We start from the raw sequence: 224,385 nt of genomic DNA on the forward strand, positions 1-224,385 counted from the left end.
GGCTGAGGCTGAGGCTGAGGCTGAGGCTGAGGCTGAGGCTGAGGCTGAGGCTGAGGCTGAGGCTGAGGCTGAGGCTGAGGAAGTTGCGGTGGAACCGGAGACTGTTGCAAGCACGGAAGTGGCAGAAGACAGTTCCGGTGCCGACTTGGCAGCGTTGCAGGACCTGATGAAGGACGATGCGGCGAAGGATGCTCCGGCCGAGGGCAAAGCCAGCGCCGATCTCAAGATCGAAACCATTGTCGCGGAAGAGCCGGGCACGGACAACGCACCCCGCCGCGCCCGGGTGATCAAGGTCAAGCGCGCCGATCTCGAAGCCGCAATCGCCAATGGCGCGCTTGAGGAATATGACGCGCCTTCGACGGCATCCGAGACAACACAGAAGAACGGTGCACTGCTCGGAGACGACGAGCCAACCGGCGCCCAGCCCGACGCGCCCGCAGTGCAGGCATCCTCGCTCTCGGAAGAGGATGAGGCCGAGCTGGCGCGCGAACTGGCCGCGCTCGAAGCGGATATTGCGGCCGATCTTCCCGCTGCCAAAGCGCCGGAGCCGGAACAGACTGTCATCCCGGCGCCCGAAGCCGCCGCGCCGAACACCCAGCCTGCGCTGGTCGAGCACGAAGCAGTTGCCGAGATCGAAACCCCGCGGCGCGCCAACCTGCCGCAGCGCGATGTCGAACAGGGCGCCGACATGAACCGCCTGCTCGCCGAGACCGATCACCAGATGGACGAGCCCGAGAGCGCCACGCGCCGCGACGCCTTTGCCCATCTGCGCGCCGCCGTCGCCGCCAAGAAAGCCGATCAGGCGATGGGCGCGCCCGAGCGCGAGGAGAAGAGCGATGACGCATATCGTAATGACCTCGCCGAGGTCGTGCGTCCGCGCCGCCCGCAAAGCGGTGCCGTCCGCACGGCACGGCCCGCCGATCCGCGTCCGGCGCCGCTCAAGCTGGTGGCGGAGCAGCGGATCGATGCACAGGAGCAGCGCCCGGCAGGTCCGGTACGCCCCCGCCGCGTCGCGGCCGTCAGCGACAGCGCCGAACAGCCGCTGGACCCCAATGCCGTCAGTTTCGCGGATTTCGCCGCCGAGATGGGCGCGGTCGAATTGCCGCAGCTGCTCGAAGCCGCGGCTGCCTACATGTCCTTCGTCGAAGGTCGCGAGCAGTTCTCGCGTCCGCAGCTGATGACCAAGGTCCGCCAGACCTCCCTGCCCGAGTTTTCCCGCGAGGACGGGTTGCGCTCCTTCGGACAATTGCTGCGCGCGGGGAAGATCGAGAAGATCAAGGGCGGCCGGTTCACCGTTTCGGACGATATCGGCTTCCGCCCGGATCGTCGCGCCGCAGGCTGAGGCGTCTTATTTGCCTGACGAAGAAGGGCGGTGCCGGAAAGCACCGCCCTTTCGCATTTCAACCCGTGAACAGCGCTAGTCGCGACGTTCGTCCTTCTCATCCGGATCGGCCTGGCCGATGCCCTTGAAGACGAAGCGGAACGGGATCGCCCAGACGATTCCCAGCGCGATGTAGATCGCCAGTTCCAGAAGGATCGGCGGCCGTTCGAACAGCCCGACCAGCGAAACCGCCACAATGATATAAAGCGGCAGCCCGACCAGCAGGATCACCAGCGCCCAGCGCCGCCGCGCCTTGTAGGAGAGCGCCATCAATCGGCGAACGGGTCGGTCACCAGGATGGTATCCTCCCGCTCCGGCGATGTCGAAAGCAGCGCCACCGGGCAGTCGATCAGCTCTTCGACCCTGCGCACATATTTGATCGCATTGGCGGGCAGCTCGGCCCAGCTGCGCGCGCCTTCGGTCGACTCCGACCAGCCGGGCATTTCCTCGTAGATCGGTGTGCAGCGCGCCTGCTGGTCCGCGGCGGTGGGCAGGTAGTCGAGCCGCGCCCCGTCGAGCTCATAACCGGTGCAGATCTTCAGCGTGTCGAAGCCATCGAGCACGTCGAGCTTGGTCAGCGAGATGCCGTTCACGCCGGAGGTGGCGCAGGTCTGGCGCACCAGCGCGGCGTCGAACCAGCCGCAGCGGCGCTTGCGCCCGGTGGTGGTGCCGAATTCATGCCCCCGCTCACCGAGGCGCTGACCGTCGTCATCGTCGAGTTCGGTGGGGAACGGGCCCTCGCCGACACGGGTCGTATAGGCCTTCACGATGCCGAGCACGTAGTCGATGGAGCCCGGCCCGATGCCGACGCCGGTGGCCGCCTGCCCGGCGATCACGTTCGAGGAGGTGACGAAAGGATAGGTGCCGAAATCAATGTCGAGCAGCGCGCCCTGCGCGCCTTCGAAAAGGATGCGCTTCCCGGCCTTGCGCTTCTCGTTCATGACTTTCCAGACCGGAGCGGCATATTCGAGGATCTTCGGTGCGACTTCCTTCAGCTGCTCGATCAGCGCATCCCGGTCGATCGCCTCGACCCCGAGCCCCTTGCGCAGCGGATCATGATGCTGCAGCGCCCGGTCGACCCGCGCTTCAAGCGTCTCGGCATCCGCGAGGTCTGCGACACGGATGACACGGCGGCCGACCTTGTCCTCGTAGCAGGGGCCGATGCCCCGGCCAGTGGTGCCGATCTTTGTGCCCTTGGAGGCCGCTTCCTCGCGCGCGCGGTCCAGCTCCCCGTGATAGGGCAGGATCAGCGGCGTGTTCTCGGCGATCATCAACGTCTCGGGGGTGATCTCGACCCCCTGCCCGCGGATCGTCTCGATTTCCTTGAGCAGGTTCCACGGGTCGAGCACCACACCGTTGCCGATCACCGAAAGCTTGCCGCCGCGCACCACACCCGAGGGCAACGCATGCAGCTTGAAGACCTCGCCGTCGATGACCAGCGTATGCCCGGCATTATGCCCGCCCTGGAAGCGCGCGATGACATCGGCGCGCTCGCTCAGCCAATCGACAATCTTGCCCTTACCTTCGTCACCCCATTGGGCGCCGACAACTACGACATTGGCCATGATGCTGTTCCTTTGAAATAACCCGTGCCCGTATAGCTCCCTCGCGACGCGGGCGAAACTGCAAAAACCGATCGCCCAGCGCTTCGCACCCCCCGCGGCATGTTACGTGGTAAGGTCTGGTGCGCGACAGCCGACCTCCTTGACCCGGACCAGACGGTTGACGGAACCTTTTCGCCCGTCGCGGGGATCTGTCCGCTCTGTTCGACGATCACCTATTGTTTCAACCGCCCTGCACCCGGCTTTCTGTGTTATGGTGACCTCACGAAACGAGTCTGATCCACCTCAATTCCAGGATAGCCCTCTTACAAGGCGTGGTAGAGTACCGTTTCAACAAGACCGCCGCCATTTGCGGCGGTCTTTGTATGCGCTCCTGCCAGCAGAATTACGGACCGCGACCGTGCCGTAAAATCCGTTGTCCCGCGCGAGGCGGCGTTCCTCCCTTGCCCCCATGGTCAAACTTGCCTAGATACCCCAAAAGCCAAATCGAAAGCCTCGGGTTCACATGGAAAACGTCGTACTGATCATTCACCTGCTCCTGGCCCTCGGCCTGATCGGCGTGGTCCTGTTGCAACGCTCCGAAGGTGGCGGGCTCGGCATGGGCGGTGGCGGCGGTGCGGTCTCCGGCAGATCCGCAGCGACCGCGCTTGGCAAGATGACGTGGATCCTGGCGATCTGCTTCATCATCACCTCGATTTCACTGACCATCATTGCGGCGGAAAAATCTGCCGGCTCCTCGGTCATCGACCGGCTGAGCGCGAACCCGCCAGCGCTGAACCAGGACAGCGCGCCGGGTCTGCCCGCGGGCGAAGACCTGCTGCCGCCGGGCAGCGGCACCGACGCGCCGCTGGTACCCAGCGCCGACTAATCACGACACAAAACCTTGAGGCAGGGCCGAAATTCGCAACATCATGTTGCGGGCCTTGCCTTGCTTTGAACAACCGAATCCTGTAAGGCTCAAGTCCCGTGATGCAGCGGTTTTCCGCAGCATCTGGTTGGCTTTTGCCGCCTCAACCTAGAACTCACGGGGGTCGTCATCACATGGCACGCTATATCTTCATCACCGGCGGTGTGGTTTCCTCGCTCGGCAAGGGTCTGGCCTCGGCCGCACTCGGCGCCCTGCTGCAGGCCCGCGGCTACAGCGTGCGGCTGCGCAAGCTCGACCCCTATCTTAACGTCGATCCCGGCACCATGAGCCCTTTCGAACATGGCGAGGTCTTCGTGACCGATGACGGTGCCGAGACCGATCTCGATCTCGGCCATTACGAGCGGTTCACCGGCGTCGCGGCGCGCAAGACCGACAGCATCTCGTCGGGCCGCGTCTATTCCAACGTGCTGGAAAAGGAACGTCGGGGCGATTACCTCGGCAAGACGATCCAGGTGATTCCGCATGTCACCAACGAGATCAAGGATTTCCTCGATGTCGGCAGCGACGAGGTCGATTTCATGCTCTGCGAGATCGGCGGCACGGTCGGCGATATCGAGGGCCTGCCCTTCTTCGAAGCGATCCGCCAGTTCAGCCATGACAAGCCGCGCGGCCAGTGCATCTTCATGCATCTGACGCTGCTGCCTTACCTGGCGGCCAGCGGCGAGCTCAAGACCAAACCGACGCAGCATTCGGTCAAGGAGCTGCAGAGCATCGGCATCGCCCCGGACATCCTGGTCTGCCGTTCGGAACATCCGATTCCGGAAAAGGAGCGCGAGAAGATCGCGCTGTTCTGCAACGTGCGCAAGGAGGCGGTGGTCGCCGCCTATGACCTCAAGACCATCTATGACGCGCCGCTGGCCTATCATCTGCAGGGGCTCGATCAGGCGGTGCTCGATTCCTTCCAGATTTCCCCGGCACCACGGCCCGATCTCTCGGTCTGGCGCGACGTGTCGGACCGGGTTCACAACCCGGAAGGCGAGGTGAAGATCGCCATCGTCGGCAAGTACACCCAGCTCGAGGATGCCTATAAATCCATCGCCGAGGCGCTGACCCATGGAGGTATGGCCAACCGGGTCAAAGTCAAGGTCGAATGGGTCGATTCGGAGGTCTTCGACAAGGCGGATGACGTGGGTCCGCAACTCGAGGGCTATCACGCGATTCTGGTGCCCGGCGGCTTTGGCGAGCGGGGCACCGAAGGCAAGATCAAGGCGGCGCAATATGCCCGCGAACACAAGGTGCCCTATCTCGGGATCTGTCTCGGCATGCAGATGGCGGTGATCGAAGCGGCGCGCAATGTCGCCGGTGTGACGACTGCCGGCTCCGAGGAATTTGATCATGAAGCGGGCAAGAAGCGCTTCGAGCCGGTGGTCTATCATCTCAAGGAATGGGTGCAGGGCACGCACAAGGTCGAGCGCAAGGTCGGGGACGACAAGGGCGGCACCATGCGTCTCGGCGCCTATGACGCCAAGCTCAAGGAAGGCTCCAAGGTCGCGCAGATCTATGGCACGACCGACATCGACGAGCGGCATCGCCACCGTTACGAGGTCGATACCGCCTATCGCAAACAGCTCGAAGCGGCCGGCCTCAGCTTTTCGGGCATGTCGCCGGACGGCAAGCTGCCCGAGATCGTCGAATGGTCCGATCATCCGTGGTTCATCGGCGTGCAGTTCCATCCCGAGCTCAAATCAAAGCCCTTCGATCCGCATCCGCTGTTCAAGGATTTCGTCCGCGCGGCAAAGGACGTGTCGCGGCTGGTCTGAACATTCCTTGGCTCAGCGCCGCTGCGCGCTGAGCACGAAATGCGTTACGGAAAAGAAGAACCGCCCGGCCGCGGCCAGGGCGGTCTGCTCGGCACCCCAGGCTTCGGCCTCTGCCGTCGGGATCAACCCGTTCGCAACCGCATATCGCGGCATCAAACGGCTCAACATCATCGCCAGCCCGTCCGGCCGCAGCTGATGGTCGCAGATGGTCATCGGCACGATCTGCAAAAGCGAGAACCCAGCCTCCTTCAGCATCGCGGGCAGCAGCGCCGGAACCGCAGGCTCGGCGAGGTGATCGTCCCAGACCGACATCATCCGCCGCATCCGTGCCGGGTCATCGCTGAACCAGATCCAGCTGTCGAAATGAATGTCGCCGATCACCAGCCGTCCGCCCGGCTTCAGCACGCGATGCGCTTCGTGCAGGGCTGCGGGAATATCATCGAGATATTCGAAGACCTGAACCGATACCGCCTTGTCGATGCTCTGCGCGTCCAGCGGCAATTGCCCGGCCGTCCCTTCGTCGATCCTGGCCCAGCCGCAATCGGCGCAGCGCTCCGCCGCCGCCGCGCGCATCTCCCTGCTCGGATCGATTCCGATCAACCGGCCCCGCGCCCCGACCGCCCTTGCCAGATCGGCGCTGAGCCAGCCATTGCCACAGCCGATATCGACAATCACCTCCCCCGGCCCCGGCGCCAGCGCATCGAACGCCACGCGACGCCGGGCCGAAAAATCCGCGCCCTGATAGGCAATCTCCAGCAGCCGCGTCGTCTCGCGCCCGAATGACAGCATCGCACCCTCCTTTGCCGACAGTCTAGCACGGATCCGCATCCGGCCGCGCAGCAAGCCGCGCTTGCGGGATCAGGTCCGCGCGGCCTACCCTTGACGCATTTGCGGCGTTCGTGTTCGGCGTAGACATTGCGAAAGGCGGTGACAGATGCGCGTCCTGCAGACCCATGACAAGAGATACCAGCCAGACCGCCCTTTCGAGCATCACGCGCTGGTCGATCAGAAGAAACTCGCCTTTATCGTCGGACTGGTGGCCTTCTGCCTGCCCGCAGCCTTCTGGATCGGCGCGAACCTGTTCGGCGGCTGCTACCGGATCTCGATCAGCCATTTCTATTATGCGCCGTTCTGGGGAGGGCCGTTCATCGGGGCGCTGGTCTTCATCGGGGCCTATCTGATCGTCTACAAGGGCGAGAGTCCCGAGGAGCGCCGACTGGCCAGTATCGCGGGCTATTGCGCGCTCGGCGTCGGCCTGCTGTCCACCGACGGCCACGGTTGTCTCGCACCCGAATTCCGCGCCCGCGCCTTCGTTACCTTCGACAGGCCACCGGGGGGCGAATTGCGCCTGACACCGGGGCAGAGCCTCGAAAGCCATTTCCTGCTGCAGAGCCATCTCGACATTCTGCACCTGATCAGCGCCGCCGCGCTCTTTGCGATCCTCGCCTGGTTTTCGCTCATGGTCTTTACCCGTATCGTCGATGACCGCCACCGCACCGAGGACGGCAGGCTCAAGCCCGTCAAGGTGATCCGCAACACGATCTATTACGCCTGCGGCGCCGCGATCGTCACCGTGCTGGTCCTGCTGCTCGGCCTGACCCTCGCCAGCCGGTTTCTCGACCTCGATCTCACCCGCTGGCACAGCAATCACGGCACGTTCCGCATGGAGGCGATCGCGCTCTATGCTTTCGGACTCTCCTGGATGGTCAAGGGCCGGTTCTTCAACTTCGTCCTGCGCGACCGGCCGGGCTGAGCTGATTTGCCATTGCACCCGCCGCATCACCGGATACACCTTCCGCCATGCTGAGCTATCAACACATCTATCACGCCGGTAATCTCGCGGACGTCCACAAACACGGGCTGCTGGCCTGGATGCTGGAATATCTGACCCGCAAGGACAAGCCGCTCAGCTATCTGGAAACCCATGCCGGACGCGCGCTCTACGACCTCACCGATGCCGCGGCGCAGAAGACCGGAGAGGCGGCGCAGGGCATCGAAAGAGCCGCCGATTGGTTCGACGTCTCTCACCCCTATGCCCGGGTGCTGGAGAAGGTCCGCGCGACCCATGGCAGCGCCGCCTATCCCGGCTCGCCGCTGATCGCCGCGCATCTGCTGCGGCCACAGGACCGCATCCACCTTGCCGAGCTGCATCCGCAGGAACATGCCGCGCTAGACCTCGCGATGTCACCCTATCCGGCCAGGTGCCACCTTTCCGACGGGTTCGACATGGCCTATGCGCTCTGCCCCCCGACGCCACGGCGCGGCCTGCTGCTGATCGATCCGAGCTATGAGATCAAGAGCGATTATGTCGAGATCCCACGTCATATCGGCAAGCTGCACCGGGCCTGGAACGTCGGGACCATCGCGCTGTGGTATCCGATCCTGACCGGCAAGAGCCATCTGCCGATGCTCGCCGCGCTCATGCGCGCGCACCCCGAGGCGCTGCGCCACGAAGTCGCCTTCCCGCCTGCTCGGCCAGGGCATGGCATGGTCGGATCGGGGATGCTGGTGCTGAACCCGCCCTATGGACTCGACGGGGAAGCCAAGCGGCTCGGCGCCGAATTTGCCAGACTGAACTGAAATGAACCGAACCGAGATGAAGGGAAAACTGCATGCCAAAGGGCTATTGGATCGCCAGTATGGATGTCCATAACGCGGAAATATACGATCGCTACCGCGCCGCCAACGCCAGACCGTTCGCCGATTACGGCGCCCGTTTCCTGGTGCGCGGCGGCACCCAGCAGGTGCGCGAAGGTATGCCGCGCAGCCGGACGGTGGTCATCGAATTTCCCAGCTACGCCGATGCCGTGGCCTGCTATGAAAGCCCGGCCTATCAGGCCGCGCGGGAGATCCGTCTCAATGTCTCCGACGGCAGCCTGACCATCGTCGAAGGCTACGAAGGCTGAACCGGGAATCATGCTAGGATCGCCCGCATGTCGATCCTGCACATGCTCCTTCTCGCCTTCCTGCCACAGGCCGCGTTGAGCTGCGGCACGCCGGTCTGCCTGATCGATGCCCAAGAGCTGAGCCTGCCCCGGATCATCGACTTCAACGGCCTGCGCGCTGCCCCCGGGCCGGGCCTGCGGCTCGATGCGAATCTGGTTCTGAGCGGCGCCAGTTTCGGCGAGCATTTCCTCGGCCAGTCAGTACATCGCCACACCGACCACGATCAGATCAGCGGCAAGGCAAACGCGCCGCTGACCCTGATGCCCGGTCCGCCGGGAGAGAACCTCTCCCTGGTGCATTTCTCCGGCACGAGTGTGCTCAACGGCTATGGACGGGCGGGTTTTCCGCGCCGCGATGGCCAGGGCGAAGGCGCGATCGCCCTGCTCTTTGAAGAGGATCAATCGGCGCTCTCCCTCCTGCTGCGCGGCGGCGATCAGGGCGAGGCGCGCATCCTCTTCCTGCGCCGCGACGGCAGCCTGATCGCCGCGCTGACCCTGTCGCGCCTGGGCGAATCCGCGCTTGGCTTCGCCCGCAGCGGGGACGTCGCGGATATCGCCGGTCTCGTGCTGACGAATACCGACCCACAAGGCATCGCGCTCGACATATTACGCTTTGGAAAGGCGCCGGGAATCAGCTAACAGAGGCATCATGTTCGCCCGTCTTTTCCCCCGCCGCAAACCGGCCCGCCCGCCGCTGCCCCAGCCCAACGCCCAGCTCGCCCTCGGGGCGCTTCTGGTGCGCGTGGCGCTGGCCGACCGCAGCTACAATGTCTCCGAGGTCGGTCAGATCGATCGCATCCTGGCCCGGACCTTCTCGTTGAAGCCGCTGGAGGCCGCCAAGCTGCGCGCCACCTGCGAGGCGCTGGAACGCGACGCGCCGGGCACGCCGGAATATGCCCGGATCGTCCGCGAAGAGGTCGATTACGCGGACCGCCGGGCGCTCGGCGCGGCGATGTGGTCGGTGGCGCTGGCCGATGGTGCACGTCAGGATGACGAGGAGATCCAGCTTCTCGCCATCGAAACCGCGCTTGGCCTCACCGACGAGGATATCGCCGCCAACCGCGAGGCCGCGCTGAAGGGGCTCTGACCCGGCGGCTGCAAGGCTGTCATGGCGCGCCGCCGCATCGAAGCCTTGGTCTTTGTGTGAACGCGGATTATATCAACCGCATGTTTGCAGATTTTCTCAAGCGGCTGACCCAGCCCGATCCCGCCCCGCTGGCCGATGACGACGCCCGCCTTGCCCTGACCGCGCTGCTGGTCCGGCTGGCCCGGACCGACAATGATTATTCCCCGGCCGAACGCAACCAGATCGACAGGGTGATCGCGGACCGCTACGCGCTGCAGCCCAAAGCGGCGGCGACCCTGCGTGAAAGCGGCGAGGCGCTGGAGGCGGAGGCCCCCGACACCGTGCGTTTCACCCGGGCGATCAAGGACGCGATTCCTTATGATCAACGGCTCGGCGTGATCGAGGCGCTCTGGTCGGTGGTACTGGCCGATGGCAATCGCGCCGACGAGGAGGACGCGCTGCTGCGTCTGGTCAGCAAGCTGCTCGGCATTTCCGATCCCGACAGCGCCATGGCCCGCCAGCGCGTCGAAGCCCGTCGCTAGGCGCTGCCGGACTGCCCCCACGTCACCCGAACGACAGCGTCAAGTTGCCGGTTGCATTGCCCCGCCCTTTGCCGCTTTATTGCGGGCTGAAACAACAGGACTGGGCCGAAAGTGACGTCTGACACCCCCGTGATCGAGATCCGGAATCTGCACAAGGCTTATGGCGATCTCGAAGTACTGAAAGGCGTGGATGTCATCGCGCCCAAGGGTCACGTGATCTCGCTGATCGGCTCGTCGGGCTCTGGCAAATCGACGCTGCTGCGCTGCTGCAACCTGCTTGAGGACAGCCAGCAGGGGGAAGTGCTGTTCAAGGGCGAACCGGTATCCTGGCGGGGTGATCATCATCACCGACGCCCGGCGGATGCCAAACAGGTGCTGCGCATCCGCACCAACCTGTCGATGGTGTTTCAGCAATTCAACCTCTGGTCGCATATGACCATCCTGCAGAACGTCATGGAAGCCCCGCTGACCGTGCTCGGCCGCGACCGCGCCGAGGTCGAGCGTTCGGCCCGCGCCTATCTCGAAAAAGTCGGCATCGGCGACAAATGCACCGCCTACCCGGCCCAGCTTTCGGGCGGTCAGCAACAGCGCGCCGCCATCGCCCGCGCGCTCTGCATGGAACCCGAAGCCCTGCTCTTTGACGAGCCGACATCGGCGCTTGATCCCGAACTCGAACAGGAAGTGGTCAAGGTGATCAAGGATCTCGCCGCCGAGGGGCGGACCATGATGATCGTCACCCATGACATGAAACTGGCGGCCGACGTCTCCGATCACGTGGTGTTCCTGCACCAGGGTCTGATCGAGGAGGAAGGCGCCCCGGAATCCCTCTTCGGCGCCCCGAGCTCGGAGCGGCTGCGCGGCTTCCTGTCCTCGACACAGGCCGCCTGAATCCGACAAAGAACCACGACAACCAAGGGAGTAACCACATGAAGAACATCCTGATCACCAGTGCCGTCCTGGCCCTCATCAGCGGCGCCGCCTGGGCCGAAGCCCATGACAAGACCGTGCGTCTGGGCACCGAGGGCGCCTACCCGCCCTACAACTTCCTCAACGACAAGGGCGAGGTCGACGGTTTCGAACGGGTGCTCGGTGACGAGCTGTGCAAACGCGCCGAGCTGACCTGCGAATGGGTCACCAATGATTGGGACAGCATCATCCCCAATCTCGTCTCGGGCAATTACGACGCGATCATAGCGGGCATGTCGATCACCCCGGAACGCGAGGAAGTCGTCGCCTTCACCCAGAACTACACGCCGCCTTCGCCTTCCGCCTATGCGGCCATGTCGGCCGACGCCGATACCCAGGGCGGCATCATCGCTGCCCAGACCGGCACCATCCAGGCCAATCACGTGGTCGATACCGGCGCCACGCTGCTCGAATTCCCCAACCCGGACGAAACCGTCGCGGCAATGAAGAACGGCGAGGCCGACGCGGTGATGGCCGACAAGGACTACCTGATCCCGGTGGTCGAGGAATCCGGCGGCGAGATCGTCTTCGTCGGCGAGGACATCCCGCTCGGCGGCGGCATCGGCATGGCCTTCCGCCAGTCCGATCCGGAGCTGAAGGACAAGTTCGACGCCGCGATCCAGTCCATGAAGGATGACGGTTCCCTGAACGAACTGATCATCGAATGGCTTGGCGAGGATTCGCCGCGCTTCTGACCCCCGCGTCTCAAAGCCGGTGAGGGGGAGGCAGGTCCTCCCCTTCACCCTTTTTGCAAATACTCGATCCCCAGAGCAGAAACGAGCGCCGCCATCTTCGAATTTTGCGCCGACCCCGCCCAGTTGGAAGGGCTGACCTGGCTCAGCTGCTACCTGACAACCGGCAAGCACTTGTCGCTTTACTGGTCCGTGCTGACCGTACTGATCCTGCTGGCGGTGACCGCGCCCGCGGCGCTGCTCTTCGGCTTTGCCGGGGCCTCGGCGGCGCGCGCGCATCTGGCACCATTGCGCTGGTTCGGCAAGAGCTACATCGCCATCGTGCGCGGCGTGCCCGACATCGCCTTTTTCCTGTTCTTCGTGATCGCGCTTGACCAAGGCATCGAATATCTGCGCCACAAGGCGCTCTGCCCGGGCTGGGACCAGCCGATCCGCCAGGGCAATGATTTCGTCGTCTGCCAGGCCGCCAAGATGCCGCTCGGCAATGCCCCGCAGTGGGTGCACGAGACCTATGGTTTCTCGCTCGCGGTCCTGACCTTCGCGATCGTCTTCGGCGCCTTTGCCGCCAATGTGCTCTTCGGCGCGATGCGGGCGGTTCCGCAGGCGCAGCTCGAGACGGCGGCCGCCTATGGCATGAGCGCGCGCCAGACCTATTGGCGGGTGCTGGTGCCGCAGATGTGGGTCTATGCGCTGCCCGGCCTGAGCAATCTCTGGATGGTTTTGATCAAAGCCACGCCGCTGCTGTTCCTGCTCGGGGTGGAGGATATCGTCTATTGGGCGCGCGAGCTCGGCGGCTCCAAGACCGCGCGGTTCACCGAGTATCCGCATGGCGACTGGCGCATGTGGTATTTCGCGGCGCTGCTGGTCTTCTACCTGCTGCTGACCCGCATCTCCGAGCGCCTGCTCGACCGTTTGATGGCGCGTCTGACCCATGGTCAGGCCACCACCGGGGGCGAAGCGCAGCGCCGTGCGCGGGGGAAGACCGCATGAGCTGCTGGCAGACCATCCAGGACTACGGCCTGCGCTCGCTCGGCTGGGGCGAGCGGCTGCTGCCGCGCAATGATTTCACGCTGTGCGAGCAGTTCACCCTGATCGGCTCGGGGATGATCTGGAACATCTATTTCGGCATCGTCGCGCTCGCGGCGGGCTTCTTTCTCGCCACCGCGCTCGGTGTCGGCAAGGCCTCGCACAACCCGTTGTTCCGCAAACCGGCCGAATGGTTCATCTTCATCTTCCGGGGCTCGCCGCTGTTTATCCAGTTCTTCTTCGGCTATTTCCTGTTCCTCACGCTGAAACCGCTGCATCCGGTCTTCGAACCCTTCACCGCCGCTTGGCTCGGCGCGCTGGTGGTGCTGTTCCTCAACACCGCCGCCTATTCCGGCGAGATCTTCTACGGCGCGCTGCAATCGATTCCCAAGGGCGATGTCGAGGCCGCCGATGCCTATGGGCTTTCCGGCTGGGCCCGGTTCCGCCGGGTGATCTGGCCGACCATGCTGCGTCTCGCCTGGCCTGCCTATACCAACGAGGCAATCTTCCTCTTTCACGCCACCACGCTGGTGTTCTTCTCCGGCTTCCCGGCCTGGCAGCAACGCGGCGATGCGCTCTATTATGCGAGCTATTTCGCCGACAAGACTTTCAACCCCTTCATCCCCTACCCGATCCTCGCCTTCTACTTCATCCTGCTGACCCTGGCGGTGATTTCCGGCTTCGGTCTGGTCAACGCCCGGCTCAACCGTCACCTGCCGCGCCAACAGCGTCGCAAAATTCGCTTGCGTCCCAATCTGATCCGGTAGTACCACTTATTTGATCAAATTATCCGGCGCCTGGGCGCCGTCGCTTTCCGCCCCGGCGGACAAGGTTGCGCGACCTGCCCAGCGCCGCTTCAGGTGACGTATGAAAAACTGGCTTCGCAAACATCCCCAGGTCCGCACCATCCGTGTGGCCGCGGCCGATCTCAACGGCCAGGCACGCGGCAAGCGGATCCCGACACGCTTTGCCGACAAGGTGACCGAGGAGGGTACCCGCTTTCCGATGTCGGTGCTCAATCTCGATATCTGGGGCGAGGATATCGACGACAGCCCGCTGGTCTTCGAAGCGGGCGATGCCGACGGCGTGCTGAAACCGACGGAACGCGGCTTCATGCCGATGCCCTGGCTTGATGCCCCGACGGCGCTGCTGCCGATCTGGATGTTTCACGAGGACGGACGCCCCTATGCCGGTGATCCGCGCCATGCGCTGCGCGCGGTGCTCGACCGCTACAAGTCGCGCGGCCTCACCCCGGTCTGCGCGGTCGAGCTGGAGTTCTTCCTGATCGACGATTCGGGGCGCAATCTGGAAGTGCCGATCTCGCCGCGCTCGGGCAAGCGCCGCAAGGCTGCCGAAACCCTGTCGATCCGCGCGCTCGACCAGTTCGACAAATTCTTCACCGATCTCTACGACGCCTGCGAGGAAATGGACATTCCCGCCGACACGGCAATCTCGGAAGCCGGGCTCGGCCAGTTCGAGATCAACCTGATGCATTGCGACGACGCGCTGCGCGCCGCCGACGATGCCTGGCTCTTCAAGATGCTGGTCAAAGGGCTCGCCCGGCGCCATGGCTTCGCCGCGAGCTTCATGGCCAAGCCCTACAAGGATTACCCCGGATCGGGTCTGCACACGCATTTCTCGGTGCTGGACCGCGATGGGGACAACGTGTTCGACAATGGCGGCCCCGAGGGCACCGAGCTGATGCGCCATGCGGTCGCGGGCTGCATGGCGGCGATGCCGGGCTCCGCGCTGGTCTTCGCGCCCCATGCCAATTCCTTTGACCGGATGGTGCCCGGTTCCCATGCCCCGACCGGCATTTCCTGGGCCTATGAAAACCGCACTTCGGCGATCCGCATCCCCTCGGGCAGTCATCGGGCGCGGCGCATCGAACACCGGGTATCGGGTGGTGACGTCAATCCCTACCTGATGCTGGCGGCGGTGCTCGGCGCGGCGATGAACGGTATCGAGAACGGCGCCGAGCCGCCCGCCCCGATCACCGGCAACGCCTATGCCGCCGACCTGCCGCAGATCCCCGCCGACTGGCAGGGCGCCATCGACGCTTTCGAATCCTGCCCGCAAATCGCGCGGATCTTCGCACCCGAGATGATTCGCAATTTCGTGCTCACCAAACGGCAGGAGCTGCATTATATGCAGGAGCTGACCCCGCAGGAGCAGGTCGACATTTACCTTGATACGGTGTGACCCCATGAAAATCGGCATCCTCCAGACCGGCCATTCCCCGGACGACTTCAAAAAGCAACTCGGCGATTACGGCGAGATGTTCACCAAGCTGCTCGACGGCCACGGTTTCGACTTCGAAATTTTTTCGGTGGTCGACAACATCTTTCCGGACAGTATCACGGCAGCGGAAGGCTGGCTGATCACCGGTTCCAAACACGGCGCCTATGAAGATCACGACTGGATCCCACCACTGGAAGATTTCATCCGCGAGACCTATGCCGACGGCCGCCCGCTGATCGGCGTGTGCTTCGGCCACCAGATCATCGCCCAGGCGCTCGGCGGCAAGGTCGAGAAATTTGCCCGCGGCTGGTCGATCGGGCGTACCGAATACGACATCGGCGGCCGCAAGCTGGCGCTCAACGCCTGGCATCAGGATCAGGTGGTGCAGCGTCCCGACGGTGCCGAGGTGATCGGCTCTTCGGACTTCTGCGAGAATGCCGCGCTGCTCTATGACGACCGGATCTGGACGATCCAGCCGCATCCCGAGTTCGGCCATGATTTCATCGAAGGGTTGATCAAGACCCGTGGCAAGGGCGTGGTGCCCGACCACCAGCTCGAAGCCGCCAGCGCCCGGCTCGGCGCACCGCTGAACAATGCCGATATCGCCGCCGAAATGGCCGCGTTTTTCAAGAAGAAGCAGAAAGAGAGGGCCTGATGGCCGACTGGACCGAGAACCTTCCCCAAGCCGCCCGTGACTATCTCGAGGGACGGCGGCTCGACGAGGTCGAATGCATCATCCCCGACCTGCCCGGCATCGCCCGCGGCAAGGCGGTCCCGGCGTCCAAATTCGCCCGGCAGGAATATTTCCACCTGCCTGACAGCATCTTCTACCAGACCATCACCGGCGAATGGGGAGAAGCCGCGGGCGAGGAAGGCTTCATCGAGAAGGACATGATCCTGCGCCCCGACATGCAGACCGCCACGGCCGCCCCCTGGACCGGCGACTGGACCCTGCAGGTGATCCATGACGCCTACGACCGCGACGGGGTGCCGGTGCCCTATTCGCCGCGCAACGTGCTGAAACGGGTGGTCGAACTCTACCGCGCCAAGGGGTGGGAGCCCATCGTCGCGCCGGAAATGGAATTCTTCCTGGTTGCCCGCAACCTCGACCCGGCCCATGAGATCAAGCCGATGATGGGCCGCTCCGGCCGCCCGGCCGCGGCGCGCCAGGCCTATTCGATGACCGCCGTCGATGAATTCGGCCCGGTCATCGACGACATCTACGATTTCGCCGAAGCCCAGGGATTCGAGATCGATGGCATCACCCAGGAGGGCGGCGCGGGTCAGCTTGAGATCAACCTGCTGCACGGCGATCCGGTGAAGCTCGCCGACGAGGTGTTCTATTTCAAGCGACTGATCCGCGAGGCGGCGATGCGCCATGATTGCTACGCGACCTTCATGGCCAAGCCGATCGCCGACGAGCCGGGATCCGCCATGCATATCCACCATTCGGTGCTGGATACCAAGACCGGCGAGAACATCTTCTCGAACGCCAAGGGCGGGGAGACAGACGCTTTCCTGCATTTCATTGCCGGGTTGCAGAATCACATGCCCGCCGCCCTCGCGGTGATCGCGCCCTATGTGAACAGCTATCGGCGCTACGTGAAGGACCATGCCGCGCCGATCAACCTCGAATGGGGCCGCGACAACCGCACCACCGGCATCCGCGTACCGCTCTCGGGCCCGGGCTCGCGGCGGGTGGAGAACCGGCTCGCGGGGATGGATTGCAACCCCTATCTCGGCATCGCCGCCAGCCTCGCCTGCGGCTATCTCGGGATGCTCGACGCGCAAATGCCGCTGCCCGAATTCAAGGGCGATGCCTATGTGGGCGATGGCGACATTCCCCGCGTGCAGGGCGAGGCGCTGACCCTGTTCGACGAGGCCACCCCGCTGCACGAGGTGCTCGGCCACGAATTCGCCCGTGTCTACGGCATCGTGAAACGCGCGGAATACGACGAGTTCCTGCAGGTCATCTCGCCCTGGGAGCGTGAACATCTGCTGATGAACGTCTGAGCCCCGTTTCAGAAACGACATGCCGCGGCGGGCCTGCCCGCTGCGCCGCGACAGGAGCGCCCGATGAACCTGCTCTATGCAAATGACAAGACCGGAGAATATCCTGCAAGCTGGTATGCCGCCACCGCCACACCGCTGCCGCCCTTCGCACCGCTTAAAGGCTCGGTAAAGGCCGATGTCTGCGTCATCGGCGGCGGTTATACCGGGCTCTCGGCAGCGCTGCATCTGGCCCAGAAGGGCCGCAAGGTAGTGCTGATCGAAGCCCAGCGCGTCGGCTTCGGCGCCTCGGGGCGCAATGGCGGGCAATTGGGTAGCGGCCAGCGGGTCGAACAGGATCGGTTGGAAAAGATGGTCGGCCCGGAGCGCGCCCGCATCCTCTGGCAGATGGGCGAGGAGGCCAAGGCACTGGTCAAGGGGCTGATCGTCGAGCATGACATCGACTGTCATCTCAAGCCCGGCGTCGCCTGGACCGCTTCGAAGGAAAGCGACCTGCGACACCTGCATGAATACGCGGAACATCTGCAAAATCACTACGGCTACGATCAGGTCACAGCGCTCGACCATGCCGCCCTGCAGGAGATCTGCCCCTCCCCCGATTACCGCGGCGGCGTGCTCGACATGGGGGCCGCGCATCTGCATCCGCTCAACTTCGCCCTCGGTCTCGCCCGGGCCGCCGACGCAGCCGGTGCGGTCATCCATGAACGCAGCGAGGCGTTGCAGATCATCCCCGGAAGTCCCTCACGAATCCGTACCGCCGAAGGCGAGATCGGCGCCGATCAGGTGATCCTCGCCTGCAACGGCTATCTCGGCGCGCTCAACCGGCAGGTGGCCTCCCGCGTGATGCCGATCAACAATTTCATTATCGCCACGGCGCCGCTGGGCTCCGCCATCGACAAGGTGCTGCCCCGCGACGTGGCCATCGCGGACAGCCGCTTCGTCGTCAATTACTTCCGACGCAGCCACGACAACCGTCTGCTCTTCGGCGGCGGTGAAAGCTACGGCTACAGGTTCCCGCGCGACATCGCCGCCAAGGTACGCAAACCCATGAGCGAGATCTTTCCGCATCTCAAAGACCTGCAGATCGATTATGCTTGGGGCGGTACGCTGGCGATCACCATGAACCGCACTCCCGTCCTCGCCCGGCTCGCGCCCAATATCCTTTCCGCCTCCGGCTATTCGGGCCATGGGCTCGGCACGGCCACCCATGCCGGTCGGCTCTTGGCAGAGGCCGCGGTCGGACAGAGCGACGGTTTCGACGTGATGGCAGCCCTGCCCGGCCCGGCCTTCCCGGGCGGCGCGGCGCTGCGCAACCCGCTGCTGGTGCTGGCGATGTCCTGGTACGGGCTGCGCGACCGCCTCGGCATCTGATCCAACGCGATTGTCATGAGAGGATAACCGCGTGCCGCCCGGTCCGGGCTTGGCCCGCGCCTCCGCTTGTTTTACAAATTCCGAAAAGACAATTCAGGAATTCGGAATATGCCCCTGCCCGATCTTCACCAGGCCGAGCCGATCCCGGAAACGGCCCGCGCCGAAATCGACCGGCTGCTGCAATGCGGCGACCTGTTCCGCTACACGGCCGCGGCGGAGGCACCGGTCTCCCTGCTCGAGGCCGAATTCGCCGAGATGATCGGCAGCAGATACGCGCTCGCGGTCTCCTCCTGTTCGGCTGCGCTGTTTCTTTCGCTCTGCGCGCTCGACCTGCCCGCGGGGTCAAACGTGCTGATCCCCGGGTTCACCTTCGCCGCCGTTCCCTCGGCGGTGATCCATGCGGGCCACCGGCCGCTGCTCTGCGAAGTCAGTAGAAATTATCGCATCGACCTTGATGATTTCGCCGCCAAGCTGGCGCAATCCAATGCGGTCATCGTCAGCCACATGCGCGGCCATACCTCCGACATGGACGAGATCCTGAGCCTTTGCGCCGCCGCCGATATCCCGGTGATCGAAGACGCGGCCCATTCGCTCGGCACCACCTGGCAGGGACGCAACATAGGCACGCTGGGCAGGATCGGCTGTTTCTCTTTCCAATCCTACAAGATGATCAACGCCGGTGAAGGCGGGATCATGATCAGCGACGACCCCGATCTCCTGGCCCGCGCCATCATCATGTCGGGCGCCTATGAGCACAACTGGCGCAAGCATCCGATGCTGGAGAGCGCCTTCGCCCGCTGGCAGAACCGCCTGCCGCTCTACAATCTGCGCATGGGCAATCTCTCCGCCGCGATCATCCGCCCCCAGCTCGCCGAATTGCCGCGCCGCGTCAGAGACGGACGGCGCAATCACGATCACCTCGCGGCCCGGCTCGCCCAACATCCCGCCGTCGAGATCCCGCAGGCTCTGGAGGGAGAACAACGCGCCCCGGATTCGATCCAGTTCAACCTCAACGGGCTCACCCAAGACGAAATCGCCGATTTCGCCCGCCGCGCCACGGCCGCAGGGGTCAAGGTTCAGGTCTTCGGGCAAAGCAACGACAATGCCCGCGCCTTCTGGAATTGGAAATTCATCGCGGATCTGCCGGAACTGCCGCAAACCCGTGCCATGCTGATGCAGGCCTGCGATGTCCGCCTGCCGGTGCAGCTCAGCCTCGCGCAGATCGACGATATCGCCGACACGCTGATTGCCGCCCTGCAGGAGCGCGGCGCAAAGCCCGACGCCGCCTGAGCCAAGGCCCCGGCATCTTTATGCTGCAAATACTCACCTGCACGCCCTTACAACGGACGTGCAGGCCTGCGAGACGAAAGACACACCCGCACCCGGACCGAAATCCCGGGTCCGTCCCCCTTACATCACTTCAGTTTCGAGAGTTTGTCCTGCAGTTCCGCGAGCTGTTTCTTGATCGCGTCGAGATCCTCTCCCTGCCCGCTTTCCCGCGTGCCGGGTTTCTGGGTCTTGTTCCCCGCCGCCGCGCCGCCCCAGCCCCCGGTCATTGCCTTCATGAAGGCTTCCTGCTGCGCCTGCATAACCTCGAGCCCCGGCATCTTCGCCATCGGGCTCATGTTGTTCATGTTCTCCATCACCCGCGCCTGTCCGTCACGCAGCATGTCGAACGAGGCGCGCAGGAATTGCGGCACCACCGAAACATCGCCGGACATGTAGCTGCGCACCAGGTCGTTCAGCACATCCACCGGCAGCACCGATTCACCGCGGCTTTCATGATCGGCAATGATCTGAAGGAGATACTGCCGGGTCAGGTCATCGCCGGACTTGAGATCGACGATCTTCACCTCCCGGCCATCCCGGATGAAACCGGAGATATCCTCCAGCGTCACGTAATCGCTGGTCTCGGTATTATAGAGCCTGCGGCTGGCATATCGCTTGATCAGCAAAGGCTTGGGTGTGTCCGCCACGCTTTTCCTCCTTGAGAGACCGTGCTGCAACGCAGCTTAGGGTAGCTCTGCGGAAAAAGAAAGGGCGGGCTCAAGGAGCCCGCCCGCGCGCCGTACCGCCAGGGAGGAAGCGGCAGGACCCGCCCGATCACGCTAGGACGTGATCTTACTTCACGGTCGCCTTGGCACCCGCGTTCTGCACGTTCTCGGAGGCCTTCTTGACCGCCGCGGTGGTGTCTTCCTGCAGGTCCTTGCCCGCCGCCATCATCAGCTCGACGGTGTCCATCTGCGCCTTCTTGGCGATCTCGGCGAAAGCGGCCATATGCTCGGCGGCGACTTCGGCGGAAGCGGAAGCGAAATCGCTCATCGCCTTGGCGTAATCGCCCGGCTCCTGCTTGGCCTTGGAGAATTCGCCCAGCTTGGCCAGGGTGTCCTTGGTCCATTTGCTGGAGATGTCGGCCGATTTGCCGGCTGCGTTCAGCGCCACGCCGGAGAGTTTCTCGTTGAGCGAAGCGGTCGACTTGAACGCGCCTTCCATGGCGGTCGTGTCAACCGGGAATGCGCCCATTACGTCTTTGAACATCGCGGTCACGTCTACATTCTTGGTCATGTCTCAATCCTTCCGATTTGCCAGCGGATCGTCCCGCCATTTCTGCGTCTGCGAAAGATATACACGCTGCAGCGCGGCATTTCAAGTTTTTTCTGCGCCGCAGCATGAGACATGACCTTGAGGAAGATAACGTCGTCCGATCAGAGACTTGCCTTGCGGGTGACGTAATCCCCAGGGGCATCTCCGATAATTTTTCGGGTTTTTCCCTGCGAATCCTTGCCTGGTTGACGCGCATCGACCTGCCCGCCCCCCTGTTTCTTCAGCCATTTGTCCCAGCGCGGCCACCAGGATCCGTCATGAAACCGCGCGCCCTCTTGCCAGTCGGCATATTCGAGCCCCATGTCGTCATTGACGTAATGGCCGTATTTCTTCTTGCTCGGCGGATTGACGATCCCAGCGATATGACCCGATTGCGACAGGATGAAGGTCCGGTCCCGGCTGCCCATCTTCTGGATACCGCGATAACTGTCCTTCCAGGGCGCGATATGATCGGTTTCGCAGGCCACGGCGCAGATCGGCAGATCGATATCGCCGAGCTCGAGGTGATGGCCGAGCAGGTCGAACCCGCCCTCCGCCAGCTTGTTCTGCTGGCACAATCCGCGCAGATACTGCATCGCCATCCGCCCCGGCAGATTGGCCCCGTCGCCGTTCCAATAGAGCAGATCGAAGGCCGGCGGCGTTTCTCCCATCATGTAACTCCTGACCGCCGGGCCGTAGACCAGGTCGTTGGCCCGCAGGAACGAGAAGGTCCGTGCCATGATGATCGATTGCAGCACCCCCTTGTCGGCGATCTCCGCCTCGATCCCGTCAATGAAATCGTCGGTCAGGAAAGGCTGGAACTCGCCCTGATCCGAGAAATCGGTGAGCGCGGTGAAGAAGGTCGCGGATTTCACCGAGGTATCGCCGCGCTGCTTCAGCAGGGACAGGGTCAGCGCCAAGGTCGTGCCGGCGATGCAATAGCCCACCACGTTGACCTGCGCCTCGCCGGTGATCTGCCTGACCTCGCGCAGCGCCGCCAGATACCCCTCCTCGATGTAATCCTCCATCCCGACATCGCTGTAGGAGGCATCGGGATTGATCCAGGACACGATGAACAGGCTATGCCCCTGTTCGACCAGCCATTTCACCATGCTGTTCTGCGCCTTGAGGTCGAGAATGTAAAATTTGTTGATCCAGGGCGGGAAGATCAGCAACGGCGTCGCCTGCACCTTGTCGGTGCGCGGCACATATTGGATGAGCTCGAACATCCGGTTGCGAAACACCACCTTGCCGGGCGTCGTCGCGATATTGTCGCCCAGCTTGAAGGCGCTCTCGTTGGCGAGCCGCACCACCAGCTCCCCGTTATTGGCCTCGAGATCGGAAATCATGTTCTCGAGCCCGCGGATCAGGCTCTCCCCCTCGGTCTCGACCGCCCGTTCCAGCGCATCGGGATTGGTCGCCAGGAAATTGGTCGGCGCCATCATGTCGATGATCTGTTGGCTGAAATAGATCAGCCGCTGCTTCTCGCGCGGATCGAGATCCTCGACGCTCTCGACAGCCTGCTGCAGGGCCTCGGCATTGATCAGATATTGCTGCTTGACGAAGTTGAAATAGGGATGCGTCTGCCAGAGCGGATTGGCAAAGCGCTTGTCCTGCGGGCCGGGGTCCTCGGGCACGTTCATCGGTCCCTGCGCCAGCGCCTGCTGGGCGTCGATGAAATGGCTGACGGTCTTGCTCCAATAGCCCATCTGGTGCTCAAGCAGTTTCGCCGGGTTCTGCGCGGCTTCGCTCCAATAGGCCTGCGCCGCCTTGCTGAACAATTCCTGGTTCGGCCCGTCGAGACTCGCCTGATGTGTCTGACGCGACGTCAAGACCTGTGTCAGCCGCTCCGCAAGCGCTTCGACTTTCTTCATGTTTTCAGCCATGCGGGCCATCGAGGCCGCGCTCGGTGCGTCTTTGTGCGGTGAGTCAGTTGTCATTGTAACCGGTAACTCCTATCTTTGCACTTGCAGCATATCGTCGATCACCATGCCAAGGGGCGACATATTACCCAGTTCGGGGCCGTCAAAAGGAGACCCTTCGTGCGCTATATGGCATCCTATGACCTGATGGAATCCATCCGGAATACCAATCAGTGGCTCGGCGCTTCCGCGCTTGCCATTGCATCCTACCCCGCATTCTCCATGTTTCCAAACCCTTCCCTCGAATGGATGGCGGCCTGGGGCGAAGTAACCGAACGTACCTTCGCTCGCATGGTGATGAAACCGGACTGGAACATCCCGCCCTTCGTCGGCGCCAATGGCCAGGACCGGCTGGTGAGCATCGAAAAGGAGATCGAGGGCGCCTTCGGCGATCTCATCCATTTCCGTGTCCAGGGCCGCACTGAGCCCAAACGCAAGGTGCTGCTGGTCGCGCCCATGTCTGGTCATTACGCCACCCTCCTGCGTTCGACGGTGATCAGCCTGCTGCCCGATTGTGACGTCTACGTGACGGATTGGCACAATGCCCGCGACATCCCGGTCAGCGCCGGGAAATTCGACGTCGAAGACTACACGCTCTATCTCGTCGATTACCTGCGCCATCTCGGTCCCGATACCAATGTGGTCGCAGTCTGCCAGCCCGCCCCCCTGGCGCTGGCGGCCACCGCCTATCTCGCCGAGGAGGACCCCGCCGCGCAGCCGCGCTCGCTGACCCTGATCGGCGGGCCGATCGACCCCGATGCCAATTCCACCGACGTGACCGATTTCGGGCGCCGGGTGACCATGGGTCAGCTCGAACATTTCATGATCCAGCGCGTCGGCTTCAAATATGCCGGGGTCGGACGCAAGGTCTATCCCGGCCTGTTGCAGCTGGCCTCCTTCATCTCGATGAACAACGACACCCACCGCGAGGCCTTCGTCGAGCAGATCAACCGGGTGGCGCGCAAGGCCGCGCAGGAACACGACCGGCACAACAAGTTCTACGACGAATATCTGGCGGTGATGGACATGCCGGCGGAATTCTATCTCTCCACCGTCGAACGCATCTTCAAGGGCCGCGAAATCGCCCGCAACGTCTTCTCGGTGAACGGCCGCAAGGTCGATATCGGCAAGATCACCAATGTCGCGGTCAAGACCGTGGAGGGCGCCAAGGATGACATCTCCGCCCCCGGGCAGTGCATCGCCGCGCTCGACCTGCTGACCGGCCTGCCGCAGAGCAAGAAGGCCAGCCATGTCGAGCCGGATGCAGGCCATTACGGCATCTTCGCAGGGCGCAGCTGGCGCGAGAACATCCGCCCGCTGGTCCTCGATTTCATCGACGCCAATTCCGGCGGGTCCGGCGCCCCTAAACAGGTCAAGAACGCCGCCAACCGGAATGCCAAATCCGCTTGAGACACGTGGCGGGTTGCGCGGACATCGCACCACGCGCCCCGCCCGTCTCTTTATGCTGAAAATACTCCGGGGAGCGTGAGGGGCCGACCCCTCACTCCCGTCCCCGCCGCCCGGCAATGCGCCGGGAAGCTAGCGCAGCACCAGCGGCTGTCGCATCCAGGCGCGCAGCGCGGCGGTGGTCTCCTCGGGCTGTTCGAGCATCGGCAGGTAACCCGACCCCTCCAGCACCTCAAGCCGCGCGTAGGGGATCAACTCGGCCAGGAAGGCATGGCGCTTGACCGGGGTCACCCGATCATGGGCGCCGCAGAGGACCAACGCGGGCACCCGGCATTTGCGCATCGTCGCCTGCTGATCCTTGCTGCGTTGCAGGGCGCGGGACTGGCGCACATAGACCTCCGGCCCCAGGGTCTCCGCCATCTCGACCAGCAGATCCTGCAGCGCCTCGCGACGACTCCCCGGAGCCAGCCGCCACAGGTCCACATCCGCACGCATCACCTCGGCCAGCCGCCCCGAGCGCGCCTTGACGATCTGCGCCTCGCGCGCCGCCGCCATGACCGGCGTTTCGGCCAGCGGCGAGCTGTCGATCAGGGCGATCCGGGTGATCCGGTCGGGCGCGCGGCGCAGCAATTCCATCGCCACCACCCCGCCGAGCCCGTGACCGGCCAGAGCGAAACGTTTGGGCAGGGAATCCAGCAGGCCCGAGGCGATCTCCTCGATCCGCTCGCCGCGGATCACCGGCGCCAGAACCAGCGTCATTTCAGCGGATAGTTCGGCGATCTGCGGCCCGAAAAGCCGCGCATCGCACATCATCCCCGGCAGCAGCACCAAAGGTTCAGACATCGCTGTCGTTCCGGCGAAATTCCGAGGTCGTCATCCCAGCACCACCCATGTTTCGCCCTCTATATCACGAAAGGTCCTTCCCGCAACAACGGCTGTCGCGCCCCGCGGGATCGTCGCGTGCAAGCCCAATGAGAACCGTGCTCGGGAGAGCCGGTCGATTTCAGCGATGCAAAGGCCGAGCGCCGGTTGCCGCCATTGCCTCGGCCACCGCAAGCTCTGCCATTTGCAGCACAGCCTCGCGGGAAGACGCCACGGCGATGAACCGGCCGTTGTGGCAGAATTTCGTCCCTCTGACGCCGCTGGCGGCTTCGAGCGCGGCGTCGGTCAACCCGGCCCAGGCAGCCGGGAGATCGGCACGGTTGTCGAACGTGTCTTCGCCGAGACGGATGGTGGTGAGCGCCCAATCGCTGCTACGCGGATGGATCACGAACAGCAGGTGATCCGCAGCGGCCTTTTCGATGCCGTGACGAAACGGCATCCCCATCGGCAACTCCAGGACACGCCCGTCCCCCGCGGCCTCGATGGCCGCCATCACCAGCGCTTCGGCACGGTATTTCGCGGCCTTGCGCCTCACCTGCGCCTCCACGAAAGCCCGCGCCACGGGCAATGCCGCCAAGAAGGCGCGGTCGTCGGCATCTTCATCGGGGTCATCAAACACCGGCTTCAGGCTCTCCAGCAGAACCGGCAGGGTCAGCCCGGCAAACAGCGGTCCGGCCCCGGCCGCGTTGACCGCACCATTGTCCAGCAGATCGACGGGCAGAACAAAGCTTCGATCGAATGACTCGTGAATCGCCTCGACATCCTGTTCGGGCACGTCCATCGCGCGCAGGTAATCGCGGCCATAATGGGCCCAGATCAAACCGAAGGAGCTATAGGGCTGGCCGTCCTCGCGCAACGGGTTGGGGCGCTGATGATGATCGAAAATCTGCGCACCCGCATCGAATTGGCCACCGACATCATAGATGATCCGATCCTCGCGAGGCGTGATCCATGTCGTATCCCGACTACGGATCAACTCCGCGTCGGGGAACAATCGTGTCAGCACGACAGAGGACAACAGCTCATCGGCATGAAAGCCGCCGGAATGGGTGACGAGGTGGGCAATCGGCAAATGAACAATCTCCGGCTTCGGTAAGAGTGATCTGGGGCGCATATGGATGCCGCCCCAGATGAAACGCTGTCAGTTTCGTGCGAGAAACCCGGCGGGTCCAGATCCTGTCGCGCATTTGTACATGTCTGGTCGATCCATACGTCCGGAGCGCTCCGCGGGGTCGTCTCACCGGTTCCGGGGAAACCTCATCTCGACCCGCCAAAGGCCAACCCGCGATTCCTGCCCCGCGTTAGGTGGATCACCCGGTCGCGGCGAGCACTTCCTCGATGGCGCCGGTGATCAGCGACAGGCATCGTTCATCCGAGAACCGGTGATCGGCATCCTTGACCAGCCGCAAATGCAGGTCCGGCCCCTCGGCATGGTCGAGCAGCCGCAAAGCGGTCGCGGTGCTGACCGCGGTATCGGCCGTCCCTTGCAGGAACCGCACCGGAAAGGGCAGTTCGAGCGGGCCGCGGAGCACCAATTGCCGACGACCATCCTCGATCATCCGCTTGCTGATGACATAGGGCTCCATGTAATCCGACGGCAGTTCCACCTGTCCGACGCTTTCGAGCTGCGCCTTCTGCTCCGCGCTGAAATTGGCCCAATAGCCGTCCTCGGTAAAGTCCGGCGCCGCGGCGATTGTCACCACGCCAGCGATACGCTCCGGCATCGCCCGGGCCAGCAGCAGCGCCTGCCAGCCGCCCATGGACGAGCCGATGGGCAGGATTGCCCCGTCGGTCAAAGCCGTGACGATCTCCCGTGTATCCTCGGCCCAGTCGCCGATTGCACCTTCCCCGAAACTTCCGGAGGATTCTCCGTGGCCGGAATAGTCGAACCGCAGGAAGGCCCGGCCCGCACGCCGCGCCCAATCCTCAAGGAACAGCGCCTTGGTGCCCTGCATGTCCGATTTGAGACCGCCGAGAAACACCAGCCACGGGCCTTGCCCTTCGCTCCGGTGATAGGCAAGCCGCCGCCCCTGTCCCGTCTCGATGAATGATGTCTGCGCCATATCCGCCCTCGTGACTGCCTGTTGCTGCGGCGCAGGCTATAGCCCGCGACGCCGCGCAGGGCCATATGCCTCGGCAATCACCCGCGCGTTTCAGCCGCTGACATAGGCGCTCTTGCCGGGGCGGTAGAAGACCTTCTGATTGTGCAGCCGCCCGAGCAGATCGTCGATCTGGCGCAGCGGATCATCCACCGCCGCTTCGGGCAACATCGCGGTCGTGCCCGCCATCCGTTCGGTGGACATCTCGCGCTTGGTGACATGCAAGGCGGCCTCGATCAGGTCGATGTCCTGAATGGTAAGTTCGAAATTGCGATTGGCTTTGGGCATGGCGGCACCTTTCTGATGAACGCATGTCTCATCCTGCGATCATGCAGGGCAAAAATCAATCGGCGCCTTCGACCTCGGGCAAGCCCCGCCCGACCCATACCGCGCCCATCGCCATCACCGCGAAACAGATCAGCGTCACCTGCGGCCCGAAAAAGGCGGCACCGCCGCCCACAGCCCCGGCCAGCAGCAGGATCGCCCCGATTACCGTGTTGGACACTGCTGCATAGGCCGAGCGCATGTCCTCGGGCGCCATGTCCACCAGATAGGTCGAGCGCCCCTGCCGCACCCCGTGATAGGCGATCATCAGCACGAAGAGCACCCCCGGCATAGCCCAGACCCGATCCGCCAGCCCGAGCTGCACCAGCCCGACCGCCGAGAGGATCGCCAGCGCGCCGACCGCGCCGCAGGCCATCAGCACCCGGCGGCTCGACCAGTCGGCCATGCGTCCCCAGACATAGGAGCTGAGCAGCGAGGCCAGCGCCGAGGCGAGCACAAGCGCGCCGAGCTTGCCGAGCGCCGCATCGCCCTGCCCCTGCGAGAGCACCACCAGATAGGGCGGCGCCAGTGCCGTCGACACCAGCAGGCCGCGCGTCAGGATGAAGCGCCAGAGCACCGGGTTGCCCTTCAACACGCCGAATTGCGCGCCCTGCCCTTCGGTCTTCCCGCTCGGCTGTTCTTCGAGCGTCGAGAATAACAGCGCCGCCGCACCCCAGAGCGCCGCCGCCAGCGCAATCGCGGCCACCACGACGCCACGGCTTTCGAACAGGCCCGACATCAGCAACGCGGCAAAGGCCAGCACTCCGATGGCCGAAACCGAGCCTGCCAGCCCGGTCACCGAACCGCGCCGCGACTTGCCGACTGTCTTGCCGAGAATGTCCTTGTAGGAGACCGAACAGGCGGCCCGGCACAGGGCCAGCAGAGCCAAGGCCCCGGCCACGGCAAATCCTGCCGCGGCACCCGAGAGGCCGAGCGCCGCCAGCACGATGCCCGCAGCCGCCAGCCCCTGTCCGGCACTGCCCGCGACCCAGGCCCATTTGCGAAACCTCATGCGCTGCACCCAGCCCGCCAGCAGGATCTGCGGCAACAGCGCCCCGGCCTCGCGGATCGGCACCAGCGCACCGGCAAACACTGCAGGTGCGCCAAGCGCCGTCAACAGCCAGCTCAGCACCAGCTTGGGATCGATCAGCCCGTCAGCGACCTTGGTCATGCTCAGCGCGGCGGCATGGCGCAGCCCGTTGCGCGCCTCGGCTTCGCTTGCGTCCGGACCGAGCCCTTCGGCGGCCTCCTCGCGCCCGGAAATGGCCGTGAAGGCACGCTCCGCCACATCATCCTGCATCGCCGCTTCCCCCGTCTTGACAGCCCTCGGCTGCCTCGTCACATAGGGCGTTCATACCAACCCGCAACCGGGCGTCTCGTAGGCGCCAAACCGACGAGGAGCGCCCCTGATGGCCCAGATCTCTCTCACCCTTCCCGATGGCAATGCACGCGACTACCCGGCCGGGATCACCGCCGGAGAGGTTGCTGCCGACATCTCCAAGTCGCTGGCCAAGAAGGCGATCTCCGCCACCGTCAACGGCGCCCATTTCGATCTGGCATGGCCGATCGAACAGGATGCCGACATCGCCATTCATACCATGGCCGACGAGGCGCAGGCCAATGAGCTGGTGCGTCATGATTTCGCCCATGTGATGGCCCGCGCCGTGCAGGAAATCTGGCCCGACACCAAGGTCACCATCGGCCCGGTGATCAAGGACGGCTGGTATTACGATTTCGACCGCGCCGAGCCCTTCACTCCCGAAGACCTCGGGCTGATCGAAAAGAAGATGAAGGAGATCATCAACATGCGCGATCCGGTCCGCACCGAGGTCTGGGACCGCGCACGGGCGATCAAGCACTACGAGGAACTGAACGAGCCCTACAAGGTCGAGCTGATCGAGGCGATCCCCGGCGACGAACCGCTGCGCATGTATTGGCATGGCGAGTGGCAGGATCTCTGCCGCGGTCCGCATCTGCAGCATACCGGGCAATTGCCCGGCGATGCCTTCAAGCTGATGTCGATTGCCGGCGCCTATTGGCGTGGCGATTCAGACCGCGCCATGCTGCAGCGGATCTACGGCACCGCCTTCACCGGCAAGGAAAAGCTCAAGGCGCATCTGCACATGCTCGAGGAAGCCGCCAAGCGCGACCACCGCAAGCTGGGCCGCGAGATGGACCTGTTCCACATGCAGGAAGAGGCGCCGGGGCAGATCTTCTGGCACCCGAACGGCTGGATGGTCTATACCGAACTGCAGGATTACATGCGCCGTCGCCAGCGGGCGGGCGGCTATGTCGAGGTCAACACCCCGCAGGTCGTGGACCGCAAGCTCTGGGAAGCCTCCGGCCATTGGGAGAAATATCAGGAACACATGTTCATCGTCGAAGTGGACGAGGAACATGCGCGCGAGAAATCGGTCAATGCGCTGAAGCCGATGAACTGCCCGTGCCACGTGCAGATCTTCAACCAGGGTCTGAAATCCTACCGCGACCTGCCGCTGCGCATGGCCGAATTCGGTTCCTGCAACCGCTATGAACCCTCGGGCGCGCTGCACGGGATCATGCGGGTGCGCGGCTTTACCCAGGATGACGGGCATATTTTCTGCGCCGAAGACCAGATCGAGAGCGAAACCGCGAAATTCATCGACTTCCTGTCGAACATCTACCGTGACCTCGGTTTCGAGAAGTTCAGCGTGAAATTCTCCGACCGCCCCGAACAGCGGGCCGGCTCCGATGAGGTCTGGGACAAGGCCGAAGCGGCCCTGCTCTCCGCCACCCGCGCCGCCGGGATCGAGCCTGAGCTGAACCCCGGCGAAGGTGCTTTCTATGGTCCCAAGCTGGAATTCGTGCTCACCGACGCGATCGGGCGCGATTGGCAATGCGGCACCCACCAGGTCGATTTCGTGCTGCCCGAGCGGCTCGATGCCACCTATATCGGCGCGGATGGGGCCAAGCACCGCCCGGTGATGCTGCACCGCGCGACCTTGGGCTCTTTCGAACGTTTCATCGGTATCCTGATCGAGGAACATGCCGGCAAGCTGCCGTTCTGGCTGGCGCCGCGGCAGGTCGTCGTCGCCTCGATCACCTCGGAAGCGGATGATTACGTCGCCGAGGTCGTCGAAACGCTGGTCAAGGAAGGGGTCCGGGCCGAGGCCGACATGCGCAACGAGAAGATCAACTACAAGGTGCGCGAACATTCGGTCGGCAAGGTTCCGGTGATCCTCGCCGTCGGCGCGCGCGAGGTCGAGGAGCGCAGCGTATCGGTGCGTCGCCTCGGTGAAAAGCAGACCTCGGTGCAAAGCCTGGAGGCGGTCACCGCCGCGCTCGGCCATGAGGCCACACCGCCGGATCTGCGGCGCGATGCGCCAGAGCGTGAATTGTAACAATTAGGGGGCGGTGGCAATGTCACCGCCCTTTTCTTTCGATTCTGTAACAATTCTCACCCCCCCGGGGCGGAGATTGGCGCTTTTCTTACAAAGCTGTCCGTTCCGGTGACGGCTTCGTGACACACCGGCTCGTGAGTGGAGTTTTGAAGCTCCGCCTGACTAGAATAGGCTGTCATTGCGGAAACGCGTATTCTGTCACTGCCAAACAAGTTCAACAAAAGGGAAGAAAAAAATGTCCAATACGATGAAATCCGTCGCCATTGCCAGCGCGGTGGCGGCCGCAGCGGCGATGACTGCGCAAGTCACCCCCGCTGATGCAGCATCGAAGGAGAAATGCTACGGTGTCGCGCTTGCCGGTCAGAACGATTGCGCCGCCGGTCCCGGCACCACCTGTGCGGGCACATCCGTCGTTGATTATCAGGGCAATGCCTGGACCCTCGTCGATGCAGGCACCTGCAGCGAAATCGAACTGCCCCAGACGGCCGACGGGACACCGCGCGAAGGTTCGCTCGAGCCCGTGGATCGCGACATGCCGGCCTGAGCCCTCTGTCGGGAGGGCGCTGCCCTCCCGACCCTTGGCGACATGGGATACCTGAGACAGGAGTGTTGCGATGTTCGACCGCCCGCCCCGTTTTGAACACCTGCCCGACGCCCCGGGGGTTGGCTACAAACCCCGGCATTTCAATGACCTGCGACGCGATCCCGGCCCGGTCGAATGGCTGGAGATCCACGCCGAGAACTACATGGGCGATGGCGGGCGGGCGCTGGCGCAATTGCGCGTCCTCAGCGAGGAATTCGCGCTCTCGGTACACGGGGTCGGATTGTCGATCGGCGGCGAGACGCCGCTCGATACGGCACATCTCGCACGCCTGAAGATGCTTTGCGAGCTGACCCGCCCGGCGAGCTTTTCCGAACATCTGGCCTGGTCCACCCATGGAAGCGAATTCCTCAACGACCTGCTGCCGCTGCCCTATGACGCTGCCAGCCTTGCGCGGGTGACGCGCCATATCGACCAGGTACAGGAGGCGCTCGGCCGTCGGATGCTGCTGGAAAACCCGTCGAGCTACCTGGCCTTCGCCGAATCCGACATGAGCGAGACCGACTTCCTCGGCGAGCTGGTGCGTCGCACCGGCTGTGGCCTGCTGCTTGACGTGAACAACGTCTTCGTCTCCGCCACCAATCTCGACCTGTCACCCCGGAATTACATTGACGCCTTCCCGCTCGATGCGGTCGGCGAGATCCATGTCGGCGGTCATGACGAGGACCGCGACGATCATGGCGCGCCGCTGCTGATCGACAGCCATGGCAAACCGGTCGTTGATCCCGTCTGGGATCTGCTCGACTACACGCTGGCGCGCAGCGGGCCGCGGCCGGTTCTGGTGGAATGGGACAATGACGTCCCCGACTGGCCGGTACTGCGCGCCGAGGCGAGCCGCGCCGCCCTGGCGCTGAGCCGGTGAGCAGCCTTTCCGCCTTCCGTGCCGCGCTGCTCGACCCGGAGCAGCCTGTTCCCGACGGGCTGCTCGACGGGGCGGCGCGTCCTGCCGGGCGGCGCTATGCCGTCTATCGCAACAACGTCACACGCTCGCTGATCGATGCGCTGGAGACCGGATTTCCGCTGCTGCGCAAGCTGGTCGGCGCGCAGAATTTCCGCAGGCTGGCGTCGCTCTATGTGCGTGCCCATCCGCCGCGCTCGCCTCTGATGATGTTCTACGGCGAGGCTCTGCCCATATTTCTGGAGGATTTCGCGCCGCTGCGCCATATCGGTTACCTGCCTGACGCTGCCCGGCTCGACCTGGCGCTGCGCGACTCCTACCACGCGGCCGACAGCGCGCCGCTCGACCCTGCGCGCCTTGCTGCCGTCGCACCCGAGACCCTGCCCGCGCTGCGCCTGCCGCTGCGCCCCGCCACAAGGATCATTCACTCGCGCTGGCCGCTCTTTGACATCTGGCGCTACAATTTCACCAAGGACGCGCCGAAACTGCGGGCAGAGGCACAGGACGTGCTGATCACCCGACCCGAATTCGACCCCGCGCCGCATCTGATGCCGCCCGGCATGGCGGCGTTTCTTACTGCCTGCGCCCGCGGCAAGACCCTTGGCGAAGCGCAGGAAGCCGGGCTGACAGGGGCAGCGGGTTTCGATCTCGAAGCAGCGCTGGGGCTGGCACTGACCAGTTCGGCCTTCGCCGTAATGGCCGACGGGGATACGACCGCAGGCAACGGCGGGGACAGGGTATGAACGGTGTGCTCTCTTGCTATCACGAGATATCGGCACGGCTCGAAGCCGCCAACTGGCTGGTGCCGACGCTGGCGCGGCTGGTCTTCGCGGCGGTGCTGCTGGTCTATTTCCTCAATTCGGGACTGACGAAGCTCGGTGACGGGACATTTGGCCTCTTTTCACCCTCCGCCGGCGCCTATGCGCAGATCTTTCCGCGACAGCTGGAGGCGGCGGGCTATGATCCCTCCGCCCTGTCGATCTTTCACCGGCTCGCGGTGCTCGGCGGAACGCTGAGCGAATTCGTGCTGCCGGTGCTGATCGTGCTGGGGCTGCTGACGCGGCTGGCGGCGCTGGGGATGATCGGCTTCGTCATTGTCCAGTCGCTTACCGATTTCTACGGCCATGGCAGCGCGCTGGGGGCCTGGTTCGACCGGTTTGCCGACGGAACGATCCTCGATCAGCGGACGCTCTGGCTATTCCTGCTCTGCGTGCTGGTCATCCGCGGCGGCGGGCCGCTCTCGCTCGACCGGCTGCTCGGCAAGGTCTAGTTTCACATGCCGTTCAGCGCATCGGCGGTCTCGGCGTCCCACCCGAGGTAGAGCCTGTCCCCACGGGCGATCAGCGGACGCTTCATCAGGGCCGGATGCGCCTGCAGAAGTTCGAGCGGCGCCGTCGCGCGGGCGCTTTCGTCAAGTCCGCGCCAGGTGGTGGAGCGGGTGTTCACCAACCGATCACCGAATTGAGCCAGAGCCATTTCCAGCACCGGACGCGGCACGCCCTCATCGCGCACATCTACCAGCTTCGCCTGCGGCAGCGCCTTCAGCGCCTTGCGGCAGCTGTCGCAATTCTTCAGACCATAAAGCGTGACCTTGTCGTCGGACATCCTGTACTTCCCCGTATTCGCCTGAAATTTTCGATTTTCTCTTGATGACCCGCAACCTTTTCGGGGGCAAGGCGTTTTACCTTCCATGAGGGAGAGCGTCCGCCAGGCGGGCGTGGCAACGAGACGACAAAGGAGGCACGGAGATCTATGCCGACAGGCACCGTGAAATGGTTTAACACCACCAAAGGCTACGGCTTCATTGCGCCGGAAGAGGGTGGCAATGATGTTTTCGTCCATATTTCAGCCGTCGAACGTTCGGGCCTGACCGGTTTGGCGGACGATCAGAAAGTGAGCTTCGAACTGACCGAAGGTCGCGACGGGCGGCAGATGGCAACGGATCTGCAGCTCCTATAGGGGCCGCAACCGAGAGAATCCTATTTATCCGGTAAAATTATTAAACGCGTTCGACAGGATCGTGCGAATTAGGGCGGGGCTACCCCCGCCCTATCTGCTTTCAGGATACCGTCTGGAGGGGCTCGCACCGCGCTATATTAAAGTGGCGCATCCGCGGGATGAGCCCCGATCAACCCCTATTCCGAGCCGCCCAAGACCGCTTCGAATTCGCGCCATTCGCCTTTTGACATGCCGGAATCCTCCTGCGTGACCGCTTCCCCTTTCAACATCCGCCGCACGCAATCCAGCGCCTTCCCCGACAGCGTCGCCCCCCCGAGCCGGTAATCTTCGAACGCCCCATAGGCCGCGGGCACCCAATCGGCGACGACCTTGCAGATCGCATCGGCATAGACCCGAATCTCGTATTGCGCATGGGCATCGGCGCGCAGCCGCAGGAAGTGGAAGAGGTTGTGCAGATCGACCTTCCAATACCATTGCGTATAGACATTCGCGGGCAGGTTCATCCGTGCCAGTTCCCGCGCCAAGCCATCCTGCCCGTCCTGCGATATCATCTCTTCGTAATGGTCATAGGCACGGTTGCTGTCGGCCTTCAGGATTTCCAGAACCCGGGCCGCCTCCGCCCCCTGCAGCACACCACCACGACCCTGGTTGTTCACCACGCTCTGCGCATTCACGTGATCCGGAGTCGGGATATAGAATTCCCGATCGAGGATAGAATATCGCGCCGAATATTCGTTGACGTTGGCTGTGCGGTGACGAATCCATTGGCGTGCCACGAAAACCGGCAACTTCACATGCAGCTTGATCTCGCACATCTCGAACGGGGTCGAATGCCAATGTCGCATCAGATAGCGGATCAACCCCTCGTCATTCTGCACCGATTTCGTGCCCTTGCCATAGGAGACGCGCGCCGCCTGACAGATTGCCGCATCATCGCCCATGTAATCGATGACCCGCACGAAACCATGATCGAGCACAGGCAGCGCCTTGTAGAGATGGGCTTCCATCCCCGGTGCGACACTGCGCAGGGTTTCCCGCGGCTGGCTGCGCAATTCGTCGATTTCGGCTTGCTGTTCGGGGCTGAGAGGCATCGGTTCTGTCCTGTTTGGGCGGGATTCGAGGCCCACTATATCTGCGCGGGCGACGGGTCGGAACCGCGATATGCGGTATTGTTTTTAGATCACCCTTGACCGGAAAACACGCCACAGGCGGCCGCGTCGTTGACAAGGCAGGCGGCGGTACGGAAGTGATGGGGAAAACTGGTATCGAGGGCAGGCTATCATGAAGATCAACGCGGCGGGGCTCCTGCTCTGCATGGTTCTGGCAGGTTGCGGCGGCACGGCGCCGTTTGGCGAGGAAGACGAGACGGAAACCGGCAACACCGATAACGGCGGTTCCGAAGACGGCGGCAGCAGCGGGTCCGAAGGTGGCTCGGGAACCGGCGGCGACGACTCGGAAGACAACGGCATCGTCCTCGAAGGTCTGCCCCCGGGCACCACCTCCCCGTCACCGACCAGCCGGATTGTCCGGTCCGAACCGACGCAGGCCGCGGGCGGCAAGGAAGGTGACGGTTTCGCCACCGGCATCCGCTACGAAGGGCCGACCGCCCAGAACGCGACCCGCGACCGTTTCATCGTTGACGGGTTGGCCTTCGACGCGGGCAACATCTACGCGCGCGGTGAGAACGTCAGCAGTCTCAACGCCGGCGAATTTGCGGTTTACGAGGCCTATCAGCAATATCCCGACAGTCTGAATGGCGAGCTTATCAACCAGTTCCGCCATCGCGCCATCTATGGCGTCAGCAAGAACCTCGATGACGACGGGAAGCCGCTCAACCAATTCGCGATCGTGCGGACCGGCGCCTATGTCGGCTATGGATTCGGCGGTTTCGTCTATCAGCGCGAGAACGGTGTGACCCTGCCCAATAGCGGACAGGCGATCTTCCACGGCAAGAGTGCCGGGCTGCGGGATTTCGAGGGCCGAGGCGGTCTGGAATACGCAACAGCGAATGTCGATATCGCCATCGATTTCGACGATTTCAACGACCAGACCGGACGGCGCGGCGATGGGGTTAAGGGCGTATTCAGCGATCGTCGGGTGTTCGATATCGACGGCAATGACATCACGCAGGACGTGCTCGACCGGATCAACACCGTGAATGACGCCAGCCTGGCAGCACTTCCCGATGCGATGTTCACGGTAGGCCCGGGCGTGATGGACGACAACGGCGAGATCGTCGGCCAGATCTCCAGCCAATACATCAATAATGGCGGCGAGGTTCAGGAATACGAAGCCGGCAAATACTACGCAATCCTGTCCGGCGATGACCCCAACGAGATCGTCGGCGTCACCGTCATGGAGAATTCCAGCGAATTCGAGAATGCCACTGTCCGGGAAACCAGCGGCTTTATCGTCTATCGCGACCCTGCCCCGGCCCCATGATCCCTGCGAGACTCCGGCTCCTGCCGCTGATCGCTGCGCTCGGCGGCCTACTCCTGTCGTCCGGCGCTGGTCTCGCCGAGACGGTACTCTCGGTCGCTCAGATGCGCGACGCGGCGGGACAGAGCCTCAAAGCTGGACACCCCGCGCAGGCCGCCACGTTGGCGGCCGCGCTGCTGGCGCGGGACGGGAACGATCTGAATGCCCTGTTGATCCGCAGCCGCGCCCTGCGCGATCTTGATCGCACCGGAGAGGCGCGCGCCTTGCTGCGGCGCGCCTGGCGTCTGGCGCAGACCGACGAAGACAAATACGCCACAGCGCTGATTACGGCACAGGTGCTGGCCACCGCCGGCAAGCGCACCCGGGCGCAGCTCTGGCTGCGCCGGGCGGTCCAACATGCGCCCAACGCGCGGCTGGCGGCGCGGGCCAAGCGCGATTTCACCTATGTCAAACAACGCAACCCGTGGCAGACGCACCTCTCCTTCACCCTGGCGCCCAATTCGAACATCAACAATGGCAGCGCGCGCGACCGTTCGGAACTGAATTATCTGGCCTCCCAGATCATTTTCGGTCAACCGGTGGAATACGCGCTTTCCGGCAGTGCCCGGGCGCTGTCCGGCCTCGAGATCGGTGGCAAGGTCCAGACGCGCTACCGGTTCGCCCAAACGTCGGCCACGGCGCATGACGCGAAACTGTCCGTCTCCTACCGCAGCTTCCTGCTGGGCGATTCCTCGAAGAAACAGGCGCCCGGCGTGGCCGGTCGCGACTTCGCCTTCGGCAACCTGTCGCTCGGCTACGGCTATCGGCAGATAAACCTGTCGCGCCTGGGCGAATTTACCTTCGATGCGGAGGTCGGACAGAGCTTCTACGGCGGCGCCCGCTACGCGACCTATCTGCGCGGCGATATCGGACAAAGCTACCGCGCCAGCCGAAACCGGACCCATCACGTCGATTTGAACCTAGAGCGGCAATTCGGTCAGGCGACGGCGGATCAGGACAGCGTCGGGCTTTCGACCAGCCTGACACAACGGCTGGACTCGGGAAACAGCCTCTACCTCGGCCTGCGTGGCGATGTCACGCGATCACCGAACCCGGATGCGGAATATCGTGAAATCGAACTGCGCAGCGGCTATGTGCTGGGCAAACCGGTGATGGGCGCTGCGCTGCAATTCGGGCTCGGCGCCGCGTTTCGCGATTATCCGGTCTCGCGCCACAATGTCGCGGGGCGCGAAGACAGACGGCTCTTTGCCGATGTCACGGCGACGTTCGGAGCCATTGATTATTATGGATTCAATCCCACAGTGACGTTGAGCGCCTCGACCACCGACAGCAATATCGGCCTGTTCGACACCAACCGTCTCGGCCTTAATCTCGGGATCCGATCCGCCTTCTGATCCGCCCGCCACCGGCATCGGTTCAAAATTCCGACAGGCGCTGGCATGGGGTGCCATCCATGTTAGATTGCTCGGCAGACGCGTCTGAAAGGAGCTTGCCGCATGGCGATCAAATACCTGCACACGATGGTCCGGGTCAAAGACCTCGAAAAATCGATGGAATTTTACGAATTGCTCGGGCTGAAGGAGCGGCATCGGATCGAGAACGAAGGCGGGCGGTTCACGCTGGTCTTCATGTGTCCGCCGGGTCAGGAAGACGGCCATGCCGATCTCGAGCTGACCCATAACTGGGACGGTGACGAGGCCCTGCCCGATGACAGCCGCCATTTCGGCCATCTCGCCTATCGGGTGGCGGATATCTATGATCTCTGCCAGAAGCTGCAGGACAATGGCGTGACCATCAACCGGCCGCCGCGCGACGGGCACATGGCCTTCGTACGCTCGCCCGACAATGTCTCGGTCGAACTCTTGCAGGAGGGCGACAGCCTGGCACCGCAGGAGCCCTGGGCAAGCATGGAGAACACGGGCCATTGGTAAGGCACGCCGCCTGCACTGCGCTGGTTCTGGGGCTTCTCGCCCTCGGGTCGGCGCAGGCGGCGGAATGTCGTCTGGCGCTGTTGATGGCGCTGGACGTGTCCAGCTCGGTTGATGACGGGGAGGACCGGCTGCAGCGCGGGGGGCTGGTGGCGGCGCTGACCGCACCCGAGGTCCAGGCGGCGTTTTTCGCAGCAGACCAGCCGGTCGCCCTGGCGATCTACGAATGGTCGGGGCGTTACAATCAGGAAATCGTGCTCGACTGGATGATGATCGACAACCGCGCCGCCCTGCTGCGCGCCGCACAAACCGTCGCGGCGAGCCGTCGCAGCCATGACGATTTTCCCACGGCCATGGGCTATGCGCTCGGTTATGGGGCAAAACTGCTGGCTCGGGCGCCGCGCTGTCTTCGTCAGACACTGGACATGGCCGGGGATGGGCAGAACAACGAAGGTTTCGGGCCGCAGGTCGCCTACCGGGAATTCGGCTTTGACGAGGTCACGGTGAACGGACTGGTGATCAACGCCGCCGATTTCGAGGGCGAGATCGGCCTGATCGGCTTTTACCGCGCTCAGGTTCTGCACGGGCCGGGGGCCTTCCTGCAGATCGCCACAGGTTTCGAGGATTACGAACGCGCGATGCGGGCCAAGCTCACCCGGGAATTGACGCCCCCGGCGATCGGCTCGGCAACGCCCGAAAAGGGGTCGGCCGGATGAGGCGCGCCGCCTGCGCGCTGGCCGCGGCGGGCCTCACGGCGCTGCTCGCGCCGGGTGCGGGGCAGGCCTCGCAATGCCGACAGGCGCTGGCCCTGGCGCTCGATGTCTCTGGGTCCGTCGATGCGCGCGAATACCGCCTTCAATCTACCGGGCTGGCCGCCGCGCTCGCCGATGCGCGGGTCCGGCGGCGGCTGCTGGCGATGCCGGAAGCGGCGGTGCGCCTGATGATCTACGAGTGGAGCGGCCCGGGGGATCATGCGGTGCTGCTGCCTTGGACCGAGATCGCGGACCCGGTCCAGATCGACCACATCCGCCAGCAGCTGCTGGCGACCGAACGGCGCGATGCGAGCCCGGGCACGGCGCTGGGGCTGGCCATGGGTTTCGGAATTGCCCAGCTCGACCGGCAGGCGGGATGCTGGAAACGCACATTGGATATCTCCGGCGACGGCCAGTCGAACCTCGGCCCGCGCCCGCGCGACGTGCGGCTGTTGCTGGGTGGCAATGAAGGGATCACCATCAACGCCCTCGTGATCGGCGCGCAGGCGCCGGGGCTGGCGGATCGCCACCAGTCCGAGATCAGCGCGCTCAGCGCCTATTTCAAGGCGGAGGTGATCCACGGACCGGATGCATTTGTTCAGGCGGCGGTTGGCTATGAGGATTATGCCGAGGCGATGGCGTTGAAACTCCTGCGCGAGCTTGACGGGCTGGTGGTGTCCGAGGCGCGCGGCGCGGGTCAGTAGATATAGCGGATCTGATCGGTCCAGTAGCGCTCCATGCGTTTCAGGGAGGCGGAGATTTCCGAGATACCGGCCGGGCCAAGGACGCCCTTGCCTTCCAGCCCCTCGGCATGGCGCGCGAACAGCACCGAGACGACATCGCGGATCGTGCGTCCCTTGTCGGTGAGCCGCACCCGCACAGACCGGCGGTCGATCTCGCAACGCTGGTGGTGCATATAGCCCATGTCCACGAGCTTCTTCAGGTTATAGCTGACGTTGCTGCCCTGGTAATAGCCGCGGCTCTTGAGCTCACCCGCCGTGACCTCGTTGTCGCTGATATTGAAGAGCAGCAACCCCTGCACGGCGTTGATCTCCAGCACCGCAACCCGCTCGAATTCGTCCTTGATCACGTCGAGCAGCAGCCGGTGCAGCCGCTCGACCAGCGACAGCGCCTCGAGATAATCGGCCATGAACCCTCTGTCAGAGAGGCCCGGGCCAAGGTTGTCCTGAATGCTCATCCTAACCTCCGACGAAAGCAGCCTTGCGTCGGAGCCTGAACAACAAATCAGAAGATTTCGTTAAACCTGGGGATCAATCTCGCGCCCCGGTTTCAACCGCAGCAGGTATACGGCCGTTCATCGCGGCAATCTGCGCCTGAATATCGCCGATCAGACCGGCATAGCGCTGCGGTGCCGCGGACTGGCCGCTGACCCATTGGTAAAGATCATGATCGCTCTCGTTGAGCAGCGCATCATAGAGATCGAGCCCGGCCGCATCCATCGCCGCGAGATGGCGCGCCACGAAGGGCGGCAGGATCAGGTCCATCTCCTTGATCCCGCGCCGCATCGAGCGCATCTGCAGACGTTTCAATCGGTGCTCGCGCGGTTCAGACATGAACGTTGCTGCCGCTCGCCCGGCGCAGGCGCTTTTCGAGACGGCCCATCGCCTCGGCCTTGCGCAGCATGTCGGCACGCAACCCGCGGATCTCCGCGAGGATCTCGCCGAAATCGCCGTTACCGGTCTCGTCGGGCGCGTCGACCCCCTCGCCTTCGCCATTGATCAGCCACATCATCGAGACATTGAGCAGCCCCGCGAGCATCGACAGGCGGTTGGCGCGCGGTTCGGACAGGTCCTCTTCCCAGCTGCGCAAGGTCGATTGCTTGACGCCGATTCGCCGTGCCAGCTCGGGCACCGACATGCCCGCACGTTCGCGTGCCGCCGAAACCCGGTCGCCGAAAGTCGCGGCGTCGGGGCCATACCAATCTGTCTGATCGCTCATTTACCATCTCCTGTTGACATTGTTCATGCTTGAAGGGTGTGGCAGCCACCCCTATGACGGACCCGGTAGACATAGACAATCAGAGGCCAAAATGGAACTGCTCTCCAAGACGCTTGATCGCGTAAAACCGTCACCGACGATCGCGGTCACCACCAAGGCCGCCGAATTGAAGGCCGCGGGGCGCGACATCATCGGCCTGGGCGCCGGAGAGCCGGATTTCGACACGCCGCAGAATATCAAGGATGCGGCCATCGCCGCGATCGAAGCGGGAAAGACCAAATACACTGCCGTCGACGGTATCCCCGAGCTGAAACAGGCGATCTGCGCCAAGTTCAAGCGCGACAACGGGCTTGAGTATACCCCCGCACAGGTCTCGGTCGGGACCGGCGGCAAGCAGATCCTCTACAACGCCTTGATGGCGACGCTGAACCCCGGCGAGGAAGTGGTGATCCCGGCGCCCTATTGGGTGTCCTATCCGGACATGGTGTTGCTCGCGGGCGGCACCCCGGTGATCGCCCCCGCCACGCTGGAGAACGATTTCAAGCTGACGCCGGAAGCGCTGGAAGCGGCGATCACGCCGAATACCAGGTGGCTGATCTTCAACTCGCCCTCCAACCCGACCGGCGCCGGCTACAGCCGCGACGAGCTCAAGGCGCTTACCGACGTGCTGCTGCGCCATCCCCATGTCTGGGTGATGAGCGATGACATGTACGAGCATCTTGCCTATGACGATTTCATCTTCTGCACCCCCGCCGAGGTCGAGCCGCAGCTTTATGACCGCACGCTGACCGTCAATGGCGTGTCGAAAGCCTATGCGATGACCGGCTGGCGGATCGGCTATGCGGCGGGACCGGAGAAGCTGATCGGCGCGATGCGCAAGATCCAGTCGCAATCGACCTCGAACCCCTGTTCGGTGAGCCAATGGGCGGCGGTCGAGGCGCTGAACGGCACGCAGGACTACATCCCCGAGAACAACAAGATGTTCGCGCGGCGCCGCGATCTTGTGGTGTCGATGCTCAACGAGATCGACGGTGTCACCTGCCCCAATCCCGAGGGCGCCTTCTATGTCTATCCCTCGATTGCCGGGCTGATCGGCAAGACCTCTGCCGCCGGCACAAGGATTGTGGATGACGAGGCTTTTGCGACGGCGCTGCTGGAGGAGACCGGCGTGGCGGTCGTGTTCGGTGCGGCGTTCGGCCTGTCGCCGAATTTCCGGGTCAGCTACGCGACCTCCGATGACGCATTGAAAGAGGCCTGCAGCCGGATCCAGCGCTTCTGCGCCGAGCTGACCTGACAGGAGGGCATGATGGCAGGCGAGCTACCGGAATATTACTTCAGGGTGCGCGAGAACGGCGCGGCGGTATTCCGTGTGGACACGGAAAACCGCCAGCGTCGGATCGAGATGGATCAGATCGCCGTCGTCAACATCCGCAACGGCGAGATCAAGCCGCAGGGCGACCGCACTCTCTCGGACCATGATCTCGACCATATCCGGGCCTGGATGGAAGACCGGGCCCGGGTGCTGGCGCATCGCGATATCGACGATATCTACCGCGCGGTGGACCACCTCAACCTCACGACCCAATGGGCGCAGTCGAAGGCCAGCGAGGCGCAGCTCGAAGCCGTGACCGACGCATTGCTGCTGGCGATGCATGACCTGCGCAGCACGCTGGTGCGCAAGAAAGCGGACCGACTGCTGAAAAAGTGACGCCGCCCGGTCGCGGGGCGCTGCGCACTTCAGAACGACGGGGAGAGGCGCGGCAGGTCTTCACTGCGCAATCGCGGCAGCGATACCGCCCAGAACCTTGCGTTGAGCAACAGCGCCGCCACCCCGAGCCCGATCACCAGACCGGCCCAGATCCCGATGCCGCCAAGCTCCAGCTTGAACCCCAGCAGATAGGAACAGGGAATACCGATCAGCCAATAGCTGATCGCGGCGAAGACCATCGGCATCTGCGTATCCTGCACGCCGCGCAACAATCCCAGCGCCACGACCTGTGCCCCATCGACGAGCTGGAACAGCGCCGCCATCACCAGGAGCCCGATACCGACCGCGAGGATCTCCGGGCGCGCCGGTTCGTCGCGCTGCATGAACAGCGAAATCAGCGGTTCGGGCCAGAGGATGAAGATCACCATGGTCACTGCCGCCACGGCCAGCGACATCAGCAGCGTGATCACCGCACCCTTGGCCATATGCGGCGCGTCGCGACGGCCAAAGGCATTGCCCGCGCGGATGGTGGCGACATTGCTGAGCCCGACATGGACCATGAAGGTGATCGAGGCGAGCTGCACCGCGATGCCGTGGGCGGCCAGCGGCACGGTGCCGAGCCAGCCCATCATCATCGCGGAGGCGGCAAACAGGCCGACTTCGCTCAAAGAGGTGAGACCGATCGGCCAGCCGAGGTTGAACACCTGCGCCAACATCTGCCAATCCGCCCGCCACATCCGCACGAACAGCTGATGCTGCGGCAGCACCAGCAACACATAGATCACCACCCCGATCAGCGACACGCAATGGGTGGTGACCGAGGCGATTGCGGCCCCCACGACGCCGAGCTCCGGCGCGCCCCAATTGCCGAAGATCAGCGCATAATTCGCCACCGCGTTGATACAGGCCGCGGTCAGGGTGATCCACAACACCACCTGGGTGCGCTCAAGAGCCGCGAGATAGGATTTGAGCACCATGACCAGCAATGCCGGAATGATTCCCCAGCCCGCCACCGCCAGATAGCGCCCGGCATCGCGCGCGACGCTCTCGCCCTGCCCCAGCAGGTCAAGCACCGGCCCCGCCCAGATCATCAGTGGCAGCGCCAGCAGCGCAAAACCGACAGACAACCACAGACCCATCCGCGTGGCCCGGCGGATGCCGATCTCGTCATCCTTGGCGGCATAGGAGGCGACCATCGGCATCACCGCCCAAGCGAATCCCGAACCGAAGATGAACAGGACGAAAAAGAAGGTCGAGGCCAGCGTCACCGCCGCCAGCGCCTCGACCCCGTACCAGCCGACCATCACCGTATCGGTCACCCCGATCGCCATTTGCCCGAGATGCCCGCCGATCAGCGGCAGGCCGAGAATGGTGATAGCGCGGATGTGGCCGCTTGTGCTCATGTGCTTCTTCATGGGTCTGTCCTAAGCCGACCCGGCGCACAGGGGAAGAGGCATTGCGCCTCCGCTGCCAGCCGGGAAAGCCCGCGCGCGGCCCGCGCCGCCTGCACGGCACGGGCCATCCCGCACGCCCCGCCACGCGACGTCGCAATGCGCCGAGGCGCGCGACTTGCCCTTTCCCCGGCAGGGCGGCTCTGCCATACTGGCCTGCAACCAAAACCAAGAGCGGAGCAGCGCCCCGATGACCGATCTTCTCTCAGGCAGAGAACCCAAGGAATATGATGCCTCCTCCATCCAGGTGCTGGAGGATATGGAGCACGTACGCCTGCGGCCGGGGATGTATATCGGCGGCAAGGACGACCGTGCGCTGCACCATATGGTCGCGGAAATCATCGACAATTCGATGGACGAGGCGGTGGCCGGTCATGCCACCTGGATCGAGCTCGAGCTGCATGAGAACGGCCATGTCACCGTGCGCGACAACGGCCGCGGCATCCCGATCGATCCGCACCCCAAGGACCCGAGCAAGTCGGCGCTGGAGATCATCTTCTGCACGCTGAATGCGGGCGGCAAGTTCTCCGGTGATTCCTACGAGACCTCGGGCGGCCTGCACGGGGTCGGCTCCTCGGTGGTCAATGCGCTTTCGGATCACCTGCGCGTCGAGGTTGCGCGCAACCGAGAGCTCTTCGCGATGGAGTTCTCCCGCGGCATCCCGCAGGGGCGGCTCGAAAAGGTCGGCGCAGCCCCCAACCGGCGCGGTACGGCGGTGACATTCCACCCGGATGCGGAGATTTTCGGCGCGCTGAAGTTGAAACCGGCGCGGCTCTTCGCGATGGCGCGTTCCAAGGCCTATCTGTTCTCCGGCGTCGAGATCCGCTGGAAGACCGGGCAGGATGACGGCACGACCCCGCAGGAGGCGAAATTCCACTTTCCCGGCGGGCTCTCCGATTACCTCAACGAGACCCTCGCGGGCGCCTCGACCTATGCCGAAGCGCCGTTCGGCGGCATGGTCGATTTCCGTGACAAGTTCAACACGCCCGGTAAGGTCGAATGGGCGATCAACTGGACGCCCTCACGCGACGGGTTCATCCAATCCTATTGCAACACTATCCCGACGCCGGAGGGCGGCACCCATGAGGCCGGGTTCTGGGCGGCGATCCTCAAGGGCATCAAGGCCTACGGCGAATTGGTCGGCAACCGGAAGGCCGGGACGATCACCCGCGAGGACCTGATCGCCGGGGGCTGCGCGCTGGTGTCCTGCTTCATCCGCGAGCCGGAATTCGTCGGCCAGACCAAGGACCGGCTGGCCACGGTCGAGGCGCAGCGCATGGTCGAGAACGCGGTGCGGGACCATTTCGACAACTGGCTGGCGGCGGATACGAAATCGGCCGGTGCGATCCTCGATTTCCTGGTGCTGCGCGCCGAGGAGCGGCTGCGGCGGCGTCAGGAGAAAGAGACCGCGCGCAAATCCGCCACCAAGAAACTGCGCCTGCCCGGCAAGCTCACCGATTGCACCAGCAAGGCCCGGGAGGGCACCGAGCTCTTCATCGTCGAGGGCGACAGCGCCGGCGGCTCCGGCAAGGGCGCGCGCAACCGCAACAACCAGGCGCTGCTGCCGCTCAAGGGCAAGATCCTCAACGTGCTTGGCGCGGCGTCCAACAAGCTCAGCACCAATGCCGAGATTTCCGACCTCTGCGAGGCGCTCGGTGTCGGCATGGGCAGCAAGTTCAACCTTGATGATCTGCGCTATGACAAGATCATCATCATGACCGACGCCGATGTCGACGGGGCGCATATCGCGTCGCTGCTGATGACCTTCTTCTTCACCCAGATGCGTCCGCTGATCGATGCCGGGCATCTCTACCTGGCCTGCCCGCCGCTCTACCGGCTGACCCAGGGCGCCAAGCGGGTCTATGTCGCGGACGATGCCGAGAAGAACCGGCTGCTGGAAAAGGGGCTCGGCGGCAAGGGCAAGATCGACCTGCAGCGCTTCAAGGGCCTGGGCGAAATGGATGCCAAGGACCTCAAGGAAACCACGATGGACCCGGCGACCCGCAAGCTGATCCGGGTGACGGTGCATGAGGATGTGCCGGGCGAGACCGGTGATCTGGTGGAACGGCTGATGGGCAAGAAACCGGAGCTGCGCTTCCAGTATATCCAGGAGAACGCGCAATTCGTGGAAGAGCTGGACGTGTAGGGTGGGTGCCAACCCACCTTCACATTCCTGACCAGGCTTCCCTGCGGACGTTCTATCCGGGTGCAAAGGGGCTGTTCGCTGCGTGGGTTGGCACCCACCCTACGATAGCGCTTGTATTCGGCTCCGGCGGCGGCATTACTCGTTCCATGACCCGCCTGCTTCTCCTTGCCTTCCTGGCGCTTGCCGCCTGCGGCCGTCCGCTCACGCTCAACGAGCGGGCCTTTCTGTCGGATATCCATGGTGACAGCCTCAAACTCGACGCGATGCGTCTTGTCGATGGCGCGCCGACCCGGGCGGTGACCTTCCGCCGCAAGCCGCGTCCGCGCACCACCTGCCGCGAGATGATCCTGCCGCCCCAGAAGGACGAGATCATCACCACCAAACCCGCCGCAGTGGCGCTCTGGAACCACGTGCTCTTCGACCGCGACTGGTATCTGGAGGATTACCTCGCCGACTACCCGGAACGGGTGAACCTGATTGCCGCGATGCTGCTCGCCCATGAGGCAACCCATGTCTGGCAATGGCAGAACCGGGCGAGGACCGGCTATTCGCCGCTGCGCGCCGCCGTCGAACATCAGCTAGCGGAGGACCCCTATCTCTTCGAGATCGACACGCCGCGCCGCTTCAGCGAATTCGCCTATGAACAGCAGGGCTCGATCGTCGAGGAATTCGTCTGCTGCCGCGCCATTGCCCCGCAGGCGCCGCGCACGCAGCGCCTGCATCGGCTGATCGCCCAGGCCATGCCGGTCGCCGCGCTGCCCCAGAGCCGCCAGTCGGATCTTCTGCTGCCCTGGGACGGGGTCGATCTGAAGGCGATCTGCCAATAGTTCAGCGCTGGATGTCCACAAGATAGGCCAGCAACGCCGCGAGAGGTCGCGGTGTCGGTGTCAGCACGCCATCCACCTCGATGGGCACCAGGTCCTCGTCCATGGCAGCGCCGAATTCCGGCATGACCCGCGCACGGTGATCCCCGCGCGGATCGCCATAGACATAGCTCAGCGCCCGCGCGGTGGGAAAGGTGCCGCCATTGCCCTGACGTAGACGCGTCAGATCGACCGGCGCCGGGTTCAGCCCTGCCGCCAATGGCCCGTCCCCCTGCCCGCTGGCGCCGTGACAGGACGCGCAATTCTGCGCGAAATAGGCGGCGCCTTCATGGGGTTCGGGCATCGAGGCCGGGACGCAGCCCAGCAACGTCAGCGACGCCGCAAGGATCAGCGGCAGGCGGTGGCGGGTATGGAGGGTCATGCAGGCGGCTCCGATCTGCTGTTCGTGGATGATCCCACCTTGCAGCCCTCGCCCCCACGGACCATGATCCAGATCAAGTCAAAGCCTGAGAGGAGCATTTCATGGCCCATTACGCGTTCATCATGCTTCTGGCAGGGCTCGGCATCCCGCTGCTTGCGGCGCTCAACGCGGCGCTCGGGCGGCTGATCGGCTCGCCCGCCGCGGCGGCCACGGTGCTTTTCGTCATCGCCTTCTCGGCAAGCCTGCTGCTGGCGCTGGCGACCGGCCCGCAGGCATTCTCGCGGATGGCTTTCGCGCCGAAACACCTGTTTGTCGCAGGGCTGCTGGTGGCGTTCTACGTGCTCTCGATCACCTATATCGCGCCGCATTTCGGCGTCGGCAATGCGGTGTTCTTCGTGCTGCTCGGGCAATTGATCAGCGCCGCCGCGATCGACCATTTCGGCCTGTTCGGCGCGCAGATCGCGCCGCTCGGCGCCGCCCGGGCGGGAGGTATCGCGTTGATGGCAGCCGGTGTCTGGCTGACCCAGCAGGTCTGATCCGTCCCTTTCAGGCGGCCGAAGAGGCGGACAATTCAGCCAGCCGTTGCCAGAGCGCGGCCTCTTCGGGATCGTCGACCTCGGGGGACGCCGGTTCATCTCGGGCGATCGCTTCCGCCTCCTCTTCCGGCTCGATCAGCACCAGCGCATCGGCGGGCAAGGGGCGCATCACCCCCGGCAGGGAGATCCGCGCACCGCTGCTCAGGGTAAGGACCAGCCCCTCCGGCCTGACATCCTGCGCCGCCACCTCCGCGGCGCCGCAAAGCGGGCTGTCAATCAGCAGCGCATCTTCCAGCGGGTCGAAATCCTCGATCACCAATGCCCCGCCCGGCGCGAGCGCCAGATCGAAGGCCGCGCCGACCGGCAGATCCATCCCCTCAATGCCACAATCGTGCACAGGCGCGGTCGGCGTGACTTCCGGGGCCAGTTCCGGCGCCGCCGTAAGCGCCGTATCAGACCCGTCGCGCCGGGCAGCGTTCATCGCGACAACAAGGGGCGCGGCGGCAAAAAAAAGCTTGTTCATCAATGGGCTCATGGGTCTGTCCTTGCAATGTCGGCCCAGAATAACAGGCAAGGTGGTCAGAATATGGAAAAGTCGCGCCGCGATTAAGGTATCGTGGGTTCGAGTGGCACAAGGCGCCCCTGATCGAGCCGCACCTGCCGGTCCATCCGCGCCGCGAGCTCGAGGTTATGCGTGGCGATCACCGCCGACAGCCCCGTGTTGCGTACGAGTGCCATCAGCGCCGCGAAAACCTGATCCGAAGTGGCCGGGTCAAGGTTGCCGGTCGGCTCATCGGCCAGCAGCAAGCGCGGCTCATTGGCCAGCGCGCGACAGAAGGCGACGCGCTGCTGTTCCCCGCCCGACAGCGCCGCGGGGCGATGGCTGGCACGCGCGGCAATGCCGACCTGATCGAGCAGGTCAAGCGCCCGCGCCTCCGCAACCTTGCGCGAAACGCCATTGGCCAATTGCGGCAGCACGATGTTCTCGAGCGCCGAGAATTCCGGCAGCAGATGGTGAAACTGGTAGATGAACCCCACATCGTCACGCCGTACCAGCGTCCGGCGCCGGTCGCTCCGCCCGCTCATGTCATGGCCGTTGATCTCCACCAGCCCCGCGTCGGCAGTATCGAGCAACCCCGCGATATGCAGCAGCGTCGACTTGCCGGCCCCCGAAGGCGCGACAAGCGCGACGACCTCGCCCGGCCCGACCTCCAGCTCGGCCCCGCGCAGCACCTCGATCTCCCCCGGCGTGCCCCTGTTATAGGCCTTGGCGATGCCCGAAAGCTTCAGGACAGGTTCACTCATAGCGCAGGGCCTCCACAGGGTTCATCCGCGCCGCGCGCCGGGCCGGGAATATCGTGACGACGAAGGACAGGCCCAGCGACAGCGCCACGGCCGAAAGCACGTCGCCGATCTGCAGCTTGGCGGGCAGGAAATAGATCCCCCTGACGGAGGCATCCCAGGCGGTGCCACCCGACAGCCAGTTCACCGCGGCGAAGATCTGGTCGACATAGATGGCAAAGAGACAGCCCAGCAGCACCCCCATGGCGGTGCCGATCAGACCGGTAAACGCGCCGCAGATGAAGAACACCCGCAGCACCGAGCCCTCGGTCAATCCCATGGTGCGCAGGATGCCGATGTCGCGGCCCTTGTTCTTGACCAGCATGATCAGACCCGAGACGATGTTCATCGCGGCAATCAGCACCAGGATGGAGAGGATCACGAACATCACCCGATCCTCGATATCGAGCGCGCTGAGAAAGGAGCCCGAAGCATCCCGCCAGGTCCAGACCTGCGCCCGCTCCCCCGCCGCCTGCAGCAGCGCCGGGCCCATCGTATCGACCGCCTCCGGTTCCTCGACCATGACCTCGAGCTCGTCGACAACCCCTTCGCGGTTGAAGAATGTCTGCGCCTCGCCAAGCGGCAGATAGGCACGGGTGCGGTCGATGTCATAGCGCCCGGCCGAGAAGATATAGACCACCTCATAGCCATTGACCCGCGGACTGGTGCCGAAGGCGGTCTTGACGCCGTTGGGCGAGATCAGCTTGATCGTGTCGCCAACCTGCACACCGAGGGTCGACGCCACGCCGCTGCCCAATGCGATCCCCTCGTCAAAGCGCGCGATTTCGCCCTCGGAGGTCTCCGGATTGGCGATGCGCGGCAGTGTCGCGAGGTCCTCGCCCGCGATTCCGAACACCTCGACCCCCGCATTGGCCTGATGCTTGTTGGCCATGACCTGCCCGCGCACCAGCGGCGCGGCGCGCGTGACACCCGGCACCTCTGCGACCGCCTCGGCCATCGCGCGATAATCGGCGATGGTCCGGTCGATCTGCCCGTTCGGCTTCACCTCACCGAGGTTGTAGATCGTCACATGGGCATTGGCGCCGAGGATCGTATCGACGAATTCGGCCCGAAAACCCGACCGCACCGCCAGCGTCGCGATCAGCGCGAAGACCGCCAGGGTGATGCCGATCAGGCTGATCCAGGTCATCACACTGACGCCGCCCTCGGCCCGGCGGGCGCGCAGATAGCGCCAGGCGATCATCCATTCGAAGGCCGCGAAGGGCGCAGGTCTTTTGGCGGGTCTGGCCATTTCGGGCTCCGGGTTGAAAGGTTGCGCGCAACCTGATGCGTTGCATGGAAAGTTTCAAGCGGCCTTTCGGCGCCCCACGAGATGACCCAGGGGCCAGGACAGAAGCCGCAGCAGTAATCCGGTGAACAGCGCCCCGCCGAGGAAACCGGCCCCGGCAAAGATCATCCCGGTCGCGGTCAGCGGCAACGCCGGTCGATAGGCGGCCCAGGTGGCGCGGATCAGCTCGCCATCACGCATATGCGGCAGGCCATAGGCGCGCTCAAACGCTCCGCTGCCCCGCAAGACCGCGAGATCCGCCTGCAGGCTCTCATGCCGCGCGAAACTGCGCTGCATATCCAAGCGGCGCCGCTCGACGAAATCATTGCCCCGCATCTGCTCCAGCGCCGCCTCCCGGCTCAACCCCAGCGTTTCGGCGGAAGCGTCGAAATCCGCGACGACCTCACCGAGCGCATCCACCGCGCCGCCGAGCCGTTGCAGATATTGTTGCGAGAACTCGGGGAATTGCGACAGGGCCGCGGCAGAGGCGAGCCCCCCGGCCAGCGTCAGCACCCGCAGGATCACGCCGACACCGCGAAGGCGATGCCGCGCTCCCTGCCTTGCCAACGCCGTGCCAAGGCTCAGGCGCGCCCGGCGTAGATCTGAACCAGCCGCTGCACCGCCTCTTCGGGGGGCAGCTCCTCGCTCTCGCCGCTGCGCCGCGACGTCAGCTCGACCACCCCGTTCTTCAGGCCGCGCGGCCCGACTGTGATCCGCCAGGGCAGGCCGACGAGATCCATGGTGGCGAACTTGCCGCCCGCCCGTTCGTCGCGGTCATCGTAAAGCGGTTCGAGCCCGAGCGCCGTGAGGCTGGCATAGAGCGCTTCGCAGGCGGCATCGGCTTCGGCATCGCCCTGTTTCAGATTGACGATCCCGACGTGGAAGGGTGTCACCCCCTCGGGCCAGATGATCCCGCGCTCGTCATGGCTCGCCTCGATGATCGCGCCGAGCAGTCGGCTGACCCCGATGCCATGACTGCCCATATGCACCGGCACGACCTGCCCGTCCGGCCCCTGCACCGTGGCACCCATGGCCTCGGAGTACTTGGTGCCGAAATAGAATATCTGCCCGACCTCGATGCCGCGCGCGCTGCGCCGCCGCTCTTCGGGCACCTCGTTGAACAGCGCCTCGTCATGGGTTTCGTCGGTGCGTGCGTATTTCGAGGTGAATTCCTCCAGCACCGCGGCACATTGCGCATGATCGTCATAATCGATCTGCCGGTCGCCGAAGCTCAGGTCGGTCACCGCGCTGTCATAGAAGACCTCGGACTCGCCGGTCTCGGCCAGTACCAGGAATTCATGGGTGTAATCCCCGCCGATCGGCCCGCCATCGGCGCGCATCGGGATCGCCTGCAGGCCCATCCTCTCATAGGTGCGCAGATAGCTGACCAGATGCCGGTTATAGGCATGCAGCGCGGCTTCCTTGGTCAGGTCGAAATTATAGCCATCCTTCATGAAGAATTCGCGGCCCCGCATGACCCCGAACCGCGGCCGGATCTCGTCGCGGAACTTCCACTGCACATGATAGAGCGTCAGCGGCAGATCCTTGTAGGAGCCGACATGGGATCGGAAGATATCGGTGATCAGCTCCTCATTGGTCGGCCCGTAGAGCATGTCCCGTCCGTGCCGGTCCTTGATTCGCAGCATCTCCTCGCCGTAATCGTCATAACGCCCGCTCTCGCGCCACAGATCGGCCGATTGCAGCGTCGGCATCAGCATCGGGATATGCCCGGCGCGCTGCTGTTCCTCATGGACGATATCCTCGAGCTTGCGCAGCACCTTGAAGCCGAGCGGCAGCCAGGAATAGATCCCGGCGGCGGCCTGCTTGATCATCCCCGCCCGCAGCATCAGTCGATGGCTGACGATCTGCGCTTCCGAGGGCGTTTCCTTCAGCACGGGTAGAAAATAGCGGGTCAGACGCATCGCGCGGCTCCTTCATGATCGAGGTTGCGCATTGCCTAATTCAAAGCCCTGGGCAACACAATGATCAACCCCGCAGGCAGGCCCCCGCGGCTTCCTTCACCCTTTCACAAATACTCATCCGATGCATTGCAGCGGCAGCGCGCCCTTCGACCGAACCGGCGCGCGTCTCTGTCGGCCCTCCCGCCCTGCGGGGCTTGAAACACCCCCCCACATAAGCGATGTGAAGATACCGCAACCGGAGAGTTCCATGGGCCTGCCGATCCGAGACCAATTGAAATACTGGGGCGTCGCGGCGGCGGTGTTCCTGGTGGTGTTATGGTTCGTCGGCGACGTGCTGGTCCCCTTCCTGCTCGGCGGCGCCATCGCCTATTTCCTCGACCCCGTCGCCGACCGTCTCGAACGGCTCGGTCTCAGCCGCACTCTGGCCACGGCGCTGATCACCGTGGCGGCGCTGCTGATCTTCGTGATCATGGCGCTGCTGGTCATCCCGACGCTGGTCAACCAGGCGATCAACCTGGTCGAGACCGCGCCGCAGCTGGCCCGTAATTTCACCGAGTTCCTGACCGCGCGTTTCCCCTCGCTGCTTGAGGAAGACTCCACCTTGCGCAATTCGATCACCGCGATCGGCGCCACGGTTCAGGAACGCGGCGGCGCGCTGCTCAACACCGCGCTTGCCTCCTTCGCCTCGCTGCTCAACATCATCCTGCTCTTCGTCATCGTACCGGTCGTCTCGGTCTACCTTTTGGTCGATTGGGACCGCATGATCGCCCAGATCGACGCGCTGCTGCCGCGCGATCACGCGCCTACGATCCGCCGTCTCGCCGCCGAGATCGACGACACGCTGGCCTCGTTCATCCGCGGCATGGGCACGGTCTGCCTGATCCTCGGCACCTATTACGCCATCGCGTTGATGCTGGTGGGGCTGCAATTCGGGCTCGTGGTGGGCTTCGTCGCCGGGCTCATCACCTTCATCCCCTATCTGGGCGCGCTGCTCGGCGGGGTGCTGGCGATCGGGCTGGCGCTGTTCCAGTTCTGGGGCGACTGGCTCTCGATCGGGCTGGTGGCTGGGATCTTCGCGCTCGGGCAGGTCATCGAGGGCAATGTGCTGACCCCGAAACTGGTGGGCAATTCGGTCGGGCTGCATCCGGTCTGGTTGCTTCTGGCGCTGTCGGTCTTCGGCACGCTCTTCGGCTTCGTCGGGATGCTGATCGCGGTGCCGGTGGCGGCGGCGATCGGGGTGGTGGCGCGCTTCGCGGTGGCCCAATACCGCGCCAGCCTGCTCTATCAGGGCACCGAACCGGGCAGCAGTTTCGACGAGGACCCGTTCTGATATGGGACGCCAGCTCGGTCTTGACCTGCCCTGCCGCACCGCGCTGGGGCGCGATGACTTTTTCGTCGCCCCCTCCAATGCGCTCGCGGCGGCGCTGATCGACGACTGGCGCGCGTGGCCCGGCGGCAAGCTGGCGCTGACCGGGCCGCAGGGCGCGGGCAAGACCCATCTCACCCATGTCTGGGCCGCCATGGCCGATGCGAAAATCCTCAAGGCCGAGACGTTGCAATCGACCGACATCGCCGGCCTCGCGCGCTGCAATGTCGCGGTCGAGGACGTGCCCGAGATTGCCGGCGATGCGGAGGCCGAGACCGCGCTCTTTCATCTGCACAACCTGGTGCTGGCCGAGGGCGGTGCCTTGTTGCTCACCGGGGCGCCGCCGGTCTCGCATTGGGGGCTGACCCTGCCCGATCTGACCAGCCGGATGCGCGGCACGACCGCCGCCGCACTCGATGCGCCCGACGACACGCTGCTTTCGGCGCTGCTGGTGAAGCTGCTGGCTGACCGTCAGCTCACGCCGCGCCCCGATCTCATCCCCTATCTGCTGAGCCGCATGGACCGCTCCTTCGCCGCCGCGATCGAGCTGGTCGCGGCACTCGACGCGGCCAGTCTGGCGCTGCAACGCCCGGTGACCCGCAGCCTGGCGGCGCTGGTGCTGGACAAGCAGAGCCCGCGCGGGTGATACTGGGCGAAGTGCCTGAGGCGGCTTCCAAAATGGCCGTCACCTGCCTGTCACATGTCAATTCCATAAGGCTGCCATGTCCGATGCCGATTTCCTCAAGGCGCCGTTTCCGCCTGCCACCGATCTGCCCGATCTCGACCTCACGGGGCCGGGGCGGTTCTTCAACCGTGAGCTGAGCTGGCTCGATTTCAACTGGCGCGTGGTCGAAGAGGCGGAGAACCCCCGTGTGCCGTTGCTCGAGCGGCTGCGCTTCCTGTCGATCTCGGCGGGCAATCTCGATGAGTTCTACACCGTCCGGGTCGCCGGTCTGCGCGAGCTCGCACAGGCGGGCAATACCACCCCGGCGGCGGATGGGCTGACCCCGGCCGAACAGCTCGTGCTGATCAACGAGGATGCCCGCAACCTGATGCTGACCCAGCAGCGGGTGCTGGTCGAGCTGATGGCCGAGCTCGACGCGCAGAACATCATGCTCGAACGCGCCGCCGACCTGACGCCACAGGATCACGACTATCTCAACGAGGTCTTTCTCAACCAGGTCTTCGCAGTGCTCTCGCCCCTGGCGATCGACCCGGCGCATCCATTCCCCTTCATCCCCAACACCGGATATGCGCTGGCCCTGCAGCTCGAACGCAAGCAGGACAAACGTCCGTTGCAGGCGCTGCTGCCCATTCCGCGCCAGATCGACCGTTTCGTCCCCCTGCCCGCGCCCGAGGGCTGCCTGCGCTACCTGCCGCTCGAAGATCTGCTGGTGATCCATATTCCCAGCCTGTTTCCGGGCTACAAGCTCAAGGCGCATTTCGAATTCCGCATCCTGCGCGACAGCGATCTCGAGGTCGAGGACGAGGCCGAGGATCTGGTGCGCGAATTCGAAGTCGCGCTGAAGCGCCGCCGCCGCGGCGAGGTGGTGCGGATGACCCATTCGGCCGGGGCGCCGGAGAAGTTGATGTCCGTCGTCATGGCCGAGCTCAACGTGCGTCCCCAGGACGTAATCGAGATCGACGGGATGATCGGGGTCGATGATCTCGGTGCGCTCATCACCGATGCGCGTCCCGACCTCCTGTGGCCGCAATTCACCCCGCGCGTTCCCGAACGGGTCAGCGATCACGAGGGCGACATGTTCGCCGCGATCCGCCAGAAGGACATGCTGCTGCATCACCCCTACGAGACCTTCGACATGGTGGTGCGTTTCCTCACCCAGGCGGCGCGCGATCCGAACGTGGTGGCGATCAAGCAGACGCTTTACCGCACTTCGCGTGACAGCCCGATCGTGGAGGCGCTCTGCGAGGCCGCGGAGGACGGCAAGTCGGTGACCGCGCTGGTCGAGCTCAAGGCGCGCTTTGACGAGGCCGCCAACATCCGCCAGTCACGAAGACTCGAACGCGCCGGAGCGCATGTGGTCTACGGGTTCATCAACCTCAAGACCCATGCCAAGATCTCCACCGTGGTGCGCCGCGAAGGCAGTCAGCTGGTCACCTATACCCATTACGGCACCGGCAATTATCACCCGATCACCGCGCGGATCTATACCGACCTGTCGCTGTTCACCTGCGATCAACGGCTCGGGCGCGACGCGACCAAGGTGTTCAACTATCTCTCCGGCTATGCCCAGCCCGAAAGCCTCGACAATCTGGCGATCTCGCCGCTGACCCTGAAATCGAGCCTGCTGGCGATGATCCAGGCCGAAGCGGATCACGCCGCAAGCGGCAAACCGGCGGTGATCTGGGCCAAGCTCAACTCGATCATCGATGCCGAGGTGATCGACGCGCTATATGCCGCCTCACAGGCCGGGGTGCAGATCAGCCTGGTGATCCGCGGCATCTGCGGATTGCGTCCCGGGGTGAAGGGGCTGAGCGAGAACATCCGCGTCAAATCCATCGTCGGACGTTTCCTCGAACATTCGCGGATCGTCTGTTTCGGCAATGGCCATGAGATCCCGCACAAGAAAAACCGGGTGTTCATCTCCTCTGCCGACTGGATGGGCCGCAACCTTGCGCGTCGGGTCGAGACGCTGGTGGAGATCGAGAACCCCACGGTGAAGGCGCAGATCACCAGTCAGATCATGGCCGCCAACCTCGCGGACGTGGCCCAGAGCTGGGTGATGGCGCCCGATGGCCGCTTCACCCGACCGCCCCTGGCGACGGGACAATTCGCGTTCAACTGCCACCGTTTCTTCATGGAAAATCCCTCGCTCTCCGGGCGCGGCTCGGCGGGGGCGTCGGATGTGCCCAAGCTCACCCATACCGAGGATTGAACCGCGCGGCACGGGGCCGCGGGCAACAGTCGGCGGTCCCAGGGGGCGCGGCGGGGCGAAAAACAATTGACCCCCTGACCCCGTCGGTTAATTTGCACGCCTCAACGGATGGCCCGCAGGAGTATGCATGGCAGACCAGACCGAAACCGCCCGTGTCCCTGAAACCGGGGTGGCCGATCTGGGTCTATTCGGCAAACCGCTGTTCCAGGACCCGTCGGCCCGCGGGCTGGCAAAGGTCGGGGTCGTCGATGTCGGATCGAACTCCGTACGCCTCGTGGTCTTCGACGGCGCGGCGCGGTCCCCCGCCTATTTCTATAACGAGAAGATCATGTGCGCTCTTGGCGCGGGCATGGCCGAGACCGGTCATCTTTCACCCGAGGGGCGCGTCCGGGCGCTCTCGGCAATGCGGCGCTTTCGCAAGCTGGCCGATGGCATGGGGCTTTCCGAACTCACCGTCGTCGCGACCGCGGCGGTGCGCGATGCCAGCGACGGGCGCGATTTCTGCGAGGAAGTGCGCCGCGAGACGGGACTGCGGATCTGGGTCATCGACGGCGAGGAGGAAGCCCGGCTTTCGGCGCAGGGCGTGCTGCTGGGCTGGCCCGGCGCCTACGGGCTGATCTGCGACATCGGCGGTTCCTCGATGGAACTGGCGGAAATCTCCGGCGGCCGGGTCGGACGGCGGGTGACGTCGCAACTCGGACCGCTGAAACTGCGTGACATCAAGGGCGGCGCCAAGGCGCGTCAGGCCCATATCAAGGAGGTCATCGCCGGGCTGCAGGAAAAGATGGGCAGCCAGCGCGACCGGCTGTTCCTCGTCGGCGGCTCCTGGCGGGCGATCGCGCGGATCGACATGTACCGGCGCGGCTATCCGCTGCATGTTCTGCACGAATACCGCATGACCGTGCGTTCGGTCAGCGCCACGGTCAAATTCATCCAGCAAAGCGATCTCGGCAAGCTGCGCAGCGCCTGCGGGGTTTCCTCCAGCCGGATGGCATTGGTGCCCTATGCGGCCGAGGTACTGAGCCGGTTGGTGCAGAGCTTCAAGCCCAAGGATATCGCGATCTCAAGCTACGGGATCCGCGAGGGCATGCTCTATGAACAGATGCCGCAGCGTCTGCGCGACCGCGATCCGCTGATCGAGGCCTGCCGCTTTGCCGAGGCCAAGGATGCGCGGATGCCGGGCTTTGGCAAGGTGCTCTACGATTTCATCCTCCCGCTCTACAAAAGCGCTCCGGCCCCGCGCAAACGGCTGGTGAAGGCCGCCTGCCTGCTGCATGACGTGAGCTGGCGCGCGCATCCCGACTATCGGGCCGAGACCTGTTTTGACAATGCCACCCGCGCCAACCTCGGCGGGCTGAAACATTCCGAGCGGATCTACCTCGGCCTCGCCCTGCTGCACCGCTATTCCAACAAGCGCGAGAACACTCGTTTTGCCGATCTTTACGAAATGGTCGACGAGAACACCCGGCTCGAGGCGGAGATCCTCGGCAAGGCAATGCGCTTTGGCGCGATGCTGTGGATGAACAAGGAGGAAGACCGCGGCGAACTGCGCTGGTTCCCCAAGAAGAAGGTGCTGGAACTGCGGCTGACGGCGGACATGATGCCGCTCTTCGGCGAGGTTGCGCAGTCGCGGCTCAATTCGCTCGCTTCGTCGCTCGGGGCCGAGGTGACCGTGAGCGTGGCCAAGACCACTGCCAAGCCCGAGACCTGAGCCTGTGCCCTAGAGCTCGATCTGCGGGTTCGGCTCGGTCGGCTTTTCGGGGGGTTCGAGCGGATGGTCTGGCTTTCGGCGAATGATGATGTCACCATTAGGCAGCATCTCGGGCGCCTGATAGGCGTTCCAATCCTCGACCTCGTCCACCAGTTCCTTCAGCTTCGGCCCCATCTCACGCGCGAAATTCCGCAGCCCGGGGCGCATCTGGTCGGCGAGGTCCGACAGATCCTCGAACGCCGGTTCCATCTGCCGCATGATGCCTTCCATGAACATCTGCGCGCCGCGTTCCATCAGCGAAAAACTCTCTTCATCCTGCGGATCCGGGGCAGGCTCCGGCTCGATACTCTGAGCAAAGGCAGGCACGGCAAGGGCGCAGGAGAAGGCGAGGATCAAGGCGGTGCGTTTCATGTCTTTCAAGATAGACACTTTCACGGCGCTTTCCAGTCCTCGAAATCGAGCGTGACCGGGAAATGGTCGGAGGCGGTGACCAAAGCGTCGCGCAATTCCGGGTCTTTCCAGCAGGACGGATCATCGAGCGGATGCCAGATCCGCCAGCGCGGATTGCGCTGGCGAAAGGCGTCGCTGACCATGATGTAATCCAGCAGCGCCTGAAGATAGCGCTGTTCCGGACGGATCCAGAACCGGGAGGTGGTGGGCATCGCGCCGAGCCTGCGCGACAGCGCCTGTTTCGCATGCGGATCGAACAGCGCCCGCGGCCCCTCATGGCCGAGCACGATCTCCACCGAAGACCGCCCGAACAGGTCTTCGAATTCATCGAGACCGGGCCCGTCATTGAGATCCCCGAGCACGATCAGTGGCTCGCCCTCGTCGAGATGCTCCTCGATCCGGCCGCGCAGCCAGATCGCCTGGGCCAGCTGCTTGCGCCGGTTTGCAATGCCGAAACGCAGCACCTCGGCCGCGTTGCGCGCGCCATGCGGGGCCTTCGATTTCAGATGCGCGCCGATCATCCGGAAGGTGAAACCGCCGGCGGTCTTCACCGCCAGTTCCAGCGGCGGCTTGGAGAAGACCACGTGATCCTCACGCGCATCGATGTCGAGATCGATCCGCAGCACCCCGTCAAAGCGCGGTGCGCCCGTCGCGCCCTCCGGCCCGCTCCATTTCCCGCGCGGATCATGGCGCGCGTCGAGCCGGTCGGGATCGTAAAGCAACGCGATCTCCTGCTGGGTGTCATTGGCAAATCCCATCACCGCCTCGCGGGCCCGCAGCCCGGCATGGGCGGCAAAATGCTCCAGCGCCGCCACGGTACGGTGCTTGCTGCCCTGATCCGGCGCTTCGATGATCATCACCGCATCGGCATCGAGCGCCCGAAACACCCGCACCAGCGCCGCGGTCTGGCGCGCGCGGGTCACATCGTGGCGCGACGACCATTCCTCATCGTTGTAAAGCCTGTTGTCCCCGTCAAAGAGGCTCGAGAACCACTCTACATTGTAGGTGGCGATGCGCATCAGCCATACCGCGCCGACAGGGTTGCCCAGGCGCGGTTGATGTCGATCATCCGCTTTTCGGCCATCAGCACCGCCTCTTCCGGCAGGCCCCGGGCCACCAGCGCATCCGGATGATTGGCCCGTACCAGACGCCGCCAGGCGGCGCGCGCCTCCTCGCGGCTGGCATTGGGCGCGATGCCGAGCACCGTATGGGGCAAGGGCGAGGTATCGGGCACGAAGCGCGCCTTGAGGGCTGCGAAATCCTCCTCCGCAATCTCGAAAATGGCCGCTACCTGTTCCAGGAAGGCATCCTCGTTGGGGTGATACTTGCCATCCGCCATGGCGATATGGAATAGCCCCTCAAGCAGATCGCGCAGCGCATCGGGATTGTCGCGGAACATCCGCGCGATGCGCCTGGCATATTCCTCGAAACCGGCGACATCCTGGCGTGCCAGGTTGAATACCCGCGCCGCCCCTTCGCGGTCTTCCTCGGCGATCTGGAAAACCTCGCGGAAGGCCATGACCTCGTCGCGCGTGACCAGCCCGTCGGCCTTGGCCATCTTGGCACCGAGGGCAATCACCGCGATGGTGAAGGCGACGGAGCGTTCCGGCGGGCTGCGCAGCCGGTCAAAGACGGCAGCGAGTCCCTCGCCGGAGGCAAGGGCCGAGAGGGCTTCGGTGATGCGGTTCCAGATCGACATGGGCCGACCTTACCGGGGCGGCGAGGGGAAGTCAGGACGCCGCGAGGATTTTCTGCATCAAAATCAGGTCAAGCCATTGGTTTGCCTTGAAACCGACCTGCGGCATATGGCCCACCTTCCGAAAGCCGAGCCGTTCATGGAAGGTGACCGCCGCGGGATTGGCGCTGCTGATACCGGCGACCATGACATGATGTCCCGCCGCCTCCGCTGCCGTGACCGCCGCCCGCATCAGCGCGAGGCCAATGCCGCGGCCCCGCGCTGCCTCGTCGAGCAGGATCGTATGCTCGATTGTATGGGCATAGCCCGGCCCGGCGCGGAACTGCGCGAAGGTGACGAATCCGTCGAGCCTCCCCTCCTCGGCCACGAAGAAGGCGCCGGGGCGCTGCGCGATCAGCTCGCCAACCTCCGCCACCGTCTTCTCACGGCTGTTGAAGGTCGCCAGCGTGTCGCGGATCATCCGGTTCCACAGCTCCGCCACCGCCTCCGCATCTGCCGCGGCGGCGGCGCGCACCGGCGCGGCGCTCAAAAGCCGCCCCGCGCCCCCCGCGCCCCGGTCGGGCCGCAGCCCCGTCTCACCCGCGCGCCGCGCGGATCAGCTTCAGGATATCCTGCGCCGCCGACGGGATATTGGTGCCGGGTCCGAAGATCGCCTTGACCCCCGCATCCTGCAGGAACTTGTAATCCTGCTGCGGGATCACGCCGCCGCAGATCACCAGGATATCCTCGGCCCCGGCCTCCTTCAGCGCCTTGACGAGCTGCGGCGCGAGCGTCTTGTGCCCTGCTGCCTGGCTCGAGATGCCGATGACATGGACGTCATTGTCGACCGCATCCTGTGCCGCCTCCGCCGGGGTCTGGAACAGCGGACCGACATCGACGTCAAACCCGATATCGGCAAAGGCGGTCGCGATCACCTTGGCGCCGCGGTCATGGCCGTCCTGCCCCATCTTGACCACCAGCATCCGCGGGCGACGCCCCTCCTCCTCGGCGAATTGCTCGACCGCCTTCTGGATCTCGGAGAACCCCTGATCCCCCTCATAGGCAGCACCGTAGACACCGGCGAGGGTCTTCACCTCGGCGCGATGGCGGCCGAACTCGTCTTCCATAGCCATGCTGATCTCTCCCACAGAGGCCCTTACCCGGGCTGCTTCCACCGCGGCTTCCAGCAGGTTGCCGCCCTCGCGCGCGACGCGCGTCACCTCGGCCAACGCTGCCCGGCAGGCATCCTCGTCGCGCGCGGCGCGGATCTTCTCGAGCCGCTTGATCTGGCTGTCGCGCACCGCGACATTGTCGACATCGAGAATGTCGATCGGGTCTTCCTTGTCCTTGCGGTACTTGTTGACGCCGACGACCACCTCGGTGCCGCGGTCGATATTGGCCTGCCGCCGCGCCGCCGCTTCCTCGATCCTCAGCTTGGGCATGCCCGAGGCCACCGCCTTCGTCATTCCGCCGAGTTCCTCGACCTCCTCGATCAGCTTCCAGGCCGCCTCGGCAAGGTCATGGGTCAGCTTCTCGACGTAATAGGACCCGGCCAGCGGATCGACCACATTAATCACGCCGGTCTCTTCCTGCAGGATCAACTGCGTATTGCGCGCGATGCGGGCGGAGAAATCGGTGGGCAGCGCGATCGCCTCATCAAGCGCATTGGTATGCAGCGACTGGGTACCGCCCAGCACCGCGCTCATCGCCTCGTAAGCCGTGCGGATCACGTTGTTATAGGGGTCCTGCTCCTGCAGGCTGACGCCCGAGGTCTGGCAATGGGTGCGCAGCATCGAGGATTTCGGATTCTTCGGCTCGAACTCCTCCATCACCCGCGACCACAGCAACCGCGCCGCGCGCAGCTTCGCGGCTTCCATGAAGAAATTCATCCCAATGGCGAAGAAGAAGCTCAACCGTCCGGCAAATTTGTCCACATCCATGCCGCGCGCGATGGCGGTGCGTACATATTCGCGCCCGTCAGCGATGGTAAAGGCCAGCTCCTGCACCAGGTTCGCACCCGCTTCCTGCATGTGATAGCCGGAGATCGAGATCGAGTTGAATTTCGGCATCTGCTCGGAGGTGTATTCGATGATATCCGCTACGATCCGCATCGAGGCTTCGGGCGGATAGATATAGGTGTTGCGGACCATGAATTCCTTCAGGATGTCGTTCTGGATCGTGCCCGACAGCACCGACTTGTCATGGCCCTGTTCCTCTCCGGCGACGATGAAGCTCGCCAGCACCGGGATCACCGCGCCGTTCATGGTCATCGAGACCGAAACCTTGTCGAGCGGGATGCCGTCGAACAGGATCTTCATGTCCTCGACGGAATCAATCGCCACCCCGGCCTTGCCGACATCGCCCTCAACCCGCGGATGGTCGCTGTCATAGCCGCGATGGGTGGCCAGATCGAAGGCCACCGAAACGCCCTGCTGCCCGGCGGCGAGGCCCCGGCGGTAGAACGCGTTGGACTCCTCCGCCGTCGAGAAACCGGCATATTGGCGAATCGTCCAGGGCCGCCCGGCATACATTGTCGCCTTGACGCCGCGGGTATAGGGCGCCTGTCCGGGGATGCTGTCAAGATGAGCGAGCCCTTCGAGATCCTCCGCCGTGTAGAGCGGCTGCACCGGGATCCCCTCCAGCGTCTGCCAGGTCAGATCCTCCAGCTTGCGATTGCGCAGCTCGCCCTCAGCCAGATTGCGCCAGGTTTCCTTGTCCGCTGTCATGTCCTTGTCCTCTCGGGTTGTCTTCCGTTGACCGGCTCGGGCCGGTTCTGTCGCGGAAGGGGTCCTCTGTCAGTGTTGCCAGACCATCGGCCCCGGCGCTGAGCCAGAACAGATCGTCGGCGTGGTTCTCACGCAGGGCGGCGCGCTGCGCCGCGGTGAAGGGGTGCCAGCGTCCCGCGCCCGGGGGCAGGCTTGCCGGGTCCTCGCCGCGCCGCTCCAGCGCTGCCCGCAGGCGCGGCAAATCAGGCGCGCGGTTGAGCCAGCGGGCATTGTGGTCATCCGGCGCGGTGACGGGCGCGCAGAGCTCAAGCAGGGCGCCGGGCCGGGCCGCGACACGTTCGAAAGGCACCACTTCGATTGCCGCGTCGGGCATTGCGCAGGCCAGATCGGTGATCACATCGCGCCAACCACGCCGGTCCACCGCGATCTCGGCGAGGATCTCGGCATCGGGCAGCGGATGGCCGCGTGCCACCGCATAGGCACAGGCCGAGGCCCACCATTGCTCCTGATCGCGGATCACCAGCACCACCCGGTCGATCTGCCCGTTGAATGCGGCGGATACCCGCGCCATCCGCTCACCGATCGCCGGATAGAGGCTGCGGCGGCGCAGGCAATGCCGCGTGCTGCCGATCACGTTCTCGTCGCTGACCAGCAGATCGCCCAACCCCGCCGCGCGGGCCTGGCGCAGCTGCATCTGCACCCGTGCCTCGGCGCGGCGGCGCAGGTTGCTTCCGCGCGCCGCCGCCGGGCCGGGGAACAGCCCGGCAAAGAGCGATATCCGGGTGCGCCGCGGTCCCCAGAAACCCACCGAGCCCGAGGAAAGCGCCGCAACATTCTGGCGCAGATATTGCTGAAACGTGGTGCTGGCGCAGCGATGCGCCCCGATATGCAGGGTAATATTCATGTGCGCGGTGACCAACCTACTGTCCAAGGCCGCCCCGTTCGGCCATGATGCGGGGAACCGGTCGATCATGACCATGAACCCGTTGCAGCGAACTTAATGTCGCAACTGACGCCCCGACGCTTCGCAATCGCGCCGACAGTGACTATATCTTGGCAAAGAGGAGACGCAATGAAACGCCTCATACCGTTTGTAATCATTGGACTTATTGCCGCTGGCGCCGGGGCGGAGACCATTGCCGCGCAGGATGAGCCGCCGATCTTCCAGCCCGCCAATGAAGTGGATTTGAATGTACTGCTGTGGAAAAAGCGCCCGGTCGTGGTCTTTGCCGACAGCGATTTCGACCCCGCTTTCATCGAGCAGATGGAACTGCTCGAACAGCACCAGGACGAGCTCAGGATCCGCGACGTCATCGTGCTGACCGACACCGACCCGCAGGCCCGCGGCGCCATGCGGCTGAAACTGCGGCCACGCGGCTTCATGCTGGCGATCCTCGGCAAGGACGGCCGTGTAAAGCTGCGCAAGCCCTTCCCCTGGGACGTGCGCGAGATCAGCCGCAGCATCGACAAGATGCCCGAACGGCGCCGCGAGATCCGGGAACGCAAGGAGATCCAGGGCAACATCATCCAGTGATCCCGCCCGAAGGCGGGAGCACCGGGACCGGTCGTCCCGACAGGATATGCCGCCCCCTGCCGCATCGGCCCTATTCAAACTCCATGATCACATCATCTACCGCCAGGCTGTCGCCCGCGTCGGCGTTGATCTTCGAGACGACGCCCTTCTTCTCGGCGCGCAGGATGTTTTCCATCTTCATCGCCTCGATCGTACAGAGCGCCTGCCCCTCCTGAATCTCATCGCCGACCTCGACATCGAGTTTCACCACCAGACCAGGCATCGGGCAGAGCAGCATCTTGGAGGTATCGGGTGCCTGTTTCACCGGCATGAGCCGGGCCAGTTCGGCCTGGCGCGGGGTGCGGACATGGACCTTGAGGTCGGCGCCGCGGGTGCGCACGCGGAACCCGCCGGAGATCTTGCCGACCTTCAGGATCAACGGCGCCTGCGCCACCGTCATCGTCGCGAGCTGATCCCCCGGGGTCCAGTCACCGCTGACCCGCAGGCTGGCGCCACCATCGAAGGTCACCGTGGAACCGGCAGTGTCGGCCTCGATCCGCACGTCGAAGGAATGACCCTGCAGCGTCACGTTCCAGTCGCTGCCGACCTTGCGCTCGTGATTGTCCATGCGCCCCGAAACCTTGGCGCGGCGGATCTCGGCGACACGGTGCATGGCGGCAGTGGCGGCGGCGATGCGGCGCAGCTCCTTCTCGGGCAGCTCCACGCCGTCAAAGCCCTCGGGATATTCCTCGGCGATGAAGGCGGTGGTCATCTCGCCGGAGATAAACTTCGGATGATCCATCACCGCCGAAAGGAACGGCAGGTTGTGCCCGATCCCCTCCACCTCGAAACTGTCGAGCGCCACACGCATCCGCTCGATCGCCTCGGCGCGGGTCGGCGCCCAGGTGCAGAGCTTGGCGATCATCGGGTCGTAATACATCGAGATCTCACCGCCTTCATAGACGCCGGTATCGTTGCGCACCGCCATCCCGCCTTCCGGCGCGTCGCCCTGCCACTTGCCATTGTCGAGCAGCGGCCCGGCGGCGATTTCCTGCGGCGGGCGGTAGCGGGTCAGCCGACCGATGGAGGGCAGGAATCCGCGATAGGGGTCTTCGGCATAGAGCCGGTTCTCGATCGCCCAGCCGTTGAGCGTGACATCCTCCTGACGGATGCTCAGTTCCTCTCCGGCGGCGACCCGGATCATCTGCTCGACAAGATCGACGCCGGTGATTAGCTCGGTGACCGGATGTTCGACCTGCAGACGGGTGTTCATCTCGAGGAAGTAAAAATTGCGCTCCCCATCGACGATGAACTCGACCGTGCCGGCGCTGGTGTAGCCCACCGCCTGGGCCAGCGCCACGGCCTGTTCGCCCATGGCGCGCCGGGTTTCCTCGTCAAGGAACGGGCTCGGCGCTTCCTCCACGACCTTCTGGTTGCGCCGCTGTATCGAACATTCGCGCTCGCCCAGATAGATGCCGTTGCCATGCGCGTCGCAGAGCACCTGTATCTCGATGTGGCGCGGCTGGGTGACGAATTTCTCGATGAAGATCCGGTCATCGCCGAAGCTGTTGGCGGCCTCGTTCTTGGACGACTGGAACCCCTCTCGCGCCTCCTCGTCGTTCCAGGCGATGCGCATGCCCTTGCCGCCGCCGCCGGCAGAAGCCTTGAGCATTACCGGATAGCCGATCTCGTTGGAAATCCGGACCGCCTCGTCGGCATTCTCGATAAGTCCCATATATCCGGGCACCGTGGAGACCCCGGCCTCCTTGGCGATCTTCTTGGAGGTGATCTTGTCGCCCATCTTTTCGATGGCTCCGACCGGCGGCCCGACGAAGACGACCCCCGCCGCGGCCAGCGCTTCGGCGAACTTGCTGTTCTCGGACAGGAAGCCATAGCCGGGATGCACCGCTTCGGCGCCGCTCTGGCGCACCGCCTCCATCACCTTGTCGATGACGATATAGGATTGGTTGGCCGGGGACGGGCCGATATGGATCGCCTCATCCGCCATCTGGACATGCAGCGCCTGGGTATCGGCGTCGGAATGAACAGCCACGGAGGCGATGCCCATTTTGCGTGCGGTCTTGATAACCCGGCAGGCGATTTCGCCCCGGTTGGCGATCAGGATCTTGTTGAACATGCTCTGTCCTTCTGGCTCGTAATTGATGACTCGGGAAAACCCCGCCGCAGGCCGGGCTGCGCGGGGTGAGTAAGATGATGAAGCTGGGAGGTCGAACACAGGAAAACCGCGCAGGCCGGGGCCGCGCGGTCGCTGTCGTTTCCGTGTCGTTCTATCTGTCTTAGAAGGCTCTCTGCCTTAGTTGCAGCGGCCCGGATAGAGCTGGCAATAGGCGACGTTACCGGCTGCGCCGATAGCCGCACCCTGCGCGAGGCTGCCGCTGGTGATTGCCGCGGCACCGGCACCGACCGCCGCGCCGCCGAGCGCCTGCTCGCCGAGCGTGTCGCCACAGGCGGCAAGTCCGCCGCAGGCCACAAGGCCGAGTATGATGTTCTTGATGGACATGGTCCTGATCCTTCGTTTCCTGTCTTTGCAAGACCAACGCAGCAGAAGCCCATCGGGTTCCCGCTTGTCGGCTTGCGGTTTGATCTGAGGCCAACGTCCCGGCGCCCGGAAAAATTGGGCAGCAGAGCCGGAAAAACGGCCTGCTGCCCATCAGGGGAAGGGGTATGGTCTTGATGCACAAGCGGAAAATCAAGGATATTGCCGCGAGCTGCAGCATCGAGCCTGCCGCAACGTGCGGCGTTGGCCAAGCGGCGATTCCCGGCATCGGAGAAATCGGCCAAGTGCTGCCTGTCAGGGCTGTGCATGGGCAACAACATGCCGATCACGGTTCGAAAGCGTCCGGAAAGGCGCGCCGCGCCGCGGTCTCGTCAATGACCAGAAGCGCTTCGTAATCCTCGGGGTCGAAAGGATCGGTGGCGGGCAGCACCTCGCGGCCGAACAGCCAGGACAGGCGACCGGCATCGAGATTGCCGCGTTCGAAGGGCTGATCGCCGAAGGCCTGCCAGAGCGCCTTCATGAAGCCGGTATCCGCGCGTCGGTCGGGCGGACGACGATCGGCGCGGCGCTCACGCCGGATCAGCGGGGTGACGCCCTTGGGATTGGGTCGGCGAATGGTGAATTGAAAGTCCGTTCCCGACAATCGACTGGGAAAACCGCGATGCTTCAGCATGTTATCCCCCGGACCAGAGGGGCGGCGGGGATCAGGACAGGCGCAGGCGCCTGCCCTGTTCCGACATTACTTGTACTTGCCGGTATAGGTCGGTTCGACCGAAATCGGCTCCGGCTCGACGACAACATATTCTTCTTGCTTCGGGGCGCAGGCGGATACGACTGCAACCAAACCGAATGCAGCCAGCATAGTGATGCTCTTCGACATCTAGGTCTCCTGTCTAGGTTTATGGGGCATGGCACTGCGAATTGCCTCACCTGCCCCGATTCTGAGGTAAGAAATACGTGGGTATTCCTCGCGGCCATGATAAGCGATCTAGAAGGCAATTCATACGGGGCCAGTGCCAATCGCTGAGCCTGTGACGCCAAAGCATCATCCGCCGCAGAACGCGGCTCGGTGGCCGCAAGATATTGTAGCGCCATCACAGGCCCTCCCAGATACAGTTGCCACCGGACGGCCTGTAAGCTTCGAAAAATCGAGTGATTTCCGCGTCGGCCACGCCGAAAGCGCTCGGTCGGTCGGCCAGCGACAGGACCATCCGGGCGGCCGTGAGATCATGTTCGGCAAGATAGGGCAGCGCGACGCTGGTACAGAGATGATCCAGGTCGGGCAAGGCCTGATCCGGGCCGAGCGCGCGGCTCTCCCGGGCGATGGCCGGAGCGACGAAGCGAAAGCGCAGCAACGTCTCGCCGCCCGCTTCCTCGACCAGCACTTCCTCGAGGCCGACATCCTGCCCCGACGGTACCTCATGGGCCGTGACCGGAGCGCCCAGAGCGCAGAGCAGGATCGGGAGAGGCGCCAGACACCTCATGTTCGCGCCCCGGCAGCTGCCCGGCTCAGTGGTTGCGCAGGGCCTTGATCAGGGCGTCCTTGTCCATGTCCGACCGCCCCTCGATGTCGAGTTCCTGGGCACGGTGGTAAAGATCTTCCTTGCTCCACTCCTCGTAAGGCGGGTTCTGCCCGCCCTTCTTCGAGGGCTGCTGATCGGGATTGGCCCGGGCATTGGCGATGCGCGCGGCCTTTTCCCTGGAGGCGCCATCCTTGCGCAGCGCCTCGTAGGTCTCGTCGTCCTTGATGCTCTTTCCGTGATCCTTGGTCATCGCGGTCTCCTTTAGCGGAAAACCCGATAGGCGCGGTCAATGTTCCGCCCACCGGGGGTTTCACACCCCCGGACCCCCGTGGAGTATTTCCGGCATAGAGAAGCGACATCATCCCCGTCCCGTTACAGCGGAATATTGTCGTGTTTCTTCCAGCGCGTCGTGACCTTCTTGTTGCGCAGGCTGGCGAAGGCGCGGGCGACGCGCTTGCGGGTACTGCGTGGCTGGATCACCTCATCGATGAAACCGCGCTCGGCGGCGACGAAGGGATTGGCGAAACGCGCCTCGTAATCGGCCGTATGCCCGGCAATCTTTTCCGCATCGCCAAGGTCGGCGCGATGGATGATCTCTGTCGCGCCCTTGGCCCCCATCACCGCGATCTCCGCCGTCGGCCAGGCATAGTTGAAATCCGAACGCAGATGTTTGGAAGCCATCACGTCATAGGCCCCGCCATAGGCCTTGCGGGTGATGACAGTGACCATCGGCACCGTGGCCTGACCATAGGCGAAGAGCAGTTTGGCGCCGTGTTTGATCACCCCGCCGAATTCCTGGCTGGTACCGGGCAGGAAGCCGGGCACGTCGACGAGGGTCAGGATCGGGATCTCGAATGCGTCGCAGAACCGCACGAACCGCGCCGCCTTACGCGAGCTGTCGATATCGAGACAGCCCGCAAGCACCATCGGCTGGTTCGCCACCACGCCGACGGTGCGCCCTTCGATGCGGATGAAGCCGGTGATGATATTCTTGGCGAAGTTCTCCTGAAGCTCGTAGAATTCCCCCTCATCGCCGAGCTTGAGGATCAGCTCCTTCATGTCATAGGGCGTATTGGCATTGGCCGGCACCAGCGTGTCGAGCGAGGGCTCGATACGGTTGGGATCGTCGAAGAACGGCCGGACCGGAGGTTTCTCGCCGTTGTTGGCGGGCAGCAGATCGACCAGGCGACGAACCTCGGCCAGCGCCTCGACATCGTTCTCGAACGCCGAATCGGCCACCGAGGATTTGCGCGTATGGGTGGAAGCGCCGCCGAGCTCCTCGGCGGTGACCACCTCGTTGGTCACGGTCTTGACCACGTCGGGGCCGGTAACGAACATGTAGGACGTGTCCTTCACCATAAAGATGAAATCGGTCATCGCCGGAGAATAGACCGCGCCCCCGGCGCAGGGCCCCATGATGACGCTGATCTGCGGGATCACCCCGGAGGCTTCGATATTGCGCTGGAAGACCTCGGCATAGCCCGCGAGGCTGGCGACACCTTCCTGGATCCGCGCACCGCCGGAATCGTTGATGCCGATCACCGGAGCCCCGTTCTGCACGGCCATGTCCATGATCTTGCAGATCTTCTGGGCGTGGGTTTCGGAAAGCGAGCCGCCGAAGACGGTGAAATCCTGACTGAAGACATAGACGAGACGGCCGTTGATCGTGCCCCAGCCGGTGACCACGCCGTCGCCGGCCGGCTTCTGCTGCTCCATGCCGAAATCGGTGCAGCGATGGGTGACGAACATGTCGAATTCTTCGAACGAACCCTCGTCGAGCAGAAGCTCGACCCGCTCGCGTGCGGTGAGCTTGCCGCGGTCATGCTGCGCCTCGATACGGCGCGCGCCGCCACCAAGCCGTGCTATTTCGCGGCGGTTCTCCAGTTCAGCCAGAATATCCTTCATCACGCCCCCTCTTGAAACGATACCGGTTGGTTTTCGGGCACCCTAGAGCAAAGCCCGGGGCAACCAAAGGTCAATTCCGCAAATTTGCAAATGCTATTCAAAGTGGTTCCAGCAAATTGCAAATTGGCAAAGAAACGGCGGATATGGACAAGTCCGGGGCTTGGGCGTAGGTCCGATATCATGAATAGCGCCCATGCCGTCCGCTTTCTGGACCGTTCCACCCCGCCTCATCTGACCACCCTGATCATGCTTGCAGGCATGTCGGCGATGGTGATGAACATCTTCCTGCCGAGCCTGCCGCAAATGGCGGATCATTTCGGCACGTCCTACGGGGTGATCCAGCTTTCCGTGCCGCTGTACCTGCTGTTCAGCGCCATCATCCAGCTCTTCGTCGGGCCGATCTCGGACAATCTGGGGCGCCGCAATGTCACCCTCTGGGGCATGGGGCTTTTCGTCGCCGCGACGCTCGGCTGTCTCTGGGCACCCAATGTCGAGATCTTTCTCGCCTTTCGCATGGCGCAGGCGGTGGTGGCCGTGGCATTGGTGCTGAGCAGGGCAGTGCTGCGCGATCTTTACTCCCAGGACGAAGCCGCCTCGATGCTCGGCTATGTGACGATGGGCATGGCGCTGGTGCCGATGATCTCTCCGGCGCTCGGCGGGGTGCTTGACGAGGCATTCGGCTGGCAGGCGAGTTTCTGGGCATTGTTGATCATGGGGCTGGCGGTGATGGTTCTGGTCTGGTTCGACCAGGGCGAGACGCTGCAATCCACCGGCAAGAGCATGACACAGCAATTCCGCGAATATCCCGAATTGCTCGGCTCGCCGCGGTTCTGGGGCTATTCGCTGGCCTCGGCCTTCTGTTCCGGCGCTTTCTTCGCCTATCTCGGCGGCGCACCCTTCGTGGGCAGCGATGTCTTCGGCATGTCGCCATTCTGGCTCGGCCTGGCCTTCGGTGCGCCTGCGATCGGCTATTTCCTCGGCAATTTCCTCACCGGCCGGTTCGCCACGCGTTTCGGGATCAACCGGATGGTGCTCTGGGGCTGCCTCGCCAATGCCTGCGGCGGCGCGGTGTCGCTGTTGATCTTCCTGGCCGGGCATGGTTCGGCGATCACCTTTTTCGGCATGGTAACATTGGTCGGGCTCGGCAACGGGCTTTGCATTCCCAATGCCACCGCCGGGATGCTCTCCGTGCGGCCGCATCTCGCGGGGACCGCCTCGGGGCTCGGCGGGGCGATCATGATCGGCGGCGGCTCGGCGCTGGCGGTGCTGACCGGATTGCTGCTCAGCGAGGAGACCGGGGCCTATCCGCTGCTTTGGATCATGCTGCTGACCGCGATCGCCGGGGTGGCCTCGATCATGGTGGTGATCCGCCGCGAGAAGGTGCTCGGCCTCTAGCCTCAGGGCGGCTTGCGGGCAGCGATTTGCAAAGCTAGGCTGCGCCTTGCTGCAAAGTTGCAAAGGACGCGGGACGCATGGCGACACAGAAACTCTACGCCGGAGCCAAGCTGCGCGAGACCCGGACCCGCGCCGGGCTGACCCAGAAGGATTTCGCCGCGCGCCTCGGCCTGTCCCTGCCCTATCTCAACCAGATGGAAAACAACAACCGGCCGGTGAGCACCAATGTCGTGCTGGCGCTGGCAGCCGAATTCGGGCTCGACGTGACGGAATTGTCCACCGGCGACGGCGAGCGGCTGGCCAGCGACCTGCGCGAGGTTCTGGCCGATCCGGTGTTTGACGGAGAAATGCCGCCGATGGCCGATATCCGGCTTGCAGCGTCCAACGCGCCGGGGCTGGCGCGCGCATTTTTGACTTTGCATCGACAATATCGGCAGACCCATGAGCGGCTGGCCTCGCTCGATGAGGCACTGGGACGCGAGGATGCGCGCGCCAGTCCGAGCCCCTGGGAGGAAGTGCGCGACTTTTTTCATTATTGCGACAATTACATCGACGCCGTGGACCGCGCCGCCGAACATTTCGCCAGCCGTTCCGGCCCGGATGCGTCCATCCGCGACGTCGCGGTGGCGGCTTTGGGCGAAGCGGGGATCAGCGTCAGTTTTGCCGACCGCGAAGCGCTGCGTCATTACGACGGAGCCGAGCGGCATCTTTGCCTGTCCTCGCGTTCCGCGCCGCAAACCCAGAGCTTCCAACTGCTTCTGCAGGTGGCGTTGAGCCGACAGAATGCCTTGCTCGAGGCGACGCTGGACCTGGCCCGGTTCCAGAGCCCGGCGGCGCGCGACATCGCCAAGATCGGCCTGGCCAATTATTTCGCCGGGGCCGCGCTGATGCCTTATGGCGCCTTCCTGCAGAAGGCGCGTGCCTGCCGCCATGACCTCGAAGTCCTGGCCAACCATTTCGGCGCCTCGATCGAGCAGGTGGCCCACCGCCTGTCGACCTTGCAGCGGCCCGGCGCCAAGGGCATCCCGTTCTTCTTCGTAAGGGTGGATCAGGCCGGCACGATCACCAAGCGGCACTCCGCGACGCGGTTGCAATTTGCACGGTTCGGCGGGGCCTGCCCGCTGTGGAACGTGCACCGCGCTTTCGAGACGCCGGGACATTTCCTGCGGCAATTGGCCGAAACGCCGGACGGGGTGCGCTACATCAGCCTGGCGCGCGACATCTCCAAACCGGCGGGGCATTTCGGCGCACCGGTACGGCGCTATGCAATCTCGCTCGGCTGCGAAGTGCGCCATGCCAGCGCATTGGTCTATGCCGACGGGCTCGATGTGACCCGCGACAATGCTTTCGAACCGATCGGCATCTCCTGCCGGATCTGCGAGCGGCGGGATTGCCATCAACGCTCCGTGCCGCCGCTGGAGCGGCGATTGGTGGTGGATCCGGACCGGCGCGGCGTGCTGCCCTATCGCGTCGAGTGACCGCTGTCGTATCTTCTTACACCAATCAGCGCCGCGCCGCGCGCCAGCCCGCCGTTTCCGCCTCCACTGCCGTGCAGAACCAGCGTTCACCCTTCGAGGTTTCGATACGGGTCCGGCCGTAGTCGCGCTGGTCCGGCCGGTGATAGATCCGGCTGCCCTTGCTGCTGATATTGCCCTTGATCCGGCAATCGCCGGGCGGTTCGCTGCCCTCGTCGCTGACAGTGGCCCGCTGCGCCGCGCGATAGGCGGCGGGCGTCTGCAGGGTGAATCCATGCAACCCGCGTCCCGCGACGAAAGCCGCCTTCTCATCGAGATCGTAATCCATCGCATATCTGCGATAGGCGAAGGCGAGCCCTTGCTGTACCAGCAGCCGGCCGACATCTTCCCCGGCCACGTAACATTTCGCCACGCTGCGACCGTATCGGTCGAGTTCGCGAAGATCGCAGCGCGCCTGCCGCCCCTCGAAACGGGCCCGCACCTCGCCGGTGACCCAATCGCCGCAGGCCAGAACCGTGCCGCCGCCGTCGCGGCAGGGCTGCCCGGCTTCCGGCGCGTCAATCCCGTGCAGGCGCAGCCGGGCCTTGCCGATCGCCAGCGTATCGCCGTCGATGACCCGGATCGCCCCATGAATAACGCCCTCCCGCGCTGACACCGGCACCGCTACGGCCGACAGCATCAACATCAGGGCAAATCGTGAACAAATTCTTAACATCCTGCCGATATGACAAGGGCCGTCGCCGGGTTCAACGGCAAATGTTAAGAGAGGTTACCGCCTCAGCGCTGCGCCACCTGCCAGTTCGGATGCATCCAGGGCACCTCGTTGGCCCGCGCCAGCGGTGCCTTCCCGAGCAGCAGGTCCGACACTTTCTCGCCCACCATGATCGAGGGCGCGTTGAGATTGCCGTTGGTGATGCGCGGGAAGATCGAACTGTCGGCCACGCGCAGCCCCTTAACCCCGATCACCCGCGCTTCGGGATCGACCACCGCGTGCCGGTCATCCGCCGCCCCCATCCGGCAGGTGCCGCAGGGGTGATAGGCGCTCTCGGCATGTTCGGCGATGAACGCGTCAAGCTGTTCGTCGGTCTGCAGCTCCGCGCCCGGCTGGATCTCGTGCTTGACGAAGGGTTTGAACGCCTCCTGCCCGAAGATCTCCCGCGTGAGGCGGATGCAGGTGCGGAAATCGTCCCAATCCTCGGGATGCGACATATAGTTGAAGCGGATCACCGGATCGGCGAGCGGATCGGCAGAACGCAGGCTGACATTGCCGCGTGACTTCGAGCGCATCGGGCCGGTATGGGCCTGGAATCCATGGCCCTCGGCCGCCGCCTGCCCGTCATAGCGTACCGCGATCGGCAGGAAATGGTATTGAATGTCGGGATAGGCCACACCGGGTTTGGAGCGGATGAAGGCGGCGCTCTCGAACTGGTTCGACGCGCCCATGCCGCGCTTGGTCAGCAGCCATTGCGCGCCGATCATCGCCTTGGAGAACAGGTTCCAGTGCTTGAACAGGGTGATCGGCTGGCTCGCCGCCATCTGGATATAGAGCTCCAGGTGATCCTGCAGGTTCTGACCGACGCCGGGACGGTCGGCAATGACCTCGATCCCGTGCTCGGCCAGATGTGCCCCCGGCCCGATGCCCGAGAGCATCAGCAGCTTCGGCGAATTGATCGACGAGGCGGTGAGCACCACCTCGCGACCGGCCCTGATCACCTCGACCCGCCCACCACGCGAGATCTCGACGCCGGTGGCGTGGCCCTCCTCGATCACCACGCGCCGCGCCAGGGCACGGATCACCCGCACCTTGCCGCTGCGCTGCGCCGGGCGCAGATAGGCATTGGCCGCCGACCAGCGCCGCCCGTTCCAGACGGTCTGCTCCATCGGACCGAAGCCCTCCTGCTTCTCGCCGTTGTAATCGTCGGTGAGCTCGTACCCGGCCTGGCGGCCGGCCTGCACGAAAGCGTCGAACAGCGGGTTCTGGCGCGGCCCGCGGCTGACATGCAGCGGCCCGTCCTTGCCGCGCCAGGCGGCATCGCCGCCATGGCCGTTGTGATGCCAGGTCTCCATGCGTTTGAAATAGGGCAGCACATCGGCATAGGACCAGCCGCGCGCGCCGCTCTCTTCCCAATGTTCGTAATCCATCGCATGGCCACGCACATAGACCATGCCGTTGATGCTCGACGAACCGCCGATCACCTTGCCGCGCGGACAGGCCAGCCGCCGCCCGCCGAGATGCGGCTCGGGTTCGGAGCGATAGCCCCAGTCATAGCGCTTCATGTTCATCGGATAGGACAATGCCGCGGGCATCTGGATGAACGGGCCCATGTCACTGCCGCCATGTTCGATCACCAGCACCGTTTTCCCGGCCTCGGCCAGACGATAGGCCATGGCGCAGCCCGCGCTCCCGGCCCCAACGATCACGAATTCCGCTTCCATCTCACTCACTTCCAATCGTGATTCCGTGGCCGGTCAAGGAGGCCGCAGGCCCCGCGCGACGCGCGGTCTGTCCTTGACGCAACAGGGAATCGCCTTTCAAAATCGTCGGGGTGTGTTGAGACGCAGAATGCGGCCCCAGGCAGTTCTGCGCAGATCACACACCCCTTTCAACCCACACCAGCGCACCTGCGCCGGGCTCACCTCACCGCGAGCGCCCATGAGAACAATGCGCGCCAGCGCGCCTTCGGATTCGCCCTCAAAACGGCGCCTCGACATCGTCCATGCGCACGAAGACCGACTTCAGCTGGCTGTAATGCTCAATCGCCGCCTTCGAATTCTCCCGCCCGACGCCGGAATTCTTCATGCCGCCGAACGGGGCTTCGACCGGGGCGTCATTGTAGGTGTTGATGTAACAGGTCCCGGCCTCGAACCGCGCAGCGACCCGGTGGGCGCGGGCGAGATCGCGGGTGAACACCCCGGCGGCAAGGCCGAACTCGGTGTCATTGGCACGCGCCATCACCTCATCCTCATCCTCGAAATCGAGCACCGCCATCACCGGGCCAAAAATCTCCTCCCGGGCGATGACCATGTCATCGGTGACATCGGCAAAGACCGTGGGCTGCATGTAAAAGCCCTCGCGCTCCAGCCGCGCACCGCCATAGGCAAGCCGCGCCCCCTCGCCCGCGCCCTTCTCGACATAGGACAGGGCGATCTCGAGCTGGCGCTGCGAGACCATCGGGCCAAAGCTGGTGGCTTCATCCAGCGGATCGCCGATCACCGCCTTGTCGAGCCGCGCGCAGAGCCGTTCAAGGAAGGCTTCCTTGATGTCGCGGTGCACGAAAACCCGCGTGCCGTTGGAACAGACCTGCCCGGAGCTGTAGAAATTGCCGAGAATGGCGCCGCTCACGGCATTGTCGATGTCGGCATCCTCAAAGACGATCAGCGGCGACTTGCCGCCCAGCTCCATCGTCACGTGCTTGATCCCCTCGGCGGCGGCGGCATAGACCTTGCGCCCGGTCGGTACCGAGCCGGTAAGCGAGACCTTGTCAACGCGCGGATCGGTAACGAGCGCATGGCCGACCTCGCCCATGCCCTGCACCACGTTGCACAGCCCCGCGGGCAGCCCGGCCTCGTGCAGGATCTCCGCCACCTTGAGGGCGCAGAGCGGCGTCGTCTCGGAGGGTTTGAAGATCATCGCATTGCCGCAGGCCAACGCCGGGGCGGCTTTCCAGCAGGCGATCTGGGTCGGATAGTTCCACGCCCCGATGCCGACGCAGAGGCCGAGCGGTTCACGCCTCGTATAGACCCAGTTTTCGCCAAGCTGGATATGCTCGCCGGTCAGGCTGGCGGCGAGTCCGCCGAAATATTCCATCGCATCGGCGCCGCTGGTGGCGTCGGCGACGGAGGTTTCTTGATAGGGTTTGCCGGTGTCGCGGGTCTCGAGTACCGACAGGTCATGGTTGCGCTCGCGCATCAGATCGGCGGCGCGGCGCAGGATGCGGCCGCGCTCGCTGCCGGTCATCGCGGCCCAGGCCGGCTGCGCACGCCGTGCGGCCGCGATCGCCTGTTCGATGATCGCCGGGGTCGCGGCGTGCAGCGTGGCGATCCGTTCGCCGGTGGCGGGGTAGATCACTTCGATCTCGGCCCCGGCGCTGTCCTCGACGTATTTTCCGTCGATGAAATGGCTGGCTCTGGGTTGGGTCTCATAGGTCATGCAATTGACTTTCTTGCCTCCGGCGGGAGTATTTTCAAAAGGGTGAAGGCTCATTCGCCGCGCGGGAAGCGCTTGGTCTCTTCGAGCGTGTTCAGGTCTATGTGGTTGCGCATATATTGCTCCGAGGCGAGGCGCAGGGGCTGGTAGTCCCAGGGGTAGTAGCCGCCCTCACGCAGCGCCTCGTAGACCACCCAGCGCCGCGCCTGGCTCTTGCGCACGTCGGCGTCATAGGCGTCAAGATCCCAGCGTGCGTCCGCCTGTCGGCGCAGGTCCTGCAGCACCTCTGCATGGGCCGGGTCCGCGGCAAGGTTGGCCAGCTCGTCGGGATCGCTCTCGAGGTCGAAGAGCTGTTCGGGGTCGAGCGCGCAGCGGATGTATTTCCACCTGCCCTGTCGCAGCGAGACCATCGGCGCATAGGAGGCTTCGGCGGCATATTCCATCGCCACCGGCTCGCGCCGCTCAACGCCCTGCCCCATCGGCACCAGCGACTGGCCGGTGGTCCACTCGGAGACCTCAACCATCGATACGCCGGCGAGGTCGCAAAGCGTCGGGCAGATGTCGATATTGCTGACTGGAGTGGTGTGCAAGCCCGGCTGCATCTGCGGGGCGGCGATCATCATCGGTACCCGCGAGGAGCCTTCGTAGAAGGACATCTTGAACCACAGGCCGCGTTCGCCGAGCATGTCACCATGGTCGGAGACGAAGACCACGATGGCTTCCTGCCGCGTGTCCTCAAGCGTTTGCAGCAGCGCGCCGATCTTGTCGTCGAGATAGGAGATATTGGCGAAATAGGCCCGGCGCGACCGGCCGATATCCTCGCGGGTGATGTCGAACTCGCGCCAATTGTTGGCATCGAAGATGCGCTGGGAATGCGGGTCCTGTTCCTCGTAGGGAATGGCGCCGACCCGCGGTTCCAGATGGGCGCAATCCTCGTAGAGATCCCAGTATTTCTTTCGTGCCACATAGGGGTCATGGGGATGGGTGAAGCTGACCGTCAGGCACCAGGGCCGTGCGTCGAGCCCGCGCGAGAGATCATAGAGCTTGCGGTTGGCCTGATAGGCGACGTCGTCGTCATATTCCATCTGGTTGGAAATCTCGGCCACCCCGGCGCCCGTCACCGAGCCCATGTTGTGATACCACCAGTCGATGCGCTCGCCGGGTTTGCGGTAATCCGGGGTCCAGCCGAAATCCGCCGGATAGATGTCGGTGGTCAGCCGTTCCTCGAAACCGTGCAGCTGATCGGGGCCGACGAAATGCATCTTGCCGCTGAGGCAGGTGTGATAGCCGGCGCGGCGCAGGTGGTGTGCATAGGTCGGGATCGAGGAGGCGAATTCGGCGGCATTGTCATAGACGCCTGTGGCCGAGGGCAGCTGGCCCGACATGAAGGCCGCCCGCCCAGGCGCGCAGAGCGGCGAGGCCGTATAGGCATTGCGAAACCGTGTCGAGCGGGCCGCGAGCTTCTTCAGGTTGGGGGCGTGCAGCCAGTCGGCCGGGCCGTCGGGGAACAGCGTGCCGTTGAGCTGGTCGACCATCAGGATCAGGATATTGGGCTGGCTCATGCTCACTCTTTCAAAAGCAGGTCGAGGGTGGAGAGCGCGCTTTGTAGGGCGGCGGTGGCGGTGCCGCTGCGCGACAGGGCGGCACGCAGGTAGAGTCCGTCGATCAGCGCCGCGAGCGTCTCGGCATCGGCCTCGGGCTGGGGTGTCAGGCCGCGCAGCGCATGGGTGAGATTGGACCGCAGGCGGCGCTGGTAGAGATGCAGCAGACGGCGGGTGTCCGGGCTGGTCGGGGAAGCCGCATAGAGTGTCATCCAGGCGTTGACGGTCTCGGGAGCGAAACAGGTCTGGTCGAAGCTGGCGATGATGATCGCCTCCGCACGGCCGCGCTTGCTGCGCGCCTGGGCGAGCTGGCCGCGAACCTGTTCACCGTATTCGGCCAGGATATGGCGCATCGCGGCGAGGAAGATCTGGTCCTTGCCGCCGAAGTAGTGATGCGCCAGCGCCGTTGACATCCCCGCCCGCCGGGCGATCTGCCCGACCGTGACGTCGAGCGAATGGGCCTCGCCGATCTCGGCGATCGTGGCCTTGACCAGCGCGGAGCGGCGGATGGGTTCCATTCCGACCTTGGGCATGGGGATTCGATCCTTGAGCGTGAGTGACCGCGTCAGGATGGCGTTTCTTTATTGACCCGTCAATCAATAAACTGGGGCGTGCGGATCTCAGACTTTGGCGGCGTGCACCGGCGGGGTGATCTGGCGTTTCAGCATCGCCTCGCGCCAAGTGATGAAACTCACCGAGGCGACGATCACCAACCCGCCCAGCACGACGAAGAAATCGACCGGTTCGGCGAAGACCACGGCGCCGAGGATCGTCGCCCAAAGGAGCTGCAGGAAGGTCACCGGCTGGGTCACCGTGACCGGCGCGGCGGCGAAGGCCAGGGTCATGGTGAAATGCCCGGCGGTGGCGAAGAAGGCGACACCGAAGAGAATCGCGAGCTCCGTCCAGGTCGGGGTGATCCAGACCGGCAGCGCGAAGGGCGCGAGGCCCAGCGTCACGAAAACCGACATCATGGTCACCACCACCGCCGGTTTGACCTCGTCCGCCAGCACCTTGGCCAGCAGGTAGGACCCGGCGAAGACCACCGCGGTAACGAGCATGGCCAGGTGGCCCGGCGTGATCTCCCGGAAACCGGGACGCAGGATGATCGCCGCTCCCAACAGCCCCATGCAGACCGCGACGATGCGCCTTGCCGCGAGCCTTTCGCCGAGGAACAGCGCGGCGCCGATGGTGATGTAGATCGGCGACAGGTAATTCATCGCCGTCAGCTCGGCGAGCGGGATGCGGGTCATGGCATAAAACCACAGGATCACCCCGAGCGCATGCAGCAGACCGCGCAGGGTGAAGAGCTTCCATTGCCGCCCGGTCAGGCGGGTGTGACGCATCGACCAAAGCGCCGGGGCCAGAAACACGAACCCTAGGGCGTAGCGCAGGAACGCCGCTTCGGAGGCCGGCAGACGCGGTCCCATGTATTTCACCAGGGCGGTGACCATGATAAAATTGAACCCCGTTACCAGCATCCAGAAGATGCCGGTGACCGGACGATTGGCGAGTGGCGTTTTCATTCCCGGACCATTTCCCAAGAGCCGGGAAAGGGCAAGGGACATCCGCCCGGCCCCGGCCTCCGGCGCGCGGGTCGGCGGCTACATCAGCAGCAGTTTCAGCGCGATCGCCCACATGGTCAGCGCGATCAGCGCGTCGAGGATCTGCCAGCTCACCGGCTTGGCGAAAAGCGGCCGCAGGAGCCGCGCGCCATAGCCCAGGGCGAAGAAGAAACAGAACGAGGCCAGTACCGCCCCGGTGCCGAAGGCCAGCCGGTCGGGATATTGCGCCGAGATCGAACCGATCAGTACCAGCGTGTCGAGATAGACATGCGGGTTGAGCCAGGTCAGCATCAGCAGCGTGGTGACCGCGCGGCGCAGGCTCGGTGTGCCCTGCCCGGTCACGTCGAGGGCCGCCCCCCCTTTCAGCGCCGCGCGGGCGTTCTGCAGCCCGTACCAGAGCAGGAAGGCCGCGCCGCCGAGCCGCATCACCGTCTCGACCATCGGCAACGCCTCTGCCAGCGCGCCGAACCCAGCCACCCCGGCGGCGATCAGCAGAGCATCGGAAAGCGCGCAGGTCAGGCAGACCCAGAACACATGTTCCTGCCGCACACCCTGGCGCAGCACGAAAGCATTCTGCGCCCCGATCGCGAGGATCAGGGTCAGGCTGAGAGCGAATCCGGGCAGGAAGGAGGACAGCAACGCGAATTTCCCGTGACGGTTCCCCGCGGGGAATGTGCCTTCGCTTATATAGGCTTTTCAACGCCTTGCAATCGTCTGAGGCTGGCTTGCCGCGGGCGAATCCGCAGCGCGGGATATGGCCGCCCTGCCCGGGCGGCGCCGGTCCCTTGCTACGGGAGCGCGAAGCCATACGCCCCGAAACGCGCATTGCCGCGTCAAAGCGCAATCAAACCGTAACAAAATCGACACAATGGCGTGAAGCAGGCACGCCGGGCTGGCGAAGACGAGCGGCTGCTCCTATGTGGGGTCCATAAATTCAAGGAAGATCCAATGTTCACACAGCCGCAAAAGCTGGAAGTCAGCCAGGATGAGCTCGCCGTCATCGAAGCGGCCCTTCACACACAATCGAAGATCCTGAAGGTGCAGGCCAGCGCCGGGGGAAAGGGTGCGTTGAACCGTCTCAACGACGTGAAGCGCACGCTGGCGCATATCGCCCAGCAGAAACCTCCCAGCGGGCGGCCGCGCCGTTTCTGGTCGGGTCTCTGGGGGATGCGCATCCTGTCGCGCTGAGGTTCTGGAACGTTGATGCTGCAAGGCCGCTCCTTTGGGGAGCGGCCTTTTTCTTGTTCAGGTCGCGGCATCGGGCGGCATGGCAGGGTGCCGCTCATTGGCTCTTGTGATGTGCGCAGGTCACATTCGGATTGAACGGAACGAGCATGCCGTTCGGGTTGTCGCGGAACACCCAGATATGCTGATCGTAATGCGGCATGAACCCGTGCGCTTCGTCGCCTTCGGTCGCCGGGTCATCGGCCATCGCTTCCCAGACCTTGCCGTTGATCTCGGGCATCGGCTTGCCACCTGTCTTCCACGCGGCCTCCCAGACCAGGTTCTCGATCCCGACCAGGACAAGCGTGCCATCCTCCTGCGGCTCATAGAGCAGGATGCTCGGTTGGGTGAAGTCGGTATGGGTGCCGGTGCCATCGACGCGTGGTTCTTCGGCGGTGATGCCCAACCGGGCAGGATGTATGTAATGGATACCCATGGCGCCGAGTTCGGGCGGCAGGCCCTCGTCCCCGGCGCTCACACATTGGTCCGACGGATCGCGGATATATCCATCGGCCAGAGCGATTGTGACGTCTTGATATTTTTCAATGGCGGCGCGTACCGCATCGATATCGACGTCTTCGGCGAAGACGCGACTCGAGCCGCAAAGAAACAGCGCCGCCAGCAATGAGCAGCGTGCAAAACCATCGATTTTCGACATTTTCTCCTCCCAGCACATAAATTTGGCTGACAGGGCGCAGCATACGCTCAAATCTGGGGGAAATCATCGGGAATGAAGAAGCCGGGAACGATTTCTCGTTCCTCCCCCGGCGCGCGGGAGAGGGATTGGCCGTCTCGGTATCGTGTCGGTAGCGTGTCTCTGCCCGGAGGTTCAGAGCTGGGACATCACCTCGTCGGAGGCGTCGAAATTCGTGGTGACACGCTGCACGTCGTCGTCATCCTCGAGCGCTTCGATCAGCTTCATCAGCTTTTCCATATTCTCGAGATCCATCTCGGTGGTGGTGGTCGGGCGCCACACCAGCTTGGTCGAGGTGGAGTCGCCGAGTTCGCTCTCCAGCGCCGTGGCGACCTCGTTGAGATCGGTGTCGGCACACCAGATCACATGGCCTTCCTCGGAGCTCTCGACATCTTCGGCGCCGGCCTCGATCGCGGCCATCATCACCGTGTCATTGTCGCCGACCTCGGCCGGATAGGCGATCTCGCCCTTGCGCTCGAACATGAAACCGACGCTGCCGGTCTCGCCGAGGTTGCCGCCATTCTTGGTGAAGGTCGAGCGCACCGTCGAGGCGGTGCGGTTGCGGTTGTCGGTCATCGCCTCGACGATCACCGCCACGCCGTTCGGGCCATAGCCCTCGTAGCGGATTTCCTCGTAATCCTCGCCCTCGCCGCCGATCGCCTTCTTGATGGCGCGGTCGATATTGTCCTTGGGCATGGATTGGCCCTTGGCCTCCTTCACCGCCAGACGCAGGCGCGGATTCTTGTCCGGGTCGGGGTCGCCCATCTTTGCCGCGATGGTGATTTCCTTGGAGAGCTTGGAAAACACCTTGGCGCGCAGCTTGTCCTGCCGCCCCTTGCGATGCTGGATGTTTGCCCATTTGGAGTGTCCGGCCATCAATACCTCGTTGAAGTGTGTGAAAAAGGTCGCGCATTCTATAAGCCAGCCGCGACGCCCGGACAAGCCTTGGTGTTTTTCCCCGGCTTGGGCCAGCCTTGAGGGCGCGGCGGTCCCGCGCCGGGCGCGGCGGCGCGGCGGCGCCATTCGGGGGTGGAAAAGCGTCTGCGCTGAACCAGTTACAGTCCAAGGCCTTCGGGCAGGTAAGACAGGACAAGGCAGGCCCGACCCTCATGAACACAGAACAGATCATCCTCTTCAGCCTCTTCATCGCGGTCTTCGGCCTGCTGCTCTGGGGGCGGTTCCGCTATGACCTCGTGGCCTTCGCGGCGCTGATGGCCGGGGTGGTGCTCGGGGTGGTGCCGAGCGAGAACGCCTTTGACGGTTTCGGCCATCCCGCGACGCTGATCGTAGCGTTGGTACTGGTGGTTTCGGCCGGGCTGGTGCGCTCGGGGGCGGTGCTGCTGATCACCCGCACGCTCGTCGATGCCTCGCGCTCGCTCGGCGCGCATATCACCCTGATGGGAGCGATCGGCGGGGTGCTTTCGGCCTTCATGAACAATGTCGCGGCGCTGGCGCTGCTGATGCCGGTGGATATCCAGACCGCGCGCAAGGCCGGGCGGCAGCCGGGGCTGAGCCTGATGCCGCTGAGCTTCGCCACCATCCTCGGCGGCATGGCGACGCTGATCGGCACGCCGCCCAACATCATCATCGCCGCGATCCGTCAGGAATCGCTGGGCGAGCCCTTCCGCATGTTCGACTTCGCCCCCGTCGGCGGGATTGCGGCGCTGGCCGGGCTGATCTTCGTGGCGCTCATCGGATGGCGGCTGATCCCGTCGCGTGAGGATGCGACCCTGCAGGTAGAGGACATCTCGCATTATATCGCCGAGCTGAGCGTGCCGGAGGACAGCAAGCAGATCGGCAAGCGGCTGGCCGAGCTGCAGGAGGCTGCAGACAAGGCGGACGTGGCAATCCTCGGGCTGATCCGGGACGGCGAGCGGCGTTATGGCCAGGCGCGCAACGTGCCGCTGAAGGCGGGCGATGCGCTGGTGCTGGAGGCGACGCCGGATGCGCTCGACGAATTCCGCACGACGCTCGATCTGCATCTGTCGGATCCCGAGCGCGAGGAGCGGCTCAAGGCCGATGGCGAGGGGGTCGAGATCATCGAGGTGGTGGTGCCGGAGGATTCACGGCTCAACGGGCGCAGCGTTCAGGCAGTGGGGCTCGACTGGCGCCAGCGCACCGTGCTGCTGGGGATTTTGCGGCGCGGACGGCGGATCACCTCGCATCTGCGCAAGACCGAATTGCAGGTCGGGGATATCCTGCTCCTGCTGGTGCCGCGCGACACGGCCCAGCATGTCACCGAATGGCTCGGCGTGCTGCCGCTGGCCGACCGCGGTCTGGCGGTGACCGAGAATTCCAAGGTCTGGCTGGCCATCGGCCTGTTCGGCGCGGCGGTGGCGGCGGCGAGTTTCGGGCTGATCTATCTGCCCATCGCGCTGGGAATGGTGGTGGTGGCCTATGTGCTGGCCAAGATCGTGCCGCTGAGCGAGCTCTACACCCATATCGAATGGCCGGTGGTGGTGCTGCTCGGCTCGATGATCCCGCTCGGCGCGGCGCTGGAGAGTTCCGGCGGCACCGAGCTGATCGCCGGGGCGCTGGTCGGCCTGACCGGCGATCTGCCTGCCTGGGTGGTGCTGACGGTGCTAATGGTGGTGACCATGTCGCTGTCGGATGTGCTGAACAACACCGCGACCACGATCGTCGCGGCCCCGGTCGGGATCCAGATGGCGCAGGCGCTGGAGGTCTCGCCCGACCCCTTCCTGATGGCGGTGGCGGTGGCGGCGTCTTCGGCGTTTTTGACGCCGATCGGACACAAGAACAACACGCTGATCCTCGGCCCCGGCGGCTATAATTTCGGCGATTACTGGCGCATGGGGCTGCCGCTGGAGATCATTGTCATCGCGGTGTCGATCCCGGCGATCCTGGTGTTCTGGCCTCTGTGACATCCGGAGGGACCGGACCGGGGGCCAGCCCCCGGACCCCCGAGGTATTTCTGCCCCAAAGAAGCGGGAAAGGGGCGCGCTTGGTGAGAGGCGCGCCCTTGGCATCGATCAGAGTTCCGGCCGGAGGTCTGCGTCCTCGGGCTCGGCGGGTATGTCCTTTTCCTCGGCGGGGAGGGTCATCAGGGCCAGCACGTCGTCGGCCTCGACCTAAATGTCGGTGACGCTTGCGCCGCTGTTTTCCGCCGAAGAGAAGATCAGCCCGGCGAGCTTGCTGTCATCGCTCAGGTTAAAGAGGGTGCCGTCGATATCCGCCGGGCTGTCGCCGGTATAGGTGGGCTGCAGGCTGAAGAACAACTGGCCGCCGGGGGTCTCGGTGACCCGGACCTCGGCTTCGCCCGGCTCGCCAATGGTGAAGATCTGTGCGGTCTTGCTGTTATCCTCCGGCGGGGTGACGGGGATATCATCGCTGATCGGCGACGAAGCCTGGCCGATTGCGCCGCAGGACATGGTCGAGGTGGTGATCGACGGCTTCGATCCGGGATGCGGGATCGAGCTGGCGGAATATCTCGATGACCTGTCGGTCTAGCTGACCTTTCACGCGGTGCAGTGGCTCAGGCTGATTGCCAGGGAAGCGAAGAAACGCGGCTGGTTGAGCAAGGAGCGGATCCAGCGGTTTGACGATGCCGGGGTGCATCCGGATTTTGCCGCGCAGATCTGCCGGGTCGGGGGGTATTTCTCGGCGCAGTCGAAGCTGCGGCGGGCCTGAGCCCAGCTCAGAAGAACATCGGGATCGCGAGGCTGCAGAGCAGCGACATCGACAGGTTGAGCGGTACGCCGATGCGCATGAAATCGGTGAACTTGTAGCCCCCCGGCCCGTAGACCAGCGTGTTGGTCTGATAGCCGATCGGGGTGGCGAAGGCGCAGGAGGCGGCGATCATCACCGCTACCACCAGCGGGCGCGGATCGAGGCCGAGGGCCGAGGCCAGCGAGATGGCGATGGGGGTCATGATCACCGCGACGGCGTTGTTGGAGACGATCTCGGTCAATGTGGTGGTCAGCAGGAACACCGCGAAGACCACGAAGAAGGGCGGCAGGGTCGACAGGGTCGGGGCGATATTGTCGACAATGAGGTTGATGGCGCCGGAATTCTGCAGCGCCGCGCCGACCGCCAGCATCGCGAAGATCAGCGCCAGCAGGCGGCCATCGACGAAGGAGAATGCCTCGTCCGCGTCGATGCAGCCGGTGACCAGCACCAGCGCCACCGCGACTATTGCCAGCAGCAGGATCGGCGCGACGTTGAGGGCGGCCAGCACCACGATGCCGGCGAGCGCGGCGATGGCGATGGGGGCATGGCCGCGGCGGAATGCCTTGGAGGAGGGATGCGAGACATCGACCATGTCCATGTCCGATGCGAGCCGCTGGATATCGGCGGCGGCGCCTTCGAGCAGCAGCGTGTCGCCGACCTTGACGATCAAGTCGTCGAGCTGGCGGCCGATGTTCTGGTTCCGCCGGTGCACCGCGAGCGGATAGACCCCGTAGCGGCGGCGCAGGCGCATGGAGCCGAGCGAACGGCCGACCATGCGGCAGCCCGGGGTGATCAGCACTTCGACGGTGGAGGTTTCCACGGCGGAGAGCTGATCGACGCGGCGCAGTTCCTTGTTGGCCTGCAGGCTCAAGAGCTCGGTCATCTGGGTGCGCAGCACCACCCGGTCACCGACCTGGAGCTGCACGTCCGACAGGTTGCGACGCAGCGAATCGTCGCCGCGGATCACGTCGATGAGCCGTACGCCCTCACGTTTGAAGAGCTGCACATCGGTCACGTCGCGGCCGATGAGGTTGCTTTCGGGAGGGATCACCGCCTCGGTGAAGAATTTCATCTTCGATCTGTCGGAGAGCATGTTGGCCATGCTGTCACGTTCCGGCAGCAGCCGGTTGGCGAAGAACGCCATGTAGATCAGCCCCCAGGTGCAGACCACGAGGCCGATCGGCAGGATCTCGAAAATGCCGAAGGGTTGGAGACCCTGGGTGCGCGCGACGCCATCGACCAGCAGGTTGGTCGAGGTGCCGATCAGCGTCAGCGAACCGCCCATGATCGCGGCATAGCTGAGCGGGATCAGCAGCTTGGAGGCCTTGGTGCCGAGCGTCTGGGTGAGTTGCACCACCACCGGGATCATCACCACCACCACCGGCGTGTTGTTCATGATCGCCGAAGCCGCCATCACCGAGATGATCACCCCGATCACCGCCGTACGCGGCTTCGTGCGGGCATAGCGTTCGGCGGTGCGGGTCAGCACGTCGAGCGCCCCTGTGCGCACCAGCGCGCCCATGATGATGAACATCGCCGCGATGGTCCAGGGCGCCGGATTGGAGAGCACCTCGAGCGCGTCGTCATAGGGCAGCACCCCGATGCCGAGCAGCAGCGCCGCCCCGGCGATGGCCACCACTTCGGTCGGGAAGGATTCGCGCAGGAAGGCGACGAACATGAGACCCACCACGGCAAGCGTCAGAACGGCAGTTTCCATTGCCGAGAAGCTGAACCATTCCATACGAGAAAAACCTGCCCTTCGGGGGTAAAAATCAAACCGCAGTTTCGCTGATCGCCTCATGGCCCGCAAGCGCTGCTTTGCCAGCGCTCATGGCCGTTTCGGCAGATCCGCAACAGTGCCACTGCGGCGCTGCAGATGCTCAGGGCGCGCTTTGCTGAAGCTGCCCGCCCTGGCGGATCGGCACGATTCTCGTGGCACGCCCGGTTCGGTCGTCGGTTTCGACATAGACGCCCGCGAGCGTCGCCTCCTCGTTGGCCGGGGTAAAGCGTTCCTTGGGCATGCCGGTGATGAAGCGGCGCAGCGGTTCGGTCTTTTCCATGCCGATCACCGAATGATAATCCCCGCACATCCCGGCATCGGAGAGATAGCCGGTGCCGCCGGGCAGGATCATCGCGTCGCTCGTCGGCACATGGGTATGGGTGCCGACCACGAGGCTGGCGCGGCCGTCGCAATAATGGCCCATCGCCATCTTCTCCGATGTCGCCTCGCAATGGATATCGACGATCACCGCCGCAGCCAGCCCGCCGAGCGGGTGGGTCTTCAGCACCGGGTCGAGCGCCGAGAACGGGTCATCGAAAGGCCGTTTCATGAACACCTGGCCCAGGGCCTGGGCGACCAGCACCTTGCGGCCATTCTGCGCGGTGAACAGCCGCGCGCCCTTGCCCGGTGCCGTTTTCGAGAAGTTCAGCGGCCGGATGATACGCGGTTCCTGCTCGATGAAACTCAGCATGTCCTTCTGATCGAAGGCGTGATCGCCGAGCGTCAGGCAGTCGGCCCCCGCTTCCAGCAGGGTCCTGGCGTGGGAGCCGGAAAGGCCCATACCGCCGGTGGCGTTTTCGCCGTTCACCACGATGAAATCGAGTTTCCATTCCTTGCGCAGTCGCGGAAGGTTTTCGCTGATGGCCCGGCGTCCCGCGCGGCCCATGACATCGCCCAGAAAGAGTATTTTCATAGGCCGGATGGGTAGGCCCGCGGCGGCGTTGCGGCAAGCGATAATTGCGCTTTGGGGCGATCTGCGCACCGAACTGCTGCAAATTCGCGTCTCGCGACAACGAATTGGTAAGATTGCCGGTCTAGTCAGGGGCCATGGTCACCCGCAGTTTCTTCGCCACAGACAGCGACACGCTCACCGTCATTTCCGGCAGCAACACGGCGCTGCTCGGCAACGGCGTGATCAATAATTCCGACACGCCGGATGGCACGGTGTTTCGCTACACCGGCGGCACGCCGAGGAAGATCACCATCGAGGACAGCAGCGCGCTGCCCGATGTGATGGAGGACGATCTGGCCGGGCAGCACGTGGTGCTCGATGGCGGGGGCATCGTCGCGGAGGGCACGCCGATCGAGGCGGAGTCGCTGATCGGGCTCTGGGCAATCGACGATCAGGGCCATGCGGTGGGTGATCTGATCGTTATCACCGTATTTTCGCAGAACGGCGTGGCCGGCGATGTTTTTGGCTTCACCAGCGACACGCCGCTCACGCCCGGCACCTCCTATGTGAAGGTCGGCGGCAATAACCTGGGCAGCAATTACTACAGCAATTTCATCACCTGTTTCGCCGCCGGGACGCTGATCGACACGGTGGATGGCCGCCGACCGGTCGAGGAGCTGAAGGCCGGTGATCTGGTGCTGACCCGCGATCATGGGGCGCAGCCTTTGCGCTGGTGCGGGATGCGCGAAGTCGCGGGGCAGGATCGCTTCGCGCCGGTGCGCTTCGCCCCCGGCGCCTGGGACAACGAGACGGTGCTGCTCGTATCGCCGCAACACCGGATGCTCCTGACCTCGCCGCTCGCGGAGCTGCTTTTCGGTCATGCGGAAATGCTGATCGCGGCGAAATTCCTCGTCGGATTGCCGGGCATCGACAGCGCGCCCTGCCCGCGCATCCGTTATTGCCACGTGATGTGCGATGCCCATCAGATCATCCGCGGCAATGGCTGCTGGAGCGAGAGCTTCTTTCTCAGCGACATGGCGCTGGAGGGCAGTTCCTGCGCCGCGCGTGCCGAGCTGCTGGCGCTGTTTCCCGACCTGCCCGCCGGGATCGCCCGTTTCGGCGACACCGCGGCGCCGGTGCTGAAGGCGCGGGAGGCGGCGCTGCTGCGCGCGGCCCTGCGCGAGCCCGACACGGCGGCTCCCGCTTCACGGCTTCTCAGCTTGGCGTGATCACGCCTTTCTCGGTGACAATCAGGTCCAGCGGCTGGTCGGTTTCCTCCAGCGGCAGGTCCTCCATCTCCTGTCCGGCGAAGGCAAAGCCGATGGCCAATGTCGCGCGTTTGGCGCGCAGCATCTCCAGCGTCCGGTCGTAAAAGCCGCCGCCATAGCCGAGCCGCCCGCCGTGACGGCTATAGGCCAGCAGCGGCACGATCAGGATCTCCGGTTCGAAATAATCGTTCACCCTGGGGATCAGCGCGCCGAAGGCTCCGGCGACCATCTCGGTCTCCGGGCTCCAGCGCGAGAAGGACAGCGGATGGTTCGGCCATTGGATCACCGGCACGCCGACCGGACCATGGGCACAGGCCTCGGCCATGGCGGGCAGCGGGTCGATCTCCGTGAGGATCGGCATGAAGCCCGAGAGCGGCACGCCGCGATAGCCCGCCAGCACTTCGGAGAGATAACCACCCTGCGCGCCCCCGGATTCGCGCGCCGCCTGAAAGGCCGCCTTGCGATTCGCGAAGGCGATCTTGCGCGCCGCGGCCTTGGTTTCATTGAGATCCTTCATAGCAATACCACCGCTGCCAGCCCCAGAAATGCGAAAAATCCGACCACATCCGTGACCGTGGTCACAAAGGCGCCGGAGGCGAGCGCCGGGTCGATGCCGATCCGCTCCAGCACGATCGGGATGCCGGTGCCCGCCAGCCCCGCCACCACCATGTTGATCACCATTGCCGCCGCGATGACATAGCCCAGCGCCGACGAACCGAACCAGACCAGCCCGACCAAGCCCATCACCAATGCGAAGATCAGCCCGTTGATCAGCCCGACGAGACATTCCCGCCGGATCACCCGCCAGACGTTGGAGCCGGTCAGGTCGCGGGTGGCAATGGCGCGCACCGCGACGGTCAGGCTCTGCGTGCCGGCATTGCCGCCCATCGAGGCCACGATCGGCATCAGCACCGCCAGCGCCACGATCTGTGCAATCGCCGCTTCGAATTGCGAGATCACCATCGAGGCCGCGATCGCCGTGAGCAGGTTGACCGCAAGCCAGGGCAGCCGCTGTTTGGTGGTTTCCGAGACCCGGTCGGAGAGCGAGCCCTCGCCGACACCGGCCAGACGCAGGATGTCCTCCTCGTGTTCCTCGTCGAGCACCGCCATCGCATCGTCGATGGTGATGACCCCGATCAGCCGCCCCTCCTCATCGACCACCGGGGCCGAGATCAGGTGATACTGGTTGAACGCATAGGCCACGTCGCCCTCGTCGCGCGTGGCCGGAATGATCTCGAAGGTTTCTTCGAGAATGTCCTTCAGCAGGGTCTCGCGTTTCGACCGCATCAGTTTGCCCAGCGTGATATTGCCTACCGGATGCAGCCGCGGATCGACCATGACGATGTGGTAGAATTGATCCGGCAGATCCTCCTCCGAGGTGGCGCGCAGATGGTCGATGGCCTGACCGACGTTCCAATGTTCCGGCGCCATCACCACTTCGCGCTGCATCAGGCGGCCGGCAGAATATTCCGGATAGGTCAGCGCCTGTTCGACCGCGACACGATCGGCATCGCCGAGCGCTTCGAGGATGGTCTCCTGCTGCTCGCCCTCGAGATCCTCGATCAGGTCCACGACATCGTCGCTGTCCATCTCGCGCACCGCATCGGACAGCACCTGCGGCGTCAGGATCGCGATCACTTCCTCGCGGATGGATTCGTCGAGTTCGGAGAGGATCTCGCCGTCGAATTCGCGGTCATAGAGCCGGATCAGCCGGGTCCGGTCGAATTCGCTGATCTGTTCGAGAAGGTCGGCGATGTCGGCCGGGTGCAGCGGTTCCATCAGCTCGGTCAGCGCCGCCTGATCCTCGATCTCAACGGCATAGAGGATCGCCGCGACCGCCTTGCGGCTCAGCGCATAATCCTCGCTGTCGCCCTCTGGCGCGGCGGATGTCTCACTGGCCTCGAACTGATCGGACAAACGCCGCCCTCCCCTGATTTCAGCCGACTTTATGCGGCCCCGCTTATGGATACAATGGCACAGGAACCGCTTGGCGATTGTGCCCGACTCCGGCGCGACGTAGAGTGTCGCCATGAAAAAACAAACACTTCTCCTTGGTCGGGTGCTGCGATTTTCGGGCGATCCGATGCGTCAGCCGTGGCAGGATGTTGTCAGGATCGACAGCGCCGGTGGCGTGTTGCTCTGCGACGGCCGGATCAGCGCCGTGGGCGACGGTGCCGCGCTGAGCGCGGCGCATCCCCAAGCAGAGGTGACGGATTACGACGCGGCGCTGATCTGTCCCGGATTCATCGATGCCCATGTGCATTACCCGCAGACCGCGATCATCGCGAGCTGGGGCAAGCGACTGATCGACTGGCTCAACACCTATACTTTCCCCGAGGAGATGCGGCTGGCCGATCCGGCCTATGCCGAGGAGATCGCCGGGCGCTATCTCGACCTGACGCTCGATCACGGCACCACCAGCGTCGCCTCCTATTGCACGATCCATCCCCATAGCGTCGATGCGATCTTCAGCGCCGCGGCGGCGCGCGGGCAGCGGATCGTGGCGGGCAAGACCTGCATGGACCGCAACGCGCCCGAGGGGCTGCGCGACAGCGCGCAGAGCGCCTATGACGACAGCAAGGCGCTGATCGACCGCTGGCATGGCACGGGCCGGGCCAGCTATGCGATCACGCCGCGGTTTTCCCCGACGTCGAGCGCCGAACAATTGGCGGCGCTTGGCGCGCTCTGGGCCGAGCGGCCCGATTGCCTGATGCAGACCCATCTGTCCGAGCAGAGCGACGAGATCGCCTGGGTGCGCGAGCTCTATCCGCAGGCGCGCGATTATCTCGATACCTACGAGGCGCATGGGCTGCTGGGCGCGAGGGCGCTTTATGGCCATGCCATCCATCTGGAAGAGCGCGAGATCGACCGGATCACCGAGACCGGCGCGGCGCTGGTGCATTGCCCGACCTCCAATACCTTCATCGGCTCGGGGCTGTTTGACATGGCCGGGCTGGGCGCGCGCGGCGTTCCGGTGGGTCTGGCGACGGATACCGGCGGCGGCTCGTCGTTTTCGATGCTGCGCACCATGGCGGCGGCCTATGAGATCGGGCAGCTGCGTGGCACGCCGCTGCACGCGGCCGAGCTGATGTGGCTCGCGACCGCCGGATCGGCGCGCAGCCTGCATCTGCAGGACCGGATCGGCACGCTGGCGGCAGGGATGGAGGCGGATCTCTGCATCCTCGATCTCGCCTCGACCCCGGCAATCGCGCAGCGCGCGGCGCGGGCGGAAGACATCTGGGAAACATTGTTCGCGACGATCATGATGGGCGATGATCGCGCCGTTGCCGATGTCTGGATCGCCGGAGAGCGGCGGGGCGGCTGAAGCTACCCCGACAACAAGATTCGTCAGAGCGTCTCGGCAAGGCCGCGGGCCAGTTGGTTGGCGCGGGCGATGAGCGGTGCGAGATCGACCGTCTGCATCTGACCGTCGCGCACCACCGCCCTGCCCTCGACGAAGAGATCGCGCACCGCCGTCGGCCCGGCCAGCAGCAAGGCCGCCGGATCCCAGGAACCGGCGGCGCTGATCCCCGACACATCCCAGAGCGCAATGTCGGCGCGTTTCCCCGGCATCAGCCGCCCGCAATCGGAACGGCCGAGCATGTCGGCGCCGCCCCGCGTGGCGATCTCCAGCGCCTCGCGCGCGCTCATCGCGTCACCGCCATGGGCCACCCGCTGCAGCAGCATCGCCTGACGCGCCTCCACGATCAGGTTGCCCGCGTCATTGCTCGCCGACCCGTCGACCCCGAGCCCGACCGGCACCCCCGCATCGCGCATTGCACGCAGCGGCGCGATGCCCGAACCGAGACGGCAATTGGAACAGGGGCAATGCGCCACGCCGGTGCGGGTGGCGGCGAAGAGGGCAATCTCTTCGGGCGAGAGCTTGACGCAATGGGCATGCCAGACATCGCGCCCGACCCAGCCGAGATCCTCGGCATATTGACCGGGGCGGCAGCCGAATTTCTCCAGAGAATAGGCGATATCCTCGCCGTTCTCGGCCAGATGGGTATGCAGCATCACGCCCTTGTCGCGCGCCAGCAGCGCCGCCTCGCGCATCAGGTCGCGGCTGACCGAAAAGGGCGAACAGGGGGCGATGCCGACCCGGCACATCGAGCCGTCCTTCGGGTCATGGAAAGCATCGACCACGCGTATGCAGTCCTGCAGGATATCCGCCTCGCGCTCGACCAGCGCATCGGGCGGCAGGCCGCCATCGCTGTTCCCGATGCTCATCGCGCCGCGCGTCGGGTGAAAGCGCAGGCCGATCTCTTCGGCGGCGGCGATGGTGTCCTCGAGCCGCGCGCCGTTGGGATAGAGATAGAGATGATCGGAGCTCAGCGAACAGCCCGACAGTGCCAGTTCCGCCAGGCCGATCTGCGCCGAGACAAAGATATGCTCCGGCGTGAAACGCGCCCAGATCGGGTAGAGCCGCTGCAGCCAGCCGAAGAGCTGCGCATCCTGCGCGCCCGGTACGGCGCGTGTCAGGCTCTGGTAGAGGTGGTGATGGGTATTGACGAGGCCCGGCGTGATCACGCAGCCGCTGGCCTCGATGACCTCTCCCGCGCCGCCGAGCCCCTGCCCGATATCGGCGATGATCCCGTCGCGGATCAACACATCTGCGCGGGACAATTCGCGACGATCATCATCCATGGTCAGGATGTGATCGGCGTTGCGCAGCAGGATTTCCGATTGGAGTTTTCTGGACATGACGACAGTTCTTCCCGATGAAGTGGCAAGCCCGTCTCATGAAAATGCGATGTGCTGATGGAAAACGGGCGGGAAGAACCAGCCCGTTCACGCTAGCGCAGTCGCGGCGTTCGCGTCAATGGCGGCGGAGGATCTCCAGCGCGGCCGCATGCAGCGTCGCGTTGGCGGCGGCGATCACGCGTCCGCCCCGATGCGCCGGACCGCCCTGCCAATCGGTGACGATGCCCCCTGCCGCCTCGATCACCGCAATGGGCGCCTGTATGTCATGGGGCGCGAGCCCGGCTTCGATCACCAGATCGACGTGACCGGCGGCCAGCAGCGCATAGGCATAGCAGTCCATCCCGTAGCGCACCATCCGCGCGCCATCGGCCACGGCGCGGAAAGCGCGTCCCTCCTCGGCGCTGCCGACTTCGGGGAAGGTGGTGAAAAGCACGGCATCCGACAGCGCCTTCGTAGCCCGGGTGCGCAAGGCGCTGCCGCCCCGTGGCCCCCGCATCGCCGCTCCATCCGGCCCGCCCTCGAAACGCTCGCCGATATAGGGCTGATCGATGAGGCCATAGAACGGACCTTTCTCGTCGGAGAGCGCGATCAGCACGCCCCAGGTGGGCGTCCCGCTGACGAAACCGCGGGTGCCGTCGATCGGATCGAGCACCCAGGTGAGCCCCGACGTGCCGGAGCGCGCGCCGAATTCCTCGCCGAGCACCGCGTCCTTTGGGCGTTCGCGGGCAAGGATCTCGCACATTGCGCGTTCGGCGGCGCGGTCGGCCTCGGTCACCGGGTCAAAGCCCTGCGCGAGCTTGTTGTCCGCCGTCAGTTCCGCGGTCCGAAAATAGGGCAGGATCACCTCGCGCGCGGTATCCGCCAGCAGATGCGCGACACGGGTGATTTCTGGATCGAAAAGAATGCGGTTGCTCATGGGAAGGGCCTGCCAGCTTGGAACATCCGATGCAAGCGGAAGCGGCAGGAGCCGCGCCTCGAAGGGGCGGACCTGCGAAGGGCGCCGCTCGCGCGCCTTGCCGTTGCGACGACCTGCAACGTTTAGGCGGCTCAGGCGACGTCGCTGAGCACCCGGGCCAGTTCGAACAGGCGGCGGCGCTGGTTTTCCGGCATGGCGTAATAGGAACGCACCAAATCCATCGCTTCCTTGTCGCTGAGCAAGTCATCGGGCACCGAATTGTCCGAAGGCGCGGCACCGTCTTCCTTCAGCCCTTCGAAGAAGAAGGCAACCGGCACTTCGAGCGCGTCGGCGATGTCCCAGAGCCTGGAGGCACTGACCCGGTTGGCACCGGTTTCGTATTTCTGGATCTGCTGGAACTTGATGCCGACCATCTCGGCCAGCCGCTGCTGCGTCATGCCCGTCAGCCATCGCCGCTGGCGAATGCGTTTGCCAACGTGGATGTCCACCTTATGAGCCATAGCGAGTTTTCCCTTGAACTGGAGGCACAACACGTGCCGTAAACATGCAACTAGCACGGACGCAGAGCGGGCTGCCAACCGGTAGAGGGTTTGACGGGGCGCCCCACGCGTTACCATAAGCGGCAGGTCGCATTGCCGCGCAACATTCTTGCTCCCCCGCAACCTAGCACAACCAAGACGGTATTGATACCGTCACGAAACCCTTGGCGGAAAATCGCCGCGCGGGCGCCACGGCCCGCCGCCGGGCAAAGGATATGTCGCGGCAAGTCACCTTCAAGGCTGGGCAGGGTCGAAAATAAGGATTATCGTGAGAATTCGCCGCTTTTCACAATGCGGCGGCACGCCGTGTCCTTCTGACCCTCGGTGCGAAACCGGATCGCGATACTTGGCTGAAAACTGCTGATTCCGTCTTTCCCTTGGCGGGAGCATGCAACCTGAGGATGACGATCGTACCGGCAAAAGGCCATCTCAGCCGGTGCTGGTAGAGGCGTGGAAGGACCAGACTGCCGGGTTTCCCGCAAAACGTCGCGAAACCCCCGAAACTGCGGCATTAAGGTCGAATGAGAGGCTTGAATTGCGCGCCCGCAGCCCCGATATTCGGGGCAATGACGTGGTGGTTCCTGCTGTCACGCAATTTCATGCCAATGGAGGTAAACATGGCTGACGTGAACACAATCCGGGCCCGTGCCGGAACCCGCGCCGCCGCTATCGACGAGGGGCTGCGCGCCCACATGAACAAGGTCTACGGCACAATGTCCGTAGGCATGCTGATCACCTTTGCCGCGGCATGGGCGATTTCGGGTCTTTCGGTAACCAGCGATCCGAGCGCTGCCGCCGCGCAGATTTCCGAGAACAAGTACCTGACCGATATCGGTTATGCGCTTTATGCGTCGCCGCTTAAATGGGTGGTGATGTTCGCGCCGCTGGCGTTTGTCTTCGGTTTCAGCGCCATGATCAACAAGATGTCGGCCGCGACCGCGCAGGTGGTGTTCTACGCTTTCGCCGCCGTGATGGGCATCTCGATCAGCTCGATCTTCCTGGTCTTCACCGGCTATTCGATCGCGCAGGTTTTCCTGATCACCGCCATCGCCTTTGCCGGTCTGTCGCTCTGGGGCTACACCACAAAGAAGGATATCTCCGGCTGGGGCAGCTTCCTGATCATGGGTGTGATCGGTCTGATCGTGGCCTCGATCGTCAACATCTTCCTCGCCTCCTCGGCGCTGATGTTCGCGATCTCCGCGCTCGGCGTGCTGATCTTCGCCGGGCTGACCGCCTATGACACGCAGAACATCAAGAACACCTATCTGGCGCATGCCCAGAGCGGTGACAGCGAATGGCTCGGCAAGGCCGCGATCATGGGTGCGCTGAACCTGTATCTGGACTTCATCAACATGTTCATGATGCTGCTGCAGCTGTTCGGCAACCGCGAGTAAGTCGCGCATCTTAGGATGTCAGATAGCTGAAATCAGGACCGGTCTCGCAGGAGACCGGCCTTTTTCTTTTCCGCAGCAAAAAGGTTCTCAGGGTGTCAGCAGCGAGAAGGCGTGACCGATCACCGACGTCACCGACATCGCCAGCACGCCCCAGAACAATACCCGCAGCACCGCAGGGCCCATCGGGGCGCCGCCGAGCCGCGCACCGCAGCCACCCAGGCCGATCAGCGCCAGCAGGGTGACAAACACCACCGACAGCCAGACATCGCCTGCCGACGCCACCAGCATTCCCAGCAGCGGCAGACCCCCGCCAAGGGCGAAGGCGACGGCCGAGGCGCCTGCGGCCTGAAGCGGGCGGGCCTGACCTTCTGGATCATGCAGGCCGAGCTCTTCTCGGGCATGGGCGTCGAGCGCGTCGTGTTCGGTCATCTGCGCTGCGACCTGCAATGCCAGCTCGCTTGCGACGCCGCGCATTTCCAGCCCTTCGGCCAGCTCGCTGAGCTCGTAATCCGGATCTTCGTCGAGGGCGCGGCGCTCGCGTTCCAGGTCGGCGGCCTCCACATCCGACTGCGCCGATACCGAGACATATTCTCCGGCCGCCATCGAAAAGGCTCCGGCGCTGAGACCGGCCAGACCGGTCAGCAGCAGGTTGCCGTCCTCGAGCCCGGCGACAGACACCCCGACCAGCAGGCTGGCCATCGAGACGATCCCGTCATTGGCCCCCAGCATGGCGGCACGCAGCCAGTTGCTGCGGTTGATGTAATGACCGTCCTTGGGCATGAGAGCGGCTCTGTCGTTTTTGACGCGGCGGGGCTCGGCCGCCGTTCGGGGTGATGCCCGTCCCGCCCGGACGGGCGCGGCGGGGCTGAAGCCATGAAGTTGGGGCACTGTGGGTCAGGCGGCGTCTCTGCGCGATTGTTTCGCGCCACAGCGGGGGCCTGATGCGCTCCACGGCACGGGAGAGGCCATTGCTCCCTCCCCCTGCCGGAGCGCGACCCGGTCCGCCGGTGCGGCTGGTAAAAGGCGCAACGGGCCCCACGAAACAAAAGACCGCGCAAGATGCGCGGCCCCCTGACTGTCCCGAATACGGGCAATCTTACTTGATCTTGCCTTCTTTGTATTCGACATGCTTGCGCGCGACCGGGTCGTACTTCTTGATGACCATTTTCTCGGTCATGGTGCGCGCGTTCTTCTTGGTGACGTAGAAATGGCCTGTGCCCGCGGACGAGTTCAGACGGATCTTGATCGTGGTTGGCTTAGCCATATCGCTTCTCCTGCTCAGGTGCACCCTTCGGCACCCGTAAATCCTGAAATTCGGGTTCTAGTCAGCCACGCGGCCGAGTCAACCGCTATTTCCACCACATCGCCGCCGCCGCCGGAAAATTCCCGGGATTTCGCGATTTCCCGAGGGCGCGGCCCGGTTAAGGTTGCGCGGAAAGCCTGTAAGCCGGATCCTGTCCGAAGGGTCAGAGCTTGCGCCCCTCCCCCTCTGGATGACCATTCCTCTGACCGCGCCGTTGCCGACGCGGCTACAGCTGCCAACCCGGACCTGCTGGGGCAGAAGCAGCCCCGCCCTGCCTGTCGCCAGGCACGGCACGCGGTCCCTATTTGGCATTGCTCCCGGTGGGGCTTGCCATGCCGGTGCTGTTGCCAGCCCCGCGGTGGGCTCTTACCCCACCGTTTCACCCTTACCGCGGTCCGGTTTCGGTTGCCCGACCTGGCCCGCGGCGGTCTGTTCTCTGTGGCGCTATCCGTCGGGTTGCCCCGCCCGGGCGTTACCCGGCACCGTTTCTTCTGGGAGTCCGGACTTTCCTCGACAGGGTTGCCCCGCCGCGGCCATCCAGCCTTCCGCGCGCTGTCGGCCTAGCGCTCCGGCGTGGGGGGCGTCAATCGGTTTCGGGCCTGGGAATGAGTATTTCGGGCATAAAGAGGCGGTTCAGCAGCCCAGATCGTGATGCAGCCTCATATCGGCGGCGCAGAGCGGGCCGCGGCGCCAGGGAGCGAAGCGCAGGCGGGTGCTGGCCAGCAGGATGTCGAGCGGCACCTCGGCGGTATAGCCGATGGACCGCGCGGCCGCGCGGAATGCGGCGGGCGCGGCCTCGTGGCATTTCGGCGCCGGACCATCGGCATGGCCGGCAAGCCCCTGCCGGGCCAGGCGCGGCCAGTCGAAATGCGGACCGGGATCGGATTTGCGCCCCGGGGCGAGGTCGGAGTGACCGATGACACCCGCAGCCGCGATCGACCAGCGCGCCATGACATCGCGCAACAGATCCTCGAGCGCGGTCATCTGCGGCTCGGAAAAAGGGTGATTGCCGCCATTGTCGAGCTCGATCCCGATCGAGCGCGAATTGACGTCGCCCTGCCCCGCCCATTCGCCCTGCCCGGCATGCCAGGCACGCTGCTCCTCGCAGACGAGCTGAAGCACCGCGCCTTGCCGCGAGATCAGGTAATGGGCCGAAACTTCCGCCCCGGGATCGCACAGCCGGTCGCGCGCGGCCTCGACGCTCTGCATCGCGGTGTAATGGATGACCACCAGCGATGGCAGAAGCCCGTCGCGGCGCGGCCCGTGATTGGGCGAAGGATACTGGTGCAGCATTGGCTGCCGCCTGTCAGCCCTGCGTGGCGCGGCGGAACGGGCCCGGGTCCCAGTCGCAGGCGAAGCCGTCGCCATCCGGGTCCATGCCCTTGCGGTCACGCTCTGGCCCGCCGTCGGCGAGGAAGGCGATCTGCGCCTGGTCGGGATGGCTGTACTGGCCACAGGCGCGGTTGTATTTCGCCGCCTTGTTAAAGCCGATCCGCTTGTAGATCTGGGTGCCGCGGGCATGGTTGGCCTGCAGTGCATAGGCGACGATGTTGGGGCCCGAATCGCGTCGCTCGGGCAGTGCCTCCGGTTCGATCACCTGATATTGCGCGCGGTTGGCGGCGAGCCGGGCCGCGTCATCGTTGATGCTGCGCTGATCGCTGACGGCGTCGAAATTGTTTTCCCGCGAGATCCCCGCGCCATCGAGCACCGGTGCCGGATTCGCAGGGCTGGCCTGCAGCGGCGCGATGCCGGAATTGCTGGCCGGGTCATTGCCGACGCCATTGCTGGCACCGGGGCGCGTTGCGGCGAGCACGCGCGCGGTCTCCGCTGCCGTGGCCTCGGGCGAGCCTTCCTCGGGGGGCGGCAGCGGATCGGCGTTGACCGGGGCCGGGGCCGGGATGCTGCCGCTACCGCTGCCGCTCAGCGCCTGGTCGCGCTGGCGTTGTTCGGCGGCGAACTGGCCGTCAAACCCGACGCCGCGCCCGGAATCGGGCACTGCGGGCTGGCAGGCCGAGAGCACGGCACCGGTGGCGAGGACGAGGAAAGCACGTGTGATCATGGGTCTGCCTTTTGCGGCTAAGGGTCGGTTTCGACTTACCACCATTTCTGCGGCTTGGCCACAAAGCCTGCCGCCTGTTCCAGCGCATAGGCCGAGGAGAGCAAGGCCGCCTCTTCCCAGGGCCGCCCGATCAGCTGAAGCCCGAGCGGCAGGCCCTGTGCGCTCTGCCCGGTCGGCAGGGCGATGCCCGGCAGGCCCGCGAGGTTGACGGTCACGGTGAAGACGTCGTTGAGATACATCGCCACCGGGTCGGTGTCCTTCATCTCGCCAAGCGCGAAGGCCGCCGAGGGCGTCGCCGGGGTCAGGATCGAATCGATGCCTTCGGCGAAGACATTCTCGAAATCCTGCTTGATCAGCGTGCGGACCCGGCGGGCGCGGTTGTAATAGGCGTCATAGAAACCGGCCGAGAGCACATAGGTGCCGACCATGACCCGGCGCTGCACCTCGTGGCCGAAACCTTCGGCGCGGGTCTTTTCATACATCTCGGTGATGCCGTCGCCCTGTTCGAGCTTGGCGCGGTGGCCGTAGCGCACCCCGTCATAGCGCGCCAGGTTCGAGGAGGCCTCGGCCGGGGCGAGCACGTAATAGGTCGGCAATGCATATTTGGTGTGGGGCAGCGAGATGTCGACGATCTCGGCGCCTGCGTCGCGCAGCATGTCGGCGCCCTCGGACCAGAGCTTCTCGATCTCTTCGGGCATGCCATCCATGTGGTATTCGCGCGGAATGCCGATCTTCTTGCCGCGGATGTCACCGGTGAGGGCGGCTTCGAAATCCGGCACGGCGAGGTCGGCGGAGGTTGAATCCCTGGGGTCATGGCCGGCCATCGCACCGAGCATGATGGCGGCGTCGCGTACCGATTTGGTCATCGGCCCGGCCTGATCGAGCGAGGAGGCGAAGGCGATGATGCCCCAGCGCGAGCAGCGCCCGTAGGTCGGCTTGATGCCGACGGTGCCGGTGAAGGCGGCAGGCTGGCGGATCGAGCCGCCGGTATCGGTGCCCGTGGCGGCAAGGCAGAGGTCGGCGGCCACGGCGGCGGCGGACCCGCCCGAGGAGCCGCCCGGCGTCAGCGCCGCGTCGTCATTTCCGCGCCGCCAGGGATTGACCGCATTGCCATAGACCGAGGTTTCGTTCGACGAGCCCATAGCGAATTCGTCCATGTTGAGCTTGCCGAGGGTCACCGCACCGGCGTCGAGCAGCTTCTGGCTGACCGTGCTTTCATATTGCGGCAGGAATCCCTGAAGTATCCGCGATCCGGCCTGCGACGGGACGTCCTTGGTGCAGAACAGGTCCTTGATGCCGATCGGCAGGCCGCACATCGCGGGCGCCTCGCCATCCCTGAGCCGTGCATCGGCGGCTTTCGCCTGCTCGCGCGCCAGGTCCGGGGTGTTGTGCACGAAGGCGTTGAGCGCGCCCGCGCCCTCGATTTCGCTCAGGCAGGCTTCGGTCAGCTCGACCGAGGTCACCTCGCCCTTGCGCAGTGCATCGCGGGCTTCCGCGAGCCCGAGCTTGTTCAGTTCATCCATTATTCCACCACCTTCGGCACTGCAAAGAATCCCTCGCGCGCATCCGGCGCATTGGCCAGAACCGCCGCCTGCTGATCGCCGTCGCGCACCACGTCGTCGCGCCGCTTGAGCACCTGCGGGGTGACCGATGTCATCGGCTCCACACCGTCGATATCGACCTCGTTGAGCTGCTCGATGAAGCCCAGGATCGTGTTGAATTCCTGCGCCAGCGCAGGCAGCGCCTCGGGTTCCACCTTGATCCGCGCCAGTTTCGCGACCCGCGCAGCCGTGCTTTCGTCAATCGACATGGGCTATCCTCATTGCTTTGCGCGTCATTTACCGCCCCCGGCCCGGCCTCGCAAGAGCAGGCGGTGCTGTCGGGCCAATCGGGCGAGCAATCCGCATCTGCAAGGCTGTTGAAGCCGGATTGGCGCGCTATGCTCTGGGACAGACATCAATGGAGGCATGACATGAACATCATCTGGCTCGGCCACGGCTCGTTTCGCATCGAGATCGAGGATCAGGTTCTGCTGATCGACCCCTGGCTGCACGGCAATCCGATGCTGGAGGAAGCCCAGCACGGCACTGCGATCGACGGGGCGACGCAGATTCTCGTGACCCATGGACATTTCGATCACACCGACGACATCGCGGAGGTCGCGCGGCGCTGCGGAGCGCCGGTGGCGGGGATGTTCGAGCTGATGGCCTGGCTCGAGGGCAAGGGCGTGGAGAACGCGACCGGCTTCAACAAGGGCGGCACGATCCATTGCGGCAAGGTCGCGGTGACCATGGTGCCGGCCTCGCATTCCTCTTCGGTCACTGGCGATGCCGTGCCGGTCTATACCGGGGCGGAGACCGGTTTCATGATCCGCGGGGAGGGCCGCACGGTCTATTTCTCCGGCGACACCACGATCATGGCCGACATGGAATGGATGGGCGATTATCACAAGCCCGACATCGGCATCCTGTCGGCGGGCGGGTTCTACACCATGGACATGAAGGCGGCGGCCTATGCGGCGAAGCGCTATTTCGATTTCACCACGGTGATTCCCTGTCATTACCGCACCTTCGACGCGCTCGCGCAGAATGCCGACGATCTGATCGCCGGATTACCGGATGTCGAGGTGATCGAACCGCAGGTGATGCAGCCGATCGAGCTCTGAGTCGGCAATTGCGAAAAAAGGCGGCGTGGCGTTATCTGGCCCGGGCGGCTAGCGCTGCGTCCAGATCTCGCCGTCTCTTGACCGCAGAAAGGTGTAGCAGCCCTCCGCCCTGTCAAACTGCAGCGCATGGGGGCGCGGCTGGCGCGTCTTCAGCCTGTCGCCGGCAAAGGTTGCGCAGACCGCGAATGCGCCCTCGTCGATCTCGCGCAGCACGTAGGGCGCAGCGCTGACCGGGTCGCGCCAGCCGGAAACCCGGTCCGGCGGGCCGCAGCGTTCGGCGCTGTAGCCGTCGTGGTCGTCAGTCTCGCGCAGGCAGGCGTGATAGCGCCCTATCTCGCGCAGATCGGCGGCGCGCTGCCTGTCCTGACGTTCAAGCCGGGCCTGTGTCGGCCCGCCGATCAGGCTCAGCCCCGCCAGCAGTGCTGCGGCGACCAGCGCGACAAAGCCAAACAGCAATGCCCGGTTCACCGGCGCTCCCCCTGTCGGGTATCGCCCCGGTAGAACAGGAAGATTCCGCCGGTGACCAGCGCCACCACCGCGGCCTTGGCGAGGAATTGGGTGGTCAGGTCGCCGCTCAACAGGGCATGGATCACCGCCACCAGATCGCCGAGCAGCAGCGCCGCTGCGATCAGCAAGGTCAGATAGGTCAGCCATTTCCGGATCACCGAGCGCGACAGGCCCGCATCCCGCGCCAGCTGTGCGCGATCGCGCAGCGTCAGCCACAGGTAAAGCGGCACGCTTACCAGCAGCACCGCGATGGACCAGCGGATCGCGCCTTCGGGCAGGTAGTCTCCGGGAGATGCGAAAAAATGGTCGATCAGGGCGTGGAGCAGCGCCACGAGATGCCCTGCCGCGAACAGCAGCGCCCCGAAGGTCAGCGCATAGACGAAGAAATCCCGCGCCGAGACGATCGATTGAGGGCGCGGCACGGGCGGCACGAACTCGGTTTCCGCCCAGCCTTCCAGCGCCTGCGTCACCTCGCTCTCGGCCCATCCGGCCTGCGCGAGGATCGACGCGATTTCGGTCCGGCTCCTGCCATGCGCCAGTGCGTCGCGCACGAACCGCGACAATTGTCTGTTACTTGCCTTGCTCATGACCCTTTTACCTTCACTCAACCTTCCGCCTGTCCGCGAAAAAATCCTTCAACAATGCTTCGGCCGGGGCCGCGGCGATGCCGTCATAGACTTCCGGCACATGGTGGCATTGCGGATGCGAAAAAACCCGCGCACCCTGTTCCACGCCGCCGGATTTCGGATCCGACGCGCCGTAATAGAGCCGGGCGATGCGGCTCGCGGCGATGGCGGCGGCGCACATGGCGCAGGGCTCCAGTGTGACATAGAGCGCATGACCCGGCAGCCGTTCCGAGCCGACTGCGGCGCAGGCGGCACGGATCGCCAGCAGCTCGGCATGGGCGGTAGGATCGTTGAGCTCGCGGGTGCGGTTGCCCGCCGCTGCGCGGATCTCGCCACCGGGCGCGACGATGACCGCGCCGACCGGCACTTCGCCGCGCGCGCCCGCAGCCACAGCTTCTTGCAAAGCCAGATCCATGTAGGAACGAAACATCATCCTGTCACATGTCCGCAAATGCCGGTCTTTCGCAAGGGCATGAAACAGGCTAAGCCGTGCCCATGACAGACAAGCCCCCCTCCGAGGCGCCCAAGGGCGACCGTATTGCCAAGGTGCTCGCCCGTGCGGGCATCGCCAGCCGCCGTGACGCCGAGCGGATGATCGAGGCCGGGCGGGTGCGCGTCAACGGGGCGCAGATCACCTCGCCCGCCCTCAACGTCACCGAGGCGGATGTGATCACCGTCGACGGCAATCCGGTGGCCGAGCCGGAACCGCCGCGGATGTGGCTCTATCACAAGCCCGCCGGGCTGGTGACCACGGACCGCGACGAGAAGGGCCGCGCCACGATCTATGACAAGCTGCCCGCCGACATGCCGCGGGTGATGAGCGTCGGGCGGCTCGATCTCAATTCCGAAGGGCTGCTGCTGCTGACCAATGACGGGGCGATCAAGCGCAAGCTGGAATTGCCCGCTACCGGCTGGCTGCGCCGCTACCGTGCCCGGGTCAACGGCCGACCGTCGGAGGAATCGCTGGAGCCCCTGCGCCGCGGCATCACCATCGGGGACGAGAAGTTTCAGCCGATGGACGTGGCGATCGACCGACAGCAGGGCGCCAACGCCTGGCTGACCATCGGGCTGCGCGAGGGCCGCAACCGCGAGATCCGCCGGGCGATGGAAGCGGTCGGGCTCGTCGTCAACCGGCTGATCCGGGTCAGCTACGGTCCCTTCCAGCTTGGCGAGCTGAAGGCGGGCGAGGTCGAGGAATTGCGCCGCAAGGTGGTGCGCGACCAGCTCGGGCTGGAACTCGAAGATGCCAGCGGCACCGCTGTGAAAAAGCCCAAGGCGGTGCAGCGCAGCTCGTCGCGCCGTCCCTCCGGCAAACCCGGACCGGGACGCCCCGGCGCGCCGAAACCTACGGATCCTGCCGCGGCAGAGCCTTCCGACAAGGGCCGCGCGGGCAAGGAGGGTCCCGGCCGGGAACGGCCTGCTAAGGATCGGCCCGCCAAGGATCGGCCCAATTCGCGCAAACCGGGCGGTGCGCGGCCTGCTCCCAAGGGGCCACGGCGCACGCGGTGAGAATGCGGTGGGTTGTCACCCGCCTTACGGGACATTTTCCCGCCATATCAGTTGCTTTTGAACCTGTTGGCCTTTCGGGCGTTGGACCCGGGGTTGTAGCTATTGCCAATCCTGCAAGAGACTTATGGCATCCCTAGCGGGCGGCGCTGCGAGCCCCTATGTTGGGAACAACGGAGAACCCATGGCGCGCGTATTGCTCATTCTGTTGTTTCTGATGGTGATCGTTGTCTTCGCCGCTATTCTGGTATCATTCTGGAAGGCGGCATATCGGCATGGGCCCGCCGCCATGCGCTCCTTCACGGGAACCAGCGAGGCAAGCCTGATGGCACCAACCGCATTACAGAAAGTCGCCTATCTGGCCCTGATCCTGCTTTTGCTGGGCATCAGCACCGGCTGGATCGGAGGCATGTGATCCATGGCCAGACGTTATGGCGGGAAATACAGCCCCGAGGGCGAGGGATCTGCCGAGGGCACGGGGCGCGGCAGCCGGATCGAGGTCGATCCGGTCGGTGGCCGGGTCAACCTGCTGTTCCTGCCGCCGGTCATCCTCGTCTTCATGTCGCTCGGCGCCGGGGCCGGGGGGCTGGTGCGCGGTCTCATTGCCGCCGGGATGCTTGGAGGGGCGGTCTGGCTGCTGCGGGCAGGGCTGCTGGCCGAGGCGGCCTATCGCGCGCGCAAGGTGGCGCGCCGCCCTGCCCTGCCGCGCAAGATCCTCGCCGCGACGCTTACCGGGCTCGGTGCAGCGCTCGCGACCTATGTCCCGGCCGCCAATCCGCTGGCGCCGCTGCTCTACGGCATTGCGGCAACCGGGCTGCACCTGGCCGCCTTCGGTGTCGATCCCGTGAAGGACAAGGGTCTGGCCGGGGTCGATACGTTCCAGCGCGACCGGGTGGCCCGGGTGGTCGACGAGGCTGAGAAATTGCTCGCAGAGATGCAGTCCGAGGTGAAACGTGCCGGGGACCGGCAGGCGCAGGCGCGGCTCGATGACTTCCAGATGACGGCGCGGGAATTGATCCGCACCGTCGAGGAAGACCCGCGCGATCTTACCGCCGCGCGCAAATATCTGTCGGTCTACCTGCGCGGCGCCCGCGATGCGACGGTGAAATTTGCCGATATCCACCAGCGCAGCCGGGATGCCCGGGCGCGGCAGGATTACCTTGCCCTGCTCGATGATCTCGACCAGAATTTCGCTGCTCGTACCCGCAAGTCGCTGCTCGAGGATCGTGGTGACCTCAATGTCGAGATCGAGGTGCTGCGCGAACGGCTGTCCCGCGAAGGGGTGCGCTTTGACTGATCGGCGCGCCCTCCCCCATTCAAGTGCAAGGAAGCAGAAGCAATGTCCGAGTCCATTCGTGAGAAAGCCGCGCAATCCGTCGCGATGGTCGATGAGGTGAATGCCGTGGTCCTGACCGAACCCAAGGCCGCCGATGCGGTGCTCACCCTGGAACAGGCTGATGCGCCGCAAAGCGCCGAGATCCGCCGCCGCATGGCGGAGATCGACATCGAGGACAGCCAGTCGATCGTTTCCTTCGGTTCGGCAGCGCAGTCGGAATTGCAGGAGATCTCGCAATCCATGCTGCAGGGCGTGCGCAACAAGGACGTCGGCCCGGCGGGGGATTCTCTGCGCAGCATGGTCAGCGCGATCCGGGGGTTTTCGGTCTCCGAACTCGACATGCGCCGCCAGCGTAGTTTCTGGGAGAAACTGCTCGGCCGGGCCGCGCCGATTGCCAAGTTCACCGCGCGCTATGAAGAGGTACAGGGTCAGATCGACCGGATCACCGACAATCTGCTGCATCACGAGCATGCGCTGCTGAAAGACATCAAGTCGCTCGACATGCTCTATGAAAAGACACTGCAGTTCTATGACGAGCTGGCGCTCTACATCGCCGCCGGCGAGGCGAAGCTGGCGGAGCTTGACGGCGAGGCGATCCCGGCCAAGGAGGCATTGGTTGACGCCGCAGCGCCGGACGATCAGGTGATGGAGGCGCAGGAGCTGCGCGATCTGCGCGCCGCGCGCGACGATCTCGAACGCCGGGTGCATGATCTCAAGCTGACGCGGCAGGTCACGATGCAATCGCTGCCCTCGATCCGGCTGGTGCAGGAGAATGACAAGAGCCTGGTGACCAAGATCAACTCGACCCTGGTCAATACCGTGCCGCTCTGGGAAACGCAGCTGGCGCAGGCGGTAACGATCCAGCGTAGCGGCGAGGCGGCGGGCGCAGTGCGCGAGGCCAATGATCTGACCAATGACCTGCTCAAGTCCAATGCCCGCAACCTGCGTGACAGCAACAGGGTGATCCGTCAGGAGATGGAACGCGGGGTGTTCGACATCGAGGCCGTGAAACAGGCCAACGAGGATCTGATTGGTACCATCGAGGAAAGCCTGCAGATCGCCGATGAGGGCAAGGCCCGGCGCGCGGCGGCCGAGCAGGAATTGCAGCAGATGGAAGCGCGGCTGCGTGATACGCTGGCGGCGGCCAGGGCCAAGAAGACCGGGCTGGGCGACACGGCCTCGGGCGCGGTGCCGGGCTGATACGAAGGTGGCGGGCGGGAACATATCGCGCGGATGGTGCGGCTTCGGCGGTGCCCTGATCCTTCTGGCCGTGCTGACGGGCTGCGAGGTGACGCCGCCGCCCGACCCGGTGCTGAAACCGCAGGCAAGGCCCGCGGTGGTGAGCCTGCCCGCGCCGCAGGTGGCCCGACCGACCTCGCAGAAAAGCGCCATGCTGCGCTCCTATCTGCATCAGGTCCAGCAGGCGCAGGCCACGCAGGGGTTGCTGCGCCGCGACGGGGGCGGGCCCGATACGCCGTTCACCGTCGACATGCTGGTACGCAATTTCGAGCAGATCGCCTTTTACAATGAATATGACGGGGCCTTCCGCGGGCGCGGGGGCCAGAGCCCGCTGCGCCGCTGGGCCGAACCGATCCGCATGGATCTGGTTTTCGGCGCCGCGGTACCGCCCTCGCAGCGCCGCGACGATTCCGCGCATGTGCAGGCCTATGCCGCGCGGCTCGCCAGGATCACCGGCCATCCGATCGGGATCGGCGGCGCGCCGAATTTCACCGTGATCATCGCCAGCGAAGATGACCGCGGCGAGGCGTTGCAAGAGGCGGCGGCCCGGATGCGCGGCATCAGCGCGGCCAGCCTGCAGGCCTTCGAGAACATGCGCCGCGATACCTATTGTGCCGTCGCCGCATTCGCGACCGGGCCGAACCCGAATACCTATACCGCCGCCGTCGCGGTGATCCGTGCGGAGAACCCGGATCTGCTGCGCCTGTCCTGCATCCACGAGGAACTGGCACAGGGTTTGGGGCTCGCCAATGACAGCCCTGCGGCACGGCCGTCGATCTTCAATGACGACGACGAATTCGCGCTGCTCACCCGGCATGACGAATTGCTGCTGAAAATGCTGTATGATCCGCGCCTGCGTCCCGGGATGGGTGCCGCCGAAGCCGCCCCGATCTCCCGCACTATCGCGAACGAGCTGCTTGGCGGACCGGTATGAGCAGCAGAGCTTGACCTGAAAGGACAGAACATGGGCATTTTCGATTTCCTCTCCGGTGAATTCATCGACGTGATCCACTGGACCGACGACAGCCGCGACACGATGGTCTGGCGGTTCGAACGCGAGGGCCATGCGATCAAATACGGTGCCAAGCTGACCGTGCGCGAGGGACAGGCTGCGGTGTTTGTTCACGAGGGACAGATCGCCGATGTCTTCACGCCGGGTCTCTACATGCTGGAGACCAACAACATGCCGATCATGACGACGCTGCAGCATTGGGATCACGGCTTCCGCAGCCCGTTCAAATCCGAGATCTATTTCGTCAACACGACGCGGTTCAACGATCTCAAGTGGGGCACCAAGAACCCGATCATCGTGCGCGATCCGGAGTTCGGCCCGGTGCGGCTGCGCGCCTTCGGCACCTACAGCGTCCGGGTCAGCGAACCGGCCCGGTTCCTCTCCGAGATCGTCGGCACCGACGGCGAATTCACCATGGACGAGATCAGCTACCAGATCCGCAACGTGATCGTGCAGGAGTTTTCCCGCACCATCGCGCGAAGCCAGATCCCGGTGCTCGACATGGCCGCCAACACCCGCGAGCTCAGCGCATTGGTCGGCAAGGAGATCGCCGCGCAGATCGCCGAATACGGGCTGGCGATGCCCGAGCTCTATATCGAGAATGTCTCCCTGCCCCCGGCGGTCGAGCAGGTGCTCGACAAGCGCTCCTCCATGGGGGTGATCGGCAATCTCAACGAGTACATGCAATATCAGGCCGCCGAGGCTCTGGGGCGCGAGGGCGCTGCCGGGGCGGCGATGCAGACCGGGCTCGGTGCCGGGCTCGGCATGCAGATCGGCCACCAGGCGGCGAGCCAGGCCGGACCCTGGGGCGCGCGCTCCGACGCCCCCGTCGCCGCCCATGTGCCGCCGCCCCCGCCGCCGGTCGAAAAGGTCTGGCATGTCGCGGTGGACGGCAAGACCAGCGGCCCCTTCTCCAAGGCGGCTCTCGGGCGGCAGGCCAGCGACGGCAGCCTGACCCGGCAAAGCTATGTCTGGACGCCGGGACAGGATGGCTGGCAGCGGGCCGAGGACGTGGCCGAACTGGCGCAGCTTTTCACCGTCCTGCCGCCGCCCCCGCCGGGAAGCTGAACCGGCGCTAGCCGGGGTGGCGGTGGCGGGGCGGGCCTACTGGCCGAGCCGGTATTGCCGCGCTATGTCTGATCGCAAGATCCCGAAACGGAGCACTTATGGCCGAGCAGCCCCCCGCCCCCCCGGCGCCGCTGGATGAACACCGGTTTCCCTGCGACAGCTGCGGGTCGGACATGCGGTATGATCCCCGGGCCGCGCTGCTGGTCTGCGATCACTGCGGCAATACCGAGATGATCGGCGCGGGCTTTGGCGGCGCGGCGATCACCGAGCTCGATTTTCGCACCGCGCTGGCCGCCCGGCTGCCGGAGGCGGAGATGGAGGAGACCCGCGTTACCACCTGCCCCAATTGCGCGGCACAGGTGGCTTTTGACCCCGGCAAACACGCGACCGAATGTCCGTTCTGCGCCACCCCGGTCGTGATCGATACCGGCACCAACCGGCATATCAAGCCGCGCGGCGTGCTGCCCTTCGCGCTCTCCGAGGACAGCGCCCGCGAAGCGATGAAAAGCTGGCTCGGCCAGCTCTGGTTCGCGCCGAACGGGTTGCAGAGATATGCCCGGAAGGGTCGGCGGATGCAGGGCATTTACGTGCCCTACTGGACTTATGATGCCGACACCAACTCGCGCTACAGCGGCGAGCGGGGCACGGTCTATTACGTGACGCAGACGGTCATACGCAACGGCAAGCGGGTCCGCCAGCAGGTGCCGAAGATCCGCTGGCATGCCGCGTCGGGCCACGTATCTCGGTTCTTTGACGATGTGCTGGTGCTGGCCTCGCGCTCGCTGCCCAAACGGTTCACCGACGGGCTGGCGCCCTGGGATCTGGCGGCGCTCGAACCCTATACGCCGGAATATCTCGCCGGGTTTCGCGCCGAAGCCTATGCGGTCACCCTCGAGGAAGGCTTTGCAGAGGCTCGCGCCCATATGGACCGGGTGATCGCCCGCGACGTGAAATTCGACATCGGCGGCGATCGACAGCGCATCCATGACGTGCAGACGCAGATCAATGACGTCACTTTCAAGCATATCCTGCTGCCGGTCTGGCTGGCCGCCTACAAGTACCGCGGCAAGACCTATCGTTTCGTGGTCAACGGCCGCACCGGCAGCGTGCAGGGCGAACGGCCCTATTCCAAGATCAAGATCGCCTTTGCGGTGATCCTCGGCCTGATCGTCGCTGCCGTCGTCGGTTATTTCGCGGCGATCAACCAATAGCGTCGCTGTTTCGCAAAACTCCTTCGCCTTCCGTGCGGAGCAGATCACAGGATCCCTCACCATGCGCGCCTTGCTTCAACGGGTTACCACCGCTTCGGTCACGGTCGGGGAAGAGGAGATCGCACGGATCGGTCCCGGTCTGCTGGTCCTGCTTTGCGCCATGCCCCGGGATGACGAAGCCACCGCCGAAGCGCTCGCGGCGAAGATCGCCAGGTTGCGGCTTTTCAAGGACGACGCGGGCAAGATGAACCTGAACCTGGCACAGATCGGCGGCGCGGCTCTGGTGGTCAGCCAGTTCACCCTGGCCGCCGATACGTCACGCGGCACCCGGCCGGGCTTTTCCTATGCGGCGAAGCCCGATCAGGCCCGTGCGCTTTACGAGCATTTCGCCCGAAGCCTCGCGGCGCTCGATATTCCTACCCAGACCGGACGTTTCGCCGCCGATATGGCGATCGAGCTGACCAATGACGGGCCGGTGACCCTCTGGCTCGATACCGAAAACCCATGACGTTTTGCGCGCGCCTGTCGGCGACGGCAGAGCAATATCGGATAGCGGAAAGCAAATGAACGGACCGCAATGCAACAAATGCGACAAACGACCTTCCGCAAGCGACCCATCGGTTTGCAAACCCGGCGTCATCGTGACAAAAGCCACCCGACACTTGGGGTCTGATAATGCTTGCGACGATGGCGTAAATCGGCAAACTTGATCCATCAATCAACAATAACGCGCCCCAAGGCGCTGCTTTATAAACGGGAGAGAACCTTATGAACCAACAGCTGAAAAACCTGACCGGCAAGGTCGCCGAAGGGCTGATGACGCGCCGCGAATTCGTCAGCCGTGCCGCCGCGCTCGGCGTCACCGCGGCCGCGGCCCAGACCATGCTGGCGCAATCGGCGCGTGCCGATGCCCACGAAACCCCCAAGCGCGGCGGCACCATCAAGGTCGGCTCCTCGGGCGGTGAATCCACCAACAGCCACGACCCCGCCCTGACCGCCTCCGAAGTGCCGCTCAACAACATCCGCCACTGGGGCGAGACCATTGTCGAGGTCAACGAGGAAGGTCATCTCGATTACCGGCTTGCCGAAAGCGGCGAAGCCTCCTCGGACGCCAAGACCTGGGTGTTCAAGATCAAGAAGGGCATTCCCTTCTCCAATGGCCGCGAGCTCAAGGCCGAAGACGTGCTGAAGACCTACCAGCGGCACTCCAACGAGGAGAGCCAATCCGGCGCGCTGGGGATCATGAAGGGCATTTCCGGCATGAAGGTCGATGGTGACAACGTCGTCATCGAGCTCGAGACCGGCAATGCCGACCTGCCCTATCTGCTGGCCGATTATCACCTGATGATCCAGCCCGACGGCGGCATGGAAGACCCGACCGCCGCAATCGGCACCGGCCCCTACACGATCGAGTTCGACGAGCCCGGCGTGCGTCACGGCTACAAGCGCCGCGAGGATTACTGGGATGCCGAGAACCGCGGTTTCGCCGAATTCTCCGAAGTGCTGGTGCTGAATGATGCCACCGCGCGGACCGCGGCGCTGCAATCGGGCCAGGTGCATCTGATCAACCGCGTCGATCCCAAGGTCGCCAGCCTGCTCGGCCGCGCGCCCAATCTCAGCGTCGAGTCGGTCTCCGGGCGCGGCCACTACGTCTTTATCGCGCATATCGACACGGCGCCCTTTGACAACAACGACCTGCGTCTGGCGCTGAAATACGCGATCAACCGCGAAGAGATGGTCGACAAGATTCTGCGCGGCTATGGCTCGGTCGGCAACGATTTCCCGATCAACGCGGCCTATCCGCTGTTTGACGAAACCATTCCGCAGCGCGAACATTCGCTCGAGAAGGCCCGTGAGCATTACGAGAAATCCGGTCATGACGGCAGCCCGATCATCCTGCGGGTTTCCGACGGGGCCTTCTCCGGTGCCGTGGATGCCGCGGCCCTTTTCCTAGAATCCGCCAAGGCGGCGGGCATTCCGCTCGAGATCAAGCGCGAGCCCAACGATGGTTACTGGTCGGAAGTCTGGAACAAGCAGCCCTTCTGCGCCTCCTATTGGGGCGGGCGTCCGGTGCAGGACCAGATGTACACGACCGCCTATCTCTCGACTGCGGACTGGAACGACACGCGTTGGAAACGGCCGGAATTCGATGAGATGCTGCTGGCGGCGCGTGCCGAGCTCGACGAGGCGAAGCGCAAGGACATCTATTCCAAGATGGGGCAGATGCTGCGCGACGAAGGTGGCCTGATCCTGCCGATGTTCAACGATTTCGTGCATGGCGTGTCCAACAATATCGGCGGCTGGATAGCCGATCCGAACGGCGAGATGATGGACAACAAGGCCAGCATCAAATGCTGGCTGAAAGACGCATGAGGCCGCTCTGAACAGATGCATCCGATTGTAAAACTCATCGCCCAGCGCCTAGCGCTGGGCATCCTGCTGCTCTTTGCGGCCTCGATCCTGATTTTTGCGGGGACATCAATCCTCCCCGGTGACGTCGCCCAATCCATCCTCGGACAATCCGCAACCCCCGAAGCGCTGGCCAACCTGCGCCGCGAACTCGGGCTGAACGAACCCGCCCTGACCCGCTATTTCAACTGGCTCGGCGGCATATTGCAGGGTGATCTCGGCACCGCGCTGACCAATGGCCGGGACATTGCCGAAAGCCTTGGCGGACGTCTCAGCAACACATTATTCCTCGCCTTCTGGGCCGCGCTTCTGTCGGTGCCGCTGGCGATCTTCCTCGGCCTGTTGGCGGTACGCTACAAGGACCGCTGGCCCGACAAACTGATCTCGGCGGTGACGCTGACCACCATCTCGATCCCCGAATTCATGATCGGCTACGTGCTGATCTACTGGGTGGCGATCCGGCTGGGCTGGTTCTCTTCCGTGGCAATCATCAACGATTCCATGAGCCTCGGCGCCAAGCTCAACGCCATCGCGATCCCGGTCATGGTGCTGACCCTCGTGGTGTTGGCGCATATGATGCGCATGACCCGCGCCGCGATCCTCAACGTGATGCAATCGGCCTATATCGAGACCGCCGAGCTCAAGGGGCTCGGGATGCTCAAGATCATCCGCAAACACGCCTTCCCCAATGCCATCGCGCCCATCGTCAACGTGGTGATGCTGAACCTCGCCTATCTGGTGGTGGGGGTCGTCGTGGTCGAGGTAGTCTTCGCCTATCCCGGCATGGGGCAGTATTTGGTCGATCACGTCAGCAAGCGTGACGTGCCCGTGGTGCAGGCCTGCGGGCTGATCTTCGCGGCGGTCTATATCGGGCTCAATCTGGTGGCCGATATCGTCTCGATCCTGGCCAACCCGCGGCTGAGGCATCCGAAATGAAGAACATTCCAATTTCCGCAATGATCGGCCTGTTCTTCACCGGCCTCTATTTCCTCATGGCGCTGTTCGCGCCGCTGATCGCCCCCTATGGCATGTCCGAAGTCGTCGGCGATGTCTGGGAGCCGTCGAGTTCGCAATTCCTGCTCGGCACCGACAGCATCGGGCGCGACCTGCTGACCCGGATGATCTATGGCGGGCGCACGACGATCTTCATCGCCACCGCCGCCACCGCGCTGAGCTTCATTCTCGGCTCGGTGCTGGGCTTCTTTGCTGCCGTCTCCGGGGGCTGGATCGATCAGGCGATCTCGCGGTTCGTCGATCTGATCATGTCGATCCCGTCGCTGATCTTCGCGCTGGTGGTGCTCTCGGTGATGCCGACCACGATTCCGATCCTGATCATCCTGATGGGTCTGCTCGATTCCACCCGCGTCTATCGTCTTGCCCGCGCCGTGGCGGTCGATATCACGGTGATGGATTACGTCGAGGCGGCGCGGCTGCGTGGCGAGAAGATCGGCTGGATCATCTTCCGCGAGACCCTGCCCAACGCCCTGTCACCACTCGTCGCCGAGATGGGCCTGCGCTTCATTTTTGCCGTGCTGTTCATCTCGACCCTGTCCTTCCTCGGGCTGGGCGTGCAACCACCGCTGGCCGATTGGGGCGGCATCGTGAAAGAGAACAAGGACGGCATCAACTACGGCATCCAGGCGGCGCTCTACCCGGCCTATGCCATCGCTACCTTGTGCATCTCTATCAACCTGGTGGCCGATTGGGTGCTGACCCGGACCACATCGCTGAAAGGGGGCCGCGGATGAGCGACCAGACAAGCGAGACCAAGGATCAACCGCTGCTTCAGGTGCGCGATCTGAAGATTGGCGCGACGATCTATCCGCCGGGCGAAAGACCGCGCCATATCGAAATCGTGCATGGCGTCAGCTTCGATCTCGAAGCGGGCAAGGTGCTCGGCCTGATCGGAGAATCCGGGGCCGGGAAATCCACCATCGGCCTCTCGGCCATGGCCTATGGCCGTGGCGGGGTCGAGCTGACCGGCGGCGAGGTCTGGGTCAATGGGCGTGACCTGCTGCAGGCGGGTCTGCGGGACATACGCCGCCTGCGCGGCGCCGAGGTGACCTATGTCAGCCAATCCGCCGCCGCCTCCTTCAACCCGGCCAAGAAGATCATGGAACAGGTGACCGAGGCGGCGATCTCGCAGAACAAGTTCAGCAAGCGGGAGGCCGAGGAACGCGCGATCGATCTGTTCCGCAAGCTCGGCCTGCCGCATCCCGAGACCATCGGCGATCGCTATCCCCATCAGGTGTCGGGCGGCCAGTTGCAGCGCTGCATGACCGCGCTGGCGCTCTGTCCGCAGCCGGATCTTGTGGTATTCGACGAGCCGACCACCGCGCTCGACGTGACCACCCAGATCGACGTGCTTGCCGCGATCAAGGAGGCGATCCACGACACCGGCGTTGCCGCGCTCTACATCACCCATGACCTCGCAGTGGTGGCGCAGGTTTCGGATCACATCATGGTGCTGCAGCAGGGCAGCATGGTCGAATACGGCACCACCGATCAGATCATCAACAACCCGCAGGAAGAATATACCCAGGCGCTGGTCTCGGTCCGCTCGATCCGCCACGAAGAGAAGACGCCGACCGACAACCCGCTCCTGCTGGTCGAGAATGTCACCGCGCGCTATCGCGGCACCAATTTCGACGTACTGAAGAACATCAACGTCGATTTGCATCCCGGGCAGACGCTGGCCATCGTCGGTGAATCCGGTTCCGGCAAATCGACGCTGGCGCGGGTCATCACCGGGCTGCTGCCGCCCACTTCCGGCGAGATCATCTTCGATGGGCGCAACCTGACGCCGGATCTGGCGACCCGCCCGCTCGACGACCTGCGCGAGCTGCAGATGATCTACCAGATGGCCGACACCGCGATGAACCCGCGCCAGACCGTCGGCACGATCATCGGGCGACCGCTGGAGTTCTACTTCGGGCTCAAAGGCAAGGAAAAGCAGCGGCGTATCCAGGAGCTGCTCGACGAGATCGAGCTTGGCGAGGGGTTTCAGGACCGCTACCCGGCCGAGCTGTCGGGCGGGCAGAAGCAGCGCGTCTGCATCGCCCGCGCGTTGGCCGCCAAGCCCAAGCTGATCATCTGCGACGAGGTCACCTCAGCGCTCGATCCGCTGGTCGCCGACGGTATCCTCAAGCTGCTGCTGAACCTGCAGAAGATCGAGGACGTGGCCTATCTTTTCATCACCCATGACCTCGCCACGGTGAAGGCGATCGCCGATTCCATCGCGGTGATGTATCAGGGCCGGGTGGTGCGCTATGGCTCCAAGTCCGAAGTGCTGTCGCCGCCCTTTGACGATTACACCGATCTGCTGCTTTCCTCCGTGCCGGAGATGAAACTTGGTTGGCTCGAAGAGACGATCGAGCACCGCCGCATGGAAAGTGGCGGCAACTGAGGGCGCGTCCCAGTCTGGAAAAACCTCGAGGAGCCCCCCGCCAGGGGGGCACTCGCGCCACCCTGGCGGGGGCGCTGATTACGTTTGACAGGTTCGTTCGAAGCTGTAGCTTCCAGATGGTATTAACCGGTTGTTAACTCATTTGGATATAACATCATGCTGAAATTCATTTCCGCCTGCGCAATTGCAGCCTATTGCCTGACGCCTTCGACGCTGTTGGCGGCTGCTACACTCTATGCCCCGAACGAAACAGAAACGATCGCCCATGGCGGCGGTTGCCGGAAGAGCTCTCCTGTCGGGCAATGCTGCCATATGGAAAAGGCGAAAGGCCAGGTGCATTGCCATTGAAGCCTGCTTGCCTGCTTCCTGACAACGAATTTCGCTTCCATAGTCCACTAAGGTTTCTCCGATGAACAACAAGCTCCTGCTGATCATTCTCGACGGCGTGCCATGGCGTAATTGGCGGCGGTTGTTTGGCAATCTTGAAGGTTGGGTCGATGCGGGCGATGCGCGGGTCTGGAAGATCCGCTCGGTGCTGCCGTCGATCTCGGCGTCCTGCTATGCCTCGATCCATACCGGGGTGGCGCCTGCGGTGCATGGCTGTACCGGCAACGGCAATGTGTTCCGCCTCAAGGAGCGCGATGTGTTCGCGCAGGTGCGCGAAGCGGGCGGTGTGACCGGGGCGGTGGCGCATAGTTTCTGGTCGGAATTCTTCAACCGTCACCCGTTCGATCTGGTCCGCGACGTCGAATATGACGAGCCCGACAGCGCCACGATCAACCACGGACGCTTTCATACCATGACCGGCTATGGGCTGATCAATCAGATGACGCCGTCCGACGTGGATCTCTTCGCCACCCTGACCAACCTGTGCCAGCGCTTCGGACTTGATTACGGGATGCTGCATACCTGCACGCTGGATTCCATGGGGCATCGCTTTCATCACGATTGTCAGGAGATGGACCACGCCTGCGCGATGATGGACGAGATGCTCGCGCCGTTCATCTCGAAATGGCGCGATGCGGGGTATGAGATCATCGTCACCGCCGATCACGGGCAGGATGCGCGTGGACATCACGGCGGCCGCGATCCGCTGCAGCAAGAGGCGGCGCTCTATTATTTCGGTCCCGCCAAAGGTCCGGCCGAGGATGTGGTGATCGATCAGCTGCAACTCGCCCCGACGATCCTCAACCGACTGGGCGCCCCGATCCCGCAAAGCATGAAAGCCGAACCGTTCCTGTAGGGTGGGTGCAACCCACCTCACCCAGGCACCCCAACATCACCCTGCCAGACTGTCCCAATCCCCGCGTCCCAGTGCCGAGACAGCCGCCACGATCCGCGCGAAGCTCGTCGCCGCCCTGGCCGACATCACCCGTGCGCGCAGATAGCCATGCACCAGCCCCTGCTCCTCGATCCAAAGCGCCCGCCCGCCCGCTGCAATGACGGCATTGCGATAGGTCTCGCCATCGCTCGACAGGGGATCGCATTCGGCGGTGAAGATCACGCTCGGCGGCAGGCCCGAGAAATCCACATCCTGCAGCGGCGCGAAGCGGGCATCGCCCTCGGGCGGCAGCGCGCCGCCGGTGCGTGTCTGCTGATAGAATTCCAGATCCGTCACGCTGAGCTGAGGCGCATCGGCATGGGTGACATAGCTGCCCTGCCCCCAATCGCCGCCAAGACCCGGATAGATCAGCACCTGTCCGACAATCCGTCCTGAAAGCTGGCTGCGGGCCTCATGCGCCACGGCGGCCGCGAGATTGCCCCCGGCTGAATCGCCTGCCAGCACGATGGGTCCGGCAAAGCCCTGCGCGATCGCCGCGAAAGCCGCCCAGGCGTCTTCGTAGCAGCCGGGGAATACGACCTCCGGGGCCAGCGCGTAATCGACCGAGATGACCCGGTAGCCGGTCTCCTTGCAGATCTCCGCGCAGATGTCGTCATGGCTTTCGAGCCCCCCTACGACGAAGCCGCCGCCGTGGTAATAGATCACCGTCGCCCCAACCTCGGACTCGGCCTCGGTATCGGCGAGCTCATAGCGGCGGCATTTCACTCCGCCATGACGCTCGTCGCAGCTTTGCACCCCCGCGGGATGGCCGCGGTGAAAATCGGCGCACATCCGGTCATAGACAGCACGTTGCTCCGCGATGGTGAGGCTGACCGCGTCGGGCGGATAGAAGGCCTCGGACCGGGCGATATAGGCCCAGACCTCGGCATCGAGCAACTGCCGGTAATCGGGCTGGTTCATGCGCTTTCCCAGGGACGCGTGAAGCTGCTCAGCACCTTGTCCACATCCTCTTTCGCGGCGCCATTCATCGCGACCTTGGCGACCAAGCCGCGTTTCTTGTCATCGACAACATGCTCGACCCGCGCCGTGCATCCCGCTTCCTTCAGCGCCGCGTCATAAGTCCGGGTGATCGCCAGCTTGCGCAGATCCGGCTTGAACACCTTGCCGACGGCGGTCTTGGGCAATTCATCCATGATGCTCAGATGTTTGGGCTGTGCCGCGCGTTCATGGACCCTGGCACGGGCAAAGGAAAGCAGCTCCTCCTCGCTGATCTCGGCGCCGTCGACCAGTTCCACAAAGACGCAGGGCAGCTCGCCGGCATGGGCGTCGGGCTGCCCGACCGCCCCGGCAAAGGCCACCGCCTCGTGACCGAGCAGCGCCTCCTCGATCTCCGCCGGATCGATGTTATGCCCGCCCCGGATGATCAGATCCTTGGCGCGGCCGGTGATCCACAGATAGCCATCGGCATCGACCCGGCCGAGATCGCCGGTGCGCAGGTATCTGTCGCGGTAGAACAGGTCGCGGTTCTTCTCCATCTCGGTATAGGTATGGCCCGCATAGACCCCGGGGTTGGAGACACAGATCTCGCCGATCTCGTCGACCGCCACCTCGACCGGGCCGCCATCGCCGCCCTTGATGATCTTGACGTCGGTATAGGGGAAGGGAACGCCAATCGAGCCGACCTTCTTGGGCCCGTCGGTCGGGTTGCAGGAGACAAGGCAGGTCGCCTCGGTCAGACCGTAGCCCTCGACCAGCGTCACGCCGGTGGCCTCCTCGAAACGGCGGAACAGTTCCAGCGGCAGCGGAGCGGAGCCCGAGAAGGCCGTCTTGACGCTGCTTACATCCGCATCGATCGGGCGCTGCATCATCGCCGAGATCGCGGTTGGCACGGTGATGATGAAGCTGATCTTCCAACGCTCCACCAGCTTCCAGAAATTGTCGAAAACGCCTTCGCCGCGATAGCCCTGCGGGGTGGGGAACACCACATGCGCGCCCGAATGCACCGCCGCCATCAGGATCACGTGGCAGGCGAAGACATGGAACAGCGGCAGGGGACAGATGATGTTGTCGTTTTCCGAGAACAGCAACCGATGCCCGAGCCAGCCGTTGTAGACCAGCCCCGAATAGCGGTGCTGCGCAACCTTCGGCATGCCGGTGGTGCCGCCGGTGTGGAAATAGCAGGCCACCCGGTCCTCCTGGACATCCTCGAAATCGAGCCTATCGCTCTGCTTGTCGAGCGCTGCGCCGAAGCTTCGGTATTCGGCCTGGTTCTCGACCTTCAGCTTGGGGCGGATCAGCGGCACGATCCAGGACTTCGGCGGCGACAGGTAGCGCAGCAGATCGACCTCGAGCACCGTATGCACCTTCGGCGCGAGCTTCACCGCCGCGGCGGCCTTTTCGGCCACGTCGGTCTTCGGGAAAGGCCGCAGGGTGACCACCACGGAAGCCCCTGTCTCGCGCAGGATCGAGCCGATCTGCTCGGCATCCAGCAGCGGGTTGATCGGATTGACGATCCCCGCCGTGGCGCCGCCGAGCAGGCAGATGGTCGCCTCGTTGCAGTTCGGCAGGATATAGGCCACCACATCCTGCGGGCCGATGCCGAGGCTGCGAAACAGGTTCGCGGCCTGCGTCGCCTTGCCGTGCAGCTGCTTCCAGGTCAGCGTCTCGGCCCTGTCCTTTGGCCCGGAGAGGATCTGAAAGCTGACCGCATTATGGGTCGGGAACTTCGCCGCCGTATTGCTGAGCATCCCGTAAAGTGTCTTGGCGACGTCGCGCTGTTCCCACGGCATTTCCGCCTCGATGGCGTTGCGATCCTCGATCCCGGCAAAAGTCATTACCGTCCCTCCCCTTGACGCCGTTTTCCGGCTGTTGTCCATGGGCTCAGGATGCGGGCAAAGATCGGTTTTCGCAAGCGATCTTGCCGCCGAAACGCGGCGTCACCGGCGCTGACGCCGCGGCAGAACCCACCGATGTGCAGCCTATTCCGCCGCGAGGCCATCGGTGAATTGCAGCCGCGCCAGCCGCGCATAGAGCCCGTCACTGCCCACGAGGCTGTCATGATTGCCGATGGCGACGATCTGCCCCGCCTCCATCACCACGATCCGGTCGGCTTTCTTCACCGTTGCCAGACGATGCGCGACGATCAGCGTGGTGCGTCCCGCGCTGAGCTCCTCGACGGCGGCCTGCACCGCGCGTTCGCTTTCCGCATCGAGCGCCGATGTCGCCTCGTCGAGCAGCAGTACCGGCGCGTCGCGCAGGATCGCGCGGGCGATGGCGATGCGCTGTTTCTGCCCGCCCGACAGCATCACCCCGCGTTCGCCGAGATAGCTGTCATAGCCCTGCGGCAGTGCGGTGATGAACTCATCCGCCGCTGCCGCCCGGGCCGCGGCGATGATGTCTTCCTCGCTGGCGTCGGGCCGCCCGAAGCGGATGTTGTCACGCGCCGAGGCGGCGAAAATCACCGGATCCTGCGGCACCAGCGCCATTGCGCGGCGCGCCGTTTCGCGGGAAACGTCCCGCAGATCGGTGCCATCCAGGGTGATGCGACCCGCCTGGGGATCATAGAACCGCAGGATCAGCTGGATGATCGTGGTCTTGCCCGCGCCGGAGGGGCCGACAAAGGCCACGGTCTCGCCCGGTTCGATGACCAGATCGACACCGTCGAGCGCGGAGACATCCGGACGCGAGGGATACTGGAAATGCACATCCTCGAATGCGATCCGACCACGCACCGGTTGGGTCAGGCTCAGCGCCTGTTCCGGCGCCGGGTCCGACACGCTGTCCTCGCTCTGCAGCAACTCCACCAGCCGCTCGGTCGCCCCGGCGGCGCGCTGCAGCTCGCCCCAGATCTCCGACAGCGCCGCGACGCCACCGGCGACCATCACGGCATAGATCACGAATTGCACCAGCGCCCCGGCGCTCATCTCTCCGGCGCGCACGTCATGGGCGCCGATCCACAGAACCCCGACCACGCCGGTGAAGACGAGGAAGATCACGATGACCGTCATCGCCGCGCGGGTCTTGATCCGTCGCCGCGCGGCGTCAAAGGAACTCTCGGTCATCTGCGCGAATTGCGCGCGGCTCGCCGCCTCATGGGTGAAGGCCTGCACCGTCTGCACGGCGCCGAGGCTTTCGGAGGCATTGCCCGAGCTCGCCGCGATCCAGTCCTGGTTCTCGCGGCTCATCACCCGCAGCCGCCGCCCCAGCGTCAGGATCGGCACCACCACGACCGGCACGATCAGCAGCACCAGCAGCGTCAGCTTGGCCGAGGTCAGCAGCATCAGCACAAGCCCGCCAATGAAGATCAGCAGGTTGCGCAGCGCGATCGAGACCGAAGAGCCGATCACCGACAGGATCAGCGTCGTGTCGGTGGTGATGCGGCTCAGCACCTCGCCGGTCATCAGCCGTTCGTAAAAGGCCGGGCTCATGGCGATCACCCGGTCGAACACCGCCTTGCGGATATCGGCCACGACGCGTTCGCCGAGCCGGGTGACCAGCGCATAGCGCAGCCCGGTACCGACCGCCAGCAGCGCCGCAATCAGCATGGCCGCGAAGAAATACTGATCGAGCAGCGCGCTCTCGTCGGTGTTGAAATTATCGACGACCCGGCGCACCGCCAGCGGCAGCGTCAGCGAGATCACCGCCGTCAGGCTCAGCGCCATTACCGCCGCGACCACCAGCATACGGTAGGGTCGCATGAAGGGCAGCAGGGCCCGCAAAGCCCCGATCCGGCGAGACGTGTCGCGTTGCTCTAGGGGGGCGTTGCGGGTGGAGGAGCGGGCCATGGGCAATCCTTTACGTTCTTGCCGGGTTCATGAACCGCAGGGCGAAAGAATTCAAGGGACAGCTCTGTCGCAGGAGCATCGGCAGCACGGGTATGGCACTGCCTGATTTCGGCGACCGAGGGAAGGTGGAGCGGGCGACGGGAATCGAACCCGTATCATCAGCTTGGAAGGCTGAGGTCTTACCATTACACAACGCCCGCGCAACGTCTGCCTGATTATTTCATGACCTTCTGCGGGTCAAGCAGGTTGTTGGGAACGGAAGGCCCGCCCCGCCTCCGCTCCCGGTGCCGCAAACCCCGTCAGACCCCGAGCCGGTCGCGCAGCCCGTACCACCAGGAGCCCGCCACCGAATAGGGCACGCGCAGCATCCGCCCGCCCGGGAACGGATACCAGGGCACCTGCGCGAACACGTCGAACCGCGTCAGATCCCCGTCGATTGCCTCCGACAGGATGCGCCCGAACGTATGCGAGCCGGTGACCCCGTGACCGCTGTAGCCATGGGCGAAATAGGTATTGTCGCCGATCCGCCCCATCTGCGGCACGCGGCTGAAGGACAGGGCGAAATTACCGCTCCAGGCATAGTCGATCCTGACATCCTTGAGCTGCGGGAAGACCTTGTCCATGTTGCGCTTGAGCTTGGCCTTGATGTCGCGCGGATCGGCCCCGCCATAGACGGTGCCGCCGCCGAACAGCAGCCGCTTGTCACCGGAAAGCCGGTAATAATCGAGGATATAGCGGATATCCTCGACGCAGGCATCGGTGGGCAGCAACGCGGCCGCGCGCTCCTCGCCCAGGGGCTCGGTGGCCATCACCTGGGTCGAGACCGGCATCACCCGCGCGGTCAGCTCGGGCACCACATGGCCGAGATAGGCATTACCGCAGAGCACCAGCGTCTTGCATGTCATGCTGCCCTGCGCGGTCTTCACTACCGGGCGTGCGGTCTCGTGATCGACCTCCGTCACCGGTGACATCTCATAGATCACGCCGCCGTTCTGCTCGAACGCCGCCGCCTCGCCCAGTGCAAGGTTGAGCGGGTGCATGTGGCCGCCCGAATGATCAATCAGCCCGCCTTCGTAGATATCTGAATTGATATGGCCGCGCAGCTGTTCCCTGCCGAGCATCTCCTGGTTCCTGATCCCGTAGCTCGCCCAGAGCTCCATCCGGTCTTCGAGCTCGCGCATATGTGCGGGCGTCAGGGCGGTGAAGATATTGCCCTCCTTGAGGTCGCATTTGATGTCATAGGTCTTGACCCGCTCGCGGATGATCTCGCCGCCCTCCTGCACCAGCCCGGCAACGAAAGTCGCGGTGTCCTGTCCATAACGCTTGGCGATGGTCTGCAGCGAGGCGTTGAGTCCGTTGACGATCTGCCCGCCATTGCGCCCCGATGCGCCCCAGCCGACCCGCGCGCCTTCGATGATCGCGACCTTGTAGCCCTTCTCGGCCAGATGCAGCCCCGTCGACAGCCCGCTATAGCCCGCGCCGACGATGCAGATGTCGATCTTCTGCGCGCCGCTCAACGCAGGCCGGTCGGGCGCCGGATTGGCCGAAGCGGCGTAATAGCTGGCGGTGTGGCTGCCGTCTCCGACATAGCTTTGCTGCGGCATGGCATACATCACACGGTCTCCAGGTAGCTGTGATATTCGAAATCGGTGACGTGGCGGGCAAATTTGCGCAGTTCCTGCAGCTTGCATTCGACCAGCATGGTCTGCAGCCGCGCCGAGTAGATGTCCTTCACATGCGTCCCCTCGCGGAAGGCGATGATCGCCGTTGCCCAGTCGAGCGGCAGATGCGGCAGTTTCTTCATCGCATAGGCATCGCCCTCGATCGGGTCGGCGGGCGTCATCTCGGCCTCGATCCCTGTCAGCGCGCCGCCGAGAATGCTGGCCAGCACCAGATAGGGATTCGCATCGGCCCCGGCGACCCGGTGCTCGATGCGCCGCGCCTTGGGGCTGCCGCCGGGGATGCGGATCGCCGCGGTGCGGTTCTCATAGCCCCAGCCGACGCTGGTCGGCGCATGGGCCCCCGGCAGCAGGCGGCGGTAGGAATTTTCATGCGGCGCGAAGGTCAGCGTGTTCTCCGGCATCGTCGCCAGCATCCCGGCCACGGCGTTGAGCATCAGCGGCGTGCCCTCCTCGCCGCTATTGTCGAACACGTTGTTGCCATCCTCGTCAACCAGCGAGAAATGCACGTGAAAGCCGCTGCCCGCCCGGTCACCATAGGGTTTGGCCATGAAGGTCGCGGCATAGCCGTGTTTGCGGGCGATGCCGCGCACCAGCCGCTTGAACAGCACCGCATCATCGGCAGCGCGCAGCGGGTCGGCGACATGGCGCATGTTGATCTCGAACTGCCCGGCGCCGTTTTCGGAGATCGCCGCATCGGCGGGAATGCCCTGAAGCTCGCAGCAATCATAGACGTCGTTCAGAAATTCATCGAAATGCTGCAACTCATCGAGCGACAGGGCCCCGTCGCTGTCGAGCCGCTTGCCGGTCACCGGCGATTGCGGCGCCTGCGGGCGCGCGCCGGACGGATCGCAGAGGTAGAATTCGAGTTCTGTCGCCACCACCGGGGTCAGGCCGCGTTCGCGGTAACGCTCGGCGATCCGCGCCAGCGCGCGGCGCGGGTCGCCGGGGAACGGCGTGCCATCGTCCTGACGCATCCACAGCATCGCCAGCGCCGTCGGGCGGCTGGTCCAGGTGATCGGCATCAGCGTGCGTCCGGTATAATCACAGAGCCCATCGCTGTCGCCGGTCTCGAACACCAACTCGCTGTTCTCGATATCCTCGCCCCAGATGTCCATCCCGACGATCGACAGCGGCATCCGCAGCCCCCCGTCGACGACCTTCGAGACTTGGTCCACAGGCACCCGTTTGCCGCGCATCGAGCCGTTGAGATCGCAGACGCAGGCGAAGATCGAATCGATCTCCGGGCGATCCCGCAGCCAGGTTTCCGCTTTACTGTCAGCCATGAGATCCTCCCTCGCGATACCAAGACAATAATTGTGATATCATTTCGCAAGATATGATTTCAATCTTGCCTTATGTCAACGGGACTTGCACATAGGAGCCTAGCACAGGCGCAGCGCACAGGGTGCAATCGGTGAGCAGATGAGCAATGACATCCCCCTACCCCTACCGGATCTGCCTGGGTCCGCGGGCCAGACCACCCAGGAACAGGTCTATCTGCGCCTGCGCAATGCGATCATGGTCGGCGCCATCAGCCCCGGCACCTCGCTGACCATCCGCGGTCTCGCCGAGATGCTCTCCCTCAGCCCGACCCCGATCCGCGAGGCGATGCGGCGGCTGAGCTCGGAAAACGCCGTCGAAGTACTGGGCAACCGGCGCATGAACGTGCCGCGGATGAGCCTTGGCCGTTTCGAAGAGCTGGTGGCGCTGCGTGTCGCGGTCGAAGCCCATGCCGCCTGCCGCGCCTTGCCCTTCGTCTCCGATCACCTGATCGAGCGGCTTACCATTCTTGATGGCCAGATGGACCGCCTGATCGCCGAAGACTCGCTTGACGAGCTGACCCTGCTAAACCACGACTTCCATCGGCTGCTCTACACCGCCAACCCGGATCAGGCCTCGATGCCGCTGGTCGAGAGCATTTGGCTGCAGCTTGGCCCCTTCCAGCGTCAGGTGATCCGCCGGGTCAGCGAATATTACCAGGTCGATCGCCACAAGGAGATCCTCGCCGCGCTGGCGATCCGTGATCCCGCAGCCCTGAGCGTCGCCATCCGGAGCGATATCGCCGACGGGATTGTCGCGCATGGCCGCGCGCTGCTGTCAGGCACCTCTAGCTGACACTGGTTCGGATGGGGCCCCTTTACCCGCTCCGGCATCTCGCGCAAAGTCGCGCCGAATACTGCCGAGGAGATCACCATGGCCAACCCGCTCTATGACGCGCTTTTCGGGCGCCATGCCGGAAAGCAGACGCCGTTTCTCTATCTGCCCGACGATCGGCTGATCACCCATGCCGGGTTTCTGGCCGTCACCGCGCGCTATGCCAATGCCTTTGACGCCTGTGGCCTGCGCCCCGGTGACCGGGTGGCGGTGCAGATCGAAAAATCCCCCGATGCGCTGGCGCTCTATGCCGCGTGCGTGCAGGCTGGGCTGGTGTTCCTGCCACTGAACCCGGCCTATCAACCTGCCGAAGTCTCCTATTTCGTCGGCAATTCCGGCGCCCGGCTGCTGGTCTGCGACCCTGCCAATGCCGCGGCGCTCAGCGATATCGCGGAAGATTCCGGCGCGCGGCTTGAGACCATGGATTCAGACGGCAAGGGCAGCCTGCGCGACCTCGCCACAGGGCAGCCCGAGCATTTCCAGACCGTGGCGCGCGAAATGGACGATCTCGCCGCCTTCCTCTACACCTCCGGCACCACCGGTCGTTCGAAAGGCGCGATGCTGAGCCAGCGCAACCTGCTCTCCAACGCCCGCACGCTGACCGAGGTCTGGCGGTTTACCGAAAGCGACGTGCTGCTGCATGCGCTGCCGATCTTCCACACCCACGGGCTTTTCGTGGCCACCAACATCATCCTGCTGTCGGGTGGCGCGATGATCTTCCTGCCGAAACCGGATGTGACGCAGATGATCCGCTTCATGCCGCAGGCGAGCAGCCTGATGGGGGTGCCGACTTTCTACACCCGCCTGCTCGACGCGCCGGAATTCACCCGCGAGCTGACCGCGCATATGCGTCTGTTCATCTCCGGCTCCGCGCCGCTGCTGGCCGAAACCCATGAGCAATTCGCCGCCCGCACCGGCCACCGCATCCTCGAACGCTACGGCATGACCGAAACCAACATGAACACCTCCAACCCCTATGACGGAGAGCGCCGTGCCGGGACCGTCGGCATGCCGCTGCTCGGGGTCGAGCTTAAGGTCTGCGACCCCGAGACCGGTGCCGAGGTGCCGCAGGGCGAGATCGGGGTGATCGAGGTGCGGGGCGACAACGTCTTTCAGGGCTATTGGCAGATGCCCGAGAAGACCGCCGCCGAGCTGCGCGAGGACGGGTTCTTCATCACCGGGGATCTCGGGCTGATCGACGATCAGGGCTATGTGCAGATCGTCGGGCGCGGCAAGGACCTGATCATCTCGGGGGGCTACAACATCTATCCCAAGGAGGTCGAGCTGCTGCTCGATGAGCAGGCGCATGTCGTGGAATCCGCAGTGATCGGCGTGCCGCATGGCGATCTCGGGGAAGCGCCGGTCGCGGTATTGGTGCGCGACAAGGCGGGTGAGCCCGACCTCAATGCGATCATCGCAGCCTTGAACAGGGAACTGGCGCGGTTCAAGGTCCCGCGCCAGTTTGTGGTGGTCGATGAATTGCCGCGCAACACCATGGGCAAGGTGCAGAAGAACCTGCTGCGCGATCAATATACGGAGTTGTTCACTGCCTGAGGACGCAATTTTCAAAAATTCCAAACCGGAAAATTGCAAATTTTCCGCCCTAGACCGCGAGACGGCCCAACCTGCCCGGCACCCGTGCCTTGATGCCAGCGAGCCGCGACAGGTGCCAGCACAGCGCCTGGTTGCTGCTGAGACAGGGCAATCCGGTCTCCGCCTCGATGTCCTCGATCACGTCGAGCGTCTGCAGGTTGGTGCAGGACAGGAACAGCGCCTCGACCTTGCCCTGCCGCGCCAGATCCAAAGCCGCCGCCTTGATCGAGACGGGATCGATGGCCACCACCCGCGCCTCCTCGGCCTCCTCAAAGGAACCGAAAACCGGTGTTTCCACCCCGGCCTCGCCCAGTGCCGTGCGCAGCGTATCAGACACGCTCGCAACATAGGGCGACAGCAGCCCCAGCCGCGTCACGCCCAGCGCCCGGCTCGCTGCCACCAGCGCGCTCAACGGCTCGCTGACCGCCCCGGTGGATCGACCCTCGCGCACCAGCTCGGCGATACGCGCCGCACCGATCTGCGCGGTGCCGGAGGTGCAGCCATAGCCGATCGCGGCAAACTCCGCCGCCTCGGGGAGGAGCGCTGCCGCCGCACTCATGTGGCGCGCCATGTCCTGCAGGCTCCGCGGGCTGACCTCCGCTGCGCTCTCCACCCGCGTCACATGAACCGGCTGATCCGGCGGCAGCATCCGGCGGAAATCGCCTTCGATGACCTGATCGGATTTCAGAACGATCATCCCCAGCGCCGGTTGCTGCGGCGGTTTCAGATCATATTGATATCGCAGCATGGCCTATTCTCCGGATTTCCGTCCGCACGCATCATCGAGCCTCGCGCCGCGAAGCACAAGCAGACCGCCGCAGATCAGAGGAAATCGACCGATTTCGACAGCGGCAGCTCGCGGATGCGCTGCCCGGTCGCGGCAAAGATCGCGTTGGCCAGAGCCGGGGCCGCGGGCGGGACGCCGGGTTCGCCGATGCCTTTCAGCGTTGTTCCATTCTCCAGCCCGCGCACAACGATCTCCGGCGTCTGATACAACCGCATCCCTTCATAGACGTGGAAATTATCCTGCTCGGCCACCCCGCCTTCATAGGTCAGCTCGCAATTCATCGCGTGGCCCAGGCCCCAGATCACCCCGCCCTGCAGCTGCGCCTCGAAATTCACCGGATCGATCACCCGTCCGACATCCGCCGCGACGAACACCCGGTCGATCCGGATGCCGCCCTCCATCGCCGTGACCTCGACCACCTGCGCCACCGGCACGCCGAAGGACAAAACGAAAGCCAGCCCGCGCCCGCGGCCTTTCTCGAGGTCACTGCCCCAGCCTGACATCTCGCCGACCGCCTCCAGCACCTGTCGCGACGGGCCGTGCCAGCACAGGCGCAGCCGCTCGGCCAGAGGGTCGGCTCCGGCGGCGTGGCAGAGTTCGTCCATCAGCGATTCATGGAAAAATCCGTTGCCCGACGCGCCGACCGAGCGCCAGGAGGAGACCGGCACCATCGCCGGGACGCGGTAGCCGGTAACCCGGTAGTCGGGAATCTGGAACGGCTGGTCCCAGGCTCCGGCAACGATTGCGGTATCGGGACCGAAGGCCGGTTGCTTGAGCCGTCCGAGCTGTGATTCAGCCACCGAGGGCGCCGCGATGGCCAGATCGAGCGCCGAAACCTTGCCGTCAACGACCTTGCCCCGCCCCCGCGCCAATGCCAGAGGGCGCGGGAAATCATGACTGAAATCTTCCTCGCGCCGCCACACCATCTTGATCGGTGGCCCCGGCATCTGCAGCGCGATCTCAACCGCCTGCAGCACGTAATCATCCTCGAGCCGCCGCCCGAAACTGCCGCCCGACATCAGGACATGCACGTGCACCTGCTCGGGTTCGAGCCCGCTGAGCGCCGCCGCATTGGCCTGCAAGAACCGCGGGATCTGGGTGCCGGTCCAGATATCGAGCCGTCCCTCTCCCATCTGCACCACCACCGACATCGGCTCCAGCGGCGCATGGGCGAGATAGGGAATGCGGTATTCTGCCACCAGCATCTCGCCATCGCCGCTGCTGCCCAGCGCCGCCTTCACGTCGCCCTCATCCTTGAAGCGGCTGTCGCGGAACTTCCTGGCAAAGCTATTGGCAACCATCTCGAATTGCTCGGCAGAGCTCGGCGGATAGGTCGGCTCGCCCCAGTCGCATTGTACCGTTTCGGCGGCCTGAAAGGCACGCCACGTATTGTCGGCCACCACCGCGATCCCGCCTTCGATGGCCAGCACCGCACGCACGCCGCGCATCGCCTTGGCGTCATGCGCATCGAACCCGAGCATCCCGCTGCCGCGCGCCGGATTGGTCCGGGTGGTGGCATAGACCATATCCTCCCTCACCAGATCGATGCCGTAGGTTTGCGTTCCGGTCGATTTGGCCATGACATCGGTACGCATCTGTTCGCGCCCGAGATAGCGCCATTCGGACGGATCGCGCAGCGTTACCTCCTCCGGTGGCACGATCTCCGCCGCGGCGGCGCCGAGATCGACATAGGCCAGCCGCATCTCGTCCGGCAGCACCACCGCGCCATCCTCGGTACGCAGCTGATCCACCGGGAGCCCGGTCTGCGCGGCCGCTGCCAACAGAAGCGTCTCACGCGCCACCGCCCCGGCCATGCGCAGGCGATCATACATGTCGGGCACCGTCGTCGAACCGCCGGTGAGCTGCAGCCCCAGGAGCTTGCCCGCCGCGTCTGCCGCCCCGCGCCCGCCGCGCGCCAGGAAACTCTCGGAGGTTGCCGCGATCGGCAGCGCCTCCGCCCCGACCACGCCGTTGTAATAGACCGCAGAAGGCGGCCCCGGCTCGATGCGCACCTGATCGAGCCGCACGTCGAGTTCTTCGGCGATCATATGTGCCTGCACGGAATAGGCGCCCTGACCGACATCGGCACGCGGGGTGATCAGGGTGATGCCGCTGGCGTCGATCTTGACATAGGGCGTGATGGCGATCTCGCCGGGGCGCAGCCCTGCTTCGAGCGGATTGTCCAGCACGCGCTGGTAAAGATAGGTCCCAAAGGCCACGCCCCCCGCAATCGCAGCGGAGCCGATCAGAAAGCCGCGTCGCGCGATCCTGCCGCCCCGGCCGGTCCTGCCGTCCCGCCCCATCTCAAACGTCCTGCAGCTGTGCCGCGGCGCTGCGCACCGCCGCGCGGATACGCGGATAGGTACCGCAGCGACAGAGGTTGCCGCTCATCGCCGCGTCGATTTCGGCATCGCTCGGTTCGGGATTGCGCGCCAGAAAGGCCGCCGCCCGCATGACCTGGCCGGACTGGCAATAGCCGCATTGCGCGACCTGATGGTCCACCCAGGCCCGCTGAACTGCATGCAGCGCACCGGGTCTGCCCAACCCCTCGATCGTGGTCACTTCCCCGGCGACATCGCCCGCCCAGAGCTGGCAGGCGCGCACCGCCTCGCCGTTCACATGCACCGTGCAGGCACCGCAGACCCCGATCCCGCAGCCATATTTCGGCCCGGTGATCCCCAGCTCGTCGCGCAGGACCCAGAGGAGCGGCATGTCCTCCTCGACATCGAGCTCGTGCTCGATTCCATTGACGTTCAATCGCATGGGCTTTCTCCGGGGTCAGCCGCCTTGGGGCAAAGGTAATGCGCCCTGCGGCCAATGCAAATCACGAAAAGGCCCGGATGCCGCGAGATCATCGCGCCATCCGGGCCTTCTATCTGTCACCTGTCGCACCGGCCCGGGTCAGCCCCGGACCCCGTGCTCAGAATTCGACGACCGCGCGGATCGATTCGCCCTTGTGCATCAGCTCGAAACCCTCGTTGATCTGGTCCAGAGTCAGCTTGTGGGTGATCATCGGGTCAATCTCGATGGTGCCGTTCATGTACCAATCGACGATTTTCGGCACATCGGTCCGGCCCCGCGCGCCGCCGAAGGCAGTCCCGCGCCAGACCCGGCCGGTCACCAGCTGGAACGGACGGGTGGAGATTTCCTGCCCGGCGCCGGCGACACCGATGATGACGCTTTCGCCCCAGCCCTTGTGGGCCGCTTCCAGTGCGGTGCGCATCACGTTGACATTGCCGGTGGCGTCGAAAGTGTAATCGGCGCCGCCGCCGGTCAGCTCGACCAGATGCGCGACCATGTCACCGTCAACCTTGGTCGGGTTGACGAAATCGGTCATGCCGAAATGGCGCGCCATCTCTTCCTTGTCGTCATTGAGATCGACGCCGACGATCTGGCGTGCCCCGGCCATGCGCAGGCCCTGGATCACGTTGAGGCCGATTCCGCCGAGACCGAAGACGATGCCGGTGGAACCAAGCTCGACCTTGGCGGTGTTGATCACCGCGCCGATGCCGGTGGTGACGCCGCAGCCGATGTAGCAGATCTTGTCAAACGGTGCGTCCTTGCGCACCTTGGCGAGCGCGATCTCCGGCACCACGGTGTGGTTGGCGAAGGTCGAGCAGCCCATGTAGTGATGGATCGGCGTGCCGTCGAGCATCGAGAAACGGGTCGAACCGTCGGGCAGCAGCCCCTGGCCCTGCGTCGCGCGGACCGACTGACAGAGGTTGGTCTTGGGGTTAAGGCAATATTCGCATTCGCGGCATTCCGGCGTGTAGAGCGGGATGACGTGATCGCCGACCTCGAGGCTGGTCACCCCCTCGCCGACCTCGATCACCACACCGGCGCCCTCATGGCCGAGGATCGCCGGGAAGATCCCTTCAGGGTCGTCGCCGGAACGGGTGAATTCATCGGTGTGGCACAGGCCGGTCGCCTTGATCTCGACCAGGACCTCGCCCTTGCGCGGCCCTTCGAGGTTCACCTCCATGATCTCAAGCGGTTTGCCAGCCTCTACTGCCACTGCGGCGCGGGTTCTCATCATCGGGGTGTCCTCCGGATTAATATGTCTGCGCAAATCAACCAGGGTCACCGGGATTGTCAAGCTCCTGAAGCCTGCCCTGCGTCCATTCGCGCGTTGGTGCATCACCCGGCGACAGGCCGGGCTGCGCCGCTCATAGCATATAACCTCCTTTGCGTCTGCCCGGTTGGCGGGCGCGCAGCCACCAAAATTCGGGGGCTCAGCCCTGCACGGGCGCATGGCTCTTGATGCGCCGCAGCACCACGTTGGTCTGCGCGGAATCCACCGCCGGCTGCATGAAGAGAAACTGTTCGAGAAACGCGTTATAGGCGTCGATGTCGCGGCACAGGATGCGCAGGTGATAATCCGCGCGTCCGGTGGTGGCGAAGACATCGGTCACCTCGTCGCGCTGCTGCACTGCGGCGATGAACCGCGCCAGTGCCTCGGTGTCATGACGCGTCAGATGCACATGCACGATCGCCTCGAAATTGAGCCCCAGCGCGCCGGGATCGACCACGGCCGCATAGCGCGAGATCACCCCGGATTCCTCCAGCGCCTTGACCCGTCGCCAGCACGCCGAGGCCGAGAGGTTCAGCCGATCAGCGAGCTTCGCGTTGGGAATTCGCGAATCCTGCTGCAGGAGCAGCAATAGTTTCCGGTCGATATCATCCACGGACAATCCTTCCCTGAATTGCGGCTGACGTGAAAAAATTCTTCGCCGTCTCGCGCCAGATGTAGCGGAAAAGAACCCGATGACCATCAGAACGACGCTATATTTCCCGCAAGGGAGACCAGACATGTCCGAATCCGCACACGATTTCACGACCTATCATCTTGATGACCGCTATGCCCTGACCCGCGGCCGCGTCTTCATGACCGGCACGCAGGCCCTGGTGCGAATCATGCTCGACCAGGCCCGGCGCGATCGTGCCGCGGGGATGAATACCGCCGGTTTCGTCTCGGGTTATCGCGGCTCGCCGCTCGGCGGGCTCGATCAGGAATTCTGGCGCATCTCCGAACGGCTGAAGGAACGGCGCATCACCCTCCTCCCGGCGGTCAACGAAGACCTCGGCGCCACCGCCGTGCTCGGCGCGCAGCAGGCGCATCTCGATCCGCAGGCAGAGGTCGAGGGGGTCTTCTCCATGTGGTACGGCAAGGGGCCGGGCGTGGACCGTTCGGGCGATGCGCTCAAACACGGCAATGCCTATGGCTCGGCCCCAAAGGGCGGTGTGCTGGTGGTTGCGGGGGACGATCACGGCTGCGTCTCGTCTTCGATGCCGCATCAATCGGACGTCGCCTTCATGTCGTGGTTCATGCCGACGCTGAACCCTGCTTCGGTGGCCGAATATCTCGAATATGGCGAATACGGCATCGCCCTGTCGCGCTTCTCCGGCACTTGGGTCGGGTTCAAGGCAATTTCAGAAACCGTCGAATCCGGCGCTTCGGTCGAACTGCCGCGCGACCGTGCCTTCAAGCAACCAGATTTCACCGCGCCGCAGGGCGGACTTCACGTGCGCCTCGGCGATCTGCCCTCGCCGGGGATCGAGACCCGCATCCATGACAAGCTGCAAGCGGTGCAGGCCTTCGTCGAGGCCAATCCGATCGACCGGCATATCTATGACATCCGCGAGGCGAACTACGGGATCGTCACCACCGGCAAGGGCCATCTCGACCTGATGGAGGCGCTGCGGCTGCTTGGGCTCGACGAGGCCGCCTGCCGCCGTCTCGGGATCGACATCTACAAGATCGGCATGGTCTGGCCGCTGGCCCGGCGCGATGCGCTGGAGTTCATGCGCGGCAAACGCGAAGTGCTGGTTATCGAAGAGAAACGCGGCATCATCGAAAGCCAGTTCAAGGAAGCCTTCTATGACTGGCCCGGCTCCAAGCCGGAACGCATGGTCGGCAAGCATGACGAGAAGCTGAACGAGCTGGTGCCCTGGACCGGCGAGCTCTCCCCCCTGCTGCTGGCCCCCATCGTCGCGGCGCGGCTCGACGCGTTCTTTCCCGAAGAAGGGCTGGTCGCCAAGGCGCGTGCCCTGACCGAGCATCCGCCGCAATTGCTCACCGTACCTGGCGCCACCCGCACCCCCTATTTCTGCTCGGGCTGTCCGCATAATACCTCGACCAAGCTGCCCGAAGGCTCGCAAGCCAATTCCGGCATCGGCTGTCATGTCATGGCGAGCTGGATGAACCGCGAGACGCTGGGCTATGCGCAGATGGGCGGCGAGGGCGTGCCGTGGATCGCCACCTCGCTTTATAACGGCGGCAAGCATATCTTCCAGAACCTCGGCGAAGGCACCTGGTATCATTCCGGCAGCCTCGCTATCCGTCAGGCGGTCGCGGCCAAGGCCAACATCACCTACAAGGTACTTTACAACGACGCGGTGGCGATGACCGGCGGGCAGCCGGTCGACGGGCCGATCACCGTGCATGGCATCGCCGCCGCCGCCCGGGCCGAGGGGGTGGAGCGGATCGCGCTGGTGTCAGACCATCCGGAGAAGTTCAGCAAGTCGGATTTCCCCAAACACACTTCCTTCGATCACCGCCGCAACCTCGACACGGTACAGCGCGAGCTGCGCAAGATCCCCGGTGTGACGCTGCTGATCTACGAACAGACCTGCGCAACCGAGAAACGGCGCAAGCGCAAGCGCGGGTTGATGGACGATCCGAAACGCTTCGTCATGATCAACGATCTGGTCTGCGAGGGCTGCGGCGATTGCTCGCTCGAAAGCAATTGTCTGAGCGTCGAGCCGGTGGAAACCGAGTTCGGCCGCAAACGCAAGATCAACCAATCGACCTGCAACAAGGATTATTCCTGCCTCAACGGCTTCTGCCCCAGCTTCGTCACCGTCGAGGGCGGCAGCAGGCGACGCAAGTCCGGCGCCGGGCTCGACCCCGAAGCGCTGAGCGAGAGCCTGGCCCAACCGGAATTGCCGAAGCTCGAAACGCCCTTCAACCTGCTGGTCACCGGCGTGGGCGGTACCGGCGTTGTCACCGTGGGTGCGCTGATCACCATGGCGGCGCATCTGGAGGGCAAGGGCGCGAGCGTGCTCGACTTCACCGGTTTCGCGCAGAAATTCGGCACCGTGCTCGGCTATGTCCGGCTGGCCGCGCGTCCGGAGGATCTGCATCAGGTGCGTATCGAAACGCGTGGCGCCGATGCGGTGGTGGGCTGTGACATGGTCGTGTCCTCCGCGCCCAAAGCCTCGGCGCATTACCGGCGCGGTACGCGGATCGTGCTCAACCGCGCCGAGATGCCGACCGGCGATCTGGTGCTGAACCGCGATGCCGAGCTGAAGATCGACACGCGCGAGGCGGCAATCGCCGGGGTCGTGGGAGACGAGAACCTGAGCGCCTTTGACGCCAATGCCATGGCCGAGAAGCTGATGGGCGATGCCGTCTTTGCCAATGTGATGATGCTCGGCTTTGCGTGGCAGAAGGGGCTGGTGCCGGTATCGCTGACGGCGCTGCATCAGGCCATCGAACTCAACGGCGTGGTGCCGGAGAAGAACCGCGCGGCGCTGGCCTATGGTCGGCTGATGGCGGGCGATCCGGGCAAGCTCGAAACCGCCCTGCCCGAGGATTCCGTGCGCGACGAGAGCTTCAGGACCGTGGTGGCGCGACGGGCCGATTTCCTCACGCAGTATCAGGACGACGCCTATGCGCGGCGCTATCGGGAACGGCTCGACCGGCTGATGCGCGCCCTCCCCGAGGACTCCGGGAAACTGGGGATGGCGGCTGCGCGCTCCCTGTTCAAGCTGATGGCCTACAAGGATGAATACGAGGTGGCGCGGCTGCACAGCGAGACGGGTTTCGAAGCGCGGGTCGCGGCTGAATTCGAAGGCGATTACAAGCTGCATTATCATCTCGCCCCGCCGCTCTGGCCGACCGGCAAGGATACCCGCGGGCGGCCCAACAAACGGCCCTTCGGGCCGTGGATGGGCCGCGCCTTCGGCCTGCTGGCACGGATGAAAGGGCTCCGCGGGAGCTGGGCTGATCCGTTTTCCTATGGTGCGGACCGACGGCTCGAAGTGGCGCTGATCGGCTGGTTCGAGCAGGTGATGGACCGGGTCGCGCAGGGTGATCTGGAACGCGACACGGCGCTGCGGCTGCTGTCGGCGCCGATGGAAATCCGTGGCTATGGGCCGGTGAAGGAAGAGGCGGCAGAGCGTGTACAGGCGGAGGTTGCGACACTGCTGGCGCGCTAGCCTGCGATGTCGCGGGTGAGGCGCGGCCAGTGTCGTGCCAGTTTGCGATTGCAACCTCACCTGCCGGAAGGATTACTGTAAGAGGCTGACGGAGTGCCCATAACCCCGGACCCAGGGTTCAACAGAACCTCGTACGCACCACGTAGCGTGGATAGCGGCTGCGCGGATCGGGTCCGTCACGGCGCAATTGCTGATCCGTGAGCGGATCGGTCAGCGGGTTCTCCGGCGCCGGAAAGATCAGGGGCCCGCTTTCATGCAGATTGGGAATCCCCGCGCGCCGACGGAACCGCTCGTCATATAATCGCAAGCCCAGCGGCGGCACGTCGAGCCGCAGTTCCTGACAGATGTGGCGGTTGCTGATCCGGGCCTCGATGCTTTCGTCCGGCGGAAAGGTGGTGATATCGACCAGATGACCGCGTTTGGTGGCGAAATCGCGAATCTCGAACGTCAGCGGCCTGGGCATCTCGAAGCTGCGGGTCAGAGGCCCGGGACCGAAAAGCTCCTCCTCACCCTGCCAGGTCTCGCCCGCGGCAAACCGCAGGGTAAACGTCCCCGGCGGCACCAGTATCCTGAAATATTCTCCGCCCTCGATATAGGCGCCAAGCGCCTCGTCACCGCTTTGCGCGTCGATCAGCGTCAGGAAATAATCCTTGCCGGATGGGGTCTTGACCTGCAGTGGAAAGACCAAGGGCAAACCGGTGCGGTTCCACATCAGCCCTGGCCTGGGAGATTCTTCGCCAGAAGCCGCAACCATTGTCAGGCTCAGGCAGACCAGCAGCGTTCCGGCACCCCTGACAAAGCCCTGCAGCCGCATCGCAATCCTGCGCATCACACCCTTTCCTCCAGACCTAGGACCATCCTAGCACCGCGTCGGGACGGGCGCCATCTTGCGACAGGATGTCGTCCTCCGCGGGGCGGCGGCGCCATTCCGCCAGCGCGCCCCCTGCCCGCAGAAACCTGCCGATCCCCTCGGCCACTCTGGCAGATAGCAGCCGAAATCACGCCGCCGACCGGCCCCTTGCTTGCTCCGCCCGCCGCCTCGACATAGCGTCCGAAAAATCGGTTGGATGCGTGTCATCCCGGTTCGATAACTTGTGTAACGATTTGAAATGCATCCTGAAAACCGCCTCTCTCATACCGAGAAGCGTCTTTTGCCGCAGCGTCGGTCCCAACGCCGAACTCGCGGAAGATGCGTCATGACTGGCTCTGCCCACAACGGGCAACGGGCCGCGAAAATCGGGCCTCCCGCCTGCGGGAGAAATGCAAGCCCCATCAACAAGGAAAGACTTGATGTCCAAAGCAAATGCACTCGAGCAGCAAATGCTCAATCTGATCAACGTCGAGCGCGCCAAGGTCGGCGCGGCGCCGCTGACCTTTGACAGCAATCTCAACAGCTCTGCCGAACAGCACAGCCAATGGATGCTGGAACGCGACACATTCTCCCATACCGGCGAGGACGGCTCGAACGCGCGTGAACGCATGGCCGATGCGGGTTATGTTTTCGAAGGCAACTGGCGCTCGGGCGAGAATATCGGCTGGCAATCCGAACGCGGCGCTGCCGGTCTGAGCGATGACGTCGCACAGATCCATGCCAGCCTGATGGACAGCCCCGGCCACCGCGCCAATATCCTGAACCCGGGGTTCAAGGAAATCGGCATCGGCATCGAGCAGGGCGATTTTACCAAGGGCAGCACCTATGACGCGGTGATGATCACCCAGAACTTCGGCACCACCTCGGCGCAGGATGCAGAAGACAATAACAAGACCCCGGCGCCAGCGGTGAGCGAACCCGCGGTTGAAGAAGATGTGATCGTCTCGCAGCCCGTCGAGGAAGAGACCGTCACGGAAGAGGTGGTAGACACCGCGCCCGATCAGGTCGAACCCGAGCCCGAGCCCGAAAAAGAAGTCGTCGTCGACGCCCGTCCCGATGAAGCCGACGAAGAGGTTGTCGAGGTGACCGAAGAGAAGGTCGTCGAGACCGAGGAAGAGGTTGTCGAGGCGACTGACGAAGAGGTCGTAGTCGAAACCGAGGAAGAGGTCGTCGTCGAGGCCGGAAAAGACGATACGACCCAAGACGTCGTCGTCGACAAGGATACCGGCAAGGACGCGGATGACATCGTCGAGGAAGACGAAAACAACGCGGAGGACACCGTGACGGAGGTCGTCGATACCGACGAGGTGATCACCGAGGAGTCGGCACCCGAACCCGACATGACAGACGACAAGCCCGAGCATGACGGCCCCGCCTTCGACCTCGCGAGCTTCCTCGAGGACATGTTCGGCCGCTTCAACTTCGACCGCATGGCGGATCGTTTCGACGGTTTCAAATCGCGTTTCGGGCGGGATGACGATGCGGACGGGGTTCGGGCGCAACATATGGCACGCAACGACATGTCCGACCGTTGGGAATCCCGCCAGGCGCAGAACGCTGACGAGATGATCTTCGCCACCTCCGACCTCCGTGAAGAGGCGAATGACGAGCAGGCGGCGCATGATTGGCAGGGTCTGGACGCCGATACATTCTCGAACGAGTTCACCCTGACCTGGTCCCATTCCAGCGACGATGGCTTCTCGCTCTGAACCGAGCCTTCCTGACTAGAACGCGAATCCGCCCCCGCTACGCGCGTGGGGCGGAATTTTTTGCCCATGCGGCATCGGGCAGGGCCTTGCAGGTACGATCCGTTCAAGGTCGAACAGCAGGTCGCGTCAATCCCGCCGACGAGCTTTGACCGCCCTGGAACTCAGCTGATTGAAGAGATGGTGCCCGCGGCCGGACTCGAACCGGCACGGCCATACGGCCGGGAGATTTTAAGTCTCATGTGTCTACCATTCCACCACGCGGGCAATGCGCCGTTTCCGGTAGCTGCAACATAAAGCAGGATCGCGCGGTGTAAATGCTCAGATGTCTTCGCCGACCGGTCCCAGCGGCGCGCCCTTGGCCAACAGCGCCGCTTCAGCGAGCCAGGGGTTGTTTTCAACCGCAATCACCAGCTGTTCACGCGCCTCCGCGATCCGACCGAGATTCAGTAATGTCAGCGCCCGGCCCGATTGCGCCGCCACATGATCCGGCTGAAGGCGGAGCGCCTCGTCGAGGTCCACCAGCGCTGCGTCGTAGTTTTCCGTCAGATAGTTGATATAGGCGCGCTGGTTGAAGCCCTCGGCATAATCCGGGCAGTATGCGACAAGCCGGTCGAACGCTTCCAGCGCACCGAGAAAATCGTAGACCTCGCGCCGCCGCATCCCGGTATCGAGCACCTCCTGCGCCGCTTCGTCCGGTGCACGAAGCCAGACCTGCCACATCTTGCCCGAAACCACGCGCCCTGCCCGCGCATCCGGCGCTGCCTGCGCCTCGGCAATCAGGACCTTGAGCTCGGCGCTGACATCGGCGGGCGCCGGGCATTCCGCTGCCGCCGGGGCGGCCAGCAAGGTGAGAATCACAGCGGTCGTTGCAAATGCACGCATCTTTCAATGGTGGCGCGCGGCCTTCGCAGGTCAAGTGGCATCGGCCAGCATGGTTTCCTTCACCGCTTCCATCGCGACATAGGTCGAGGTACTGGAGACATGCGGCAGCGCCGAGATCGTCTCGCCAAGAAACCGCCGATAGGCCGTCATGTCCCGCGTCCGCACCTTCAGCAGGTAGTCGAAATGGCTGGCGATCATATGCGCCTGCTCGATCTCCGGCACTTTCGCCACCGCCGCGTTGAAGGCGCGCAGCGCCGCCTCGCGCGTATCGTTGAGCCGCACTTCCACGAAAGCGACGTGATCGAGCCCGAGCCGGATCGGATCGAGCATCGCCCGATAGCCCAGAATCACCCCCGATTGCTCAAGCCGCCGCAGCCGCGCCTGGGTCGGGGATTTCGACAAGCCGATGCGCCGAGCAAGGTCGGTGATGCTGATCCGTCCGTCCTCGGCCAGCATCGCGAGAATCGCATTGTCGTAGCGATCGAGCGGGATCTCTTCCTTTGTCATGCCATGAGCCTCAATATAGGTCGAACCGACTGGCAAAAGCACGATCTTCAGCCATTCAGCCTGCAAACTATCGCGTATTCTGGATCAAAGACAATATGGACCAACCCTGAAGATGGAACATCACATGGACAGCGCCCCCGCCCCCTCCCTGCGCCACCAGATCGACGCGGCGACCTATGCCGATCCCGACAAGCTGCTGCCGGAACTGGTGCGCTTGGCCGACCTGTCCGAGGCGGAACGCGCCGAGATCAGCGCAAAGGCCGTCGATCTGGTGCGCAGCATCCGAAACACCTCGGCACCAGGGATGATGGAAGTGTTCCTCGCCGAATACGGGCTCAGCACCGATGAGGGCGTGGCGCTGATGTGTCTCGCCGAAGCGCTGCTGCGGGTGCCGGATGCCGATACGATTGACGCGCTGATCGAGGACAAGATCGCCCCCTCCGACTGGGGCCGCCACATGGGCCATTCCACCTCCAGCCTGGTCAACGCCTCGACCTGGGCGCTGATGCTGACCGGCCGGGTGCTCGATGACGATCAGCCCGGCCCGGTGCGTCACCTGCGCGCCGCGATCAAGCGGTTGGGCGAGCCGGTGATCCGCACTGCCGTGAGCCGCGCGATGAAGGAGATGGGCCGCCAGTTCGTGCTCGGCGAGGACATCACCGCCGCGATGCAGCGTGCCCGCGGCATGGAAAAGAAGGGCTTCACCTACAGCTATGACATGCTCGGCGAGGCCGCCCGCACCGAGGCCGACGCGAAGCGCTATCACCTGAGCTACAGCCGTGCGATCTCGGCCATTGCCACCGCCTGCGATGATGCGGATATCCGCAAGAACCCCGGAATCTCGGTCAAGCTCAGCGCCCTGCATCCGCGCTACGAGATTGCCCAGGAAGACGCGGTGATGCGCGACCTGGTACCGCGGCTGCGCGCGCTGGCGTTGCTGGCCAAATCGGCTGGCATGGGGCTCAATGTCGATGCGGAGGAGGCCGACCGTCTGGCCCTGTCGCTGGAGGTGATCGAAACGGTGATGGCCGAGCCCGCGCTGGCGGGCTGGGACGGTTTCGGCATCGTCGTGCAGGCATACGGGCCGCGTGCCGGACGGGTGATCGACGCGCTCTACGACATGGCCGAGCGCCACGACCGGAAGATCATGGTGCGGCTGGTCAAAGGCGCTTATTGGGATACCGAGATCAAGCGTGCCCAGGTCGAGGGCGTCGACGGTTTCCCGGTCTTCACCCGCAAGGCGGCCACCGATGTCTCCTACATCGCCAATGCCCGCAAGCTGCTCGGCATGACCGACCGGATCTACCCGCAATTCGCCACCCATAACGCGCATACGGTGGCGGCGGTGCTGCATATGGCGAAAGACCCCGAATCTTTCGAATTCCAGCGCCTGCACGGCATGGGAGAGACCCTGCACAGGCTGGTGATGGCGCAGAACGGCACCCGCTGCCGGATCTACGCGCCGGTCGGCGCCCACCGCGACCTGCTCGCCTATCTGGTGCGCCGCCTGCTGGAAAACGGTGCCAATTCGAGCTTCGTCAACCAGATCGTCGACGAGGACGTAGCACCGGAAGTCGTCGCCGCCGATCCCTTCGCCCATTGGCGGGAACCGGGGCTGAGGATCGCCACCGGCCCCGAGCTGTTCCAGCCGCTGCGCGCCAATGCAATCGGTTTCGACCTCGCGCACAGTCCGACGCTGGCCCGGATCGACGCTGCCCGCGACCCGTTCCGCGATCACCGCTGGGAAGCCGCGCCGCTGCTGGCGGGCGAGGCCGCGCCGCAGGACCCGGTCGCGGTCGCCAACCCCGCCGATCCGTCCGCCTCTCCGGGCACAATCAGCAATGCGTCCTCGGCCGATGTCGCCACGGCGCTCGATCAGGCTCGCCCCTGGCAGGCACCGCTGTCCGAGCGCCGCAAGGTGCTGCTGCAGGCCGCCGACCTGCTCGAGGCGCGCTTTGGCGAGATCTTTGCCCTGCTGGCGCGCGAGGCCGGCAAGGGCCTGCCCGATTGCGTGGCCGAACTGCGCGAAGGCGTCGACTTCCTGCGCTATTACGCGGCCCAGGCCACCGACATGCCGCCCGCCGGGATCTTCACCTGCATCTCGCCCTGGAACTTCCCCATGGCGATCTTCACCGGCCAGATCGCCGCGGCGCTCGCGGCGGGCAATGCGGTGCTGGCCAAACCGGCCGAACAGACGCCGCTGGTGGCGCATCTGGTGAGCCGGGTCCTGCACGAGGCGGGCGTGCCGCAATCGGCGCTGCAACTGCTGCCGGGCGGCGGCGAGATCGGCGCGGCACTGACCGCGGATGCACGGATCAACGGCGTCGCCTTCACCGGCTCCACCGCCACCGCGCTGAAAATCCGTGCCGCCATGGCCGAGCATTGCGCCCCCGGCACACCGCTCATTGCCGAGACCGGCGGGCTCAACGCGATGATCGTGGACAGCACGGCACTGCCCGAACAGGCGGTGCAGGCCATCGTCGAAAGCGCCTTCCAGTCCGCCGGACAACGCTGCTCGGCCCTGCGCTGCCTCTACGTGCAGGAAGACATCGCGGAGGATTTCACCCGCATGCTGACCGGTGCCATGCAGGCATTGCGCCTCGGTAACCCCTGGCTGCTCAGCACCGATGTCGGCCCGGTGATCGACGAAACCGCGCGCCGCGGCATCACCGATCATATCGCGAAGGCCCGAACCGAGAACCGGGTGGTCGCGGAACTTACGGCCCCCGACACCGGCACCTATGTCGCCCCGACGATCATCCGCATAGGCGGCATCGGCGAACTCGAACGCGAGATCTTCGGGCCGGTGCTGCATCTCGTCACCTTCCGCGCGCAGGAACTCGACCGGGTGATCGACGCGATCAACGCCACGGGCTACGGGCTGACCTTCGGGCTGCAGACCCGCATCGATGACCGGGTGCAACATGTCTGCGAAAGGATCGAGGCGGGCAATATCTACGTGAACCGCAACCAGATCGGCGCCATCGTCGGCAGCCAGCCCTTCGGCGGCGAGGGGCTGTCGGGGACCGGTCCGAAGGCCGGCGGGCCGAACTACCTGCTGCGTTTCAGCGCCCCGCACCAGGGCAAGGCCGAAACCGACTGGACGGAACCGCAAGACCATCTGCCGCCACTGCCCGGACACAGGGTCCAGCCGATCGAGACCCAGTCGCTGCCCGGGCCCACCGGCGAAAGCAACCGGCTCTCCACCCTGCCCCGCGCGGCGCTGCTCTGCATGGGGCCGGGAGAAAAGACGGCCGCCGCGCAGGTCCGCGCGGTCGAGGCGCTCGGCGGAGTGGCGCTCAAGGCCCATGGCAAGATCGACCCGGCGCTGCTCAGCGACGGCCCGGCCTATGGCGGGGTGCTGTTCTGGGGCGATACGACAACGGCGGGCGAGATCGACCGCGCCCTTGCGCGGCGCGACGGGCCGATCGTCCCGCTGATCCGCGGCCTGCCCGACGTCGCGAGGGTGCGCGCCGAACGCCATGTCTGCGTCGACACGACCGCCTCGGGCGGCAATGCCGCCCTGCTCGGCGCCGCGGGCTGAATACCGCCGGGCGGCGGGAGACGCCGCCCGGCCCCTTCAAAAGCGCCTCTTGACCGCGCCCGGGCAATGACGGAGCCTGCCGCCATGTTCCCGATCCGTGATCACAACCCGTCCGGCGCCACACCCTATGTCACCTACCTGCTGATCGCGGTGAATGTCGGAATCTTCCTCAGCTATGTGTCGCTGTTTCAGGATCCGCGCGCGATCAACCTTTTCTTCTTCGATTTCGCGCTGATCCCGGGGCGCATCACCCAGGGCGAGGGCGTCCCGGCGCTCTTCACCTCGATGTTCCTGCACGGCGGCTGGCTGCATCTGGCGGGCAACATGCTGTTCCTGTGGATCTTCGGCGACAATATCGAGGAAGAGATGGGCCACGGCGCCTACCTGCTCTTCTACCTTGGCTGCGGCGTGCTCTCGGGCCTCGCGCATGTGATCTCCGCCCCCTTCTCGCCGGTGCCCACCGTCGGCGCCTCGGGGGCCATCGCGGGGGTGATGGGCGGCTATCTGCTGCTCTATCCCAGGGCCCGGGTCGATATCCTGATCATCTTCATCGTGTTCTTCCGGATCATCCCGATCCCGGCCTGGATCATGCTTGGCCTCTGGCTCGGCATGCAATTCATCGGCGGCGTCGGCGCCGATCCGAGCGTCGGCGGCGTGGCCTATTGGGCCCATGCCGGTGGTTTCTTCGTCGGCATGATCCTGACCCTGCCGGTCTGGCTGCGCCGCGGCGGCCCGGCTTTCTGGCAGCGCACCCACGGCCATCCCCCTCACAGCCCGGCGGCCTACCCGGTCCTGACCAGCCGCCTGCCCAAGGTCAGACGCAAATGAAAAATCCCGAGGAAATCCACCGTGCCAGCTGTCATTGCGGCGCCGTGCTGATCGAGGCGCATTTCCCCGACGGCCTTGCCAATGCGCAGCGCTGCACCTGCTCCTTCTGCCGCCGTCGACAGGCCGCCAACGTCACCGCGCTGGCAGACAGCCTGCGGGTGCTGCGCGGCGCGGACAATCTGACGCTCTACACCTGGGGCAGCCACAGCGCGCAACATTATTTCTGCAAGACCTGCGGGATCTACACCCACCACCGGCGTCGCGTCGATCCCACCCAGTGCGGGGTCAACCTCGGCTGTATCGAGAACGCCCGACCCTGGGAGCACGAACCGATCCCCTGGAGCGACGGTATCAACCACCCTTCCGATCGCGACTGACCGCCCGCTTCTTTATGCCGGAAATACTCAAATCCCGGCATTAGCCGCAGGTTCAGCCCCGGATGATTTTCGCAAAACTGGTATAGATCGCCTCGTTGGCGCAGATGATGTCGCCATCGCCGATGATGTCGCCATCCGCGCTCATCGCCTCGGTCAGCCCGCCGGCCTCCTTGGCGATGATCAGCCCCGCCGCAAGGTCCCAGGGCTTCAGGCGCCGCTCCCAGAACCCGTCATAGCGTCCCGCCGCCACATAGGCGAGATCGAGCGAGGCCGCGCCCCAGCGCCGTACCCCGGCACAGACCGGCAGCAATCGCGCCAGGTCCTTCAATGTCTCGGGCAGATCGGCGCGGCCGCCGAAGGGCAGGCCGGTGGCGAAGATGGCCTCGATCATCCGGCTGCGGCCGGAGACGCGCAAACGGCTTTCGTTCATCCAGGCGCCGGTGCCCTTCTCGGCAAAGAACATCTCGTCCTTGGCCGGATCGAAGACCACACCGGCGACGATCTGGCCCTTGTGCTCGAGCGCGATCGACACCGCCCAATGCGGCAGGCCGTGCAGGAAATTCGTGGTGCCGTCGAGCGGATCGACGATCCAGCGCCGGGTCGGGTCCTGCCCTTCCTCGCCGCCGCCTTCCTCGGCCAGCCAGCCATAGGTCGGGCGCGCGCCCATCAGCTCTTCCTTGAGGATCTTCTCGGCGCCCAGATCGGCGCGGCTGACGAAATCGCCGGCCCCTTTCATCGAGACCTGAAGGTTCTCAACCTCGCGGAAATCCTTGACCAGGGCGCGCCCGGCCTTGCGCGCCGCCTTGATCATGATGTTGAGATTTGCACTGCCAACCATTTTTCTGCACCTTCGATGGATCAGGCCGTGCGTATAGGCGCCGCGGCCGGGATTGCCAAGGGGGCGGGTGGCGCAAAGCCCCACCTTCGCTAAGATGGACCCCGCGTAAAGCCTTGTCCGCCACGTGATCCTGCCTAGCTGACACCAAGACATGACATAAAGGAAGTCCAGATGTCCGAGACCATGGCCCGTATCGTCCTCGCCGCGCGCCCCGACGGCGCCCCCACCCTTGATGACTTCCGGCTCGAGACGGTTCCGCTCGCGGCGCCGGGCAAGGGCGAGGTGCTGGTGCGGGTGCGGTATCTCTCGCTCGACCCCTATATGCGCGGCCGCATGGATGACGCGAAATCCTATGCCGCACCGGTGCCGCTCGGCGGTCTGATGGAGGGCGGCGCCGTCGGTGAGGTCGTAACCTCGAACTCGCCGCATTTTGCACCCGGCGACATCGCCTTCGGCCCCTTCGGCTGGGCCAGCCACGGCATCGCCCCGGCCAGCCATTGCCGCAAGGTCGATCCCGATCAGGCGGAGATCACCACGTCGCTCGGGGTGCTCGGCATGCCCGGTTTCACCGGCTGGCACGGGCTCAACGAATTCGGCCGCCCGCAGAGTGGGGAAACGCTGGTAGTCGCTGCCGCCACCGGCCCGGTCGGCTCGATGGTTGGCCAACTTGCGAAATCCATGGGTCTGCGCGTGATCGGCATCGCTGGCGGAACCGAGAAATGCGTCGCCGCGCGCGAGCTTTTCGGGTTCGACGCCTGTATCGACCACAGCGCCCACGGCTCTGCCGACGATCTGCGCGCAGCGCTGAAGGAGGTCTGCCCCGAGGGAATCGACATCTATTTCGAGAATGTCGGCGGCAAGGTGCTCGAAGCAGTGTTGCCGCTGATGAACCCGCATGGCCGCATCCCGATCTGCGGCATGATCGCCTGGTACAATGCCGGGGGGCTCGGGGAAAGCGCGCAGGACATGGGGCTCACCGCCCCGAAGCTCTGGCGCAACATCCTGGTCAAGTTCCTCAGTGTCAATGGCTTCATCATCTCCAACCACTGGAACCGCTTCCCGGAATTTCTCAATCAGGTGGCACCGCTGGTCGCGGACGGCAGCATCGCCGTCAAGGAGGACATCACCGACGGGCTGGAGAATGCGCCGCAGGCCTTCATCGACCTGCTCGAGGGCGGCAATTTCGGAAAGGCCATCGTCAAGGTCGCGTGAGCCGGGGCGGGGCTGCCCCCGCCCTACTGGGACTGCAGCTTGCGGGCTTCCTCTCCGGCAAGGCTCAACAGCTTGTCCATGAACGGCTTGCCGAGGTCGTCGCTGCGCACCGCCGCATAGAGACGCCGGGTGATGCCGGTCTCGGTCAGCGGCCGGGTCACGTAATCGGAGGAATATTTCACCTCCCGCACCACCCAGTCCGGCAGCACCGACACGCCGCGGTTGGACGCCACCAGCAGCAGGATCACCGCCGTCAGCTCGACCTGCCGGATCGCCGCGGGCTCGACCTTGGCGGGGATCAGCAATTGGCTGAACACGTCGAGCCGTGCCCGTTCCACCGGATAGGTGATCAAGGTCTCGCCCCGGAAATCCGCCGCTTCTATACAGGGTTTCGCCGCCAGCGGATGCGTGCTCGCCGCGACGAAAACCGCCTGATAGTCGAACAATTCGACAAATTCGACGCCGGGCAATTCTTCGGGATCGGAGGAGACCACCAGATCGACTTCCTCGCGCAGCAGCGCCGGGAGCGCCTCGAAGGCAAGGCCGGGGCGGATGTCGACATCGACCTCGGGCCAGGCCTTGCGGAACTGCTCGAGCACTGGGAACAGCCATTCGAAACAGGCATGGCACTCGATGGCGATATGCATCCGCCCGGTACTGCCCGCGCGCAGCCCGGCGAATTCCTCCTGCAGCGCCTGCACCTGCGGCAGCACCTGCCGGGCCAGCCGCAACAGGCGCTGCCCGGCGGGCGACAATTTCAGCGGCTTGGAGCGGCGCACGAACAATTCCACTCCGGCCTGATCCTCCAGACCCTTCACTTGGTGGCTGAGTGCGGATTGGGTGATGTTCATCTGCTCGGCGGCCCGGGCCAGCCCGCCCGCCTCGTGAATGGCCTGGATCGTGCGCAGATGGCGGAACTCGAGGTGCATATGAGGCGTTCCTCATGTTGAAGATGAGAGTTATGAATTTGTCTCACATCCGCAGACATGTCACAAGGGCTGCAACCTGCAAATAAGGATCCGTTCAATGGTCACCCCCGCCGTCTCTTTCGAAGTCTTCCCACCGCGTTCCGTCGATGCGGCTTTCAAGCTGTGGGATACGGCGCAGGCGCTGGCCCCGCTCTCCCCCCGGTTCTTCTCGGTGACCTATGGCGCGGGCGGCTCGACCCGCGACCTCACCCATGATTCGGCGCATGTGCTGCGCCGCACCTCCGGCCTGCCGGTAGCCGGGCACCTGACCTGCGTCGGCGCAAGCAAGACCGAGACGCTGGACGTCGCCCGCAGCTTTGCCGAGATCGGTGTCACCGACATCGTTGCCCTGCGCGGCGACCCCGAGGAGGGCCATGATCGTTTCACCCCGCATCCCGAAGGCTTCGCCCATAGCTGCGAGCTGATCGAGGCACTGGCCGAGCTCGACCAGTTCACCATCCGCGTCGGCGCCTATCCCGATCCGCATCCCGAAGCGGCCAGCGAGGCGGCCAATATCGAATGGCTCAAGCGCAAGTTCGACGCCGGTGCCGACGAGGCGATCACGCAATTTTTCTTCGAGGCCGAGACCTTCCTGCGCTTCCGCGACGCCTGCGCCAGGGTGGGGATCGACAAGAAGATCATCCCGGGCATCCTGCCGGTGACCAACTGGACCTCGGCGCGCAAATTCGCCGACCGCTGCGGCGCCTTCGTTCCTGAATGGGTCGATCTGGCCTATACTGCGGCGCGGCGCGATGATCGCGAACAGCTGCTCTCGACGGCGCTCTGCACCGAGCTGTGCAGCGATCTGCTCGACGAAGGTGTCGAGGATCTGCATTTCTACACGCTGAACCGGGCCGACCTCACCCGCGACGTCTGTCGCGCCATCGGCGTCACTCCAAAAGTCGCCCTGTCGGACGTGGCGTAACCCATCCCCGAAGGCTGCGGTGCCCTTGCGAAAGGGGGCGCCGCGCGCCTAGCATCACCGGCACTGACCCTGCCGGAGTTTCGCCATGCCCCTCGCCCGCCACCCCGACGATCTGCTCAGCCAGGAAGAGGCGCTGAAGCTTTCCGGTCTCGAATTCATGCAATCCATGCTCGAAGGCATCAATCCCGGCCCGCCAATCGCCCGCAACCTGGGCTATCATCTTCACGCCGTGGCGGACGGGCGCGTCATCTTCCGGGGCAAGCCGGGTTTTGCCATGACCAACCCAATGGGCTCGGTCCATGGCGGCTGGTATGGCACGCTGCTGGATTCCGCCATGGCCTGCGCGGTAATGACAAAGGTGCCGCGCGGCTCGGTCTATACGACGTTGGAATACAAGATCAACATCCTGCGCGCGATCCCGCTCGAGACGCCGATAGAATGCATTGGCGAGACCGATCATGTCGGTCGCTCCACCGGCATTGCCCGGGGTGAGCTGCGCGGCATCGAAGATGGCCGCCTCTACGCCACCGGCTCCACGACCTGCATCATCATGAAACTGGCCTGAGCTACAGGCAATCCCTGTCTTGCGGCAGTCAGGGCAGCCGCTTGGCCCCACCGCCGCCCCAGACGGCGCCGCTCGGAAGATGCAGGTGACGCAGCACGCCACCGGGCGTCAGGCTGCGCAGACGTTCCTCGACGCTCTCGTGAAGCCGTTCGGAGGGGTCGGCACCGCTCATCCGCCGCCGCCGCGTCACGAAGACCCGGCCATAGCCGCGGAAAGTGCCGATCGACGGCGCAAGCGCATCCTGCGGGAAACGCTCCTGCCAATCCGACGGCAGCGGCAGACCACAGCTCGCCGCCCGCTCCAACAGCCAGACCAACGGGATATTCGACAGCGGCCGCGCCGCCTCGTAACCGCCGAGCTGGCCGCCGATGTCGCCGTGGGTGCCGGGAAACCAGACCTGCTCGACCCGACCCTGAAACCCGTCATGCGAGTTCCACATGACCGGAGCATAGGCCTTGCGCGTCTCGTCCATCGCCAGAGCCTGGAAACCGTTTTTGACGATGGTGCTGAGGTCATGGTTGTGAAAGGCGTGATGGCGCTCGGACAGCCGCCACAGAACCGGCGCGTTGATGCCCAGGGACTTGACCGTATCCCAGACCCCGATCATCTCGATCTCGACCTGCGGGTGACAGCGATCGCGCGCGAATATTACCCCGGACCTGCCCCCGCCACCCCGCTCGTAGAGCCGGTAGATATCGCGGATGTTGCGTTCGGTCGCATGTTCCGGCCTCAGCAGCCCGACGAGATCGATCACCCCGGCAAGGCTGCGCACCGCATAGGCGCCCCGCGAATAGCCCATCAGGAAGATCCGGTCTCCGGGCCGGTAGCGCGAGGCGAGATAACCATAGGCACGGCGGATCTGCCGGTTGATGCCGCGCCCCATCACCACGTCGCGGGTGCTGCGCCAGTCGCGCCATTGCAGGCCGGGCTCATAATAGATCGACAGGGCCGAGCCCATCTCGCGGCAGAGCTTGTAGGCCAGCCCGGCGTTGGTCTCCTCCCCCGGCTCGAGCGAGGACATGGTGCCGTCGAGGATGATCACATGAGTGACCGCTCCGCGCCGCGGCCCGAAATCGGAAGCAGGCCGTCGCCACAGCCGACCGAAAATGCGGCTCAAAACTTCCTTACTGCGCTGCGACCAATTCACCCTGCAAAAGCTCCCAGACCCGGTGCGGGGTGAACGGCATATCCGCCTGCCGCACCCCGCGCTCCCATAATGCATCCTGCACCGCGTTGGCGACAGCAGCGAGGGCACCGACCGTGCCCGCCTCCCCGCAGCCCTTCATCCCCATGACATTGTTCAGCGAAGGCACCGGCTCGGACACGAAACCGATCATCGGCAGATCGCCGGCCCGCGGCATCGCGTAATCCATGAAAGAGGCGGTCAGCAATTGCCCGTCCGCGTCATGGACGACCCGTTCCTGCAGCGCCTGGCCAATGCCCTGCGCCACCCCACCATGCACCTGCCCTTCGGCCAGCATCGGATTGATCAGATTGCCGAAGTCATCCACCACCTGGTAGCGCGCTACCTCGGTGGCCCCGGTCTCCGGATCGATCACCACTTCGGCGAGATGAGCCCCGTTGGGATAGCTGCGTCCTGGCAGTTTCGCGCGCGCCTCATGGCTCAGCAGATCCTCGCGCCCGGCCCTGCGGGCCATCTCGGCCACCTCGAGCATCCCCGGCGACAGGTTCGATCCCTTGGCCCGGAAGCTCTCGCCGTCAAAGCTGATCGCCCTGGCATCGATCTCCAGGGTCTCAGCCAGGAAACCGATGAAGCGCTCGGTCATTTTTGCCACCGTGCTCAGCGTGGCGTTGTTCTGCGTGGTGACGGATCGCGAGCCGCCGGTGCCGCCCCCCTGTTCGATCAGGTCGCTGTCGCCCTGCACCACACGGATCTTCTCTGCCGGAATACCGGTCTGATCGCTCAGGAAGTGGGCATAGACGGTTTCATGCCCCTGTCCGTTGCTCTGGGTGCCGACATAGATCGCCACGCTGCCGTCCTCCTCGAAAACCACCCTGGCCCCCTCCGAAGGATCACCGAGAATACTTTCGATATAGTAACAGAGCCCCTGGCCACGCAGCAGGCCGACCTTGGCATCCGCCGCCCGACGCTGCGCGAAACCCGCCCGGTCCGCCGCCTGCGCCATCCGGTCGAGCAGCCGCCCGAAAGCGCCGACATCGTAGGTCTCGCCCGTGGCGCTCTCGTAGGGAAACTGCTCGGGCCGGATGAAATTGATCCGCCGCAACTCCCAGGGATCGCGCCCCAGCTCGCGTGCGGCGCGGTCCATGGCCCGTTCCAGCACATAGATCGCTTCCGGCCGACCGGCACCGCGATAGGCATCGACCTGCACCGTGTTGGTATAAAACCCCTCGACCTGCAGCCAGGCGGTTCTGATATCATAGACCCCGGTCAGCACCTTGCTGAACAGCCGCGTCTGGATCGGCTGGCCGAATTGCGAATTATAGGCGCCGAGATTGCAGCGGGTGGTGACGCGGTAGGCGGTGATCCGGTGATCGGCGTCGAAGGCCAGTTCCGCAAGGCTGACGAGATCCCGACCGCCATTGTCACTCAGCATCGCCTCGCCGCGTTCCGACATCCAGCGCACGGGCCGCCCGAGCTGCCGCGCCGCCTGTGCCAGCACGTAATGTTCGGGATAGGTGCCGCCCTTCATCCCGAATCCCCCGCCGACATCCGGATTGGTGACCCGGACCTCCTCCGGCGCCAGACCGAAGGCCTTGACCATCGCCTCCTTGTGATCCCAGACCCCCTGCCCGTTGATCGCCACATGCAGCCTGTCGTCCCGCCACTCGGCATAGCATCCCCGCGGCTCCAGCGAATTGACGATGATCCGGTTGTCCACGACCTCGAGCGAGATCCGATGCGCCGCCTCGGCAAAGGCGGTTTCCGTGGCGGCCTCGTCTCCCATGCCCCAGTCGAAGGCCCGGTTGTCGGGCGCCGCCTCATGCAGAGCCTCGCCACCGGGCGCAAGGTCGAGCTTGGCGGGCAGGTCGTCATGATCGAGCAGGATCAATTCGGCCGCGTCGCGCGCCTGTTCGAGGCTCTCCGCAACCACCAGCGCCACCGGCTCCCCGACATGACGTAGACGGTCTTTGGCCAGCATCGGCCGCAGCGGCGCCGCCGCCCTGCTGCCATCCCGGTTCTCGAGCACTGCACCATCGAGATGGATATCCATCCCGGCGGCCTCCAGATCCGCGATCGTCAATACCGCCGCCACCCCCGGCGCCGCACGCGCCTCCTCGACATCGAGCCCGGTAATCACCCCATGCGCCACCGGCGAGCGGAAGAAAACCCCATGCAGCGCATCTCTGGGGGCGATATCATCGACGTACCGACCGCGTCCGGTGAGGAACCGGGTGTCCTCGACCCGTTTGACCGGTTGGCTTTTCCCGAATTTCTCCATGATGCCGCCCTCGCATGCCCTCATTCTTGACGATAGTCGCCATATGGCGCATGTCCAGAATTGCGGCGGTCGCGACGGGCGATCATCAAGCGGTTGTGTCTTCCCGGCCCGACGGGCGGTTATTGCGAGTACCACCGGGCGGCGTCACTCGAGGGCGGACACCATTTCGATCTGACGGAGCCCGTAGCCGTTGAAACCGGTGTTGGTGGCGATCGAATAGGCCCCCATCCCGGCGAACAACACGTAGTCACCGACCTCGGCATCCTCCGGCAGGGCCAGACCATCGGGCAGACGATCCAGCGAATCACAGGTCGGACCGAAGACGATCCGTGGCTCTGCCGCGCCGTGCCGCAAAACGCCATCCGGCGAGACGACCGAAACCAGCCTGCTCAATCCGATGTCGCGCAGCTCGGTCAGACCGCCATAGATCCCGTCATTGAGGAACACGGTATTGGCCCCGTTCCGCAAAGCCTTGATCCGCGCCGCGATCACGCAGCTCGACGCCACCATCGCCCGGCCCGGCTCACAGAGCAGATCCGGCCGCGCCTCACCGAAAGCCGTGTCCCGGGCCTGTGCCACGGCCGCGAAAACCGCTTTGTGATCCGGGGCCTCGAACCCGCGATCCGCCGCGAAACCGCCGCCGATGTTGAGCCGCGCGATCCGCACCCCCGCCGCCTCCGCGATCGCCGCCGCGGTCTCGACATAATGCACCCAGGCCGCCGGGTCGTGGCATTGGGTGCCGGGGTGGAAGCACAGGGCGGGCACGAAACCCATCTGCGCCACCCGACGCAGCAACCGCGCGGCAAGCTCCGGCGTCGCGCCGAATTTCGATCCGAAATCATAGGCAGCCCCGGCAACCGGCAAGGCGAAACGCACCGCCACCTCCGCCTCGCGCGGCACCGCGTCGAGTTTTTGCAGCTCAGCCGGATCATCAACCGACCAGCTCGCCACCCCGAGGGCGATCCCGGCCTGCACCTCGGCCTCGGAGCGTACCGGATTGTTGTAATGCAGCACCGCCCGCGGATCGGCCGCGCGCACGGCCGCCATCTCCGCAGGCGAGGCCACGTCAAAGGCCGAAATCCCGGCTGCGACCAGGTTGTTCAACACCTCCGGACGGTCGTTCGCCTTGACTGCATAGGTCACCAGCCCGTCGATTTCCGCGCGAAACCGCCGCGCCGTCTCCTGCAACACCGCAGGCGCGAAAAACAATATCGGCGTGTCGGGGCGATGCTCGGCCAGATACCTGGCCGGGCTCTGCGCAAGGGGGCGGTCAATCTGCATCGTATTACCTCGTGAACATGTTTTCCCCAAAATATCCGCCAGCCTCGCCATAAACACGTGGCAGAACGCCGAATCGCAAGGTAAGTTGCGACAAAGTGACGAGGCAGACATGCGATTAGACGAAACCGATCAGGCACTCATCGCCGCGCTGCAAGGCAACGCGCGCCAGCCCATCGCCGATCTGGCACGCGGCCTCGGCCTGGCCCGCACTACGGTGCAGGCGCGTCTCGACCGGCTCGAACGCGGCGGCGCCATCGCGGGCTACACGATCCGCCTCGGCAGCGCGCTGCGCGACCCGCTCCGGGCCACGGCGCTGGTCAGCATCGAACCCCGCAGCGGTCCCGCAGTGCTGAACCGGCTGCGCAGCCTGCCAGGCGTACAGGTCGTGCACACGACCTCGGGCCGGTTCGACCTGCTGGTGCAGATCGCCGCCCAGACCACGCAGGAACTCGACGAAACCCTGGATCGCATCGGCGAGGCCCGCGGCGTGAAAAGCTCCGAAAGCCTGATCCACCTCAGCACCAAACTTGACCGGCGGTGCTGATCCGCAGCGCCGGGATTCGAGTATTTACGGCATAAAGAAGCGGCTGTTCGGACTTTGTTCACAATAACACGCCAGGATCGCGCCACGGTACAGGCGGGAGCGCCGATGACCGTGCATGGAGAAGCGGCCCCTTCGTTGCCCAGAGGCTGAAAGGCAGGACGACGAAGGGGTTCTTGCTGCTTCTTTATGCCCCAAATACTCAGCCCCGCGTGCCGCGTATGTCCTGCTCCGCGTTTTTCGCCCCGGGCCTGCGAGCCGGGCAGGCACCGCTCTTTGCCCCATCGCCTATGCCGCCGCCCTTTCCCTTTGCCGCAAGCTTCGCTAGATCAACGCGCAAGCAAAACGGGATCGTGATCATGGCACTCGACAAGACATTCAACGCCGCGGACGCCGAAACGCGCCTTTACGCGGCATGGGAAGAGGCAGGGGCTTTCAAGGCCGGGGCCAATGCCTCGCGCAGCGAGACCTTCAGCATGATGATCCCGCCGCCCAATGTCACCGGCTCGCTGCATATGGGCCACGCCTTCAACAACACGCTGCAGGATATCCTGGCGCGCTGGCACCGGATGCGGGGGTTCGACACGCTCTGGCAGCCCGGTCAGGACCATGCCGGCATCGCCACGCAGATGGTCGTGGAACGCGAGCTCGCCGCCAGTGGCCAGCCGACGCGCCGCGAACTGGGCCGCGAGGCCTTTACCGCAAAGGTCTGGGAGCAGAAGGCGAGATCCGGCAATACGATCATCGACCAGCTCAAGCGTCTCGGTGCTTCCTGCGATTGGTCGCGCAATGCTTTCACCATGTCCGGCGCGCCGGGGGCGCCCGAAGAGGAAAGCGGCAATTTCCATGACGCGGTGATCAAGGTCTTCGTCGACATGTACAACAAGGGGCTGATCAATCGCGGCAAGCGGCTGGTCAACTGGGACCCGCATTTCGAGACCGCGATTTCCGATCTCGAGGTCGAGAGCACCGAAGTCGATGGCCATATGTGGCATTTCAAATACCCGCTCGCCGGTGGCGCCACCTATACCTATGTGGAGCGTGACGAGGACGGTACCGTGCTCTTCGAGGAAGAGCGCGACTACATCTCCATCGCCACCACCCGCCCAGAGACCATGCTGGGCGATGGCGCCGTCGCCGTGCACCCGTCGGACGAGCGCTATGCGCCGATTATCGGCCAGCTTTGCGAGATCCCGGTCGGTCCGAAGGAACAGCGCCGCCTGATCCCGATCATCACCGATGAATATCCCGACAAGGATTTCGGCTCCGGCGCGGTCAAGATCACCGGCGCCCATGATTTCAACGATTACGGCGTCGCCAAGCGCAACGACATTCCGCTCTACGCACTGATGGACACCCGGGGGCGGATGCGCGCCGACGGGCTGCCCTATGAACAGGCCGCCGCTCGCGCCCGGGCCATCGCCGAGGGGCGCGAGGAAGCGCCCGCCGATGCGACCGAGATCAACCTGGTGCCCGAGGCCTATCGCGGTCTCGACCGTTTCGAGGCGCGGCAGCGGGTCATCGAGGATATCCATGCCGAGGGCCTCGCTGTGCTGACCCAGGCGCATGATCCGCGTCTCGGCAGAGCCGCGCAGAAACCTGTCGCCCCCGAGGAGGGTGGCGAGGCGCGCGAGGAAGAGCTCGTGCCGCTGGTCGAAGACAAGAAGATCATGCAGCCCTTCGGCGACCGGTCGAAAGTGGTCATCGAGCCGATGCTGACCGATCAATGGTTCGTTGACACCGCCAAGATCGTGCAGCCTGCCATCGATGCGGTGCGCTCCGGCGAGGTGACGATCCTGCCCGAGCAGGACCGCAAGGTCTATTTCCACTGGCTCGAGAACATCGAGCCCTGGTGCATCTCGCGCCAGCTCTGGTGGGGGCATCAGATCCCGGTGTGGTATGGAATGGCCCCCCATTCTAAAACCGACCCAGCACTAGAATTTCGAAGCTTTTGCGGTGCAGACTTCGAAAGTGTCAAAACGCAGGCGATAGAACTATATAGAGCTCGTTTTCCAGAAGCCGACGTTATTGTCGAAGAGTTGTTCGCCGATTCTGAAACTATTTGGCCCAAAACTAGGGAAGAGTTTGAGGAATATAATGAGTTTGCTCGACGCAATGGCCTTAAGGAGCAAGTTTACATTGAGAAGCTTGAAGGTAACCGAATATCCAAGTTCAAAATCAATACTGACGAGAAGACCGGGCGCAAAAAGCTGACGTTCTTCCTGCGTCGCGACCCCGACGTCCTCGACACCTGGTTCTCCTCCGGCCTTTGGCCGATCGGCACGCTGGGCTGGCCCGAGGATACCGAGGAGCTGGCGAGATATTTCCCGACCAACGTGCTGATCACCGGCTTTGACATCATCTTCTTCTGGGTCGCCCGGATGATGATGATGCAATATGCCGTGGTCGATCAAAAACCCTTCGACACCGTCTATGTCCACGCGCTGGTGCGCGACGAGAAGGGCAAGAAGATGTCGAAATCGCTCGGCAACGTCATGGATCCGCTCGAGCTGATCGACGAATACGGCGCCGATGCGGTGCGTTTCACCCTGGCGGCCATGGCCGCCATGGGGCGCGACCTGAAGCTCAGCACCCAGCGCATCGCCGGCTATCGTAATTTCGGCACCAAGCTGTGGAACGCGCATCGCTTCGCAGAGATGAACGGCGTTTTCACCGGCACCCCCGCGGCGATGCCGACACCGCAGGCGACGCTCAACAAATGGATCGTCGGCGAGACCGCCCGCATCCGCGAGGATGTCGACGCGGCGCTGGAGAACTACCGTTTCAACGACGCCGCCAACGCGCTTTATGCTTTCGTCTGGGGCAAGGTCTGCGACTGGTATGTCGAGCTCAGCAAACCGCTGCTGCAGGAGGACGCGCCCGAGGCCGAAGAAACCCGCCAGACCCTCGGCTGGGTGCTCGATCAATGCCTGGTCCTGCTGCATCCGATCATGCCGTTCATCACCGAAGAGCTGTGGCAGACCACCGCCGCGCGGCCGAAGATGCTGGTGCATGGCGACTGGCCCGACTACACCACCGCCGAGCTGCTCGATGCCGAGGCCGACCGCGAGCTCAACTGGGTGATCGGGCTCATCGAAAGCATCCGCTCGGCGCGCGCGCAAATGCATGTGCCCGCCGGTCTGCATGTGCCGATGCTGGTCACCGGCATGGACGCCGCCGCCGAGGCCGCCTGGGAGCGCAATGAGGCGATGATCAAGCGGCTGGCGCGGGTCGAGAGCCTGGAGCGGGCCGAGAGTTTCCCCAAGGGCACGGTCTCGATCGCCGCGCCGGGCGCCGATTTCGGCCTGCCGCTGGCCGGGTTGATCGACATCGAGGCGGAAAAGGCGCGGCTGCAGAAGACGCTCGACAAGCTCGGCAAGGAGATCGGCGGGCTCAACGGGCGTCTTAAGAACCCGAAATTCGCCGCTTCCGCGCCGGAAGAGGTGGTCGCGGAGGCCAGGGCCAATCTGCAGGCCCGTGAAGAAGAGGCCGGTCAGATTGAAGCGGCGATCGCGCGGCTGGCCGAGTTGGGGTGACGTTTCGGGGTTGGGGGAGATGGGTGCGAGCACCCATCATCCCCATCACCCCCGCCGGGCGAACTCCGCCGCCACCGCCTGCAACTGCTCCTCACTGCCGATCAACCCGGCCTGCTCGCGCGATTCCGCCAGCAACACTTCCTCCGCCGAGGCCCCGCTTTCGGCCACGCCGATCAGCCGCTTGGCCGCCCGGATCGCCGAAGGGCTGCGCCCCGCGATCACCTGCGCCAACGCGGTCGCCGCCGCGAGCGGGTCTTCCGCCAGCTCACTGACCAGCCCCCAACGCTCGGCGCGCTCCGCGTCGATCACCTCACCGGTATAGGTCAGCCGCCGCAGATGATCGCTGCGCAGCAGCTTCGGCAGCAGCACCATACCGCCCATATCCGGCACCAGCCCCCATTTCATCTCCATCACCGCCAGCCGCGTGTCCGGTGCCGCGATGCGGATATCCGCTCCCAGTGCCAGCTGCAGCCCGGCGCCATAGACCGCGCCATGCAGCGCCGCGATCACCGGGATCTCAAGCCGTGTCCAGACCATCACCAGCTCCTGCCATTGATTGGTGCTGCCCGCGCCATGGCTACGCGGCATGATCAACGCCTCCGGGTCCTGACCGATCATTCCCGACAGCCCGGTAATGTCGATCCCTGCGCAAAAGGCGCGGCCCTCGCCGCTGATCACCACGGCGCGTGCATCCGAGGCACCGACCTCTTCTCCGGCAGCGATGATGGCGCTGATCATCTCCGCATCGAGCGCGTTCATCTTGTCCGGCCGGGTCAGGCGCAGATGGGCGATATTCTCGTCATAGGTCACGGAAAGGCGGGCCATTTCTCACTCCTTGGTGTTTGCCGCCATTTCAACCGATCCGCACCGCCTGGGCCAGCCAAACGTCACGGCAGCGCCCGCAGGGGCGCAGTACCGCCCTGCCTCTTGCACGCTCCCAGAGCCCGGCCTATCAACCCCTATGACAGAACGCCGCCTCACCCCGCTCGCCCGATCCCTGCCCGCCTCGGTGCCCTTCGTCGGCCCCGAAACCCATGAACGCGCCATCGGCAAGCCCTTCGTGGCGCGGCTCGGGGCCAACGAGAACGTCTTCGGCGCCTCGCCCCACGCGATCGCCGCCATGGCCGATACCGCGCCCTGGATGTATGGCGACGCCGAGAGCCATGACCTGCGCGGCGCGCTGGCCGCCCATCATGACACCACGCCCAATCATATCATCGTCGGCGAGGGGATCGACGGGCTGCTCGGCTATCTGGCGCGTCTCTTTGTCGAACCCGGCGATGCCGTGGTCACCTCCGAGGGCGCCTATCCGACCTTCAACTACCACGTCAGCGGTTTCGGCGGCGTGCTGCACAAGGTGCCCTTCAGGGATGATCACGAAGACCCCGCCGCGCTCTTTGCCAAGGCGGCAGAGGTCGACGCCAAGCTGGTCTATCTCTCCAATCCCGACAATCCGATGGGCAGCTGGCATCGCGGCGCGGATATCGTGAGCGCGATGGACGAGTTGCCCGCGCGCAGCCTGCTGGTGCTCGATGAAGCCTATGTCGAATGTGCGCCCGAAGGCACCGCGGCGCCGCTGCCTGCCGACGATCCGCGACTGATCCGGATGCGCACCTTCTCCAAGGCCTACGGGCTCGCCGGGGCGCGGATCGGCTATGCCATCGCCGCGCCGGACCTGATCCGCGAGTTTCACAAGGTGCGCAACCATTTCGGCCTGAACCGCGCCGCGCAAGCCGGGGCGCTGGCGGCGCTGCAGGACGGGCGCTGGCTTTGCCATGTGCAGGAGCAGATCGAGATGGCGCGCCTTCGGATCGCCGCCATCGCGAGGGACAACGGGCTGATACCGCTGCCGTCGGCAGCCAATTTCGTCAGCGTCGATTGCGGCGCCGATGGTGCCTTTGCCAAGGCGGTGCTCGACGGGCTGGTCGCGCGCGGAATCTTCGTGCGCATGCCCTTCGCCGCGCCGCAGAACCGCTGCATCAGGGTAAGCTGCGGCACCGACGCGCAGCTCGACGCCTTCGCCGCCGCCCTGCCGGATGCGCTGGCCGCCGCGAAAAACCTCTGAACGGGCGGCGCGCTTGCGCTATACTGGCGCGGTTCTCGGAGCGAGCCCGCCATGCGCAAACATCACCAATGCCCCCCGGCCCCGGATTATACCCGGACCTGCATCGTCATGTTCGGGGTCAATCTGGCGTGGTTTTTGCTGCTGATCTGGGCGCTCTGGGGTCTTGCCGCCGGGGCCCTCGCGGGCTGGCTGGTCCATCGCCTGATCGCCCGGATCAGACCCGGATAAACTCGCCGCCCGCGATCACCTCGGCCGCCGCGTCGAGCGCGCCTTTCCCATGCGCGATACCGAGCGCGCGCATCCCCGCCTCGACCCCGCCGAGCATCCCCAGGATCATGTGACCGTTGACATGGCCCATATGGCCGAGCCGGAAAAACCCGTGCCAGGCCGGATCGCCCGGCGCCGCCATGCCGAGCCCGACCCCCAGCGTCAGGCCAAGCTGCGTCTGCACCCAGTCGCGCAGCTCCGTCGCGCCCGGCGCGGGCAGCCGCAGTGCCGTGACCGCATGGCTGCGACAGTCGCGCTCCGCGATGTTGATCGCAAATCCCCCCTCCCGCGCCCAGGCCTCGCAGGCGGCCCAGACCGCCCGCGCCAATACCGCATGACGCTGCCAGACCTGTTCGATCCCCTCCTCGTGGATCATGTCGAGCGCGCAGCGCAGCCCGTAGAGATGCTGGGTCGGCGCGGTGCCGCCGTGATACTGGTAGAATTCCTCCGCCTGCGCGCGCGGCTGCCAGTCCCAATAGCGGCTGACCCGCGCCATCGCGGCACGCGCCTCTGCCGCCTTATCGCTGAAAAAGACGAAGCCCAGCCCCGGCGGCACCATCAGCCCCTTCTGCGAGGCCGTGACCATCACATCGACGCCCCACTCGTCCATCTCGAACCGCTCGCAGCCCAGCGAGGCGATGCAATCGACCATCAGCAGCGCTGGGTGAGCGGTGGCATCCAGCACCCCGCGCAGCGCCGCAATGTCGTTGCGCACGGAGCTCGACGTATCCACATGCACCGCCAGCACCGCCTTGATCTCGTGGCCCCTGTCTTCGCGCAGCCGCGCCTCGATCCGGCCCATGTCCATCGGTGCCGCACGACCGAACTCGAGGATCTCGACCACCGCCCCGATGCCGCTCGCCATCTCGCCCCAGCCATGACCGAACCGCCCGGTGGCGGGCACCAGCACCTTGTCGCCAGGTGCGATCACATTGCTCAGCGCCGCTTCCCAGGCCGCATGACCGTTGCCGATATACATCGCCACATGATGCCGCGTGCGCGCCACGCGCCGCAGGTCGGCCAGCAGCCCCGGCATCATCTCGACCAGCTCCCCGGCATAGATATTCGGCGCCGCCCGGTGCATCGCGTTCAACACTGCATCGGGGATCACCGAAGGCCCGGGGATCGCCAGATAGGCGCGCCCCTGCGCCAGGACGGGAGGTCGTGCCATGCTGAGCCCTCTGATATGTCGCGAAAAACTTGCCTTCGGGCGCAGCTTAGCCAAGCCGCGCTCGAGGTCAATCCGGCGCATCGGCTTGCCCTGCGAGCCGGGGCTGCGTAAACCTGAATTGGCAGAGGCGAAGGATCACGGCCCCCATATGACAGACCAGACCTATACCTCGGTTGAATTGCTCGCCTGGCTGTGGCGCGATTACCTGAAGAAACACATGGGCCTGCTGGCGGTCGCCGTGATCTTCATGATCGTCGAAGGCTCGACCCTCGGCGCGCTTGCCAAGCTGATGGAGCCGATGTTCGACCGGGTCTTCGTGGCCGGACAGCAGGAGGCGCTGATCTGGGTCGGGGTGCTGCTGCTCGGCATCTTCGTCCTGCGCGCCATCGCCGGGGTCGCCCAGAAAGTGCTGCTGACCCGCATCGCCCAGAAATCCGCCGCCGAAATGCGCGTCGACCTGCTCGAACGGATGATGCGCCAGGACGGCGCCTTCCATCAGGCGCATCCGCCCGGCTTCCTGATCCAGCGGGTGCAGTCCGACGTCAATGCCGTCGGCAATGTCTGGCGCGCCATCATCACCGGGGCGGGGCGCGATTTCATCGGCCTGCTAGTGCTGCTCGGCGTCGCCATCGCGATCGATCCGATCTGGGCGCTGCTGGCCTGTATCGGCGTCCCGCTGATGGTCCTGCCGGCCGCCGTTGCCCAGCGTTTCGTGCGTCAGCGCTCGCGCGAGGCGCGCGACCTCGGTGCCGGGCTCGCCACCCGGCTCGACGAGGTGTTCCACGGCATCGTGCAGATCAAGCTCAACGGGCTCGAAGACTACCAATCCCGGCAATATCGCGACATCACCCGCACCTTCGTGCGCACCGAGGTCCGCGCCGCCTTCGGCAATTCCGCGATACCCGCGATGATCGACATCATGTCCGGCGTCGGCTTCATGGCGGTGATCCTCTACGGCGGCTCGGAGATCATCGACGGCAACAAGTCCATCGGTGAATTCATGACCTTCTTCACCGCCATGGGCTTCGCCTTCAGCCCGCTGCGCCGCCTCGGCGGGATCAGCGGCCTCTGGCAGACCGCCGCCGCGGCACTGGAGCGCGTCAAGGCGCTGATGGACAGCCCGGTGCGGCTCATGTCCCCTGCCGACCCGAAACCGGCGCCGACCAGCAATCCCGATATCGAGATCGAGGGTGTCAGCCTGTCCTATGGCGAGGCCAAGGTGCTCGACAGCCTGACCCTGAACGCCGCCGCCGGTCAGACCACGGCGCTGGTCGGCGCCTCCGGGGCGGGCAAATCGACCGTGTTCAACCTGCTTACCCGGCTGATCGACCCGCAGGAAGGGACGGTGAAGATCGGCGGCGTGGCCACCACCGACATGTCCCTGCCCGAACTGCGCAAGCTCTTCTCGGTGGTCAGCCAGGAGGCGCTGCTCTTTGACGAGACCCTGCGCGAGAACATCCTTCTCGGACGCGAGGACGTCCCCGACGCGCAATTGCACGAAGTGCTCGAAGCCGCCCATGTGGCCGATTTCCTGCCCAAGCTCGAACAGGGACTCGAGACCCGCGTCGGACCGCGCGGCTCGGCCCTGTCGGGCGGCCAGCGGCAGCGCGTGGTGATCGCTCGCGCCCTGCTGCGCAATACCCCGGTGCTGCTGCTCGACGAGGCCACCAGCGCGCTTGACGCACAATCCGAACAGGTGGTGCAGGACGCGCTAGACCGGCTTTCGCGGGGGCGCACGACGCTGGTGATCGCGCATCGACTCTCGACCATCCGCAACGCCGACAAAATCGTCGTGATGGACCGCGGTCAGGTGGTCGATCAGGGCAGCCATGACGAGCTGCTCGCCCGCGGCGGTATCTATGCCGACCTCTACCGCCTGCAATTCCAGAGCGGCAAGACCGTCTCCGATCAGCGCGGTCTGCGCGCCCTGCGCGGCACCGAACGCACGATCCGCCCGCTCAATCCCAACCTGCTGCAGCGCATCGGCATGCGGCTTTTCGGCTAGGGTCTCACTCCTGACGGCGATAGGCGCGCGCCAGCGTTTCCGGCGCGGTGCCGGTAAAATACCGCAGCAGCGTCAACAGGTTGCGCCCGCCGCGGCGCAGCCAGCCCTGACGTCGATATTTCTCAGCACTGGTCACCGCCTCGGCGCGCAGCAGCGTGATCTGCCCGTGCAGCGCCCGCACCAGCGCCACATCCTCCATCAGCGGCTGATCCGGGAAACCGCCGATCGACTCGTAAAGGCTGCGGGGCAGCAACAACCCCTGATCGCCATAGGGCAGGCCAAGACGGCTGCGCAGATTGGCCCAGCCCGCCACCAGCCGCGCCGCAGGGCTGCTTGCGTCGAACCGCAGGCGGAAACAGGCGGCCGTGCCGCGCGCCAGATGCGCCGCGACGTCCTGCGACCAGCCCGGCGCCAGCACCGTATCTGCATGCAGCACCAGCAGCCAGTCGCCCCGCGCCGCCGCGCAGCCGCGCCGCAGCTGCCCCCCCCGCGAGGCCGCGCCCTCCCGCCATTCGCCGCCCCAGCGCTCGACGATCTCGCGCGTGGCGTCGCCCGAGCCGCCATCGCTGACGATCAATTCACGGACCAACCCGCATTCCAGCCCCTCGACCAACGCGGCCAGACATTGCGGCAGCTCCCCGGCGGCATCGAGTGTCGGAATGATCACGGAGATAGGCGCGCGCATGACTGGCCCTTTCGACTAATCCTTGAAATGCTATATGTCATGTCGGATCACGGAAGGACAACGAGATGAGCGACGCCCGCATCCTGCGCCTCAGCGGCCCCGATACCAGAGATTTCCTCCAAGGCCTGGTGACCAATGACATCCGCAAGCTCGACGCCGGACCGATCTATGCCGCGCTGCTGACCCCGCAAGGCAAATATATCGCCGATTTCTTCCTCGCGGCGGCGGGCGATGACGTGCTGCTCGACGTGGCGGCGGATCAGGCCGACATGCTGAAGTCCCGCCTCGCCATGTACAAGCTGCGCGCCGATGTCGCGATTGCCGAGACCGACCTGCATCTGCACCGCGGACTGGGTGAGGCCCCCCCGGACGGCTACGCCGATCCGCGCACCGAAGCGCTCGGCTGGCGCGCCTATCGCGATCACCCGCAACAGGAGGACGACATCGACTGGGACGCGCTCAGGGTGCAGCACATGGTGCCCGCTGCCGGGGCCGAGCTGACCCCGGACAGCTATATCCTCGAAATGGGGTTCGAGCGGCTCAACGGCGTGGATTTCCGCAAGGGCTGCTATGTCGGCCAGGAGGTCACCGCGCGGATGCGTCACAAGACCGAGCTGCGCAAGGGTCTCGCAAAGGTCACGCTTTCCGCCCCGGTCCCTCCGGGCAGCGAGATCACCGCGAACGGCAAGGCGGCGGGCGTGCTGCTCACCGGCGCCGGGACCGAGGCTTTGGCCTATCTGCGCTATGACCGTGCCAAGGGTGCGATGCAGGCCGGTACGGCCGAGGTCAGCTGGCCCGGCGAGCACTGACCGGCCCCGAGGCCATACAGACGTCACAAAGACGAGGCGCAAGCGGCCTCTCCAGACGGCGAAAAGCCCCGGACTGGCCGGGGCTTTGACATCGAATTTCCTATGACGCCACGTCATGCGCGTTCGACATATTCCATGGTTTCGGTGTTCACCACGATGTCCTCATCCTGGCCGACGAAAGGCGGTACGGAGACCCGCACACCATTGTCGAGCAGCGCAGGCTTGAAGGAATTGGCCGCCGTCTGACCCTTCACAACCGGTTCGGTCTCGACGATCTTGCAGACCACCTTCTGCGGCAGCGAGGCGTTCAACGCCTCCTCCTCATGGTATTCCACCACGATCATCATGCCGTCCTGAAGGAAGGGACGACGGTCGCCAAGCAGATCGGCAGGCAGCTGAACCTGCTCGTAGGTGTTGGTATCCATGACCACCAACATCCCGCTATCCTCATATAAAAACTGCTGATCTTTCTGCTCGAGCCGCACCCGCTCGACCTTGTCGGCGCTGCGGAAACGCTCGTTCAGCTTCGAGCCGTTGCGCAGGTTGCGCAGCTCGACCTGCGCAAAGGCGCCGCCCTTGCCGGGCTTGACATGGTCGACTTTCACCGCGGCCCAGAGGCCGCCGTTATGTTCAAGAACGTTTCCGGGACGGATCTCGTTACCGTTGATCTTAGGCATGTGGCAGAACCCTGGCAAAGCTTGATGAAGTGATTGCACTTCCTATATCTGCAGGGGTGCGTCCCCGCAACCCGGCGAAACATGATGCTGCAGGTGCAGAAAGCCATGCACGTGACGCATGGTAGACATGCGATAAAACGGTATCCGAATCACGCTCGATCAGTCATAAGGAGCGCCAAGCCCAGATGACAAGAGCAAGAATAACAGAAAGGACGACGAGATGAAAGATTTCGTTGATGGCACTGCGTTTAACAACGAACAAGGCAACCGTGCCCGCAAGCTTTTCGCAGCCGTGGTACTGGCTGCGCTCGATGACGCAATCGCTGACGACAAGAAATACGGCAATGGTCCCGAGCAGATCGCCCGCTGGGCCCGCTCGCGCGATGGCCGCGAAGTGCTGAGCTGTGCCGGCATCGACCCCAACGAGCGTGTGGTCGAAGGTCTGATGGAATTTGTCGGCAAGGGTGTGCGGACCTCCGTGGCCCTGTCGCGTGAAGAATCCGAGCGTCGCAACGCCGCTCAGCAAGCCGAAGCCGCCTGAACCAGACGGTTTCGTGACCATAAAGACGCAGCCTCGCGGGCTGCGTCTTTATTTTTAGGCCCGCCTCTTCCGGGGCCTCGCCGCGAAGCGGGTTGGTTCACAACCTGCGATGCCTCTTTTCTCGCCGCCGGTTTTACGCCAGTTTGCGCGCAAATCGGGAGAGCGGCACCATGACCAAAGCCATCATGATTCAGGGCACCGGCAGCAATGTCGGCAAGTCGATGATCGTCGCCGGGATACTGCGCGCCTTCGCCCGGCGCGGGATGAAGGTCCGCCCCTTCAAGCCGCAGAACATGTCCAACAATGCCGCCGTAACCGAGGATGGCGGCGAGATCGGCCGCGCCCAGGCGCTGCAGGCCCGCGCCGCCGGGGTGGCGCCGCATACGGATATGAACCCGATCCTGCTGAAACCCCAGAGCGCCACCGGCGCGCAGATCGTGGTGCAGGGTCAGGTCGCGGGCGTGCAGGAAGCCGCTGCCTTCGGCCGCAACAAGGCGGCGCTGCTGCCCGCCGTGCTGCAATCCTTCAACCGCCTCGCCGCGCATTGCGATCTCATCGTCATCGAAGGCGCCGGCAGCCCTGCGGAGACCAACCTGCGCGACGGGGACATTGCCAACATGGGCTTTGCCCGCGCCGCACAGGTGCCGGTGGTTCTGATGGGGGATATCGACAGGGGCGGCGTGATCGCGCAGATCGTCGGCACACAGGCGGTGCTCGACCCAACCGACAACGCCCTGATCCGCGGCTTCGCGGTCAACAAGTTCCGCGGCGACCGGGCGCTTTTCGACGCCGGGCGCGACGATATCGCCACGCGCACCGGCTGGCCGAGCCTCGGGGTCATCCCCTGGTTCGACAGGGCCCATCGTCTGCCCGCCGAAGATGTCATGGACCTGCCCGCCCGGGCGCGTTCCGGCGGCGTCGGCTGCGTTGTCGCGGTGCCCCGCCTGCCCCGGATCGCCAATTTCGACGATCTTGACCCGCTCGCCGCCGAACCGGGGGTCGATCTGCGGATGATCATGCCCGGCACCCCCCTGCCCGCCGAGGCCGACCTTGTGCTTCTGGTGGGCAGCAAATCGACCATTTCCGATCTCGCCGCCCTGCGGGCCGAGGGCTGGGACATCGATCTTGCCGCCCATGTAAGGCGCGGCGGACATGTGCTCGGGCTCTGCGGCGGCTATCAGATGCTGGGCCGCAGCCTGGCCGATCCCGACGGGATCGAAGGTGCGGCGGGAGTGGTGCCGGGGCTCGGTCATCTGGCTGTCGATACCGTCATGGCGTCGCTGAAACATCTGGCGCTGAAATCCGGCACGCATCCCGAGTCGGGCAGCGCATTGAGCGGTTACGAAATCCATATCGGGCAGACAAGCGGCGAGGATTGCGCCCGGGGCTGGCTGGAATTCGGCGGCATTCCCGAAGGCGCGGCGAGTCGCAACGGGCGCGTCCAGGGCAGCTACATGCACGGGATCTTCAGCTCCGACACGTTCCGCAGCGCCTATCTGGCGCGTTTCGGCGCAAGCTCGGAGCTTGATTTCGAAAGTGGCGTGGAGGAAGCGCTGGAAGCGCTGGCCGATCACGTGGAACGCTATATGGATCTCGACCTGCTCTGGTCGTTGGCGGGAGATATCGCCCCCGCCTGACCTGTCGTTTCAGCGTCGTTATTCGAGGTCCTGCACACTCAACGCGCGGTGGATCTCGCGGCGCACGAGTTTTCGCACGTTGCGGGTGATCCGCTCGCCAAGCGCGCCCTGCAGCTCGGATCGGACGATCTCGCTGACCAGCTCGCGCAGCGCTTCTTCGTCGAGGATCTGATCCTCGCCATCGCTGCCCGCGCCATTCTGAGCGGTATCGTTGGGAGGCGCGTCGGGGCTTACCTCCGAAGCCGGTTCCGGCTCCTGCGCCGCCGCAAGGTCCGGCAGATCATCCGGCGTCACTTCAATCGGCTCCGCTTCGACGTTGTCATCCTCGCGCATCCCCGCCCCCGTGTCGGCCTCGTCCGGCGCCTGCAGCGGCGCGCCGGTGGCGTCACGCTCGACATCGTCTTCCCAGGCCATGGTCGGTCCATCCGTCCCGGAATATTCATCGCCGCCGGTATCGTCCGGCTCCCAAGTCTCGCTTCTTTTGCCGATGACGGCCTCCAGCGCAGCGATCTTGGCGCTGAGCGATTTTCTTTCAACGGGTTGCGCGTCAGACTGTGCATCGCAGAGGGCAAAGGGCTCGGTCGTTTCTTTCGCTGCCACTGCTTCCTCAGGCGCGTCTTGCTCCGGCGCTGCTTCTTCCGAGACCGCTTCCTCCGGGGCTACTTCCTCTGACCTATCCTGCTCCGGCAGATCGACCTCGGCGGCTTCCCCCTGGGGGTCGCGCCTGCTGCGCGAGACGAAGTGGAAATCCTCCTTCAACGCCTCGGCAGCCCCCACTTGGGACGGATCCTGCCCCGTCACGGATGCGTCGTCGGAAGCCTCTGTCACGGAAGTATCGCCGGAAGCCTCCGTCGCACGCGGCAGGGCCTCTGCCTCGCCCAGTTGCAGGATCTGCGCGGCAGCGCGGGGCGCCTTCGCTTCGGCTTCGCCCCTCTCGACGGCGGCGCGCGTCACTTCCGCGACGCGCAGCGCCGGGGTCAGCACGAGCCTGTCCTGGCCGGGCCGCGGCAGAAGCGCGCCCTCTTCGTCATCCTGTTCGGGGGCGGCATGCTGCACCGGCGCGGTGCGGTGCTGCGGACGGGTGTCTTCGGAGACCAGGCGCCGGATCGACGACAGGACATCCTCCACCTCGGCATTGGTAACGGGGTCGGACATATTTACTACCACTCAATTCCTCAGCGCCGAGCCTAGCGCCGAGGAAGGATTGTCACAAGGGAACGCTGCGAATTGTCAGTCTTTTTGCAAGGCGCGCAGCACCCGGTCGAGCTTCTGACCCTGTTTGGAAATCAGCACCGGACCATCCTTGACCAGGTTGTAATAGGCTGCCGGATCATAGATCTGCACCGGCAGGCCAAGGTCCTGCGCGGTGAGCTGGCCGGTGGCCGATAGCACCGAATAGGTCGCGACATAGAGCGCGGCACGGGCCGAGACCCGGGTGGATTCCGCATCGAGCAGCGCCTGTTCGGCATCGAGCACGTCGAGCGTTGTCCGTGCCCCGAGCGTCGCTTCCTCGCGCACGCCGCGGAATGCCACGCGAGCTGCCCGGATCTGCCCGTCGGAGGCCTCGAGCTGCGCCCGGGCCGCGGCAAGCTGGGCATAGGCATCGCCCACCGCCTGCTCGACATTGTGGCGCACGACATGGAGATTGGCGCGCTGCGCATCCCGCTGGGCCATGTTCTTGCGCACATTGGCGGAGAGCGCCCCGCCCTGGTAGATGGTCTGGCCAACCTCGATGCCGACGCTGCCGACATGCGAATGCGCATCGGAATCGAAGTTTTCGGTGAGCCCGTAACGACCGGTCAGGCGGACCTTCGGCTTCATGTCGGCAATGCTGGAATTGATCGAAAGATCGGCGGCCGCGACCTGATGCTGGGCGGCATGCATGTCGGGATGGGTACGCACGGCGAGCGCCTTGGCGGCGTCGATGCTGCGCGGGATCTCCGGCAGGTTGGGCGGCGCGCGCAGCTGACCCGGCGCACGGCCGACAGAATTGCGATATTCCTCGATGGCGCGCAGCAGGTTGCCCTCCGCTCCGGCCAGACCGCTGCGGGCCTGGGCCAGCTGCGCCTCGGCCAGCGCGACATCGGTGCGGGTAACCTCGCCGACATCGAAACGGTCGCGCGCGGCGCGCAGTTCCTGGGTCAGCAGCCGCAAGTTGTTGTTGCGCAACGCGACGAATTCGGACGCCTCGATGACACCCATATAGGCGCTGACCGCGCGCAGCAGCACGCGCTGTTCAAGGCTTTCCAATGCCTGGCGCGTCGCCAGCACCGTTTCCTTGGTGGCCTCGATCCGGTATTTGCTGGTGTCGAAATCATAGAGCAGCAATTCACCGATCAGGTTGATCGTGGCGGAGAGGTTCTCGACCGATGTGTCGGAGGCGAAGGTCCCGTCCGTGCGCCGGTCGCCGAAGCTCTGGCTGAGCCCGCCGGACCAGCGGATGATCGGTTTCAGCTGCGCCTTGGCGATCGCGACATCCTCGTCGGCCGCGCGCAGCAGGGCGCGGTTCTGATCGAGAAGCCCGGAATGATTGTAGGCCCCGACAAGGGCGTCGGCCAGGGTATCGGCGCTGGCCGTCACGGGCCAGCTCAGACCGATGCCAAGGGTCATGGCGGCGCCCACCTGTCCCAGCGCCTTCAGATATCTATGTGCTCGCATGCCTCAATGGACCTCCTGCCCGCGTTATTATCCGATCCGGTCCGCGCAACAGAGGCGCGCAAATCAAAGCTGAAAAACCGGTCGCCTCTCGAACCCTGCCAGAACCGGCGCGGCCGCGTTGAATGCCATGCGCCAGGTGATATGCTCGTCCTGCTTATACCCGATCCTGACCTCTCCCAAAGCCCCTTCCATGAAAAGACAGGCAATTCGGCCACCTTCCTTGAGTTGATTGCTGATCGACTGCGGCAATTCCGCAACAGCTCCCTGGATGAGGATGACGTCATAGGGTCCGTGCTGTGGTGCTCCTTCGGTGAGCGGACCGACATGCACGATGACATTGTCGACCCCGGAAGCGGTCAGCGCCTCCTGCGCCTCATGGGCCAGCGCCTCATCGGATTCCACTGCGACCACGGCCTCGGCCATATGCGAAATCACCGCGGCGGAATAGCCCATGGCACAGCCGATATCGAGCACCAGCTCCGCATTGGTGATTGCCAGCGCGTCGAGCATCTTGGCCAGGGTGCGCGGCTCCAGCAGCACCCGCCCGCCCCCGAGATCGAGATTCTCGCCGAGATAGGCGGTTTCGCGCTGCGCGGCGGGAACGAAATCCTCGCGTTTCACGGTCAGCATCGCGTCGATGATGGGGAATTTGGTGACATCGGAGGGCCGCACTTGCGTATCGACCATCATAATGCGGCGGGCAGCGAAATCACTCATCAGTCAAACTCATCCGGTCAGGTTGTCTCGGACGGACCTTGCCACATCACACCGAGACCGGCAACGGCCGCCGGGGTATTTTCCTGCCGCTTTCGGATCCACAGGCGGCGGGACCGGGACCGGCACACGCCGGGGGCTGTCCGCCCCCGGACCCCCGAAGGTATTTTCGGTCAGAAGAAGCCGGTCAAACGTCCTGGCGGGGGCCGAGCCTGTCAGCCTTGACCGCGTCGCGCGATCCCATGGGCTGGTCAGGTCCCACGGTAGTGTCATGGCGGGTCTGGGCCTCCATTTCCGCGTTGAATTCGGCGCCGAGCAATACGATGAAGGCGGAGATCCAGAACCACATCAGCAGCACGACCACCCCGGCAAGGGTGCCGAAACTCTCGTTGTAGGAGCCGAAATTGCCGACATAGAAGGCGAAACCGGCCGAGCCGATGATCCAGAACAGGCAGGCCAGCAGCGCGCCAGGAGAAATCCACTTGAACTCGGGAGAATCGCGGGAAGGCCCATAGCGGTAGAGCATCGCAAGGCCGAACATGGTCAGTACCACCAGCAGGGTCCAGACCAGCAGCGTGCCGAGGATCTCCATCAACGGATCGGCGCTGATCAGCGCGATGGCCGACGGTACGGCGATGGTCGCACCCAGGCCGACCAGCAGGCCGAAGATCAGCAGCAGCGTCAGCCCGAGGGTCAGAGCGGTCTTGTGGAAGAAACCGCGTTCCTCCTCCTCGTCATAGGCGACGTTCATGCCCTCGATCAGGCTCGTCATGCCCTTGGAGGCGGAATAGATCGCGATCAGCAGACCAATGACCGCGGTCAGGCCGAGCCCGCCCTCGCGCGAACCGGCCACCGCCGTGGCCTGGTCCGTGATGATCGTCATCACCTCCTGCGGGACGACGGCGGAGAAGGTCGAGAGCTGTTCGACGATCTGGTTGGGCTCGATCATCAGCCCGCCGATCGCCAGCATTGCGGTGATCGCCGGGAACAGGGCCATCAGACCGTAAAAGGCCACGCCTGCGGCAATCAGCCCGACGTGGTCATCCGCGATTTCGTCCTTGAGGCGCAGGGCGATATCCTTCCACCCCCGCGCGGGGATTTCGAGGGGGGTCTCTGCATCGCGGCCTCGCGCCATGTCACTCTCCATTGGTCAGATCATCGCATGACGGAGGCCGGTGATGTGACCGGCCCCCGTCGTTACTTGTCAGGAAGACATCTTGCCGAGGTTTTTCTTATCGGCTTCCTTGGCGGCCGCGTCGGCCACCCGTTCACCGGCATTCCGGGCCTCGTCGGCCAGCGCCTCACCGGCGGTCTTGTCGCCCGGCGCACCCGAATCGAGGTTCTCGCGGGTCTCCTTGGCGATCTTCACCGCCTCGTCCTTGGCCGCCTCGACCACGGCACCGGCCTTTTCGCGCTCCTCGCGATAGATGCGCTCGGCTTCCTCGATGAGCCGGTCGCTTTGCGCACCCATCAGGTCGTCCTCGGTCCGGGTCCGCGGCAGGGCACCGCCGATGGCGGCACCGACGGCCACCGCCAGCGCACCGGCGATCAGCGGCTGACTGTCATAGAGCTCGGCTGCCTGGCGCGAGCTATGGGCCATCGCTTCCGAAGCGCGGCGCCGGGCGTCAAGCGCGGCTTCACGGGCCGCGATCACGCGCTGACGTGCCTCTTCGGAGAGGTTTTCGGTGCCTTCTGACAGACGCTGACGCAGACGCGCGGCGCGTTCTTGGGCGGCATGTGCCGTCTCACCGGCACGCTGCTTCAGGTTCGAGACACCGGCACGGGCCGATGCTCCGGCCTGACGCGCCTTGTCGCTGGCGGAGTGCGCCGCGCCGCCGACGCTGTCGCGCACCGAACTTCCGGCATGGCGCGCCTTGTCGCTGGCCGAGCTTGCCGCGCCGGTGACCCGGTCACGGGCCGAACCGGCGGCCGAGCTGACGCGGCCGCGCAGCCCGTCATCGTCGTCGTCATCGGCGGTCAGCCAATCGGGTTCGCCGACGGTGCCGCCTTTCATCCGCGGATCCGGGCGGGTCATTGTCACGCGGCGACGCGCGCTGTAATCGTCCAGATCCGAACGGTAGTCGTCGCGCCTTGTCAGGCTGCGCTTCGTGGAGGATCCGGAGGATTTGCCGCCGAAGATCATCCAGGCAAGCCCGATACCGGTCAGGGCCACGGCAGCCGGGTTCTGCTTCACCGTGCGGCTGATCGATTCACCAAGCTCGCCACCGTGGTCGCGCAACTGGTCGCCGATCTGCTGCATGAAGCCATCCAGCGAAAACCGGTCCTGCAGGGCATCGAGGTTGCCTGTGAGCTGGGCACGGTTGCGTTCGATATCACGCTCGATTTCTTCGGGGGAACGTGGATCATTTGTCATTATAGGTCTCCTTGACGGCTTGTGCATCGCGCTTCACGTTCTTGGCGGTACGCGAAGGTGCGAGAGATGAGAGTTTGAGATCGCTGGTGCCCTTGGCGGCCATGATCAAGGCGATAACTGCAAAGACGACACCGACGATCAGAGCGGACCAACCGGCCGCGATTCCGGCTTCGGTAAGGGCGGCGACGAGAGCCGCGGCGAGGACGTTGAGCGCCACCAGCGCCACGATCAGCGCGCCGCAGATCATCCCGACGGCGACGCCGGCACGTTTGAGGTTCTGATCGACCTCGGCACGGGCCAGGTCGAATTCGTTGCGGATGAGCGCGCTGACGTTGTTGAGCACGTCACTGAGCAGCGAACCGGTGCTGGGGGCGGCGGTATCCGCCGGGACGCGGCCGGGCGGCGGGGTCGGATGTTCGTGATCGACCATTACGAATCCTTCCTTGTGGTTGCGCCGGGCGTGGTGGTGCCGGTCGGGGATGTGGGGCTTGTCAATGTCCCGGACCCGCTGCTGCCGGACGAGCCGGGTGTAGTGGTTCCGGTTGTCGCGCTGCCCGGTGTCGAACTGCCCGGTGTCGAACTGCCGGATGTCGGGCTGCCGCTCACGGCGGTACCTGCGCGCGTGCCGCCTGCGGCGCTGCCGGTGCCCGTGCTGGCGGAACCGGTGCTGCCCGATGTACGAACGCTGGGCGAGGCCACGCCGGTCTGGCGTACCTGGGTATCCGGCAGGTCATGGCTGTAGCCGCCATGCATGTCGCGCTCGCGTTCCAGCTGACGATCGGCGGAGGCCTTGGCGAAACGCGCGGCGGCGAAGCCGAGCAGCGCAGCGCTGCCGAGGAAGATCGCCGGGTTGGACCGGGCGAAAGCGGTGGTGCTGTTGACCATGTCGCCGAGATCCTTGTCGCGGATCGTGTCGGAAACATCTGCCAATGTCCGGGCGATCTGTCCGACCGCGCGTTCCTGCGGCGAGCCGTCACGCATCTCGTCCGAAGCGGTGCGCAGGGCGGAAGCAACGGATTTCACTTCACCGGCTACGCTCTGCTTGGCACCCTCGGCCTGAGCCTGTGCTTCGCTCTTGGCGGCTTCGACGGCATCTCCGGCGGCGGCCCTGGTCTTCTCCATGGCTTCGCTTGCGGCGGATTTTATCTTGTTCTGATCGGGCATATTGATTGCTCCTTCGATTAGGTGATGAGATTTAGCAGGACGAGAATCACGACCACGAGGCCGATCAAATAGAAGATGCTGCGCATGTCTGTGCTCACTTTTGTCATTGTCGACTTTCTGGCAGACCAACCCCAGCGGTGCCGTGCTGGTTCCGCCCGAAATGCGCGGAACCCGTGCGTCGGGCCATGATAGCTTGACCGCAAACGCTTTCCGGGCGGCGCGGGACGCGCCACCTCCTCAAAATCGCTATGGTTGAAACACAAAAGGTAGTGGCGCCGGGCGGCGCGCGCCACGCCGGGCGGATGGCGCTCAGATGCGGCGGAGGCCCGCGGCGCGCCGCTCAAGATAACCCGCCAGACCGGTGACGAGGCGGTGCAGCAGCACGGTCAGCACCGCCAGCGTCAGAAGGCTGGCGAACATCAGGTCGATCTTGGCGCGACCATTGGCCAGCAGCATCAGATAGCCGAGCCCCCTGCTCGCCCCGACCCATTCACCGATCACCGCCCCGATCGGCGCATAGACCGCCGCCAGCCGCAGCCCGGTGCCAAGCGCGGGCAACGCGCCGGGGATGCGGATGCGCCGCATGATCTGCCCCCGCGTCGCCCCCATGGTCCGCGCCAGATCGAGCAGCGCCGGTTCCGCCCGCATCAGACCGTCGTGAAAGGCCGAGGTGACCGGGAAATAGATGATCAGCACCGCCATCACGATCTTCGAGCCCATGCCATAGCCGAACCACAGCGTCAGCACCGGTGCCAGCGCGAAGACCGGCACCGCCTGGGTAAATACGAGGATCGGCAGCAGCAGGCGCCGTGTCAGCGACGACAGCGCCAGCTGAATCGCGGTCAGCGCGCCGAGCAACGTGCCGAGCAGCAGGCCGAGCAGCACTTCGGTGCCGGTCACCAGCGCGTTCTCGGCGATCAGCACCCGGCTCTTCCACGCGGCCTGCGCCACTCGCCACGGAGAGGGCAGGATAAACGGCGGCGCACCAGTCAGCCAGACCAGCGCCTGCCACAGTGCCAGCCCCAGAAGCAGCGCCCAAAGCGCGTCGAGCCGCGTCATGCCGCGGCCTTGCGCAGATGATCGAGCAGCGCCGCCTGACAGGCCAGCGTCGCCGGATCATGCACCGCGCGGATCGGCGCGGCGGGCGGCCCCGGCCAGACCTGCGTCCCGGCGCGCGACATCACCAGGATCAACGCGCCAAGGCGGCTGGCCTCCGCCGGATCATGGGTGACCAGCAGCACGGTGCGCCCGGCAAGCAACTCGGCCGACAGCTCCTGCATATCCGCCCGTGTCCCTGCATCGAGCGCCGAAAACGGCTCGTCGAGCAGCACCACCGGGCGATCCTCCATCAAGGTCCGCGCCAGCGCCGCCCGCTGGCGCATCCCGCCCGACAGGGCGCCGGGCGTCTTGTCGCGATGCGCGCCAAGGCCGACCCGCTCGATCAACCTCTCTGCCCGCGCCATGTCGGGGCTCTCGCCGCGCAGACGCGCGCCGAGTACCACGTTCTCGGTCAGGCTCAGCCACGGCAGCAGCAGATCGCTCTGCGCCATGTAGCTGACCCTGTCGCTCAGCGGTGCATCGTCGCTGGCGCGGATCGTGCCGTCAAACGTCCCGCCGGTCGCAAGCCCGAGGATCAGCCGCAGCAGCGTCGACTTGCCGACCCCTGAAGGCCCAAGCAGACAGCTCCACTGCCCCCCCGGCAGGTCCAGCGCCACGTCAAACAGCGGCCTGCCCTCCAGCCGGTAGCGCCCGTTCAGCGAGATCCCCGGTGCGCTCACTTCGGCCCCCTGAGCCCCATCGACCAGAACCCGATCTCCAGCTCGGTGGCCGTGGTGAAGCGTTGCTGCAGCACCGCCCAGCGTGGCGAGGCAGCGGGATCATCCCCCAGCCGGCGGCGCACCGCATTGTCGATCATCGCCCCCGCTTCGGCGCAGACCTGCTGGAATTCCTCGCGCGCATAGGTGTCGATCCAGTCCTGATAGGGCGTGCCCGGCACCGCCTCGCGCCCGAGCCGCAGGCCGATCTCGCCATAGCCCATCACGCAGGGCGCCAACGCCGCCATCAGGTCAAGGTAATCGCCCTGCATCCCGGCATCGATCACATAGCGCGTATAGGCCATGTTCTCGAATTCCTCGGCGGCGAAAAGCTCCGCCTCGGTGATTCCTTCCGCCGCGCAGGTCTTCACATGCAGGCCCATCTCGAAATTGACCAGCGCGTTGACCGTGGCTGCACAGGCGCGCAGCTCCTCCAGCGTTTCGGATTTCACCACCGCCAGCGACCAGGCCCGCGAGAAATGCACCAGGAAGACGTAATCCTGCTTGAGATAATGCAGGAAGGACTCGCGCGGCAGGCTGCCATCGCGCAGCCCCTCGACAAAGGCGTGATGGGTATAGTCGTGCCATGCCCCTCCGGCCCCGCCAGCCCCTTCGCGCCAGAGCGCGAAACTGTTGCCGTAATCAAAGCTCATTCTTCCGTCCATTTTCATTCTCCCCGCAGATCGACTGCGATATCGGCCACGGCGTTCATCTCCGGGATTAATCCGGCCTCATGCAGAAACCGCTCGAAATCAGCATAGCGCCCCTGATCCAGCGCCGCCGGGCGCAGCGCGAAACGTGTCATCGTGTCGGCCCAGGCGCGCTCGTTGAGCTCGTCCTGCAGTTCGGGCGCGGTGGCGGCAAACAGCTCCCAGCTCTCCTGCGGATGATTGACGATATATTGCGTCGCCTTCTCGGTCGCGGCGAGGAACCGGGTGATCATGGCGCGGTCCATGGTCTCGCTGTTGGCCACGTAGATCAGCTCGTCATAGGGCGGCAGCCCCTCTTCCTCGACGTAAAAGCAACGCCCCTCGACCCCCTCGATCTGCATCTGGTTGAGCTCGAAATTGCGATAGGCGCCGATCACCGCATCGACCTGCCCGGACATCAGCGAGGGTGACAGCGACCAGTTGACGTTGATCAACTCGATATCATCAAGCCCCAGCTCGTATTTCTTGAGGATCGTGCCCAGCACTGCCTCTTCAACACCGCCGACCGAAAAACCGACTTTCTTGCCCTTGAGATCACCAGGCGATTTGATCGGCCCGTCCGCAAGCGTCAGCAGACAGTTCAGCGGCGTCGCCACCAGCGTACCGACCCGCTGCAGCGGCAGCCCCTCATGGATCTGCAAATGCAGTTGCGGCTGGTAGGAGATCGCCAGTTCAGCCTTGCCCGCCGCCACCAGCTTGGGCGGATCGGAGGGATCGGCGGGCGCGATGACCTCGACCTCGAGGTCCTGCTCGGCGAAATAGCCCTTCTCCTGCGCCACGATCACCGGGCCATGGTCGGGATTTACGAACCAATCCAGCAGCAGCGTCATCTGATCGGCCGCCATCAGCGGGCCGGCAGAAAGCATCAGCACCGCGCTGAGGGAGAGTGATTTCATGTCGGAAGCCTTTCGTTGTCGGGCGTGTCGCCCATTGCAATCAGAGTGATGTCGCCCGGCCAATAGCGGCGCAGGCAGCGCGCCGCCTGCCAGGCCCGCAGGCCGGAGCGGCAGGTCAGTACCGCGCGCTGATCGGCGCCCGGAAGGGGGCGCAGGCGGGTAAAATCATCGAGACTGTGGCGCCGCGCCAACGCGCTCACCGGAAACGGGCTTTCGTCTTGCCCGCGCAGATCGACGACAAAGTCATCAACGCCGATCTCACCGGGATCGATGAAACGCAGCGCCTGCTCAGGCTCGGCTGCCGCGTCAAAGCGAAAGCCACCGACGCGGAAATCGCCCAGGTCGAGCGTCACCAACCGCCCCAGCGGCGAAGGATCCATGCCCGTCAGCACGCCCAGCGCCATCTGCGCCTGCATCGTACCGATCACCCCGACCAGCGGCCCGATCACCCCGGCCGTCGCACAGGTCGCGGCACGGCCCGGCAGGTCGGGAAACACCGCGCGCAGCGATGGCGCAGACCCGCAGAATCCGCCCAGATAGCCCGCCATCCCCAGCGCCGAAGCCGAGATCAGCGGCAGGCGCCGCGCCAGACAGGCATCGTTGAGAATATAGCTCACCGCGAAACTGTCGGCGCAGTCGAGCACCAGATCGACATCATTCAACAGCGCATCCACATTCGCGGGAGTCAGCCGCTGCGGTAATGCGATGATCGCGCAATCACCATTCAGGCGGCGCAGGCTGCGCGCCGCCATCTCGGCCTTGCCCTGCCCCACATCGCCCTCGCGAAACAGGATCTGCCGGTGCAGATTCGACAGCGCCACGGTGTCGGCATCGACAATGGTGATGCGCCCGATCCCGGCGCCGGTCAGATATTGCAGCGCCGGACAGCCGAGCCCGCCCGCGCCCACGACCAGCACATGGGCGCGGCCCAGCGCCGCCTGACCCGCTGTGCCGATCTCGGGCAGCATTTCCTGCCGCAGGTAACGGCTCACCGCGTCGCCTCCAGCCAGTCGCGCACCCGCGCCTCCGGGTCCGGGTTCAGCGTGATATCGGTCACCGCCGACACCACATCCGCCCCCGCCGCAAAAGCGCCCGGCGCGCGCGCCGCGCTCATGCCACCGATGGCGATCAGCGGCACCTCCCCGATCAGCCCCTTCCACTCGGTCAGCTTTTCCAGCCCCTGTTGGTGCCATTTCGTCTGCTTGAGGATCGTCGGATAGACCGGCCCCAACGCCACGTAATCGGGCGCGCAGGACATCGCGCGCTCCAGCTCGGCGCGGTCATGGGTGCTGATCCCCAGCCGCACCCCGGCACGGCGCAGCGCATCAAGGTCGGCCCCATCGAGATCCTCCTGCCCCAGATGGACAAAATCGCAGCCCTCTTCGAGCGCGATCTGCCAATGATCGTTGATGACCAGCACCGCCCCCGCTGCACGGCAGAGATCGCGCGAGATGCGGATCTGCTCGCGCAGCCGGGTCTCGTCCATGTCCTTGACGCGCAGCTGCACCAGCTTGATGCCAAGCGGCAACAACCGCGCCAGCCAGTCGCTGTGATCGAATATCGGGTAGAAACGAGCGAGCTTCATGACAGAAAGGCCTTTCCAATGATCGGTGTGGAGGGCGCCGCCATGTCGCGGGGTTCCATCGGATCGGCAGCCGCCGCCAGTTTCCCGGCGCGGATCGCCAAAGCGAAGGCCTCGGCCATCGCTGCCGGATCGCCTGCCTTGGCCACCGCCGTGTTGAGCAGCACCGCGTCAAAGCCCAGTTCCATCGCCTGCGCCGCCTGGCTCGGCAGGCCGAGCCCTGCGTCAATCACCAGCGGCACCTCCGGGAAATGCGCCCGCATCGCCCGCAACCCGAACAGGTTGTTGAGCCCCAGCCCCGAGCCAATCGGCGCGCCCCAGGGCATCAGCACTTCGCAGCCCGCCTGCAGCAGCCGCTCGGCAACCACCAGATCCTCGGTGCAATAGGGAAACACCTGAAACCCGTCCTCCGACAGGATCCGCGCCGCCTCGACCAGAGCGAAGACATCGGGCTGCAAGGTGTCCTCCTCGCCGATCACCTCAAGCTTGATCCAGGACGTGCCGAAAACCTCGCGCGCCATATGGGCGGTGGTCACCGCCTCCTTGACCGAGTGACACCCGGCAGTGTTGGGCAGCACATGCACGCCCAGATCGCGGATCAGCGACCAGAAAGGCTGACCGGCCCGGTCCTGCCCGCTCTCGCGCCTGAGCGAGACGGTCGCCACACAGGCACCGCTGCGCCGGAACGCCTCGGCCAGGATCGCCGGTGAAGGGTATTGCGCCGTGCCGAGCATGAAGCCGTTGGCCAGCTCGGTGCCATAGAAATCGCGCATCGCTCAGCCCCCCTGCATCGGGGCCAGCACCTCGACCTGATCGCCCGGTTGCAGCGCGTGATCTCCCCGCATCCCCTGCGGCACGAAACTTCCGTTGACCGCGGTCGCCACCACCGCATCGCCAAACCCCGCCTCGATCAGCAGAGCCTGCAGATCAGCGGCCCCCGTCTCGACGCTCTCGCCATTAAGCTGCAGTCGCATCCATCACCTCCGGTTGCACATTGTCGAAAATCATCTCCGCCAGCATCCGCGCGCAGGCAGGTGCCAGCAGGAAGCCGTGGCGGTACAGCCCGTTGACCCTGATCAGATCACCCGCACGGCGAATGCGCGGCAGGTTGTCGGCAAAGGCCGGACGGCTGTCGACGCCGATCTCCAGCACCTCGGCCTCGCCGAAAGCGGGGTTCAGCGCATAGGCGGCGCTGAGCAGTTCCAGCAGGGCGCGCGCGCTGACATGACGTCCGGCGGCGCCCTCGATCATCGTCGCGCCGAGCATGAAGATCCCGTCATCGCGCGGCACCACGTAAAGCGGGATGCGCGGATGCAGCAGCCGTACCGGGCGCGAAAGCGTCACGTCAGGACAGGAGAGCACCAGCATCTCTCCCTTGACGCCGCGCAGATCCGCCAGCGTGTCGCGCGCCGCGAAACCGCGACAATCGACGGTCAGCCCGCGCGCCGCATGTTCCGCCGGATCGGCCTCGCCGCGCTCGAACCGCACGCCATCGCGCGCCAACCCGTCCCGCAGCGCCCGCAATGCCAGCCGCGGCGCCAGATGCGCCTCGTCCTCGAAGAACAATCCGCGCGAAAACCGGCTTCCGAGATCCGGTTCAAGCGCGGCAATCTCCGCGCCGGACACCTCGCGAAACCCGGTCGTGCGCCGCGCAAAGCGCCGCAGATCCGCCTGATCGCGCGCCGCCGATACCACCAGCGAGCCTGCCCGACGCACCGCGCCGGTATGTTCCGCCCACCAATCCGCCGCCTCCTGCCCGAGCCGCACCACCGGCTCCTCGGCGCTCTCGCCCTCGCAGAACGGTGCCAGCATGCCCCCGGCCCACCAGGAACAGGCCTGCGGGCCGATGCCGTCGCCGCGTTCGATCAGCGTGATCTCGGCGCCCCGGTCCCGCAGGCTGCGCGCCGCCGTGAGTCCGGCCACGCCGCCGCCGATGATGGTGATCTTGCGCATCTCAGCCCCAGACCCGGTAGAAATGATGCACCGGCCCGTGCCCGGCGCCGATCTGCAGCTGATCCGCCGCATGTATCGCGCCCTGCAGATATTCATGCGCCGCGCCGACCGCCGCCTCCAGCGTCAGCCCGCGTGCAAGAAACGCCGCGGTTGCCGCGCCATAGGTGCAGCCGGTGCCATGGGTGTTCTTCGTCGCGATACGCGGTGCGCTCAGCTCCAGCGGTGCCAGACCGGGACGGATCAGCAGGTCGGTGCAGATCTCCCCCGCCGCATGACCGCCCTTGATCAGCACCGCCTTCGGCCCCAGCGCCAGCAAGGCCCGGCCCTGATCCTCCGCCTCGACAAGGTCCCGCGCCTCGCCGCAGCCCAGCAGCCGCGCCGCCTCCGGCAGGTTCGGAGTCAGCAGATCGGCCTGCGCGAACAAGAGCCCGCGCATCGCGTCGATCGCCGCCTCCTGCAACAGCACATCGCCGGATTTCGCCACCATCACCGGATCAAGCACCACCGGATGCGGATAATCGGCCAGCGCGCGCGCCACCGCCTCGATGATCGGTGCCGAAAACAACATGCCGATCTTGATCGCCCTGACGTCGAGATCCTCCAGCACCGCCGCCATCTGCGCCGCTACCATCGCTGCGGGCACCTCATGCACCGCCGTGACGGCACATGTGTTTTGCGCAGTCAACGCCGTCACCACGCTGGCGCCATAGACGCCCAGCGCCGAGAATGTCTTCAGATCGGCCTGCAGCCCGGCACCGCCGCCGCTGTCAGAGCCTGCAATGCTCAATGCTATGGGACCGCTTCCGGCCATGTCTCGCCTCCAAAATTGGTCAAGGCGATACGGCATGGGGGAGGCGTGCAAGGCGCCTGTCGGCGCATGTTTACCCGTTCCCTACGCCGGTATTGCCCGGATCAGGTTCGACGGGTCGGTGCAAGCATCTCTCAGCCCCTGAGGGCACCCCGACGGATGCGCCCTGCCTAGCCCATGTTCAAACGGGCGGCAATCCCCCGCAACTGACGCAGGGTAACTTTTTTCGCAGGTGATGGGACGGCACGGGGGCAGACTTGCAAATTATCCGACTAAATTAGTGGGTTTTGACTTGCCTTAGTCTTTTGCTCAACTTATGCCGACTCCCATTCAACCGCGAACGCGGCCCATCCGTGGCATCGACACAAGGAATTTTCACATGAAACATGCGCTGCTTCTCACGCTGGCCGGCACCGCGCTGAGCCCCCTCGCCGCCTATGCCGCCAGCCCGCAGGAGGTGCTCACCACCTATGCCGACATCGCCGAGGCGACCTATGGCGACAGCCTGCAGGCGGCGCGGAATCTGCGCGGTCATGTCGAGGCACTGATCGCCACCCCCTCGCCGCAGACCCTGCAGGCCGCACGCGCTGCCTGGATCGCCGCGCGGGTGCCCTACCAGCAATCCGAAGTCTTCCGCTTCGGCAATCCGATCGTCGATGAATGGGAGGGCAAGGTGAATGCCTGGCCGCTCGACGAGGGGCTGATCGATTACGTCGATGCCAGCTACGGCGGTGTCTCGGATGAAAACGATTATGCGGCGCTCAACGTCATCGCCAACCCGACCTTCACCCTCTCCGGCAAGGAGATCGACGCAGGCGAGATCACGCCTGAGCTGATCGCGCAGGTTCTGCACGAGGCCGACGAGGTCGAATCCAACGTCGCCAGCGGCTATCACGCCATCGAATTCCTGCTCTGGGGGCAGGATCTGAACGGCACCGAGCATGGCGCGGGCGCGCGGCCCTGGACCGATTACGCCAGCGGCGAGACTTGCAGCAACGGCAATTGCGACCGGCGCGGCGACTACCTGCTCGCCGCCACCGACCTGCTGATCACGGATCTCGAATACATGAGCGCCCAATGGGCCGAAGGCGGCGCCGCCCGTGCGCAGGTGCTGGAAGACGAGACCGCCGGGATCTCGGCGATGCTGACAGGCATGGGCAGCCTCTCCTATGGCGAGCAGGCCGGGGAGCGGATGAAGCTCGGCGTAATGCTCAACGACCCCGAGGAAGAGCACGATTGCTTCTCCGACAATACCCACAACAGCCATTACTATGACGGGCTCGGCATGCGGAACGTCTATCTCGGCGAATATGTCCGCATCGACGGCAGCGTGGTCACCGGCGCCTCGCTCTCCGACCTGGTGGCGGAGGCCGACAGCGCGGTCGATGACGCGCTGCGCCGCGATCTCGATCACACGATGCTGAAGCTCGGCCAGATCAAGTCCACCGCCGAAGCCGGGCTCTCCTACGACCAGATGCTGGCGCGCGACAATGCCGCTGGCGAGGCGCTGATCATGGGCGCGGTCGATGCGCTGGTGGCGCAGACCCGCTCGATCGAACGCGCGGTCACGGCACTCGGGGCGCAGGAGATCGGCTTCGAAGGCTCCGACAGCCTCGACAATCCCGACGCGGTGTTCCAGTAAGCCGCGCCGCACGGGGAAGCGCCGTCTTTCCCGGGCCCGAAGGGGGAGCCCTCCCTTCGATCTTTCTGACGATGCAGGCGGGACGGCGCCCGCCGAGACAGCGGGACATCGCGCGGATGAGATGCACCACCCTTGCCTTCCTGACCCTGTGTCTGGCCCAGCCGGGCGCGGCAGATCTCTCGACGTTGAGCCAGCCGCATCTCGACATCACCCCGCGCAGCGCTGCCGAACGGGAGCGGATCGCCGGAGTTACCGCGCTGACGCAGGATTTTTCGCAGGCCGAGAAATTCGAATCCCGCCCCGGCGGTGCCGCCTCGGTTCGTGCCATTAATACGCCCGACGCCTTTTCGCAGCCCTCGGGCAATATCTCCTTCGCGCGCGAACTCGATTTCAAGCTCGGCAACGCGCTTTTTCGCAAGCTCTGGGTCTCCTCCCCCGCCTCGACCCTGGCCTCGGACGGGCTCGGCCCGCTCTATAACGCCCGCTCCTGCCAGCGCTGTCACCTCAAGGACGGGCGCGGCCATCCGCCCGAGGGGCCGCAGGACAGCGCCGTTTCGATGTTCCTGCGGATCTCCGTTCCCGCGACGCCGGAGGAACCGATGAGCGAGATCGAGGCCTTCCTGCTCTCCGTCGGCGAGGAAACCCCGCGCAGCCGCCCCGATCCGGTCTATGGCGGGCAACTGCAGGATTTCGCCGTGCAGGGCCAGAAGGCCGAATACCGGCTGGAAGTCAGCTACGAGGAGGTCGAGGTCGCGCTCTCCGACGGCGAGACAGCCCGACTGCGCCGCCCGACCTATGCCGCCGCCGATCTCGGCTATGGCCCGCTCGCGCATGACGCCATGCTCTCGCCGCGCATCGCGCCGCAGATGATCGGCCTCGGCCTGCTCGAGGCGATCCCGGCGGCCGATATCCTCGCCGGGGCCGACCCCGAGGACCGCGACAATGACGGTATCTCCGGGCGCGCGCAGGTGGTCTGGTCCTTCGAACACGACCGCCCGATGCTGGGCCGGTTCGGCTGGAAGGCCGGGGCGCCGAGCATCCGCGAGCAATCGGCCAGCGCCTTTGCCGGGGACATCGGAATCTCCTCCCCGATCTTCGACGCGCCCTGGGGCGATTGCACCGAGGCGCAGGCAGGCTGCATCGCCGGGCCGCATGGCGACGGCGACAGCCGCGTGCAGGAGATCGACGCCGAAGGGCTCGATCTGGTCACCTTCTATTCGCGCAACCTTGCTGTGCCAATGCGCCGCGATGTCGGCGATCCGCAGGTGCTGCGCGGCAAGCGGGTCTTCTACGACAGCGGCTGTCCCGCCTGTCACCGGCCGAAATTCGTTACAGACCGGCTTGACGACCAGCCCGAGCAAAGTTTTCAATTGATCTGGCCACATAGCGACCTTTTGTTGCATGATATGGGCGAAGGGCTGGCCGACCAGCGTCCCGAGGGGCGCGCCAATGGCAGGGAATGGCGGACCGCGCCGCTATGGGGAATTGGAATGACGCAGACCGTGAGCAAGATCGCGACCTATCTGCATGACGGGCGGGCCCGCAGCCTGCTCGAAGCCGTGCTCTGGCACGGCGGCGAGGGCGCGGCGGCGCGGGACCGCGTGATCAAGATGCCCAAGGCCGACCGGGCCGCCCTGATCCGCTACCTGGAATCCCTATGAGACATGTCGCGAAGCTCCTTGCCGCGGCGCTGCTGCTGACCGGCCCGGCGCGCGCCGATGTGTCCACCCTCATCGACCGGCAGATCCTGCCCGGATATGCGGCCTTTGCCGAGGAAACCCACGTGCTCGCGCAAACCGCCGTCGCCGATTGCAGCCGCCGCTCGCTGCGTCCGAGCTGGAATGCCACCTTCGACGCCTGGCTGCGGGTGAGCCATCTCAATTTCGGCCCGGTCGCCGAACAGGGCCGCAGCGTGATCGTCGCCTTCTGGCCCGACAGCCGCGGCGCCACCCCGGCGACGCTGGCGCGGCTGATCGCGGATGCCGATCCGATCATCGAAAGCGCGGCAGGCACCGCGCAGATCTCGGTCGCGGCGCGCGGGCTCTTTGCGCTGGAATACCTGCTCTACGATCCGCGGTTCACCGAAGGAGGGCAATATACCTGCGACCTGATCCGCGCCCTCACCTCTGACCTTGCCGATGTGGCCGAACATATCGACACCGCCTGGCAGAAGGAATTCGCCGAGACCCTGCGCTCCGCCGGGGCGGCGGGCAACAGCACCTATCTGACACCGCGCGAAGCGCAGCAGGCGCTGTTCACGGCGCTGGTCACCGGGCTCGAATTCAACGCCGACCAGCGGCTCGGCCGCCCGATGGGCAGTTTCGAACGGCCGCGCCCGAAACGGGCCGAGGCCTGGCGCTCGGCGCGCTCCTTGCGCAATGTCACCCTGTCGCTGGCGGCGCTGCGCGATCTCGCGGCGGGCCTGCTCGACGCCCCGACCCCGGCAACCGACGCCGCCTTCGAACGCGCGATCCGGCTGGTCGCGGCGCTCGAGGATCCGACCTTCGCCGAGGTGGCGACGCCGCAGGGCCGGGTCCGGGTCGAGGCGCTGCAACAGGCGATCCACGGCGCCCGCGACGCGGTGCTCGAGGAGATCGGCCCCGAGCTCGGCGTCAGCGCCGGTTTCAATGCCGCGGACGGAGACTGAGATGACGACACGACGCGCCTTCCTCTCCACGATGCTCGCCGCGGGGCTGGCGCCGCGGCTCGGCTGGGCCGATGTCGGCTGTCCCGATTTCCTCGCCGCCGCCCGGCTTGCCGACGGCAGCCACGCGCTCTTCGGCATGGGCGCCGATGGCAGCGAGCGTTTTGCCATTCCCCTGCCCGGCCGCGGCCATGCCGCCGCCGCCCATCCGACCCGGCCCGAAGCGGTCGCCTTCGCCCGCCGCCCCGGCAGTTTCGCCCTGATCTCCGATTGCGCCAGCGGCACGCTGCTGCAGAGTCTGCAAGCGCCTGCGGGGCGGCATTTCTACGGCCACGGCTGCTTTTCCGGCGACGGTGCGCTGCTGTTCACCACCGAGAACGATTTTGAACATGGCACCGGGCGCATCGGCATCTGGGCGCGGGAAGAGAATTACCGCCGCATCGGCGAGTTTTCCTCCGGCGGCATCGGCCCGCATGACATCCTGCGCCTGCCCGGGCAGGACGTGCTGGTGGTGGCCAACGGCGGCATCCGCACCCATCCCGACCACGGGCGCGAGAAACTCAACCTTGACGAGATGTCCCCGTCGCTGACCTATCTAACGCCCTCCGGCGCTCTGCTCGACAGGGTGATGCTGCCCGACGACCTGCGGCAGAATTCGATCCGCCATCTGGCGGCGCGGGAAGACGGGCTGGTAGCCTTCGCGATGCAATGGCAGGGCGAACCGGGCCTGCCACTGCCCCTGCTCGGCCTGCACCGGCGCGGCGGGTCCCTGCGGCTCGGCAGCGCGCCCGAACCCGAGCAGATTGCCATGGCGGGCTATGTCGGCAGCATCGCCTTCAACGGCAGTGCCGGGCGCATCGCGCTGACCTCGCCGCGCGGCGGGCGGGCGCATCTGTTTGACGATGACGGCGACTTCCTCGGCGCGATGCGGCGGCCCGATATCTGCGGCATCGGCGCGACACGGGACGGTTTCGTCGCCACGGACGGGCTCGGCGGCATATCGATCCTCGGCGCGCATCTGATGCCGCAGGCCGCCCTGCCCCGCGCCTGGGACAACCACCTCGTCACCATCTGAACCGGGCGACCGGCCCCGGCCGCCGCTCAGACCTGGTGCTGCCCGCGCACGTAATCCATCACCGCCTCGCGCACCGACATGTCACCACGATCGCGCGCCGCATGAATCACCGCGCGCACCTCGCCGAGATCGCAGCGCCGCAGCAGGCTCTTGACCGGCCCGATGGAGGCGGGACGCATCGACAGGTTGCGAAACCCGATCGCCGCGAAACACAGCGCCTCGACCGGCCGCCCGGCATCCTCGCCACAGAAGGACAGCTGGGTATCGGTCTCGTTGCAGCGCGCCACGATGTTTTCCAGAAAGGTCAGGAAAGAGACGTTGAGCGTGTCATAGCGCCGCCGCACCAGCTCGTTCTCGCGATCCGCGGCGAAGAAGAACTGCTTGAGATCATTGCCCCCGATCGACAGGAACTCGACCTCCTCGAAGAACCGGCGCGGCGCGAAGGCCAGGCTCGGCGTCTCGAGCATGGCGCCGATCTCGATCTTGCTCGGCAACACATGGCCCAGCCGCGCCTCGCGTGCCAGCGTCTTGTCGACCTCGGCCCGCGCGGCGCGGTATTCCTCGAACTGCGCCACGAAGGGGAACATCACCGTCAGGGGACGTCCGTTCGCGGCGCGCATCAGCGCCTGCAGCTGCATCCGCATGACCCCGGGCTTGTCGAGCCCGACCCGGATCGCCCGCCAGCCGAGCGCCGGGTTGGGCTCGTCATTGGCCTTCATATAGGGCAGCACCTTGTCCGAGCCGATGTCGAGCGTGCGGAACACCACCCGCTTGCCATGCGCCGCGTCGAGCACCCGTGCATAGAGCGCCGCGAGCTCGGTGCGCTTGGGCATTTGGTTGCGCACCAGGAATTGCAGCTCGGTACGGAACAACCCCACCCCCTCGGCACCGGAACTGGTCAGCGAGGGCAGATCAGCCATCAACCCGGCGTTCATATGCATCCCGATCCGCGTGCCGCAGCGGGTCAGCGCCGGCTTGTCGCGGATCGAGGAATAACGCTCCTGCGCCGCGGCCTGCATGGCGATCTTGTCGCGAAAGGCGGTGGCGACCGTGTCATCGGGGCGCAGATGCACCACACCCTGCTCGCCATCGACCATGATGTGATCGCCGTTGAGCGCGTCATTGGTGATCGCATCGGCATGGACAATCAGCGGGATCGCCAGGGCCCGCGCCACGATCGCCGCATGGCTGCCGACCGAACCGCCCTCGAGCACGATGCCGCGCAGCAGCCGCCCGTAATCGAGCAGCTCCGCCGGGCCGATGTTGCGCGCCACCAGGATCGGATCGGCGGGCATCTCCGCCCCGGTATCGAGCCCCTGCCCGGTCAGGATCCGCAACAGCCGGTTGGACAGGTCGTCGAGATCCGAAAGCCGCTCGCGCAGATAGGCATCCGAGACCTGGCCCATCCGGGCCCGCGCCATGGATTGCTCCTTCTCCACCGCCGCCTCGGCGCTCAGCCCGCTCTGGATGTCCTCGATCATCCGCCGCATCCAGCCCTTGGAATTGGCGAACATCCGATAGGCTTCCAGAACCTGCTGCTGTTCCTTGTCGGCGGTCATGTTCAGAAGCTGATCGACGCTGACGCGCAGCTGGTCGACCGCCTCCTGCAACCGCTCGGTCTCCCGTTCGGGATCATCCGCGATCGGATTGGAGACGACGACCCGCGGCTCGTGGAGCCAGACATGGCCCTCGGCCACGCCTTCCTGTGCAACGGTGCCGCGCACCATCACCGGCTGGCTGTGACGGGCCGACATCGCCGCGCCCTCGCCGACAAAGACGCCGAGCTCGGCCATCTCGGCAAGCACCATGGCCACCACTTCCAGCGCATAGATCTCGTCGGCCGAAAATTCCCGCGCCGTCCTGGATTGCACCACCAGCACGCCGAGTGTCTCGCCAAGCCGCTGCACCGGCACGCCGAGGAAGCTCGAGAAGATCTCCTCGCCGGTCTCGGGCATGAAGCGGAACCCCGGCGCCTGGGGCGCATCGGGCGTGTTGATCACCTGCCGCCGCCGCGCCACCCGCCCGACAAGACCCTCGCCGAGCTTCATCCGCGTCTCGTGCACCGCCGCCTTGTTCAACCCTTCGGTGGCGCAGAGCTCGAGCGTGTCCGCGTCGCGAAACAGGTAGATCGAGCAGACTTCGCAGCCCATCGAGGTGGCGATCAGATGGGTGATCCGGTCGAGCCGCGCCTGCCCGGCGACATCCTGCGCCATCGCATCGCGCAGACGGCCCAGGAGTTTGCGGCTTTCGGTCTCAAAACGCTCGGCCATGCAGGCGTGTCCCATCTCGTGCTGTGAAGCCCGGTTTTACCGCACTCGCGTTCAGATAGAAACGCTTTTTCCCCGGTCGCCCGTCACGCGCCGGTTCCGCCCCCGCCCGCGGCGCGCGAAATATGCGGCGCCGTCGCGATGGACAGCGCCCTGCCCGCTCAGGCGGCCTTGTCCAGTTCAAAGGCATCATGCAATGCCTGAACCGCGAGTTCCATGTATTTCCGATCCACCAGCACCGAGATCTTGATCTCCGAGGTGGTGATGACCTGAATGTTGATGCCTTCCTTGGAGAGCACCTGGAACATCTTGGCCGCGACGCCGGTGTGGCTGCGCATGCCGATGCCGACGACGCTGATCTTGGCGACATCGGTGTCGGCCTTGAGCTCGTGATAATTGATTACCTTGTCGGCCCCGGCCTTCTCGATCGCCTTCTTGGCGCGGGCCACCTGATCGACCGGGCAGGACCAGGTCATGTCGGTGCGCCCCTCCTCGGAGATGTTCTGCACGATCATGTCGACATTCACCCCGCCCTCGCTGAGCGCGGTGAAGATGCTGGCGGCGATCCCGGGCCGGTCGGCCACCGAGAGCAGCGTCATCTTCGCCTCATCGCGGCTGAACGCCACGCCTGCAACCACATTGCTTTCCATGATTTCCTCCTCGTCGCAGACCAATGTCCCGGCGCTGTCAGATGGTTCCTCGAAACTGCTCAACACCCGCAGCTTGACCTTGTTGCGCATCGCCAGCTCGACCGACCGGGTCTGCAACACCTTGGCCCCGAGCGAGGCCAGCTCGAGCATCTCCTCGAAGGCGATCCGGTCGAGCTTGCGTGCCTTGCTGCAAATGCGCGGATCGGTGGTATAGACCCCGTCCACATCGGTATAGATATCGCAACGCTCGGCGCCGAAAGCGGCAGCGAAGGCCACGGCGGTCGTATCGCTGCCGCCGCGCCCGAGCGTGGTGATCCGCCCCTCGGGGCTGATGCCCTGGAAGCCGGCGATCACGGCGACCCGCATGCCCTGTTCGAAACGCCCGTTGATATTGTCGGTCGGAATTGCCTCGATCCGTGCGGAGGAATGGCTCGACGTGGTCTGCACCGGCACCTGCCAGCCCTGCCAGCTGCGCGCCGGGACATCCATCTCCTGCAGGGTCAGCGCCATCAGCCCGGCGGTAACATTCTCGCCGCTCGACACGACCGCATCGTATTCGCGCGCATCATACATCGGCGAGGTCTCCCCGACCCAGCCGACCAGCTCGTTGGTCTTGCCCGACATTGCCGAGACAATGACGATCACGTCATAGCCCTTGGCCACTTCGACGCCGACCCGCTTGGCCGCGCGGCGGATCCGGTCCAACGTGGCCACCGATGTGCCACCAAATTTCATCACCAGAACGGGCATCGCATCCCTCGCCTATCAATCCAGCCGCGGTTTACGCGCAAGCCCCGCCATTCGCAAGACCGCCCCGCCTCTTCTGACCCGAAATACCTCGGGGTCCGGGGCAGCGCCCCGGCGGGTGGCGGCGGGCGCGAGCTCAGCTCAGCTTGCGCCGCGGCGCGAAGGGCAGCGGCAGCAGTGACACGCCATCCTCCAGCAGCGCCCGGGCCTCGTCGGGCCGCGCCTCGCCATAGATCGCGCGCTCGGGCTGCTCGCCGAGATGCATGGAACGCGCCTGCCGGGAAAAATCGCGGCCGACGTAATCGGCATTTGCCTCGACCCTGCGGCGCAGTTCCGCCAACGCCTTGCCGAGCGCCGCCTCGGGACCGCCTCGCAGCGGGGCCGATGCCGATGCCGGTGTCGGCGCGCCGCCCGGTTCCGGGGCTTTCGGCGCCACGGTCGCGCTCGCCAGCCGCGGTGCCATCACCGCCTTGTGCACATCGCGCGATCCGCAGGTGGCGCAGCTGATATGCCCTGCCGCCCTCAGGCTCTCGAAATCGCCCGAGGAGCGGAACCAGCTGTCAAAACCATGGCCCTGGTCGCATTTCAGATCGTAGCGGATCATCGCCCTGTCATTTCCCGTCAAACGTTACCGATACCTTGTCTCTCCAGATGAGACGGATCGCCCCCGGGGTCAAGCTGTCGGCGTCCCGCCCGGGCGTGGTTCGAAGCCGGCGATCAGCCGCGCAAGCTCGGCCTGGCCGACCATCCGCGCCGCCTTCTTCCGCGACACCCAGATCCGGCGGCGCTGGCCGCTCTCCGGGTATTGCCGCGCCAGGGACGCGACCTTCACCGGATAGAGCATCGCGGCACAGGCCAGGTCTTCGCTGCCGGGCTGGCCCTTGCGGTAGGAATAGACCCCGAGACAGGATTCTTCCGCCCGCCCGCGCACCCCGGCCTCTTCCCAGGCCTCCTGCAAGGCAGAGGCCGCCGGGGTCTTGTCCGGCATCGGCCAGCCTTTCGGCACGATCCAGCGCTTGGCCCGGCGCGAGGTGACCAGCAGGATCTGCACCTTGCCACGGCGCATCCGGTAGCACAAAGCGGCAAACTGGATGCGCACCTCGCGCTTGCGCGCGCCGAGCAGCGACAGGGGCAATTGCTGGATCATTCTGGCCTGTTGCGGGGGTGGATCCCCCTGTTGGCAGGAATCCTAGCCGCTTGCGGGGGCTGACGCCAGATGCGAATTGCGCGGATTTGAGCGGGGATCGGGTGGCTTTGCCCCCAGGCGCCTGCGCCGCCTTCCCCCAAGGTATTTGCGCTCAGGAGAAGGGAGGGCGAGACGCTCAGGCCGGGGGCCGGCTCATCTTGCGGCGCAGCTTCTCGAGCAGCCGGTCCTGGGGGATATCGGCCTCGATGGCGAGCCGACGCAGCCCGAAATGCACATGCGCCATGTCCTGGTAATAGCTGGTATAGGCGTAGTTGGTGGCCGCCCCGGCGACGGCACCGAATACCGGCACGGCCTGGGCGGCGAGTTTCTGGCCCAGCACCAGCGCGAGTTTCGGTGCGACCTTGGCCACCACCGCCTGCATCGCCCGGCCCGAGAGCGCGAAACGCGCCGAGAGGAAGCCGAGGTCGGCGCCGTCATCGCCCGACAGCGGCCCGGCGGCGGAAAACACCTGGATACAGTCGAACTGCACGTTCTCGGCCTCGGGGTCGAAGCCGTGTTCGACCGCGACACCCTCGATCACCCGCAGCAACAGCGTCGTGGTGACCGGCAGTTCGGCCAGCGCCGAGGGCAGCCCCCCGGCCCCGCCGGCCGCGCCCATGGCGGTGCTGACCGCCTGGTTGAGCCAGGATTTCTGGTCCGGCAGCAGGCTGCGCGAGGAATGGGCGGCTTTCATCGCCTGGTTCAGCGCCTTGACCGTCGCGCCTTCGAGATTGCGGCGCACCACGTCGGGCAGGTTGTCGATAAGATTGTCGGCCCGGCTGCCGATGAGGTTCAGCAGGTTGATCCCCAGACCGCCTGCCTCGCGATAGCGTTTGGCGATCTCGTCGAGCCTGGTCTCGACATCGACGGGGGCGGGATTTCTGGTCTCGATCTGCATGTTCTGCCCTTCGGTTTCCCCCAATGTGGGCGGTCGGCGCGTCATGTCAATCTTTCCAGCGTCGCACCTGCCCGGAGATCCCGTCCCAGGCGCCGGGGCGCAGCGCGCGGCCGAGCACGCGGTCGGGGTTGGTCGGGGGGGGCATGACGACGTCGCTGAGCAGGCTGAAGCCGAAACGGCTGTAATAGGGCGCATCGCCGACCAGCATGACGCGCTGCCAGCCCAGCGGCGCGGCGCGTTCCAGCGACGTTTCGATCAGCGCCCGGCCGAGCCCCTCGCCCTGCCGCGTCGGGTGCACCGCGACTGGGCCGAGCAGCAGCGCCTCCACCGCGCCGATGCGCACCGGCCAGTAGCGGATCGCGCCCGCGAGGATATGATCCGCGTCCCGCGCCACATGGCTCAGCCCGGCGACCGGCGCCACGCCCTCGCGCAGCCGATAGGAGGACAGCGCCGTGCGCCCGGGCGCGAAACAGGTATCAAAGAGCGCCTCGACCTCCCAGTGATCTGCCGGGATTTCGGGTGTGAATTGGTACAAGGCGCGGCTCCTGGCCTCGGGGATTATCGCTGGCCATGCCCCTATCATGGCGCTAGCCATGTCTGCAAACCACAAGGAGATTGTCCATGTTCTACCGCCCCGCCGACGGCCACAGATTGCCGCACAACCCGTTCAACGCCATCGTCACGCCGCGCCCGATCGGCTGGATTTCGAGCCGCGATGCGCAGGGACGCGACAATCTCGGGCCCTATTCCTTTTTTAACGGCGTCGCCTATTCCCCGCCGCAGGTGATGTTCGCCTCGACCGGCAGCAAGGCGGATGTGGACGGCACCAAGGATTCGGTCGCCAATATCCGTGCGAGCGGCGAATTCTGCGTCAATATCGTGGAATATGCGGCGCGGGATGCGATGAACGCCTCGTCGGCGTCGCTGCCCCACGGGGTCGATGAATTTGCCCATGCCGGGATCGAGAAAGCGGCTTGTGATGTAATCGACTGTGCACGGGTGGCGAATGCCCCGGCGGCGCTGGAATGCCGGATGACCCAGATCGTGCGGATCGAGGGGGCGGCGAATTTCGTGGTGTTCGGCGAGGTCGTCGGCGTGCATCTGCGCGATGATTGCCTGGTCGGGGGGCGGTTTGACATCACCCGCTATGCGCCCTTGTCGCGGCTTGGCTATCGCGATTACACGGCAGTGCGCGAAGTCTTCGAGATGATCCGCCCGGATGATTGAGACCTGACCATCAAGACCGGGATCAGCCCCGGTTTACCGGTTCCCCACGGGGAACCGGTATCGGTTTATTTTACTTTATTAACAATATCTTAACATAAGATAAGGCAGGTATTTCAACGACTTCAGTGACCGCCGAGGATGCCGGTGCGGACCTGATAATTGACCGCCAGCTCGTATTCGGGGTCATCGTCGCTGTCGACCATCAGGTGTCCGGCCTTGGTCAGCAGCCGGTGACAGTCGCGGCTCAGGTGGCGCAGTTGCAGCCGTTTGCCCGCCGCCTCGTATTTGCCCGCCATGGCCTCGATCGCCTGCAGCGCCGATTGATCGACAACGCGGCTGTCAGCGAAATCGACGATCACCTCCGCGGGGTCGTTTTCCACATCGAAAAGCTCGGCGAAACCGTCGCTCGAACCGAAGAACAGCGGTCCCTGAATCTGGTAGACCTTGGCGCCTTCGGGCGTGGTGTCGGTCTTGGCGTGGATCCGGCGGGCGTTGTTCCAGGCATAGGCCAGTGCCGAGACGATGACCCCGACCACCACCGCGACGGCGAGGTCTTCCATCACCGTGACCACGGTGACCAGCAGGATCACGAAAGCATCCATCAGCGGCACCTTGCGCAGGATGGTCAGCGAGTTCCACGCGAAGGTGCCGATCACCACCATGAACATCACCCCGACCAGCGCCGCCAGCGGGATAAGCTCGATCACCGAAGAGCCGACGAGGATGAAGAGCAGCAGGAACACCGCTGCCGCAATCCCGGCGACGCGCGTGCGGCCGCCCGATTTGACGTTGATCATCGACTGGCCGATCATCGCACAGCCGCCCATGCCGCCGAAGAAACCGGTGACGGTGTTGGCGACGCCCTGCGCGATGCATTCCTGGCTGGCGCCGCCGCGCGTGTTGGTCATGTCGCTGACCAGGTTCAGGGTCAGCAGCGATTCGATCAGCCCGATGGCGGCGAGGATCACCGCATAGGGCAGGATGATCTGCAGGGTTTCCCAGTTGAGCGGCACCATCGGGATATGCAGGCTCGGCAGGCCGCCCTTGATCGAGGCGAGGTCGCCGACGCGCGGCACATCGATGCCGAAGCCGATGACCACCGCCGCGACGATGCCGATCCCGGCCAGCGGTGCGGGGATGAAGCGGGTGACCTTGGGCATGATCCAGATGATCGCCATGGTCGCCGCCACCAGTGCCAGCATCAGGTAGAGCGGCGTGCCCGAGAGCCATTCGCCGCCGCCCATGCCATGGCCGGTGTCGACCATGGTGCCGGGCACCTTGAACTGGCTCATCTGGGCGAGGAAGATCACGATGGCGAGGCCGTTGACGAAGCCCAGCATCACCGGATGCGGTACCAGCCGGATGAACTTGCCCCATTGCATGACGCCCGCGAAGATCTGCAACAGCCCCATCAGCACCACGGTGGCAAACAGATATTCGACCCCGTGCTGCGCGACCAGCGCGACCATGACCACCGCCAGCGCGCCGGTGGCCCCGGAGATCATGCCCGGCCGTCCGCCGATCAGCGCGGTGATCAACCCGACGAGAAACGCCGCATAGAGGCCGACCAGCGGATGCACCCCGGCGACGAAGGCGAAGGCCACGGCCTCGGGGACCAGCGCCAGCGCCACGGTGAGGCCCGACAGCAGCTCGATGCGCAGGCGCGCGGGCGAAAAACCCTCGCCGGGCATCCAGCGCAGATCGGTCACGTCGAGATTCTTGGTAAAGCTGTGCAGCGTTGCGCGTGGCATGAGGCCATCCTGTCTGGTCGGAATACGGGAAAGACACCCCCGCGGCGGCCGGGGCGTGTATTGCTGCGCTGCCTAGAGGGTTTTGCCGCAAAAGAAAACCCTCGCGGGGGTGCCGGGTGCTGGTTGTCATCGCGCTGCATTCGCGGCAAGACTGCGGCGAAACCTGAAGGAGAGTGCCATGACTGCCAGCAAGATCGCCGTGATTGGTGGCTCCGGCATCTATGAGATCGACGGGCTGGAAGATGCGGTCTGGACCGAGGTCGAGACGCCCTGGGGGGCACCATCGGACGCGATCCTGACCGGGCGGCTCGGCGGGGTCGAGATGGCCTTCCTGCCCCGGCACGGGCGCGGGCATGTGCATGCCCCGGCGGACGTGCCCTATCGCGCCAATATCGACGCGCTGAAGCGGATCGGGTGCAGCGACGTGATCAGCGTTTCGGCCTGCGGCTCGTTCCGCGAGGAGATGGCGCCGGGGGATTTCGTCATCGTCGATCAGTTCATCGACCGGACCATCGCCCGCGAGAAGAGCTTCTTCGGCTCCGGCTGCGTCGGTCATGTGAGCATCGCGGAGCCGACCTGCGCGCGGCTCGGCGATGCCTGCGAGGCGGCGGCGCGGGATGCCGGGATCCGTCTGCATCGCGGCGGCACCTATCTGGCGATGGAGGGGCCGCAGTTTTCGACGCTGGCGGAATCGCGGATGTATCGCGAGGCCTGGGGTGCGGATGTGATCGGCATGACCAACATGCCCGAGGCCAAGCTCGCGCGGGAAGCCGAGCTTTGCTATGCCTCGGTGGCGATGATCACCGATTACGACAGCTGGCATCCCGAGCATGGCGAGGTCGATGTGAGCGAGATCATCCGGATCCTGACGGGCAATGCCGACAAGGGCCGCGAGATGGTGCGCGGGCTGCCCGGGTTGCTGGGCGGCGAACGCGCGGCTTGCGGGCATGGCTGTGACCGCGCATTGGAACATGCGATCCTGACCCGTCCCGAGGCGCGTGATCCGGCGCTGGTGGCCCGGCTTGACGCCGTGGCGGGGCGGGTTCTGGGGTGAGCGGATCGCGGTGGCGGTGCATGGCGTGGCCGGCGGCGTGCTGTGAGTATTTTTCGCATGAAGAGGCGGGGCCGTGGGTTCTTGCAGGAAGGGTGACGGGGCTGTGAAACAGGTTCAGGATTATATCCGCACGATTGTCGATTTCCCCCATGAGGGGATCATGTTTCGCGATGTGACGACGCTGTTTGCCGATCCGCGCGGGTTTCGCATGGCGATCGATCAGGTGCTGCATCCCTATGCCGGGATCGATATCGACAAGGTGGCCGGGCTCGAGGCACGCGGGTTCATCATCGGCGGGGCGATCGCGCATCAGCTGTCGGTCGGTTTCGTGCCGGTGCGCAAGAAGGGCAAGCTGCCGGGGCGCACGATCAGCCAGGAATACAAGCTCGAATATGGCGAGGCGATCGTGGAGATCCACGAGGATGCGATCAAGCCCGGCGAGAAGGTCTTGCTGGTCGATGACCTGCTGGCCACCGGCGGCACCGCGGAGGCCGGGATCAAGTTGATCGAGCGGCTCGGCGGCGAGGTCGTTTCGACCGCCTTCATCATCGACCTGCCGGATCTGGGCGGGCGGCGTCGGCTTGAGGCTTTGGGCAAGGAAGTGCTGGCGCTGTGCAGCTTCGAGGGTGGCTGAGGTTCAGCCGCGCAGCACCGCGCCGGGGTTCATGATGCCCTGCGGGTCGAGTGCGGCCTTGATCGCCCGCATGGCCGAGAGTTTGGCCGGGTCGCCGTAACGTTCGAGATCGCCGGTCTTGAGGCGGCCGACGCCGTGTTCGGCGCTGAAGGAGCCGCCCATCTCCTGCACCAGATCATGCACCGCGCGTTTGATCGTGGCCCCGAGGCCGGGATAGGCGTCGCGGGAGCGGCCCTGCGGCGGGAAGACGTTGTAATGCAGGTTGCCGTCGCCGAGATGCCCGAAGCAGTTGATACGGAAATCGCCAAGGGCTGCGATGCGGCCCGGGGCGGCGGCGATGAAATCAGGGATGGCGCCGAGTGGCAGCGAGATGTCGTGGCTGGAGATCGAGCCGATCAGGCGGTTGGCTTCGGGGATCATTTCGCGCAGGTGCCAGAAATCCTGTGCCTGCTGGCTGTTTTGGGCGATCAGCCCGTCGCTGAGCAGATCGGCGCCGAGCGCTGTCGCGAAGAGCTGTTCGAGCGCGGCTGAAGGGTCGATGCCGCCGCTGGTACCGAGCTCGATCAACACGCTCCATTCGGGGGGCGCGGGGAAGGGCTGGCGGATGTCGGGCAGCACCTCGGAGAGGAAGTCGAGCCCCTGGCGGTGGATCAGCTCGAAGGCGCTGACCATCTCGCCGAATTGGGTGCGGGCCAGCGACAGCAGCTTCAGCGCGGCCTGCGGGCTTTCGACCACCAGCAGCGCGGTGCCGCTGGCGGCGGGTTGCGGATAGAGTTTGAGCGCCGCGGCGGTGATCACGCCGAGCGTGCCTTCGGCGCCGATCAGCAGGTGGCGCAGGTCATAGCCGGTGTTGTTCTTGCGCAGTCTTGTCAGCCCTTGCCAGATCTGGCCGTCGGGCAGCACCGCTTCGAGGCCGAGGCAGAGGTCACGGGCATTGCCGTAGCGCAGCACGCCGGTGCCGCCGGCATTGGTGGCGAGGTTGCCGCCGATCCGCGCCGAGCCTTCCGCCGCCAGCGACAGCGGGAACAGCCGGTCGGCCCCGGCGGCGGCGTTCTGCACATCGGCGAGGATGGCGCCTGCTTCGGCGACCAGCACGTTTTCCTCGGGGTAGATCGCGCGGATCGCGTTCATGCGTTCCAGCGACAGGATCAGCGGTGCCGGACCCTCGGGCAGCACCTGCCCGCCGACCAGCCCGGTGCCGCCGCCATAGGGGATTATCGCAACCCGGTGCCGGGCGGCGGCGCGGATCAGCGTGGCGACCTGTTCGGTGTCGTGCGGCAGGGCGAGCAGACCGCCCTGCCCGACATAGCGGCCGCGCGGCTCTTCGAGGTAGCGCGGTGCTAGGGGGCGCAGGATATCTTCGGGCAGCCCGGCACGCAGGATCGCTTCGAAAGATGCATCGGCGGGGTTCAGGGGCATGATGTCTCTCTATCGGCGGGTTCGGCGCATGATCGCGGCGCACCGGGCCGGATGCAAGCCCGGTTCAGCCCGCCCCGGTGCGCCCGCGGCGGTCGCCGCGCAGGGCGGCATAGAGCACATGGGTGCGCCAGCGGCCGTCGATCTGCAGATAGCTCTGGGCCACGCCTTCGTATTTGAAGCCGCATTTCTCCAGCAGCCCGCGCGAGGCGGTGTTTTCGGGCAGGCAGGCGGCCTCGATGCGGCTGAGGTCGAGGCGGGTGAAGGCGTGGTGCACCGTGGCCTCGATGGCCTCGCGCATGTAGCCGCGCCGGGCGAATTGCTCGCCGGTCCAATAGCCGAGCGTTCCGGCCTGCGCCGGGCCGCGTCGGATGTTGTCAAGCGTGATGGCGCCGAGCAGCGCCGCATCGCGGCGGCGGATCAGGAACAGCGGCAGCGCGGTGCCGGAGGTGACCGAGCGCTGCGCCCAATAGACCCGGTTGCTGAAGGATTTGCGCGACAGGTGGTCGGCGGCCCAGGCGGGCTCCCAGGGGGTCAGGAAGTCCGCCGAGCTGACCCGCAGCGCCGTCCAGTCGCGGAAATCGGAATGGACCGGCGGGCGCAGGGTCAGCCGCTCGGTCTCGATGGTGAGTTTGCGGCGCAGCAGCGGCATCAGGCGGCGCGGCGCTCCTGCAGTTCGGCAAGGCTCGGGGCGGCATCGACCGGGCCGTAGAGCGCCAGCGCGGCGGGCGCGGCAAGGGCCATGGTCTCGGCGAAGTCGCGCACGTCGCCGGTGGTGACCGCGTCGATCTTGGCGACGGTCTCTTCCAGCGGCGGCACGCGGTCCCAGATCTGCACCAGACGGGCCAGACGTTCGGCGCGGTTGGACGGGCTTTCGAGCCCCATCAGCAGCCCGGCCTTCATCTGCGCGCGCGCCCGGGCCACCTCGGCGGGGGACATGTCATCGGCGGCGCGTTTCATCTCCTCGATGGTGAGATAGGCCAGTTCCGGCAGCTGCTCGGCGCTGGTGCCGGCATAGATCGTCATCATCCCGGTATCGGCATAGGCACCGGCCTGGGCGAAGATCGTGTAGCACAGGCCGCGGTTTTCGCGGATCTCCTGAAACAGCCGCGAGGACATGCCGCCGCCAAGCGCGGAGGCGTAGATCTGCGCGATGTAGATGTCATCGCCGCGATAGCCCGGGCTTTCGAGGCCGAGCGCGAAATGGGCCTGTTCCAGCGGCTTGATCTGGCGGATCTCGCCGCCCTGGAACCGCGCGGGATCCATGGTGAACAGGGGCTTGGCGGGCATGTCGCCGAACAATTTCTCGGCCAGCTTGACGATCTCGTCGTGATCGACGGCACCGGCGGCGGAGAGGATCATCTGTTCGGGGCCGTAGTGATCGGCGATGAAATGCAGCAGGTCCTCGCGCGAGAAGGCGGAGACCCGCTCAGCCGGGCCGAGGATGCTGCGCCCGATCGGCTGGTCGGGATAGGCCTCTTCCTGAAGCCAGTCGAAGATCACGTCATCGGGTGTGTCGAGCGCCTGGCCGATCTCCTGCAGGATCACCCCGCGTTCGGTTTCGATCTCGCCTTCGTCGAGCACCGGGTTGCGCAGGATGTCGGCGATCACGTCGAGCCCGAGGGGCACGTCATTTTCGAGCACCCGCACGTAATAGGCGGTGACTTCGCGCGATGTATAGGCGTTGATATAGCCCCCGACATCCTCGATCGCCTCGGCGATCTGCAGCGAGCTACGGGTCTTGGTGCCCTTGAAGGCCATATGTTCGAGGAAATGCGCGATGCCGTTCTGCGCCGGGGTCTCGTGACGGCCGCCCGCGGCGACCCAGATGCCGATCGAGGCGGAGGCGAGGCCCGGCATATGTTCGGTGACGATGCGGAAACCGTTGGACAGGCGGTGCTGGTTCAGGCTCACGATGCGATCTTTCCTTTGATGAGGCTTTTCAGCGCGTCGAGATTGTTTTCGACGCGGGTCATGCGCTCCTCGCGCTCGAAGAGGTCGGCCATGCGCGGCGGCAGCGGCGGGCGGATGCCGGTGGCGGCTTCGACCGCGTCGGGAAACTTGGCGGGATGGGCGGTGGCGAGGGTGATCATCGGCACCGAGGGGTCGCGCTGCTCCTTTGCCACCTTCACGCCCACGGCGGAATGCGGGCAGAGCAGCTCGCCGGTGGTTTCGCGCATCTCGCGGATCGTCGCGGTGGTTTCCTCCTCGGAGGCGCGGCCCGAGGAATAGATTTCCTGCAGGTTTTCCATGGCACCCTGGCTGACGTCGAAACCGCCCCCGGCAAGCTCGTCCATCAGCTGCGCGACGGCGTTGCCGTCGCGGTCAAAGGCGTCAAACAGCGCGCGTTCGAAATTCGACGAGACCTGGATGTCCATCGACGGGCTGATCGAGGCATGGACCCCGCCCTTGTGATAGCCCTGCCCCTTGAGGCAGCGGTCGAGAATGTCGTTCTGGTTGGTGGCGACCACCAGTTCGGTGATCGGCAGGCCCATCTGGCGCGCGATGTAACCGGCGAAGATGTCGCCGAAATTGCCGGTCGGAACGGTGAAGCTGACCTTGCGCTGCGGTGCGCCGAGGCTGACGGCGGCGGTGAAGTAATAGACCACCTGCGCCAGCACCCTGCCCCAGTTGATCGAATTGACCCCGGCGAGTTTCACCCCGTCGCGGAATTCGAAATCGTTGAACATGTCCTTGAGCCGCGCCTGGCAATCGTCGAAATCGCCGTCCATTGCGAGGGCGTGGACATTGCTTTCGCCCGGTGTGGTCATCTGGCGGCGCTGCACATCGCTGACCCGGCCATGCGGGTAGAGGATGAAGACATCGACGTTGTCGAGCCCGCGGAAGGCCTCGATCGCCGCCGAGCCGGTATCGCCGGAGGTGGCGCCGACGATGGTCACCCGCGCGCCCTTGCGTCCCAGCGCGGCCTGGAACATCTGGCCGATAAGCTGCATGGCGAAATCCTTGAACGCCAGGGTCGGGCCGTGGAACAGCTCCAGCAGGAAATGGTTGGGTGCGAGCTGCACCAGCGGTGCGCGGGCCTCGTGACCGAAACCCTCATAGGCGCGGGCGATGATGGCGCGGAATTCCCCGTCGGTGAATGTTTCCCCGATGAAGGGACGCATCACCGTGAAGGCGACCTCCTCGTAGCTTTGGCCCGCCATGGCGGCGATCTGATCCGCGCTCAGGGTCGGGATGGTCTCGGGCACGTAGAGGCCGCCGTCACGGGCGAGCCCGGTCAGCATGGCTTCCTCGAAGGTCAGGACCGGCGCGGTGCCGCGGGTGGAGATATAGCGCATGTTCTGTCAGCTTTCGGCTTTGGCCGCCGGGCGGCGGCGCAGGAAGGCGAGGCTCATCGCCAGCCAGAGCGCGGCGAGCGAGAACCAGGTGATGGCATATTGCAGGTGATCGTTGGGAATCGCGGCGGTGTCCACCGGCAGAGGCGTCACGGGGCTGTCGGCAAGCGACGTTTCGCGGGCCACCAGCAGCAGCGGCTCGGTGCCGAGCGCCTCTGCCATGGCATCGACATCGCGGGCGAACCAGATGTTGCGTGCCGTGTCGGGCTCGGGAGTGAAACCGTCCACCTCGCGCGGCCATTGCAGATTGCCGGTAATATCGGCCGGGCCGATCGGGGCGGCGCTGTCCTTCTGCTCGTCGATCAGGAAGCCGAGATCGGCGAGGATCAGGCGGCCCTCATCGGTGCGGAACGGCGCGATGACGCGGTAGCCCGCACCGAGCTGTTTCTGCGAGACCAGCACATGCAGCGCGCCCGGCTCGATCTGCCCGGAGACCGCGACCGGCAGATAGGAATCCGTCTCCGGGTCGGGGTTGGTCGGCAGGGCGACGGGCGCGGCGGCGATGCGGCTGTCGATGTCGGCGATGATCGCCTGTTTCCAGCCCAGGCGCTGGACCTGCCAGATTCCGAGCGCCAGCAGGATCGCGGCGCCGCCGAGGCCGATGATCAGCAGGAAAAGCGAGCGGCGCATGGGACCTCTGGACTTCGTGAGACGTGAAATGGCGCGCGAGGTTGCCCTCACGCGCCATTCGCTTTTACGGATCAGGGAGGGATATGCAACCCATCCCGGCGGGGATCAGATGCCCCACATGTAGACCGCGAAGAACAGGAACAGCCAGACCACGTCCACGAAGTGCCAGTACCAGGCGGCGGCCTCGAAACCGACGTGATGTTCGGGGGTGAAATGCCCGCGGATCGCCCGGATCAGGCAGACCGTCAGGAAGATCGTGCCGATCAGCACGTGGAAGCCGTGGAAGCCGGTGGCCATGAAGAAGCTGGAGAAGAACAGGTCGCCGCCGAAGGTCCAGTCGTCATGCACCAGCAGTTCGTAATATTCATAGGCCTGCAGCCCGGTGAACAGCGCGCCGAGCGCGATGGAGATCGCCAGGCCGGTGACCAGGTCCCTGCGGTTGTTCTCATGCACCAGCGCATGGTGCGCCCAGGTCACGGCACAGCCCGACAGCAGCAGCACCAGCGTGTTGATCAGCGGCAGGTGGAAAGCATCGACGGGGATGAATTCGGCCGGGACATATTCGGAACCGGGGAATTCGTTCATCGGGTAGAGCGCCTGTTTGAAGAAGCTCCAGAACCAGGCCGCGAAGAACATCACCTCGGACATGATGAACAGGATGAACCCGTAGCGCAGACCGATGCGGACCACGTTGGTGTGATCGCCGATGCTGCTCTCGTGCACGACCTCGGACCACCATGCGAACATCACATAGAGCACGGCGACCAGACCGCCGAGGAAGACGAAGGGTGTGACACCATGCATCCAGAGCACCGCCCCGAGCAGCATGACGAAGCCGGCGATCGAGCCCAGCAGCGGCCAGGAGGAGGGTGTCAGAATATGGTAGTCGTGGTTCTTTGCATGGGCCATGGTTACGGGGTCCCTCACCTCTATTAATTCAGGTCTGTTGTGGTGTCCTGGTCGAGCGCGGCATAGCTCTCGGGCAGGTCAATTTCGTAGAACGTATAGGACAGCGTGATGGTATGTACAAACTTCCCGTTGGCATCCGTGACGATCTCGGGATCGACATAGAAGCTGACCGGCATCATCACCCGCTCGCCTGGCTGCAGCACCTGTTCGGTAAAGCAGAAACATTCGATCTTCTCGAAGAAACCGCCGGCCGAATAGGGCGTCACGTTGTAGCTCGCCTGTCCCGCGATCGGACGGTCGGTGGGGTTGTAGGCCTCGTAGAAGGCCAGCCCGGTCTCGCCGATGCGCAGTTCCATCTCGCGTTCGACCGGCTTGAATTCCCAGGCCATGCCGCTGTTGAGCGAGCCGTCAAAACGTACCTTGATGGTCTGGTCGAGGATCTCGTCGGAGCCGACCTCAGCCTGTCCCGGCACGCCGCCGAAGCCGGTGACCCGGCAGAACCAATCGTAAAAGGGCACTGCTGCCCAGGCCATCGCGCCCATGACGATGACCACCGACACGGTTTGTGCTAGGGTTTTCTGTGGACCTGAAAGAGCCATTATTCAATGACCTCCCTTTGTGCTTCGGGCAGTTCAAAATCGGTCTGGGTGATCTTCACATAGGTGAGCGCCATGACCAGGATGACGAAAGCCCCCAGCAAAAGACCGACGCCCAAATTGCGGCCCTTGCGGCGGCGGTGCAGCTGGTGTTCGCGGTTCAGGCTCATGACCAGCCTCCCAGACCCCAGGGCCGCAGCGCGGCTTCGGCGAGGATGGCGCCGAAATGCAGGAACAGGAACCACAGCGACAGGCGGAAGAACTTGCGCTCCACCGCGAAATTGTCGGCTTCGGAATCGTCTTCGTCACGGCGCCAGATCCTGACCGCGCCGATCAGGAACAGCGTGTTCAGCACCAGCGCGGTGATGAGGTAGATCGGCCCGCCGATGGCGGTGAAGGCGGTGCCGACGGCGAGCACGGTGAGCAGGATCGTATAGCCGAGGATGTGGCGACGGGTTGCCGGACGGCCATGGGTCACGGTCAGCATCGGCACGCCCGCGTCGTCGTAATCCGAGCGCATGAACAGCGCCAGCGCCCAGAAATGCGGCGGCGTCCAGATGAAGATCAGCGCGAACATCAGCCAGGCTTCGACCGAGAAGCTGCCGGTGGCGATGATCCAGCCGATCACCGGCGGGAAGGCCCCGGCGGCACCGCCGATGACGATGTTCTGCGGGGTGCGGCGCTTAAGCCACATCGAATAGAACACAGCGTAGAACAGGATGGTGAAGAGCAGCATCGCCCCGGCCAGCAGGTTGGCCGACAATGTGAGCATCATCACCGACAGGCCCGAGAGCGCCACGCCGAGCGCCAGCGCCTCGCCCGGCTGCACCCGGCCCGAGGGAATCGGCCGGTTGCGGGTGCGTTTCATCACCGCGTCGATATCGGCGTCCCACCACATGTTGAGCGCGCCCGAGGCCCCTGCCCCGATGGCGACGAAGAGGATCGAGGCGAAGGCGATGACCGGATTGACCGGCACCGGCGCGGCCAGCAGACCGACGAGAGCGGTGAACACCACCAGCGACATGACGCGCGGTTTCAGCAGGGCGAAGTAATCGCCGAGCTGGCTGTCATGTTCGGTAACCGGGCTGTTGCTGATGTCAGTCATCGCTGTCTCATCTCAGGCAAGAGGAGGTCGCGGCGGGAATTCCCCCGCCGCGAACGTCAGTTGGAGGCGACCTGCAGGGTCTGCGGGATGCCCGCGTATTCTTCCTTGGCACCGCCCAGCCACTGCTCGTAGGCCTCTTCGGATACCACTTTCACGGTGATCGGCATATAGGCATGTGCCTCGCCACAGAGTTCCGAACACTGGCCGAAATAGACGCCTTCGCGGTCGGCGGTGAACCACAGCTCGGCCAGTCGGCCGGGCACGCCGTCCTGTTTCACGCCGAAGGCCGGGATGGTCCAGGAGTGGATGACGTCCGAGGCGGTGACCTGCATCACGATGGTCTTGCCGACCGGCACGACGACGGCGGTATCGGTGGCGAGCAGGAATTCGGCCTCGGTATAGCCGTGCTCCTCGAGCTGGGCGATGACCTCGGGGGTTTTGACGTTCTGCCCGTCGAGCGCCGGGGCGCCGATCATGTAGCTGTCGAAGCCGAACCCCTCGTCCACATATTCATAGGACCAGTACCACTGGTTGCCGATCGCCTTGATGGTGATGTCGGCCTCCGGGATTTCCTGCTGACGGAACAGGATGGGCAGCGAATAGGCCCCGATCAGCACGAGGATCACGATCGGCCCGACGGTCCAGGCGATCTCGATCGGCGTGTGATGGGTGAAGGAGGCCGGGTTCGGGTTGCGCTTGCGGTTGTAGCGCACGGCGACCCAGAGGATCAGCGCGGTGACGAAGAGCGTGATCACGGTGATGATCACCAGAATCAGATTGTCGAGGAAATGCAGATCTTCGGCCAGACGGGTGGCGGCAGGCTGGAAGCCCATTTCCCCATTGGTGGGCTTGCCCACAATTTCCAGACCGTCGATGCGCAGGTTGTCCTGCGCCATTGCGGGCAGGGCGGCAAGGCTGGCCATGAGACCCGAAAGAGAGAGAAGATGTTTCATATGTCGTCCTGATCTTGTGACCCATGTGATGCGAATCCGGCGGGATGCGCGCGCGCGTCAAGGCCTGCCGTTGTAATTCTGGTGCTTACAATCATATTCTGAGTTCAAGATAAAGCCATCAGCTTGCGGCAAACGGACGCGAAGTGCGTTTTCTTGGCGCCAAGGAAGGACCGATCATCATGAACACCTCTGCCTTTCTGCCTTTCGAGGCCGATCTCGACCGTGAAACCGCGCTCGGCGTGCTGCGCGAGGCGGTTGCCGGGGCCGATGACGGCGAGCTGTTCCTGGAGCGGCGCCGGTCCGAGGCGCTGGTCTTTGACGACGGTCGGCTGAAGACCGCGAGCTATGACGCCTCCGAGGGCTTCGGGCTGCGCGCGGTGCGTGGCGAGGTCGCGGGCTATGCCCATTCCACGGAGATCTCCGAAAGCGCCCTGCGCCGCGCCAGCGAGACCGCGCGGCTTGCGGTCGGGGATGGCGGCGGCAGCTGGGCCGATGCCCCGGCGGCCACCAACACGCGGCTTTATACCGATACCGATCCGATCGCCGGTGCCCCCTTCCCCGTCAAGGTCGAGACCCTGCGGGAGATCGACGCCTTCACCCGCGAGCTCGATCCCCGCGTCGTCCAGGTCAGCGCCACCATCGCCGCGAGCCTGCAGGAGATCGAGATCCTGCGCCCCGAGGGGGGCAGCGTGCGCGACATCCGCCCGATGACGCGGGTCAATGTCTCGGTGATCGTCGAACAGGACGGCCGTCGCGAAAGCGGCCATGCGGGCGGCGGCGGTCGGGTCGGGCTCGACGGGCTGCTGGCGCCGGGCGACTGGCAGGCCAAGGCCCGCGAGGCGCTGCGCATCGCCTGCGTTAACCTGGAAGCCGTTCCGGCGCCGGTCGGGGCGATGGATGTGGTGCTCGGTCCGGGTTGGCCCGGCATCCTGCTGCACGAGGCGGTGGGCCATGGGCTCGAAGGGGATTTCAATCGCAAGGGCACGAGCGCCTTTGCCGGGCTGATGGGCCAGCAGATCGCCGCGAAAGGCGTTACCGTGCTCGATGACGGCACCATCCCGAACCGGCGCGGCAGCATCTCGGTGGATGACGAGGGCACGCCGTCGGCGCGCAACGTGCTGATCGAGGATGGTGTGCTGGTCGGCTATATGCAGGACCGGCAGAACGCGCGGCTGATGGGGGTTGCCGCGACGGGCAACGGGCGCCGGGAGAGCTTTGCCCATGCGCCGATGCCGCGGATGACCAATACCTACATGCTGGGCGGAGAGGCCACGCCGGAAGATATCCTCGCCGGGCTGAAAGACGGACTCTATGCGGTTGGTTTCGGCGGGGGGCAGGTCGATATCACCAACGGCAAGTTCGTCTTCTCCTGCACCGAGGCCTATCGCGTGCAGGATGGCAAGGTCGGCGCGCCGGTCAAGGGCGCGACGCTGATCGGCGACGGCGCCACGGCGCTGAAGCAGATCCGTGCCGTCGGCAACGACCCGGCGCTCGATCCCGGAATGGGCAATTGCGGCAAGGCAGGGCAATGGGTGCCCGTCGGGGTCGGGCAGCCGACGCTGATGATCTCGGGGCTGACCGTGGGCGGCTCCGCGACCTGAGCATGGTAAATGCCAGTGCCGCGATTTAGGCGAAATAGGCGCGAGATGATTCATCCGTTGTTAACCAGGGGTACCTATACCTGATCCTGCAACAGGCGGAGACACGGGATGACTGACAAGGATTTTACTCCTTCTTCCACTCACCCCTCACTCCCACCCACCCCGGAAGACGAGCAGTTCGCCCGGCTTCGTCTGTTGCGCTCTCGCCGGGTCGGCGTGACTACGTATAAACGACTGCTGACCGAATACGGCACTGCGCAGAACGCGCTGGCCGCGCTGCCCGAGGTAGCGCGTGCCGCGGGCGTCGCAGATTATCGTCCCTGTCCCGAAGATGTAATTCATGCCGAGCTGGCCGCGGCCCGCGCCGCCGGGGCGCGATTGCTGGTCGCGGGCAGCCCCCTCTATCCGGAGCTGCTCGGCGATCTCGCCGATGCGCCGCCCTTTCTTTGGGCGATCGGCGATCCGACGCTGCTGACCCGGCCGACGATCTCGCTGGTCGGGGCGCGCAACGTCTCCTCGCTCGGGATACGCATGGCGCGCATTCTCGCGCAGGAGCTCGGCGCGGCAGGCTATGTGGTGGTCTCGGGGCTGGCGCGTGGCATCGACCGGGCCGCACATCTCGCCGCGCTCGAAAGCGGCACCATCGCTGTGCAGGCCGGGGGCGTCGATGTGATCTACCCGGCGGAGAATGCCGAATTGTCGCGGGATCTCGCCACACAGGGGCTGCGGCTCAGCGAGCAGCCGATGGGATTGCAGCCGAAGGCGCGGCATTTCCCGCGCCGCAACCGGATCATTGCCGGTCTGTCCCGTGCGACCGTTGTGATCGAGGCCGCAGCACGCTCCGGCAGCCTGATCACCGCGCGCGATGCGCTCGATCAGGGGCGCGAGGTGCTGAGCGTGCCGGGCCATCCGCTCGATCCGCGTGCGGCGGGCTGCAACATGCTGATCCGCGACGGCGCGATCCTGGTGCGGTCGGCCAGTGACGTGATCGAGGCATTGGCCCCGCTCGCCCCACCGCCGAAGCCACCCTGCAAGGCGGAGGCGGATGCGGAGACGGCGGCGACAGCGAACCCAAAGCGACGCCCGGTCCCGCAGCCCGCCGCCGACGACAGGCCGCCGCGCGGCCTGCGCGCGACCGCGGCGCTGCACCGTCAGATCCTGTCGCGGCTCAGCCCCGCGCCGGTCGCCGAGGATCAGCTGATCCGGGATCTGGAAGTGGCCCCCAATGCCGTCGCTCCCGCCCTGCTCGATCTGGAACTCGACGGGCAGATCGCCCGCCGTCCCGGCGGGCTGCTATCACTGGTCCCGCAGGATAAACGTTGAGCGCGGGCGTGACGGGTGGAGCGGCAACGGGGTCACGCGGGGAGCAACGGCGGGAGGCACGCGCGGAGCGGCTAGGAAGGGGCGCGCGGAGGAGCCGGGAGGCAGGCGTTGAGCTGTCCCGGATCGACACGCACAGTGTAGCGATGGGCGCTACACGCGGAGCAGCGGCAGCCGTCAGGCGAGGTGCAGCGATGGACGCCACATGCGAAGCAGCGCCAGATGTCAGGCGTGCTATCGTGGTGGGCGCCAATGCGGAGCACCGGCAAATGCGATCTGTCGTCCGGCTCTGCAAGCGACCTGTCGCGTGGCCGCGGGCGCGATCTGTCGGGCAATGTCCCAGCGCGTTCTATGAAGCAGTGGACGGGCACGACCCGACCTACAGAATGAAAGAAGACGATCCGCTGTCCCCGTGCAAGGCCGCCGCAAGGCGCCAACGAAGCCTCCGGGTCGCGCAGTTGCCGAGGGACGGCAGGCGTATCGTTGCCACCCGACGGCGCGGCAGAACCGCGCCCGGCCACGCCCTGCTCACCCCCGCCGCGCGTTGCTGCGCATTGACAATACCCCCTGCGATCCCACATGTGACAGCGCAAAGCCTGCCCGCCCTATTGATCCAAGGTCCTGAATTTATGCCCGTTGTCGTTGTCGAATCTCCTGCCAAGGCCAAGACGATCAATAAATATCTGGGCGATGATTACACGGTTCTGGCCTCCTACGGCCATGTACGCGACCTGCCGCCGAAGGATGGATCGGTCGATACCGAGAACGATTTCGACATGCTCTGGGAGGTTGCCAGCGACAGCAAGAAACATGTCAAGGCGATCGCCGATGCGCTGGCCAAGGACAACGAACTGATCCTCGCGACCGACCCCGATCGTGAAGGCGAGGCGATTTCGTGGCATCTGCAGGAGGCGCTGACCAAGCGCAAGTCGATCAAGAAGGACACGCCGGTCAGCCGCGTGGTGTTCAACGCGATCACCAAATCGGCGGTGAGCGAGGCGATGCGCAATCCCCGGCAGGTCGATATGCCGCTGGTCGAGGCCTATCTGGCGCGCCGCGCGCTCGATTACCTCGTCGGCTTCAACCTCAGCCCGGTGCTCTGGCGCAAGCTGCCCGGTGCGAAGTCGGCGGGTCGGGTGCAGTCGGTCACCCTGCGGCTGATCGTCGAGCGCGAAATGGAGATCGAGGCGTTCCGCGCCCGCGAATACTGGAGCGTCAAGGCGCTGCTCGCCACCCCGCGCGGTCAGGAATTCGAGGCGCGGCTGGTCAGTCTTGCGGGCAAGAAGCTCGACCGTTTCGACCTGGCCAACCAGACCCAGGCCGAGATGGCGGTGCAGGCGATCACCAGCCGGGCGCTCAGCGTCACCAGCGTCGAGGCGAAACCGGCCAGCCGCAACCCTTCGGCGCCGTTCATGACCTCGACCCTGCAGCAGGAGGCGAGCCGCAAGTTCGGCATGGGCGCGCGTCAGACCATGTCCACGGCGCAGCGGCTCTACGAGGCCGGGCACATTACCTATATGCGGACCGACGGGATCGACATGGCGCCCGAAGCGGTGAGCATGGCGCGCGATGCGATCAAGGACCGCTACGGCGCGGAATATGTGCCGGCCGAGCCGCGGATCTACAAGAACAAGGCCAAGAACGCGCAGGAAGCGCATGAATGTATCCGTCCCACGGACATGACCAGGGATGCCGGTTCGCTCAGGCTCGAGGCGGATCAGCGCAAGCTCTATGACCTGATCTGGAAACGCACCCTCGCCTGCCAGATGGCGAGCGCCCGGATGGAGCGTACCACGGTCGAGATCGGCGCCAAGGACGGCCAGGTCGGGCTGCGCGCCACTGGTCAGGTGGTGCTTTTCGACGGGTTTCTGCGGGTTTACGAGGAAGGCCGCGATGACGTGGTCGACGAGGACGACAAGCGGTTGCCGCAGGTGTCCGAAGGCGATGCGATGGAGAAGCGCTCGGTTACGCCGGAGCAGCATTTCACCCAGCCGCCGCCGCGCTATACCGAAGCGACGCTGGTCAAGCGCATGGAGGAGCTCGGCATCGGGCGGCCTTCGACCTATGCCAGCATCGTGACGACGATTCAGGATCGCGAATATGTCCGCAAGGAGGGCAACCGGCTCATTCCCGAGGACAAGGGGCGGTTGGTCACGGCGTTTCTGGAGAATTATTTCCGCCGCTATGTCGGCTATGACTTCACCGCCGCGCTGGAGGATGAGCTCGACAAGGTCAGCGCCGCGGAGGCCGATTACAAGAAGGTCCTGCATAATTTCTGGCGCGATTTCTCGGCCGCGATCGCGGAAACGTCCGAGCTGCGCATCACCGAGGTTCTGGAGAAGATCAACGAGGTGCTGGAGCCGCATCTGTTCCCGCCGACCGAGGATGGCAGCGATCCGCGGCTCTGCCCGAATTGCGGCGCCGGTCGGCTCAGCATGCGCACGGCGCGGTCAGGGGGCGCTTTCATCGGCTGTTCGAACTATCCCGAATGCCGCTACACCCGCCCCTTCGGCCCGCCTGATCCGGAGGCCGAGAAGAGCGCGATCCCGCCCGACGGCAAGCTGCTGGGCGAGGATCAGGGCGACGAGATCCGCGTCTTCAAGGGCCGGTTCGGCCCCTATGTGCAGCGCGGTCCGGTGACCGAGGAAAACAAGAAACCGCCGCGCCAGTCGATCCCCAAGGACTGGCCCGCCGAGGAGGTCGATCTCGAACAGGCGGTGCGGCTGTTGTCCCTGCCCCGCCAGATCGGCCCGCATCCCGAGGACGGGGTCATGGTCTGGTCCAATATCGGACGCTACGGGCCTTATCTGAAACATGCCGAGAGCACGTCGGACCGGGGTGGCACCAATGCCAATCTCGAAAGCATCGACGAGGTCTTCACCGTCGGGATGAACCGCGCCGTTCAGCTGCTGGCCGAGAAGGTCGCGAGCCGGGGCGGGCGTGGCAAGGCGGCCAAGCCGATCCGCGAGATGGGCGAACACCCTGATCTGGGCGGCGATGTGAACGTGATGGAGGGCAAATACGGTCCTTATGTGAAATGGGAAAAGGTCAACGCGACGATCCCCAAGGAGATCGAACCGGCGGATCTGACCATGGAGCGCGCGGTCGAGCTGATTGAGGAAAAGCTGGCCAAGTCCCCCGCCAAGCGCAAGGCCGCGAAAAAGCCCGCGGCCAAGAAGGCGCCCGCCAAGAAGCCTGCCGCGAAGAAGGCTCCGGCCAAGAAAGCCGCGCCGAAGAAGGCCGCGACCAAGACCGCAAGCTGAGCGGCGCTCCTTGCGTCGGTCTGCGGGCCCATCGCCCCTGATGCGATGGGCCGGTGCGGGAGCGCCCCATCGCCTGTCCTTTCCGCGCCATCTCTCACTGCCATGTCGGATCCGGCGCGCCGCGCTTCGGATTTGACACTCATTCTCCCTCACGGCATACCGATCAGGGACCATGCAAGGACCTGATGAGGTCGGCGTCGGAAAGGGAACAGAATGAAGAAAGTCTATGATTCAGCGGCACAGGCGCTGGATGGCGTGCTGTCTGACGGCATGTTGATCGCGGCCGGGGGCTTCGGTCTCTGCGGGATACCGGAACTGCTGTTGCAGGCGATCAAGGAAGCCGGGACCAAGAACCTCACATTTGCCTCCAATAACGCCGGTGTGGATGATTTCGGCATCGGGATCCTGCTGCAATCCAGACAGGTGAAGAAAATGATTTCGTCCTATGTGGGCGAGAATGCCGAATTCATGCGCCAGTATCTTTCCGGCGAGCTGGAACTGGAATTCAATCCCCAAGGCACGCTGGCAGAGCGCATGCGCGCCGGCGGCTGCGGCATCCCGGGGTTCTATACCAAGACCGGTGTCGGCACCCAGATCGCCGAGGGCAAAGAGGTCAAGCAGTTCGATGGCGAGGATTACATTCTGGAGCGCGGCATCTTCGCCGATCTTTCCATCGTCAAGGCCTGGAAGGCGGATGACACCGGCAACCTGATTTTCCGCAAGACGGCGCGCAACTTCAACCCGCCCGCCGCCATGTGCGGCAAGATCTGCATTGCCGAGGTCGAGGAGATCGTGCCGCGCGGCTCGCTCGATCCGGATCACATTCATCTGCCCGGCATCTATGTGCATCGCATCATCCAGGGCGAGCACGAGAAACGCATCGAACAGCGCACGACGCGCAAGCGGGAGGACGTATAATGCCCTGGGATCGCAATCAGATGGCGGCACGGGCCGCGCAGGAACTCGAAGACGGCATGTATGTGAACCTCGGCATCGGCATTCCGACGCTGGTGGCCAATTACGTCGGTGACAAGGACATCACGCTGCAATCCGAAAACGGCATGCTGGGCATGGGCCCCTTCCCGTTCGAGGGCGAGGAAGACCCGGATCTGATCAATGCCGGCAAGCAGACCATCACCGAATTGAGCCGCACCGCCTATTTCGACAGCGCCACGTCCTTCGGGATGATCCGGGGCGGCAAGATCGCGGCGGCGATCCTGGGCGCCATGGAAGTGGCCGAGAATGGCGACCTGGCGAACTGGATGATTCCGGGCAAACTCGTCAAGGGCATGGGCGGCGCCATGGATCTGGTCGCCGGTGTGGGCCGGGTGATCGTGGTGATGGACCACACCAACAAGCATGGTGACAGCAAGGTGCTGAAAGAATGTACCCTGCCGCTGACCGGCAAGGGTGTTGTGGACCGGATCATCACCAATCTCGGGGTGCTCGATGTGGTCGAGGGCGGTTTGCGGATCGTCGAGACCGCCGATGGCGTCAGCGAGGACGAGCTGCGCGCGGCGACCGAGGCGACGATCGTTTAGGCAATTTTGCTCGGGAGCGGCGGCGCGGCTGCCGCTCCCTTCAGCTCATTGCGCTGATGCATCCGATCTCAGTTCAATGCCGCGAACACACAACCATCGCTGATCAGTTCGGGGGGGGTCTTGCACAGCCCCTTGGCGACCTGGAAGGCCGCCAGCACCTTGGGCACGTAATCGCGGGTCTCGGGATAGGGCGGCACACCGGCATGTTTGCGCACCGCGCCCTCGCCCGCATTGTACCCGGCCAGCACCAATATCGGATCGCGGTCGAACTCCCCCATCAGCCAGTCGAGATATTTCACCCCCCCTGCGATGTTCTGCGGCGCCGCGAGGGAATCGCCGACCCCGAACCGTGCGGCGGTTGCGGGCATCAACTGCATCAGGCCCTGTGCCCCGGCGGTGCTGATCGCATCGGACCGGCCCGCGGATTCCACCGTGATCACCGCCAGCACCAGCGCCGGGGAAACCTCGGTGCCGATGGTCGAGCGCAGGATGTCGATGCCGTTGAGCCGCGCGATGTCCTGCATCTGCTGCAACCGCGGCGCGGGCACCTTGGCCGTCGCACCGGCAAGGATCTGCATCGCCCTGTCGAGCCGCCCCGGCCCCGAGCGCGCCGCATCGGGCGAAACCTCCTCCCAGAACCAGTCGAAACTTCCCCCCGAACGCGGCGCTATCGCCCCTGACGGCGTGGCCAGGGCGGCGGGGACCGCGCGTACCTGGGCGGCCGGATCGATCTGCACCAGAGGTTGCTTGGCCGCGCCGGGCGCGGGCGGCTTGATACGTTTGGCGCTGAACTCGGGAAAAGGCGCGGGTGTGTCGGCCTGCCCCGCCCCGGCAGCCAGAAGCCCCGCGAGAAGCGAGAATCTCAGAATCGGATACATGCCTGCCTGCTTTTTGTTATCGGCTCGATACGCGGAATCATCCCATGATTCTGCTGCCCGGGCCAGAAAATCGGGCAAGGATCATGGCGATTGTGCCGCAATCTGTTGTTTTGAGGCTGCATTATCGCGGTATCGGCGGGCTGTAGTCGGCGTTTGCGCCTTGTATTCAATGCCACGCGGGCGCGTTTCTCAGGAAAGGCGTAGAAGCCGCAAATGTCACATTTCCCGCCAAATTCGCGCCGCAATCGGAGGCCTATATAGGGTCATACCAAGTCGGACAGGCACCGGAGAGTGAGAGCAAGGGGCCGAACGGATGACAGGGTTGAGATTAACAACTGAATGATCCTTGGAGGGACATGACATGATGAACTTTATCAAGAACTTCCGCAACGACGAAGACGGTGCCGTAACAGTTGACTGGGTCGTGCTGACCGCTGCTGTAGTGGGTCTGGCGGTTGTGGCTTTCGGCGCGATCAAAGAAAAGGCCGACCTGCTGACTACTCAAATCGCCGAAGACATCGAGAGCCAAGAGCGCACAGATCCGTAAACGATCTAAATGTCGGTCGCCCTTAGAGCCGACTTTACACAACAAGGGACTACTTCCTGAATCAGGACGTGGTCCCAATCCTCGCCGAGAGAAGGCATCGTCCCTTTGAGAGAAAAATCTATGCGCCGTTTTCTCAAATTTTTCGCCCGTAGCCAGAATGGCGCGATGACCGTGGACTGGATCGTCCTGACAGCTGCTGCCGTAGCGTTGCCCCTGCTGACCCTCAGCTTCTTAGAAGATACAACAGTCGCTATGTTAAAAGAGCTAGGCGATACACTTGTTGTGCGTTTCGCATCTCGAGACTGACCAGCGTCTGACGCGGGCCAATCATTTGGTTCGTCACCCTGCGAACCAACTATTGTCATAATCCGCAACTAGGATGGTGTTGCGTCAAAGCTGGGTTCAGCCCCGCTTTCATAGCAAAGAGGTGAACTTATGCGCGCCGTATTCGGACTGGTCCTCATGCTTGGCATCGCCCTTGCCGGTGGCGCTGTTTATCTGACCAAGGATCGCATCGCCCAATATCAACACGCCCACGCCCAGGCCCAGGCGGCATTGGCCAAGGTCGTCCCAACGAAACCTGTCTATGTCGCCACCAAATCACTCCAATACGGCCAGCCGCTGACGGCCGAAGATGTGCGCGCGGTAAACTGGCCGGAAGACGCAATTCCGGAAGGGTCTTTCCACGAAGAATCCGTCCTGTTCCCCGAGAACAGCGATGAGCTGCGCGTCGTCCTGCGCGCCATCGAGAAGGACGAGGCGATCATGGCTGTCAAGGTGACCGAACCGGGCGAGGAGTCCGGCCTTACCTCACGGCTTGAACGCGGCATGCGTGCGTTTACCATCAAGGTCGATGTCTCCAGCGGCGTTTCCGGTTTCCTGCGTCCCGGCGATCACGTGGATGTCTATTGGACCGGTCGGGTCAATTTCGCCGGGCAGGGCTCCAATGGCGATGTAACCAAGCTGATCGAGGCTGCGGTCAAACTGATCGCGGTGGACCAATCGGCGAATGCGCGGATGGGTGAGGCGGTCATCGCCCGCACCGTCACCGTCGCCGTCAGCCCGGCGCAGGTTGCCGCATTGGCGCAGGCGCAATCGACCGGGCGGCTTTCGCTGGCTCTGGTCGGGGTCGGGGATGATACGATCGCGGATGCCATCGAGGTGGATCAGCGCAGCCTGCTTGGCATCGCCGCGCAGGAAGCCAAGGTCGAGGCGCCGCGCGAGAAGGTCTGTACCATCCGCACGCGGCGCGGGGCCGAGGTGGCGGAACTGCCGATCCCCTGCACCAATTGAGGCGACACTGACATTCACGACGGCGGCGCCACTCCAGGGGGGGGCGCCGCCGTTTCGTTATGTTGCCGATTGCCCACATGAACTCTGCCGCCGAACCGGTCGATTATTGCAATAAAAGCCAATCTCGCCCACACTCGCCGAAACGTTGGGCAGCAAGACCCATTCCGAGGCGTGATCAAAAAGGCAGGTCACATGAAAATCGACAGATTTCTGAAGGCGGGCCTGTTGAGTCTGGCGCTCTGCGCCGCTCCCCTGGCACTCGGCTTTCCCGCTTCGGTTGCGGCCGATACGCTGCGCGTGGTCAAACGCGGGACCAATGCGACGCTGAAGGTGCCGATGAACCGTGCCGTGGTGGTGGAGAGCGACATTCCCTTCGCCGAGCTCAGCATTGCCAATCCGGGCATCGCCGATATCTCGTCGCTCTCGGATCGCACGATCTATGTGCTCGGGAAATCACCCGGGTTGACGACGCTGACCCTGTTCGATGCTGCCGGGCAATTGATCACCAACGTGGATGTGCGGGTCGCCGCGGATGTGTCCGAGTTCAAGGAACGGCTGCGCCAGATCCTGCCGGGAGAGCGGATCGAGGTGCGCACCGCCAATGACGGCATCGTGCTTTCCGGTATCGTCTCCTCCACCCAGCGGCTGCAGCGTGCGCTCGATCTGGCGGAGCGCTATGCGCCGGAGCGGGTGTCCAACCTGATGAGCGTCGGCGGGATCCAGCAGGTGATGCTGAAGGTCCGCTTTGCCGAGATGCAGCGCAACGTGTCGAAATCGCTGAGTTCCTCGCTGGCGCTCAACGGGGCGATCAACGGCACCGGGATCAACGGCGGCACCGGCACCACCAACACGTCTGGCGGCGTAGCCGGGTCGATGGCCGGGACCATTCCGGCGGGCAATGCCAATGCCGGGGCGGTGCTTTTCGGGTTCAACGCCGGGTCCACGCAGGTCGGATTGTTGCTGGAGGCGCTCGAGCAGAAGGGTGTCGTGCGCTTCCTGGCCGAGCCGAACCTCGTGGCGCTTTCCGGGCAGGAAGCGAAATTCCTTGCCGGGGGTGAATATCCGGTGCCGGTGGCGCAGACCGGTGACCGGATCTCGGTCGAGTTCAAGCCCTTTGGCGTCGAGCTCGCCTTCGTGCCGCGGGTGGTCGACAAGGACCTGATCAATCTCGAGATGAAAGCCGCGGTCTCGGCGATCGATCCGAGCAATTCCCTGTCGGTCGGCAACGGGATCGAGATCGCGGCCTTCACAAGGCGCGAGACCGCGACAACCGTCGAGATGCACGATGGCGAGAGCTTCGCCATCGCCGGGCTGCTGACCGATGATTTTACCGATAATTCGACGCAACTGCCGTGGATCGGCGATGTGCCGGTGCTTGGCGCGCTGTTCCGTTCCGCCAATTATCGGCGCAACCAGACCGAGCTGGTGATCATCATCACCGCGCATCTGGTGACCCCGACGCAGGGCGAGGCGCTGGCCCTGCCGACCGACCGGATCCGCCCGCCGACCGAGAAGGACCTGTTCCTGTTCGGTCGCACTTCCGCAGGCACGCGCACCCCGTCGAAGGGTGCTGCCGGGGAAGTGGCGAAGCAGGATTTCGGCGGCTCCTATGGTTATGTATTGGACTGACAGGATGAAGATCAGGATCGCCAGCAAACTCGGCATCGCCGGGCTGACCGCCGCCAGCGTCCTGCTGTCGGCCTGTGCGCCGAGCCATGACCCTGTCCTGACCCAGTTCCACCGCGAGGCCGGGGCGCTCCCCGATGCCGACGTGTTCGGGAACGCGACGCTGCATAATCGCCAGATCATGACCGGCGAGAAGGGATATACGCTCGATCTTGCCAATCGTTTCGCCAGCGAGGTCACATCGGTTGTGACCTTCGCCTTCAATTCCGCAAGGCTCGACCCGACAGCTCAGGCTGTCCTGCGCCAGCAGGCTGACTGGATCCGGCAATTCCCCGAGATCCGCTTCCGGGTCTATGGCCATACCGATCTGGTGGGCTCGACCGGCTACAACCGCGCGCTCGGCCTGCGCCGTGCTAATGCGGTAGTAGGCTACCTGTCGCAACTGGGAATCAGCCGCAGCCGACTCGAAGCGGTCGTATCCTTCGGCGAGACCCAACCGCTGATCGTCACCCAGGGACGCGAGCGGCGCAACCGGCGGACGGTGACCGAGGTCAGCGGTTTCGTGAAGGGGCATCGCAGCGTTCTGGACGGCAAATATGCGCAGGTCATCTACCGCGAATATATCGCCAGCGCGGTACCGCCGAGCGCGTTGTCCTCATCGGAAACCGCGGGCGGCGAATAGACCGCTCGCCAAGACCGGTCGCTGCGCGCCTCCCGCGTTGCGCCCCGGCGGGCCGGTTTCGTACGGTGCGCCCCTGCCCGGCGGCGGTGTTGATCAATGCGCCGCGATCCGCGCCATCGTTTCACGAAACCCTACAATCGAAGCTTTTTGGCCCCAATCTCGCCGCACTTGGCTGTGATAGCTGTTGCAAGATGACATTTCTGTCTGCCCCCAGCGACGCAGACGGGTGGTCGCAGTGAAGCCGAGCGGTCCGCAGCGACGCGGCTCTCTCCTGCCCGCCCCGGACATGAAGGAAGATACGGCCATGAGCAGTACCATGCCACATTCTGATACGCCGCCGATCGTCGCCTGCACGGTCAGCCGCGACGTGCAGAATTTCGACCTGCTGATCGAGGACATGGAGGCCGAGCTCGGCGAGAGCTGGGGCGATCTCGGATTTGCCGAGGCGCTGGCCTTCTTCGGGCAGGAAGATGCGGCCTCGCTCGAATTCATCGCTCTGGCGATGGATCAAAGCGATGAGGCCAACCTGATCCTGATGGGCGAGATCATCGCCCAGGCCAAGGCCCGCGACATCAAGGTGATCCTGATCGCGGAGGATGTGACCCCGGCGGCGCTGCATTCGCTGCTGCGCCAGGGCGCCGATGAATTCGTCCCCTATCCGCTGCCTGAGGGGGAGCTCGGCCGGGC

The 224,385-nt window shown here is 64.9% G+C and carries 218 protein-coding genes, 2 tRNA genes, 1 other RNA gene and 1 riboswitch (1 of these 222 only partly in view); of the genes, 99 read left to right on the plus strand and 122 right to left on the minus strand.

All coding sequences use genetic code 11. The features are described from left to right. Window positions 1–88 precede the first annotated feature (88 nt). Complete coding sequence (locus tag ACFSUD_RS05315) at window positions 89–1,342, plus strand: hypothetical protein (RefSeq protein ID WP_386372171.1); 1,254 nt, start codon at window positions 89–91, stop codon at window positions 1,340–1,342. A 75-nt stretch (window positions 1,343–1,417) separates the two neighbouring features. Here the strand turns inward: ACFSUD_RS05315 and ACFSUD_RS05320 are convergent, their stop codons facing one another. Both ACFSUD_RS05320 and ACFSUD_RS05325 read right to left on the minus strand, forming a co-directional pair. Next, on the minus strand, window positions 1,418–1,651 hold the full coding sequence (locus ACFSUD_RS05320) for a DUF2842 domain-containing protein (protein WP_386372173.1): 234 nt from the start codon (window positions 1,649–1,651) through the stop codon (window positions 1,418–1,420). Then, window positions 1,651–2,946 (minus strand): adenylosuccinate synthase, encoded by a 1,296-nt coding sequence (locus ACFSUD_RS05325; RefSeq protein WP_386372175.1) that lies wholly within the window; start codon window positions 2,944–2,946, stop codon window positions 1,651–1,653. The genes ACFSUD_RS05320 and ACFSUD_RS05325 overlap by 1 nt, the downstream gene beginning before the upstream one ends. Window positions 2,947–3,448: 502 nt before the next feature. Between ACFSUD_RS05325 and secG the strand changes: the two genes are divergently transcribed. Together secG and ACFSUD_RS05335 are read left to right on the plus strand one after the other, a co-directional pair. Continuing rightward, the gene (secG, locus tag ACFSUD_RS05330; protein WP_386372177.1) at window positions 3,449–3,811 is read left to right on the plus strand and encodes a preprotein translocase subunit SecG; all 363 of its coding nucleotides are present in this window, start codon (window positions 3,449–3,451) and stop codon (window positions 3,809–3,811) included. A gap of 173 nt (window positions 3,812–3,984) precedes the next feature. After that, a complete protein-coding gene (locus tag ACFSUD_RS05335) occupies window positions 3,985–5,631 on the plus strand; it encodes a CTP synthase (RefSeq protein WP_386372179.1) in 1,647 nt (548 codons plus the stop codon). Between the two features lie 12 nt (window positions 5,632–5,643). Here ACFSUD_RS05335 and ACFSUD_RS05340 read toward each other — a convergent pair whose 3' ends face one another. Continuing rightward, window positions 5,644–6,420, minus strand: a complete 777-nt coding sequence (locus ACFSUD_RS05340) for a methyltransferase domain-containing protein (protein ID WP_386372181.1) — start codon at window positions 6,418–6,420, stop codon at window positions 5,644–5,646. Window positions 6,421–6,565: 145 nt separating this feature from the next. Here ACFSUD_RS05340 and ACFSUD_RS05345 point away from each other — a divergent pair, with 145 nt between their 5' ends. The 15 genes from ACFSUD_RS05345 to ACFSUD_RS05415 all read left to right on the plus strand — a co-directional run bounded on the left by ACFSUD_RS05345 (window position 6,566) and on the right by ACFSUD_RS05415 (window position 19,780). Beyond that, window positions 6,566–7,384, plus strand: a complete 819-nt coding sequence (locus tag ACFSUD_RS05345) for a hypothetical protein (protein WP_386372183.1) — start codon at window positions 6,566–6,568, stop codon at window positions 7,382–7,384. A 47-nt stretch (window positions 7,385–7,431) separates the two neighbouring features. Continuing rightward, the gene (gene rlmJ, locus ACFSUD_RS05350; protein ID WP_386372185.1) at window positions 7,432–8,211 is read left to right on the plus strand and encodes a 23S rRNA (adenine(2030)-N(6))-methyltransferase RlmJ; all 780 of its coding nucleotides are present in this window, start codon (window positions 7,432–7,434) and stop codon (window positions 8,209–8,211) included. Window positions 8,212–8,243: 32 nt separating this feature from the next. Beyond that, window positions 8,244–8,537, plus strand: coding sequence for a DUF1330 domain-containing protein (locus ACFSUD_RS05355; RefSeq protein WP_386372187.1), 294 nt, complete (start codon window positions 8,244–8,246; stop codon window positions 8,535–8,537). Between the two features lie 27 nt (window positions 8,538–8,564). Next, complete coding sequence (locus ACFSUD_RS05360; protein WP_386372189.1) at window positions 8,565–9,215, plus strand: hypothetical protein; 651 nt, start codon at window positions 8,565–8,567, stop codon at window positions 9,213–9,215. 10 nt (window positions 9,216–9,225) lie between these two features. Beyond that, the gene (locus ACFSUD_RS05365) at window positions 9,226–9,663 is read left to right on the plus strand and encodes a tellurite resistance TerB family protein (protein WP_386372191.1); all 438 of its coding nucleotides are present in this window, start codon (window positions 9,226–9,228) and stop codon (window positions 9,661–9,663) included. Between the two features lie 80 nt (window positions 9,664–9,743). Continuing rightward, a complete protein-coding gene (locus tag ACFSUD_RS05370; RefSeq protein WP_386372193.1) occupies window positions 9,744–10,184 on the plus strand; it encodes a tellurite resistance TerB family protein in 441 nt (146 codons plus the stop codon). A 111-nt stretch (window positions 10,185–10,295) separates the two neighbouring features. Further along, window positions 10,296–11,072 carry an ABC transporter ATP-binding protein gene (locus tag ACFSUD_RS05375; protein ID WP_386372195.1) on the plus strand — a complete coding sequence of 259 codons (777 nt, stop codon included), beginning with the start codon at window positions 10,296–10,298 and terminating at the stop codon, window positions 11,070–11,072. A gap of 38 nt (window positions 11,073–11,110) precedes the next feature. Further along, window positions 11,111–11,845 (plus strand): transporter substrate-binding domain-containing protein, encoded by a 735-nt coding sequence (locus ACFSUD_RS05380; RefSeq protein ID WP_386372197.1) that lies wholly within the window; start codon window positions 11,111–11,113, stop codon window positions 11,843–11,845. A gap of 93 nt (window positions 11,846–11,938) precedes the next feature. Further along, window positions 11,939–12,832, plus strand: coding sequence for an ABC transporter permease (locus ACFSUD_RS05385; protein ID WP_386372585.1), 894 nt, complete (start codon window positions 11,939–11,941; stop codon window positions 12,830–12,832). Next, on the plus strand, window positions 12,829–13,635 hold the full coding sequence (locus ACFSUD_RS05390) for an ABC transporter permease (protein ID WP_386372199.1): 807 nt from the start codon (window positions 12,829–12,831) through the stop codon (window positions 13,633–13,635). The genes ACFSUD_RS05385 and ACFSUD_RS05390 overlap by 4 nt, the downstream gene beginning before the upstream one ends. A 100-nt stretch (window positions 13,636–13,735) precedes the next feature. Then, entirely contained in the window at window positions 13,736–15,070 is a 1,335-nt protein-coding gene (locus ACFSUD_RS05395; protein WP_386372201.1) for a glutamine synthetase family protein, read from the plus strand. 4 nt (window positions 15,071–15,074) lie between these two features. Continuing rightward, on the plus strand, window positions 15,075–15,764 hold the full coding sequence (locus ACFSUD_RS05400) for a type 1 glutamine amidotransferase (RefSeq protein WP_386372202.1): 690 nt from the start codon (window positions 15,075–15,077) through the stop codon (window positions 15,762–15,764). Then, complete coding sequence (locus tag ACFSUD_RS05405) at window positions 15,764–17,122, plus strand: glutamine synthetase family protein (protein ID WP_386372204.1); 1,359 nt, start codon at window positions 15,764–15,766, stop codon at window positions 17,120–17,122. Before ACFSUD_RS05400 ends, ACFSUD_RS05405 begins: the two co-directional genes overlap by 1 nt. A 63-nt stretch (window positions 17,123–17,185) precedes the next feature. Then, window positions 17,186–18,490: an NAD(P)/FAD-dependent oxidoreductase gene (locus ACFSUD_RS05410; protein WP_386372206.1), complete on the plus strand. Its 1,305-nt coding sequence runs from the start codon at window positions 17,186–17,188 to the stop codon at window positions 18,488–18,490. A gap of 108 nt (window positions 18,491–18,598) precedes the next feature. Continuing rightward, entirely contained in the window at window positions 18,599–19,780 is a 1,182-nt protein-coding gene (locus ACFSUD_RS05415) for a DegT/DnrJ/EryC1/StrS family aminotransferase (protein ID WP_386372208.1), read from the plus strand. A gap of 125 nt (window positions 19,781–19,905) precedes the next feature. Here the strand turns inward: ACFSUD_RS05415 and phaR are convergent, their stop codons facing one another. The 3 genes from phaR to ACFSUD_RS05430 all read right to left on the minus strand — a co-directional run bounded on the left by phaR (window position 19,906) and on the right by ACFSUD_RS05430 (window position 23,013). Beyond that, entirely contained in the window at window positions 19,906–20,466 is a 561-nt protein-coding gene (phaR, locus tag ACFSUD_RS05420) for a polyhydroxyalkanoate synthesis repressor PhaR (protein ID WP_386372210.1), read from the minus strand. Window positions 20,467–20,611: 145 nt separating this feature from the next. Continuing rightward, the gene (locus ACFSUD_RS05425) at window positions 20,612–21,055 is read right to left on the minus strand and encodes a phasin family protein (protein WP_386372211.1); all 444 of its coding nucleotides are present in this window, start codon (window positions 21,053–21,055) and stop codon (window positions 20,612–20,614) included. A 140-nt stretch (window positions 21,056–21,195) separates the two neighbouring features. Then, window positions 21,196–23,013: a PHA/PHB synthase family protein gene (locus ACFSUD_RS05430; RefSeq protein WP_386372213.1), complete on the minus strand. Its 1,818-nt coding sequence runs from the start codon at window positions 23,011–23,013 to the stop codon at window positions 21,196–21,198. Window positions 23,014–23,115: 102 nt separating this feature from the next. On the opposite strand from ACFSUD_RS05430, the gene phaZ reads away from it, so the two are divergent. Further along, entirely contained in the window at window positions 23,116–24,405 is a 1,290-nt protein-coding gene (gene phaZ / locus ACFSUD_RS05435) for a polyhydroxyalkanoate depolymerase (RefSeq protein ID WP_386372214.1), read from the plus strand. A gap of 129 nt (window positions 24,406–24,534) precedes the next feature. Here phaZ and ACFSUD_RS05440 read toward each other — a convergent pair whose 3' ends face one another. The 5 genes from ACFSUD_RS05440 to ACFSUD_RS05460 all read right to left on the minus strand — a co-directional run bounded on the left by ACFSUD_RS05440 (window position 24,535) and on the right by ACFSUD_RS05460 (window position 29,007). Then, on the minus strand, window positions 24,535–25,245 hold the full coding sequence (locus ACFSUD_RS05440; protein ID WP_386372216.1) for an alpha/beta fold hydrolase: 711 nt from the start codon (window positions 25,243–25,245) through the stop codon (window positions 24,535–24,537). Between the two features lie 160 nt (window positions 25,246–25,405). Then, a complete protein-coding gene (locus ACFSUD_RS05445; protein ID WP_386372218.1) occupies window positions 25,406–26,356 on the minus strand; it encodes an MYG1 family protein in 951 nt (316 codons plus the stop codon). 238 nt (window positions 26,357–26,594) lie between these two features. Next, window positions 26,595–27,347, minus strand: coding sequence for an alpha/beta fold hydrolase (locus tag ACFSUD_RS05450; RefSeq protein ID WP_386372220.1), 753 nt, complete (start codon window positions 27,345–27,347; stop codon window positions 26,595–26,597). Between the two features lie 90 nt (window positions 27,348–27,437). Next, the gene (locus tag ACFSUD_RS05455; RefSeq protein WP_386372222.1) at window positions 27,438–27,671 is read right to left on the minus strand and encodes a hypothetical protein; all 234 of its coding nucleotides are present in this window, start codon (window positions 27,669–27,671) and stop codon (window positions 27,438–27,440) included. A gap of 55 nt (window positions 27,672–27,726) precedes the next feature. Beyond that, the gene (locus tag ACFSUD_RS05460; RefSeq protein ID WP_386372224.1) at window positions 27,727–29,007 is read right to left on the minus strand and encodes an MFS transporter; all 1,281 of its coding nucleotides are present in this window, start codon (window positions 29,005–29,007) and stop codon (window positions 27,727–27,729) included. Window positions 29,008–29,116: 109 nt separating this feature from the next. Here ACFSUD_RS05460 and thrS point away from each other — a divergent pair, with 109 nt between their 5' ends. From thrS to ACFSUD_RS05485, 5 genes are all read left to right on the plus strand, one after another. After that, window positions 29,117–31,087 carry a threonine--tRNA ligase gene (gene thrS, locus ACFSUD_RS05465; RefSeq protein WP_386372226.1) on the plus strand — a complete coding sequence of 657 codons (1,971 nt, stop codon included), beginning with the start codon at window positions 29,117–29,119 and terminating at the stop codon, window positions 31,085–31,087. Between the two features lie 235 nt (window positions 31,088–31,322). Beyond that, window positions 31,323–31,631, plus strand: coding sequence for a BufA1 family periplasmic bufferin-type metallophore (locus tag ACFSUD_RS05470; RefSeq protein ID WP_386372228.1), 309 nt, complete (start codon window positions 31,323–31,325; stop codon window positions 31,629–31,631). A 70-nt stretch (window positions 31,632–31,701) separates the two neighbouring features. Beyond that, a complete protein-coding gene (gene bufB, locus ACFSUD_RS05475) occupies window positions 31,702–32,550 on the plus strand; it encodes an MNIO family bufferin maturase (RefSeq protein ID WP_386372230.1) in 849 nt (282 codons plus the stop codon). Next, the gene (locus tag ACFSUD_RS05480; protein ID WP_386372232.1) at window positions 32,547–33,329 is read left to right on the plus strand and encodes an HvfC/BufC family peptide modification chaperone; all 783 of its coding nucleotides are present in this window, start codon (window positions 32,547–32,549) and stop codon (window positions 33,327–33,329) included. Before bufB ends, ACFSUD_RS05480 begins: the two co-directional genes overlap by 4 nt. After that, window positions 33,326–33,856, plus strand: a complete 531-nt coding sequence (locus ACFSUD_RS05485) for a DoxX family protein (RefSeq protein WP_386372234.1) — start codon at window positions 33,326–33,328, stop codon at window positions 33,854–33,856. The genes ACFSUD_RS05480 and ACFSUD_RS05485 overlap by 4 nt, the downstream gene beginning before the upstream one ends. 2 nt (window positions 33,857–33,858) lie before the next feature. Here the strand turns inward: ACFSUD_RS05485 and ACFSUD_RS05490 are convergent, their stop codons facing one another. Continuing rightward, window positions 33,859–34,191 carry an ArsC/Spx/MgsR family protein gene (locus ACFSUD_RS05490; RefSeq protein ID WP_386372236.1) on the minus strand — a complete coding sequence of 111 codons (333 nt, stop codon included), beginning with the start codon at window positions 34,189–34,191 and terminating at the stop codon, window positions 33,859–33,861. 147 nt (window positions 34,192–34,338) lie between these two features. Here ACFSUD_RS05490 and ACFSUD_RS05495 point away from each other — a divergent pair, with 147 nt between their 5' ends. After that, window positions 34,339–34,545: a cold-shock protein gene (locus ACFSUD_RS05495; RefSeq protein ID WP_386372238.1), complete on the plus strand. Its 207-nt coding sequence runs from the start codon at window positions 34,339–34,341 to the stop codon at window positions 34,543–34,545. Window positions 34,546–34,721: 176 nt separating this feature from the next. Here ACFSUD_RS05495 and thyX read toward each other — a convergent pair whose 3' ends face one another. After that, entirely contained in the window at window positions 34,722–35,636 is a 915-nt protein-coding gene (thyX, locus tag ACFSUD_RS05500) for an FAD-dependent thymidylate synthase (RefSeq protein WP_386372239.1), read from the minus strand. A gap of 190 nt (window positions 35,637–35,826) precedes the next feature. Here thyX and ACFSUD_RS05505 point away from each other — a divergent pair, with 190 nt between their 5' ends. The 5 genes from ACFSUD_RS05505 (at window position 35,827) to ACFSUD_RS05525 (ending at window position 40,368) form a co-directional block, all read left to right on the plus strand. Beyond that, on the plus strand, window positions 35,827–36,987 hold the full coding sequence (locus ACFSUD_RS05505) for a hypothetical protein (protein ID WP_386372241.1): 1,161 nt from the start codon (window positions 35,827–35,829) through the stop codon (window positions 36,985–36,987). After that, the gene (locus ACFSUD_RS05510) at window positions 36,984–38,378 is read left to right on the plus strand and encodes a hypothetical protein (protein WP_386372243.1); all 1,395 of its coding nucleotides are present in this window, start codon (window positions 36,984–36,986) and stop codon (window positions 38,376–38,378) included. Before ACFSUD_RS05505 ends, ACFSUD_RS05510 begins: the two co-directional genes overlap by 4 nt. A gap of 102 nt (window positions 38,379–38,480) precedes the next feature. After that, complete coding sequence (locus tag ACFSUD_RS05515) at window positions 38,481–38,915, plus strand: VOC family protein (protein ID WP_386372245.1); 435 nt, start codon at window positions 38,481–38,483, stop codon at window positions 38,913–38,915. Further along, window positions 38,909–39,628 carry a DUF1194 domain-containing protein gene (locus tag ACFSUD_RS05520; RefSeq protein WP_386372247.1) on the plus strand — a complete coding sequence of 240 codons (720 nt, stop codon included), beginning with the start codon at window positions 38,909–38,911 and terminating at the stop codon, window positions 39,626–39,628. Before ACFSUD_RS05515 ends, ACFSUD_RS05520 begins: the two co-directional genes overlap by 7 nt. Beyond that, window positions 39,625–40,368, plus strand: a complete 744-nt coding sequence (locus ACFSUD_RS05525) for a DUF1194 domain-containing protein (RefSeq protein WP_386372249.1) — start codon at window positions 39,625–39,627, stop codon at window positions 40,366–40,368. Before ACFSUD_RS05520 ends, ACFSUD_RS05525 begins: the two co-directional genes overlap by 4 nt. On the opposite strand, the gene ACFSUD_RS05530 is transcribed toward ACFSUD_RS05525, so the two are convergent. From ACFSUD_RS05530 to ACFSUD_RS05540, 3 genes are all read right to left on the minus strand, one after another. Next, window positions 40,362–40,862, minus strand: a complete 501-nt coding sequence (locus tag ACFSUD_RS05530) for a MarR family winged helix-turn-helix transcriptional regulator (RefSeq protein ID WP_386372251.1) — start codon at window positions 40,860–40,862, stop codon at window positions 40,362–40,364. The two genes, ACFSUD_RS05525 and ACFSUD_RS05530, sit on opposite strands and share 7 nt — an antisense overlap. A 73-nt stretch (window positions 40,863–40,935) precedes the next feature. Next, a complete protein-coding gene (locus ACFSUD_RS05535; protein ID WP_386372253.1) occupies window positions 40,936–41,238 on the minus strand; it encodes a succinate dehydrogenase assembly factor 2 in 303 nt (100 codons plus the stop codon). Then, window positions 41,231–41,623 (minus strand): helix-turn-helix domain-containing protein, encoded by a 393-nt coding sequence (locus tag ACFSUD_RS05540; RefSeq protein WP_386372254.1) that lies wholly within the window; start codon window positions 41,621–41,623, stop codon window positions 41,231–41,233. Before ACFSUD_RS05540 ends, ACFSUD_RS05535 begins: the two co-directional genes overlap by 8 nt. A 91-nt stretch (window positions 41,624–41,714) precedes the next feature. Here ACFSUD_RS05540 and ACFSUD_RS05545 point away from each other — a divergent pair, with 91 nt between their 5' ends. Together ACFSUD_RS05545 and ACFSUD_RS05550 are read left to right on the plus strand one after the other, a co-directional pair. Continuing rightward, window positions 41,715–42,917: a pyridoxal phosphate-dependent aminotransferase gene (locus ACFSUD_RS05545; RefSeq protein WP_386372256.1), complete on the plus strand. Its 1,203-nt coding sequence runs from the start codon at window positions 41,715–41,717 to the stop codon at window positions 42,915–42,917. Window positions 42,918–42,929: 12 nt separating this feature from the next. Beyond that, window positions 42,930–43,331 carry a hypothetical protein gene (locus ACFSUD_RS05550; protein ID WP_386372258.1) on the plus strand — a complete coding sequence of 134 codons (402 nt, stop codon included), beginning with the start codon at window positions 42,930–42,932 and terminating at the stop codon, window positions 43,329–43,331. Between the two features lie 29 nt (window positions 43,332–43,360). Here ACFSUD_RS05550 and ACFSUD_RS05555 read toward each other — a convergent pair whose 3' ends face one another. Further along, window positions 43,361–44,734, minus strand: coding sequence for an MATE family efflux transporter (locus tag ACFSUD_RS05555; RefSeq protein WP_386372260.1), 1,374 nt, complete (start codon window positions 44,732–44,734; stop codon window positions 43,361–43,363). Window positions 44,735–44,972: 238 nt separating this feature from the next. Here ACFSUD_RS05555 and ACFSUD_RS05560 point away from each other — a divergent pair, with 238 nt between their 5' ends. Next, window positions 44,973–46,928 (plus strand): DNA gyrase/topoisomerase IV subunit B, encoded by a 1,956-nt coding sequence (locus ACFSUD_RS05560; RefSeq protein ID WP_386372261.1) that lies wholly within the window; start codon window positions 44,973–44,975, stop codon window positions 46,926–46,928. A gap of 146 nt (window positions 46,929–47,074) precedes the next feature. Further along, window positions 47,075–47,755, plus strand: a complete 681-nt coding sequence (locus ACFSUD_RS05565) for a hypothetical protein (protein ID WP_386372263.1) — start codon at window positions 47,075–47,077, stop codon at window positions 47,753–47,755. Between the two features lies 1 nt (window position 47,756). Here ACFSUD_RS05565 and ACFSUD_RS05570 read toward each other — a convergent pair whose 3' ends face one another. Continuing rightward, window positions 47,757–48,173 (minus strand): c-type cytochrome, encoded by a 417-nt coding sequence (locus ACFSUD_RS05570; protein ID WP_386372265.1) that lies wholly within the window; start codon window positions 48,171–48,173, stop codon window positions 47,757–47,759. Between the two features lie 101 nt (window positions 48,174–48,274). On the opposite strand from ACFSUD_RS05570, the gene ACFSUD_RS05575 reads away from it, so the two are divergent. After that, window positions 48,275–48,709, plus strand: coding sequence for a DMT family transporter (locus tag ACFSUD_RS05575; RefSeq protein ID WP_386372266.1), 435 nt, complete (start codon window positions 48,275–48,277; stop codon window positions 48,707–48,709). A gap of 10 nt (window positions 48,710–48,719) precedes the next feature. Here the strand turns inward: ACFSUD_RS05575 and ACFSUD_RS05580 are convergent, their stop codons facing one another. From ACFSUD_RS05580 to proS, 5 genes are all read right to left on the minus strand, one after another. Then, a complete protein-coding gene (locus ACFSUD_RS05580; RefSeq protein ID WP_386372268.1) occupies window positions 48,720–49,232 on the minus strand; it encodes a hypothetical protein in 513 nt (170 codons plus the stop codon). An 83-nt stretch (window positions 49,233–49,315) separates the two neighbouring features. Continuing rightward, the gene (locus ACFSUD_RS05585; protein ID WP_386372270.1) at window positions 49,316–50,014 is read right to left on the minus strand and encodes an ABC transporter ATP-binding protein; all 699 of its coding nucleotides are present in this window, start codon (window positions 50,012–50,014) and stop codon (window positions 49,316–49,318) included. Beyond that, window positions 50,007–51,254 (minus strand): lipoprotein-releasing ABC transporter permease subunit, encoded by a 1,248-nt coding sequence (locus tag ACFSUD_RS05590; protein WP_386372587.1) that lies wholly within the window; start codon window positions 51,252–51,254, stop codon window positions 50,007–50,009. Before ACFSUD_RS05590 ends, ACFSUD_RS05585 begins: the two co-directional genes overlap by 8 nt. Before the next feature lie 102 nt (window positions 51,255–51,356). Further along, window positions 51,357–51,863: a DUF2937 family protein gene (locus ACFSUD_RS05595; RefSeq protein WP_386372271.1), complete on the minus strand. Its 507-nt coding sequence runs from the start codon at window positions 51,861–51,863 to the stop codon at window positions 51,357–51,359. Window positions 51,864–51,919: 56 nt separating this feature from the next. Next, window positions 51,920–53,260 (minus strand): proline--tRNA ligase, encoded by a 1,341-nt coding sequence (proS, locus tag ACFSUD_RS05600; protein ID WP_386372273.1) that lies wholly within the window; start codon window positions 53,258–53,260, stop codon window positions 51,920–51,922. Between the two features lie 247 nt (window positions 53,261–53,507). Here proS and ACFSUD_RS05605 point away from each other — a divergent pair, with 247 nt between their 5' ends. From ACFSUD_RS05605 to ACFSUD_RS05620, 4 genes are all read left to right on the plus strand, one after another. Beyond that, window positions 53,508–54,590, plus strand: a complete 1,083-nt coding sequence (locus tag ACFSUD_RS05605) for an AI-2E family transporter (RefSeq protein WP_386372275.1) — start codon at window positions 53,508–53,510, stop codon at window positions 54,588–54,590. Window position 54,591: 1 nt separating this feature from the next. Then, window positions 54,592–55,272, plus strand: coding sequence for a chromosomal replication initiator DnaA (locus ACFSUD_RS05610; RefSeq protein WP_386372277.1), 681 nt, complete (start codon window positions 54,592–54,594; stop codon window positions 55,270–55,272). A gap of 76 nt (window positions 55,273–55,348) precedes the next feature. Continuing rightward, entirely contained in the window at window positions 55,349–57,523 is a 2,175-nt protein-coding gene (locus ACFSUD_RS05615) for an RNA degradosome polyphosphate kinase (protein WP_386372278.1), read from the plus strand. Between the two features lie 127 nt (window positions 57,524–57,650). Then, window positions 57,651–59,234 carry a Ppx/GppA family phosphatase gene (locus tag ACFSUD_RS05620; RefSeq protein ID WP_386372280.1) on the plus strand — a complete coding sequence of 528 codons (1,584 nt, stop codon included), beginning with the start codon at window positions 57,651–57,653 and terminating at the stop codon, window positions 59,232–59,234. A gap of 9 nt (window positions 59,235–59,243) precedes the next feature. On the opposite strand, the gene ACFSUD_RS05625 is transcribed toward ACFSUD_RS05620, so the two are convergent. Genes ACFSUD_RS05625 through ACFSUD_RS05650 form a run of 6 tightly spaced genes read right to left on the minus strand, consistent with a single transcriptional unit; the run spans window position 59,244 to window position 64,989 of the window. Continuing rightward, window positions 59,244–59,645 (minus strand): hypothetical protein, encoded by a 402-nt coding sequence (locus tag ACFSUD_RS05625; protein ID WP_386372589.1) that lies wholly within the window; start codon window positions 59,643–59,645, stop codon window positions 59,244–59,246. 20 nt (window positions 59,646–59,665) lie between these two features. Further along, window positions 59,666–60,703, minus strand: a complete 1,038-nt coding sequence (locus ACFSUD_RS05630; RefSeq protein ID WP_386372282.1) for an endonuclease/exonuclease/phosphatase family protein — start codon at window positions 60,701–60,703, stop codon at window positions 59,666–59,668. Continuing rightward, window positions 60,703–61,383 (minus strand): TerB family tellurite resistance protein, encoded by a 681-nt coding sequence (locus tag ACFSUD_RS05635; protein WP_386372284.1) that lies wholly within the window; start codon window positions 61,381–61,383, stop codon window positions 60,703–60,705. The genes ACFSUD_RS05630 and ACFSUD_RS05635 overlap by 1 nt, the downstream gene beginning before the upstream one ends. A gap of 31 nt (window positions 61,384–61,414) precedes the next feature. Next, a complete protein-coding gene (locus ACFSUD_RS05640) occupies window positions 61,415–61,909 on the minus strand; it encodes a GNAT family N-acetyltransferase (RefSeq protein WP_386372285.1) in 495 nt (164 codons plus the stop codon). 46 nt (window positions 61,910–61,955) lie between these two features. After that, a complete protein-coding gene (gene scpA / locus ACFSUD_RS05645; protein WP_386372287.1) occupies window positions 61,956–64,085 on the minus strand; it encodes a methylmalonyl-CoA mutase in 2,130 nt (709 codons plus the stop codon). Beyond that, window positions 64,048–64,989, minus strand: coding sequence for a hypothetical protein (locus ACFSUD_RS05650; RefSeq protein WP_386372289.1), 942 nt, complete (start codon window positions 64,987–64,989; stop codon window positions 64,048–64,050). Before ACFSUD_RS05650 ends, scpA begins: the two co-directional genes overlap by 38 nt. Window positions 64,990–65,157: 168 nt before the next feature. Between ACFSUD_RS05650 and ACFSUD_RS05655 the strand changes: the two genes are divergently transcribed. Further along, entirely contained in the window at window positions 65,158–65,619 is a 462-nt protein-coding gene (locus ACFSUD_RS05655; RefSeq protein WP_386372290.1) for a DUF4174 domain-containing protein, read from the plus strand. 70 nt (window positions 65,620–65,689) lie between these two features. On the opposite strand, the gene ACFSUD_RS05660 is transcribed toward ACFSUD_RS05655, so the two are convergent. From ACFSUD_RS05660 to ACFSUD_RS05690, 7 genes are all read right to left on the minus strand, one after another. Beyond that, a complete protein-coding gene (locus ACFSUD_RS05660) occupies window positions 65,690–67,735 on the minus strand; it encodes an acetyl-CoA carboxylase biotin carboxylase subunit (RefSeq protein WP_386372292.1) in 2,046 nt (681 codons plus the stop codon). Between the two features lie 177 nt (window positions 67,736–67,912). Beyond that, complete coding sequence (locus ACFSUD_RS05665; RefSeq protein WP_386372294.1) at window positions 67,913–68,119, minus strand: hypothetical protein; 207 nt, start codon at window positions 68,117–68,119, stop codon at window positions 67,913–67,915. 322 nt (window positions 68,120–68,441) lie between these two features. Then, window positions 68,442–68,789 (minus strand): hypothetical protein, encoded by a 348-nt coding sequence (locus ACFSUD_RS05670; protein ID WP_386372296.1) that lies wholly within the window; start codon window positions 68,787–68,789, stop codon window positions 68,442–68,444. A gap of 66 nt (window positions 68,790–68,855) precedes the next feature. Beyond that, entirely contained in the window at window positions 68,856–68,996 is a 141-nt protein-coding gene (locus tag ACFSUD_RS05675; RefSeq protein WP_386372298.1) for a hypothetical protein, read from the minus strand. Window positions 68,997–69,210: 214 nt separating this feature from the next. Then, the gene (locus ACFSUD_RS05680) at window positions 69,211–69,600 is read right to left on the minus strand and encodes a DUF6497 family protein (protein ID WP_386372300.1); all 390 of its coding nucleotides are present in this window, start codon (window positions 69,598–69,600) and stop codon (window positions 69,211–69,213) included. 25 nt (window positions 69,601–69,625) lie between these two features. Then, complete coding sequence (locus ACFSUD_RS05685) at window positions 69,626–69,889, minus strand: DUF7218 family protein (RefSeq protein ID WP_386372302.1); 264 nt, start codon at window positions 69,887–69,889, stop codon at window positions 69,626–69,628. A 122-nt stretch (window positions 69,890–70,011) separates the two neighbouring features. After that, entirely contained in the window at window positions 70,012–71,544 is a 1,533-nt protein-coding gene (locus tag ACFSUD_RS05690) for an acyl-CoA carboxylase subunit beta (RefSeq protein WP_386372304.1), read from the minus strand. A 180-nt stretch (window positions 71,545–71,724) separates the two neighbouring features. On the opposite strand from ACFSUD_RS05690, the gene ACFSUD_RS05695 reads away from it, so the two are divergent. Then, the gene (locus tag ACFSUD_RS05695; RefSeq protein WP_386372306.1) at window positions 71,725–72,939 is read left to right on the plus strand and encodes a multidrug effflux MFS transporter; all 1,215 of its coding nucleotides are present in this window, start codon (window positions 71,725–71,727) and stop codon (window positions 72,937–72,939) included. Between the two features lie 77 nt (window positions 72,940–73,016). Next, window positions 73,017–74,417 (plus strand): helix-turn-helix domain-containing protein, encoded by a 1,401-nt coding sequence (locus ACFSUD_RS05700; RefSeq protein ID WP_386372308.1) that lies wholly within the window; start codon window positions 73,017–73,019, stop codon window positions 74,415–74,417. Window positions 74,418–74,442: 25 nt separating this feature from the next. On the opposite strand, the gene ACFSUD_RS05705 is transcribed toward ACFSUD_RS05700, so the two are convergent. The 7 genes from ACFSUD_RS05705 to ACFSUD_RS05735 form a co-directional block, all read right to left on the minus strand. Continuing rightward, entirely contained in the window at window positions 74,443–75,099 is a 657-nt protein-coding gene (locus ACFSUD_RS05705; protein WP_386372310.1) for a thermonuclease family protein, read from the minus strand. Between the two features lie 92 nt (window positions 75,100–75,191). After that, window positions 75,192–76,850 carry a choline dehydrogenase gene (gene betA / locus ACFSUD_RS05710; protein ID WP_386372591.1) on the minus strand — a complete coding sequence of 553 codons (1,659 nt, stop codon included), beginning with the start codon at window positions 76,848–76,850 and terminating at the stop codon, window positions 75,192–75,194. Window positions 76,851–77,106: 256 nt separating this feature from the next. Further along, window positions 77,107–78,564 (minus strand): betaine-aldehyde dehydrogenase, encoded by a 1,458-nt coding sequence (gene betB, locus ACFSUD_RS05715; RefSeq protein WP_386372312.1) that lies wholly within the window; start codon window positions 78,562–78,564, stop codon window positions 77,107–77,109. Between the two features lie 50 nt (window positions 78,565–78,614). Then, a complete protein-coding gene (gene betC, locus ACFSUD_RS05720; protein ID WP_386372314.1) occupies window positions 78,615–80,123 on the minus strand; it encodes a choline-sulfatase in 1,509 nt (502 codons plus the stop codon). Window positions 80,124–80,125: 2 nt separating this feature from the next. Then, window positions 80,126–80,695: a choline-binding transcriptional repressor BetI gene (gene betI / locus ACFSUD_RS05725; protein ID WP_386372316.1), complete on the minus strand. Its 570-nt coding sequence runs from the start codon at window positions 80,693–80,695 to the stop codon at window positions 80,126–80,128. Window positions 80,696–80,782: 87 nt separating this feature from the next. Then, window positions 80,783–81,685, minus strand: a complete 903-nt coding sequence (locus tag ACFSUD_RS05730; protein ID WP_386372318.1) for a DMT family transporter — start codon at window positions 81,683–81,685, stop codon at window positions 80,783–80,785. Between the two features lie 78 nt (window positions 81,686–81,763). Then, window positions 81,764–82,360 carry a LysE/ArgO family amino acid transporter gene (locus tag ACFSUD_RS05735; RefSeq protein WP_386372593.1) on the minus strand — a complete coding sequence of 199 codons (597 nt, stop codon included), beginning with the start codon at window positions 82,358–82,360 and terminating at the stop codon, window positions 81,764–81,766. A 312-nt stretch (window positions 82,361–82,672) separates the two neighbouring features. Here ACFSUD_RS05735 and ACFSUD_RS05740 point away from each other — a divergent pair, with 312 nt between their 5' ends. Beyond that, on the plus strand, window positions 82,673–82,912 hold the full coding sequence (locus ACFSUD_RS05740) for a hypothetical protein (RefSeq protein WP_386372320.1): 240 nt from the start codon (window positions 82,673–82,675) through the stop codon (window positions 82,910–82,912). 94 nt (window positions 82,913–83,006) lie between these two features. On the opposite strand, the gene ACFSUD_RS05745 is transcribed toward ACFSUD_RS05740, so the two are convergent. Together ACFSUD_RS05745 and ACFSUD_RS05750 are read right to left on the minus strand one after the other, a co-directional pair. Beyond that, window positions 83,007–83,606, minus strand: coding sequence for a hypothetical protein (locus ACFSUD_RS05745; protein ID WP_386372322.1), 600 nt, complete (start codon window positions 83,604–83,606; stop codon window positions 83,007–83,009). A gap of 171 nt (window positions 83,607–83,777) precedes the next feature. Next, window positions 83,778–84,518, minus strand: a complete 741-nt coding sequence (locus ACFSUD_RS05750; RefSeq protein ID WP_386372323.1) for a YebC/PmpR family DNA-binding transcriptional regulator — start codon at window positions 84,516–84,518, stop codon at window positions 83,778–83,780. Window positions 84,519–84,751: 233 nt separating this feature from the next. Between ACFSUD_RS05750 and ACFSUD_RS05755 the strand changes: the two genes are divergently transcribed. Beyond that, entirely contained in the window at window positions 84,752–86,524 is a 1,773-nt protein-coding gene (locus tag ACFSUD_RS05755) for an SLC13 family permease (RefSeq protein WP_386372325.1), read from the plus strand. Between the two features lie 207 nt (window positions 86,525–86,731). On the opposite strand, the gene ACFSUD_RS05760 is transcribed toward ACFSUD_RS05755, so the two are convergent. After that, window positions 86,732–86,878 (minus strand): hypothetical protein, encoded by a 147-nt coding sequence (locus tag ACFSUD_RS05760; protein ID WP_386372327.1) that lies wholly within the window; start codon window positions 86,876–86,878, stop codon window positions 86,732–86,734. Window positions 86,879–86,951: 73 nt separating this feature from the next. Here ACFSUD_RS05760 and ACFSUD_RS05765 point away from each other — a divergent pair, with 73 nt between their 5' ends. Then, window positions 86,952–87,110 carry a hypothetical protein gene (locus ACFSUD_RS05765; protein WP_386372329.1) on the plus strand — a complete coding sequence of 53 codons (159 nt, stop codon included), beginning with the start codon at window positions 86,952–86,954 and terminating at the stop codon, window positions 87,108–87,110. A 187-nt stretch (window positions 87,111–87,297) separates the two neighbouring features. On the opposite strand, the gene ACFSUD_RS05770 is transcribed toward ACFSUD_RS05765, so the two are convergent. Continuing rightward, window positions 87,298–89,070, minus strand: coding sequence for an SLC13 family permease (locus ACFSUD_RS05770; protein WP_386372331.1), 1,773 nt, complete (start codon window positions 89,068–89,070; stop codon window positions 87,298–87,300). 139 nt (window positions 89,071–89,209) lie between these two features. Then, a complete protein-coding gene (locus ACFSUD_RS05775) occupies window positions 89,210–90,022 on the minus strand; it encodes a TIGR00282 family metallophosphoesterase (protein WP_386372333.1) in 813 nt (270 codons plus the stop codon). 134 nt (window positions 90,023–90,156) lie between these two features. Between ACFSUD_RS05775 and ACFSUD_RS05780 the strand changes: the two genes are divergently transcribed. Further along, window positions 90,157–91,230 (plus strand): Hint domain-containing protein, encoded by a 1,074-nt coding sequence (locus ACFSUD_RS05780; RefSeq protein WP_386372335.1) that lies wholly within the window; start codon window positions 90,157–90,159, stop codon window positions 91,228–91,230. Here ACFSUD_RS05780 and ACFSUD_RS05785 read toward each other — a convergent pair. Beyond that, window positions 91,217–91,786 carry a 5-formyltetrahydrofolate cyclo-ligase gene (locus tag ACFSUD_RS05785; RefSeq protein ID WP_386372337.1) on the minus strand — a complete coding sequence of 190 codons (570 nt, stop codon included), beginning with the start codon at window positions 91,784–91,786 and terminating at the stop codon, window positions 91,217–91,219. The genes ACFSUD_RS05780 and ACFSUD_RS05785 overlap by 14 nt on opposite strands. Further along, window positions 91,783–93,186, minus strand: a complete 1,404-nt coding sequence (gene mgtE, locus ACFSUD_RS05790; protein ID WP_386372339.1) for a magnesium transporter — start codon at window positions 93,184–93,186, stop codon at window positions 91,783–91,785. The genes ACFSUD_RS05785 and mgtE overlap by 4 nt, the downstream gene beginning before the upstream one ends. 112 nt (window positions 93,187–93,298) lie before the next feature. Between mgtE and guaD the strand changes: the two genes are divergently transcribed. Next, a complete protein-coding gene (guaD, locus tag ACFSUD_RS05795) occupies window positions 93,299–94,594 on the plus strand; it encodes a guanine deaminase (protein ID WP_386372341.1) in 1,296 nt (431 codons plus the stop codon). 23 nt (window positions 94,595–94,617) lie between these two features. Here the strand turns inward: guaD and ACFSUD_RS05800 are convergent, their stop codons facing one another. The 3 genes from ACFSUD_RS05800 to ACFSUD_RS05810 form a co-directional block, all read right to left on the minus strand. Further along, window positions 94,618–95,973: an 8-oxoguanine deaminase gene (locus ACFSUD_RS05800; RefSeq protein WP_386372343.1), complete on the minus strand. Its 1,356-nt coding sequence runs from the start codon at window positions 95,971–95,973 to the stop codon at window positions 94,618–94,620. Window positions 95,974–96,088: 115 nt separating this feature from the next. Continuing rightward, window positions 96,089–96,889, minus strand: coding sequence for a histidinol-phosphatase (gene hisN / locus ACFSUD_RS05805; RefSeq protein WP_386372345.1), 801 nt, complete (start codon window positions 96,887–96,889; stop codon window positions 96,089–96,091). 131 nt (window positions 96,890–97,020) lie between these two features. Continuing rightward, complete coding sequence (locus ACFSUD_RS05810; RefSeq protein ID WP_386372347.1) at window positions 97,021–97,389, minus strand: helix-turn-helix domain-containing protein; 369 nt, start codon at window positions 97,387–97,389, stop codon at window positions 97,021–97,023. A 656-nt stretch (window positions 97,390–98,045) separates the two neighbouring features. On the opposite strand from ACFSUD_RS05810, the gene ACFSUD_RS05815 reads away from it, so the two are divergent. Further along, window positions 98,046–98,822: a Bax inhibitor-1/YccA family protein gene (locus tag ACFSUD_RS05815; RefSeq protein WP_386372348.1), complete on the plus strand. Its 777-nt coding sequence runs from the start codon at window positions 98,046–98,048 to the stop codon at window positions 98,820–98,822. Between the two features lie 87 nt (window positions 98,823–98,909). Here ACFSUD_RS05815 and ACFSUD_RS05820 read toward each other — a convergent pair whose 3' ends face one another. The 7 genes from ACFSUD_RS05820 to gatC all read right to left on the minus strand — a co-directional run bounded on the left by ACFSUD_RS05820 (window position 98,910) and on the right by gatC (window position 103,994). Then, the gene (locus tag ACFSUD_RS05820) at window positions 98,910–99,602 is read right to left on the minus strand and encodes a VIT1/CCC1 transporter family protein (protein ID WP_386372350.1); all 693 of its coding nucleotides are present in this window, start codon (window positions 99,600–99,602) and stop codon (window positions 98,910–98,912) included. Window positions 99,603–99,918: 316 nt separating this feature from the next. After that, window positions 99,919–100,086, minus strand: a complete 168-nt coding sequence (gene rpmG / locus ACFSUD_RS05825) for a 50S ribosomal protein L33 (protein ID WP_007119221.1) — start codon at window positions 100,084–100,086, stop codon at window positions 99,919–99,921. A 163-nt stretch (window positions 100,087–100,249) separates the two neighbouring features. Then, window positions 100,250–100,674: RNase P RNA component class A (rnpB, locus tag ACFSUD_RS05830), an RNA gene on the minus strand. Window positions 100,675–100,758: 84 nt separating this feature from the next. Continuing rightward, window positions 100,759–101,418 (minus strand): N-acetylmuramoyl-L-alanine amidase, encoded by a 660-nt coding sequence (locus ACFSUD_RS05835; RefSeq protein WP_386372352.1) that lies wholly within the window; start codon window positions 101,416–101,418, stop codon window positions 100,759–100,761. A 13-nt stretch (window positions 101,419–101,431) separates the two neighbouring features. Next, the gene (locus tag ACFSUD_RS05840; protein ID WP_386372353.1) at window positions 101,432–102,184 is read right to left on the minus strand and encodes a hypothetical protein; all 753 of its coding nucleotides are present in this window, start codon (window positions 102,182–102,184) and stop codon (window positions 101,432–101,434) included. Window positions 102,185–102,219: 35 nt separating this feature from the next. Continuing rightward, window positions 102,220–103,707, minus strand: coding sequence for an Asp-tRNA(Asn)/Glu-tRNA(Gln) amidotransferase subunit GatA (gatA, locus tag ACFSUD_RS05845; protein ID WP_386372355.1), 1,488 nt, complete (start codon window positions 103,705–103,707; stop codon window positions 102,220–102,222). Then, window positions 103,707–103,994 (minus strand): Asp-tRNA(Asn)/Glu-tRNA(Gln) amidotransferase subunit GatC, encoded by a 288-nt coding sequence (gene gatC, locus ACFSUD_RS05850; RefSeq protein ID WP_386372356.1) that lies wholly within the window; start codon window positions 103,992–103,994, stop codon window positions 103,707–103,709. Before gatC ends, gatA begins: the two co-directional genes overlap by 1 nt. 162 nt (window positions 103,995–104,156) lie before the next feature. On the opposite strand from gatC, the gene ACFSUD_RS05855 reads away from it, so the two are divergent. Continuing rightward, entirely contained in the window at window positions 104,157–104,849 is a 693-nt protein-coding gene (locus ACFSUD_RS05855; protein WP_386372358.1) for a metal-dependent hydrolase, read from the plus strand. A 48-nt stretch (window positions 104,850–104,897) separates the two neighbouring features. Here ACFSUD_RS05855 and ACFSUD_RS05860 read toward each other — a convergent pair whose 3' ends face one another. From ACFSUD_RS05860 to ACFSUD_RS05870, 3 genes are read right to left on the minus strand one after another with little or no spacing between them, the layout of a single operon-like run. Then, complete coding sequence (locus ACFSUD_RS05860) at window positions 104,898–105,317, minus strand: hypothetical protein (protein ID WP_386372360.1); 420 nt, start codon at window positions 105,315–105,317, stop codon at window positions 104,898–104,900. Beyond that, window positions 105,314–105,943, minus strand: coding sequence for a DUF5671 domain-containing protein (locus tag ACFSUD_RS05865; RefSeq protein ID WP_386372362.1), 630 nt, complete (start codon window positions 105,941–105,943; stop codon window positions 105,314–105,316). The genes ACFSUD_RS05860 and ACFSUD_RS05865 overlap by 4 nt, the downstream gene beginning before the upstream one ends. A 13-nt stretch (window positions 105,944–105,956) precedes the next feature. Further along, window positions 105,957–106,415: a nucleoside deaminase gene (locus tag ACFSUD_RS05870; protein ID WP_386372363.1), complete on the minus strand. Its 459-nt coding sequence runs from the start codon at window positions 106,413–106,415 to the stop codon at window positions 105,957–105,959. Between the two features lie 62 nt (window positions 106,416–106,477). Between ACFSUD_RS05870 and ACFSUD_RS05875 the strand changes: the two genes are divergently transcribed. The 14 genes from ACFSUD_RS05875 to ACFSUD_RS05940 all read left to right on the plus strand — a co-directional run bounded on the left by ACFSUD_RS05875 (window position 106,478) and on the right by ACFSUD_RS05940 (window position 120,412). Beyond that, on the plus strand, window positions 106,478–107,491 hold the full coding sequence (locus ACFSUD_RS05875; protein WP_386372365.1) for a pseudouridine synthase: 1,014 nt from the start codon (window positions 106,478–106,480) through the stop codon (window positions 107,489–107,491). A 181-nt stretch (window positions 107,492–107,672) separates the two neighbouring features. Further along, window positions 107,673–107,903 carry a hypothetical protein gene (locus ACFSUD_RS05880; protein WP_386372367.1) on the plus strand — a complete coding sequence of 77 codons (231 nt, stop codon included), beginning with the start codon at window positions 107,673–107,675 and terminating at the stop codon, window positions 107,901–107,903. Window positions 107,904–107,906: 3 nt separating this feature from the next. Next, complete coding sequence (locus tag ACFSUD_RS05885; protein ID WP_386372368.1) at window positions 107,907–108,785, plus strand: 5-bromo-4-chloroindolyl phosphate hydrolysis family protein; 879 nt, start codon at window positions 107,907–107,909, stop codon at window positions 108,783–108,785. A 42-nt stretch (window positions 108,786–108,827) separates the two neighbouring features. Next, window positions 108,828–110,024 (plus strand): toxic anion resistance protein, encoded by a 1,197-nt coding sequence (locus ACFSUD_RS05890; RefSeq protein ID WP_386372369.1) that lies wholly within the window; start codon window positions 108,828–108,830, stop codon window positions 110,022–110,024. Between the two features lie 7 nt (window positions 110,025–110,031). Beyond that, entirely contained in the window at window positions 110,032–110,997 is a 966-nt protein-coding gene (locus tag ACFSUD_RS05895; protein ID WP_386372371.1) for a DUF2927 domain-containing protein, read from the plus strand. A gap of 30 nt (window positions 110,998–111,027) precedes the next feature. Continuing rightward, window positions 111,028–112,143, plus strand: coding sequence for an SPFH domain-containing protein (locus ACFSUD_RS05900; RefSeq protein WP_386372373.1), 1,116 nt, complete (start codon window positions 111,028–111,030; stop codon window positions 112,141–112,143). 98 nt (window positions 112,144–112,241) lie between these two features. Beyond that, a complete protein-coding gene (locus tag ACFSUD_RS05905; protein ID WP_386372375.1) occupies window positions 112,242–113,354 on the plus strand; it encodes a primosomal protein N' (replication factor Y) - superfamily II helicase in 1,113 nt (370 codons plus the stop codon). A 61-nt stretch (window positions 113,355–113,415) separates the two neighbouring features. Beyond that, window positions 113,416–113,862 carry a D-aminoacyl-tRNA deacylase gene (gene dtd / locus ACFSUD_RS05910; protein WP_386372377.1) on the plus strand — a complete coding sequence of 149 codons (447 nt, stop codon included), beginning with the start codon at window positions 113,416–113,418 and terminating at the stop codon, window positions 113,860–113,862. A 260-nt stretch (window positions 113,863–114,122) separates the two neighbouring features. Next, the gene (locus tag ACFSUD_RS05915) at window positions 114,123–115,727 is read left to right on the plus strand and encodes an ABC transporter substrate-binding protein (protein ID WP_386372378.1); all 1,605 of its coding nucleotides are present in this window, start codon (window positions 114,123–114,125) and stop codon (window positions 115,725–115,727) included. 15 nt (window positions 115,728–115,742) lie between these two features. Next, window positions 115,743–116,699 (plus strand): ABC transporter permease, encoded by a 957-nt coding sequence (locus ACFSUD_RS05920; RefSeq protein ID WP_386372380.1) that lies wholly within the window; start codon window positions 115,743–115,745, stop codon window positions 116,697–116,699. Next, window positions 116,696–117,511: an ABC transporter permease gene (locus tag ACFSUD_RS05925; RefSeq protein WP_386372382.1), complete on the plus strand. Its 816-nt coding sequence runs from the start codon at window positions 116,696–116,698 to the stop codon at window positions 117,509–117,511. Before ACFSUD_RS05920 ends, ACFSUD_RS05925 begins: the two co-directional genes overlap by 4 nt. Beyond that, window positions 117,508–119,169, plus strand: coding sequence for an ABC transporter ATP-binding protein (locus ACFSUD_RS05930; protein ID WP_386372384.1), 1,662 nt, complete (start codon window positions 117,508–117,510; stop codon window positions 119,167–119,169). The genes ACFSUD_RS05925 and ACFSUD_RS05930 overlap by 4 nt, the downstream gene beginning before the upstream one ends. Window positions 119,170–119,325: 156 nt before the next feature. Next, window positions 119,326–119,517, plus strand: a complete 192-nt coding sequence (locus ACFSUD_RS05935) for a hypothetical protein (RefSeq protein ID WP_386372386.1) — start codon at window positions 119,326–119,328, stop codon at window positions 119,515–119,517. Between the two features lie 61 nt (window positions 119,518–119,578). After that, entirely contained in the window at window positions 119,579–120,412 is an 834-nt protein-coding gene (locus ACFSUD_RS05940) for an alkaline phosphatase family protein (RefSeq protein WP_386372388.1), read from the plus strand. Window positions 120,413–120,448: 36 nt separating this feature from the next. On the opposite strand, the gene ACFSUD_RS05945 is transcribed toward ACFSUD_RS05940, so the two are convergent. The 6 genes from ACFSUD_RS05945 to ACFSUD_RS05970 form a co-directional block, all read right to left on the minus strand. After that, window positions 120,449–121,411, minus strand: coding sequence for an alpha/beta hydrolase (locus ACFSUD_RS05945; protein ID WP_386372390.1), 963 nt, complete (start codon window positions 121,409–121,411; stop codon window positions 120,449–120,451). Then, the gene (locus ACFSUD_RS05950; RefSeq protein ID WP_386372392.1) at window positions 121,408–123,285 is read right to left on the minus strand and encodes an acyl-CoA synthetase; all 1,878 of its coding nucleotides are present in this window, start codon (window positions 123,283–123,285) and stop codon (window positions 121,408–121,410) included. Before ACFSUD_RS05950 ends, ACFSUD_RS05945 begins: the two co-directional genes overlap by 4 nt. Before the next feature lie 144 nt (window positions 123,286–123,429). Continuing rightward, complete coding sequence (locus tag ACFSUD_RS05955; RefSeq protein ID WP_386372394.1) at window positions 123,430–125,235, minus strand: ABC transporter transmembrane domain-containing protein; 1,806 nt, start codon at window positions 125,233–125,235, stop codon at window positions 123,430–123,432. A gap of 126 nt (window positions 125,236–125,361) precedes the next feature. Next, window positions 125,362–125,435: transfer RNA gene (locus ACFSUD_RS05960), tRNA-Gly, on the minus strand. A 99-nt stretch (window positions 125,436–125,534) separates the two neighbouring features. Continuing rightward, complete coding sequence (locus ACFSUD_RS05965) at window positions 125,535–126,839, minus strand: NAD(P)/FAD-dependent oxidoreductase (RefSeq protein WP_386372595.1); 1,305 nt, start codon at window positions 126,837–126,839, stop codon at window positions 125,535–125,537. 8 nt (window positions 126,840–126,847) lie between these two features. Next, the gene (locus tag ACFSUD_RS05970) at window positions 126,848–128,200 is read right to left on the minus strand and encodes a glutamine synthetase family protein (RefSeq protein WP_386372396.1); all 1,353 of its coding nucleotides are present in this window, start codon (window positions 128,198–128,200) and stop codon (window positions 126,848–126,850) included. A gap of 139 nt (window positions 128,201–128,339) precedes the next feature. Between ACFSUD_RS05970 and ACFSUD_RS05975 the strand changes: the two genes are divergently transcribed. Beyond that, on the plus strand, window positions 128,340–129,032 hold the full coding sequence (locus ACFSUD_RS05975) for a GntR family transcriptional regulator (RefSeq protein WP_386372398.1): 693 nt from the start codon (window positions 128,340–128,342) through the stop codon (window positions 129,030–129,032). A gap of 78 nt (window positions 129,033–129,110) precedes the next feature. Next, a complete protein-coding gene (locus ACFSUD_RS05980; protein WP_386372400.1) occupies window positions 129,111–130,625 on the plus strand; it encodes a malonate--CoA ligase in 1,515 nt (504 codons plus the stop codon). A 49-nt stretch (window positions 130,626–130,674) separates the two neighbouring features. Here the strand turns inward: ACFSUD_RS05980 and ACFSUD_RS05985 are convergent, their stop codons facing one another. The 5 genes from ACFSUD_RS05985 to ACFSUD_RS06005 form a co-directional block, all read right to left on the minus strand. Then, the gene (locus ACFSUD_RS05985) at window positions 130,675–131,412 is read right to left on the minus strand and encodes a maleate cis-trans isomerase family protein (protein WP_386372402.1); all 738 of its coding nucleotides are present in this window, start codon (window positions 131,410–131,412) and stop codon (window positions 130,675–130,677) included. Window positions 131,413–131,486: 74 nt separating this feature from the next. Further along, a complete protein-coding gene (locus ACFSUD_RS05990) occupies window positions 131,487–133,754 on the minus strand; it encodes a xanthine dehydrogenase family protein molybdopterin-binding subunit (RefSeq protein WP_386372404.1) in 2,268 nt (755 codons plus the stop codon). A 1-nt stretch (window position 133,755) separates the two neighbouring features. Next, window positions 133,756–134,214: a (2Fe-2S)-binding protein gene (locus ACFSUD_RS05995; protein WP_386372406.1), complete on the minus strand. Its 459-nt coding sequence runs from the start codon at window positions 134,212–134,214 to the stop codon at window positions 133,756–133,758. Between the two features lie 157 nt (window positions 134,215–134,371). After that, window positions 134,372–135,484, minus strand: a complete 1,113-nt coding sequence (locus ACFSUD_RS06000) for an S-(hydroxymethyl)glutathione dehydrogenase/class III alcohol dehydrogenase (protein ID WP_386372597.1) — start codon at window positions 135,482–135,484, stop codon at window positions 134,372–134,374. Between the two features lie 199 nt (window positions 135,485–135,683). Then, window positions 135,684–136,142 (minus strand): Lrp/AsnC family transcriptional regulator, encoded by a 459-nt coding sequence (locus tag ACFSUD_RS06005; RefSeq protein WP_386372408.1) that lies wholly within the window; start codon window positions 136,140–136,142, stop codon window positions 135,684–135,686. A 118-nt stretch (window positions 136,143–136,260) separates the two neighbouring features. Here ACFSUD_RS06005 and ACFSUD_RS06010 point away from each other — a divergent pair, with 118 nt between their 5' ends. Next, complete coding sequence (locus tag ACFSUD_RS06010) at window positions 136,261–139,671, plus strand: indolepyruvate ferredoxin oxidoreductase family protein (RefSeq protein ID WP_386372410.1); 3,411 nt, start codon at window positions 136,261–136,263, stop codon at window positions 139,669–139,671. Between the two features lie 118 nt (window positions 139,672–139,789). Here ACFSUD_RS06010 and ACFSUD_RS06015 read toward each other — a convergent pair whose 3' ends face one another. Then, window positions 139,790–140,500 carry a hypothetical protein gene (locus ACFSUD_RS06015; RefSeq protein WP_386372412.1) on the minus strand — a complete coding sequence of 237 codons (711 nt, stop codon included), beginning with the start codon at window positions 140,498–140,500 and terminating at the stop codon, window positions 139,790–139,792. 461 nt (window positions 140,501–140,961) lie between these two features. On the opposite strand from ACFSUD_RS06015, the gene ACFSUD_RS06020 reads away from it, so the two are divergent. Then, on the plus strand, window positions 140,962–142,251 hold the full coding sequence (locus tag ACFSUD_RS06020; RefSeq protein WP_386372414.1) for a CAP domain-containing protein: 1,290 nt from the start codon (window positions 140,962–140,964) through the stop codon (window positions 142,249–142,251). Between the two features lie 178 nt (window positions 142,252–142,429). On the opposite strand, the gene ACFSUD_RS06025 is transcribed toward ACFSUD_RS06020, so the two are convergent. The 3 genes from ACFSUD_RS06025 to ACFSUD_RS06035 form a co-directional block, all read right to left on the minus strand. After that, a tRNA-Leu gene (locus ACFSUD_RS06025) sits at window positions 142,430–142,515 on the minus strand. Window positions 142,516–142,569: 54 nt separating this feature from the next. Then, a complete protein-coding gene (locus tag ACFSUD_RS06030; protein ID WP_386372416.1) occupies window positions 142,570–143,133 on the minus strand; it encodes a tetratricopeptide repeat protein in 564 nt (187 codons plus the stop codon). Between the two features lie 30 nt (window positions 143,134–143,163). Beyond that, complete coding sequence (locus ACFSUD_RS06035) at window positions 143,164–143,640, minus strand: Lrp/AsnC family transcriptional regulator (protein ID WP_386372418.1); 477 nt, start codon at window positions 143,638–143,640, stop codon at window positions 143,164–143,166. Window positions 143,641–143,764: 124 nt separating this feature from the next. On the opposite strand from ACFSUD_RS06035, the gene putA reads away from it, so the two are divergent. From putA to ACFSUD_RS06050, 3 genes are all read left to right on the plus strand, one after another. After that, entirely contained in the window at window positions 143,765–147,184 is a 3,420-nt protein-coding gene (putA, locus tag ACFSUD_RS06040; protein ID WP_386372420.1) for a bifunctional proline dehydrogenase/L-glutamate gamma-semialdehyde dehydrogenase PutA, read from the plus strand. An 84-nt stretch (window positions 147,185–147,268) separates the two neighbouring features. Beyond that, on the plus strand, window positions 147,269–148,012 hold the full coding sequence (locus ACFSUD_RS06045; RefSeq protein WP_386372422.1) for a rhomboid family intramembrane serine protease: 744 nt from the start codon (window positions 147,269–147,271) through the stop codon (window positions 148,010–148,012). Then, window positions 148,009–148,389, plus strand: coding sequence for a GFA family protein (locus ACFSUD_RS06050; RefSeq protein ID WP_386372424.1), 381 nt, complete (start codon window positions 148,009–148,011; stop codon window positions 148,387–148,389). The genes ACFSUD_RS06045 and ACFSUD_RS06050 overlap by 4 nt, the downstream gene beginning before the upstream one ends. Before the next feature lie 52 nt (window positions 148,390–148,441). Here the strand turns inward: ACFSUD_RS06050 and ACFSUD_RS06055 are convergent, their stop codons facing one another. Further along, entirely contained in the window at window positions 148,442–149,227 is a 786-nt protein-coding gene (locus ACFSUD_RS06055; RefSeq protein WP_386372426.1) for an inositol monophosphatase family protein, read from the minus strand. A gap of 171 nt (window positions 149,228–149,398) precedes the next feature. Between ACFSUD_RS06055 and ACFSUD_RS06060 the strand changes: the two genes are divergently transcribed. Beyond that, on the plus strand, window positions 149,399–150,439 hold the full coding sequence (locus ACFSUD_RS06060) for an NADP-dependent oxidoreductase (RefSeq protein WP_386372428.1): 1,041 nt from the start codon (window positions 149,399–149,401) through the stop codon (window positions 150,437–150,439). 23 nt (window positions 150,440–150,462) lie between these two features. On the opposite strand, the gene ACFSUD_RS06065 is transcribed toward ACFSUD_RS06060, so the two are convergent. Further along, window positions 150,463–151,368, minus strand: a complete 906-nt coding sequence (locus tag ACFSUD_RS06065) for a LysR family transcriptional regulator (RefSeq protein WP_386372430.1) — start codon at window positions 151,366–151,368, stop codon at window positions 150,463–150,465. A gap of 97 nt (window positions 151,369–151,465) precedes the next feature. Here ACFSUD_RS06065 and metF point away from each other — a divergent pair, with 97 nt between their 5' ends. Next, window positions 151,466–152,332, plus strand: coding sequence for a methylenetetrahydrofolate reductase [NAD(P)H] (gene metF / locus ACFSUD_RS06070; RefSeq protein ID WP_386372432.1), 867 nt, complete (start codon window positions 151,466–151,468; stop codon window positions 152,330–152,332). 85 nt (window positions 152,333–152,417) lie between these two features. Further along, window positions 152,418–152,897 (plus strand): PaaI family thioesterase, encoded by a 480-nt coding sequence (locus tag ACFSUD_RS06075; RefSeq protein ID WP_386372434.1) that lies wholly within the window; start codon window positions 152,418–152,420, stop codon window positions 152,895–152,897. Between the two features lie 28 nt (window positions 152,898–152,925). On the opposite strand, the gene ACFSUD_RS06080 is transcribed toward ACFSUD_RS06075, so the two are convergent. From ACFSUD_RS06080 to ACFSUD_RS06090, 3 genes are all read right to left on the minus strand, one after another. Continuing rightward, window positions 152,926–154,044 (minus strand): DUF2235 domain-containing protein, encoded by a 1,119-nt coding sequence (locus tag ACFSUD_RS06080; protein ID WP_386372436.1) that lies wholly within the window; start codon window positions 154,042–154,044, stop codon window positions 152,926–152,928. Continuing rightward, entirely contained in the window at window positions 154,022–156,319 is a 2,298-nt protein-coding gene (locus ACFSUD_RS06085; RefSeq protein ID WP_386372438.1) for a xanthine dehydrogenase family protein molybdopterin-binding subunit, read from the minus strand. The genes ACFSUD_RS06080 and ACFSUD_RS06085 overlap by 23 nt, the downstream gene beginning before the upstream one ends. Window positions 156,320–156,463: 144 nt before the next feature. Further along, the gene (locus ACFSUD_RS06090; protein ID WP_386372440.1) at window positions 156,464–157,600 is read right to left on the minus strand and encodes a type III PLP-dependent enzyme; all 1,137 of its coding nucleotides are present in this window, start codon (window positions 157,598–157,600) and stop codon (window positions 156,464–156,466) included. Between the two features lie 109 nt (window positions 157,601–157,709). On the opposite strand from ACFSUD_RS06090, the gene ACFSUD_RS06095 reads away from it, so the two are divergent. Next, window positions 157,710–158,144: an Lrp/AsnC family transcriptional regulator gene (locus ACFSUD_RS06095; RefSeq protein WP_386372441.1), complete on the plus strand. Its 435-nt coding sequence runs from the start codon at window positions 157,710–157,712 to the stop codon at window positions 158,142–158,144. Between the two features lie 356 nt (window positions 158,145–158,500). Beyond that, entirely contained in the window at window positions 158,501–161,677 is a 3,177-nt protein-coding gene (locus ACFSUD_RS06100; RefSeq protein ID WP_386372443.1) for a valine--tRNA ligase, read from the plus strand. A 45-nt stretch (window positions 161,678–161,722) separates the two neighbouring features. On the opposite strand, the gene ACFSUD_RS06105 is transcribed toward ACFSUD_RS06100, so the two are convergent. Further along, a complete protein-coding gene (locus ACFSUD_RS06105) occupies window positions 161,723–162,502 on the minus strand; it encodes a crotonase/enoyl-CoA hydratase family protein (protein ID WP_386372445.1) in 780 nt (259 codons plus the stop codon). A gap of 136 nt (window positions 162,503–162,638) precedes the next feature. Here ACFSUD_RS06105 and ACFSUD_RS06110 point away from each other — a divergent pair, with 136 nt between their 5' ends. Next, window positions 162,639–163,742: a pyridoxal phosphate-dependent aminotransferase gene (locus ACFSUD_RS06110; RefSeq protein WP_386372447.1), complete on the plus strand. Its 1,104-nt coding sequence runs from the start codon at window positions 162,639–162,641 to the stop codon at window positions 163,740–163,742. A 51-nt stretch (window positions 163,743–163,793) separates the two neighbouring features. Further along, entirely contained in the window at window positions 163,794–163,970 is a 177-nt protein-coding gene (locus ACFSUD_RS06115) for a hypothetical protein (protein ID WP_386372449.1), read from the plus strand. Here ACFSUD_RS06115 and ACFSUD_RS06120 read toward each other — a convergent pair. Further along, the gene (locus tag ACFSUD_RS06120) at window positions 163,957–165,180 is read right to left on the minus strand and encodes a pyridoxal-phosphate-dependent aminotransferase family protein (RefSeq protein ID WP_386372451.1); all 1,224 of its coding nucleotides are present in this window, start codon (window positions 165,178–165,180) and stop codon (window positions 163,957–163,959) included. The two genes, ACFSUD_RS06115 and ACFSUD_RS06120, sit on opposite strands and share 14 nt — an antisense overlap. Before the next feature lie 148 nt (window positions 165,181–165,328). Between ACFSUD_RS06120 and ACFSUD_RS06125 the strand changes: the two genes are divergently transcribed. Then, a complete protein-coding gene (locus ACFSUD_RS06125; protein WP_386372453.1) occupies window positions 165,329–167,185 on the plus strand; it encodes an ABC transporter ATP-binding protein in 1,857 nt (618 codons plus the stop codon). Window positions 167,186–167,189: 4 nt separating this feature from the next. Here ACFSUD_RS06125 and ACFSUD_RS06130 read toward each other — a convergent pair whose 3' ends face one another. Further along, on the minus strand, window positions 167,190–167,870 hold the full coding sequence (locus ACFSUD_RS06130; protein ID WP_386372455.1) for a TIGR04283 family arsenosugar biosynthesis glycosyltransferase: 681 nt from the start codon (window positions 167,868–167,870) through the stop codon (window positions 167,190–167,192). A gap of 65 nt (window positions 167,871–167,935) precedes the next feature. On the opposite strand from ACFSUD_RS06130, the gene ygfZ reads away from it, so the two are divergent. Next, window positions 167,936–168,679, plus strand: a complete 744-nt coding sequence (gene ygfZ, locus ACFSUD_RS06135) for a CAF17-like 4Fe-4S cluster assembly/insertion protein YgfZ (RefSeq protein ID WP_386372457.1) — start codon at window positions 167,936–167,938, stop codon at window positions 168,677–168,679. Between the two features lie 113 nt (window positions 168,680–168,792). Here ygfZ and efp read toward each other — a convergent pair whose 3' ends face one another. After that, entirely contained in the window at window positions 168,793–169,356 is a 564-nt protein-coding gene (gene efp, locus ACFSUD_RS06140; protein ID WP_386372458.1) for an elongation factor P, read from the minus strand. Between the two features lie 220 nt (window positions 169,357–169,576). On the opposite strand from efp, the gene ACFSUD_RS06145 reads away from it, so the two are divergent. Together ACFSUD_RS06145 and ACFSUD_RS06150 are read left to right on the plus strand one after the other, a co-directional pair. Beyond that, a complete protein-coding gene (locus ACFSUD_RS06145; protein WP_039684470.1) occupies window positions 169,577–169,897 on the plus strand; it encodes a DUF6280 family protein in 321 nt (106 codons plus the stop codon). Between the two features lie 170 nt (window positions 169,898–170,067). Next, window positions 170,068–171,534, plus strand: a complete 1,467-nt coding sequence (locus ACFSUD_RS06150; RefSeq protein WP_386372460.1) for a cobyric acid synthase — start codon at window positions 170,068–170,070, stop codon at window positions 171,532–171,534. 18 nt (window positions 171,535–171,552) lie between these two features. Here ACFSUD_RS06150 and ACFSUD_RS06155 read toward each other — a convergent pair whose 3' ends face one another. The 17 genes from ACFSUD_RS06155 to thiD form a co-directional block, all read right to left on the minus strand. Then, the gene (locus ACFSUD_RS06155; protein ID WP_386372462.1) at window positions 171,553–172,689 is read right to left on the minus strand and encodes a hypothetical protein; all 1,137 of its coding nucleotides are present in this window, start codon (window positions 172,687–172,689) and stop codon (window positions 171,553–171,555) included. Window positions 172,690–172,764: 75 nt separating this feature from the next. Beyond that, window positions 172,765–174,192: a TolC family outer membrane protein gene (locus ACFSUD_RS06160; RefSeq protein WP_386372464.1), complete on the minus strand. Its 1,428-nt coding sequence runs from the start codon at window positions 174,190–174,192 to the stop codon at window positions 172,765–172,767. Between the two features lie 63 nt (window positions 174,193–174,255). Beyond that, entirely contained in the window at window positions 174,256–174,909 is a 654-nt protein-coding gene (locus ACFSUD_RS06165; protein ID WP_386372466.1) for a protein-L-isoaspartate O-methyltransferase family protein, read from the minus strand. Window positions 174,910–175,093: 184 nt separating this feature from the next. Beyond that, the gene (locus ACFSUD_RS06170; protein ID WP_386372467.1) at window positions 175,094–176,041 is read right to left on the minus strand and encodes a YihY/virulence factor BrkB family protein; all 948 of its coding nucleotides are present in this window, start codon (window positions 176,039–176,041) and stop codon (window positions 175,094–175,096) included. Window positions 176,042–176,110: 69 nt separating this feature from the next. Then, complete coding sequence (locus tag ACFSUD_RS06175; protein ID WP_386372469.1) at window positions 176,111–177,280, minus strand: DUF3618 domain-containing protein; 1,170 nt, start codon at window positions 177,278–177,280, stop codon at window positions 176,111–176,113. Then, entirely contained in the window at window positions 177,270–177,710 is a 441-nt protein-coding gene (locus tag ACFSUD_RS06180; protein WP_386372471.1) for a phage holin family protein, read from the minus strand. Before ACFSUD_RS06180 ends, ACFSUD_RS06175 begins: the two co-directional genes overlap by 11 nt. Then, window positions 177,710–178,444, minus strand: a complete 735-nt coding sequence (locus ACFSUD_RS06185; protein ID WP_386372473.1) for a hypothetical protein — start codon at window positions 178,442–178,444, stop codon at window positions 177,710–177,712. The genes ACFSUD_RS06180 and ACFSUD_RS06185 overlap by 1 nt, the downstream gene beginning before the upstream one ends. Window positions 178,445–178,753: 309 nt before the next feature. Then, window positions 178,754–179,503: an ABC transporter permease gene (locus ACFSUD_RS06190; protein WP_386372474.1), complete on the minus strand. Its 750-nt coding sequence runs from the start codon at window positions 179,501–179,503 to the stop codon at window positions 178,754–178,756. Continuing rightward, window positions 179,500–180,222, minus strand: coding sequence for an ABC transporter ATP-binding protein (locus ACFSUD_RS06195; RefSeq protein ID WP_386372476.1), 723 nt, complete (start codon window positions 180,220–180,222; stop codon window positions 179,500–179,502). Before ACFSUD_RS06195 ends, ACFSUD_RS06190 begins: the two co-directional genes overlap by 4 nt. Beyond that, on the minus strand, window positions 180,219–180,911 hold the full coding sequence (gene tenA, locus ACFSUD_RS06200) for a thiaminase II (protein ID WP_386372599.1): 693 nt from the start codon (window positions 180,909–180,911) through the stop codon (window positions 180,219–180,221). The genes ACFSUD_RS06195 and tenA overlap by 4 nt, the downstream gene beginning before the upstream one ends. A 14-nt stretch (window positions 180,912–180,925) precedes the next feature. After that, window positions 180,926–181,864 carry an ABC transporter substrate-binding protein gene (locus tag ACFSUD_RS06205; protein ID WP_386372478.1) on the minus strand — a complete coding sequence of 313 codons (939 nt, stop codon included), beginning with the start codon at window positions 181,862–181,864 and terminating at the stop codon, window positions 180,926–180,928. After that, a complete protein-coding gene (locus ACFSUD_RS06210; RefSeq protein WP_386372479.1) occupies window positions 181,861–182,856 on the minus strand; it encodes a ThiF family adenylyltransferase in 996 nt (331 codons plus the stop codon). The genes ACFSUD_RS06205 and ACFSUD_RS06210 overlap by 4 nt, the downstream gene beginning before the upstream one ends. Beyond that, on the minus strand, window positions 182,853–183,449 hold the full coding sequence (locus ACFSUD_RS06215) for a thiamine phosphate synthase (protein ID WP_386372480.1): 597 nt from the start codon (window positions 183,447–183,449) through the stop codon (window positions 182,853–182,855). Before ACFSUD_RS06215 ends, ACFSUD_RS06210 begins: the two co-directional genes overlap by 4 nt. Next, window positions 183,446–184,219, minus strand: a complete 774-nt coding sequence (locus tag ACFSUD_RS06220) for a thiazole synthase (RefSeq protein ID WP_386372482.1) — start codon at window positions 184,217–184,219, stop codon at window positions 183,446–183,448. Before ACFSUD_RS06220 ends, ACFSUD_RS06215 begins: the two co-directional genes overlap by 4 nt. 3 nt (window positions 184,220–184,222) lie before the next feature. Then, window positions 184,223–184,420: a sulfur carrier protein ThiS gene (thiS, locus tag ACFSUD_RS06225; protein ID WP_386372484.1), complete on the minus strand. Its 198-nt coding sequence runs from the start codon at window positions 184,418–184,420 to the stop codon at window positions 184,223–184,225. Continuing rightward, on the minus strand, window positions 184,404–185,399 hold the full coding sequence (locus tag ACFSUD_RS06230) for an FAD-dependent oxidoreductase (RefSeq protein ID WP_386372486.1): 996 nt from the start codon (window positions 185,397–185,399) through the stop codon (window positions 184,404–184,406). The genes thiS and ACFSUD_RS06230 overlap by 17 nt, the downstream gene beginning before the upstream one ends. A 1-nt stretch (window position 185,400) precedes the next feature. After that, complete coding sequence (gene thiD / locus ACFSUD_RS06235) at window positions 185,401–186,210, minus strand: bifunctional hydroxymethylpyrimidine kinase/phosphomethylpyrimidine kinase (protein WP_386372487.1); 810 nt, start codon at window positions 186,208–186,210, stop codon at window positions 185,401–185,403. Between the two features lie 61 nt (window positions 186,211–186,271). Then, a riboswitch (TPP riboswitch) is annotated at window positions 186,272–186,372 on the minus strand. Between the two features lie 214 nt (window positions 186,373–186,586). Between thiD and ACFSUD_RS06240 the strand changes: the two genes are divergently transcribed. From ACFSUD_RS06240 to ACFSUD_RS06255, 4 genes are all read left to right on the plus strand, one after another. Further along, a complete protein-coding gene (locus ACFSUD_RS06240; RefSeq protein ID WP_386372489.1) occupies window positions 186,587–187,849 on the plus strand; it encodes an imelysin family protein in 1,263 nt (420 codons plus the stop codon). Between the two features lie 116 nt (window positions 187,850–187,965). Continuing rightward, window positions 187,966–189,510: a di-heme oxidoreductase family protein gene (locus ACFSUD_RS06245; RefSeq protein ID WP_386372491.1), complete on the plus strand. Its 1,545-nt coding sequence runs from the start codon at window positions 187,966–187,968 to the stop codon at window positions 189,508–189,510. Then, entirely contained in the window at window positions 189,507–190,496 is a 990-nt protein-coding gene (locus tag ACFSUD_RS06250; RefSeq protein ID WP_386372493.1) for an imelysin family protein, read from the plus strand. Before ACFSUD_RS06245 ends, ACFSUD_RS06250 begins: the two co-directional genes overlap by 4 nt. Window position 190,497: 1 nt before the next feature. After that, window positions 190,498–191,568, plus strand: a complete 1,071-nt coding sequence (locus tag ACFSUD_RS06255) for a DUF1513 domain-containing protein (protein WP_386372494.1) — start codon at window positions 190,498–190,500, stop codon at window positions 191,566–191,568. Window positions 191,569–191,594: 26 nt separating this feature from the next. Here ACFSUD_RS06255 and ptsP read toward each other — a convergent pair whose 3' ends face one another. The 6 genes from ptsP to ACFSUD_RS06285 form a co-directional block, all read right to left on the minus strand. Then, entirely contained in the window at window positions 191,595–193,838 is a 2,244-nt protein-coding gene (gene ptsP / locus ACFSUD_RS06260) for a phosphoenolpyruvate--protein phosphotransferase (RefSeq protein ID WP_386372496.1), read from the minus strand. 158 nt (window positions 193,839–193,996) lie between these two features. Beyond that, window positions 193,997–195,235 (minus strand): aspartate kinase, encoded by a 1,239-nt coding sequence (locus ACFSUD_RS06265; RefSeq protein ID WP_386372498.1) that lies wholly within the window; start codon window positions 195,233–195,235, stop codon window positions 193,997–193,999. Between the two features lie 133 nt (window positions 195,236–195,368). Further along, complete coding sequence (locus tag ACFSUD_RS06270) at window positions 195,369–195,836, minus strand: DUF1178 family protein (protein WP_386372500.1); 468 nt, start codon at window positions 195,834–195,836, stop codon at window positions 195,369–195,371. Window positions 195,837–195,905: 69 nt separating this feature from the next. Next, window positions 195,906–196,379, minus strand: a complete 474-nt coding sequence (locus ACFSUD_RS06275) for an NUDIX hydrolase (RefSeq protein WP_386372502.1) — start codon at window positions 196,377–196,379, stop codon at window positions 195,906–195,908. Window positions 196,380–196,554: 175 nt separating this feature from the next. Next, window positions 196,555–197,316, minus strand: coding sequence for an EcsC family protein (locus ACFSUD_RS06280; protein WP_386372601.1), 762 nt, complete (start codon window positions 197,314–197,316; stop codon window positions 196,555–196,557). 46 nt (window positions 197,317–197,362) lie between these two features. Continuing rightward, a complete protein-coding gene (locus ACFSUD_RS06285; RefSeq protein WP_386372503.1) occupies window positions 197,363–197,851 on the minus strand; it encodes a GNAT family N-acetyltransferase in 489 nt (162 codons plus the stop codon). 86 nt (window positions 197,852–197,937) lie between these two features. On the opposite strand from ACFSUD_RS06285, the gene ACFSUD_RS06290 reads away from it, so the two are divergent. After that, window positions 197,938–198,543: a flavin reductase family protein gene (locus ACFSUD_RS06290; RefSeq protein WP_386372505.1), complete on the plus strand. Its 606-nt coding sequence runs from the start codon at window positions 197,938–197,940 to the stop codon at window positions 198,541–198,543. 122 nt (window positions 198,544–198,665) lie between these two features. Here the strand turns inward: ACFSUD_RS06290 and ACFSUD_RS06295 are convergent, their stop codons facing one another. Further along, a complete protein-coding gene (locus ACFSUD_RS06295; RefSeq protein ID WP_386372507.1) occupies window positions 198,666–200,294 on the minus strand; it encodes a SulP family inorganic anion transporter in 1,629 nt (542 codons plus the stop codon). 178 nt (window positions 200,295–200,472) lie between these two features. On the opposite strand from ACFSUD_RS06295, the gene ACFSUD_RS06300 reads away from it, so the two are divergent. Both ACFSUD_RS06300 and ACFSUD_RS06305 read left to right on the plus strand, forming a co-directional pair. After that, the gene (locus ACFSUD_RS06300; protein ID WP_386372509.1) at window positions 200,473–201,348 is read left to right on the plus strand and encodes an S-methyl-5'-thioadenosine phosphorylase; all 876 of its coding nucleotides are present in this window, start codon (window positions 200,473–200,475) and stop codon (window positions 201,346–201,348) included. Between the two features lie 103 nt (window positions 201,349–201,451). After that, a complete protein-coding gene (locus tag ACFSUD_RS06305) occupies window positions 201,452–201,982 on the plus strand; it encodes an adenine phosphoribosyltransferase (protein WP_386372511.1) in 531 nt (176 codons plus the stop codon). Window positions 201,983–201,985: 3 nt separating this feature from the next. Here ACFSUD_RS06305 and ACFSUD_RS06310 read toward each other — a convergent pair whose 3' ends face one another. The 10 genes from ACFSUD_RS06310 to coxB form a co-directional block, all read right to left on the minus strand. Further along, window positions 201,986–203,401, minus strand: coding sequence for an FAD-binding oxidoreductase (locus tag ACFSUD_RS06310; protein ID WP_386372513.1), 1,416 nt, complete (start codon window positions 203,399–203,401; stop codon window positions 201,986–201,988). A gap of 64 nt (window positions 203,402–203,465) precedes the next feature. Beyond that, complete coding sequence (locus ACFSUD_RS06315; RefSeq protein ID WP_386372515.1) at window positions 203,466–204,050, minus strand: GNAT family N-acetyltransferase; 585 nt, start codon at window positions 204,048–204,050, stop codon at window positions 203,466–203,468. Beyond that, entirely contained in the window at window positions 204,050–205,312 is a 1,263-nt protein-coding gene (locus ACFSUD_RS06320; protein WP_386372516.1) for a M16 family metallopeptidase, read from the minus strand. Before ACFSUD_RS06320 ends, ACFSUD_RS06315 begins: the two co-directional genes overlap by 1 nt. Beyond that, window positions 205,309–206,697, minus strand: coding sequence for a threonine synthase (gene thrC / locus ACFSUD_RS06325; RefSeq protein ID WP_386372518.1), 1,389 nt, complete (start codon window positions 206,695–206,697; stop codon window positions 205,309–205,311). Before thrC ends, ACFSUD_RS06320 begins: the two co-directional genes overlap by 4 nt. Window positions 206,698–206,703: 6 nt before the next feature. Then, a complete protein-coding gene (locus ACFSUD_RS06330; protein WP_386372520.1) occupies window positions 206,704–207,384 on the minus strand; it encodes an SURF1 family protein in 681 nt (226 codons plus the stop codon). A gap of 105 nt (window positions 207,385–207,489) precedes the next feature. Further along, entirely contained in the window at window positions 207,490–208,293 is an 804-nt protein-coding gene (locus ACFSUD_RS06335; RefSeq protein ID WP_386372522.1) for a cytochrome c oxidase subunit 3, read from the minus strand. Between the two features lie 23 nt (window positions 208,294–208,316). Further along, window positions 208,317–208,892 carry a cytochrome c oxidase assembly protein gene (locus tag ACFSUD_RS06340; protein WP_386372524.1) on the minus strand — a complete coding sequence of 192 codons (576 nt, stop codon included), beginning with the start codon at window positions 208,890–208,892 and terminating at the stop codon, window positions 208,317–208,319. After that, window positions 208,892–209,059 carry a cytochrome C oxidase assembly protein gene (locus ACFSUD_RS06345; RefSeq protein WP_386372526.1) on the minus strand — a complete coding sequence of 56 codons (168 nt, stop codon included), beginning with the start codon at window positions 209,057–209,059 and terminating at the stop codon, window positions 208,892–208,894. The genes ACFSUD_RS06340 and ACFSUD_RS06345 overlap by 1 nt, the downstream gene beginning before the upstream one ends. Further along, entirely contained in the window at window positions 209,056–209,994 is a 939-nt protein-coding gene (gene cyoE, locus ACFSUD_RS06350; RefSeq protein WP_386372528.1) for a heme o synthase, read from the minus strand. Before cyoE ends, ACFSUD_RS06345 begins: the two co-directional genes overlap by 4 nt. Before the next feature lie 56 nt (window positions 209,995–210,050). Continuing rightward, window positions 210,051–210,947, minus strand: a complete 897-nt coding sequence (gene coxB, locus ACFSUD_RS06355) for a cytochrome c oxidase subunit II (protein ID WP_386372530.1) — start codon at window positions 210,945–210,947, stop codon at window positions 210,051–210,053. A gap of 179 nt (window positions 210,948–211,126) precedes the next feature. Between coxB and tldD the strand changes: the two genes are divergently transcribed. From tldD to ACFSUD_RS06380, 5 genes are all read left to right on the plus strand, one after another. Beyond that, window positions 211,127–212,548 (plus strand): metalloprotease TldD, encoded by a 1,422-nt coding sequence (gene tldD / locus ACFSUD_RS06360; protein WP_386372531.1) that lies wholly within the window; start codon window positions 211,127–211,129, stop codon window positions 212,546–212,548. A 108-nt stretch (window positions 212,549–212,656) separates the two neighbouring features. Beyond that, window positions 212,657–213,871: a DNA-processing protein DprA gene (gene dprA / locus ACFSUD_RS06365; RefSeq protein ID WP_386372533.1), complete on the plus strand. Its 1,215-nt coding sequence runs from the start codon at window positions 212,657–212,659 to the stop codon at window positions 213,869–213,871. Between the two features lie 626 nt (window positions 213,872–214,497). Next, window positions 214,498–217,131 carry a type I DNA topoisomerase gene (topA, locus tag ACFSUD_RS06370; protein WP_386372535.1) on the plus strand — a complete coding sequence of 878 codons (2,634 nt, stop codon included), beginning with the start codon at window positions 214,498–214,500 and terminating at the stop codon, window positions 217,129–217,131. 213 nt (window positions 217,132–217,344) lie between these two features. Further along, complete coding sequence (locus ACFSUD_RS06375; RefSeq protein ID WP_386372537.1) at window positions 217,345–218,049, plus strand: CoA transferase subunit A; 705 nt, start codon at window positions 217,345–217,347, stop codon at window positions 218,047–218,049. After that, window positions 218,049–218,672 (plus strand): CoA transferase subunit B, encoded by a 624-nt coding sequence (locus tag ACFSUD_RS06380; protein ID WP_386372539.1) that lies wholly within the window; start codon window positions 218,049–218,051, stop codon window positions 218,670–218,672. Before ACFSUD_RS06375 ends, ACFSUD_RS06380 begins: the two co-directional genes overlap by 1 nt. Window positions 218,673–218,740: 68 nt before the next feature. Here the strand turns inward: ACFSUD_RS06380 and ACFSUD_RS06385 are convergent, their stop codons facing one another. Continuing rightward, complete coding sequence (locus ACFSUD_RS06385; protein WP_386372541.1) at window positions 218,741–219,550, minus strand: lytic transglycosylase domain-containing protein; 810 nt, start codon at window positions 219,548–219,550, stop codon at window positions 218,741–218,743. A gap of 361 nt (window positions 219,551–219,911) precedes the next feature. Here ACFSUD_RS06385 and ACFSUD_RS06390 point away from each other — a divergent pair, with 361 nt between their 5' ends. From ACFSUD_RS06390 to ACFSUD_RS06415, 6 genes are all read left to right on the plus strand, one after another. Further along, complete coding sequence (locus ACFSUD_RS06390; protein ID WP_386372543.1) at window positions 219,912–220,097, plus strand: Flp family type IVb pilin; 186 nt, start codon at window positions 219,912–219,914, stop codon at window positions 220,095–220,097. 120 nt (window positions 220,098–220,217) lie between these two features. Further along, window positions 220,218–220,403, plus strand: a complete 186-nt coding sequence (locus ACFSUD_RS06395) for a hypothetical protein (RefSeq protein ID WP_386372545.1) — start codon at window positions 220,218–220,220, stop codon at window positions 220,401–220,403. 129 nt (window positions 220,404–220,532) lie between these two features. After that, the gene (gene cpaB, locus ACFSUD_RS06400) at window positions 220,533–221,390 is read left to right on the plus strand and encodes a Flp pilus assembly protein CpaB (RefSeq protein ID WP_386372547.1); all 858 of its coding nucleotides are present in this window, start codon (window positions 220,533–220,535) and stop codon (window positions 221,388–221,390) included. Between the two features lie 192 nt (window positions 221,391–221,582). Then, on the plus strand, window positions 221,583–223,019 hold the full coding sequence (locus ACFSUD_RS06405) for a type II and III secretion system protein family protein (protein WP_386372548.1): 1,437 nt from the start codon (window positions 221,583–221,585) through the stop codon (window positions 223,017–223,019). Further along, window positions 223,006–223,698, plus strand: coding sequence for an OmpA family protein (locus tag ACFSUD_RS06410; protein ID WP_386372603.1), 693 nt, complete (start codon window positions 223,006–223,008; stop codon window positions 223,696–223,698). The genes ACFSUD_RS06405 and ACFSUD_RS06410 overlap by 14 nt, the downstream gene beginning before the upstream one ends. 304 nt (window positions 223,699–224,002) lie before the next feature. Continuing rightward, window positions 224,003–224,385 carry the beginning of an AAA family ATPase gene (locus tag ACFSUD_RS06415; RefSeq protein ID WP_386372550.1) on the plus strand. The gene runs 859 nt beyond the window's last position, so only the first 383 of its 1,242 coding nucleotides appear in the window; the start codon lies at window positions 224,003–224,005; the stop codon falls past the right edge of the window.

The sequence above is a fragment of the Sulfitobacter aestuarii genome, assembly GCF_042685005.1.
GTDB lineage: Bacteria > Pseudomonadota > Alphaproteobacteria > Rhodobacterales > Rhodobacteraceae > Sulfitobacter > Sulfitobacter aestuarii.

Bases quoted from the DNA above. Each gene is read 5' to 3' on its own strand.
- ACFSUD_RS05320 (WP_386372173.1), bottom strand. From the start codon at position 1,651: ATGGCGCTCTCCTACAAGGCGCGGCGGCGCTGGGCGCTGGTGATCCTG.
- ACFSUD_RS05325 (WP_386372175.1), bottom strand. From the start codon at position 2,946: ATGGCCAATGTCGTAGTTGTCGGCGCCCAATGGGGTGACGAAGGTAAG.
- secG (WP_386372177.1), top strand. From the start codon at position 3,449: ATGGAAAACGTCGTACTGATCATTCACCTGCTCCTGGCCCTCGGCCTG.
- ACFSUD_RS05335 (WP_386372179.1), top strand. From the start codon at position 3,985: ATGGCACGCTATATCTTCATCACCGGCGGTGTGGTTTCCTCGCTCGGC.
- ACFSUD_RS05340 (WP_386372181.1), bottom strand. From the start codon at position 6,420: ATGCTGTCATTCGGGCGCGAGACGACGCGGCTGCTGGAGATTGCCTAT.
- ACFSUD_RS05345 (WP_386372183.1), top strand. From the start codon at position 6,566: ATGCGCGTCCTGCAGACCCATGACAAGAGATACCAGCCAGACCGCCCT.
- rlmJ (WP_386372185.1), top strand. From the start codon at position 7,432: ATGCTGAGCTATCAACACATCTATCACGCCGGTAATCTCGCGGACGTC.
- ACFSUD_RS05355 (WP_386372187.1), top strand. From the start codon at position 8,244: ATGCCAAAGGGCTATTGGATCGCCAGTATGGATGTCCATAACGCGGAA.
- ACFSUD_RS05360 (WP_386372189.1), top strand. From the start codon at position 8,565: ATGTCGATCCTGCACATGCTCCTTCTCGCCTTCCTGCCACAGGCCGCG.
- ACFSUD_RS05365 (WP_386372191.1), top strand. From the start codon at position 9,226: ATGTTCGCCCGTCTTTTCCCCCGCCGCAAACCGGCCCGCCCGCCGCTG.
- ACFSUD_RS05370 (WP_386372193.1), top strand. From the start codon at position 9,744: ATGTTTGCAGATTTTCTCAAGCGGCTGACCCAGCCCGATCCCGCCCCG.
- ACFSUD_RS05380 (WP_386372197.1), top strand. From the start codon at position 11,111: ATGAAGAACATCCTGATCACCAGTGCCGTCCTGGCCCTCATCAGCGGC.
- ACFSUD_RS05390 (WP_386372199.1), top strand. From the start codon at position 12,829: ATGAGCTGCTGGCAGACCATCCAGGACTACGGCCTGCGCTCGCTCGGC.
- ACFSUD_RS05395 (WP_386372201.1), top strand. From the start codon at position 13,736: ATGAAAAACTGGCTTCGCAAACATCCCCAGGTCCGCACCATCCGTGTG.
- ACFSUD_RS05400 (WP_386372202.1), top strand. From the start codon at position 15,075: ATGAAAATCGGCATCCTCCAGACCGGCCATTCCCCGGACGACTTCAAA.
- ACFSUD_RS05405 (WP_386372204.1), top strand. From the start codon at position 15,764: ATGGCCGACTGGACCGAGAACCTTCCCCAAGCCGCCCGTGACTATCTC.
- ACFSUD_RS05410 (WP_386372206.1), top strand. From the start codon at position 17,186: ATGAACCTGCTCTATGCAAATGACAAGACCGGAGAATATCCTGCAAGC.
- ACFSUD_RS05415 (WP_386372208.1), top strand. From the start codon at position 18,599: ATGCCCCTGCCCGATCTTCACCAGGCCGAGCCGATCCCGGAAACGGCC.
- ACFSUD_RS05425 (WP_386372211.1), bottom strand. From the start codon at position 21,055: ATGACCAAGAATGTAGACGTGACCGCGATGTTCAAAGACGTAATGGGC.
- ACFSUD_RS05430 (WP_386372213.1), bottom strand. From the start codon at position 23,013: ATGACAACTGACTCACCGCACAAAGACGCACCGAGCGCGGCCTCGATG.
- ACFSUD_RS05440 (WP_386372216.1), bottom strand. From the start codon at position 25,245: ATGTCTGAACCTTTGGTGCTGCTGCCGGGGATGATGTGCGATGCGCGG.
- ACFSUD_RS05450 (WP_386372220.1), bottom strand. From the start codon at position 27,347: ATGGCGCAGACATCATTCATCGAGACGGGACAGGGGCGGCGGCTTGCC.
- ACFSUD_RS05455 (WP_386372222.1), bottom strand. From the start codon at position 27,671: ATGCCCAAAGCCAATCGCAATTTCGAACTTACCATTCAGGACATCGAC.
- ACFSUD_RS05460 (WP_386372224.1), bottom strand. From the start codon at position 29,007: ATGCAGGATGATGTGGCGGAGCGTGCCTTCACGGCCATTTCCGGGCGC.
- thrS (WP_386372226.1), top strand. From the start codon at position 29,117: ATGGCCCAGATCTCTCTCACCCTTCCCGATGGCAATGCACGCGACTAC.
- ACFSUD_RS05470 (WP_386372228.1), top strand. From the start codon at position 31,323: ATGTCCAATACGATGAAATCCGTCGCCATTGCCAGCGCGGTGGCGGCC.
- bufB (WP_386372230.1), top strand. From the start codon at position 31,702: ATGTTCGACCGCCCGCCCCGTTTTGAACACCTGCCCGACGCCCCGGGG.
- ACFSUD_RS05485 (WP_386372234.1), top strand. From the start codon at position 33,326: ATGAACGGTGTGCTCTCTTGCTATCACGAGATATCGGCACGGCTCGAA.
- ACFSUD_RS05490 (WP_386372236.1), bottom strand. From the start codon at position 34,191: ATGTCCGACGACAAGGTCACGCTTTATGGTCTGAAGAATTGCGACAGC.
- ACFSUD_RS05495 (WP_386372238.1), top strand. From the start codon at position 34,339: ATGCCGACAGGCACCGTGAAATGGTTTAACACCACCAAAGGCTACGGC.
- thyX (WP_386372239.1), bottom strand. From the start codon at position 35,636: ATGCCTCTCAGCCCCGAACAGCAAGCCGAAATCGACGAATTGCGCAGC.
- ACFSUD_RS05505 (WP_386372241.1), top strand. From the start codon at position 35,827: ATGAAGATCAACGCGGCGGGGCTCCTGCTCTGCATGGTTCTGGCAGGT.
- ACFSUD_RS05510 (WP_386372243.1), top strand. From the start codon at position 36,984: ATGATCCCTGCGAGACTCCGGCTCCTGCCGCTGATCGCTGCGCTCGGC.
- ACFSUD_RS05515 (WP_386372245.1), top strand. From the start codon at position 38,481: ATGGCGATCAAATACCTGCACACGATGGTCCGGGTCAAAGACCTCGAA.
- ACFSUD_RS05525 (WP_386372249.1), top strand. From the start codon at position 39,625: ATGAGGCGCGCCGCCTGCGCGCTGGCCGCGGCGGGCCTCACGGCGCTG.
- ACFSUD_RS05530 (WP_386372251.1), bottom strand. From the start codon at position 40,862: ATGAGCATTCAGGACAACCTTGGCCCGGGCCTCTCTGACAGAGGGTTC.
- ACFSUD_RS05535 (WP_386372253.1), bottom strand. From the start codon at position 41,238: ATGTCTGAACCGCGCGAGCACCGATTGAAACGTCTGCAGATGCGCTCG.
- ACFSUD_RS05540 (WP_386372254.1), bottom strand. From the start codon at position 41,623: ATGAGCGATCAGACAGATTGGTATGGCCCCGACGCCGCGACTTTCGGC.
- ACFSUD_RS05545 (WP_386372256.1), top strand. From the start codon at position 41,715: ATGGAACTGCTCTCCAAGACGCTTGATCGCGTAAAACCGTCACCGACG.
- ACFSUD_RS05550 (WP_386372258.1), top strand. From the start codon at position 42,930: ATGGCAGGCGAGCTACCGGAATATTACTTCAGGGTGCGCGAGAACGGC.
- ACFSUD_RS05555 (WP_386372260.1), bottom strand. From the start codon at position 44,734: ATGAGCACAAGCGGCCACATCCGCGCTATCACCATTCTCGGCCTGCCG.
- ACFSUD_RS05560 (WP_386372261.1), top strand. From the start codon at position 44,973: ATGACCGATCTTCTCTCAGGCAGAGAACCCAAGGAATATGATGCCTCC.
- ACFSUD_RS05565 (WP_386372263.1), top strand. From the start codon at position 47,075: ATGACCCGCCTGCTTCTCCTTGCCTTCCTGGCGCTTGCCGCCTGCGGC.
- ACFSUD_RS05570 (WP_386372265.1), bottom strand. From the start codon at position 48,173: ATGACCCTCCATACCCGCCACCGCCTGCCGCTGATCCTTGCGGCGTCG.
- ACFSUD_RS05575 (WP_386372266.1), top strand. From the start codon at position 48,275: ATGGCCCATTACGCGTTCATCATGCTTCTGGCAGGGCTCGGCATCCCG.
- ACFSUD_RS05580 (WP_386372268.1), bottom strand. From the start codon at position 49,232: ATGAACAAGCTTTTTTTTGCCGCCGCGCCCCTTGTTGTCGCGATGAAC.
- ACFSUD_RS05585 (WP_386372270.1), bottom strand. From the start codon at position 50,014: ATGAGTGAACCTGTCCTGAAGCTTTCGGGCATCGCCAAGGCCTATAAC.
- ACFSUD_RS05590 (WP_386372587.1), bottom strand. From the start codon at position 51,254: ATGATCGCCTGGCGCTATCTGCGCGCCCGCCGGGCCGAGGGCGGCGTC.
- proS (WP_386372273.1), bottom strand. From the start codon at position 53,260: ATGCGTCTGACCCGCTATTTTCTACCCGTGCTGAAGGAAACGCCCTCG.
- ACFSUD_RS05605 (WP_386372275.1), top strand. From the start codon at position 53,508: ATGGGCCTGCCGATCCGAGACCAATTGAAATACTGGGGCGTCGCGGCG.
- ACFSUD_RS05610 (WP_386372277.1), top strand. From the start codon at position 54,592: ATGGGACGCCAGCTCGGTCTTGACCTGCCCTGCCGCACCGCGCTGGGG.
- ACFSUD_RS05615 (WP_386372278.1), top strand. From the start codon at position 55,349: ATGTCCGATGCCGATTTCCTCAAGGCGCCGTTTCCGCCTGCCACCGAT.
- ACFSUD_RS05620 (WP_386372280.1), top strand. From the start codon at position 57,651: ATGGCAGACCAGACCGAAACCGCCCGTGTCCCTGAAACCGGGGTGGCC.
- ACFSUD_RS05625 (WP_386372589.1), bottom strand. From the start codon at position 59,645: ATGAAACGCACCGCCTTGATCCTCGCCTTCTCCTGCGCCCTTGCCGTG.
- ACFSUD_RS05630 (WP_386372282.1), bottom strand. From the start codon at position 60,703: ATGCGCATCGCCACCTACAATGTAGAGTGGTTCTCGAGCCTCTTTGAC.
- ACFSUD_RS05635 (WP_386372284.1), bottom strand. From the start codon at position 61,383: ATGTCGATCTGGAACCGCATCACCGAAGCCCTCTCGGCCCTTGCCTCC.
- scpA (WP_386372287.1), bottom strand. From the start codon at position 64,085: ATGACAGCGGACAAGGAAACCTGGCGCAATCTGGCTGAGGGCGAGCTG.
- ACFSUD_RS05650 (WP_386372289.1), bottom strand. From the start codon at position 64,989: ATGAATATTACCCTGCATATCGGGGCGCATCGCTGCGCCAGCACCACG.
- ACFSUD_RS05655 (WP_386372290.1), top strand. From the start codon at position 65,158: ATGAAACGCCTCATACCGTTTGTAATCATTGGACTTATTGCCGCTGGC.
- ACFSUD_RS05660 (WP_386372292.1), bottom strand. From the start codon at position 67,735: ATGTTCAACAAGATCCTGATCGCCAACCGGGGCGAAATCGCCTGCCGG.
- ACFSUD_RS05665 (WP_386372294.1), bottom strand. From the start codon at position 68,119: ATGTCCATCAAGAACATCATACTCGGCCTTGTGGCCTGCGGCGGACTT.
- ACFSUD_RS05670 (WP_386372296.1), bottom strand. From the start codon at position 68,789: ATGCTGAAGCATCGCGGTTTTCCCAGTCGATTGTCGGGAACGGACTTT.
- ACFSUD_RS05675 (WP_386372298.1), bottom strand. From the start codon at position 68,996: ATGTCGAAGAGCATCACTATGCTGGCTGCATTCGGTTTGGTTGCAGTC.
- ACFSUD_RS05680 (WP_386372300.1), bottom strand. From the start codon at position 69,600: ATGAGGTGTCTGGCGCCTCTCCCGATCCTGCTCTGCGCTCTGGGCGCT.
- ACFSUD_RS05685 (WP_386372302.1), bottom strand. From the start codon at position 69,889: ATGACCAAGGATCACGGAAAGAGCATCAAGGACGACGAGACCTACGAG.
- ACFSUD_RS05690 (WP_386372304.1), bottom strand. From the start codon at position 71,544: ATGAAGGATATTCTGGCTGAACTGGAGAACCGCCGCGAAATAGCACGG.
- ACFSUD_RS05695 (WP_386372306.1), top strand. From the start codon at position 71,725: ATGAATAGCGCCCATGCCGTCCGCTTTCTGGACCGTTCCACCCCGCCT.
- ACFSUD_RS05700 (WP_386372308.1), top strand. From the start codon at position 73,017: ATGGCGACACAGAAACTCTACGCCGGAGCCAAGCTGCGCGAGACCCGG.
- ACFSUD_RS05705 (WP_386372310.1), bottom strand. From the start codon at position 75,099: ATGTTGATGCTGTCGGCCGTAGCGGTGCCGGTGTCAGCGCGGGAGGGC.
- betA (WP_386372591.1), bottom strand. From the start codon at position 76,850: ATGGAAGCGGAATTCGTGATCGTTGGGGCCGGGAGCGCGGGCTGCGCC.
- betB (WP_386372312.1), bottom strand. From the start codon at position 78,564: ATGACCTATGAGACCCAACCCAGAGCCAGCCATTTCATCGACGGAAAA.
- betC (WP_386372314.1), bottom strand. From the start codon at position 80,123: ATGAGCCAGCCCAATATCCTGATCCTGATGGTCGACCAGCTCAACGGC.
- betI (WP_386372316.1), bottom strand. From the start codon at position 80,695: ATGCCCAAGGTCGGAATGGAACCCATCCGCCGCTCCGCGCTGGTCAAG.
- ACFSUD_RS05730 (WP_386372318.1), bottom strand. From the start codon at position 81,685: ATGAAAACGCCACTCGCCAATCGTCCGGTCACCGGCATCTTCTGGATG.
- ACFSUD_RS05740 (WP_386372320.1), top strand. From the start codon at position 82,673: ATGTTCACACAGCCGCAAAAGCTGGAAGTCAGCCAGGATGAGCTCGCC.
- ACFSUD_RS05745 (WP_386372322.1), bottom strand. From the start codon at position 83,606: ATGTCGAAAATCGATGGTTTTGCACGCTGCTCATTGCTGGCGGCGCTG.
- ACFSUD_RS05750 (WP_386372323.1), bottom strand. From the start codon at position 84,518: ATGGCCGGACACTCCAAATGGGCAAACATCCAGCATCGCAAGGGGCGG.
- ACFSUD_RS05755 (WP_386372325.1), top strand. From the start codon at position 84,752: ATGAACACAGAACAGATCATCCTCTTCAGCCTCTTCATCGCGGTCTTC.
- ACFSUD_RS05770 (WP_386372331.1), bottom strand. From the start codon at position 89,070: ATGGAATGGTTCAGCTTCTCGGCAATGGAAACTGCCGTTCTGACGCTT.
- ACFSUD_RS05775 (WP_386372333.1), bottom strand. From the start codon at position 90,022: ATGAAAATACTCTTTCTGGGCGATGTCATGGGCCGCGCGGGACGCCGG.
- ACFSUD_RS05780 (WP_386372335.1), top strand. From the start codon at position 90,157: ATGGTCACCCGCAGTTTCTTCGCCACAGACAGCGACACGCTCACCGTC.
- ACFSUD_RS05785 (WP_386372337.1), bottom strand. From the start codon at position 91,786: ATGAAGGATCTCAATGAAACCAAGGCCGCGGCGCGCAAGATCGCCTTC.
- guaD (WP_386372341.1), top strand. From the start codon at position 93,299: ATGAAAAAACAAACACTTCTCCTTGGTCGGGTGCTGCGATTTTCGGGC.
- ACFSUD_RS05800 (WP_386372343.1), bottom strand. From the start codon at position 95,973: ATGTCCAGAAAACTCCAATCGGAAATCCTGCTGCGCAACGCCGATCAC.
- hisN (WP_386372345.1), bottom strand. From the start codon at position 96,889: ATGAGCAACCGCATTCTTTTCGATCCAGAAATCACCCGTGTCGCGCAT.
- ACFSUD_RS05810 (WP_386372347.1), bottom strand. From the start codon at position 97,389: ATGGCTCATAAGGTGGACATCCACGTTGGCAAACGCATTCGCCAGCGG.
- ACFSUD_RS05815 (WP_386372348.1), top strand. From the start codon at position 98,046: ATGGCTGACGTGAACACAATCCGGGCCCGTGCCGGAACCCGCGCCGCC.
- ACFSUD_RS05820 (WP_386372350.1), bottom strand. From the start codon at position 99,602: ATGCCCAAGGACGGTCATTACATCAACCGCAGCAACTGGCTGCGTGCC.
- rpmG (WP_007119221.1), bottom strand. From the start codon at position 100,086: ATGGCTAAGCCAACCACGATCAAGATCCGTCTGAACTCGTCCGCGGGC.
- ACFSUD_RS05835 (WP_386372352.1), bottom strand. From the start codon at position 101,418: ATGCTGCACCAGTATCCTTCGCCCAATCACGGGCCGCGCCGCGACGGG.
- ACFSUD_RS05840 (WP_386372353.1), bottom strand. From the start codon at position 102,184: ATGATCACACGTGCTTTCCTCGTCCTCGCCACCGGTGCCGTGCTCTCG.
- gatA (WP_386372355.1), bottom strand. From the start codon at position 103,707: ATGGATGAACTGAACAAGCTCGGGCTCGCGGAAGCCCGCGATGCACTG.
- gatC (WP_386372356.1), bottom strand. From the start codon at position 103,994: ATGTCGATTGACGAAAGCACGGCTGCGCGGGTCGCGAAACTGGCGCGG.
- ACFSUD_RS05855 (WP_386372358.1), top strand. From the start codon at position 104,157: ATGAACATCATCTGGCTCGGCCACGGCTCGTTTCGCATCGAGATCGAG.
- ACFSUD_RS05865 (WP_386372362.1), bottom strand. From the start codon at position 105,943: ATGAGCAAGGCAAGTAACAGACAATTGTCGCGGTTCGTGCGCGACGCA.
- ACFSUD_RS05870 (WP_386372363.1), bottom strand. From the start codon at position 106,415: ATGATGTTTCGTTCCTACATGGATCTGGCTTTGCAAGAAGCTGTGGCT.
- ACFSUD_RS05875 (WP_386372365.1), top strand. From the start codon at position 106,478: ATGACAGACAAGCCCCCCTCCGAGGCGCCCAAGGGCGACCGTATTGCC.
- ACFSUD_RS05880 (WP_386372367.1), top strand. From the start codon at position 107,673: ATGGCGCGCGTATTGCTCATTCTGTTGTTTCTGATGGTGATCGTTGTC.
- ACFSUD_RS05885 (WP_386372368.1), top strand. From the start codon at position 107,907: ATGGCCAGACGTTATGGCGGGAAATACAGCCCCGAGGGCGAGGGATCT.
- ACFSUD_RS05890 (WP_386372369.1), top strand. From the start codon at position 108,828: ATGTCCGAGTCCATTCGTGAGAAAGCCGCGCAATCCGTCGCGATGGTC.
- ACFSUD_RS05900 (WP_386372373.1), top strand. From the start codon at position 111,028: ATGGGCATTTTCGATTTCCTCTCCGGTGAATTCATCGACGTGATCCAC.
- ACFSUD_RS05905 (WP_386372375.1), top strand. From the start codon at position 112,242: ATGGCCGAGCAGCCCCCCGCCCCCCCGGCGCCGCTGGATGAACACCGG.
- dtd (WP_386372377.1), top strand. From the start codon at position 113,416: ATGCGCGCCTTGCTTCAACGGGTTACCACCGCTTCGGTCACGGTCGGG.
- ACFSUD_RS05915 (WP_386372378.1), top strand. From the start codon at position 114,123: ATGAACCAACAGCTGAAAAACCTGACCGGCAAGGTCGCCGAAGGGCTG.
- ACFSUD_RS05920 (WP_386372380.1), top strand. From the start codon at position 115,743: ATGCATCCGATTGTAAAACTCATCGCCCAGCGCCTAGCGCTGGGCATC.
- ACFSUD_RS05925 (WP_386372382.1), top strand. From the start codon at position 116,696: ATGAAGAACATTCCAATTTCCGCAATGATCGGCCTGTTCTTCACCGGC.
- ACFSUD_RS05930 (WP_386372384.1), top strand. From the start codon at position 117,508: ATGAGCGACCAGACAAGCGAGACCAAGGATCAACCGCTGCTTCAGGTG.
- ACFSUD_RS05935 (WP_386372386.1), top strand. From the start codon at position 119,326: ATGCTGAAATTCATTTCCGCCTGCGCAATTGCAGCCTATTGCCTGACG.
- ACFSUD_RS05940 (WP_386372388.1), top strand. From the start codon at position 119,579: ATGAACAACAAGCTCCTGCTGATCATTCTCGACGGCGTGCCATGGCGT.
- ACFSUD_RS05945 (WP_386372390.1), bottom strand. From the start codon at position 121,411: ATGAACCAGCCCGATTACCGGCAGTTGCTCGATGCCGAGGTCTGGGCC.
- ACFSUD_RS05950 (WP_386372392.1), bottom strand. From the start codon at position 123,285: ATGACTTTTGCCGGGATCGAGGATCGCAACGCCATCGAGGCGGAAATG.
- ACFSUD_RS05955 (WP_386372394.1), bottom strand. From the start codon at position 125,235: ATGGCCCGCTCCTCCACCCGCAACGCCCCCCTAGAGCAACGCGACACG.
- ACFSUD_RS05965 (WP_386372595.1), bottom strand. From the start codon at position 126,839: ATGCCGCAGCAAAGCTATGTCGGAGACGGCAGCCACACCGCCAGCTAT.
- ACFSUD_RS05970 (WP_386372396.1), bottom strand. From the start codon at position 128,200: ATGGCTGACAGTAAAGCGGAAACCTGGCTGCGGGATCGCCCGGAGATC.
- ACFSUD_RS05975 (WP_386372398.1), top strand. From the start codon at position 128,340: ATGAGCAATGACATCCCCCTACCCCTACCGGATCTGCCTGGGTCCGCG.
- ACFSUD_RS05980 (WP_386372400.1), top strand. From the start codon at position 129,111: ATGGCCAACCCGCTCTATGACGCGCTTTTCGGGCGCCATGCCGGAAAG.
- ACFSUD_RS05985 (WP_386372402.1), bottom strand. From the start codon at position 131,412: ATGCTGCGATATCAATATGATCTGAAACCGCCGCAGCAACCGGCGCTG.
- ACFSUD_RS05990 (WP_386372404.1), bottom strand. From the start codon at position 133,754: ATGGGGCGGGACGGCAGGACCGGCCGGGGCGGCAGGATCGCGCGACGC.
- ACFSUD_RS05995 (WP_386372406.1), bottom strand. From the start codon at position 134,214: ATGCGATTGAACGTCAATGGAATCGAGCACGAGCTCGATGTCGAGGAG.
- ACFSUD_RS06000 (WP_386372597.1), bottom strand. From the start codon at position 135,484: ATGAGAACCCGCGCCGCAGTGGCAGTAGAGGCTGGCAAACCGCTTGAG.
- ACFSUD_RS06010 (WP_386372410.1), top strand. From the start codon at position 136,261: ATGTCCGAATCCGCACACGATTTCACGACCTATCATCTTGATGACCGC.
- ACFSUD_RS06015 (WP_386372412.1), bottom strand. From the start codon at position 140,500: ATGCGCAGGATTGCGATGCGGCTGCAGGGCTTTGTCAGGGGTGCCGGA.
- ACFSUD_RS06020 (WP_386372414.1), top strand. From the start codon at position 140,962: ATGTCCAAAGCAAATGCACTCGAGCAGCAAATGCTCAATCTGATCAAC.
- ACFSUD_RS06030 (WP_386372416.1), bottom strand. From the start codon at position 143,133: ATGCGTGCATTTGCAACGACCGCTGTGATTCTCACCTTGCTGGCCGCC.
- ACFSUD_RS06035 (WP_386372418.1), bottom strand. From the start codon at position 143,640: ATGACAAAGGAAGAGATCCCGCTCGATCGCTACGACAATGCGATTCTC.
- putA (WP_386372420.1), top strand. From the start codon at position 143,765: ATGGACAGCGCCCCCGCCCCCTCCCTGCGCCACCAGATCGACGCGGCG.
- ACFSUD_RS06045 (WP_386372422.1), top strand. From the start codon at position 147,269: ATGTTCCCGATCCGTGATCACAACCCGTCCGGCGCCACACCCTATGTC.
- ACFSUD_RS06050 (WP_386372424.1), top strand. From the start codon at position 148,009: ATGAAAAATCCCGAGGAAATCCACCGTGCCAGCTGTCATTGCGGCGCC.
- ACFSUD_RS06055 (WP_386372426.1), bottom strand. From the start codon at position 149,227: ATGGTTGGCAGTGCAAATCTCAACATCATGATCAAGGCGGCGCGCAAG.
- ACFSUD_RS06060 (WP_386372428.1), top strand. From the start codon at position 149,399: ATGTCCGAGACCATGGCCCGTATCGTCCTCGCCGCGCGCCCCGACGGC.
- ACFSUD_RS06065 (WP_386372430.1), bottom strand. From the start codon at position 151,368: ATGCACCTCGAGTTCCGCCATCTGCGCACGATCCAGGCCATTCACGAG.
- metF (WP_386372432.1), top strand. From the start codon at position 151,466: ATGGTCACCCCCGCCGTCTCTTTCGAAGTCTTCCCACCGCGTTCCGTC.
- ACFSUD_RS06075 (WP_386372434.1), top strand. From the start codon at position 152,418: ATGCCCCTCGCCCGCCACCCCGACGATCTGCTCAGCCAGGAAGAGGCG.
- ACFSUD_RS06085 (WP_386372438.1), bottom strand. From the start codon at position 156,319: ATGGAGAAATTCGGGAAAAGCCAACCGGTCAAACGGGTCGAGGACACC.
- ACFSUD_RS06090 (WP_386372440.1), bottom strand. From the start codon at position 157,600: ATGCAGATTGACCGCCCCCTTGCGCAGAGCCCGGCCAGGTATCTGGCC.
- ACFSUD_RS06095 (WP_386372441.1), top strand. From the start codon at position 157,710: ATGCGATTAGACGAAACCGATCAGGCACTCATCGCCGCGCTGCAAGGC.
- ACFSUD_RS06100 (WP_386372443.1), top strand. From the start codon at position 158,501: ATGGCACTCGACAAGACATTCAACGCCGCGGACGCCGAAACGCGCCTT.
- ACFSUD_RS06105 (WP_386372445.1), bottom strand. From the start codon at position 162,502: ATGGCCCGCCTTTCCGTGACCTATGACGAGAATATCGCCCATCTGCGC.
- ACFSUD_RS06110 (WP_386372447.1), top strand. From the start codon at position 162,639: ATGACAGAACGCCGCCTCACCCCGCTCGCCCGATCCCTGCCCGCCTCG.
- ACFSUD_RS06115 (WP_386372449.1), top strand. From the start codon at position 163,794: ATGCGCAAACATCACCAATGCCCCCCGGCCCCGGATTATACCCGGACC.
- ACFSUD_RS06120 (WP_386372451.1), bottom strand. From the start codon at position 165,180: ATGGCACGACCTCCCGTCCTGGCGCAGGGGCGCGCCTATCTGGCGATC.
- ACFSUD_RS06125 (WP_386372453.1), top strand. From the start codon at position 165,329: ATGACAGACCAGACCTATACCTCGGTTGAATTGCTCGCCTGGCTGTGG.
- ACFSUD_RS06130 (WP_386372455.1), bottom strand. From the start codon at position 167,870: ATGCGCGCGCCTATCTCCGTGATCATTCCGACACTCGATGCCGCCGGG.
- ygfZ (WP_386372457.1), top strand. From the start codon at position 167,936: ATGAGCGACGCCCGCATCCTGCGCCTCAGCGGCCCCGATACCAGAGAT.
- efp (WP_386372458.1), bottom strand. From the start codon at position 169,356: ATGCCTAAGATCAACGGTAACGAGATCCGTCCCGGAAACGTTCTTGAA.
- ACFSUD_RS06145 (WP_039684470.1), top strand. From the start codon at position 169,577: ATGAAAGATTTCGTTGATGGCACTGCGTTTAACAACGAACAAGGCAAC.
- ACFSUD_RS06150 (WP_386372460.1), top strand. From the start codon at position 170,068: ATGACCAAAGCCATCATGATTCAGGGCACCGGCAGCAATGTCGGCAAG.
- ACFSUD_RS06155 (WP_386372462.1), bottom strand. From the start codon at position 172,689: ATGTCCGACCCCGTTACCAATGCCGAGGTGGAGGATGTCCTGTCGTCG.
- ACFSUD_RS06160 (WP_386372464.1), bottom strand. From the start codon at position 174,192: ATGCGAGCACATAGATATCTGAAGGCGCTGGGACAGGTGGGCGCCGCC.
- ACFSUD_RS06165 (WP_386372466.1), bottom strand. From the start codon at position 174,909: ATGAGTGATTTCGCTGCCCGCCGCATTATGATGGTCGATACGCAAGTG.
- ACFSUD_RS06170 (WP_386372467.1), bottom strand. From the start codon at position 176,041: ATGGCGCGAGGCCGCGATGCAGAGACCCCCCTCGAAATCCCCGCGCGG.
- ACFSUD_RS06175 (WP_386372469.1), bottom strand. From the start codon at position 177,280: ATGACAAATGATCCACGTTCCCCCGAAGAAATCGAGCGTGATATCGAA.
- ACFSUD_RS06180 (WP_386372471.1), bottom strand. From the start codon at position 177,710: ATGGTCGATCACGAACATCCGACCCCGCCGCCCGGCCGCGTCCCGGCG.
- ACFSUD_RS06185 (WP_386372473.1), bottom strand. From the start codon at position 178,444: ATGCCCGATCAGAACAAGATAAAATCCGCCGCAAGCGAAGCCATGGAG.
- ACFSUD_RS06190 (WP_386372474.1), bottom strand. From the start codon at position 179,503: ATGACGCGGCTCGACGCGCTTTGGGCGCTGCTTCTGGGGCTGGCACTG.
- tenA (WP_386372599.1), bottom strand. From the start codon at position 180,911: ATGAGCTTTGATTACGGCAACAGTTTCGCGCTCTGGCGCGAAGGGGCT.
- ACFSUD_RS06205 (WP_386372478.1), bottom strand. From the start codon at position 181,864: ATGAAATCACTCTCCCTCAGCGCGGTGCTGATGCTTTCTGCCGGCCCG.
- ACFSUD_RS06215 (WP_386372480.1), bottom strand. From the start codon at position 183,449: ATGAAGCTCGCTCGTTTCTACCCGATATTCGATCACAGCGACTGGCTG.
- ACFSUD_RS06220 (WP_386372482.1), bottom strand. From the start codon at position 184,219: ATGCGCGATTTCTATGGCACCGAGCTGGCCAACGGCTTCATGCTCGGC.
- thiS (WP_386372484.1), bottom strand. From the start codon at position 184,420: ATGCGACTGCAGCTTAATGGCGAGAGCGTCGAGACGGGGGCCGCTGAT.
- ACFSUD_RS06230 (WP_386372486.1), bottom strand. From the start codon at position 185,399: ATGCGCAAGATCACCATCATCGGCGGCGGCGTGGCCGGACTCACGGCG.
- thiD (WP_386372487.1), bottom strand. From the start codon at position 186,210: ATGGCCGGAAGCGGTCCCATAGCATTGAGCATTGCAGGCTCTGACAGC.
- ACFSUD_RS06240 (WP_386372489.1), top strand. From the start codon at position 186,587: ATGAAACATGCGCTGCTTCTCACGCTGGCCGGCACCGCGCTGAGCCCC.
- ACFSUD_RS06245 (WP_386372491.1), top strand. From the start codon at position 187,966: ATGAGATGCACCACCCTTGCCTTCCTGACCCTGTGTCTGGCCCAGCCG.
- ACFSUD_RS06250 (WP_386372493.1), top strand. From the start codon at position 189,507: ATGAGACATGTCGCGAAGCTCCTTGCCGCGGCGCTGCTGCTGACCGGC.
- ACFSUD_RS06255 (WP_386372494.1), top strand. From the start codon at position 190,498: ATGACGACACGACGCGCCTTCCTCTCCACGATGCTCGCCGCGGGGCTG.
- ptsP (WP_386372496.1), bottom strand. From the start codon at position 193,838: ATGGCCGAGCGTTTTGAGACCGAAAGCCGCAAACTCCTGGGCCGTCTG.
- ACFSUD_RS06265 (WP_386372498.1), bottom strand. From the start codon at position 195,235: ATGCCCGTTCTGGTGATGAAATTTGGTGGCACATCGGTGGCCACGTTG.
- ACFSUD_RS06270 (WP_386372500.1), bottom strand. From the start codon at position 195,836: ATGATCCGCTACGATCTGAAATGCGACCAGGGCCATGGTTTTGACAGC.
- ACFSUD_RS06275 (WP_386372502.1), bottom strand. From the start codon at position 196,379: ATGATCCAGCAATTGCCCCTGTCGCTGCTCGGCGCGCGCAAGCGCGAG.
- ACFSUD_RS06280 (WP_386372601.1), bottom strand. From the start codon at position 197,316: ATGCAGATCGAGACCAGAAATCCCGCCCCCGTCGATGTCGAGACCAGG.
- ACFSUD_RS06290 (WP_386372505.1), top strand. From the start codon at position 197,938: ATGTTCTACCGCCCCGCCGACGGCCACAGATTGCCGCACAACCCGTTC.
- ACFSUD_RS06295 (WP_386372507.1), bottom strand. From the start codon at position 200,294: ATGCCACGCGCAACGCTGCACAGCTTTACCAAGAATCTCGACGTGACC.
- ACFSUD_RS06300 (WP_386372509.1), top strand. From the start codon at position 200,473: ATGACTGCCAGCAAGATCGCCGTGATTGGTGGCTCCGGCATCTATGAG.
- ACFSUD_RS06310 (WP_386372513.1), bottom strand. From the start codon at position 203,401: ATGCCCCTGAACCCCGCCGATGCATCTTTCGAAGCGATCCTGCGTGCC.
- ACFSUD_RS06315 (WP_386372515.1), bottom strand. From the start codon at position 204,050: ATGCCGCTGCTGCGCCGCAAACTCACCATCGAGACCGAGCGGCTGACC.
- thrC (WP_386372518.1), bottom strand. From the start codon at position 206,697: ATGCGCTATATCTCCACCCGCGGCACCGCGCCGGTCCTGACCTTCGAG.
- ACFSUD_RS06330 (WP_386372520.1), bottom strand. From the start codon at position 207,384: ATGCGCCGCTCGCTTTTCCTGCTGATCATCGGCCTCGGCGGCGCCGCG.
- ACFSUD_RS06335 (WP_386372522.1), bottom strand. From the start codon at position 208,293: ATGGCCCATGCAAAGAACCACGACTACCATATTCTGACACCCTCCTCC.
- ACFSUD_RS06340 (WP_386372524.1), bottom strand. From the start codon at position 208,892: ATGGCTCTTTCAGGTCCACAGAAAACCCTAGCACAAACCGTGTCGGTG.
- ACFSUD_RS06345 (WP_386372526.1), bottom strand. From the start codon at position 209,059: ATGAGCCTGAACCGCGAACACCAGCTGCACCGCCGCCGCAAGGGCCGC.
- cyoE (WP_386372528.1), bottom strand. From the start codon at position 209,994: ATGACTGACATCAGCAACAGCCCGGTTACCGAACATGACAGCCAGCTC.
- coxB (WP_386372530.1), bottom strand. From the start codon at position 210,947: ATGAAACATCTTCTCTCTCTTTCGGGTCTCATGGCCAGCCTTGCCGCC.
- tldD (WP_386372531.1), top strand. From the start codon at position 211,127: ATGAACACCTCTGCCTTTCTGCCTTTCGAGGCCGATCTCGACCGTGAA.
- dprA (WP_386372533.1), top strand. From the start codon at position 212,657: ATGACTGACAAGGATTTTACTCCTTCTTCCACTCACCCCTCACTCCCA.
- topA (WP_386372535.1), top strand. From the start codon at position 214,498: ATGCCCGTTGTCGTTGTCGAATCTCCTGCCAAGGCCAAGACGATCAAT.
- ACFSUD_RS06375 (WP_386372537.1), top strand. From the start codon at position 217,345: ATGAAGAAAGTCTATGATTCAGCGGCACAGGCGCTGGATGGCGTGCTG.
- ACFSUD_RS06380 (WP_386372539.1), top strand. From the start codon at position 218,049: ATGCCCTGGGATCGCAATCAGATGGCGGCACGGGCCGCGCAGGAACTC.
- ACFSUD_RS06385 (WP_386372541.1), bottom strand. From the start codon at position 219,550: ATGTATCCGATTCTGAGATTCTCGCTTCTCGCGGGGCTTCTGGCTGCC.
- ACFSUD_RS06390 (WP_386372543.1), top strand. From the start codon at position 219,912: ATGATGAACTTTATCAAGAACTTCCGCAACGACGAAGACGGTGCCGTA.
- ACFSUD_RS06395 (WP_386372545.1), top strand. From the start codon at position 220,218: ATGCGCCGTTTTCTCAAATTTTTCGCCCGTAGCCAGAATGGCGCGATG.
- cpaB (WP_386372547.1), top strand. From the start codon at position 220,533: ATGCGCGCCGTATTCGGACTGGTCCTCATGCTTGGCATCGCCCTTGCC.
- ACFSUD_RS06405 (WP_386372548.1), top strand. From the start codon at position 221,583: ATGAAAATCGACAGATTTCTGAAGGCGGGCCTGTTGAGTCTGGCGCTC.
- ACFSUD_RS06410 (WP_386372603.1), top strand. From the start codon at position 223,006: ATGTATTGGACTGACAGGATGAAGATCAGGATCGCCAGCAAACTCGGC.